Here is a 230,686-nt window from a genome sequence, read left to right as displayed (position 1 = left end):
ATTCCGCTAATGTCCAGAACACCTTTTATCCGCATCACGGCTTTCGCAACAGCGTAATTCTCGCTATCGATATACAAAACTCCTTCCAGTCCTGTTGATTTTCTTGTTTTTTTATTTTTAAAGTGAATCATGTACGTTTCTCGACCATTTATGACAACCGTGTCCAGAAGTTTATAGCTGTAATCACGCTTAGCATCACTGGCAATCGGACTGTTATATTTTGTCTCAAACAGCTCGTATTTGTTGTCATAGATAGAAATAGATTGCAGGTTGAAAGCAATAATTTCGTAAACAGGTTCTTTAAAACCAGCCATTTTGGTTCCTAAAATAGTTTCTTTTAAGGTGTTTTTATCAAACTGATATTGTGATATTTTTTCGGTTTGAAATAAATGTTGCTTGCTTATTATTTCTTTAAACTTGTAATCTGAAGAGTCAATATTTACGATTTTTTTGTCCAGATCTTTATAAGCAGTAGTGGTATCAACACGTCCGTCAATAGAATCGGGCGTTGCGGTTACGATAAGTTTGTTGTATGATTTATATTCAAAACTATGTAGTTTTTTAAGTGGGTCGTTTTGGTTTTTATTAAGAATGACTTTTCTTAAAATAGTCAATGCGGGATTTTCATTAGAAATAACCACTTCTTTTAAATCGGCTGTTCTTTCGGTTAGCGATACGGCATAATATTTTTTTGCCGTGCTTACGGCTATATTTTTGGTGTCAAAACCAACGTAAGAAACAGTAATAGAGGTTGTGCTTGGCGTAATAGTAAGCAGAAACTTTCCGTCAACATCTGTTATGGTGTTGTTGTTTTCAGAGGTTGTAATAGTAGCAAACGGAAGAGGTTTTTTGTTCGAATCGTTTACAACTCCATTTATTTGAAATTGCGCTTGCAACGAAAGCGTAAAAAACAAAGTTAGGAAACAAAATAGCTTCATAGAGAGGTATATAGAGTTGAAACGGGATTATTTAAGTTTTGGTATGGCAAAAATAACAATAAAAAAATCCGTCTGGTACATTTTTACCAAACGGATTTTTAATTTATTACAGATAATTTTAAACTTTCATAATTTCGGCTTCTTTTGCCGCCAATAATTCATCAATTTTTTTAATAAAAATATTGGTTAAGTTTTGCACTTCTTCTTCGGCAGATTTGCAAATGTCTTCTGAAGTTCCTTCTTTTTCTAATTTTTTAATATCACTATTGGCATCTTTACGTACATTACGTACCCCAATTTTAGCGTCTTCTGCTTCTGCTTTTGCTTGCTTTGCCAATTCTCTACGGCGATCTTCTGTTAGAGGCGGCACACTAATAATAATCATGTCTCCGTTGTTCATTGGGTTAAAACCAATATTGGCGACCATAATTGCTTTTTCGATCGTGTGCAACATATTTTTCTCAAAAGGCTGCAAAGTAATGGTTCTGGCATCAGGAACGCTAATTTTTGACACTTGCGAAAGTGGCGTTGCAGATCCGTAATAATCTACAAAAACACTTCCAAGCATGGCCGGAGAAGCTTTTCCTGCACGAATGTTAAGAAATTCTTTTTCTAAATGCGCAATCGAACCATTCATAGATTCTTCAGTACTATCTAATATAAATTCTATTTCTTCAGTCATTTTTTTTTAGTTTTCGGTTTTCATTCTTAGTTAAAGTTCAAGTTTGTGCAACTTAAAACGGTTACTAACGACTATATATTAACTACAGTTCCTATGGTTTCGCCTTCGCAGATTTTTAATAAGTTTCCAATTTTGTTCATATCAAAAACAACTATTGGTAATTTGTTTTCCTGACTCAAAGTAAAAGCGGTGGTGTCCATGACATTCAATCCTTTTTTCAATACATCATCAAAAGAGATGAAATCAAATTTTACTGCCGAAGCATTTTTTTCTGGATCTGAATCATACACACCATCAACGCGGGTTCCTTTCAAAATAACATCAGCATTGATTTCAATTCCTCTTAAAACTGCCGCAGTATCTGTTGTAAAATAAGGATTTCCGGTACCGGCACCAAAAATTACGATTCTTCCTTTTTCAAGATGGCGATCTGCTCTTCTCTTAATGTATGGTTCTGCAATAGACTCCATTTTCAGAGCAGTTTGCAAACGTGTCTTCATTCCTTTGTCTTCCAAAGCCCCTTGCAAGGCCATTCCGTTAATTACTGTAGCAAGCATGCCCATATAATCTCCTTGTACTCTATCCATACCGGCACTTGCTCCCGCAACGCCTCTAAAAATATTTCCTCCCCCAATAACTATAGCAATTTCGACTCCTTTACTGTGAATTTGCTTAATTTCTTCGGCATATTCGGCTAGTCTTTTAGGGTCAATCCCGTATTGTAAATCACCCATTAAGGCTTCGCCGCTAAGTTTTAGAAGAATTCTTTTATATTTCATGTGTGTGTTGCGTTAATTTGTGCAAATATAGACATATTCTGATTTTTAAAAATAATGTTTTAAAAAAATTAATTGCTCTTTTATTTTAATTTTTTAAATATAAAATACCACATAAGATGATAAAAATCATCCTCTTGTCTTTTTTAAATTCTTATTTTTATAGTATCAAAAACTAAAATTTATGAAAAGTATTGTAGCCAAAGCATTATTCAACAGTCATTCTTATGCCGAATATCGAAAATTAGTGACCGATTTATTATCCGAAGGAAAATCAACAGGCGCTGAACAGTCTGAGAGCTTGACGCATTATACGAGTTTGAATGAAGTTCGAATGAATCGTCTCGAGAAAACCATCACTATCACTGAAGATGTGATTGCAAAACTTCAAAATTTAGATCATCATTATATATGGTTGGTACTTTCTGAAGGTTGGTGCGGAGATGCGGCACAGATTTTACCTATTCTGAATAAAATGGCCACAGCATCTCATAAAACAATTGATCTTAGGATTGCGTTACGCGATGAAAATGACGATTTAATGAGTCATTATCTAACCAACGGAGGAAGAGCAATACCCAAAGTAATTGTGATTTGTAAAGAAGCAGGAATCGTTCGTGCAGATTGGGGGCCAAGACCCAAAGGAGCTGCAGAATTGATCGCAAACTATAAAAAAGAATTTGGCGGTATTGATGAGAAAATTAAAACCGATTTGCAGCTGTGGTATTTGCAGGATAAAGGAATTTCGGTTCAGAACGAATTAATCGACATTATGGAAAATATCAAGTACAATAGATTGTAATTTTTTGTTTTGCATTTAATCGTTAAAAATTGTATTTAATCGGGTAATATGTTGTTTTTTAAGTATATATGTTTAAAAAAATCTTAAAATATTTGCTTCTAAAGTAAAATGTTGTACTTTAGTCGAGCCAGCCCGTATCTATTATTCATATTTTTGATTTACTATTTTTATTGGTGTCTATTTAATGTCTAACTATTAAAACGCACTATTATGAAAAGGTTATTTGAAAATTTTTACGATTTTTTTTCAAGATTTTTGTTTGGAGGAAAGAGAATATCTCACTACTAGCTCCAAAAAAAAGTATCAAATAGTAGCGATACTTTTTAAGCCACGAGTTAGCACATTGCTCTCATTCAGGATGGGTAATGTGCTTCTTTATTTTATTGCAGTTTGAGACTTTCCTCAAACAAAGTAACATCGATAGCGTCTTTTACGTCGTAATCACCAATTTTTGTGCGACGCAAGACTGTTAAGTGTGATCCTGAATTCATTGCTTTTCCAAAATCAAAAGCGAGCGAGCGAATATAAGTTCCTTTGCTGCACACAACTCTGAAATCGATTTCCGGCAGTGCAATTCTCGTAATTTCAAATTCGTGTATCGTTGTTTTTCGGCTTGCAATTTCGATCGTTTCTCCTGCGCGTGCATGTTCGTACAAGCGAACGCCATCTTTTTTTATGGCAGAGAAAATAGGCGGTTTTTGATCAATTTCGCCTAAAAATCGTTTTACCGTTTCACGAATTAATGCTTCATCAATGTGAGAGGTTGGAAAAGTCGCATCAATTTCGGTTTCTAAATCATAAGATGGAGTAGTGGCACCGATGTAAAAAGTTCCAGTATATTCTTTGGCCTGGCCTTGCAATTCGGTAATTCTTTTGGTAAATTTTCCCGTACAGATCAACAATAGTCCGGTGGCTAAAGGATCTAAAGTTCCGGCATGACCAATTTTGAATTTTTTGGGAAGTCCGACTTTGTTAATCAGTAAATATTTTAATTTATTGACAGCTTGAAACGAACTCCATTTTAAAGGTTTGTCTATCAATAAAATTTGTCCGTCAAGATATTCTTCAGGTGTCATTATATGATCGTAAGGGGATGAATAAAAAAGTGAATCAGCAATAAGACGATTCCGGCGATAATTCGGTAATAACCAAAAACTTTAAAGCCATTTTTAGTCAAAAATCCGATGAAGGTTTTGATGGCTAAAAGGGCTACAATAAATGCGACGACATTTCCGATTACTAATAAGTTTACCTGATCTTGAGACAACTCAAAACCCGCTTTGTAGTAATCATAACATTTTTTTGCTGTCGCGCCTAACATAGTGGGAACCGCCAGAAAGAATGAAAATTCTGCTGCTGTTGTTCTGCTTAGTTTTTGAGACATTCCGCCCACAATACTGGCACCACTTCTTGAAACTCCCGGAATCATAGCGATACATTGAAATAATCCAATTTTGAAAGCCTGTAAATAACTAATTTCCTGAGAAGATTCGGTTGTATTGGGGTTGTTAAACCATTCGTCTACTTTCAATAAAATAATTCCTCCTACTAAAAGTGAAACGGCAACGGTAACAGGATTTTCTAATAATCCATCAATAAAATCACTCAAAAGCAATCCTAAAACGACGGCAGGAATAAAAGCGACTAAAAGTTTAAAGTAAAAATCAAGTGTTTGAAAAAAACGTTTAAAATACAAAACCACTACCGAAAGTATGGCTCCAAGCTGAATAACAATCGTAAAAAGTTTGGTAAAATCTTCGTGGGCAATTCCAAAAAAAGAAGAGGCAATAATCATGTGCCCTGTTGAAGATACAGGTAAAAACTCTGTAATTCCTTCAATAATGGCAAGAACGATAGCTTGTAAGGTATTCATTAAAGTTAAATTTTAGCCCCGATCGTTTTCAGGATAGATTTTAGATTCAGGATGTGTCAGCTTTAGCAAAGTCGAAGACTTATCCAATCAAGATCTTGAAGATCTATTTATTTTGATTTTTTAAAAATAGAATAAATGGTGATTCCAAAACCAATCAAAACGGTAGTTGGAGCCAATCGGATGCGTCTAAAATTAAAAACTTCTTCGTTAAAAACATTAGGGTTATCACTTCCTCCACCCGACATTAGTATAAAACCTAACGCAATCACGGCAATTCCAACCAAAAGAATTTTATAATTGATAGTGTCAAAAAGAAATTCTTGTTTTGGTGTTTCTATATTATTTTTCATTTATGATAAAGTTTTTTAAAATCTAAAATCTAAAGTCAATAATCTAAAATTAGTAAAGGTCGTCTGTTCTTAAATTTAAGAAACGTTGTGTTGCAAAGTGCGTACTCACCCAAGTGATCAAAATGCCAAGCCCAAATACTGCCAATAATACGATACCAATTAAAATTTTGTCTTCTAAAATTCCTAATCCTGGAAAATTAGTTTCTACGTAAAGTAATAGCGCAATCAACGCAATAATCGCTAATCCGGCACCTAACATTCCTAGTTTTACGCTTCGCATTACAAATGGTTTACGAATAAAAGCTTTTGTTGCGCCCACCATTTGCATGGTTTTGATAATAAAACGGTTCGAATGTATCGACAAACGCAATGAACTATTGATCAATAAAACAGCAATTACGGCAAGAAATCCACTCACGATCAAAATCCACATACTGACTTTTTTGATGTTGTCGTTTACCAGATTGACCAATTGTTTGTCGTAAACAATATCAGAAATCATGGCGTTTTTATGCAAACGGCTTTCTATTTTTAGAATGCTGTCTCTTTCTACATAATCTGCTTTTAAGTGAATGTCAAAAGAGTTTAACAATGGGTTTTCTCCTAAAAAAGTTAGGAAATCTTCGCCAATAATATCAGTATGTTCTTTGGCAGCCTGCTCTTTGGTAACATAAACGTATGATTTTGCAAACGGAGCCCTTTTTAATTCGGTATTGAATGCCTTTATTACACTATCATTTGCCTCATTTTTAAAGAAAACCGTCATCGCAATTTTTTCTTTAAAATCATTGGCCAATTTTTTAGAATTGATAATGAATAATCCAAGTACGCCCAAAAGGAACAATACCAGAAAAACACTTAATACAACCGAAAAATAAGAGGAAATTAACCTGCGTTTTTGAAATTTATCGAAGTTAGAACTCATAGTTTGCTTTAATTTGGTGGTAAAAATAATAAACAATTTCTTTATTTGAAGTTAATAACGGCCAAACTTTCAACTTTCGTACAATAAATGTAAATTTGCGGACTTAATTCGGTGGCGAAATCGTAGAATCTTTGTCACTTTGCAACTTTGAACCTTTTTATAATGAAATACAATCCGAACGAAATCGAAGCGAAATGGCAAAAATATTGGGCTGAAAACCAAACTTTTGCTGCAAAAAATAATTCTGAAACCCGAGGCGAAGCCAAACCTAAACATTATGTCTTAGACATGTTTCCTTATCCGTCTGGTGCGGGTTTACACGTTGGGCATCCGCTGGGATATATTGCTTCAGATGTGTATTCTCGTTTCAAAAGACATCAGGGATTCAATGTGTTGCACCCAATGGGTTACGACAGTTTTGGTTTGCCTGCGGAACAATACGCTATTCAGACCGGACAGCGTCCCGAAGATACAACCCGTGTAAATATTGATGGAGGAGTTGATAAAGAAGGCAAACAAATCGCTGGTTACCGAAAACAATTGGACAAAATTGGTTTTTCTTTTGATTGGAGCCGCGAAGTACGTACTTCAAATCCGGATTATTACAAACATACGCAATGGATTTTTATTCAATTATTTAATTCTTGGTACAATAAAAATGCAGACAAAGCCGAAGATATTTCAACCTTAGTTTCTATCTTCGAAAAAGAAGGAAATGCCAATGTAAATGCGGTTTGCGATGATGCTATTGTTTCTTTTTCGTCAAGCGAATGGAACGCGTTTTCAAAAGACGAGCAAGAAAAAATTCTTTTGCAATACAGGTTGACCTATTTGGCTGAAACCGAAGTAAACTGGTGTCTTGGTTTAGGAACAGTTTTGGCAAATGACGAAATCGTAAACGGCGTTTCAGAGCGTGGAGGCTATCCTGTTATCAGAAAAAAAATGACACAATGGAGTATGCGAATTTCTGCTTATGCCGAACGCTTGCTTCAAGGTCTAAACGATATCGACTGGAGTGAGTCTATAAAAGAATCACAAAGAAACTGGATTGGGAAAAGTGTTGGTGCGCTTGTAAAGTTTCAAGTTTCAAGTTTCAAGTCTCAGGACGTTGCACAAAGTGAGGCAACTTTAAACTTTAAACGTGAAACAAATTTTATAGAGGTTTTCACCACTCGCCCCGATACCATCTTCGGAGTGACGTTTATGACTTTGGCACCAGAACATGATTTGGTAGCCAAAATTACAACTCCAGAACAAAAAGCAGCGGTTGAAGCGTATATCGAAAAAACAGCAAAACGTTCAGAACGCGAGCGTATGGCCGATGTAAAAACCATTTCGGGTGTGTTTACGGGAGCGTACGCCGAACATCCTTTTACCAAAGAACCGATTCCGGTTTGGATCGGTGATTATGTTTTGGCGGGTTACGGAACAGGTGCTGTAATGGCCGTTCCGTGCGGCGATGAGAGAGATTATGCTTTTGCGAATTTCTTTAAAGGTCAAAATGGAATGCCAGCCATCAAGAATATTTTTGATAAAGATATTTCTGAAGCTGCTTTTGGAGCCAAAGAAGGCTTTCAATTAGTAGATTCTGATTTCTTAAACGGATTGAATTACAAAAAAGGAACTTATAAAGTTATTGAAGAATTAGAAAAAATAGGGCAAGGAAAAGGCAAAACAAATTACCGTTTGCGTGATGCTGTTTTTTCCCGCCAGCGTTATTGGGGAGAACCTTTTCCGGTGTATTATGTAAACGGATTACCGAAAATGATTGATGCGCAACATTTACCAATCATTTTGCCAGAAGTAGAGAAATATTTACCAACAGAAGACGGTTTGCCTCCGTTAGGAAACGCCGCAGTTTGGGCTTGGGACAGTGTTAAGTGTTCAGTTGTCAGTACTGAGTTGATAGATCATGCCACGATTTTTCCTTTAGAATTGAACACGATGCCAGGTTGGGCGGGAAGTTCCTGGTATTGGATGCGTTATATGGATGCGCACAACGAAACCGAATTTGCAAGCAAGGAAGCTTTGGCGTATTGGGAGAGCGTTGATTTGTATATTGGAGGAAGCGAACATGCAACTGGTCACTTGTTGTATTCTCGTTTTTGGAACAAATTCTTAAAAGACAAAGGTTTTGCCCCAACCGAAGAGCCCTTCAAAAAACTGATCAATCAGGGAATGATTTTGGGAATGAGTGCTTTTGTATTACAATCATATCATGAATCAATTAATATAGAACCAATATATTTATCAAAAGATTTATTAAATTTAACAGATGTTGAATCAAATCATTTTGACATTAAAGATAAATTTTACCAAGATAAAGGATTGTCAAATGATGAAATATCTCAAATAAAATTTAGATATATTCATATTGATATTTCATTATTAAAAAATGAAACCGATGTTGATTTAGGTAAATTAAAAGATTGGAGAATAGAATTCAAAAACGCACTATTTATTCCTAATCAAAAAGGTGAATTTAAAGTTCTACGCGAAGTCGAAAAAATGTCGAAATCAAAATACAATGTAGTTACGCCAGATGATATTTGTGAAGAATATGGAGCTGATACATTGCGTTTGTATGAAATGTTTTTAGGACCGTTAGAGCAGGCAAAACCTTGGAATACCGCTGGAATTTCGGGAGTTTTTGGTTTTCTTAAAAAATTATGGCGTTTGTATTTTGATGATAACGGTTTAATCGTAAACAACGACGAACCAACCAAAGACAACTTAAAATCATTGCACAAAACCATCAAAAAAGTGGCGGAAGATATTGAGAGTTTCTCTTTTAATACTTCGGTTTCTCAGTTTATGATTTGTGTGAACGAATTGTCAACTCAAAACTGTCATTCAAGAGCAATCTTAGAACCTTTAGCGATTTTGGTTTCGCCTTATGCGCCACATATTGCAGAAGAATTATGGTCACAGTTAGGAAATACAACTTCAATTTCTGAAGTTCCTTTTCCAGTTTTTGAGGAAAAACATTTAGTGGAGACCAATAAAGAATACCCGGTTTCTTTCAACGGAAAAATGCGTTTCACCATCGAATTGCCTTTGGATTTAACCAAGGAACAAATTGAGGAAATCATCATGAAAGATGAAAGAACTTTAAAACAATTGGATGGAAAAACTCCAAATAAAGTGATTATCGTTCCCGGGAAGATTATCAATTTGGTGGGTTAATCAGATTTTTAAATTCCAATATTTTATAAATTCCAAATTCCAATTTCACGATTGGGGTTTGGATTTTTTTTTGTTTTTGACAAAAACATACACGCAAAGTCTTTGCGAGGAACGAAGCAATCACATTCAAAGAGCAACGAACGAAGTTCCTAAACTTGATATTTCCGACCAAAGAGAAATCTCCGCACGCAAAGCACGTCAGAATTTCGGTTCCAACATTAATTTTTTACCAAGAATTGTACGAATTGAATTGGTGGAAATTTGAATAATTTGTGGCAAAAAAACGATTCTCAAATTGTAATTTGGAATTTTTATATTAAAATTTTAATTTCCATTGTAACATTTTAATAGTTCTCGTATCCAAAAGGCGGATCCGATTAATTAACAACTTAAAACTATTAAAAATGAAAAAGTATATTTTGATTGCCGCCCTTATGTTTTCAGTATTGTGTATGAATGTTGCAGCACAAACAAAATCGTATCCGTTTGAAGTTCTTAAAACCGGAAAAGGAAAACAAGCCATTTTATTTATTCCCGGATTTGCTTCTTCAGCTGATGTCTGGAACGAAATCAAAGCCAATTTTGAGAAAGATTTTACCTGTTATGCCCTTACAATGGCGGGTTTTGCAGGTGTAAAACCACAGCCGAATGTTACTTTCGAACATTGGGAAACAGAAATTGCCAACTATGTTAAAAACAATAAAATAGAAAAACCAATCTTGATCGGTCACAGTATGGGTGGCGTATTAGCACTTGCAATTGCTGCTGATTATCCGGAACTAATTGGTAAAATTGTCGTAGTAGATGCACTGCCAAGTTTGTCGGCCTTGATGAATCCTTCTTTTCAATCAAAAGAAAATAACGACTGTTCGCCGATGGTAAATCAAATCACGGCAATGACTGACAGCCAGTTTTATGATATGCAAAAAATGAGTATTCCGAGATTAGTTGAAAATGCTTCAAAAAAGGATTTGATCATCGAATGGAGTGTAAAATCAGACAGAAAAACGTTTGCCGAAATGTATTGCGATTTTTCGAATACCGATTTGAGAGAAAAAATAGCCACTATAAAATGCCCGACTTTAATCTTATTGGAAGCCTATTTCGTAAATTTAAAACCTGCTATCGAAGCGCAATATAAAAACCTAAAAACGGCGAATCTTCAATATGCCAATAAAGGGTTGCATTTTATTATGTACGATGACCCAACATGGTATTTGGAACAATTAAACAATTTTATAAAATAAGAATAATGGAATTTGAAAATATCTATAAAACCTATTGGGATAGAATATTCAGACTCTGCATGGGTTTTGTTAACGATTATGATGTTGCGCAGGATTTGGCTCAGGAGACTTTTATAATTGTTTGGCAAAAATTAGACACTTTTAGAAACGAGTCGAGTATTGGAACCTGGATTTTTAGAATTGCTTCTAATAATTGTTTGCGACAAATAGAAAAAGAAAAACGCTTCCCGAAATCTGAGTTGTCGATGAATATAATGGAAGAAAAGCAACAATCATTCGAACCGCAAATTCAGTTTTTGTACCAATGCATTGCAGAGTTACCGGAAACAGATCGTATCATAATTTCGCTGGAACTGGAAGATGTAAAGCAGGCAGAAATTGCAAAAATCGTTGGGCTTTCAGAAGCCAATACACGAGTAAAAATTCATAGAATAAAGGAAAAATTGACTCAAAAATTTAAAGAAAATGGACAATAATATAGATTTTAAAGATTTATGGAAAAAACAAAAAGTAAATCAACCCAATATAGAAGAATTGCTTTTGAAAATAAGACAATTTAAGAAAGCGGGCTTGAAATCGTTTTGGATTACCAATGTGTTGCTTATCGCCACAAGTGTGTTTATTGGTCTGGTTTGGTATTATTACCAGCCGCAGTTTATTTCGACCAAAATAGGAATTGTAGTCACAATATTATCGATGATTATTTATTTGTCTGTTTATAGTAAATTGTTAAGCTCTTTTAAAACGATCGATAGTGACAAAAGCAATCAGGAGTATTTACTGAAATTGATCGAAATAAAAAAGAAACAACACTTTTTGCAATCTACGATGATGAATTTGTATTTTATAATGTTAACGATTGGGATTGGCTTGTATATGTACGAATACGCGGTGCGAATGACAGCTTTCTGGGCGATTTTTACCTATGGAATTACATTGCTTTGGTTTGCTTTCAATTGGTTTTACATTCGTCCAAAACAAATTAAAAAGCAAGAACAAAAAATAGATGGATTGATCGCTAAATTTGAAGCTGTAAATGAGCAATTAGCGTCAAATTAATAATTATTTTTTTGATGTGAATTATATTAATTTTCATTATTTCCATTCGTAAAAGTTCATGAAATTCTAGGCGAAATATAAATATTCAGGTAAAAGTTTGTTTTTTTTAGAAAAGGCCAATCATAATTAAAATCTAAAATTAGATGTCATTTTGGCATTTTACAAAAATGGTTCGTAAATTGTTGATCATTATAGAGACGGTTAAAAAAATAAACTTTAAAAAGATATAAAAATGGGAAGTGGATATTTAATTCTGGCCGGGCTGATCATGTTGGTGAGCTGGATGGTAAGTTCAAAACTAAAAAGCAAATTCGAATTGTACTCGAAATTGCATTTGCAAAATAATATGAGTGGTGCCGAAATCGCCGAGAAAATGTTGGCGGATAACGGTATTACCGATGTGCGCGTGATTTCTACTCCGGGACAGCTTACGGATCATTACAATCCGACAGATAAAACGGTAAATTTAAGCGAGGCAGTTTACAACCATCGCAGTGCGGCAGCAGCAGCAGTTGCGGCTCACGAATGCGGACACGCCGTGCAACACTCAATAGGTTATGAATGGCTTACAATGCGTTCGAAACTGGTGCCGATCGTAAGTGTGGCTTCTACCTATATGCAATGGATTTTGCTTGCAGGAATCTTGATGATTAGAACTTTTCCTCAATTATTATTAATAGGAATCATTATTTTTGCTGCAACGACTTTGTTTTCTATCATTACACTGCCTGTAGAATATGATGCCAGTAATCGTGCTTTAGCATGGCTAGAAAACAAACACATGCTGACTCAAGAAGAACAGTCGGGTGCGAAAGATGCTTTAAAATGGGCTGCCAGAACCTATGTGGTGGCTGCAATTGGTTCTATCGCAACGTTGTTGTACTATATCTCGATTTACTCGGGCAGCAGCAGGAGGGATTAATTTTTTAATTAGTCAATGAGATAATTTATTCGAAACCCGACAGGTATTTAATGCTTGTCGGGTTTTGTATTTAGTTTCAAGTTATCACATTTATCATCAAATTATCACATTATCTAATTTATAATTGAATCTGCCTGTCAATTTGTTGATCCAGTGAAATAAACGTCTCGGTTCTGGAAACACCTTCTATGGCTTGTATTTTGGTGTTTAAAAGTTGCATTAGATGTTCGTTGTCACGGCAGATTATTTTTATCAAAACCGACCAGTTTCCTGTGGTGTAATGGCATTCTAAAACTTCGGGAATTTTTTTCAGATCTTTTACGGCTTCCGAATTTCGAGAAGCTTTGTCCAGATAAACGCCAACAAATGCCATGGTGTTGTAACCGAGTACTTTTGGATTTATGATAAATTTTGAACCCGAAATTACGCCCGTGGTTTCCAGTTTTTTTAAGCGCTGATGTATCGCAGCCCCCGAAATGCCTATTTTGTTGGCAATCTGCAAAATTGGTTTTCTGGCATCTTCCATGAGATAACGGAGAATTTCTTTGTCGATACCGTCAATTTCAATTAAAAGAGAATTGATTTTCATAGCTTTCGATTTAAAACTAATTTTAGTGAATTAGTTTAAATTAGAAATCAAATATAATCAAAATGATTTAAAAAAAAGAATTCCAAATCCCAACGTTATGAATTGGAATTTGGAATTTTTTAAATTGTTTTTTTTCTAAAGAATTATTTTCCTTTGTTGGCTTCGCTAATGTATTTCTCCAAAGCCATCGTCATAGACGGGGTTTCAGGAGTTGGAGCAAGAATGTCAATTCTCAGACCATAATCAAGAGCTTCTTTTTGAGTTGTGCTTCCAAATACTGCAATTCTAGTATCATTTTGTTTAAAATCTGGAAAGTTTTTAAACAATGATTTAATTCCGGTTGGACTAAAAAATGCTAAAACATCATAGTAAACATCGGCCAAATCAGACAAATCGCTCATTACTGTTTTGTAAAATACAGCTTGTGTCCAGTCTACTTTTAAATTATTTAAAGTGATAGGTGCATCAGCATTTAATTGATCAGAAGCTGGTAAAAGGAATTTTTCGTCTTTGTATTTTTTTATAAGTGGCGATAAATCTGCAAAATCTTTTGCGCCCACATATATTTTACGTTTTCTGTACACTACATATTTTTGCAGGTAAAAAGCAACTGCTTCAGACTGACAAAAATATTTCAATCCTTCAGGGACTTTGTATCGCATTTCTTCTGCTACTCTAAAAAAATGATCAACAGCATTTCGGCTCGTCAAAATAATAGCAGTGTAATGATTAAGATCGATTTTTTGCAGTCGAATCTCTTTAGCGTTAACCCCTTCCACGTGAATAAAAGATCTGAAATCAATTTTTATTTTGTGTTTTTGTTGGAGCTCAAAGTAAGGGGAATTTTCCACTTTAGGTTCAGGCTGTGACACCAAAATTGTTTTCACTTTCATGTTATAAATATTTTCTAAGCACCCACTTTTGTAATCCAATAATACATGAAATAATAAGGTGCTATTTCAAGTGCGCAAAGATACAAAATAAAATAAAATAACTTACTGAATATTGCATTTTGATAGGTTTTTATTGAAATAAAGTAAGAGTAAAGACTTAGACATAGCGAAACCCCTATTATTACTAGCGGGACGCTTTTTGGGATGTTGTCATAATAGAACAAAATAGCATTAATAGGGAGTATTAAAATGCCAATATACGTTCTGTATGTTACTTTTTGGAGGTTGAAAAGTTCTACAAATTCATCAATATTGAAAGAATTTGCTACTATTTTTTCTATTAAATATTTGGCAAGTATAAAATAGAGCAACACGTTTGCGATCTGAATGAATAAAACCCAATCTGTTTTTGACGCATTATTAAATTCAAAAATGCTCATCGTTAGCTGAATAAAAAACGCATACGAAATAATTTGCACCATAAATAAACCAATCGTAAAACTGCTTTTTAAGTGGCTGGTGTCACGATAAATTTTTGAATATTTATCTGAAAAAATAAGTTTGCTAAACTCGCTAAACCTGCTCTCGTAAGAAGATTTAGTAATCGCCACAAGGGCAAAGGCCACCACAAACAAAATTGTCGCCCAGTCTTTGTTTTCTAGTAATCTAGGATGAAGTTGTTCAATCATAACGATACAAAATTAGTAATTTTTTGTTTGAATATTTTTATTATAAATTTATTATGAATCAAATGGCATAAAAAGTTTACTTTTGCGTTGAAATTACTCAGAAAAATGAATGATTCTATTGTTATAATTCCCACTTACAACGAAATCGAAAATATTGAAAGCATTGTTAGAGCAGTACTTTCACAACATAAACCTTTTCATCTTTTGATAATTGATGATAATTCTCCAGATTTTACTGCCAATAAAGTAGTCGCATTAATGGAAGAATTTCCGAATAGGTTATTTTTAGAAAAAAGAGCCAAAAAATCAGGTCTTGGAACTGCTTACGTACATGGTTTTAAATGGGCTTTGGACCGCAATTATGATTTTATATTTGAGATGGATGCCGATTTTTCGCACAATCCAAATGACTTAGAAAAATTATATGATGCTTGTCATTTTGGCGGGGCAGATATGTCTATAGGTTCACGTTATGTAAAGGGTGTAAATGTGGTAAACTGGCCTTTGAGCCGTGTTTTGATGTCTTATTTTGCTTCGGTTTATGTAAAATTTATAACCGGAATGAAAATTCACGATGCCACAGCCGGTTTTGTATGTTACAGAAGAGAAGTTCTCGAAAAAATAAATCTGAACAAAATAAAATTTGTGGGCTATGCGTTTCAGATTGAGATGAAATACAGAACGTATTGTGCTAAATTTGAGATTAGCGAGGTTCCGATCATTTTTACCGACAGAACCAAAGGAGTTTCAAAAATGAGCAATGCCATTATCAAAGAAGCGATTTTAGGTGTAATTGCACTTCGATTAAAAAAATTATTCAATACATTATAAACTCAAATCGATGAATAGGATTTTAATTAAAAATGCTAAGATTGTCAACGAAGGCTCCATTTTCGAAGGCGATGTGTTGATAGAAAACGACTTAATTGTTGAGGTTGCAGACAGTATCAGCCTTAAAACCTCTGATTGTATCGTAATTGATGCCGAAGGAAATTATTTGATGCCCGGTGCGATTGACGATCAGGTGCATTTTAGAGAGCCCGGACTAACGCACAAAGGTGATATCGAGTCAGAATCGAGAGCAGCTGTAGCGGGCGGAATCACTTCGTTTATTGAGCAACCTAACACGGTTCCTAATGCTATAACTCAGGAGATTCTTGAAGAAAAATACCAAATTGCTGCGGTTAAGTCATTTGCGAATTATTCGTTTATGATGGGCGCTACAAACGATAATTTAGAAGAAGTTCTTAAAACCAATCCGAGAAATGTTGCTGGAGTCAAGATTTTCTTGGGTTCTTCTACCGGAAATATGCTGGTAGATAACGAAGCGACTTTAGAAAAAATATTTTCGAGCACGCCACTGCTAATTGCGGTGCATTGCGAAGACGAAACCACCATTCAAAATAATCTTTTGCGATACAAAGAGCAATATGGTGACGATGTTCCGGTAACGGCGCATCATTTAATCAGAAGTACAGAGGCATGTTATATTTCGTCTTCTAAGGCTGTAGCTTTAGCTAAAAAAACCGGTGCACGTTTGCATATTTTTCATCTTTCGACAGCAAAAGAAATGGAGTTGTTTACGAACAAAATTCCATTAGAAGATAAAAAAATTACGGCTGAGGTTTGTATACATCATCTTTGGTTTACGGATGAAGATTACAAAACAAAAGGCAATTTTATAAAATGGAATCCCGCTGTAAAAACAGCTGAAGACAGAAAAGAACTCTGGAAAGCGCTTAACGATGGCCGCATTGATGTAATTGCAACCGATCATGCTCCGCATACCAAAGAAGAAAAAAAACAACCGTACTTAAAAGCTCCTTCGGGTGGCCCATTAGTGCAACATGCTGTCGTGGCAATGTTTGAAGCGCACCATCAGGGTAAAATTTCGATTGAGAAAATCGTGGAAAAAATGTGCCACAATCCGGCTAAAATTTTCAAAATTGAAAAAAGAGGTTTTATAAAAGAAGGTTATTTTGCTGATTTGGTCATAGTTAATCCAAGTTTGCCGTGGAGTGTAAATCCAGATAATATTCTATCTAAATGTGGCTGGTCTCCGTTTGAAGGTTTTGCTTTTAAATCAAGAATTACGCATACTTTCGTAAATGGCGAATTGGTGTATACTAATTCTAAAGTTAAAGATATTCGCGCCGGGAAAAGACTATTGTTTGACAGATAAAAAAGTACAATGAAGAAATTAGTTTTGATATTCTTGGTTTTGTTTCTCGCTGTAAGTTGTAAAAAAGAACTTGTCAAGGAACCAAAAGGGCTTTTAGATAGAGAAAAAATGGTCAATATCATGTATGATTTGTCGGTTCTGGAGGCTGTGAGATATCAAAATCCTTTGTCTGTGGATTCTATGGATACCAATCCGACAAAATTTATTTTAAGAAAATACAAAGTAGATAGTGTGCAATTTTCGCAAAGCAATAAATATTATGCGGCCAATTATGAGACGTATAAAGATATGTTTGATGAAATAAATGCCCGACTTGAAAAGCAGAAAAAAGTGCTCGATTCTTTGGTAAAAATTGAAGACAAAAAAGCAGCAAAAAAGAGTAAAACTAAGATAGATGATAAAGAAGGCGGCAAAAAAACGCAAGATTTAAAAAACGCTGACGCATCAAAGGAAAAAATGGAGTTACGATAATCGTTTATGATTTCGAGAAACTTTTTATGTAGTTATGTACATCATTAAAAACCGTTCCCAGAGCGGTTTTTATTTTTTCATTAGAATACTGATTTCTCGAATAAGAAGCTTTTGCAGTTGCTCTAGTAATACTTCTTTTTTGAAAAAATAGTGTAGAAAACAAACTATCTCCGATCCAGAGAAAATTCATAAAAAAAGGTTTTGCATGTATTGTTGGTCTTTTTACCTGCAGTGCGTCGGCTATGGTATTAAGGATGTCTCTAAAAACAATATTGTCTGCAATAAGAGTAAAACGCTCGTTTTTGATATCGCTTTTCATGAGGTCATAAGTAATGTTTACCACATCAGATATGGTAATAAAACCCGTACTTCCCAGCGTGTAAAAAGAAAGACCTTTAGCTACTTTTTGATATATTTCTGCGCTTCCTTGTGTAAAGATTTCGACCTTTGTCAAAGGACCTAAAATTACACCTGGGTTAACAATGATACTATCCAATCCTTCCTGAACACCGCGCCAAACTTCCATTTCGGCACCATATTTTGATATTGCGTAATCGCTATGCGGTTTTTCGGGATTCCAGTCTGTTTCTTCTGTAATGTGACTTTCATGCGCAGCTAAATCACCCAAAGCAGCAATAGAACTTACAAAGCAGAATTTTTTTATTTTTCTGTCCAGCGAGAAATTGACCATATTGGCTGTTCCTTCGATGTTGGTTTTTCTAATGATAGCTTCGTTTTTAGGTTCAAACGAAATCAAAGCAGCACAGTGATATACATATTTGATGTCTGTAAAAGCGATTTCGAGAGAGGGAACGTCCAGGATGTCGGCTTCAAGCCAATCAATTTGAGCGAACAAATCAACTTTTTGATACAGTTCAAAAACCGACTTTGTTTTTTGAATACTGGCTTCATTTCGGTAAATAGCCCGAACCTTTTCTCCATTTTCAATCAAATGAAGCAATAAATGTGCACCGACCAAACCTGTTCCTCCTGTTACTAATACCATGTTGTAAAGATACTGTTTTTGAAATATTTGTTTATAATTGAACTTTACAATTGTGTAATTTAAATAATAATTGAGAAAAATAATGCAAGGAATACAAATCGGTAGAATTTGTATTCCTTGCATTAAAATATTTTTTTTGAATTATATCTTTTTATAAAAGCGTGTAAGATAACATTAAATCTATAGTGTTGTAATCCGTGTAAAAAGCATTGTAGTATCTTAATAGATTGCGATTGGCATTAACTCTTATTTCTGCGTTAATTTTACTTTTGAAATCATAACCAATGCCGTAAAGAATATTTCCGCCTGATTTTCCATCAATGTTAATTGGTTTACTTTTTAAAGAAAATTTTCCATTAATGTTAAGAGCATAACCGGCATTTATAAATATTTTCGAGTTATTATTTAGAAAAAAATAATGACGTAATCCAATCGGTAGCTGTAAACCTGAATATTTTACTTCTGAGGGGTATTGAAATACGACCCCGTTATTAATACCTGTAACGACCCCATATTCCTGAGTATCTTCGTATTTTTGGTATACCAAATTGATAAAGAGACTCCATTTGTTTTTATTAAAGGGCAGTATGTATTCTCCTTCAAGACCAATTTTTAAACCAATTTTATTGTCATATTCGGCATCTTTAAACCCGTAAGATCCACCTGCTCCATTTACAGTTAAAGAGGAAGAACTTGCTCCTGCTGTTACTTTTAACAAATAAATGCTTTTTTTTGAAGTTAAAGTTTTTTCGATTGTTTTAGCATCGACATTGTTATATTTAAGGAAATATTTTACTAATTGATCTGTTTTGTAATTCAATTTTTTTATTTCACCCAAATTAGTGTTTTCATTACTAATATTGTTGTATAATTGTTGCTTATAATAATTGTTTTCTTCTATAGACTTGGCATCTGTTTCATTATTAGTGAAAAGATATTCTTTGTAAACAAGCTGCTCTATTGGCGTATTGGTTGTTTCGTAAAAAAACCTCGAAATGTCCTTATTTGTATAATAATATAAACTTGCTTTTCCTTGAACTAATACTTTTAAGAACGCTACTTCATCTCTCCAGATAGGATTTTTTATTGATGAAAGATTTTCTAATTTATTACTTGATATGTCGACTTTTATATTTGCTCTCTTGTAAGTTGCGCCATTTTCGATTCCGAATTCTTTTACATTTGCGATTGTTTGTATTTTGATGTTGCCGTCGTTAGCATCAACTTTATAACTAAAATCGACTGGATTATTATACCAATCTATGTTTTTTATAAAACATTCAGTTTTGATTTCATCATTAGAAATAAAATAGCCCTTCTCAAAAGATATTTGAGCGTTTGCAAAGGCATAACAGAGTAAAAAAATAAATAGTAAATTTCTTTTCATATTAAAGGTTTTAGTTGTAGCGAAACTACAAAAAAACATAGGTACTTTTTTTACGTTTTACGTATTTTTCACTAAGTTTTTATAACAATTCTGATGATGGTTGTTTGCTGATTGGAATATTTATAAAAACATACTGATTTGAAAGAATGAATTCTATTTTGGAAAAGTAATTAGTACTGAAACACTAGTGGAATTAATTATATTTGCACAAAATATTTGAAAAAAATGAAGAATCTAGTTGAAGAATTAAAGTGGCGTGGTTTATATCATGACAGCATGCCGGGAACAGAAGAACAATTGCTAAAAGAAGTAACTACGGCGTATATTGGTTTTGATCCAACGGCAGATTCGCTACATATTGGTAGTATGGTTCAGATTATTTTATTGGTTCACTTAAATAGAACGGGTCATAAAGCGATTGCTTTGGTGGGTGGCGCAACGGGTATGATTGGCGACCCTTCTGGAAAATCTGACGAAAGAAACTTGCTAAACGAAGAAACCCTGGCCAAAAATGTTGCTGGAATCAAAAGTGTTTTGTCGCGTTTTTTAGATTTTAATTCAAAGGAAGAAAACGCTCCAATCATGGTGAATAACTACGACTGGATGAAGGAATTCTCTTTTATAGATTTTGCTCGTGAGGTAGGAAAACGCATCACGGTAAATTATATGATGGCGAAGGATTCTGTTAAGAAAAGATTGAGTGGTGAAGGCGAAGGAATGTCTTTTACTGAGTTTACCTATCAATTGATTCAAGGATACGATTTTTATCATTTATACAAAAATAATAATTGCCTTTTGCAAATGGGAGGTTCTGATCAGTGGGGAAATATCACAACCGGAACCGAATTGGTGCGCAGAATGGGAGGAGAAGGCGCTAAAGCTTTTGCTTTGACAACTCCATTGATCACAAAAGCAGATGGTTCTAAATTCGGCAAATCTGAAGGTGGAAATGTTTGGTTGGATGCCGATAAGACATCAGTATATAAATTCTACCAATTTTGGGTAAATACCACAGATGCAGATGCCGAAAAATACATCAAAATCTTTACTTTTTTAGATAAAGAAACTATTGATGCTTTAATAGCAGAGCACCAAACAGCACCGCATTTGAGAATTTTGCAAAAGAAATTAGCAGAAGAAATTACGATTTTTGTTCATTCTGAAGAAGAGTTGGAGAAAGCAATTCAGGCTTCGAATATTTTGTTTGGAAATTCAACATCGGAAGATTTGAAAAAATTAGACGAAACTACTTTCTTGGAAGTTTTTGACGGTGTTCCTCAAGCGGAAATCTCAAAAGAAGATTTAGAAAACGGAATGGATATTATTACTGTTTTGAATGAAAAAACAGGATTCTTTAAATCGAATGGAGAAGCAAGACGCGCCTTAACAGCAAATTCAATCTCGGTAAATAGAGAAAAAATCAAAGAAGATTTTCTGTTAACAACAAATGATTTGATCAACAATCAGTTTGTTTTATTGCAAAGCGGAAAGAAAAATTATTTTGTATTGAGGATTGTTTAACTGTGTAATCGTTTAATTTGTTTACCTGGTTAATCCTTCTAAACATTCGATTAAACGATACAACTACGAATATATCAGAATTATCAAAACGTCCCAATACCTCAAAAGAGTTGTTGGGATTTTTTTTGCGCAAATTCTGAACGTGATATTTGATGAGTATGAAATTATTTTGCCTTAGTATTTTTATTTTTAGTAAGTTTAGTGCTTAAAATATTTAAGGTATGTTTGGATTTCTGTTTATTTATTGGATTTGGAAAGGGTTCAGTAATTTGGCTATTTCGTACAATAAAAATAAATGGAAATATTTTATAATTGGACTGGTGTCTTATTTTGGATTTTCTTTTGTAATTGCGGTTGTTTTTATGGTGATCATGGGTTTTGTCAGCGGATTTGATCTGGTCGAAAATGGAGAATACGACAGTCCCGGTTATAATATTTTTTTCTCGATTTTAGGAGGTTTGTGCTGTTACGGTGTTTATAAACTTTTGGAAAGAAAAGGTGAAAAAGAAAGAGAATTAGCTGAAAAAGAAGGAATAGAAAGTATTGGTTTGATAGAAGAAAATTGAATTTTTTTTTGATGTTTGACCGATTAAATAAATATTCGGTTAAACTTTATAAAACCATCAAATTACATCCACGAATATCAGAATTATCAAAACGTCCCAATACCTCAAAAGAGTTGTTGGGATTTTTTTTGCCTAAATCCTGCGTTGCGATAAAAGAGCAGGAATTGATGTTGGCTAGGTCGATAACGTTGATGCCGCCCGTTTTTCCGTCTTTCACGTAAGTGAGAGCATCTTCGGGATCACGAACCAAAACATGCATCCATGAAGGACATTCAAAAACACCTTCGCCCAATGAATATGCTTGTCCCAAAAGCTCGGTCATACCATATTCTGAATGAACCGCAGTTACACCAAAACCTTTGCAAAGTATTTCATGTAGCTCTTCACGAATCATTTCTTTGCGTTTGCCTTTCATTCCGCCCGTTTCCATAATGATGGTGTTTTGGAGGTTGAATTGATGCTTTTCAATCAAATCTAATAAAGCATAGGTTACGCCAATCAAAATGACATTTTGACCCGATTCGTCAAGCGTAGTTAGTTTTTTGATTATTTCGTCGTGATTGTGCAAATAAAAGCCACTATCGGGCTGATTAGTGAGTTTTATTAGGTCTTCGACCATGTAGATTAGCGAAGAGCTATCGCGCTCAAGATAAGACGGCAAAAGCGCTAAAACAACATAATCTTGAATGTTGCCATAAAATTGCGAGAATCCATTACGGTAACTTTCTTCGTAAAGCGAAACATCAGTAACCAAATGTTTACTGGTGATCATGCCTGTCGTGCCGCTGCTGCTAAAAGTAACTTCTGCAGGATGGGTATTTGAAACTACTTTATGACTTTTGAAAAACTGAATCGGCAAAAAAGGAATTTGTTCTAAAGATTTTACCTGCTGCGGATTTACTTTCAAAAAGTCACAAAAGTCACGATATACCAAATTATTCTCGTACTGAAAACGAAACACCTTTAGTGCTATTTTTTCAAATTGTTTCTGACTCGAAATGGTAAATATATCGTGGGCTGTTATCAAGACTTTTTTTGTGCAAAGATATTGTTTTTTAGTCGTTGCCCCGAAAAGTCTTTTAAAATATATAAAGTAGGGTTATTGTAAGTCCAAAAAAAAGCTCCAACGAAAGGTGGAGCTTTAAGGATGTTTTTTTTATCGAACGATTAACTTTCGGGTCGCTGATGCATTTTCTTCACTAATTTTAATGATGTAAATGCCAGGAGTTAACTCCGAAATGTTTAATTCTCTTGAACCTAGATGTGTTTGAAGTATTTTTTTTCCTAAAATATCAAATATGATAATCTCTTTTTCTAAATCATTTTTAGAAGTAATGTATACTTTTCCATTAGTGACTGGATTAGGATACAAGCTCAGTCCCTCAATGGTTGTACCGTCTTGAGTTTTTGCTAATTGTTTACCCTCTTGAGCAGAAGCGCTCACGGTAAAGAAAAAAGCCAATAAGAATGTAATATAAAAGTAGTTTTTTACCATCGCATGATTTTATTATAGTAAATATACAAAAAAAATTACAAAAATTACACCAAAAAAAAACATCCTAAAAATTTAGGATGTTTTTAACATTTTATGTGTGAGGATTATAACTTCTCTAGTAAGTTTACACCATCAACAATTGCCCATGCTCCTGCAGTTAAAGTAGCTCCAGTTGCTGTTGTGCTTGTTGTAAGGTTTCCTGTTGGGAAAGCTACTGTAAAACCTGTAGCTCCTGTACCAGTTAAAGCGGTAGCAGCATCAACAACTTTTACGTTTAGCATTTTGATTTTTCCACCAGAAACTTGATTTGTGTTTGTAGCAGCTTCTTGAATTCTAACAGCAACAGCACCTGTTGAAGTATATCCAGAAATTACAACATTTGAGTATTCTCCGTTACCTTCTTTTTTAAATTGAACTGCATCAATTTCTGTTGGGTTTCCAGCTTCAGTAACTGTTCCAGCAGCTCTTCTTAAAGTAATGTTAGATACTTTAGGGAAGAAAGCGTTGTTTACACTTTTTGCCTCGATTTCCATTCCAAAATTTCCAGCACCTGTTTGGTATGCAAACCAGTTAGTGTTTGCTTGACCTTGCCATCCATCTTGCCAGTCAAAAGAGTCATCTGTGTTTCCGTATGAGATTAAGTTTTTAGCACTTACAGTTCCACCGTAAAATTCAAAACCATCATCAGCACCTTTGTAAGCTACTAAATTTTCTAAAACTGTTCCTGAACCTACTGCGTAGAATGAGAAACCATTCATTTCTGAATTTCCGTCAAGGATTTTCTTTCCAGCATATTCTACTCGTACATATTTTAATGAACCACTATTGTCATCAGCTTTTGCTCCTCCGTAAATGATGTTTGTTCCGTCTTCAGAAGTCGCAGTTGTAATTGGTGTTCCGTCAGCAGTTTTTCCTGAAACAATTGGCGCTTCACCAAACATGATGATTCCACCCCATGAACCTGCAGTTTTAGATTTCTCTGTAAAAACAACTGGTTCTGCAGCAGTACCAGTGATGATTAATTTACCACCTTTTTCTACTAATAATGCATCTGTACCGTTTGCTACATCAGCAGTAATAGTTGACCCAGCATCAAAAGTTAAAGTAGCACCACTTTTAACTCTTACTGTACCACTCAATGTATATGTTCCTTTTATAAAAGTTTTAGAAACAGTAATGTCTCCTGTAATTTCTCCTGAACCAGTCGCTGGAGGTGTTACAGTATCTTCGTCGCTAGAAGAGCAACTTGCTAGAATCAAGCTCAAAAAAGTAAGACTTAAGGCTAATTTTTTCATTTTTTAATGATTTTAAATTATAGTTTTGTTTGTGTTATTATGTTGTTTCAAAAGTAGTACCGTACTTTCGAAATTTGGTTAGCTAATTGTTATCAAAGTATTATATAACAATCAACCTCATGTAAATTTTATGTTATGTGTTTAAACAAAAAAAAGAGCCGTGAAGCTCTTTTTTGTTTTCTAATTCATTCAATTAAAACGTATATCCAAGGTTTACCGAGAATCCAACTCCTCTTTTGTAATCACGAACAATTAATGATTCTTCGGTGATGTTGATTGTACTGTTTTTTCCTAATTCTTTTCTGTAATAAGGGTTCAATAAATTCTCAGCAGCAAACTTCAATTCGATATTTTTTGAAAGGTTGCTTGTCCAAACAAAATCTAATTTGCTAAATGATTTTTCGTAAATATGATCAATTCCTGATGAACCAACTGCAAAGATTCTGTCTCCATACACATTGTAAACCAATGTCATAGTGTTCTTCCAGTCATTATTCAAAGTAAAATCATATTTCAAATCGGTATTAATCATCCAGTTTGAAGCTCCTTGAAGTTTACGGTTTTTACTGTTTTCTAATTCGTTTCCTTGTTTTGTCAAGTCGATTTTTACATCGGTACTCATCAAAGAGGTATTAAAACCAAAAGTAAAGTTGGATAATGATTCGCTTATTCTATTCAATGACAAAATCATTTCGATCTCTGCACCATAAAGAACAGCCTCTTCAGAGTTTTTGAAAGTTGTAATTTGCCCACCGCTATTTGCCGTTGGTTTGAAAACTCTTTCGATAGGATTCTCAATTAATTTTCCGAAAGCTCCAATTGCGAACAATTCTTTGCTGTTTGGAAACAATTCATATTTAAAATCAGCATTATAATTATTACTGTTTAATAAATTTTGGTTACCACTTTCTGAAGTTGCATCGGCATTGATGTAGTTAATAGGTAATAACTCCATTGCAACTGGTCTTGTGATGGTTTTACTCAAAGATGCACGAAGATTGCTCTTTTCGTTCAACGCATATTTAGTATTTAGAGATGGAAGCAAATCCAAGCTTTCGTCTGTTTTTTTGCGGTAAGCACTTCCAAAAGGATCACCTTGCTCTCTGTATTTGATTTCACGAGTAGAATTTTCAGCTCTTAATCCTGCGTTCAAATCCCATTTTTCGCCAAATGTCCAGTATAAATTAAAATATCCAGCATTTACAAACTGATTCAATTTTACTTTGTAATCTCCATTAGACTCTTCTTGTACATAAACGATTCCGTTATTGATGTCATCGTTGATCTGAGAGCTGATAGTATTTAAATTAGCCGTATAATTTTTGTCGATATTTCTTCTACCGGAAAAGAAACGGTAAGTAGACTGCATATCATTTAGATAATTGTTGTACCCAATAGACAAGTTGTTTTGTTTTTCTTTATCTCCAAATTTTAAATTATACTCTGCCAATGCTGAGAAATAAAAGTTTCCGTTTACATCAAGATACTGACGGTTTAAGTTGTTTCCGCCATACGACATATTAATTTCGGTATCATTGATTTTTTGACCTGTGATGAATTTTCTGTCTGGTTGTTGAAAACCTGTTTTTACAAAAGAACCACCCGCTTTTATAGTCTGTTTTCCGTCTTCTGTCAATTTATAATCTCCAAATAATTGAGTGTTCCAATACCTAGATTCTTCAAATTGATTTAATCGGATAAGATTGTTGGTGATATTTGTCAAACTGTTGGTGTATCCTAACTGATCTTGAATTTTACTTTCCGTAGCTTGAATAAAAAGAGTTGTAAAGTTTAAATTCAATCGGTTGGTTTTGTATTTTAAACCTGCTAAACCAGAAAAAGTAGTTTGATAAGAATATTGTGTATTGTATAAATTGTTGTCGTAGTTACCTTGTCCAAGGTTAAAAGTTCTGTCTACACCTTCTCTAAAAATATATTTGTTATCAAAGTTGAAAGACATGATGTAACTGATATTTCTTTCTTTTTCAAGGTTGAATTTTTGTGAATGTAAAAATCCGATACTTGAGTTTAAAGGGCTTGCAGTTTGGTTAACATCCCAGTTTTTATCTCCGTAAGCACTTTGGTATTCGTCTGGAGATAATCTTTTTCCATTCGGTACAGAACCAAAAACACTTGGTCTTTCTCTATCATTTCCGATAAGTCCAAAAGTACCTTTTGTAGTGTCGGCATCATCAGATAGTAAGAATTTTTTAAGATTGTTGTTGGTTGTGTATCCAAAACCAACATTCAATTTTGTGATGTTTTTTGGTTGAGTAGTTTCGATATTTACTGTTCCTCCAGCAAAATCTCCAGAGATATTTGGGTTGAATGTTTTGTAGATATTCAAAACGCCAACAATATCAGTAGGAAATAAATCAAGAGGGATGATTTTCTTAAAAGGGCTGTTTGATGGTGTTTGCAGATCATTAACCAATAAATTGTTGTAGCGGTCTTCAAGTCCTCTAATAAATAAACCTCTTCCGTCAACTTTGGTAATTCCGGTTACTTTTGTCAAACCTTCTTCGACATCGCTAACGCCTTTACGGGACATTTCCTGTGCTCCGATACTTTGTTTAATAACCACCGCATTTTTTTGATCTAATAATAATGCAGTTTCTTTTTCTCTACTAGTTGTGTTTTTTACTACTACATCCTTTAAAGTATAACCTCCCGAAGAAAGAGTTTGATTGACTGTGATCGTTTCGTTTGCTTTAACTGTAACCAAAGTTTCAATAGATTCATATCCTATAAAACTAAATATAACAGTATAATCTCCTGGATTTACGGTCAATGAATATTTTCCGTCAATATCAGTATTAGTGCTGATGTTTGTGCCTTTAATCAATACATTTGCAAAAGGCAGAGCTTGATTGTTCGCTTCTTTGTCGGTTAAAACTCCAGAAATCGTACCTTTGGTTTGTGCTATCGAAATGGCGCAAATAAATAATGTAATAGATAGAAATTTTAAGTTGAATTTCATTACTGTGTTGTGTTTAATTTATTTTGGTGCAAAGGAATACACTCAGTGTAAAGTTCGTGTTAGCTACTTGTTATGTTTTTGTGTCTAATAGTTTATCAAATTGTTACCAAATTAAATTACGGTTAACACCAATTTTTAAGGCTATTTTTATTAGTATATTTACGCTCATTAAGAAATACCATCGAATATATAATGAAGAAAATTTGATGTAAATGCTTCAATTTTTGCTATTTATGAAAAAAACACAAACAAAAATTTTACTAGTCGACGATGAACCGGATATCCTAGAAATTGTAGGCTACAACCTTGCTCAGGAAGGGTATCAGATTATTACAGCTTCAAACGGAAAAGAAGCAATTGCAAAGGCTCAGAAAGAATTACCGGAACTTATTATCATGGATGTCATGATGGCCGAAATGGACGGGATGGAAGCTTGTGAACACATTAGAAAAATTCCAGAATTAAATAACGTTATCATAACATTCTTAACAGCAAGAAGCGAAGATTACTCGCAAGTGGCTGGTTTTGATGCCGGTGCAGATGATTATATTACAAAACCTATCAAACCAAAATTATTGGTTAGCAAAGTGAAGGCTTTGTTAAGAAGGTTAAAAGAACAAGAAGTTGTTAGCGATACGCTAAATGTAGGCGGAATCGAGATTAATCGCGAAGAATACAAGATCATAAAAGGGAATGTAGAAATTGCATTGCCAAGAAAAGAGTTCGAATTGTTTTATCTACTGGCCTCAAAACCGGGTAAAGTTTTTAAGAGAGATGAAATTCTCGATAAAGTTTGGGGTAATGAAGTTGTAGTAGGCGGAAGAACAATCGACGTACATATCAGAAAGTTACGCGAAAAAATAGGCGAAGACCTTTTTAAAACCATTAAAGGTGTAGGATATAAATTTGAAGTTTAGTTTTTTCAAACCGCTAAGATTCTCAGATACTAAGTTGTTCTTAGTGTAATTTTAGTTAAGATGTAAACTAATTCAAATTGTTTTAAAAACATTCAATACATTTAAACCATATAATAAATTAAAGTTCAGTGTATGCTGTGATTTTTAGTTTATTATATGGTTTTTGAGTTCAGCTTAATTTTTCGTAATCCCTTAATGGTCAATTATTTTAATTTCAAATGAAAATTAATTTTAAAAAAACATACAAATTTGCTATAAAATCGGCATTGTATATCAGTCTTTTTGCTACAGGATTTGTGACAATACTGATGTACTTGTTTTATAAAAATAGCTTAAAACATCAGGTGGCTTTTGCATTAATTTTTATGATATCCATTTATGTTTTCTCTTTTTTGGTATTACAATATCGTGTAGAAAGGTTTATTTATCGAAGGGTAAAAAAAATCTACGATGAGGTTTCATTACTAGAAACGACAACGCTTATCAATCAGCCGATCACGACGGATATGGAAACGCTTTCACGCGAAGTGAAAAAATTTGCTACCGATAAAAAACTCGAGATCGAAATGCTCGAAATTCGGGAGCAATATCGAAGAGAGTTTCTGGGGAACGTTTCGCATGAATTAAAAACACCGCTTTTTACTGTTCAGGGATATGTTTCGACTTTGCTCGATGGTGCAATGGATGATAAAAATATTCGAAAAAAATATTTAAAACGTGCCGAAAAAGGAGTTGAACGCCTTATTTATATCGTTGAAGATCTGGATATGATTACCAAACTCGAGTCGGGAGATCTGGATCTGATGATTACAGATTTTGATATTCACGAACTGATTGCGAATGTTTTTGATCTATTGGAAATGAAGGCTGATAAGAAAAAAATCAAATTACAGTTTGAAAGCAAAAATATAAAATCGGTTATTGTTCGGGGCGATAAAGACAGAATTCAGCAAGTGCTTGAAAACCTGATTGTAAATTCTATAAAGTACGGTAAAGACGGCGGTTTGACCGAAGTTGGTATCGTAAATTTAACGAAGAAAAAAGTGCTTATTCGTATTAGTGATAATGGCGAAGGGGTAGAGAAACAAAATATTCCCAGACTTTTTGAACGTTTTTACCGGGTGGATAAAAGCGGAACCCGATCTGAAGGTGGTTCTGGTTTAGGTCTGGCTATTGTGAAACATATTATTGAAGCTCATAAAGAAAAAGTGTATGTAGAAAGTGAATTCGGAATTGGGTCTGAATTTTCTTTTACACTCGAAAAAGCACACAAAACTATAAAATCTGAAAGTTAAATAATTTTAGGATTGATGCTCTAAAAAGTCTTACTTTTTGGTTTTTAACATAAATCTGAAGTTTATAACGATCAGGAAACAATTAATTTCCATTATCATAACACCTTGTTAACACTATCTTAACATTGTTGATACATCTTTGCATCTTAATTTTAAGTGCTTTAGAAAAAAGAATTAATGAAAAGAAAAATAATTGCAATTTTATTGTTAATTTCTGGTGTCGCTACTGCACAGGATATTAAAAAAGAAGAGATAAAAAAGGAAGTAATTCGTATTTTAGATTCTATTAATGCAACAAAACTTCCTCAAACAGAATTTGGTGTTACAGATACAGAACGTTGGTATGACAGAATTTCATTGCGAGGTTATGTGCAAATACGATACAATGGTTTGTTTTCTACCAATGATAAAGTTTCATGCGATCAGTGTGATAAATCCTGGGGCACAACCTCTACAGCACCAGATGCAAAAGCTAATAATGGTCTTTTTATACGACGTGCACGATTAATTTTTTCAGGGCAGGTGCACCCAAATGTGTTTTTCTACTTTCAACCTGATTTTGCCAGTTCGCCTTCTTCCGGGATTAATAATTTTGTTCAGATTCGAGATATCTATTTTGATGTTTCTTTTGATAAAAAAAGAGAATATCGTGTGCGCATCGGACAAAGTAAGATTCCATTTGGTTTCGAAAACATGCAATCGAGTTCGCAGCGTTTGACTTTAGACAGAGCCGACGGAATCAATAGCGCAATACTAAACGAGCGTGATTTGGGAGTGATTTTTTATTGGGCACCGAGCCAAATCAGAGACCGTTTTGAGATGTTGGTCAAAGAGGGTTACAAGGGTTCAGGCGATTACGGCGTTTTTGCTTTTGGTGTTTACAATGGTCAATCTTCCAATAAATTAGACAGTAACAGAGATTTGAATATTGTATCCAGAATTTCTTATCCTTTTGTTATTGGAAATCAAATTATCGAACCGGGAATTCAGGCCTACAAAGGAAAATGGGCGTTTTCCGGCGAAATTTCTTCTGATGTTACCGTGAATAATCCTCAGTATGCGAAAGACGAAAGGATAGGAGCAACCTTTGTTTTGTATCCTAAGCCTTTTGGTATTCAGACCGAATATAATATTGGTAAAGGTCCTCGATATAATCCAGAAACCAATACGGTTGATGACGCAAGTTTAAACGGAGGTTATGTTTTATTAAATTATAAATGGGATTTGCCCAGAAAGCAAGTGTTGTACCCTTTTGCAAAATTTCAGTATTATGACGGCGGAAAAAAATACGAAAAAGACGCTAGAAGTTATGTGGTTAGAGATTACGAATTTGGACTGGAATGGCAACCAATAAAAGCATTGGAGCTTACAGCAGAATACGTTATTGCCGACAGAACTTTTGAAGACAGCGCACTTCCAGTCAATAGGCAGCAAGGAAACTTACTGCGTTTGCAGGCTCAGTTTAATTTCTAAAATTACATTTATTTCTCAAAAATAAAGAATAAAGAATCCCAATCAATAGTCTCTTTAAATTGAGAAAGACCTTTAAATGATTTTACTTTTGAAAGTTCTTCGATCCTAAAGTCGTCTTGGGTGGCGTATGGTACCAAGTTTTCGTCCTGAAGTTTTTGTGCCAAATAGACTTGCTCGTATTGTCCCGGTGTCGGAATAAAAAACGCCTTTTTTTCTAGCATCGCCAAATCCATCACCGTGGTGTATCCAGAGCGGCACAAGACCAAATCACTTTCGTTAAAGGTTTGCTCCAACTGTTTTGTATTCATAAAATTGTAATGCGTGACATGATCAACTTGCAGTTTGGTTTGGTTTTTTTCTACAACACCTTTTATAAAAACAACGTTGCCGTCATAACGCAAAACTTCTTTTTGCAATTTCTCTTCCAGTAAAGTGCGTTGCGGTTCCGGCCCGGAAAGTATGATCATCAAATCGTATACTTTTGGCGTTTCTTTTTTACGCATTCTGCTCAAAGGGCCAATGTATTTTAGATTGAGATGATTGGTGGTAAGGTGACCCAATTCTCCCGTTAGATTTATTTTTTTATCCGTATCTGGAATCCAGCATTCCTGGTATTTTTTTATGATATGTTGATGCATTTTACTTGTAAACCAAGTCGTATTTCCTGTCATCACATTCAATTGATGCGTAATAAAAACAGAAGGTACTTTTCGGCTAAAAACCCCCAGTCGATTGTCTGAAATGATACCGTCAATACCGTGTTTTTTAACCCACGAATTGATCATTTTTTTTTCGTCAAGAATCGCCGTGATCATTTTAGGCAAACTTTTAATGAGTTTCCATTTAAAATTTTTACCGTTTTTAGCATATTCAATATGATACGAAGGCAATTCTAAGGTTTCAACGTATGGAAATTCTTTACGTAACAAAGCCAAAGCAACGCCATCGGAAGCAATTATCGGAATAAAATTATTCTCTTGAAGGGCTTTTATTATAGGGATACATCTTGTTGCGTGTCCTAATCCCCAGTTCAATGGAGCAATCAAAATAGTTTTATTGGCAGAATATTCAATGCTCATATATGGCGCTTTTTCAAACGAAGATAAAGAAATACTCTTTTTGTATTATTTCGCAGACATTACCAAATCATTAAGTCTAGTGTTTTTTGGGGTTATTCACTTGTTAAAATAAAACCGTATGTTACTTAATCGAAGAGTATTCAAACAAAAAAGAGTTAAACCTTTTTTAGAAATTCAACTCTTCTTTAAAAGCAAAAAATGCTTTATTATTCCTGAATGTATGTTTTGTTTCCGTTTTTATTAATGTAATATTTACCACCTCTGGGACCAGTATACACTTTTTTACCATTGTATTCTCCTGTGATTTTATCGGCTACTTTCGGTGCTTTTTCGTTGGTTTCTTTCAGTGTTTTTACAGAAGTTTTGGCACTTGCTTTTTTGGCGGTAGTCGCTTCTTTTTTGGCTGTTTTGGCTGCTGCATCAGCTTTTATGCTTTCTGTTTTAGCTGTTGATTTAGCAGCTTTTGCGGTTTCGCTTTTTGTCTTTGCAGCTTCTTTTTTTGCTTTTGTGGCAGCTTCAGTAGCGTCGTTTGCCGCTTTTTCGGCTTTTGCTGTTTCTTTTTTTGCTTTTGTTGCAGCGGATTTTGCTTCTTTTTTCTCTTTAGCCGCTTTTTTCTCCTCGGCAGTTTTTGTAGCCGTTTTTTCTTTTAATGCTGCTTTTTCAGCTGCTGTCTTCGTAGTTGTTTTTTTCTTTTTAGGAGCAGTTTCCGTTTTATTTTGGGTTGTCTTAGCGGTCTCTTGTGCATAGAAATTACTGGATAGCACAACTATAAAAAAAAGTAATATTAGTTTTTTCATAATATTTTAGTTTTGGAAGTTTAATCTAAATTACTAAAATTATAGCAATGTTATTGTAAAAGTGTTAAAAATATGCACGAATTTGAACGTTGCCGGTGTGGACGGTGGCGCCAGTTTCACTTTTTCTCCCCTGATAGTTGAGGTTTACATCCAGGAATTGTGTTATGTTTTTCTGAAGCAGTAACTTCCAAACCAAATTTTGTCCCGATTGAAGGCCTTCCAACATCTGAAATCCTACTGATGAAAATTCATTTCCTTCAAATCTATTTTCGTAAAAAGAAAATTCTCCATTGACAGTAATTTTTTTATCACCGGCATACGAAAAGGAAGTTCCAAGCCGATTTTGCGACAAGGTTTCAAAATTTCCGATCCTGTTTTTTTTGTTCTGTAATTCATAAAAGAAATCCAAACTAGTATTTTTTGAAAACAAATAACTAATTTTTGGCGCAAGCTGATATCCTTCTAACTGATAGTTCCTCTCAACGAAATCTTCCGAAATTAATTCGTTCTGAATCGTTTTGGTAAATAAATTAAACAACCAGCTTTTTTGATACAAATGGGTGTACTGCATTTGATGCGAGTAATTTTTAACTTCTTGCGAACCAACCGAAAGTAAATTTTTTCCTTTGTTAATGAGGTAAGAGTAGGTCACAGAATGCCGCTGTTTGCCACGATTGTAGAACAAACTGTTTCTAAAACTTGAGTTCAGTCCTAATATGTTTTCTTCGGATGAACTAAAAGGATTCAGCTCAAAGTTGTCGCCGTTACTTTTTATTTTTCGATCTAAAATAAACGAAGTTTGATTGTAAAAATAAGAAGCAATTTTCCTGAAACCCTTTTCGTTTTGCCATTGCAACGGATTCAGAGTAACCGACTGTGAAAACTTATTTTGATTGGTTTTGATGTAAATCTGGTTGGGTAAAAAGATACGAATAAATTTTGCCTGATCAGGAAATGGTGCTATCTCAAACTCGTTAACTTCCTGAATATTATTATCATTATAGTCGTTCCAGGCGTAAACTCCCTGCCCGGCAGGAACTTCTACATAACTGTATTCTTGCTGTGCGATGGTTCCCGAACTGGTTTCATACGCCACACCGGTCTGAATAAATTGATTAAGAAATCGATCATTATATAAAATTCTCGAGTTTAATGAAGGTTCTCTTTTGCGAGAGGCGTCGGTAAAAGCCAGACTTCGATAATTGGCATAAACCGCCAAATCAGTCTTTTTGTTCTGGATCAATTTAGAGCGTAAAAGAAACGTTTGGGAGTTGCTCACATGCTGCAACAAGCCGTTCTGCAAACTGTCATTTTTTCTTCGCAGATAGCCCAATTCTACAAAAACTTTGGTGCTGTCGCCACGACCGATAAAGCTTCCAAATTCTGAAAATTTTTGGCTCAAGGCCGAAAACTGATCCAAAACATTGTCCTTTTCCTGATTGTCCTCTAGCTGAATGCTTCCGCCAATCCAGTTTTTGGAAAAATGATATTTGGCTTTAGTATGGTTTCTAAAGAATTTTGAAGTCGAAATCGTCGCATCACTGGTCATAAAACTCCCCTGATTTTCGATCGTCCATTTTTTTAATTTAAACAAAGCATTCGCAGTATGTCTGGATCCCGAATAGCTTTGGCTAAAATCTAATTTTTCAAATTGATAAGTAAACAAACCAATATTTGAGGTTTCTTTTTTTGAAAACAAATCAAAATTCAAACCCGAAATCAACAGACTCTGATTGCCCAAAAGTGTGGTGTTTAGATTCCAATCTCTATTAAATTCAATATTGTATAATCGTTCTACAGATTTAAAATCTTCCTGTACGAATTGATAATTGGCAAAGGCGTCTAAAGTCCAGTCTCGAGTAAAAAGACGTTTTTTGATATTCGTTTTAAATGCGATTCCGTCATTATTGGCATCATCATTATTCGAGAATAGATTTTTATCGTTATTACTGATTCCAATTTCAAAATCTATTACGGTTTTTTCGTCAGGATTGTATTTTCCTAAAAAAGTAGCTACCTGAATTTTGGTCGGTGCAACAAGTTGTACAATTGGCTCGTAGTTTCCTTGCGGAATACCGTTTACAGGTACTATATATTCATAAATTCTCTCGACAGAATTACTGTTTTGAATGCGGTAATTTCCAACATTTGCACCAACCAGACTAAATTTTACATTGTACAAAACATCGGTGGAGTTGTTTGAATATTCAAAAAATTCGATACCATTTATAATTGTTTTTTTGTATAAAATTTTATTTTCAGAATACGTGTCTTCAAAGGCAGATGGCGCTTTCATTAAATTAAAATCATCACCCGCCTGACTCAAAATTTGAACTTGTTCTGTGGAAAGATTTTGTTGTAAAGGCTGGTTTTTCAAATCATTTTCAGAATAGAAATAACCGCCAAAACTCCAGCTTTTATTAGTATGAGTTGCACCTGCGTACGTTACAAATCGGTTGTAATTTCTATCCGAATATTGGTATTCTACATTGATTCGCATTTCAGATGTAATGGTATAAAGCGAGGTAAAAATAATTTCGCCTGCATTATAATCGATCACATAATCATTGTTTTCCCCACGTTTTAGCAAGACTCCATTGACGTACACACGCTCAGACCCCGAAATGACCAAAACGTACAATTCGCCATTTTGCCCTTTTAGCTTATAAGGTCCCTGATTGCCTTCTTGTCCCGTAAAAGTGCTTTTTGCATATTGTCCTTTTACCAGCGCAACCGAAGCAAAAATATTGGTCTTACTATTTTCGGTGTCAAAGTCAAAACTGGCGGCGATTCCTTGTACTTTTTTATTAAAGCTTAAAAATTGTGTTTTTCTATTTTCTAAAAAAACATCTCCCGCCCGAATGGTCCAATCGTCGCTAAACAATTCCATAAAAATATTATCAAATTGGTCGAGCTTTTGCGAATAACCACCATTTTGCAGCGGAATATTATTGTCCTGAAGTGAGGCTCTTAAACTAACTTTGTCGGATAGTTTTCCGGTGATCTGCAAGTCCAAATTGGAGTTTAAAACTGTATTTTGGTTGTTTCCAATCGTGACACCACGCGTAATACTTCCAGAAGTACTGAGTCCGTCAAAGGGCACGAATTTTTTAGTAGTGGTATTTTCAATTTTATATAATTTGTCTGTGGTGACATCATTACTCACGACCTGACTCTCGTTATACAAACTATATTCTTTGGTCAGGAAATTTGGGTAATTGACATAATTTACAATTAAAGTATCGCCGACAGGTGCAAAATTTTCGTTTAAAATTAAATCGCCTTTAGCGAAATTTATTTTGTAAAAAATCGAATCAATGGGTTCGTTTTTAGTATTTAAAAGTTGAAAAAAACTCGAATTGATACTGAATTTTTCTAAGTGAATAGTGTCTTTCGTGACCAGTATTTTTTTTGTTTTATACTGCGAGTTGGTTTCCTGCGCCTGAAGCCCAGAAGAAAAAACAAGCGCTATCAAAAAAAGTAATTTTTTCAACATAAAGACTTTAACTGCAAAAAGTCAAAAGTAGTATTTAATACTGGGAAAATGAAAAGGCGATTTACTAAAACAAAAAAGGCTTCACTTTTTGGGTGAAACCTTTTAAGAGTAATTTTTTTAACCAAAAAAACTAATTTACTTCCTTTGTAACCACCTGCATGGTTTCGCGGCTTACTTGTTTTAGTAAAACTTCTTTGTTTTCTTCGACAGTTTGAGCGGCTTGTTCGTTGAAATGACGAATGGTATACAGCGTCACATTTTCGCTATATTCTACTTTGAATTTTTTTGAAAGTATGGCATTCAATTCGTTAAAATTACCAAATTTATCTTCTACGCAAACAGAAAAACTGATGGCCGAGTTTTGAATTAAATTTACTTTTAGTTTGAATTGGTGAAACAATCCAAAAATCTCGCTGATGTTTTCTTCCATAATAAAAGAAAAATCGATAGACGAAAGCGAAATCAAAAGCTGCTCTCTTTTTACAATAAAACACGGTAAAGAAGGCTCCAAATCTACTCCTTTAGAAACGCAAGTCCCTTTTAGTAACGGATTGATAAACGATTTTACGTACAACGGAATTTCCTTCTTTTGCAGCGGCTGCAAGGTCTTTGGATGAATAACGGTTGCGCCGTAAAACGCTAATTCTATAGCTTCACGATACGAAATTTGATTAAGCAAACTTGCATTTTCAAAATAGCGCGGATCGGCATTCATCACACCGGGAACATCTTTCCAGATGGTTACACTTTCGGCATTTAAGCAATAAGCAAAAATTCCGGCTGTATAATCAGAGCCTTCACGACCTAAAGTTGTGGTGAAATTATTTTCGTCAGCACCCAAAAATCCTTGTGTAATGTTTAAGGTTTTGCGAGGCACATTTTTGCTGATGTTTTTTTGAGTCGCATCCCAATCTACTTCGGCATCACGGTAGTTTGAATCGGTTTTTATGAATTCGCGAACATCCAGCCAGTGCGTTTGAATGCCTTTAAAATTCATAAAATGACTCAAAATAGTAGTTGAAATTAGTTCTCCAAAACTTACAACTTGGTCGTAGACAAAATTATAATTGGGAGATTTATTGTGTGCTAAAAAATATTCTAAGTCTGAGAATTGTGCCGTAACAGCTGTAAAAACAGCGTGTTTCTCATCTTCAAATAAGTCTAATAATATCTGATTGTGATATTTTTTTATTTCCTGCACGGATGAATTAAGCTCTGATGATTTATCAAAATAATTTTTGATTACCACTTCAAGTGCGTTGGTGGTTTTTCCCATAGCTGAGACAACCAAAATAACATCCTCGTAACCTACTTTTTGCAAAACGTCATATACGTTTTTTATTCCTGCAGCATCTTTTACCGATGCTCCTCCAAATTTAAATACTCTCATTATTAATTTTAGATTTTTAATTTTAGATTTCAGATTGAATGAAATCCACTATTCTTTATAATTTTCTGCCACAGATTATTTGGATTAAAATGATCTTAAAATCTTTGTCGATTCGTGACATTTTTTTTTAATACTTAAATATTTAGCAAATATTTTTTTTACAATTTTTCTAAGTACGAATTAATTCCCGCTTGGTCCATTTGTACAACTGCCCAGTCGTCCAGAATTTTGGCACCCGAATTTTTATAAAAATTTACTGCAGGAGTATTCCAATCGAGTACATTCCACTCAACTCTTCTCACGTTGTCTCTTTTTCCTTGTTTCATAATTTCGGTATAAAGAGCAGATCCTAAACCGGTTCCGCGCATTTTTTCTTTCACAATCAAATCTTCAAGATGTATGGTTTTTCCTTTCCAGGTCGAGTAGCGGTAGTAATAAAGAGCGATTCCAACAATTTCTGAATCGACTTCGGCAACAAATACCTGAAACAATGGCTTTTCTCCAAAACCGTCGCGTATCAAATCTTCTGCTGTTATTACAACGGCATCAGGTTCTTTTTCGAATATCGCCAACTCCTTTATTAATCCTAAAACAGAACTCATGTCCTCAGGATTTCCTTTTCTAATATTCATATATTCTTATTTTTAATCAATTATTAGCAAAAAAAGCATCGTTTTGGGGTCAACTTTTTCTTTTTATTTAGCAAATATACATTAGTAACAAACTAACTAAATAATTTTTAAATCATTGTCACAAAAAAAACGATATTTGTGACGTCAAAAAAACTACAACGATATAGTATAATGGAAGAACGCAATACAACATTAGGTGAGTTTATCATCGAGAATCAAAAAGCATTTCAATATTCATCGGGAGAACTTTCTCGTATTATTAATTCGATACGTTTGGCGGCCAAAGTCGTAAACTATAAAGTAAACAAAGCAGGTCTGGTTGATATTATTGGAGCAGCCGGAGAACAAAATATTCAGGGAGAAGATCAACAAAAATTAGACGTGTATGCTAATGAAGTTTTTATTCAGACTTTAATCAACAGAGAAATTGTGTGCGGAATTGCCTCTGAAGAGAATGACGATTTTATTACGGTACAGGGAAGCGATAACAGTCACAATAATAAATATGTAATTTTGATGGATCCTTTGGACGGTTCTTCAAATATTGATGTCAATGTTTCTGTGGGAACAATTTTCTCGGTTTTTAGAAGAATTACGCCTATTGGAACTCCTGTGACGAGTGAGGATTTCCTGCAACCCGGAATCAATCAGGTGGCAGCGGGATATGTAATTTACGGAACTTCAACGATGTTGGTTTATACAACAGGTCATGGTGTAAACGGATTTACGCTCAATCCTGCTATCGGAACATTTTATCTGTCGCACCCGAATATGAAATTTCCGCCTGACGGAAAAATCTATTCAGTCAATGAAGGTAATTATGTGCATTTTCCGCAAGGAGTAAAAAACTACATCAAATATTGCCAGCGCGAAGAAGACGACAGACCTTACACATCAAGATATATTGGAAGTTTGGTTGCCGATTTTCATCGAAATATGATCAAGGGCGGCATTTATCTTTATCCGACAAGTTCGAAAGCGCCAAACGGAAAGCTGCGTTTGTTGTACGAATGCAATCCGATTGCTTTTATTGCAGAGCAGGCCGGAGGAAAGGCAACGGATGGTTTTGGGAGAATTATGGAAATCCAGCCAACCGAGCTTCATCAGCGTGTTCCTTTTTTCTGCGGAAATCTGAATATGGTCGAAAAAGCCGAAGAATTTATGGCTGCTGAAGCTTAAATATAAAAACCCGATAAATTGAGATTTATCGGGTTTTGTTTTTTATTGTAGTTCCAGATTTTGATGGTGGATCAAAAACCGGAAACTATTTATTCATGTTTTGCATTTCGTATACAAAAGTATCCGAATCTACTTTTTTATCTACCAATGACAAGGCTTTTGCGATAATGTGGTTGACGTTACCTGGCGTAAATCCTAAAGCAATACCTAATTTTCTTAACATTATTTCTTGCTTGTCTTCTAGATGGTGATCAACATGTACCATCCTGGTTAAATCGTATAAACGCTCTAAACGTTGTACATATAAGTAAGGCGGGTTGATTGGATATTTCGAAGGTTGGCTAAGGATTTCTTCGTATTCAGCCTCTGAAATTTCTAAACGAGCAGCTAATTTGTCTAAGAAATCTTTCTCTTCTGGGTGAATGGTTCCATCTGCTAATGCTACACGCACAATAGCTGAAAAGTGACCTTTGTTTCTTTGTTTGAATTCGCTATCGAATAAATCTGAAAATGACATAATTATAGAGTTTTTATCGTACAAAGATATATCTTAATTTTAAATTATTAATTTTAATTTTTTCATAAAATTTTAACTTATTTTATCCGTTGTAATAACGTTGCAGCTTCTGTAATTTTCAAAATTAATCGTAAGTTTACAACCCCTTAATCAATTAATACAAAAATAATGATGTCAGAATTTTGGATTTATTTTCAAATAGGATTGAAGCATGTTTTAGATATTCATGCCTACGATCATGTCCTGTTTTTAATCGCTTTAACCGTTCCTTACTCCTTCAAAGACTGGAAACGCATTCTATTATTAGTTTCTGTTTTTACAATAGGACACACATTGGCATTGTTGCTTTCTGTTTTTGGAATTATTGCAGTAAAGGCCAATATTGTTGAGTTTCTTATTCCGATTACGATTCTGGTAACAGCCGTTTTTCATCTTTTTACAGCCGGGAAAACAGGTAAAAATGAAAGCCTGAATCTGATATTTTTTGTAACCTTATTTTTCGGAATCATTCACGGTCTTGGGTTTTCAAATTATTTTAAAACGATTTTAGGAGGAACTGCAACATCAAAATTACTACCTTTAGGCGAGTTTGCTCTGGGGATCGAAGTAGCACAGTTGGTGGTCGTTTTTATTGTTTTAATATTATCGTATATTGTGCAGACTGTTTTTCGTTTTTCAAAACGCGATTGGACGCTTGTAATGTCAGCTTTTGTTATAGGTGTTGTCATTCCGATGATTATTTCGAGTCCGATCTGGAACAGATAAAATATTAAATGGAAGAAAAAAAATTAAATAAATACGATAAAGCGTATTTGCGAATTGCAAAAGAATGGAGTTTACTCTCTTATTGTAAACGTAAACAAGTAGGAGCCATTATCGTAAGAGACAGAATGATTATCTCAGACGGTTACAACGGAACACCATCCGGATTTGAGAATTGCTGCGAAGATGAAGAAGGATTAACGCGTTGGGATGTTTTGCACGCCGAAGCAAATGCCATTCTAAAAGTAGCCCGTTCTACGCAATCCTGTGAAGGTGCAACATTGTATATTACTCTTTCGCCTTGCAAAGAATGCAGTAAATTGATCCATCAGTCAGGAATAAAAAGAGTGGTTTACCAGAACGGATATCGCGATGATGCCGGAATAGCATTTTTGATAAAAGCGGGTGTAGAAGTAGAGCATATTCCTGTTTTAGAAGAATAAATGAAAACAAATACTAAATACCTGCCTATTATTATCGGGTCGACTTTGGCGCTCGGTATTGTTCTCGGAAGCATGATGAATGCTCCTGTTGAGGATCAGTTTTTGGCTAAAAATTATTCTAAAACTAAACTGAACAAACTAATTGATTTTATCAATAACGAATATGTTGACAGTGTCAACACAGATTCGATTGTAAACTTAACAGTCGATAATATTCTGTCAAAATTAGACCCGCATTCGGTTTACATTCCGCCTGCAGAACAGGTTAGTGTTGTCGAAAGCATGAGAGGTGATTTTGTAGGCATAGGCATCAATTTTTACATGTATAAAGATTCTGTTGCTATTATAAAAACAGTAGAAAATGGTCCTTCTGCAAAAGCAGGATTAAAATCTGGTGACCGAATTTTATTTGCAGGAAAAACAAAATTATACGGTCGAAGATTGCCTTCTGATAGTTTGTTTTCGAAGCTTAAAGGCAAAGTAGGCTCAGAAATTGAGCTGACGGTTTTTAGAAAATCTGAAGAGAAAAAACTTAAATTCAAAATAAAAAGAGATGTCATTCCGCTAAAAAGCGTCGATGCGGCTATGCTATTGGCTAATAAAACGGGTTACATAAAAATAAACCGTTTTGCCGAAACTACTTTTAGTGAGTTTAAGTCGGGTTTGACGAAGTTGAAACAAAAGGGAATCCAGTCTTTAATCATTGATCTTCGTGACAATGGGGGCGGTTATATGGAGGAAGCGGTGGCTATAGCCGATGAATTTTTGAAAGACAAGCAACTTATCGTTTTTACAAAAAATAAAAACGGTGAGACCGAAAAAACCTATGCTACAGCAAAAGGTAGTTTTGAAACCGGAAAAGTCTATGTTTTAATTAATGAAAATAGTGCCTCTGCAAGCGAAATCTTGGCAGGAGCACTTCAAGATAATGACCGTGGCACAATTGTAGGACGCCGCTCTTTTGGAAAAGGATTGGTGCAACGGGAAATGGATTTTAACGACGGATCTGCCGTAAGACTGACCGTTGCCCGCTATTACACACCCACAGGACGCTCTATCCAGAAGCCTTATAAAAAAGGAAATGAAGAATATTTTAAAGAGTCTGAAGACCGTCTAGAAACTGGCGAATTGTATGCCAAAGACAGTATAAAGGTAGCGGATTCTCTAAAGTTTAAAACGCCAAAAGGTAAGGTTGTTTATGGTGGTGGTGGTATCGTTCCTGATGTTTTTGTGCCTCTCCAGGTAGAACACGGCAACGAAAATGTAGCGTATCTGTTGCAAACTGGAGTTGTGGGACATTTTGTTTTTGAGGAATTAGACAAGAATCGTAATGCTTTTGCAGGACTTCATTTTAATGAGTTTCTTGTAAAGATGAAAAACGATGATCTTTATTTCAAACAGTTTAAAAAATATATTGCACTCACAGGTTTGGACTTAAAATTAGACAAAACCAAAGCATTAGTCAATCGCTATATCACGGCCGAATTTGCCCGACAATTGTTTGGAGAATTGTATTATTATGATGTAATTCTAAAAGAAGACGCGATGATTAATAAGATTTTGAATGCTAAGAAATAATGATTTTTTAAAACTAAAAGCAATGTATTCTGCTTAAAATAATGTGTTCTTCGCGCCAATTAAAATACCAACTATGAAAAATATCAAAAAGATAAGTGTGCTTCTCATTGTAATGACTTTTATAATTTCCTGCGCTTGCACCAAAGATAAAAACAACATTTCTGGAAAAGTCGAATCGATAGAATTTGGCAAAGACGGCTATACAGCCAAGATCAAAACTGATAAAAACGAGGTTTATTTTGCAACGATTAGCATTGTTAATGTTGGAGGTCCTCAACATTACAAACAGTTGAAGCAAGGTGAAGAAGTTGCTTTAAAAGGAGAAATTTGGAATACTGACACCGAAAAACATATCAAGGTTAAAGAAATTGTTTCGATTAAATAAAATTTCAAAACAAATTCATAAACTATAACCATTTGCACTAAACCAGTTTATTACGCATTTATCTTAATTCTTGTTTAATGCAAATTTTTTTTATATTTATCGAGTACTGTCGTGAGCGTGAGTTTGAATACCGTTGTTCCACAGCGTAAGAATGTCGGTTGCTACGGCGGCGCCACTTCCCGAGGCAATTGCCAGTTGGCTTCTCCAGCCTGCCAAGGTTCCAATTGCATAAATGCCTTCAGCTACTTTATGATCTTCATTTTTAAGCTGAATGCGTTGTTTTTCCGGTAAAGCTTTTTTGTGTGGTTCGATATATTGCATTAAACCTTCGATATCAAAAGTATTGGCGGAACCAATTCCAACAATGATATTTTTGGTTTTATAGGCCCCTTTGTTGGTCGTTACCGTAAAATTGGGGTACAAACCTTCGATTTTAATTACTTTTTCGTTCGGAAGCTGTGTTATATGAGGATAACTTTCGGCTAAATGTTGCGTACTTTCTGTTAATAGTTCGTGACCAAGTTTGCCCGGAGTTATGCCATAAGCATTGTAGAAAATGGCTTCTTGTAACGAAGAATTTTTCTGATGAGTAAAAATTCCAATTTTTTTGTCAGCAGCAAATGCTTTGTTTCTAGCCGATCCTAAAACAAGAGCACAGGACATGCCTGAAACTCCTCCGCCAATGATTAATGCGTCAAACATCTCTTATCTACCATGTGTTTTTTCTTCAATTCTTTTAGAAATTCTAAAAATCAAAAGAATCAAAACGGCACAAAATGAAGCGGCTATTCCAATAAAAGCTACAGCACTGTCTCCCTGGAAAGGATTTTTGAAGTCAAGCAGCGTAATATTAAAAACAATTAAGGCCAATGCTAAAATTACTAAGATTGAGGTAAAAATTTTCATGTGGTTGTTTATTTGTCTAAAATAATAAAGTAAAGTTTAAAAAGTAGTAATTGCTTAAACTATATTTTAGAAATTTTATGGTGTAAATTTATAAAAATATCTTTTAGACAAACAAACCTTTAACATTAGCAGCGAATAATTTAACAGCAATGGCTAAAAGTATTACTCCAAAGGTCTTACGTACGACTCCCAGTCCGTTTTCTCCTAATAAATTTTCTATTTTTTTCGAAGATTTTAAAACAATATATACCAAAATGATATTTAATAGGATGGCAATAATGATATTGATAGTATGAAATTGCGATCGTAACGATAATAAGGTTGTCATGGTTCCTGCACCGGCTATTAGCGGGAACGCCAGAGGAACGATAGAAGCTGATCCTGGTTCTTCGTCGCGATAGATTCTTATTCCTAAAATCATTTCTAGAGCCAGAAAAAACAACACAAAGGATCCTGCTACAGCAAACGAATGTACATCGATACCAATTAAGCTTAGAAAACCTTCACCAACAAAAAGAAAAACAATCATAATCATTCCGGCTACGATTGATGCTTTCTCCGACTCGATGTGACCAACTTTTGCTCGTAAATTTACAATAATCGGAATAGATCCTACGATATCAATTACTGCAAAAAGTACCATTCCGACAGTGATAATTTCCTTAAAATCAATTTCTAACATTTTTTTTTATTTAGCGATTAAAGTTCGACAAAGGTAATTAATAAAGTTAGTCGTTTTATTTTTTTGAATCAAACGCTGTATTTTTGTTATAAAAACATGTTTTTTTGACTAAAAAAGTGATATTTGTAACAATAAGTAGTTTGTTCTATTGATTCTAAGTGTAATCGAAAGATTTTTTGTGGCTTCTAAATGATTTTTTCTGCTTGTTTGAGGACGCAATTTTATCATTTTTTAAATTTCAATAAAAAAACTGTAATTGTTCTTTGCAATAAAATTTCCACTAAGTCTTAGGGTTGAATATTGGCTGTATTTTATCTGTTTTCTTTGACTATCTTTGCACTTTATAAATTTTAGTACTTTACAATCATGTTTCAATTAGGTAAAACCATTATTTCTGAGGATATTCTTGAAAAAGAATTCGTGTGCAATTTGTCGGCTTGTAAAGGAGCTTGTTGTGTTGACGGAGATGCTGGCGCACCTTTGAGCGAAGCTGAAACTAAAATTCTGGAAGAAATTTATCCTAAAGTAAAACCTTTTTTAAGAAAGGAAGGAATTGCTGCAATCGAAGCGCAGGGAACCTGGGTAAAAGGAACAGACGGTGATCTTGAAACGCCATTAATTGATGAAAAAGATTGTGCGTACGTTATTTTTGATGGTAAAACGGCCCTTTGCGGAATCGAGCAAGCCTACAATCAAGGAATTGTAGATTGGAAGAAACCAGTTTCTTGTCACCTATATCCAATTCGGGTGAAAGATTTTACAGAGTTCGCCGCAGTCAATTATGATAAATGGGACATTTGCGATGATGCTTGTTCTTTAGGTAAAGAATTAGAAGTTCCGGTTTATAAATTTGTCAAAGAAGCTTTAATTCGTCGCTTTGGCGAAGACTGGTATTTGGAGCTTGAAAAAGTGGCTGAGGAGCTAAAAAAATCTTAAAAATCCGTTAGCCATTACTGTCATTGAGAAGGTCTGAATTTTGACTAAAAAAATCAAAAGTAAGCTTCTGAAAAAGTTTTAAAAACAAATCCATTTTCCTTGCTTGGTATGATAAAAAAAAAGTCTATATTTAATAGGTCCTTGAGATAGGGATGTAGATTTTAAATCACTCATTTACAATATTTTAATAATTGTCTGAAAAATATTCTTTTTTTCTCCGTTGTTAAAAACTACCTCGGGTTGTGAATAAGTTTGGCTTTTATTATCAGTATAAAAGGTCGAAATTTGTATTCAACAAAAAAGCCACAGTTCCTAGGCTGCAGCTTTTTTTAAATTACTTATCTCATGGACCCAAGAAATCCTCAAGATTGGCTAACTATTTCCTTAATTGTTTTTAATGTAATACGCACTTTAGATGTGATTGTGCGAGGATTAAAAAAAAAGTAAAATAGTTCCGATTTAGAAACCCGTCTACTAGGCGGGTTCTTTTTATTTTTACAAATGTAAAAATAAATATAAAAATAAACATTAAATCTAATGTTAAAATAAGATCTTTAATTTGTCAATAATAGGCTGTAACTGCCGACCCCTTATTCTCAGTAGCGAATATTTTCAACTGTCATCATTTCTAATTTTGTTGTAGTATTAATTTTTATATCAGTTACAAAGTAAATAGAAGATTATCAATAAAAACAATCATACTTATATCATTTATTTCCCATCTGCGTGAAAGATTTTACAGAGTTCGCCGCAGTCAATTATGATAAATGGGACATTTGCGATGATGCTTGTTCTTTGGGTAAAGAACTGGAAGTTCCGGTTTATAAATTTGTCAAAGAAGCTTTAATTCGTCGCTTTGGCGAAGACTGGTATTTGGAGCTTGAAAAAGTGGCTGAGGAGCTAAAAAAATCTTAAAAATCCGTTAGCCATTACTGTCATTGAGAAGGTCTGAATTTTGACTAAAAAAATCAAAAGTAAGCTTCTGAAAAAGTTTTAAAAACAAATGCATTTTCCTTGCTTGGTATGATAAAAAGTCTATATTTTATAGCTGTTTGAGAACTAGATGATAAATTTAAATCGCTCATTTACAATATTTTAATTATTGTCTGAAAAATATTCTTTTTTTTGGCGTTGTTAAAAACTACCTCCGATTGTGAATAAGTTTGGCTTTTATTTTTGGCAACAAATGACAATCTTTGTACCCTGTTGATTTAGCATAAAATCAACACAAAAATTAAATAAAAACAGTCATGTCACAAGTGGAGCCAATATTACAAGAAAATAAAAATCGTTTCGTTATTTTTCCGATTAAACATCATGATATTTGGGAATGGTATAAGAAAATGGAGGCTAGTTTCTGGACTGCTGAAGAAATTGATTTACACCAAGACTTGACCGATTGGAACAATAAGTTAAGTGACGACGAAAGATATTTCATTAAACATATTTTGGCATTTTTTGCTGCTTCTGACGGAATCGTTAATGAGAACCTTGCAGAGAATTTTGTAAATGAAGTACAATATGCCGAAGCGAAGTTTTTCTATGGTTTTCAGATCATGATGGAAAACATTCACAGCGAAACCTACTCTTTATTAATTGACACTTACGTGAAAGATGAAGCAGAGAAAGCAGAATTGTTTAATGCATTAGAAGTCTTTCCTGCTATCAGAAAAAAAGCAGACTGGGCGCTAAAATGGATCGAGTCTGATTCCTTTGCCGAAAGACTGATTGCCTTTGCAGCCGTTGAAGGGATCTTTTTCTCAGGAGCTTTCTGTTCTATCTACTGGTTGAAAAAACGTGGTTTAATGCCAGGTTTGACTTTCTCTAACGAATTAATTTCGCGTGACGAAGGCGTTCATTGCGATTTTGCCGTTCACTTGCACAATCACCACCTAATCAATAAAGTGCCGAAAGAAAGAATCAAAGAAATTATCGTTGATGCTTTAGACATCGAAAGAGAGTTTGTAACAGAATCGCTTCCGGTAAGTTTAATTGGTATGAATGCGGTTCTAATGACGCAATACCTGGAATTTGTTGCCGATAGATTATTAGTAGAATTAGGTTGCGAGCGCGTATATGGATCAGCAAATCCGTTTGATTTTATGGACATGATCTCTCTTCAGGGAAAAACTAATTTCTTTGAAAAACGTGTTGCCGAGTATCAAAAATCTGGTGTGATGAATACCGATAGTGATGCTCAGAAAATTTCATTTGATGCAGATTTTTAGACAACCAAAATAGTTTAGTGTTTTACCCCAAATCAACGCTAATTAAAATTTTATAACAAAACATTTTAAGAATCTCTTTTCCCAAATCGTAGATTCTGCAATTTTCGACACATTTTCGGTCTGATTTCAGATTGGAACGGGGTAGCTATTGAGAATGCTATAATTCTCAAAAAATAATTTAAAAACACACAATGTTTAAGTGCTGGAATTCGTTTTCTAGTGTCTTTCATTTTCAATAACAATAAAATAGTAAGCTTATGTATGTAGTAAAAAGAGATGGGCACAAAGAGCCGGTAATGTTTGATAAGATTACAGAAAGAATAAAAAAATTGTGTTACGGGCTTAATGAGCTTGTAGATCCTGTTAAGGTAGCCATGCGTGTTATCGAAGGATTGTATGACGGAGTTTCTACATCTGAACTGGATAATCTTGCAGCAGAAACTGCGGCTTCTATGACTATTGCTCATCCTGATTATGCCCAATTGGCAGCTCGTGTAGCAATCTCGAACCTACATTCTAATACTAAAAAATCGTTCTCAGAAACGATGAAAGATATGTATCACTACGTAAATCCGAGAAATGGGCAAGAGGCTCCTTTGCTTTCGGATGAAGTGTTTAAAGTGATTCAGGAAAATGCAGCTTTCTTAGATTCGCATATTATTTATACAAGAGATTTTAATTACGATTACTTCGGATTTAAAACCTTAGAGCGTTCTTACTTGCTAAAAATAAACGGAAAAATCGTCGAAAGACCACAACACATGTTGATGCGTGTTTCGGTAGGGATTCACTTAGACGATTTAAAATCGGTAATTGAAACGTATGATTTAATGTCTAAAAAGTTCTTTACGCATGCAACGCCAACGTTGTTTAATGCGGGAACTCCAAAACCACAAATGTCTTCTTGTTTCCTTTTGGCAATGCAAGATGATAGTATTGATGGTATTTATGATACTTTAAAACAAACGGCCAAAATCTCACAATCAGCGGGAGGAATTGGTCTTTCTATTCATAACGTTCGTGCTACAGGATCTTACATTCGTGGTACAAACGGAACTTCAAACGGAATTGTTCCGATGTTGAGAGTTTTTAATGATACAGCACGTTATGTAGATCAAGGTGGTGGGAAACGTAAAGGTAGTTTTGCGATTTACATCGAAACTTGGCATGCTGATATCTTCGAATTTTTAGATTTGAAGAAAAACACAGGTAAGGAAGAAATGCGTGCGAGAGATTTATTCTTCGCCATGTGGACCTCTGATTTGTTTATGAAACGTGTACAAGAAGATGCTTCATGGACTTTGATGTGCCCTAACGAATGTCCTGGATTGTACGATGTTTACGGAGAAGAATTTGAAGCCATGTATTTGGATTATGAATTTAGAGGAAAAGGCAGAAAAACCATCCGTGCTCGCGAATTGTGGGAGAAAATCCTAGAGTCTCAAATCGAGACAGGAACACCTTATATGTTGTACAAAGATGCAGCAAACCGTAAATCAAACCACAAGAACTTAGGGACAATTCGTTCTTCAAACTTGTGTACAGAGATTATGGAATACACGTCTAAAGACGAAATCGCAGTTTGTAACCTAGCTTCTATTTCGTTGCCAATGTTTATTGAAAACGGAAAATTTGATCACGAAGCACTTTACAATGTTACCAAACGTGTAACGCGTAACCTGAACAAAGTAATCGACAGAAACTATTATCCGGTAAAAGAAGCTGAAAATTCTAACTTACGTCACCGTCCGGTTGGTTTAGGTGTGCAAGGTTTAGCAGATGCTTTTATCATGTTGCGTATGCCGTTTACAAGTGATGAAGCTAAAACTTTGAACCAAGAAATTTTCGAAACTTTATATTTTGCTGCTGTTACCGCTTCTATGGAAATGGCCAAAGAAGAAGGACCTTATTCTACATTTGAAGGTTCTCCAATGTCTAAAGGAGAATTCCAATACAACATGTGGGGAATGAAAGATGAAGAATTATCTGGTCGTTGGGACTGGGCTTCTCTTAGAAAAGAAGTAATGGAGCACGGGGTTCGTAACTCATTGTTAGTGGCGCCAATGCCAACAGCTTCGACTTCGCAAATTTTAGGAAACAATGAGGCATTCGAACCTTATACATCCAATATTTACACACGTCGTGTATTGTCTGGAGAGTTTATAGTTGTCAACAAGCACTTACTTCATGACTTAGTAGAAAGAGGTTTGTGGAACGAGACTTTGAAGCAAGAAATCATGCGTCATAACGGTTCTGTTCAAAATATTGATGTGATTCCGCAAGACTTAAAAGAATTGTACAAAACGGTTTGGGAAATGTCGATGAAAGATATTATCGATATGTCACGCCAAAGAGGTTATTTTATTGACCAATCGCAATCGTTGAACTTGTTTATGCAAGATGCTAATTATTCTAAATTAACGTCTATGCACTTCTACGCTTGGCAATCTGGTCTAAAAACAGGAATGTATTACCTAAGAACAAAATCTGCGGTAGATGCCATTAAATTTACATTAAACAACGACAAAAAAGAAGAAACAGCACCAGCTTTAGTTGCAGAAACAGAAGAAATCAATATTGAGGATTACAAAGCGATGTTGCTAAAAGCACAAGCCGGAGATCCTGAAGATTGTGAAATGTGTGGGTCTTAATAATTTTAGATTGTAGATCTGAGATTTTAGATTTTTAGAATATATAGAAAGCAGTTATCGTAAAGGTAGCTGCTTTTTTTTAGGAGCTATTTACCGCTTTTCGTTCTAAACAAGGTTCACTGAGCCCCAATTGAATAACATAATGTGAAGTAATCTTTTTATTTTTAAAGAAAAATAAAAAGGATTTCCACGGCAATCTGGGCTAGGAAATATTCTCACCACGACAACATTATTTTTAGTGCTTTTTTGCAACTGTTATCATAAAAACCATACCTTAAAGCACCCGTAATTTTTTTTGTGTATTTAAACTAAAAATGTCGCAACGAAATAGCATATCTGTACAACGAAGAATTAAAAACCGCTGTCAGACATTTACAAACTGCTTCGCTAAAAGTACAAACCACTGTCAGACATTTGCAAACTGCTTCGCTAAAAGTATAACCTGCTGTCAGACATTTACAAACTGCTTCGCTAAAAGTATTACCTGCTGTCAGACATTTGCAAACTGCTTCGTTAAAAGTATAACCTGCTGTCAGACATTTGTAAACTGCTTCGCTAAAAGTACAAACCGCTGTCAGACATTTACAAACTGCTTCGCAAAAAGTACAAACTGCTGTCAGACATTTGCAAACTGCTTTGCTAAAAGTACAAACCACTGTCAGACATTTATAAACTGCTTTACTAAAAGTATAACCTGCTGTCAGATTTATAATATTTGTTCATTCCGAGGAACGAGGAATCTCCGCCAGAAGCTCCACAAAGATTGATAATGTAGATTGCGGAGTTTCTTGTGAAGATTCCTCGTTCCTCGGAATGACAATATTAGAGTGAATTCTTAGTTAGAACTATTACCTTGCAATTAAACCTTTTATAAAAACCAACGTCTTATTTCTAAATAAATTACTGCGTTATGGATAAAAGTAATCTTTGGTCATTACGGTTAGGGTTTTCTGGTAAAGAAGCCGCGGCGATCGAAAAGTTGGGATTTGAAAAATTCTTAAAGAAATCCTATGTCCCGAAGTTTGATAAAACGCTCCCGACTTTTTTAGACGATGATCCTAAAACTCTCGCTGAACTTAAAGTTATACGCGAGCAGATCAAGAATGCTGATGCGGAGGAGAAAAAGAAAATCCTGAAAAAAGAAATCTATTCGGCTATTGAATTCAAGAAGTGGTGGATTGGCAAAATGCAAAGCGACGAATTTCCTTTGCGGGAAAAAATGGTTTGTTTCTGGCACAATCATTTTGTGGCTACTTCGCAAAAGGTAAAAGTCAATTACTGGATTTACCAACACAATATGATTTTGCGAGAGCATGCTTTTGGCAATTTTAAAGAACTCACTAAGCAAATCGTAAAATCGAATGCGATGGTGAAGTATTTGGATAATGTAGACAACAAAAAAGGTAAGTTTAACGAAAATCTGAGCCGAGAATTACTGGAATTGTTTACTATCGGAATTGGGAATTACACCGAGAACGACATCAAAGAGGGCGCACGTGCTTTGGCAGGATTGAATCTGGGAGACGAAAGCGCTGTATACAGAAAGTTTGCCGAAGACAATAGCGATAAAACCTATTTTGGAAAAACAGGCAACTGGAAAGCAGATGATTTGGTCGACCTAATTTTCGAACAAAAAAATATTCCATATCTCATTACCAGAAAAATTCTGAAATGGTTTCTGTACGATGCGCCATCAGAGGAATTGGTGACGTATTATGGCGATTATTTCAGAAAAGTAAACTTTGAAATTGAGCCGTTATTGACTAAAATTTTTACTGAAGAATATGCCAAAGATAATTCCGGAAAAAAAATAAAAGATCCGTTGGTTTATATTTTTCAGCTTATTGATGAATTGCAATTGAAAGATTATAATGCAGTAATGATTGTTGCTTTTTTAAAACAGCAAGGAATGGATCTGTACAATCAGGTGAATGTAAAAGGTTGGGATGGCGGTAACTCATGGCTGACTTCTCAGGTGTATTTGCAGCGAAATAATACTTCGGATTTATTGTGCAGCGGAAGAAGTCTTTCAAAAAAAACAATCAATAATATGATGAGTGAAGACAATGCTAAACCGAAAGATGAGTTAGAAAAAAAAGAGGTAAAAATACAATATGATTCAGGCGGAAATAATAAAACCATTATCGCAGAATTATCTGACAGGTTATTGTTTAACGTAAATGAATCGGTACAAAAAGACATGGAAAATTTGCTCAAATATGATTTTGATCCGAAAAACCCTAACGCCAATTTTGCCGTCATCAGATTGTTTAATTACATTACAAAATTGCCTGAATTTCAGTTGATTTAAAAACCGCACGATTATGAACAGAAGAAATTTTCTAACGCTTACAGGAACTTTTACTGGCGGAATGCTGGTGCTTCCTAGTTTTTTGAACGCATTTGGGCATCAGGAAAACTTGGTTATAGGCGAACAATGCTTGGTGTTTATTCAGCTCAACGGAGGGAACGACGGGCTGAATACTTATGTACCGTATGACAATCCGTTGTATTACGATCTGCGAACCAAAATTGCACTGAACAAAGATGCTGTCATTGGTAAAAATAACGGAATGGCTTTTCATCCTTCTTTGAAAGATTTTGCTCAAATACAGCAAAATGGTGATCTAACAGTGTTGCAAAATGTAGGATATCCGGAACCCATTCGGTCGCATTTTAGGAGTCAGGAAATCTGGCAAACCGCCACAGATTCTAATCAATATATAAATGAAGGCTGGCTCGGGCGCTATCTCGATCTACAGTGTCATGATCATCAGCCAACCGCAGGTATTAATCTCGATTCGATCGATAATTTGGCTTTAAAAGGAATGGAGCCCAACGCCATAACGGTAAAAGATCCTAATCGTTTTAAGATAAAACCAACCAAGGAAGAAAGTACGAAGTTGTCTGATAATCCTCAGTTGGATTTTGTTCGAAAAATTGCCAATTCGGTTGTTGAAGGTTCAGATGATATCCAGAAAGCTCTGGCTCAATCAAAGACAGAGATTGCTTATCCGAAAACAGCCTTGTCTAAAAACCTCGAATGGATCGCACGATTGATAAAGGGTAATTTAAATTCGAAAGTATATTATACGTCTCTCGGCGGATTTGATACGCATGATAATCAACTGGCTATTCACGAGCGAAAATTAACCGATTTGAATGATGCGGTATTTAGTTTTTATCAAGATTTAAAAGCCGCTCAGTTACTTCAGAATGTTACGATTGTAGTTTTTTCTGAATTTGGAAGACGCGTAAAAGACAACGGAAACGGTACCGATCACGGCACAGCGGCACCAATGTTTATTATTGGCGGTAATAATAAAGGAAAAGTTTTGGGTAATAATCCAAATTTAGCCGATCTCGACAACGGCGATCTGAAACACGAAATTGATTTTAGAACTGTCTATGCTTCTTTACTAAAAGAAAAAATGCAATTCGATTATGCTAAAATTGGGATACATAATAAGCCGGTTTCTGGATTGTTTTAAGGCTGTAAAAATTTTAAATCTCACGGTTTTCCTTTGATCCATTTAATACTAATTTTAATTAAATTTGTAATACTCAAAATATTAAAACATGGAAATCAAAAATTTATCGAAATATAGTGATGCTGAAAAAATTCTATTGGCTGAGCAACTGTGGGATAGTGTTTCTAAAGATGATTTAGAAGTTTCTGATGCTGCTAAAAGAGAATTGGATATTCGAATACAGAACTTAGAAGAAGGAAAAACTGAATTATATACTTGGGATGAGGTAAAAGCTCATGTAAGATCGATTAGATAATGTATAAAATTAGGTTTGTAAAAGAAGCATTATTTGATGTTGAAGATATTGTAATTTGGTATGAAGAACAAAGAATAGGGCTTTCGTATGATTTCGAACTTTGTCTGGAAGCGGTACTTGATGAAATTTCAAGAAACCCTGAGGCTTTTCAAAAGAAGTATAAAAATATAAAAATTAGATTTATTTCCAGATTTCCATATGGAATTCATTATCAATTTGAAAAAGATGAAATTACTGTAATTGGTATTTTTCATACTTCACGATCACCTAAAAATTGGAATAAAAGATTAAACTTGTAATTCATACCTGAGCTTCTCAGCAACTAGAAACTCAGAACCTTCCTCAAAACCAATTCACTAAATCTCATTTTAAAGGATTTTTTTTATATTATGTTACAAAAGTTAGTCATTTTGTTAAGAAATCCTTTTTTGTTTCATAAAATGCAATATTTTTTTTGGTGGGGTAAAAATAATGTATACATTCGCAATGAATTTATTGAAAAACACAAACAAAATGTCTCATAACCGTTTTTATTTTAGCAACACTTTTTATTTCTTCTTTAGTAGAAGTAAGGATTGTGCTATGGTTATTTGAAAAATATAAAGACAAATAAAACTAATATACAATCCTGATGAAAATCAGGATTTTTTTTTGAATATATGACAACTAAAATTGCAATACAAGGTATAAAAGGATCTTTTCATCATCAAGTAGTAAAGGAGTATTTTGCTGAAAATGTGACTATTGATGAGTGTTTGTCTTTTGAAGAATTGATAGATAGCCTTCTTTCTGGAAAATCGGATCAGGCGGTAATGGCAATTGAAAATTCTATTGCAGGGCCTATTATTCCAAATTATGCCTTGATTGATAAGCATAATTTACACATAATCGGAGAGCATTATTTGAGTATTCATCAAAATTTAATGGCTTTGAAAGGTCAGAAAATAGAGGATATTAAGGAGGTTCATTCGCACCCAATGGCAATATTGCAATGTATGGATTTCTTAAAACAATATCCGAATATTAAATTGGTTGAAGACAAAGATACTGCAGAAACTGCTAGAAGAATTCAGGAAAAACAGTTGACAGGAATTGCTGCTATTGCGAGCAAAACGGCTTCGGAAATGTATCATTTGGAAATTCTGGCGCCTGAAATTCAAACGATAAAAAACAATATGACGCGTTTTGTGATTATCAAAAAACAAAATTCTTTTTTGCCAGAGAGCGAAATCAATAGAGCCTCTATCAAATTTGAATTGGATCACAAAAGAGGCAGTTTAGCAGCGGTTCTGAATGTAATGAGTGATTGCAAATTGAATTTAACCAAAATTCAATCGCTTCCAAAAATTGAAACACCTTGGAAATATTCTTTTTTCGTAGATGTCACATTTGAAAAATACGAAGATTTCGCAAAAGCCAAATCGTTACTCAATATAATGGCGGAATATTTGAAGGTTTTAGGAGAATATAAAAATACAAAACCTTGATTAGTCATAAAGTCGAAAGTTAGAAAGTTTTAAAGTTAAAACAAAAAAGAGCCTAAAGCCTAAAGCAAAAAAAGAATGATTACAACAGCAAAAAGATTAGATACAGTTGAAGAATACTACTTCTCATCCAAATTGAGAGAAGTGCGTCAACTGCAATCTGAAGGAAAACCGATTATCAATATGGGAATTGGAAGCCCTGATTTGAGTCCGTCAAAAGCAGTTATTGAAGCAGTAGCTGCAGCAATTCTGGATGAAAACGGGCACGGTTATCAGAGCTATCAGGGATTGCCAGAATTGAGAAAAGGAATGGCCGATTTTTATCAGAATCAGTTTGGTGTTGCATTAAATCCGAATAATGAGATTTTGCCTTTGATGGGTTCGAAAGAAGGAATTATGCACATTTCGCTAGCTTTTTTAAATGAAGGTGATCATGTTTTGATTCCGAATCCAGGTTATCCGACTTATACTTCGGTAACCAATTTGGTTGGCGCTGTCCCGGTGTATTATGACTTGAAAGAAGCCAATGCTTGGGAACCAGATTTTGAAGCTTTGGAAAAATTAGAGCTGAAGAAAGTAAAAATCATGTGGCTAGGTTATCCGCACATGCCAACAGGGGCGAGAGGAAGTCTGGCGTTGTTTGAAAAATTGGTTGCTTTTGCTAAAAAACACAATATTTTGTTGGTCAATGACAATCCGTATAGTTTTGTTTTGAATGATAATCCGATGAGTTTGTTACAGATTGAAGGGGCAAAAGAAGTGGCTTTAGAATTGAATTCACTAAGTAAAACGTTCAACATGGCAGGTTGGAGAGTTGGAATGGTTTTAGGAAATCCCGAAATTATAGATGCAGTCCTGAAAGTAAAAAGCAACATGGACAGCGGCATGTTTTACGGAATCCAAAAAGGGGCAGTTGCGGCTTTAAATTGTGATAAATCTTGGTTTGAAGACCAGAATAAAATTTACAGACGCCGCAGAGAGTTAACAGAAAAATTAGCAGAAAAATTAGGTTGCGAAGTTTATAAAGAAGGAGTTGGACTTTTTGTGTGGGCAAAATTGCCAGATGGAATTGAATCTTCGGAGAAGTTTATTGACGAAATATTATACGAGAAACATATTTTTATCACACCGGGAACGATTTTTGGAAGTAATGGCGAAGGATATATTAGATTCTCGTTGTGTGTTAAAGAAGAAAAAGTACAAGAAGCGATAGATCGATTTTAGATGTCATTGCGAGGCACGAAGCAATCTCGGCCGCTGGATCAATTGTTAGTAGGGTTGCTTCGTTCCTCGCAATGAAGAAAAATAAAAATAAATATGAATATATACGTAATAGGAATTGGATTAATTGGAGGCTCAATAGCTTTAGACTCAAAAGCATTGTATCCTCAAACCAAAATTTTTGGCATAGATAGCAATGAAGATCATATTAAAGAAGCAATTGCTCTTGGTGTAGTTGATGAAGGAGCTGTCTTTGAAGATGTAGCCAAAGCTGATTTTGTGATAGTTTCGGTTCCTGTGGATGTTGCTATTGTTCTTTTGCCTAAAATATTAGATATAATACCTGATGCAGCAATTGTTTTTGATGTTGGTTCTACTAAAACTCCTATTTGTGAAGCAGTAGTCAACCATCCAAAACGTAGAAATTTTATTGCTACGCATCCTATTGCAGGTACAGAATTTTCGGGGCCATCTGCAGCGATAACGGGATTGTTTCAAGGGAAAACAAATATTATATGTGAAGTAGAAAAAACGGCATTCAAACTGCAGGAAAAAGCATTGTGGCTTTTTAATGCGATGGGTATGAGAATACGATATATGGATGCGAAATCACATGATAAACATATTGCTTATGTGTCGCATCTGTCACACATAAGTTCTTTTATGCTCGGGAAGACGGTTATTAATAAAGAGAAAGACGAGCAGGATATTTTTGACATGGCCGGTTCAGGTTTTGAAAGTACGGTGCGTTTGGCTAAAAGTTCACCAGCGATGTGGACACCAATTTTTAAGCAGAATAAAAAACAAGTGGTTAAAACATTGGAAGAATACATTGCCAATTTGTCAAAGTTTAAAGAACTCCTAGAAAACGAAGATTATGATGCTATTTACAGTGAAATGGAAAGTGTCAATAAGATAAAAGAGATTTTAAACGGAATGAAAAAGTAGTCAGATTAAAAAAAAGAATAATAAAATAAAATTTAAAAAATAAATAAATAGAAAGATGGAAAATAAAAAAGAAATGAGAAAGTGGTTGGAAGATTTCAATTTGAATCACCCACTTGTGATAGCTGGACCATGTAGTGCAGAAACAGAAGATCAAGTATTGAAAATTGCTCACGAATTGAAAGATTCTAAAGTGAGTGTGTTTAGAGCTGGAATCTGGAAACCAAGAACGCGTCCGGGAGGATTTGAAGGTGTTGGAGAAATTGGTTTGAAATGGTTGCAAAAAGCTAAAAAAGAAACGGGTTTACTAATGGGTACTGAAGTTGCAACTGCTGCACACTGTAAACTGGCTTTAGAACATGATATTGATGTTTTATGGGTGGGTGCTCGTACTACCGCAAACCCTTTTGCAGTTCAGGAAATTGCTGACACATTAAAAGGTACTGATAAAATCGTTTTGGTTAAAAACCCTGTAAATCCAGATTTGGCTTTATGGTTAGGTGGTGTTGAGCGTTTACACATGGCTGGAATCGAGAAATTAGGAGTTATTCACAGAGGTTTTTCTACTTACGAAAAAACAAAATACAGAAATATTCCGGAATGGCAGATTGCTATCGAACTGCAAAATAAATTTCCTGATTTACCTTTAATCATCGATCCATCTCACATAACTGGAGATCGCAAAATGATTTTTGAAGTAACGCAAGAGGCTTTAGATTTGAATTATGATGGTATGATTATCGAAACGCACTACGATCCGGACAATGCCTGGTCTGATGCTGCTCAACAGGTTACTCCGGATGCTCTGAAAAAAATCATTAAAGATTTAACCATCAGAAAAACAGATGATACTACAGATGAGTACAGCAACAAAATGACCAAGCTAAGAGCAAACATCGATGTTTTGGATGCTAACTTACTAGAGTTGTTGGGAAAACGTATGAAAGTGGCTGACGAAATTGGTCAAGTGAAAAAAGATGCCAACGTAGCGATTCTTCAAAACAATCGTTGGAATGAAATCTTAGGAAAAATGATTTTGGAAGGTGAGAAAAAAGGTCTTACTGAGGAGTTTGTTTTGAGAATGTTCAAAGCAATTCACCAGGAAAGTATTAGTCACCAGGAAAAAGTATTTAATGCATAATTTTTTTAAAAACCATATAGGTGATATAAGTTTTATTTAGTTTTGAGTAATTAAGATATTAAATTTCCTTATATCAATTGTATGATAAAAGCTTTAAATCTCCATGTTTCGAAAGAAACTTGGAGATTTATTTATTTTACAAACTATCGTATCGGATTCTCAAATCCAGGCTCATTTATATTCCCTTATATAACGTATTATGGTAAAAATTATTAATTTATCTTTGCAGAGATTTAGTTTTTGAATTTAAAATCTAAAATCAGAATATCTAAAATTTAAAAATGACAGGACTCGTTTACAAATCTACAGGAAGTTGGTACACCGTAAAATCTGAAAAAGGCGATTTTATCGAATGCCGTATGAAAGGAAAGTTTAGGATGAAAGGTATCAAAAGTACCAATCCTATTGCTGTAGGCGATGTTGTCGATTATGAACTCGAAGAAACTTCGGATGCTGTTACGGGAACGATTCATCATATTCACGAAAGAAAGAATTATATCGTTCGTAAATCGGTAAATTTATCGCATCAGATGCACATTATTGCTTCTAATATTGATCGCGTTTTTTTATTGATAACAATTAACAATCCCCCAACAACTTTCAATTTTATAGACCGTTTTCTGGTAACTGCCGAAGCTTATAATATTGAAACAATTCTGGTTTTTAATAAAATTGATACTTTTGACGAAACTACATTAGACGACCAATTGTACATGCAGTATGTCTATGAACAAATTGGATACAAATGCCTTCGTGTTTCTTCAACAGAAATGAAAGGAATTGAGGAGTTGAAAGAAATGATGATTGGTAAAGTGAGCATGTTTTCTGGACATTCTGGTGTTGGTAAATCGACTTTGGTCAACGCCATGGAACCGTCTTTGCATCTTAAAACCAAAACCATTTCTGAAGCTAGCAAACAGGGACAGCACACCACAACTTTTGCCGAAATGTATGATTTGTCTTTTGATGCTAAAATTATCGATACACCCGGAATCAAAGGTTTCGGAATTGTAGATATGGAGAAAGAAGAAATCAGCGGTTATTTTCCTGAATTTTTTAGATTGAAAGAACAATGCAAATTTAATAATTGTCTGCATAAAGAAGAACCGCATTGTGCCATAAAAGCAGCCTTAGAAAAAGATGAGATCGCTTGGTCACGCTACAATAGTTATTTGAAAATCCTTGAAGGTGATGAAGAAAATTATCGTACCGATTCGTATGATGAAGATCGAAAAATTAGCGACGAAACCAGAAATCAAAAATAAAACAATCCCAAGTCCAAAGTCGAAAAGTCATAATATACTTAGAGAAAACTTTTGACTTTATGACTTTCAAACTTTAAGACTAAATATATGAAAATCGTTCTTCAAAGAGTCTCTCAAGCCTCAGTAACGGTGGAGGGCAATAAAATCGCTGACATTCAAAACGGATTATTGGTTTTAGTAGGTATTGAAGATTTAGATACGCAAGAGGATGTCGATTGGCTGGTTGGAAAAATCACTAAAATGCGCATTTTTCCTGACGAAAATGAGGTCATGAACTGCTCGGTTCAGGATATTGATGGCGATATTATTGCGGTAAGTCAATTTACGCTGCATGCGTCTACAAAAAAAGGCAATCGCCCTTCGTATATAAAAGCTTCAAAGCCAGAGTTTGCAATTCCCATGTATGAGAATTTTGTAAAATCTTTAGAAAAAGACTTCAACAAAAAAATACAAACCGGGATTTTTGGTGCAGATATGAAAGTGAGTCTGTTAAATGATGGCCCTGTAACGATTTTGATGGATAGCAAAAACAGGGTATAAAAATAACACCCAATTTGTTAATAATTTCTAAAAATAATATATATTTGACGAAATTCCTTACTAATGAAATCTCACGTTGGCGCACTGTTTTTCTTCTTTTTTTCTTCTCTTTTATTGGCTCAAAAGTCGGACTATTCGATACTTTCTATCTCCGATAGTCTTAAAGAAAATGCGAATGCCGTGGTGCGTTTCAATCAAACCGATATTACGATTTTGTCACAACGCAGCATGAATGCTAAAAATCATCGTATTGTAACGGTTTTGAATGAAAAAGGTTTTGATGCCACAGAATCTTTTGAGTTTTATGATAAATCAACTTCTGTAAAAAATATCGAAGCCATCATCTATGATGCTTTTGGTAAAGAGATCAAAAAAGTCAGACGAAAAGATTTTAAAGATCAAAGTGTTGTTGGCGGCGGGACACTTTTTTCAGATAGCAGATACCTCTATTTAGATTACACTCCTATTTCTTATCCTTTTACGGTCGAATTTATCAGTGAAGTTCAAACTTCTTCTACAGCTTTTATTCCAAAATGGATGCCTCTCCAAGGTTTTAATACCAGTGTAGAAAAAGCATCTTTAAATGTTGTTTTTTTGAAGGAATTGGGTTTTAAAAAGAAAGAATTTCAGTTTTCAAACTTTGATATCAAAAAAACGTTAGATACAGATACGCAGCTCTCGTATGTTGCATCAAATATTTTGGCTCAAAAACAAGAAGATTATAGCCCTTCTTACAGAGAGTTATTTCCAAAAGTAATGATGGGTTTAGAATATTTTCATTTAGAAGGTGTTGATGGAACAGCTACGAATTGGGTTGATTTTGGGAAATGGTACTCAGAGAAAATTTTGTCGGGGACAACAGACTTGCCTGAAGAGACAAAAACTAAAATAAAAGCTCTTGTTGGTGAGGAAAAGGATCCAATAAAAAAAGCGAAAATTGTTTACGATTTCGTTCAGAAAAAATCAAGATATGTTAGTATTCAAGTAGGTATCGGGGGGTGGAAACCTATGCTTGCCACTGATGTAGATCGTCTGGGATATGGCGATTGCAAAGCATTAACCAATTATACAAAAGCACTTTTGCAAGCCGTAGACGTACCCTCGTACAATACCGTTTTGTATGGAGACGCTTATAAAACAAATATCGAGTCTGAGTTTGTCTCGATGCAGGGGAATCACATGATTTTGTCTATTCCAACAGGAGATCATTACACTTGGCTCGAATGTACAAGTCAGGATGATCCTTTTGGGTATCAAGGAACCTTTACAGACGACAGAGATGTTTTGGTTATTAAACCTGAAGGAGGAGAAATTGTACACACCAAAATTTACGATGACAAGGGCAACAAACAAACCGATAAAGGATCGTATGCCATCGACCAAAATGGGACTTTGACGGGTGCTATTAGTATCGTTTCCGAAGGCTCGCAATACAGCTCTAAATCCAGAGTAGAAACATTACAGCCTACAGAAAAGGAAGCACATTATAAAGAATATTGGGATTATATCAATAATTTGAAATTGGGCAAAATCACATTCAACAACGATAAAGAAAATGTTCGATTTACCGAGGATATACAAATTAGCGCGGCTAATTACGCTACCATTTCTGCAAACAAATTAATTTTTGCGGTAGATGTTTTCAATCAAAATTCAATGAATGTAAAACGCATTAGAAATCGTAAAAATCCTTTTCAATTTCAGAGAGGATACATCGATACCGATGAAATAGAGGTTAGTTTGCCCACTGGTTTTGCGATCGAATTTTTGCCTTCAAATTTTGAACTTAAAGGAAAATTTGGAGAATATAAAACCGAAATCATCAAAAAAGAGAATAATAAACTCATTTACAAACGCTCCATATCGGTCAATAAAGGAAAATATTCGAATAAAGAATATGACGAATACCGTCTTTTTATGGAACAGGTTTCAAGAAATGATAATGCCAAAATTATATTAACCAAGAACTAATTACCATGAAATTCAGTACTTTTTTTAGTCTCGTAAGTCTTTTGTTTGTCTTGTCTAAAGCAACGGCTCAGGAATTTAAATTAGGGAAAGTATCTATTGCCGAATTGGAGCAGAAGGTACACCCAAAAGACACGGCTGCTGTGGCTGCCATTTTGTATAAGAAAGGGGCGTCTAAGATTGAGTTCAATCAGAATGATGGTTTTGTTCTGGTAACAGAAGTAGAAACACGTATTAAAATTTATAAAAAAGAAGGGTACGATTGGGCAAATCAAGGCGTCGTGTATTATGTTGGTAGCTCGGCAAGCAGAGAAAAAGTCGACTTCTCGGATGCTGTAACTTTCAATTTGGTGAATGGAAAAGTAGAGAAAACAAAACTCAAAAGCGACGGAATTTTTGATGAAAATGTAAACAAATACAGGTCAAGAAAAAAAATAACAATGCCCAATGTAAAAGAAGGCTCTGTGTTAGAATTCAAATATACGGTGAGGACTGCAAGTATAGGAATGATGCGTGACTGGGATTTTCAAACCAGTATTCCTGTCAATTACTCTGAGTTTAAAACCTATATTCCAGAGTATTATGTTTTTAATCCGAGGCAAAAAGGATATGTTTTTCCTAAAGTAGCCACGCAGAAAAATAATAGATCGATAGTTTTTACAAACAAAGACAGAGTTTCTACTGGTGGTCCAGGAGGAGGTGGAGTAAGAACAGAATATTCAACAGATAAACTTGATTATATCGAAACTGAAACTACCTACAGCGGCGAGCATTTCCCAGCCATGAAAGAAGAATCTTTTGTCAACAACATCGATAATTATCTTTCCAGTATATCGCACGAATTGTCAATGGTTAAAAATCCAAATCAACCTGTAAAAATGTTCTCGGCAGACTGGAATTCGGTGGTGAAAACAATTTATGATTATGATACTTTTGGACCTGAATTAAACAAAACAGGTTATTTTGAAGACGATATCAAAACGGTTTTAAACGGTTTGAATACACCAGATGAAAAAATAATAGCACTCTTAAATCATGTAAAATCCAGTGTAAAATGGAATGGTTATTTTGGGTATGATTGCGATAGCGGAGTTAGAAAGGCATACAAAGAGAAAACAGGAAATATCGCCGACATCAATTTGATGCTAACTGCCATGTTGCGTTACGCAGGATTAACAGCAAATCCTGTTCTTACAAGTACGCGCTCAAACGGAATTGCATTGTTCCCGAACAGAACGGCTTTTAATTATGTAATTGCAGCCGTAGAAACTCCAACAGGATATGTGTTATTGGATGCTTCTGATAAGTATTCTGTTCCAAATGTTTTGCCTCTGAGGGTTTTAAACTGGCAGGGAAGATTAATTAGAAAAGACGGAAGCTCTGAAGAAGTTGATCTGATGCCTAAAAAAGTGTCAAACGATATTGTTTTTCTTTCTTATGCGATAGATCCTGAAGGCAAAGTGTCGGGTAAAGCCAGAAGACAATGTTTTGATCATAATGCGATGATTACCAGAAATAATATTGAGGGTTTGAAAGAAGAAGAGTACTTGGAAAAATTGGAAAACGAAAACAATAAAATAGAAATCAGTGATTACGTGAGAACCAATCAGAAAGAAATTTTATTGCCAACCATCGAGACGTATTCTTTTACAGGAAATAATTTATGTGAAGTCATTGGAGGCAAAATATACGTTGATCCGATGTTGTTTTTTAGCAATCACGAAAATCCATTCAAGCAAGAGATTAGAGAATATCCTGTAGATTTTGGATATCCATTTTTAGACAAATACAGCATCACCATTCAGATTCCAGAAGGATTTACAGTAGAAACATTGCCTGCTCCTGTTGTCATGAACATGGAAGATAATTTGGGGAGTTTTAAATTTGTTATTGCTCAAAATCAAAATGTACTACAGCTCAATGTAGTACATCAAATAAACGAAGCCATTGTTACTACAGAAAAATATGATATGCTTAAAGAATATTACAAAGGAATGGTGGCAAAAGAAACTGAAAAGATCGTTTTAAAAAGAATATAATATGAAAATTAAGATTGCTGTAGTTATTTTTTTATTTCTAAGTACACAGGCAAAAGCACAAAATTATGAACTCGGAAAAGTAACTACAGCCGAATTGCAGGAAAAAGCAAATCCTAAGGATACAGCTGCTCCTGCGACAATCTTATTCAAAAAAGCAAGAACTTTTTTTTCGTATAATATCAAAAGTGGTTTTACTGTAAATCATGCCTACGAGTTTAAAATCAAAATTTATAAAAAAGAAGGGCTTAGTTGGGCAGATCAAAAAGTTAGATTTTATGTTGGATATGAAAGTATCAACAAAGATCGGCTGGAATTTTCTGATGCTGCAACATACAATCTCGAAAATGGTAAAGTGGTAAAAACCAAGTTGGACAGTCAGGGCAGCTTTAAGAACAGTGTAAATAAATACTGGAACGAAAAAACCATCACGCTGCCCAACGTAAAAGTGGGTGCTATTATCGAATTTAAATATGTTTTGAAATCCGAGAATATAGTCAAGTTTCCCGATTATGATTTTCAATACGATATTCCTGTAAATTATTTTGAATATAAAACCGAGATCCCGGAGTTTTATATTTACAAATCGATTCTTATTGGCAAACAGGTAGTTGAAGCAGATCATAAAATGGAAAACGGTTCTCAGACGTATGAGAATGAGCATAATCAGACCAGTAGGTTTTCGTACAGACAAATCAGTTCCTTTTATTCGGCCAAAGATATTCCGGCCTTGCAAAACGAGCCCTATGTTGATAATGTCGATAATTACAAAGGATCTCTTCAGCTCGAATTGGAGAGAGTTCGCATGCCAGACCAACCCGTAAAAGATTACACCATGACATGGGAAGGAGTCGCCAAAATGATTTTTAAAGATGATAGTTTTGGAAAACAACTCGGTCAAAGTTCGTTTTTAGTAGAAGATGTAAAACGTTTGCTGGAAGGTGTCGAGGATAAAAAAGAAAGGTTGAATATCATTTTTAAATTCGTCCAGAATAAAATGAATTGGGACGAGAAAAATGATTATTACACAGACAAAGGAGTTTTAGAAGCCTATAAAAGTCAGACAGGAAATGTAGCTGAGATCAATTTTATTTTAATTAATATGCTCAAGCTGGCCGGAATAGAGGTAAGCCCGGTTCTAGTAAGTACGGTAGAAAATGGCACGCCAGTTTACCCCACCCGAACAGGTTTTAATTATGTAATTGCTGCCGCAGAAATAGATGGTAAACAAATTTTGCTAGACGCTACGCACAAATTTACAACTCCCGATATTTTGCCTCTCAATGTTCTTAACTGGAACGGAAGACTTATAAAAAGTGACGGATCTTCGCAGGAAATAAATTTGGTTCCAACGGGGCAGTCCAAAGAATTTTTAAACATCATGGTCAAAATTACTCCTTCGGGTCAGTTACAAGGAAAAGTTAGAACTCATAAAAGTGACTATGAAGCGTATCGTTTTAGAGTAGCAAATGCCGACAGAAATACAGAAAACTATCTTGAGAAACTCGAACAACAATTAGGCGATGTAAAAATTTCGAAATACAGTGTCGAAAACATAAAAACAAATCTTGATAAACCGCTATTAGAGACTTTCGATTTTATAGCAGACCATCAAACTGAAATTATCGGAGACAAAGTATTTGTTTCTCCGATGCTGTTTTTTACAACAACCAAAAATCCTTTCCATCAGGAAAAAAGACAAATGCCGGTTTCTTTGAGTTTTCCAACCTTAGAAAAATACAATATAAATATGGAGATCCCGGAAGGCTATGCGATAGAGACATTGCCCAAACCAATCCAGATGATGGCAGAAAATAATGGTATCACCTATACGTTTAACATTGCTGCGCAGGACAACAAAATCCAGATTATTTGTATAAAAGAAATCAATAATAGTGTCTTTGCTGTGGATCAGTACGAAGGATTAAAAGAAATTTTTCAGAAAGTGATCGCCAGTCAAAATCAAAAAATTGTTCTTAAACGGCTTTAGTTTATTTACACTATACGTTTGAAAATAAATATAATAGCAAACACAAAGAAAGCTTATTCTTACTTTAAATAAAGTAATTTGTATATTTGGTATAGAAATTTTTCTTTAATTTAAAACCAAATAGTATGCCTTTCGAAAATTTAAACAACAACCATTATCTGGCTACTGAGAAAACATCTATACTGGCAGCAGTAGTTTCTCTTGAAAACATTCTTAGCCCGAAGTTCAAAAATCTTAATCCGGACGAACGCAAAAAGTACGGGAGCATCAACGAGCAAAACAAACTAATCGTAAACAAAGTGATGGATTATCGCACTAGCACGCCGGCTTTGAGTTCGCCAGATGTGGACTGGGCAGAATTTCAGGCCGATTATGATTCTCGCGATTTTATACAGAAACTCATGACCCGTTTGCAAAACATCATAGACAGCCTGAACAACAATAAAATTCTTCATGATTATGATAATTATCAGGCAGCACTAACAGACTACGGATTCAGCCAATACAAGGCAAGTACCAAAGTTGCAGGCTTCGAAAATAAAGTAGCAGAGATTGGGCAGTTTTTTAATCGTACAGGAACAACAAACGCTGTAAATGACTCGGAAACAGAAATCTAAAATCACTATTGAATAGCAAAAAACCTTTTGTAGCAATACAAAGAGGTTTTTTTGTGTTGTAACCTGAACTCGATTAATAAAGTGCTAAATATTAGGAATTTATTAATCCTGCAAGGTTTCAAAAACCTTGTAGGTATGGTTTTTAGTACAATTAATACCTAAAAGGTCAAAAAAAAAACGTGCAGGAATTTTGCAAAGTTTAAAATTAACTAATTTTCAGTATGTTAAGAGTCGGACTCAGATTTGTAGTTAATTGAATTTGGCGATTTGAAAAATAACGTCAAATTTGGCGTCCCTGACGTCAAATTTGACGTTCCTGATGTCAAATTTGGCGTTCCTGATGTCAAATTTGACGTTCCTGATGTCAAATTTGGCGTTACTGATGTCAAACTTGGCGTCTGTGATGTCAAATTTGACGTTCCAGACGTCAAATTTGGGGTAAATTCGATCATTATTGCATAACAAAACCCCAACGCTCCACCAAAATAGGTATAAATACCTGCTCCCCTATCTTTATTTAGTGTTATACTTGCTTAAAATAAATAATTACCCATTACGGTTTCCCTCAGAGATGATGGTGCTGGAATTGTTATATTTGTTTTAGATTGAATGAAGCACTTGTGTTGCTTTGTTGTTAAAACAGAAACACAAAAAAGCGATACAAAACTACGTGTATACACCCATATAAGGGTTGATAGGCTTAACTTTGTAGCGAGTATATATAAGTTGTGCCTTATTATAAAAAACCGACAGAGAATTTAATAACCTAGAGAACGATGCCAATACTAAACGACATAATTGATTGGGCTGAAAACAAGCCAGTTTTTTGGCAAGTAGCAATTGACCGCTTAATTAGAAATAATGAACTTACTGAAAATGACATTGCAGAACTCAAAGAAATTTGTAAAGTAGATTATGGATTATCTGAATTTGCTTTTGATGAAGTTGATTTTGACGATTTAAGAAATTTTGCAAATAACTCAACTAGCAGTGATAATGTGATACTTTCTAAAATTTCCAATGTAGATAATGTAAACGCTCTCTCAAAAGCTAGTGAATTAGAATTTGCACCAAATGGTCTAACAATTGTCTATGGAGATAATGGTTCAGGAAAATCAAGTTATGTGAGTATTTTAAAACACGCTTGTAATACAAGAGGTCATAAACCAAAAATAAATGTTAACTTATATGACCCAACTTGTTTTGGAAAAGATAAAAAGGCAGATATAGAGTACACAACTGATGGAACAAATTTCAATACAGTATATCTCGTTAATGAACAAGTAAATAACTCTGTTTTAAAAAGCATTGACGTTTTTGATACATTTAGTGCAAATCATTACATTGAAGGAGAAGATGAAATTGCTTTCATTCCTCAAGGTTTATCTATTGTAGAAAAATTAGCAATAGATATAAAAAGGGTTGAAAACGGTCTAAATGCAGACTTATTGAGTCCTGCTTTACAGAAATTCGACCATACACTTTTGGAAGTCTCTGATTGTTCAACTGCAAAAACATTTCTCGAAAACTTAAATTCAAATTCAACTCTTGACGAATTAAGAGCTGAATCAATTTGGAATTCAACTAAAAGTTCTAGAATTGAAGAATTAATTATAGAAATTGATAAATTAAAAGCAACAGACCCAAAGAAAAGTTTAAAAGAAAATGAAGAAAAAATAAAGCGTTTCGAAATTTTACAAAACAAATTTCAAGCGCTTGAAAATCAATTAACAGGTGCAATTTTAATAGATTTAAAACTAACATTAAACAATCTTGTAACAACAAGCGAAGCTCTAAAAGAATCTTCTGAAAAAGCATTCTCTGAATTGCCAATTGAAGGTGTTGGTAATAGTTCTTGGAAATTACTTTGGGAGAGTGCTCGGAAATTCTACAATATAAGTACCGAAACAGAAAATTTCCCAGAAGTAAATGAAGACAGCAATTGCCCACTTTGTCTACAAGATTTAGATGAAGATGCAAAAAACAGATTTGTGTCTTTTGAAAGTTTTGTAAAAAATGACATTCAAAAAACTTATGATGAAGCATTTGATGAATTTAATTTAGCAAATGAAAATTTAAATAAAATAGATTTCTCTTTTGAGGAACAAAATCCTACAGCCATTGAACTTGATGAAATAATTGATGATTATTCACAAATTCAAATAAAATATTTAGAATTGCTTTTAAATCAAAGGGATAATTTAACAGGTCTTTTTGAAAGAAAAAAAATAGTTGAAGTAATTGACTCAATTGAAATAGAAAATACTCCTAAGACATTAATTCAAGAATTAATTAAAAGCTTAAAAGAAGAAAATGAAAAATTAAAAGTTCTATCAATTGAAGATGATTTAATTCCACTCAATAAAGAATTAAATCAATTAAAAGGAGAAAAAAAGATTTTCGATTTTAAACCCAAATTAGCTCGCGAAATTTATCGTCAGAAAAAAATAAAACTACTTAATCAGTGCATCAGTAAATGTACTACTCGAACAATTACGACACATAGTAATGAGTTAGCAACAAAATATATCAGTCAAAATCTTAAACAAAACTTCAAAACTGAACTTTCAAAACTAGGTTTTAAAAATATTAAAATAGAAACCGAAACTAAAGGTCAAAGAGGAAAACAATACCATTATTTAAGACTTGACGAACAAAATGCAAATGGAATTGTATTAAAAGACATTTTAAGTGAAGGAGAACATAGATGCATTTCATTAGCAACGTTCTTGTCTGAATTATCCACTTCAGAACATAAAAGTGCTATAATTTTTGACGATCCAGTTTCATCTCTAGACCATAAATGGCGAAATAAAATATCAAAAAGAATTGCAGAAGAAGCTTTAGAACGACAAGTTATAGTTTTTACTCACGACATCACTTTTTTACTAATGATTCAAGAGCATTCTGAAAATCTGAATTGTAATTTAGACATAAAGAGTCTTACAAGAAAGAAACAAGAAACAGGACTAATTGCAAGCAACCCACCTTGGGATGCTTTACATGTTGGAAAGCGTATCGGATTGCTAAAAAATGAATATCAACAATTAGAAAAAATTGAGCGAACTGAAACTGAAGAAGTTTATAAAGAACGAGCAAAATATTTATATGGAAAACTTCGAGAAACTTGGGAGCGTTTTGTTGAAGAAGTATTCTTAAATGGAGCAATTCAAAGATTTGGCAGAGCAATACAAACTCAACGTTTATCAAAAATTGTAGATTTAACGGATGAGGATTATAACCTAGTTGACACAAATATGAGTAAATGTTCTACTTATTTTACGGGACACGATACCGCAGGAACTTTAATTGAGGAAATGCCTGATTCCGCCGAATTTCTTGCTGATTTAACTATATTAGAAAATTATACCGCTGAAATTAGAAAACGTAGAAAATAACAAGGCATAACAGCTAGGGTTTCGTTGCGTGCGCAGCACGAACAATGAAACCCCGGTTGAACGGAACCGATTACAAGTCCGTCATCAACAAGGAACTATTATAAAGCTTTGAAAGGGAAAAAAGATGTTAGATACATCTTACTATGGACTTATCGACAATTGACTAATTATCAATATATTAAATTAAAATAAGAAGCTATGAATCCTTAACAAAAATACAAAAAAATGATTCCCAGCAACAATTTGAAAGTTGCTATTCACGATAGTGCTACCGAAGGTTTAGTTCAACATACAACTCACACTTTACAATAAAAAAAATGGATTTAAAAAACGCACAACTTGACGTAGATACCTGGATAAAAGAACACGGTGTTCGCTATTTTAACGAATTGACCAATATGGCGCAACTTACCGAAGAAGTAGGCGAAGTAGCCCGAATTATTGCCCGCAGATACGGGGAGCAATCAGAGAAAGAAAGCGATAAAAACAAAGATCTGGGCGAGGAATTGGCAGATGTAGTGTTTGTTGTTTTGTGTCTGGCCAACCAAACCGGAATTGATTTGCAAGCAGCCTTTGATAAAAAAATGGATTTAAAGTCGGTTCGAGACAAAGACCGCCACAAAAACAATGATAAATTGAAATAATTGTGAAATATCGATCATAAATTTTGAATTGTGAGTTTTGAATTTTGAATTTTGAGTGTGGAGTGGTAAATTGCACAGCCGAATTATGTTGGAGACTCATTATAACGCGCCATTCACAACTTACAATTATAAAAATGAATTTACTTCTAGAAGCTAAAAGCACCCATCTAAAATCTGAAATAAAAGTTACAGGATCCAAAAGCGAAACCAATCGTTTGTTGTTGTTAAAAGCTTTGTTTCCAAATATTACTTTGGCCAATACTTCCAATTCAGATGATAGCGAAGTGATGCAAAAAGCACTTGCCGGTAGCGACGAGATTGTTGATATTCATCATGCGGGAACAGCAATGCGTTTCTTGACGGCCTATTTTGCTGTAAGCGAAGGTCGTGACGTAGTGATGACGGGTTCTAGCAGAATGCAGGAACGACCGATAAAGATTTTGGTAGAAGCTTTGGCACAATTGGGAGTCGAGATTTCGTATGAAAAAGAAGTAGGCTATCCGCCGATAAAAATTAAAGGAAAAAAGGTAACGGCCTCAAAGGTTACTTTGGCCGCCAATGTAAGCAGCCAGTACATTTCGGCACTTTTACTTGTAGCGTCTAAACTAGAAAATGGTTTAGAGCTTACGTTAGAAGGCGAGATTACCTCGATTCCGTATATTCAAATGACATTGGCGTTGCTGAATGATTTGGATATTCAGACCCGTTTTGAGGGCAATGTGATCAAAGTATATCCAAAAGAAACAGTAGTTGCAAAAGAAATGGTAGTAGAGTCAGACTGGAGTTCGGCTTCTTATTGGTTTAGTATCGCCGCTTTGGCAGACACGGCTTCTATAACGCTGAGCAGTTACAAGCAAAATAGCCTGCAAGGCGATTCGGCTTTGATTGCGATCTACGAAAAAATAGGTATTCAAACTACTTTTGATGGCAATAAAATGACGTTGGTAAAACAACCCGATTTTAAACTCGAAACGTTAAACTTCGATCTAAATAATACACCCGATATCGCGCAAACTATTGTAGTTACCTGTCTTGGTTTAGGAATTGGCTGTCACTTAACGGGACTTCATACCTTAAAAATAAAAGAAACAGACAGATTGGAAGCACTGGGAATTGAGCTTACAAAACTAGGAGCGAATATCACTGTGACCAATGATAGCTTGACTTTGGGGCTTTCAGAAACAATTAATCCTAATATAAAAATAGCTACCTACAACGATCACCGTATGGCAATGGCATTTGCTCCGTTGGCATTAAAGGTTCCGATTATTATCGAAAATGCCGAAGTGGTTTCTAAGTCGTATCCTGATTTCTGGGAAGATTTAAAACAATTACACTTTGAAGTTTCAGAATTGTAGTTTTTGAACCATATAAGACATAGAAGTTCATTTAATAGAAAGGTTCAAAGGTTCAGAGTCGCAAAGATTCAAAGGTTTTGTACCATTAAAGATTAGAACAAGAAGATTAGAATATACATATCCTCCAGTTTTAACTGGAGGTTTTTTTATGATTTGTTTTTCGGCTTTAGCCAAATCAAGAATCCTACTTTAATCCACTTATATTAATTATATGTTAAAAAATATTTTTTGTGGTTCCCAAAACCCTCAGTAAATCAACGAGTTTTGAAAATAAACGTCAAAACACTTGACAACGCCTATCTCACAATCGTATATTTGCACACGATTTAAAATTTTAGATAAAAAAATCTAAAATTGATATTTTAAAATCTACACTTTAATATGAAATTATCACACTTCAGTTTCAATTTACCAAAAGAACTTTTGGCAGAATTTCCAGCAGAAAATAGAGATGAATCTCGTTTAATGGTAATTGACCGAAAAAAACAAACTATAGAGCACAAAATGTTCAAAGATGTTATCAATTATTTTGATGACGGAGACGTTTTGATTCTTAACAATACAAAAGTTTTTCCAGCTCGTTTGTACGGAAACAAAGAAAAAACAGGCGCTAGAATTGAAGTTTTCTTGTTGAGAGAATTGAATGCAGAACAACGTCTTTGGGATGTTTTGGTTGATCCGGCACGTAAAATTAGAATTGGTAACAAACTTTATTTTGGCGATGACGATTCGTTGGTTGCTGAGGTAATCGACAACACTACCTCTCGCGGAAGAACATTGCGTTTCTTGTACGATGGGTCTTATGAAGAATTTAGAAATAAATTGACAGAATTGGGAGAAACGCCAATTCCTAAATACATTAATAGAGAGGTAACCGAAGAAGATGCTGAAAGATACCAAACTATTTATGCAAAAGAAGAAGGAGCTGTAGCGGCACCAACTGCTGGTTTGCACTTCTCGAAACACCTTTTGAAAAAACTGGAAATCAAAGGAATTAACTTTGCTGAGGTGACACTTCACGTTGGTTTAGGAACTTTTAATCCAGTTGAGGTTGAAGATTTATCAAAGCACAAAATGGATTCTGAGGAGTTGATCATCAAACAAGAAGCCTGCGATGTCGTAAACGCCGCCAAAGTAAATAAAAAACGTATTTGCGCAGTAGGAACCACTTCGATGCGTGCTATCGAAAGTTCTGTTTCGTCACAACACACTTTGAATCCTTACGAAGGTTGGACCAATAAATTTATTTTTCCTCCTCACGATTTTAGTATTGCCAACTGTATGATTACTAATTTCCACACACCAAAATCAACATTATTGATGATGATTTCTGCTTTTTGTGGACATGATTTAATGAAACGTGCATACGAGGAAGCGATCAAAGAAGAGTACAAATTCTACTCTTACGGAGACGCAATGTTGATCCTATAATTCGTCAAGCGAAATAATTATAAAGAACCTGTCAGTAATGATGGGTTTTTTTTGTTTATAATTTGGGCGTATTACGGGCTATCCATTACAAGTTTTGCAATAAAAATCAAGTAATACAAGCACTTCGGGAGCTTCCGCTGGTCGCTTCCTCGTTGCAGTATTACTACGGTTTTCATCGCAAAAGCTTTTCATTACTATCCCTAACGCAAGTCAAATTCCAAATTCCAAATTCCAAATTCCAAATTCCAAGTTTCAGGTTTCAAGTTCAAAATTCCAAGCTAAAAAAATCCGTTTCATCTGCGTCTTATTACTCACAACCTAAAACAAATTTTAACTAACTTTTAGAGCATTTTTTGTTATTTTTACGCTTCAAAACAAAAACAATGGCGTTCCAAAATACGCGCGAATTCGCACAACAACTCGATTCAGAAGATTCTTTACAGCAGTATCAGAACCAATTTATTTTTCCTAAAGTCAATGACAAACGGGTTATTTACTTTACAGGAAATTCTCTTGGGCTCCAGCCCAAACGTACCAAAGCCTACGTGGATGAAATCATGAATGACTGGGGAAACCTTGCTGTAGAAGGTCATTTTTATGCCGAAAAGCCTTGGTGGGACTATCAGGAAAGATTTGCAGAACCTTTGAGCAAGATTGTAGGAGCTTTGCCTTCAGAAGTGACGGTGATGAACACTTTAACAGTAAACCTACATTTATTGATGGTGTCGTTTTATCAGCCAACAAAAACCCGTTATAAAATTATTTGCGAAGAAAAAGCGTTTCCTTCCGACCAATATATGTTTCAGAGTCAGGTACATTTTCATGGATACAAACCAGAAGATGCTATTGTAGAAATCAAACGCAGAGAAGGCGAACACAACATTCGACTAGAAGATGTTTTGGCTAAAATAGAAGAAGTAGGTGACGAGCTTGCACTTGTTTTAATAGGAGGCGTAAATTATTATACAGGACAAGTTTTTGATATCAAAACCATTACAGCCGCAGGACAAAAAGCGGGCGCAAAAGTAGGTTGGGATTTGGCGCATGCCGCCGGAAATATTAAACTCGAATTGCACGATTGGAATGTAGATTTTGCTGCCTGGTGCAGTTACAAATACATGAATTCGGGGCCAGGAAATGCTTCGGGTTGCTTTGTGCATGAGCGTCATCATAGCGATTCTAGTTTGCCTCGTTTTGCAGGTTGGTGGGGTCATAATAAAGAACGTCGTTTTAAGATGGAACCCAATTTTGACCCGGTTCACGGTGCGGGCGGTTGGCAAATTAGTAATTTACCAGTGCTTTCGTTGGCGCCTTATTTGGCTTCGGTTGAAATGTTTGCCGAAGTCGGAATGGAGGCGCTTATTGCCAAAAGAGATAAAATTACCGCTTACTTAGAGTTTGTTTTGCACGAAATTGATCGTGAAGTAGCCGGTACTTTCGAAATTATCACACCTTCAAATCCTGCAGAAAGAGCGTCTCAATTGTCTGTTTTTCTTCATGGAGAAGGTAGAAGCTTGTTTGATTATTTAATGAAAAATGGTGTTATTACAGACTGGCGAGAACCCAACGTCATCCGATTAGCACCGGTGCCTTTGTATTGCTCTTTTGAAGACATGTACGATTTTGGACAAATTTTAAAAAACGGAATTTTAAAAGAATAGCCAGCTACTTGAAAACCTCTTAATCATGTAATTTTTTAAAGAAATTGTATAACATTATAAAAGACAGACTAACTTTCTTTGTAGAGTATAATTTTAAAATTTACAATTTATGAAAGTATTATATTCTTTAATGATAGCGTTGACCCTTATTTCTTGTCAAAATCAAGAAAAAATGGATCTTAATAAAGCAAAACAAGCAAGTATCGACTCTATGAAGGTTGAAATCAATAAGCAAAAAATTATTGATTCAATGCAAACAGAGATGGCTAATTTAGAGAAAGAAAAAGCAGCTGCTCAAAAAGTGGTTGTAGTACACCAACAAAATGACGGAACTGCAACAGCAGCCGCACCTAAAAAGAAAGGTTGGAGCTCAGCAGCAAAAGGAGCCGTAATTGGAGCCGGAGTAGGAGCGGTTACAGGAGCTGTAATTAGCAAGAAAAAAGGAGAAGGAGCAATAATTGGCGGTCTTGCAGGTGCCGGAGTAGGTGCCGGAACGGGCGCTATAATTGATAGCAGCAAAAAATAAAAGCAAACACAAACAGTTATAATAAACCCCAAATTATTCGTAATTTGGGGTTTTCTTTTTTTTAGCCATTTTGTGGCGCAATTTGTATTGCCGTTAGTTCTAATCGGTACGATTCAAATTGTTTGATAATGGTATTTAGATCATTTTTAAAATACAAACTAGTAGCAAGCATCGTTTGGTAATAATCAATTCCGCTTAACAAATTTGTTTTAAAGGTGTTCCATTTTTTTAGCTGTAAAGTGGTAATGTCTCCTCGGATATTTTCGACTTCTTTTCTAAAATAATCCACATACATTTTCAGTTCTTTTACAAACAAATTAGGGCGATCCGCAGTTGTAATGACCGATTTGCTTCCGTAAATATGTTGCAACATATCTTTCAATGAAACTTCCTGATCAAAATAAGCCATATTAGGGCCCGGGCATATTACAACTCCTTGTGCCTGCCCTTTTATAGGGATGTCATTGTCTAAATAAGATGCGTTTGCAAGCCCCACACATAAGCATGATTTTTCGGTAATACTGGTTTTTGTTTTCTCGAAATCAGACACAGTAATAGTATCTTTGATGTTTTCTAATTCGGCTAATTTTAAGTCCTGAAATTTTTTCGAAGCAGAACAAATTCCTTTCGGATCATATTCTTTGCTTAACGCTAAAAAGCGTTTCGGGCAAGAACTTCCTGCTTTGTTTTCGTAAATTCTTTTTTGCTTTAACACTTCATTTGTACTGCCTTTTAGCGTATTAAAAGGAACGCCTAACGGGGAAATTTGACTTAAATAAAGATCTTCTTCTTTGGCGTTTATCAGTAAATTTCGAGTCTTTTTATCTACAGAAGTCGCTTCGGGTACCAATAAAAAAGGCGATCCCCAGCCCACTGAATCTATTTCGTAAGTAGCCAATAAAAATTCATGTTCTTCAGCTGTTCCTACGCCGCCCTGAACAGTAATTTTCAAGGGTAGCGGTGCATCCGGAGTGTATAAGTTTTTTTGTTCTAAAGCTTTTGTCATCAAATCGTGTGAAGAATGCACGAGTTGCTCTTTTTTTTGTTTGAATTCTTCTAAAATAGTTCCCAGTAACAATCCGTCGGTAGCAAAAGCATGTCCGCCGCAATTGAGTCCTGACTCTATGCGATACTCAGAAACCCAAAGGCCTTTTTTTGCCAAAAAATTTCCCTGAATCATGGCCGATCGATAATCACTAACTTTCAAGATGATTTTCTTTTTGAGTTGATTGTTTTCGTTAGGAAAAAAATCTGGAAAGTTTTCAAAATAGCTGTAAAGCCTCGGATTCATTCCTGCAGAAAGCACCACCGAAGATTCGAGATTGCTGTTGGCAAAACCTCTCAAAGCGGCATGGGCATCATTAAATTCGAGAGGAAGCTGCGCTTCTTTTTCAAAATTATCTTTATCAAGTTTGGTCATGATATTTACATCGATCGCCCCAGCTGAAAGATGCGACTCGATGTAATTCTGAATGTTTTCTCTGAATGACATACCTTCTTCCAACAAATTTTGAAAACCTTTTTTTATGTCAGAAGTATTGGGCAACATTGCCATGTAATTTTCTACGGCAGTTTTGCTTTCTGCTAATTCTTTTTTAAAATTTTCAAACTTCTGCTTTACAATCTGATCGACTAAATTAAGGTACGAAGTGATTCTCTGTGCCCTGTAATCATGAAACCTGTGACTTATTTCTTCATAAGGAAAATGGAATTTCTTGCTGTAAAAATCACGCATCTTTTCTATCAGATCGTCATCAGCTATAGAAATTACAGACGAAATACCATATTGTGCCACACGTATCGGGCTGTCAATCGTGTAGGCGAGTCCCATTACAGGAATATGGAAAGTGTGGATGGGCTTTTTTGTCATTTGCTTTTATATTAAAATAAAGGCAAATGTTGATAAAAAAAGTTATTTAAAACCTGATAAATGTCAGGTTTGTAAATGGTTGCCGTCACTTTAACACATTAAATCAATATTTTTTTCAAAGATTCTGCAATGCTTCGCCATAAAAAATTATAAAAAGATTTCTCCGGAATACGTTCGATTTCAACCGCTGCTTTTTTGCTTTTTTCATCTGAATCGTTTTTGAGGATCAAATTGGCGATCGCAGTCTTTAATTTGGCTTCTTTCTCGGGATGTTTCTTTTGGTATAATTTTACTTTCAAATCGTCGTAGACTAACGACGCATTTCCGGTAACATTGGTGTCATTTCCATAAAAATTAAAATGATATTTATCAAAAGTCCCTGTAAATGATGTATTCATATATGGCTGAGTAAATCGCTCAAGCGCAGCTACATCAAAGTTGGCGATCGTTCCCTGTATGTGAAAACTGTCTTTGAGGTCTAAAACATTAAAACTCCAGTCGACATTCAACGGCGAAGTTTTCATAAAAAGGCAATTGACTTTTATTTTTAAATCAGCTGCTTTTTTTAATCCAAAACCACTTTGAAGATTAGTGGCCTGCAAATTAAATTGATCAAAGTTTAAAACGCCCGGACCTTTTGTAAAATCGATTTCTTCTTCATAAACCAGTTTCGATTTTAGAATTTGCAAAGTATCTATTTTTAGCGGGAATTTAATTTTTCGCAATAATGAGTTGTACAATTGTTTTTTGCTCAAATCGTCTTTGGGCATTTTATTGCGGTAAATATTTCCGTCAAAATGGTGCATGACCACTGAATTGGCGTTGAAGAAAAAACGATCTTTTTTAAATCCCCAATCCGTTTTGCTGATGCTGGCCGAATCTAATTTTAAGGTGTAAATATCTTTCTCTTTTTCGAGTTTTGCCACAAAATTTCTTCTATCGTATTCGGGCAACATCGCAAAATTTTGAATTTTAAGAAATTTATTTTCAGTGCTGATTTTGCCAATCGTAATGTGGTAAAAGGCATTCGGTTTGTAGTAAAGGCTATCGCACACCAAGACGTATCTTTTGTATTGCATCGGAATTTTTTCTTTCAAAGTCGCATCTGTTACCAGAATACCTTCCAATTTCAAAATAATATTTTTGATGTTTAAAAGTGGTTTGTTGTTTTGCAACCCCACTACATCAAGGCTTCCGTCATTTAAATAGATATTCGAAACGGCCACGATTTTCTGAAATGGTTCTACAATTTCTGTTCGAATGCTCTTGCTGTTGTTGATAAGCGTATTGTTTTTTTTATACAAAATTACCTTGGATTTGTTGATCGTGATGCTTTCGGCTTTAATGATATCACGAAAAACCAAATCCCAAATATTGAAGTGTTTGATTGTTATGGAAGCTATTTTAGAATAAATTCCTGTCTTTTTAGGACTGTTTTTTGGCTGATTTTTAGGATGGATCAGTAACGTTTCGGCATAAATATTTCTCGACCAAAGTGATACTTCTATTTTTTCGTAGTGAATATTGTAAGCGGTGTTATTTTTTTCGTGAATGACTTTTGGTAATTGTTTTTTTATCCAAAAATTAAGGCCAAAATTGAGTACAATCACAAAAAAAACGACTGAAATTATTCCGATTGCTATTTTTTTATAGTTTGACATTTATAGGATTGGTTTTAATTACATAAATTTAGAGTTTTAAAGACATGTTTTTTTATAAAATTTTGTTTTGAAGTTATATATTTTTCCAATGTTTATTTGCTTAGATTTTTGAGGTATGAAAAAAATTAAAAAAGGATTACTGGTTTTATTGGTTTTAATTGTAATTGTGGCTGTTGGTTTGTGCGCATATATTTTTCATCTGAAACCCAAGTACGAAGGGGAATTAAAGTTGCAAAACCTTCAAAACGCAACCACTGTTTATTTTGATGATTTTGGTGTGCCTCATATTTATGCTAGTTCTGAAAAAGATGCTATGATCACTTTAGGTTTTGTACATGCGCAGGAAAGATTGTGGCAAATGGAACTCTTACGCCGAATTGCACCGGGCCGTTTGTCTGAGATATTTGGTTCTATCGCGCTTAAAAACGATAAGTTTTTTGCCGGAATTGGCATCGAAGAAGCTTCGGCGAAAGCCATAGCCAAACTTGATAAAAAGAGTCAGAGTTACCTACTGACAATGGCATACATAGACGGAATTAATCAATATTTGGAGGAAGGCGTTACGCCGCTTGAATTTACTTTGGTTGGCGTTAAAAAAGAAAAATTCACCATAAAAGACGTGTATAATATTTTTGGGTACATGTCGTTTAGTTTTGCTATGGCTCAAAAAACCGATCCTTTATTGACGGATATTCGCAATAAATATGGTGCTGCCTATTTGAAAGATTTAGGTATCGAAGGCGAATTTAACACCACAAAAATTAAAAATTATAAAAAAAACAACGAAGAATATGCTGCAATATCAAAATCGGTTGCGGGACTTCTGGAAGCATCTCCAATTCCGCCTTTTGTAGGCAGTAATAGTTGGGTTGTGGGACCAAAGAAAACCAAAAACGGCAAAGTCATTTTTGCAAATGATCCACACATTGGTTTTTCACAGCCAGCAACTTGGTACGAAGCACATTTGGTAACGCCGCAATTTGAATTGTATGGCTGTTATCTGGCCGGAACGCCTTTTCCTCTTCTGGCGCACAATCGCGATTATGCTTACGGATTGACCATGTTTGAAAACGATGATATCGATTTTTATAAAGAAACCAATAAAATTGGTGATACCAATCAATATCAGACACCAACGGGTTTTAGTAACTACGAAATTAGAAAAAAGACCATCAAGGTAAAAGATACTTCAGATGTGGTTTTGACGGTGAAATCCAGTCGACACGGACCTATTATGAATGATGTATTGGAACATTTAGATAAAAAAAGCCCGATTGCAATGTCTTGGATTTATACCCAGCAACCTATTCAGATTTTAGATGCGGTTTATGGGCTTTCGCATGCTAAAAACAAAGAAGATTTTAAGAAGGCAGTGCAATTGGTTGCCGCGCCCGGATTGAATGTCATGTATGGTGATGCTCAAGGAAACGTGGGTTGGTGGGCGACAGGTACACTTTACAAACACAATAAAGGGGTTAATTCGTTTCTTATTTTAGAAGGTGCCAGTGGCAAGGATGATATCACAGAATATTTGGATTTTTCTAAAAATCCATCGGCTGAAAATCCGAATTGGGGGTATGTATATTCTGCCAATAATCAGCCTGAGGCCATTGACGGTTATTTGTATCCGGGATATTATTTGCCCGAAGATCGCGCCAAAAGAATTTCGGGATTATTGGATGCAAAATCTAATTGGAACAAGGAAGATATCAGCAAAATGATTTATGATAATACTTCGAGCGTGGCCAATATTACGGTTAGTAATTTAATTTTGAATAGTAATTTAACAAACTTAAACGTCACCGAAAAAGAGGCTATTGCTATTTTGAAATTATGGAAAGGAACTCATAATCTGGAAGATGTGGCGCCCACGATTTATAATAAATGGATTTATTTATACCTAAAAAATACTTTTGAAGACGAAATGGGTTCGGATAATTTTAATTTGTTTGTTGGAACTCATATCGGGAAGCAAGTCGTAGCGAGACAAATCGCCAACGAAAATTCGGTTTGGTGGGATAATATTAAAACAAAAAATAAAAAAGAAACGAGAAGTCAAATCGTTTCAAAATCATTCAATCAAGCTATTTCAGAACTGAGAAAACAGTTTGGAGATGCTGTAACCGACTGGACTTGGGCAAAGACACATACCGTTGAGCACGAACATCCTTTGGGAAAAGTGGCTGCTTTGCGCAAATTGTTTAATGTTGGTCCTTTTGCGGCTCCAGGGTCTAATGAGGTGATCAATAATCAGTTTTTTGGATTGAATAAGGAAGGCGAATATGCCGTAAAAGGTGGTCCTTCGACAAGAAGAATAGTTGATTTCTCAGATGTTGAAAACAGTTGGAGTATTCTGCCAACAGGTCAGTCCGGGAATCCTTTTAGTAAACATTACGACGATCAGGCCGAAATGTACAATGCCGGAAAATTTAGAAAAATGAAGTTGAATAAGGAAGAAATTATAAAAACTTCGACCAAATTGGTTTTTAAGCCTGAGTAAAATTTTTTTATATCCCGCAAGATTGTTTTGTCTTGTGGGATATTTTTTTTAAACTGTGATTTTATTCGCTTAATTTATTTAAATAATCGACGATTTCAAATAGCCTTTTTCGGGTAATTTCGAGATAGCCACTGGCGACAATAATTCTTTGCATTGTTCCGCCTCCTGAATATTGATCTTTGGAGATGGCACTATTAAATTTTCTTTCAGAATCTCGAAATGCAATCCAGTTTTTTTGAGACTGTTTTAAGATTTCTTTGTCAGCAGGATCGAGCTTTTTTGCCAGTATTTGATAATATTTATTGAGTAATTTGTCGTACTCGATTTCAGCTTCATAACTTGCATTTACCATGCCTGAAGTAGAATAATCTATTTCTATTTTTTTAGAAAGTAATTTCTCAATTCGAAGGGTGTCAATTTTAAAATCAACTGTTATTTGTTTATCAAAATCAGATAAATATTCTTCTGCATTAAGTTCTTTTCGAAGTTTTACCACTTCTTTTTCAATTTCTAGGTGACATTTTTTCAAATCATTTTCACTAATCTCTTTTGGTGATTGGGCAAAGCCAAATTGATATATAAAAACTAAAATTATAATAATTTGAACGTGTTTCATTTACGATGATTGAAGTTGATTCTGGTTTTTAAAATCTACAGTAATATAATTGTCGTTTGGCGTAATCCTGATCTCTCTACCCAAAATAAGTGTCTGATTGTCGGATTGATGGCCACAAGGAAAATCAAAATATACCGGGAAGTCAAAATCGTTTACTTCCTCCAGAATTATTTCGTAATCTGTTTTGCCGTACTCCAAAGTCGACTCTTTAATGTCCGTCATGGCACCGACCAGAATTGCTTTGAGATTGCTTAATTTATGGCTTCTTTTTAGCGCGATTAACATTCGGTCTAAATGATATAAATATTCGTCGATGTCCTCAAAGAATAAAATTTTATCGGTCGTATCAATATCAGATTTTGAGCCGTTTAAAGCATATAAAATAGAAAGATTTCCGCCGACTAAAATTCCTTCTACGGTTTTTTCGCCCTGTTTATTTTGTTTTTTTTTAGGTATTTTATACGTTAAAATTGTTCCAAACAAAGCATTTTTTAGAGATGCTAAAGCTTCGGGCGCCGCTTTGGGCATTCCTTGCAGCATCACAGCGTGAAGTGTTTCGATATTCAAATTGTGTACGTGGCTATGCAGCACCGTGATGTCGCTATAGCCTACCAGCCACTTTGGTTTTTTTCGGAAATTAGTAAAATCGAGCTGATCAATAATTTTAACCGTTCCGTAGCCACCTCTCGTAAAAATGATGGCTTTTATAGACGCATCGTCAAGCATGGCTTGCAAATCCTCGAGTCTTTCCTGATCTGTTCCCGCAAAGAAACCATAGACATTAAAAGCATTTTTGCCAATAACAGGATCCAACTCCCAGCTTTTTAGAATCTCAAGACCTTCTTCGACTTCTTTGTAACTAACGGTTTTTGCCGTACTTACAATGCCAACTTTGTCTCCTGATTTTAAATATGATGGACTAATCATGGCGCTTTTTTTTTTTGAATATTTTGATTAATGCTCTCTGAATTTTTGATACTGACTCACTCACCATAAAAGTAATAAAAATTGATCTTCCTTCGGTTAGTTCTTCAGGAGATATTTGCCTTTGGCGACGTCTTTGGCATAAATGTTCAGATTGTTCCTCACGACTTTGTTGGTTGTGATTGCATTTTTAGTTTGATAAGCGGTATCGCTTTTATAGGCAGCTAGCAATGTTTCCAGTTCTATTTCGTCATAGAGTGCAAACATATTGTAAATGGCGTCCCTAAAGTTTTTAAAATTGATGCTTTCTATGATTTCGATATTTTTTTGCTCGTTCCATTTTTCTTCAACAGCAGTTTCATTTATTTTGGCAAGGCAATAATCAACAAAATATGTTTTGTATTTTGTGGCTTCTATAATCTTGTCTATTATAATTTTATTTTGCTGAGTTGGCATTGCTGGCGGCGGTGGGCCTTGCTGCGAAAAGCCAACATAAGTATTCAATAGGCATATTAATAAAACAAAAAACGACTGCTTTTTTAAATTCTTCATAGGTTATTTTTTAATTTATGTATAATTTTTTACAATTATACATTGGTTTTATTGGGAACGATTTTGTTTTTTGGGCTGGGCTAAAATAGTATTTTTTTTATGGTAAATCAAGAAACACAAAAGAGGTTTTGAATAAAAAAATAGGTTTAGAAAGGACATTCATAAATCTAATTTTTTTTAGCGTTTTTTTAGATTAAACCCCTCGGTAAAGGCAGAGTAATTGTGCTTAAAGGGTTTTTTGTTACTTGTACAGCAATTGAAAAAAAAGGTTTTTCTTATGAAAATGAGTGCTGCGTGAGGGATTGAGGCGGTATCCTTTTGCGGGCGAAGCAAAGCAAAAGATATAGCCGAAAGCCCGACCCGCCTTTTTTGGCGGGACACGCCCAAGCTAATAATGTGCTGTTGAGGCAAATATTTGGTTTATTTTTGATGAAGTGTGTAATTTATAGTTATTTTTACAATCTTATTATTTAGATTTTTCTTGATGCAAACTCCACTAAAAATTGCTGTTGTAGGTTCTGGATTGGTTGGTTCACTATTGGCAATTTATCTCAAAAAAGAAGGTCACACGGTTCATGTTTATGATCGTAGCCCTGATATTCGTAAAATAAATTTTTCGGGACGCTCCATCAACCTGGCGATGTCTAATCGTGGTTGGAAAGCGCTTGATGGCGTTGGTGTTGGTGATGCGGTGCGTGAAATCGCAATTCCGATGGACAAACGCGCGATACATCTAACGGATAAACTTAATTTTCAGAATTATGGGCAGGAGGGAGAATCGATTTATTCTATTTCGAGAGGAACGCTAAACCGCAAAATGATTGATCTGGCCGAAAATGCCGGTGCCGAATTTTATTTTGAGCAAAAAATCTGGGATGTGACGTTGAGCGATGCGACTTTGCATATCGGTGAAACCGAAAGAGGCGAGTGGGAAGAAAGAAAATTCGATATGGTTTTTGGTGCAGACGGCGCTTTTTCCAGAATTCGCCACAGAATGCAACGCCAGAGTATGTTTAATTATTCACAGGAATTTTTGAATATGGGGTATAAAGAACTGAATATTCCCGCCAATCCTGATGCGAGTCATAAATTGGATAAAAATTCATTTCATATTTGGCCTCGCGGTGATTATATGTTGATCGCATTGCCTAATCTTGACGGAAGTTTTACGTGTACTTTGTTTATGCCTTTTGAAGGCGAAAACTCCTTTGCTTCGCTAACAGATCGTAAAATGGTGGAAGATTTTTTTGAGAAAAATTTTCCAGATTCTATAGAAGTGATTCCAAAATTGGCAGAAGATTTTTTTAAGAATCCGACCAGTACTTTGGTTACTATGAAATGTTTTCCGTGGACATACGAAGACAAAATTGCTTTGATCGGTGACGCATGTCATGCCATTGTTCCGTTTTACGGGCAAGGGATGAATGCCGGTTTTGAAGACATTACGGTTTTGAATGAAATGATCGAAAAATATGGCAACGACTGGCAGAAGATTTTTTCTGAATATCAAATTTCACGTAAACCAAATGCCGATGCGATAGCAGAACTTTCGTACCGTAATTTCATGGAAATGAGTACCAAAACTGCCGATGAGAAATTTTTGTTGCAGAAGAAAATCGAAAAAGCATTTTCAGATAAATATCCAGACAAATGGATTCCGCTTTACAGCCGTGTAACTTTTAGCGATCGCCCGTATGCTGAGGCTTTAGCTATTGGTGATTTTCAAAACGCTATTATGGAAGAGATTCTAAAACTTGACAACATAGAAAATATATGGGATAGTCCCGAAATCGATACTAAGATTTTGGAATTGTTGCAAAAGGCATAATTTTTTTAACCATATAAGTAATTTAAGTTGGTGCTTTTTCTACAATGTAAATCAACTTAAATTACTTATATGGTGAATTTTTATTTTTTGAATATTTTAGTCAGTACCCCAAAAACACCTCTAATAAAAGTAGCGCTTGTTACGACTTTCAGAACCGATTTTCCTACCACACTTGCTGTGCTTGGCTCAGATTTTGATTGTTTCTCGCTTGTTTGCTCTTCTGCGGCTTCTGCACTGGCCTGATTGGCCTCTTCTATTTTTTTATTGAGGATTTCGTAGGCACTTTCACGGTCTGTTTCTTCGCTGTATTTTTTTACCAATTTAGATTTTGAGTTGATACTTTCAATTTCATCGGCAGATAAAATATCCATTCTGCTCATCGGAGCACGCATCATTGTGGCAACAAGTGGTGTCGGAACTCCTTTTTCGTTGAGTGCTGTGACCAAAGCTTCTCCGATTCCTAAACTGGTCAACAATTCATCTGTTTTATAGTAGTCAGAAGTAGGATAATTGTCGGCTGTTTTTTTTATCGCTTGTCGGTCATTGGCAGTAAAAGCTCTCAAAGCGTGCTGAATTTTTAGACCTAATTGTGCCAAAACGCCGCTGGGAACGTCCATTGGGTTTTGCGTAACAAAATAAACACCCACGCCTTTTGAGCGAATTAATTTGACAATGGTCTCGATTTGTTCTAATAAAACTTTACTGGCTTCGTTAAAAATCAGATGCGCTTCGTCTATAAAAATGACAAGTTCCGGCTGATCTGCATCTCCTTTTTCGGGCATTTGCTGGTAAATCTCTGCCAATAAACTCAGCATAAAAGTCGAGAATAATTTGGGTTTGTCCTGAATATCCGTCAAGCGAATGATATTTACGTAGCCTTTTCCGTTTTCGTCAATACGCATCAAATCCTCTATTTCAAAAGACAATTCTCCAAAAAACAAATCGGCACCTTGCTGCTCCAGTTCTATTATTTTGCGCAAAATCGTTCCGGTTGTTGCGGTCGAAATTTTGCCGTAATGTTCCGTGATTTCCTCTTTGCCTTCTTCGGTGATATAATTTATTACTTTTTTAATGTCTTTTAAGTCTAATAAAGGCATTTTGTTGTCGTCACAATATTTAAAAATAACCGAAATGACACCAGCTTGAGTATCATTCAAATCTAAAATTCTGGAAAATAAAACAGGTCCGAATTCAGAAATAGTAGCACGCAAACGCACTCCGTTTTGCTGAGACAGTGTCATCAGTTCAACCGGAAAAGATGCTGTATTATAAGGTAGATTTATTTTGGTATGGCGTTCGGTGATAAAGCCTTCTTCTTTACCTTCTTTGGCGATTCCGCTAAAATCACCTTTAATGTCCATCATTAAAACTGGAATTCCTGCATTAGAAAGTTGTTCCGAAAAAACTTGTATTGTTTTTGTTTTTCCTGTTCCCGTTGCTCCTGCAATAAGTCCGTGACGGTTTAGGGTTTTAAGGGGGATTTTGACATGTGCTTCTGCTATCGCTTCTCCGTCAAGAATGGCGCCGCCTAAGATGATACTGTCTCCTTTGGTTTGATATCCGTTATTTACATCTTGAATGAAATTATCTTTTTTATTCATGTTTTTATTTGTAATTTAGGTGGTTATAAGAGTATCGCTTGATTTTTAAATATTTTTAATTCATTTTTTTAGTAGGAAAAAGCCTTTTTTGGTCAAAAACCGAACAAAAAACAATTTCGCAACTTTTTAAGAAGATATCAAAAGAATGATAGATTATTTACTAAAACGTTGTAATTTCGATGTAATTTGACCTTTTTTTTGTTTTATCAAAAAAACGATGTTGACAAATTAATGAGATATTTTTTAAATTCAAGTTAAATTTACTTCAATAAAATTAAAAAAAGTTTTTTTATTTAAACTAAACGTATAAATTTGCTCCTCTACAAGTTAAATATAACTAAAAAATAAAATTATTTAAAACTATTAAAATTAAGAAAAATGGCAAACGTTAAAGTTAAAAAAGAAAGCACTTCGAATGGAGGAGGAATGATTACTGGAATCATTATTGTTGCGTGTATTTTAGTTGGGGTGTTTATTTGGAAAGTAATCATGGGAGATGCTGCTAACTTCGAAGGAGGTAATCCAGAAACTGGTCATCCAATTAATACATTAGGACAAGTTTACAAAGGAGGTTTTATCGTACCAGTATTATTAGGTATGTTTTTAATGGTTGTTGTTTTTTCTATTGAAAGATTTATCGTTATCGGTAAAGCGGCAGGAAAATCTAACTTGGATACATTTATGAAAAATGTACAAGCTAGCATTAAAGAAGGTAACATCGAAGCTGCAATCGCTTCATGTGACAAACAACAAGGTTCAGTTGCAAACGCAATTAAATCTGCTTTGATTAAATACCAAGATGTTAAAAAAGAAGGTTTCAACAGTGAAGAAGCTTCAGAAGTAATTCACAAAGAAATCGAAGAGGCAACTTCATTAGAAATGCCAATGTTAGAAAAAAATATGACTATTATCTCTACTTTAGTATCATTAGGAACTTTAGGAGGATTATTAGGAACAGTATCAGGTATGATTAAAGCGTTTGGTGCGTTAGCTTCTGCTGGAACTCCAGATCAAGCTGCTCTTGCAACTGGTATCTCTGAGGCACTTATCAACACTGCAACAGGTATCTCTACTTCAATCTTGGCTATCGTTTCTTACAACTTCTTTACTGCTAAAATTGATGATTTAACTTACTCTATTGATGAGGCTGGTACTACAATCGTAAATACTTACAGAAGATTCAGAGGAAGTTTGAAACAATAATTAATTTTTGATATTTATTTATCAAAATAAAATAAAAGATAATGGCTAAAATAAAAATGAAAAAAAAGTCAACATCGACAGATATGACTGCCATGTGTGATGTTGCGTTCCTTTTGCTTACGTTCTTTATTTTGACCGCTACTGCCAAAGTGCCTGAAGCACTTCCTGTAGATACGCCTTCGTCTGTTGCACAAACTAAATTACCAGATACAGATTTAGCTATTATCACGATAGGTAAAGGAAAAGATGGTAAAAGCAAAGTGTTTTTTGACATCAAGGGACGAGATATTCGTAAAAAAACTCTTGAAGGTATGGGAGCAAAATTAGGGGTGAACTTTTCAGAAAAAGATCAGGAGAACTTTTCATTAATGGATGATTTTGGTGTGCCCCTTGCAAACTTGAAGCAGATCATTGATATGAAAGCATCTGATAGAAGTAAAGCAAACCAACCGGGTATTCCTTTGGATTCTTTAGACAATCAATTAAAAGAATGGCTTTTGGTTTCAAGAAGAGCTACAATTGATCTTCATGATAAAGAATTGCAAATTGCAATAAAAGGAGATGCAAAAGAACAATATCCAGCTATCAGAAAAATAATGGATATTTTGCAAGATCAAAAAATCAACTCTTTTAATCTGGTAACAGGTATGAGAGGTAGAGATGACTTTTAATTAAAAAATATACACTAAAATGGCTGAATTAAATACCGGCGACGGTGGCGGCGGAAAAGGTGGCAAAGTAAGAAGTAAAAAACAAAACTCAAAAGTAGATTTAACTGCGATGGTAGATTTGGCTTTCTTATTAATCACGTTCTTTATGTTAACCACGACGTTGTCAAAACCTCAATCGATGGATTTGTCGTTGCCAGATAAAAATCCAGAAAAACCTGAGAAACCTATTAAAGTAGATGAAAATCGTACGATGACAGTGATGTTAGGGGCGGATAATAAAATGGTTTATTATATGGGATTGCTTGCTACTCCAATTGCGGGGCCAAAAGAAATTGCGTATGGTAAAGATGGGATTCGAAAAGAATTGCTATTGAGAAAGAAAACTGTACTTCAATATACAGGTGATAAGGCGAAAGGAATTATAGTTATTATAAAACCAACTAAAAAATCAAATTATCGTAATTTGGTTGATATTTTAGATGAGATGGCTATTTCTGGTGTAACTACTTATGCAATTGTTCCTGAGTTTACTCCTGAGGAAACAAAACTGATAGATAAAACGCCAGCAGTAGAAACACCACAGTAATCTTGTTGAATACCTTAATAATCAAGAAAAATGAAATTAGATATAATTAAAAATCAGTGGCTTGATATCGTATTCGAAGGACGTAATAAGATATATGGTGCGTATGAGTTAAGAAAATCAAATACAAAGACTACAGTAAGAGCGCTTATTTTTGGGTCTATTATTTTTTGCTTAGCTGTTGCAGCTCCTCTTATTGCTAGTTTTTTGCCTGAATCTGCTGAAGAAGACGTAAATAACGATATTAAAATTGCTACAGTAAAATTACCTCCTAAAAAAGAGGAGATAAAGCCTAACCAACCACCACCACCACCACCACCACCAAAAGTGGATCAGGTTAAGTTTGTGAAACCAGTGGTTGCTAAAGCAAATGAGGTTACTGAAGAGCCACCAAAAATAGTAGAACTTAAAGATAAAAAAGTAGGTTCTGAAACTATAAAAGGTGATCCAGATGCAGTTTTAACTGTTGATGAGCCAGTAGGTACTGGAACTGCTGCAGTAGTAGAAGAAGATAACCAGGTTTATAATACAGCTGGTATCGAAGTAAAACCAGATTTCCCTGGAGGAATTGAGAAGTTCTACAAATTTGTAGGAAACAATTACAAGACTCCGGAAGAAGAAGGTTTGAAAGGTAAAGTTTATGTTACTTTTGTAGTTGAAAAAGACGGTTCATTGACCGACATTAAAGTTTTAAGGGATATCGGTTACGGTACAGGAGCAGAAGCAATTCGTGTTCTTAAAAAATGTCCAAGATGGACTCCCGGCGAGCAAAATGGTAAAAAAGTAAGAGTACTGTACTCTCTTCCTATTACTATTCAATCTGCAGAATAATGTTAAAAGAAAAGCTTAATAATATTCAGAAGAAATCGCTCAAAGGGCGATTTCTTCTTGTTTTAGGAATACTGTTTTTTTTGATCTATCTTGTACTTGGTTTAATGATTATGTTTTGGAAAAAATTGCCTTTAAACATGGAACCGATGTACAGATATGCTTTTGGTATTTTACTAATACTATATTCAGGAGTTCGTTTTTTGAGATTAATTAATTCTAACACAGAGTAATTATGTTGAGATATGGTAAGGTTTTTAGTTTGGTCGTTTTTGTCTTTTTGTTTGCCATGTGCAATCAAAAAAGCAAAAGTCAATCTGATAAGGAAACAATTTTAAAGGGAGTTTTAACTATTACAGTTGATGAGACTGTTAAACCTATTGTCGAAGATCAAATTGCTGTTTTTGAAGGAACTTATTATGATGCAAAAATTACGCTCCAGCCCAAGTCGGAAGCAGAAGTTATTAATGACTTGCTGAATGAAAAAGCAAAAGTGGTCGTTATGACAAGAAAATTAACTCCAGAAGAGATTGGTAAATTTGCAAAAACAAAAATAAACCCAAGAGTTACGCCTTTTGCAACAGATGCGATTGCATTTATTTCGAATAAAAGCAATAATGATACTTTAATTGCGTTGAAAACTGTAGTGGATTTTATGCAAGGTAAAGCCGATGCTAGAATTAAAGGATTGGTTTTTGATAATCCAAACTCAAGTACTGTGCGTTACATGAAAGATTTAGCTAACGTAAAAGAGATTCCGAAGACTGGTGTTTTCTCTTTCAAAACAAATGAAGAGGTGATTAAGTTTGTTGCAGAAAATGATGGCATGATTGGCGTTGTTGGTGTAAATTGGCTTTCGCAACCTTCTCCAAATATGTTAGATGTTGTGAAGAAAATCAATGTTTTGAGTGTGAAAGGATTAAAAGAGAATCAGTATTATAGCCCTTCGCAGAATGATATAGCAGAAATGAGGTATCCTTTGGCACGCGAATTGTATATTATAAATTGTCAAGGTTATTCTGGATTGGGAATGGGTTTTGCGTCATTCATATCGGGAGATATTGGACAAAGAATAGTTTTGAAATCGGGTTTGCTGCCAGTGAGAACTCCGGGTAGAAAACTTCAAATTAGAAAACAAATTATAAACGATAAAGAATAAATTAATTACAATAAAGATGAATAAATTTAAAATTTTTAGTATTGCTTTAATTGCTTCAGCTTCTGTTGCAAAAGCGCAAGATCTAAACCAGGCCAAAAAAGCAATTGATGCTGAACAATTCGAGAAAGCAAAATCATTGTTAAAATCAATCATCAAAGCAAAACCATCTGATGGTGAAGCAAATTTTGTTTTAGGAAATGTATATCTAAATCAATCTGTTATTGATTCTGCTAAAATTTATTACTTAAATGGATTAGAGGCATCTGACAAGAAAAATTTAAACTATATCGGTTTAGGTCAATTGGATCTTGATGGTAAAAATGCGGCTTCAGCTCAGGCTAATTTTGGATTGGCTACAAAAGATATGAAACGTAAAGATGTAAATGAATTCATTTATATTGGTAGAGCTTACATCAATTCTACAAACCCTGATTACACCAATGCTATTGCTAGTTTAAAACGCGCTTTGGCTATTGAGCCACAAAATGCTACAGCACTTTTGACAATCGGAGATGCTTATTACGGAGCAAACAATCAAAATGATGCTTACAAAGCATATCGTGATGCATTTACTGCAGATCCAACACTTTTGAGAGCAAAAATGCAATTGGGTGTTTTGCTAAAAGGGGCTAAATCTTATGATGAAGCGATAAAATCGTTTAATGAAGTAATTGCTATTGATGCGAATTACGGACCTGTTTACAGAGAATTGGCCGAGACTTATTACAAATGGGCAAGAAATAAACCTTCTACAAGACAAATAAATTATCAAAAAGCGATTTCTAATTACGAGAAATACTTAACTCTTACCGATTATTCAATAAATTCAAGAATGCGTCATGCTGATTTCTTAATTTTAGTTGAAGATTATAAAGCTTTGGAAGTTGAAGCGAACAAAATGATCGAATTAGACAAAGTTAATCCTAGAATTTACAGATATTTAGGATACTCTGCTTATGAGAACGGTAATATTGATGTAGCTATCAAATCTTTAGAAGATTATATCAAAGTTCCTACGAACAAAGTAATTGCTAAAGATTATTTGTATTTAGGATTTGCAAGAATTAAAAAAGGAACTGATGCAACTGGCGTTATAGAATCGACTGCTTTTGAGGCTGGTTTGAAAGACATCAAAAAAGCGGTAGAAATGGAGCCTCTTGCGGTTGAAGATCTTGGTGATTTTGGAAAAGAATTGTTTGGAAAAAAACAATACAGCCAAGCAGCTGCTATCTATGAGTTGTCTGCAAGTAATTTGGAATCTAAAAATTACCTGAATGATAACGTATATTATGGTATTTCACTTTATTACGCAAATGCTAATAAAGCTGCAGGTACACATGATGCTGCTGCTTTAGAAAAAGGTATTGCAGCATTTGACAAAGTTTTAGTTGCTTCTCCAACTTATGATGAGGCTTACTTGTACAAAGGCAGAATTTATAATTTGTTAAACAATGATGATTTAATTATTAAAAATTACGAAGAGTATATAACTAAAACTACTGCAAAAGGTGCAGAAGAATTGGCAAAACCAGCAACGGTTAAGAAAATTGTAGAAGCTTATAACAGTATCGGGGCTAGTTATGCGAATACCGATAAAACTAAAGCAATCGAATATTTTAATAAGTCTTTGGCTTTAGATCCTGGTAATACTTATGCTTCGCAATCTGTAAAAGCTTTAAAATAAAATAATCTTTTATCTTAAATATTAAACCGATAGTTCTTTGAGCTATCGGTTTTTTTATGTTCCGTATTTAATTGACTATCTTTGCACTTTAAAACAAAATAATGTTATCAAAAGAAATACAATTAGAAGTAAATAAAGGAGCTATGTTGCCTTTGATGGAAGAATTTTATACCATTCAGGGAGAAGGATTTCACACAGGTACTGCTGCTTACTTTATACGAATTGGAGGATGCGACGTGGGGTGTCATTGGTGTGATGTAAAAGAAAGTTGGAATGCAGAGCTACATCCGCCAACAGGAGTTGATTTAATTGTAAAAAATGCTTCTGCATATGCAGATACAGTTGTGATTACAGGAGGAGAACCACTTACTTGGGATATGACTCTGCTTACGCAGCAATTGAAAGACAAAAATTTAAAAGTACATATCGAAACCTCCGGTGCTTATCCGCTTACAGGAACCTGGGATTGGATTTGTCTTTCGCCTAAGAAAAATAAATTGCCAACTCAAACAGTATACGATAATGCCCATGAATTAAAAGTGATTATCTACAACAAACATGATTTTATTTTTGCAGAAGAACAAGCAGAATTGGTAAATGATAACGCTATTTTGTTTCTTCAGCCAGAATGGAGTAAAAAAGAAGAAATGACTCCTCTAATTGTAGAGTATGTCATGAATAATCCAAAATGGCGTGTTTCGCTTCAAACACATAAATATTTGAATATTCCTTAAATTATAAAAACTAAAAGCTCTTCATCTGAAGAGCTTTTAGTTTTTATAATTCGATCATTAATCATTGTTATTGCCAATTTTTATACTTTTTTAAAGTAGTAATATGAGCCAAATGATGGTTGCTGTGCCATGCATAAGTGCCGATAATCTGCTTTATTCTATATTCAGAATTATTCTCAGGATGAATAAAACGTTTTTCAAGATCATCTTCGGATAAATTTTTCATGATATAAGCCAATCTAAAATGAAGTCCTTCGAGTAAAGACAAAGTAGGCTTAATAGGCATTTGTAAACTGTCAGGCAATTGCGACCAAAGATTTTCGTCGTAAGCTTTTATTACAGGCTTGTTTTCTGTAAGCGCCCATTTTATTCTGATATAACAATTCATGTGGCTTTCGGCGCAGTGATGAATCACCTGGCGAATTGTCCATCCGTCAGGACGGTAAGGTGTATCAAGTTGTTCATTGGTTAAATGAATAGTTTCAATTTTCAATTTTTCTGGGAAGGAGGCAATTTCTTCGATTTTTTCAGAAATATATGATGCATTATATGTTGCAGGTTCTATAAATTTTCCAATCGGATATTTTAATTTTTCTAAATCGATATTTTCCATTGATCAAAATATTTTAAGTTTAAATCGAAAGTTTCGCTAAATAATCATAATGCTCACCTTCCAAAACAAGTTCGCATTGTAGTCCGTTAGCAATTGCAGCATTTTGCAAAGTATTATAATCTAAATACAACCAATCAAACGTTGTTTCTTTTTCTCCTTTATAGGAAATTGTAAATTCCAACTCGCCATAATATTCTTTTTCAGACGGAATCCATTTTCCGCCGTCCTCATCTTCATCAAACATGTAGATGATGTCAGAACTGTCTATTAAGATTTGACCACCGGGATTCAGTAAGGATTTTAATTTTGATAAATATTGATTGCAGTTTGCCAGTTTTCCGAAAATTCCGGTTCCATTCATAAGCAATAAGATGGTATCAAATTTCTGGCCTTCAAAATCTAAAATATTCTGAACTTTTGTGTTTTCCAGGCCGCGAAGTTTACAGGTTGCAATGGCTTTTTCAGAAATATCAATTGCCATAACATCTAAATTTCGGTCGTTTTGTAATGTTAAACTATGGCTTCCGGCGCCGCAACCCACATCTAACACTTTTCCAGAAGCCAATTGCAAAGCTTTTTGCTCTATTTTTGGCATTTCATTGTAAGAGCGAAATAAATACTGTACACTCATTTCGTCTTCTTCAGAAATTGAAGTTGCTGTAATAAGATCTTCGGGCGAATTATTAGTTTGAAAGTCAAGAATAGCTTTTCCAAAAAGGTCTTTCATTGTATTTTAGTTCAAAGTTTAAGGTTTCAAGTTCAAAGTTGTTTAATTTTGCAGTTCAACTTTAAAATCTAAACTTGAAACAAATTTTAAATGGCTTACAAAAGTTAGCCAAAGATAAGCATATCGAAAATAAAAAGTATTTTGATAAGCTGAAAAAGAAGCAACCTAAAAATTTAGATTATGTGATGCAGGATTTGCATGACGCCGAATTTAAAAAAACAGATTGTTTACAGTGTGCTAATTGTTGCAAAACAACTGGGCCTTTGTTTACTTTGGCAGATATAGAGAGAATCTCAAAATCTTTCAGACAAAAGCCACAACAGTTTATAGAGCAATATCTAAGAATTGACGAAGATAAAGATTATGTTTTGCAAAGTGTTCCTTGTACTTTTCTGGACCATGAAAATTATTGCATGATTTACGACGTGCGCCCAAAAGCATGCAGGGAATTTCCGCACACAGACCGCAAAAAGTTCAATCAGATTACAGACCTTACGTTAAAAAATGTGGCAATTTGTCCTGCGGCTTATAATATTGTCGAAGAAATGAAAAAGAAGCTTCCGCTATAAAAACTTTTTGAATACTTAAATATTTTGTAATTGTTTTTTTAGAACAAATCATTTTTACTTTTTTAAATGTACTTTTGACTTTAGCGAAAGCAATAAACCCATAAAAGACCTGATACAAATTGAATCTAGAATATTTCATAGCCAAAAGACTCATTACTGCAAAAGATTATAAAAGCAGTATTTCTGCACCGATTATAAAAATTGCTATTTCTGCAATTGCTATTGGTATTATTATGATGTTGGTTTCGGTAGCAACAGGAATAGGTTTGCAGCAAAAAATTCGTGAAAAAGTGGCTGCTTTCAATGGGCATATTATTATTTCGAATTACGATAATAATAATTCAGAGGTTACTTTGGTGCCTATTTCCAAAAAACAAGACTTTTATCCTAATTTTAAATCCCTTCCAGATGTAAAACACATTCAGGCAGTAGCCAGTAAAGCCGGAATCATTAGAACGGAGAATGCTTTTGAAGGAATCATTTTCAAAGGTGTTGGTGGCGATTACGACTGGAATAATATTAAAGAATATTTGGTTGATGGTAAATTGCCTGATTTTTCTAAAAATTTAAACGAAGATGTTATTATTTCAAAATTTCTTGCAGATCGACTTGGTCTGAAAGTAGGAGATAGTTTCAATACTTTTTTTATTAAAGAAGAACAAGGAAAAATGCCCAATAGCCGCCGATTTAAAATCACAGGTATTTTTAATTCCGGATTTCAAGATTTCGATGCTACTTATATATTAGGAGATATCCGTCATATTCAAAGAATCAATAAATGGAATCAGAACCAAGTGGGTGCTTTCGAAGTTTTTGTAAAAGACTTTGGCAATATAAGTCCTGCGGGAGATAAAATCTACAAAGAAACCTCTTCCAACCTTGACACCAAAACCATTATCGAAAAATACGGTTACATTTTCGATTGGTTGCAATTATTCGATTTCAATATTCTCGTTATTCTCGGGGTAATGATTTTAGTAGCCACAATCAATATGGTAGTAGCGTTGCTGGTGCTTATTCTCGAACGCACACAAATGATCGGAATTCTAAAAGCAATGGGTGCTAATAACTGGACTGTGCGCAAAATATTTCTATACAATGCTTTCTATCTTATCTTGCGAGGATTGTTTTGGGGCAACCTAATAGGGATTTCAATATTGCTTATCCAACAGCAATTCGGAATAGTATCTCTAAATCCAGAAAATTACTATGTCAACCAGGCACCGGTGTATTTAAACTGGGGCTATATTGTCCTGCTCAATTTGCTTACGGTCACAGTTTGTTTCTTGGTACTATTAATCCCTTCTTATATCATCACCAAGATTTCTCCTGTCAAAGCGATCCGCTTTGATTAATCGAGAGTAATAATAATAGAATTTCACTCCCACAACCCGACAGTTTTTTCTATCTGTCGGGTTTTTCATTTGTACCTATATATAATGTATTTTTTTTCAGGAGCTATTTCCTGCTATTCGTTTCAATCTTTTGTACCGAACCCCGGCACAAAAGGATTTCCACTTCTATCAGGGCTAGGGGTTGTTGTTTTCATAGGAAGAGATGTAGTTAATACGATATAAGGAGAAAGCATGATGCTATTATTAAAGTCTTATACTATATATGGTATACAAACGAAAAGATATCGCCTTTGCATTGACGATTAAAACGTTTTAAAATGTTTAAATGTGTTCTTAAGGAGAAAAAAAGTATTTTTTAGGTGTGTTTGCGAAGTTGTGATAAAAGGGGTTATATGGTTGTCAAGTCAATAAAAATGGTTGTTTGGGGTTGCGGTGTATTGTGAAGTCTTGAAAAGTAAAAAGATAATCCTTACAAAATCTAAAAACGCATAAAAGCTAAGTTTGGTGTTATCAGAAAGTTAAGAAAAAGTTTTAAGAAAGGATTAAAATATGTAACAAAAAGTCTTGTAAATGTAAATAAAGGTGTTACTTTTGCACCCGCAACAGCGATATACGTTCACTGAGATACTGACAAGTTAAGATAATCAATACGAAAAAATATTTTCAAAAAAAGATTGTAAAAAGCTTGTGAGATTTGAAAACAGATATTACATTTGCACCCCGCAAACAGGGCAAGTTCATTGATAGATTGGTAGGAATTAGGATTTAGATTTGGAGATAAAAATTTTCAAAAAAAAAATTTTAAAAAATTCTTGCTAATTAAAAAAGAAGTTGTAGTTTTGCACCCGCTTTGAGAAACAACGATAAGCGGAAAAGAATAAAGAAACACACGTTCGTAGACATATTGAATTGACAGCCGTTTTAACAGAGATGTTAAAACAAAAGAATAAGAGTAATGGAATCGAGAGATTCGAGAATAACCACTAGAGAAAACATCATTATAAATAGCTTAAGCAATTAAGCACACAATATACGATGAAGAGTTTGATCCTGGCTCAGGATGAACGCTAGCGGCAGGCTTAACACATGCAAGTCGAGGGGTATAGTTCTTCGGAACTAGAGACCGGCGCACGGGTGCGTAACGCGTATGCAATCTACCTTTTACAGAGGGATAGCCCAGAGAAATTTGGATTAATACCTCATAGTATTACGACTCGGCATCGAGATGTAATTAAAGTCACAACGGTAAAAGATGAGCATGCGTCCCATTAGCTAGTTGGTAAGGTAACGGCTTACCAAGGCTACGATGGGTAGGGGTCCTGAGAGGGAGATCCCCCACACTGGTACTGAGACACGGACCAGACTCCTACGGGAGGCAGCAGTGAGGAATATTGGACAATGGGCGCAAGCCTGATCCAGCCATGCCGCGTGCAGGATGACGGTCCTATGGATTGTAAACTGCTTTTATACGAGAAGAAACACTACTTCGTGAAGTAGCTTGACGGTATCGTAAGAATAAGGATCGGCTAACTCCGTGCCAGCAGCCGCGGTAATACGGAGGATCCAAGCGTTATCCGGAATCATTGGGTTTAAAGGGTCCGTAGGCGGTTTAGTAAGTCAGTGGTGAAAGCCCATCGCTCAACGGTGGAACGGCCATTGATACTGCTAAACTTGAATTATTAGGAAGTAACTAGAATATGTAGTGTAGCGGTGAAATGCTTAGAGATTACATGGAATACCAATTGCGAAGGCAGGTTACTACTAATGGATTGACGCTGATGGACGAAAGCGTGGGTAGCGAACAGGATTAGATACCCTGGTAGTCCACGCCGTAAACGATGGATACTAGCTGTTGGAAGCAATTTCAGTGGCTAAGCGAAAGTGATAAGTATCCCACCTGGGGAGTACGTTCGCAAGAATGAAACTCAAAGGAATTGACGGGGGCCCGCACAAGCGGTGGAGCATGTGGTTTAATTCGATGATACGCGAGGAACCTTACCAAGGCTTAAATGTAGTTTGACCGTTTTGGAAACAGAACTTTCGCAAGACAAATTACAAGGTGCTGCATGGTTGTCGTCAGCTCGTGCCGTGAGGTGTCAGGTTAAGTCCTATAACGAGCGCAACCCCTGTTGTTAGTTGCCAGCGAGTCATGTCGGGAACTCTAACAAGACTGCCAGTGCAAACTGTGAGGAAGGTGGGGATGACGTCAAATCATCACGGCCCTTACGCCTTGGGCTACACACGTGCTACAATGGCCGGTACAGAGAGCAGCCACTGGGCGACCAGGAGCGAATCTATAAAACCGGTCACAGTTCGGATCGGAGTCTGCAACTCGACTCCGTGAAGCTGGAATCGCTAGTAATCGGATATCAGCCATGATCCGGTGAATACGTTCCCGGGCCTTGTACACACCGCCCGTCAAGCCATGGAAGCTGGGGGTGCCTGAAGTCGGTGACCGCAAGGAGCTGCCTAGGGTAAAACTGGTAACTAGGGCTAAGTCGTAACAAGGTAGCCGTACCGGAAGGTGCGGCTGGAACACCTCCTTTCTAGAGCCTGAGTGTTAGCACTAGTGCACGCTTAGGAAAAAAGATGTGGATCTTTTGGATATGAATTTTAAAATTCGATTACTCTTGCTGTTAGTTCAAATAATAAATTTTAAGTAAAACAGAGTCTCGTAGCTCAGCTGGTTAGAGTACTACACTGATAATGTAGGGGTCGGCAGTTCGAGTCTGCCCGGGACTACTATTTAACTTAAAAAAAGGAAATTCTAGAAGTTGGAATTCACCAAAAGAAATTAGAGAAGAATTAGAAATCTAAAATCTGAATTCTACAATCTAAGATTGCAAAATGGGGGATTAGCTCAGCTGGCTAGAGCGCCTGCCTTGCACGCAGGAGGTCAACGGTTCGACTCCGTTATTCTCCACAAGAAGTACAAAGATAGTAGTACAAAGTATCAAGATTAGTCTTAATACTTAATACAAGAATCTTACATACTTATTAAAGTTCATTGACATATTGAGATAAGAAAATAATAAAAAGTAGAAAGCGTTTTTTATTATAAGTAGCAATACAAATAATAAAAGACAAAAAAAAACGGTCATAATTGATTTTATGATTGGTACAATAAGCAAAATAAGGGCGTATGGGGGATGCCTTGGCTCTCAGAGGCGATGAAGGGCGTGATAAGCTGCGAAAAGCTACGGGGATCGGCACACACGACTTGATCCGTAGATACCCGAATGGGGCAACCCACTATGTTGAAGACATAGTACACCGATAGGTGGGCAAACCCGCTGAACTGAAACATCTAAGTAGGCGGAGGAGAAGAAAACAAAAGTGATTCCGTAAGTAGTGGCGAGCGAACGCGGATTAGCCCAAACCAATGATGTTACGGCATTGTTGGGGTTGTAGGACCACGAGATTTTATGTACAAGGAACCGGAAGTTACTGGAAAGTGACACCATAGAGGGTGATAGTCCCGTATGGGTAACGAGTATAATAGATAGTGGTATCCTGAGTAGGGCGGGGCACGTGAAACCCTGTCTGAATTTGGCGGGACCATCCGCTAAGGCTAAATACTCCTGAGAGACCGATAGTGAACCAGTACCGTGAGGGAAAGGTGAAAAGAACCGTGAATAACGGAGTGAAATAGATCCTGAAACCATACGCTTACAAGCGGTCGGAGCCCTTTCGTGGGGTGACGGCGTGCCTTTTGCATAATGAGCCTACGAGTTAACGTTGCTGGCAAGGTTAAGTGGTTAAGCCACGGATCCGTAGCGAAAGCGAGTCTGAATAGGGCGCTTTAGTCAGTAGTGTTAGACGCGAAACCGTGTGATCTACCCATGGGCAGGATGAAGCTGTGGTAACACACAGTGGAGGTCCGAACCGGTTGACGTTGAAAAGTCTTCGGATGACCTGTGGGTAGGGGTGAAAGGCCAATCAAACTCGGAAATAGCTCGTACTCCCCGAAATGCATTTAGGTGCAGCGCTGAGCGTAAAATTATATAGAGGTAGAGCTACTGATTGGATGCGGGGGCTTCACCGCCTACCAATTCCTGACAAACTCCGAATGCTATATAATGTTTCTCAGCAGTGAGGGCTTGGGTGCTAAGGTCCAAGTCCGAGAGGGAAAGAACCCAGACCATCAGCTAAGGTCCCCAAATATATACTAAGTTGAAAGAACGAGGTTTGTCTGCCCAGACAGCTAGGATGTTGGCTTGGAAGCAGCCATTCATTTAAAGAGTGCGTAACAGCTCACTAGTCGAGCGGACGAGCATGGATAATAATCGGGCATAAGTATATTACCGAAGCTATGGATTTAGAGTTTACTCTAAGTGGTAGGGGAGCATTCTAACAGGGTTGAAGGTGTATCGTAAGGTATGCTGGACTGGTTAGAAAAGAAAATGTAGGCATAAGTAACGATAATGCGGGCGAGAAACCCGCACACCGAAAAACTAAGGTTTCCACAGCTATGCTAATCAGCTGTGGGTTAGTCTGGTCCTAAGGCGAACCCGAAAGGGACAGTCGATGGCTAACGGGTTAATATTCCCGTACTACTAATTACTGTGATGGGGTGACGGAGTGATGAAAGCGCCGCGAACTGACGGAATAGTTCGTTGAAGTACCTACCTATAAGATCTGCAGGCAAATCCACAGATTTTGGGGAAATACGATAGTACTCGGCGTCTTCGGACAAAGAGATAGTGCGCCTAAGGGCTTCCAAGAAAAACCTCTAAACTTCAGGTAATTAGTACCAGTACCGTAAACCGACACAGGTAGTTGAGGAGAGAATCCTAAGGTGCTCGAGAGATTCATGGCTAAGGAATTAGGCAAAATAGACCTGTAACTTCGGGAGAAAGGTCGCCAGCGCAAGCTGGCCGCAGTGAAGAGGTCCAGGCGACTGTTTATCAAAAACACAGGGCTCTGCAAAATCGTAAGATGAAGTATAGGGCCTGACACCTGCCCGGTGCTGGAAGGTTAAGAGGAGATGTTATCTTCGGAGAAGCATTGAATTGAAGCCCCAGTAAACGGCGGCCGTAACTATAACGGTCCTAAGGTAGCGAAATTCCTTGTCGGGTAAGTTCCGACCTGCACGAATGGTGTAACGATCTGGACACTGTCTCAGCCATGAGCTCGGTGAAATTGTAGTAACGGTGAAGATGCCGTTTACCCGCAGTGGGACGAAAAGACCCTGTGCACCTTTACTATAGCTTAGTATTGACCTTGGATAAATGATGTGTAGGATAGGTTGGAGACTGTGAAGTGGCGTCGCTAGGCGTTGTGGAGTCATTGTTGAAATACAACCCTTTGTTTATCTGAGGCCTAACCCCGCGATTGCGGGGGACATTGCTTGGTGGGTAGTTTGACTGGGGTGGTCGCCTCCAAAAGAGTAACGGAGGCTTCTAAAGGTTCCCTCAGTACGCTTGGTAACCGTGCGTAGAGTGCAATGGCATAAGGGAGCTTGACTGAGAGACATACAGGTCGATCAGGTACGAAAGTAGAGCATAGTGATCCGGTGGTTCCGCATGGAAGGGCCATCGCTCAAAGGATAAAAGGTACGCCGGGGATAACAGGCTGATCTCCCCCAAGAGCTCATATCGACGGGGGGGTTTGGCACCTCGATGTCGGCTCGTCACATCCTGGGGCTGGAGAAGGTCCCAAGGGTTGGGCTGTTCGCCCATTAAAGTGGCACGCGAGCTGGGTTCAGAACGTCGTGAGACAGTTCGGTCTCTATCTACTGTGGGCGCAAGAAATTTGAGTGGATCTGATTCTAGTACGAGAGGACCGAATTGGACAAACCTCTAGTGTATCTGTTGTTCCGCCAGGAGCATCGCAGAGTAGCTACGTTTGGAAGGGATAAGCGCTGAAAGCATATAAGCGCGAAACCCACCACAAGATGAGATTTCTTTTAAGGATCGTGGGAGATGACCACGTTGATAGGCTATAGATGTAAAGGCAGTAATGTCATAGTCGAGTAGTACTAATAATCCGTAAGCTTATGTACACCCTTTTCCCGAGCCGCAAGGCTCGGGGAGAAACTTTCTAAATCAATACTTTTTTCTTTATCTCAGTATGTTAAGATATTTGCTCGACGCAGAGCAGTCTTAAAGACGAAAGTCAAAATTCTTAAAGTGAAATACTTTAGACTTTATGACCTTAGACTTTAGACTAACAACCTTAAGGTGGTTATTGCGGCGGGGCTCACCTCTTCCCATCCCGAACAGAGTAGTTAAGCCCGCCTGCGCAGATGGTACTGCAGTTATGTGGGAGAGTATGTCGTCGCCTTTCTTTTTAAAACCCCTGTTTCAATCGAAACAGGGGTTTTTTGTTTATAAAAAAATCTCCAAATTTAATAAATAAATAGGATCAAGACGAAAACGGATCAAGACGAAAACCTGTGGAGTGATAAAAATTATGCATAAATAGTAGTGAGTCTAAAAAGGAAGTATTCTACATTTCTAACACCTCTGAATTTTGATCTGAATGCTTTTATTTTAGCATTGAATGATTCTGCAGAAGCATTAGTACTTCTGTTGTCAAAATAGTTCAATATCGTTTGATAATGATTCATAATGGTACGAGAGATTGTACCGAAAGACTTAAACCCGGATTGATTTACTTTTTCATGCCATTTGGCCAATTTTGCAAAACCAATGATTTTGTCTTTTGTATTCTCGAAGATACCACGAAGCTCTTGAGTTAGATTGTATCCTTTTTGAATATCGGGATACAATTCAAATAATAGTACAGCACGTTCTGCTTGGTTTGGAGTCCATTTCGTTTTGGTTTTGTACAAGAAATAGCGGCTTCTGGCTAGTAATTGTTTAAGGGTATCTCCATTTGAGAGTGTTTTAGACTCGAAATTTACTTTTGACTTTTTGGCTTTTTCAATAGCATCATTCTCTAGATCGATGGCTTCCCAGCGATATTTAATCCTGATTTCCTGTAGCGCTTCTGTAGCTAGTTTTTGAACATGAAAACGATCAGTAACACGAGTTGCATTAGCAAAACATTTGCGGGCAATTAATCCCATATTACCTGCCATATCCAAAGTGATTTCCTTCACTAGGTTTCTTTCCTTGAGAGGAATTTTTTCAATAATTGAAATTACATTCTCTGCTTTTGTACCAGCAACCATGTCCACTATAGTACCTTTTCTGCCTTTACCTGATTTATTGGTGACTATCGTATAAAGCTCGCCATTAGAAAGAGAAGTTTCGTCTATAGATAAACGTTTTCCAATGTTCTTGGGGAAAAGGAGCCATTTTTTAGCATGTGCTTTTTGATCCCAAGCTTTAAAATCACTTAGAAAATCTTTATATTGAGTTTGCAGGTTTCTACCAGAAACTCCGTAGAAAGAGGCAATGGTATTACAATCATTTGGACTGGAATCTATTAATCTCTTTTAAAAAAGACGCAAACTCCTGGGTGACACGAGTTCCGTCTGCTACTAAATTCCAATCTCTAAAAACCACTTTTCCAGTATCTTCATTAAGCCATCTTCTGCGAGTAATATGAAGATATACTTGATGTCCTCGAATAGGAAAATCCTGAACCGTTATCTCTTCAAAGAATCCTTTTGAGCTCAATTTTGATTCTCTATACTCTTTAGGTATTGAATTAATCTTTTTTAAATACAGATGTAATGTTTCCTCTTCTTTTTTATAAGAAGTAAGTTCAAAGTAGTCTATTAGTATCTCTGGTAATAACAACTTAAGGATGTCGATAAAAGAATCTTGCATTAGGGGAAATTTTAAAATACAAATATCTAGATTTTAATATTTCCCCACAACAATATGCTTTGATCTGTTTTTAAGCAATTTTAATTGGCTTACAAAGTAAACCTAAATCGTGAATTACTCTTTAAGCAATCGCAATAAATTCAATGCTGTTTTATTAGTGTTAACGGTTTTTTTTAAGTGATTTAATTGAGGGTATTTCCAAAATATGATGCCTCTATTTTAAGGGATAGATTTTTAAAATCTTTCCTTTTTATTTATTCAAAACTATTTCTTCCTTAATCCATTTTACCTCGTCATTTTCAACCATGACAATCATTTTATCGCCGTCTTTTACTTCGCCTGATATTATTTTCTTAGCCAATGGTCTTCTCAAGTGACTTCGTATAATGCTCTTTATTGGCCTTGCGCCATATTTAGCACTATAGCCATTTTCAGCAAGATAGAGTTTTGCTTCCATCGGAATTTCTACTGTTATGCTAAGGTTTTTAAGTAAATCCATAAATTCTTTTTTAAGATGGATTTCAAATATTTTCAAAGCATTTTCTTTACTGATAGGTGCAAAAGGTACAATTTCGGTTAGACGCCCTAAAAATTCTGGTCTAAAGTAATTCCCCATAATTTCCATTAAGGAAGTTGAAGTTGGAATCTTACCGTTGTTGAATGTTTCTACAATATGATCTGCTCCAATATTTGAGGTAAAAAGGATGATTGCATTCGAAAAATCACCTTCTTTTCCTAATCGATCATGCAATTTTCCTTCGTCCATAATTTGAAGAAATACATCATAAACAGAAGTATGCGCTTTTTCTATTTCGTCAAATAATACAATAGAATATGGTTTTTGTCTAATTTTATTCACTAGCAATCCCCCTTCTTCATAACCTACATAGCCCGGAGGTGCTCCATAAAGTAAGGCTGCCGAATGTTCTTCTTTAAATTCGGACATGTCAAAGCGGATAATGGCATTTTCATCCTGAAAAAGGAATTCAGCCAAACTTTTTGCTAACTCCGTTTTTCCAGTTCCTGTTGGTCCTAAAAAAAAGAAAGATGCGATAGGTTGTCCTGCTTTACTTAACCCGGAACGAGATTCTAAAATAGAGCCCGCAACCGTAGCAATACAATGATCTTGCCCGATAACGCGTCTATTTAAAACTTCCTCGATATTGTTTAGTTTTTCTTTTTCTTCTTCTTTTAGTTTTCCAGCAGGAATGCCTGTTTTTTGAGCAATAATAAGTGATAGATCAAAAGCTTCGATATGTACACGTTTATCCAATGCTCTCTCTTCAAGAATAGTTATCAGGTTCTCGATATGGTTGATGATAGATGAGGAAGTTTCAAATGTTTTGTTTTCATTTTGTTGCTCCACGACCATCAAAAATGTTGCTTTGTTAAGAAGGTCAGTCAAGAACCAATTGCACTCTTTTATTAGTTGTTCTTCAGATAAACTAATTTCGTTATTCTTTAAAAGCATTAATTTATCAAGAAGAGATTGTTTTTCTTTTAAAAAAGTTTCTCCCGATGTTTTCAAGACCGACATCGTATGATCTATAAGGTTAATTGCCGACTCAGGAAGGCTTTTTTCTTTTAAATATCTTCTGGATAATCGAATGGACTCTGAAATCGTTTCGTCGTCAATTTGTATTTTGTGATGCTCTTGATAAGATTTAATCGATTCCCTAATCATTCGAAATAAAGTGTCATCATCAGATTCTTCGAGTTTTACAATCTCAAACATACCCGACAAGCCTTGTTCTTTTTCAATTCTTTTTGAATATTCGTCGATTGTTGAAGTCGCTATAATGTTCAATCCTTTCGCTAATTCTCCTTTTAAAACATTAGAAACTCCAGAATCTCCACCGTTTTTATCTAATAATGTATGGATTTCTTCTATTATAAGAATCGCTTTTGGAAATTGTTTTAATTCCTGAATACAATTTTTTAGGCGGTCCTCGATTTCTCCTTTGTATGATGCTCCAGCAATTAATGATGATAAATCGAGTTCAAAAAGTTGTACTTTATGTAAAACATCAGGGACCTGATTGGCAATTACATTTTGAACAAGAGTTTCGATGAGTATCGATTTACCAATACCGCGATCGCCGATAAGTAGAACATTAGGTTTTGAAAATCGGCAAAGAATTTCTTTTATCGTATTTAGTTCCGTCTCGCGGCCAATTGCAGAAATTTTTTTCTTCTTTTTCTCTAGATTTTTATGTATTGCGTATTTAGCCAAAAAGCCTTTTTTAATTTCCTGTTTGACAGTGTTGTTGTCTTGTGATATATTGGTTTGTTCTTCCAGTAATTCGTTTCTGGAAATAGGATAAGTTTTCATTTGATCAAAATTAAAACCAACTCCCGGCGAGCTTATCGCCACAATAATAGCATACAGACTGATTTCGTCTTCATTTAAAATGATACGAACAGACTCTGCTTCTTTGATGATTTCATCTATTAAATCGCTGGGTTCGGCATCAGCAACCTGAGTCGATTTTGGCTCTTCTTCCATACGAACTTCTGCCCATTCCTCCAGATAATAGACGTCTTTTTCCATTGCTTCAAGACGCTTTAAAAGTGATAAATCCCTATTTAAGATAGCCTTCAGTAAATGAGACGCAGAGTAATATTTATTTAAATTGGTTTTAGCAATCTTTTTAGCGATGTCTAATGCACTTAGCAATTCTGCACTAAAAATGTTTGTTTCTTCTTCCATACTATTTTTAATCTTTAGACCAGATCATGTATTTTTTTACTTTGTAGCTGATATTCAATCCTTTTACACAGTTATTTTGCTTGTCTTTGTTTAATCTAATCGCGTCTATTCTTATTTTTTTACCTTTTATAGAAGCACATAATTGAGAAAAAGTTAATAAATCATTATCATTTTTTACAACTGGAATATCAAGGTCATCACATAAAAATTCAGCAAAATCGTCTTTAACTTTATTGCCTTCTGCTACTTTAAGTAATAAGATTTCAAATTGATCTTCGGAGACCTTCGGGGCTTTTTTTAGGATATTCGTACTGTCTTTTTCTGTTTTTGTTTTGGGGGCTACAGGAACATATTGCAGCATGTCTTCCAAAGGATCTTTTTTTAACGAACCTCTTGGCAAGGCAAAGGCTTCTGCTTGTTTCTCATATTCATAAGAGGTCACATCAAGAGGATTCGTTTTTTTAATCACTTTTGGATGCACATAGATCATTTTTTTTGCTATACGACTAAAATCTCCATTGATAACAAGTGTGATTGTTTTTTCTCCTGGGGTTGAAAAGGTGTATACCGGATTAGAGGAAGTTTCATCAATTCCTCTATTTTCTCCAAATGCCCATTCCCATGTTTTGGCATTGTTGGATACTGATTTAAAATAGGTTGGCTGTCCTACAAAAATTATTTTTGCCGAGATTATCTTTGGTGTACCCAAAATATCAGCAGCAAACTTGTCTTTAATGATCAATTCTTTAGTGTGTACGCAACTTCCGTTTATGGTTAGAGTGACAAAATAAGATCCTGGGTTTTTATAGACATGAAATGTATGCTTTCTTACATCTATTTCAGAACCGTCTCCAAAATCCCACTTCCATGATTTTGCATTAGGTGTTTTGTCATAAAACTCAATGGATTCCTGGCTTTGGGAGTGATCTGAGAAAATATAAAACTTCGCATCCTCGCAATCTACATGATTGAATAACTGAATTATAAAAGCTACAACTCCAATTAATAACAATATGGTAAAGAAAAAGATAACCCGAATATCAATATTTTTTTTATTCATTGCAATTTTTTAAGAAATCAACTAAGTGAGATATTTTTTATGAAAAACAAAGCAAAAATAGTTTTATTTTTTTTAAAACTTTTAAATTTATACAAATAATTTTACAAAAAATATTTGTATTCTTACAAAACAATTTATTACATTTGCGTCCTTGCGAATTACACATGTAAAAGAATTAATAGTTAAAGAATTAACAGTAACCTTATGGGGTGTTGATTTTATTGCTGTTAAAGAAGTTGAAATGTTAATTTATTTTGGGTATTGCTTAGAATTCAAAATTGAGAATAAATTGGTGTCATTTTTTTGAATATCACGGTAAAACAATAAATAATATTTTTATGAGACAGGCAGTTTTATTACTTATTTTGATGCACTTCTGTTTAGAAAGTAGTGCACAAAATTATATTTCGCAAATTCCTTTCAAATATGATTATTCTTTAGAATTGTTAAAAAAGCAATCTCAAATGAAAGAAGTTGCTCTAAAAAACAACTCAGTTGTCAATGATAATTCAGAAAACTTAAGTGACGCAACCTTAGCTTTAAAGGAAAAATACTCGATTGTGTTGGCGGTTATGCCAAATAAAATCACAAATTACAAATTGTATTCCTATATCGATCCGTGGATAAATACTCCTTATAAAGAAAAAAGTTTCTCTAAAAAAGGAATTGATTGTTCCTATTTTTTGCAGTCTTTGTATAGTGATGTTTATAAAGTAACTCTACCCAAAGACCCCGCTGGGATGTGGAAATCCAAATCGATTCAAATTTTTACAGGAAGAAGCTTCTTAGCAGAAGGTGATCTGGTTTTCTTTAGATATGATAAAGATCATCCTATCTCTGATGTTGGCCTATATCTGCACAACGATAGAATTTTGGCTTGTACTGACAAAGGGTTAGCTATTTATAATTTTAACGATGAATATTTTCAGTTACGTTACATAGGAGCAGGACGAATTAACGAAGATGCAAAGAAAAAATAAAAAGAGTCTTGAAGATTTGGTACACGAAATAGAAAGTATTTCGTTTGATATTAGAGCCGAAGTAGTTGCTAACGAACTTATTGCGGGCAATAACGTCGTTCAGGATGAAATTATGATTTCTAATCAAGGGCAATTTTCGAGAGCCCATAGAAGTGATATTTTAGGAGCAACAATTCAGGATGACAACTACGACAAGCAGGAGTTTCTTAACATATTATTGTCGAGAGACAGTATATATGATACTTTGCCAGAGGGTCTTGTGCATAGCTTAAGCGAGAACAATGCTGATAAATCGGTGGGGCAAATGATCAAGGAGCATAAGCACCAGAAGAGACAGGAAGCCGAAGCTCGTAATTTTTTTGCACCTTTTGAAAACGAAATTTTTCATTTTAGGACTAAAATAGAAAGTGTTGAAAGAGATTTTTTATACAAGTTAAACGGGAGCAAGCCGTTAGAATTTTTCTACGATTTCTGGGGGTTGCCACATATTTATCCGGCAGTTTTGGTATCCAAATTTATCCAGATTTTGCCTTACGCTTATAAAATTGTGGGAGATATTGATTTGGCATGTCGCTGCCTGTCAAGTATTATTGAAGAAAAAGTGAGTTTTACTACCACCACTTCTAAAGAGTACAGTGATGAAGGAGAGCAAAATATATTGGGAGAAAATAGGCTAGGAGTCGATTTTATAGTGGGTAAAGATTATATGGATTATTCGTTGAATGTAACCATGAAGATTGGCCCAATAACGAACAAACCTTTTTATCATTATATCAATAATGGAGAAATTAAAATATTTATAGACTGTTTTTGCGAACATTTTTTTCCGATGGAAGTAGAGGTAAAAACAGTTTTATTGATGGATCATGAAACCGAACAGTTTAATTTTAATAAACTACCTGTGTTAGGGTATACAACACGAATTTAGTAATGGTAAAAAAGCATTTAGGGGCACTTATAGACATTAGGCTTATTGTACTTTTAGTTATAATTATAGCAGTTTGCGCTATTCTAACAATGGTATTTAGCGATAAAGTAAAAGAATTTCAGGTAAAGTATAAAAAGAAATTTTACATCTACCTTTTTTCTTTTGTGGTGATTTATGCCTTGGTAGGTTTTTTAGGATACAACAAATTATTTACAGAACTGTCTGATGAATTTCTTTTTTATCAAATAGCTTCATTATTTTTTGGAATTCTTCATGTTTATTTATACCGATGGTATTTTGAGGAGTTTAATTTAAAAAATATAGTTGGCACAGAATTGTTGTTTGCTTTTTTGGTTACGCTGTATTCTAGTGTCTTGTTTATTGTTATTTACACCGCATTAAACGGAATCAGCTTAACGTTCCTGATGTGTTCTCATTTTCTGGTATTTCTGGTACCCACTGGAGTTTACAGCGTATTTAATTATATGATGCAAATTCCACCTAAAGAATACGTTACCTGGAGAATACCCTCTGGTGATAATCCTTTTCCAGAAATTGATACTGTAGAAATGAAGGATTTATTATTGATCACTTTATTGATTCAAAAAAAAGAAGATAGTCCAATTTATACATCTATTCGGTCTAAAGGTCCGGTAAGGATTGATTTTGGCAAATTGTTTTATCACACCGTTTCAGGGTATAACGAACATAATGCCGAAGGTAAAATCGACTTAAAACATAATGGAGAAAATTGCAACTGGGTCTTTTTTCTGCAACCTAAATGGTATCAATCCGCCAAGTATGTAGATGCAAAATATACTTTAGGAATGAATGGTATTACTGAAAATTCGGTAATTATATGCAAAAGACAAAAGGAAAAAGAAGTGGTCATAAAGAAAAAGAAGCAAAAAGAAGATGATTTTATTTATGAGCCAACTCCAGAAAAGAAGGCAGAAGAAGTAGCATAATAGTTTAACGTGTAGATTTAAGATATTTAGGCGAATGTATTATATAAACGAATCGGAGTTGTTATCGTCTGATAAGCATCGTACTTATAAGATAAGAAAGGGAGATACGCTCGAAAGCGTAGCTCGTGATCTTGGCGTAGCTGCTCAGGAACTCAGAAGATATCATAATATATATTGCGCTATTCCGGATTTGATAGAAGCTGATTTTAAAAGTCATTTAGAATTCTTGATTTTGGCTCCGGAAAAAAAAGAAGATTCAGTAGATGAGATAGTAGAGAAAAAACCTCGAAAAGTCATTTTTGGAAAAGATTATAAATTGCCTTTTCTGCCTGAAGGAATCAAAAAAGAATACAAAGTACAGTATACCACAGAAGTGGGTCAGGAGATTGATACAATAGAAATGGAAGTAAGCCTGAAATGGCTTGCTACGGATAAAAATAAATTTCACCTGTTCGAAATAAACAGAAAATCTATTTTTATCAATAACAAAATGCCAGACACAGTAATGGAGGAACTCGGAGTAAAGACTGCCGCAGTGTTGTATCCGCTAAAGATTGTTGTTGATGGCTCCGGTAAATGGGTTGATATTTATAATTACGATGATATTGTTTATCGTTGGAAGGATACAAAAAGAGAAATTTTAGATTATTATGAAGGAGAGGTTGTTAAAGCATACATAAAAGAAACAGAATTTGCATTAGATAATTCAGAGAGATTATTCACATCACTTCGTTCTGATTATTTTTTGAGGACTTTTTTTAACGGTATCAATGTTGGGTATACAGCTGATTATGGATTCCAGAAAGATTTTTTATTTCCGCTAGAAGAAGAAACTGAATCTGTATTTAGTGTGGAAAACAAAATATCACCTAATCTGGATGGTGCTGGTTTGATTAAGATAGAACAAAAAGGCGATTACGTAGATTCTGGCTTTGGTTTTATGTATGATTATGCTCCTTCGAAAGTCAATTATAATGCTGTTTACTTTCTGAATTCGGATACTTATGTTGTAGAAAAAATGAATCTAGAATGCAATATTGATAATATTGAACCAAAAAAATTAACTATTGTAATTGAGCTTTTTAAGAATAATAAAGAGAAGAAAATAGTTGAAAATTAAGAAGAGTTAATGATTTGTTTGACATCTAAATAAGGTAAAGTCATGAGTAAAAAACATGTAGTAGTACAGGGAGCTACCGTAAAATGTAAATTTAGCGTTGAACCTAAGTTGGATAAACTTATGGTAAAAACGCAGAGTAAGCATTATGCTAATGACAAAGATGCGGAAAATAAACTCATAGCAACCGATAAAGAAATTGGTCAAACATTAGAGAAAAACACCTTTGGTAAATGTAAAATGCAACCCAACGGAAGTGGTGATTACTTGCCATGTCAGGCAGTAATTACTAAATGGAGTGGTTTCTATGAAAAAGTTACATTATCTAATAAAGGAAAGATATTAGTAGAAGACAGCAAAGCTACTTGCCCCATTGGAGGGCCTGATTGCATCACTGTTGACAAACATGGGCAGAAAGCAGAAGCGAGTAAACAGAATGTAAAGAATGCCAAACCCGAAGTCCAAAAGCAAATAAATCCGATGGTAAATATAAAAGAGCTATTTGAAATTGAGCATACAGACGAAGGAATAATATATAGTTAGTAAAAAGATTTGATTATTTTCTAAAAGCATACAAATGGCAAAGGGGGTAAAAAAAATAAAGTGGGTAGGTAATAGTGGTGCACTAAGAGATTTTAGTGTGCCAGATAAAATACTTTGTATAAAACCAAATCAGAAAGCTCCGTTTGCCGTTGGTGAGTGGTATAATGAAACTACAGAGGATCAAAAAAGAGGAAACATCACATGGTTGTGGATGGATCAGAAAAAAAGAAAAATTTTTAATAGAACAATAAAACCAGCTGGTGTTCCTTTCGGCGTTGAATTGCCTAAAAAATTATGCGGATCTTATGCCTATTACTTAGAAGCTAGTTTATATGGAGGACATGATCAAAGAAACACGGGACTACATGTATATGGAAAATGTGAAAAAAAAATAAGTTCTTCCTCATGGAGTAAAAAACAAAATACGGCAGATAAAAGCGAAATAAATTATGGACATGACTTATTTATTACACTAGAAACAGAAGGCATAAATGGTGATACACTAACATTAGAGTCATATACTGCAAAAAAACCGCATACTCCTATAGAAAGTGTAAAAGCAAAATGCATTAACGGAACACTTAAAGCTACGTTTAAAACGATGTCTTGTTTTATGAAAATCCCAGGATTGCCTGAAGATTTAGAAAATTTTTATATAAAAGTTCTTGAAATTACAGGAGAATACGTTAAAAATGCAAACGGGAGTGATAAAATACTTTCTTTTACTATAAAAAACAAAAGGGTAATACCCGTATTTGAAACACCAACGAATACAACACCTTTAATAATTGACGACACCCCTAAAGAGGAAGAAGTAAAAATAGAAGGGATTATTAGTGCCTATTTTGCTAAAGAAGAATTTTCGTTGGAAACTTCAGAGACCGCGGGACAACATGAATACGTTTTTCGAAGCAAAAATGTTGCTATTGACAAAGATAAGATAGCATCGATCATCAAAAAACGAGTAGATGAACAAGTAAAAGCAGATAAAAAATATGCCAAACTTGATGATATTAAAAATGTGCTTACGGAGCGTGGTTCTTATGAAATTGGAGCATCTCTATCTTTTAATTTATGCAAATTAGGTGCTAAATTTATAAAAATAAATAGTGCCCCACTGGAAGAAGAAGTATATGTGGTCGCCAAAACATTTTTATTGGATGGTAAAGAAGTATCGATTACGATAAAAGAAAAAGAAGGCATTGTGGTAGATGCAGATGCAGCTGTACCTGTTACAGAAGCTAAAGAAAACGGAGCAGAACTTACCACACTAAAAGCAACTGTAGAGAATGGGTTAGCCAAAGTAAAAGTAAAGCTGCGCCCAAAAGCAGATGAGGATTTAAAAAAATGGAAAGAAAAACTTCTTAAAGGAAAAAAAGATGAAGCTTACAGCTATAAATTTAAAAATGAAACTGTAATTACCGATAACAACAAAAAGCAATTCGCAGCAATAATACTTAACAATGCAAAGGAAGGAAAACAAGGCAACACAAAAATAGCAACAGGAAAAACGGCCTTTGTAGACGATGTAGAAAAAGCATTAGAAAGCAAAACTTACGGTATTGGAACAACTATTAGTTTTGATACCTACAAAACACTAGCCGAAAGTCTTTGGTTAAAAGCCGAATGCCAAGGTGATACTAAAAAACATGAAGGAGAATTTTTGAAAAGAGATGGTGAGTATTTTGTAATTGGTAAAGGAAAATGCCCTAGATGTGAGGAAAGAATAACTATTAAACAAATAGAAGATTTATTCGGTGTTTTTATTAAACACAGGGTCTTCAGACAAGAAATTATTGACAATTTAAACAAATACATTTTCGATTCGGGTAAAGAAATACACATTAATACTTGTTTGAGAAAGTCACATTTCTTTGCTCAAGTTGGTGCAGAAACATTAGGTATCAATCCTGATTGGATGGTTGAAACCGACGTATATAGATACTCAAAATCAAGATGTTTAGATGTGTTTAAAGACAGAGCTAAAGAATTGAACAATAGTAGATTATTAGATAATTATTGCAATGAAAACCCCCAAAAAAAATTAATGAATTACTTGTATGCAAATGAAAATGGATTTGGTAACGGAAATGGAAATGAAGCTAGTGGAGATGGATATAAATATAGAGGAAGAGGATTAAAACAATTAACAGGTAAAGGAAATTACAAAAGTGCTTCTGAATATATTCAGGAATTTTTCCCAAATGAATACATTGATTTAGAGGCAAATCCAGAAAAAGTAAAAGAAGCAAAATATGCTGTTTTATCAGCAATAGCATATTGGGAAAAGCATAAAATATGGAAAACTGCTGACACTCTAAAAACGTCAAGTGATGAAAACATCAAAAAGATAAGGAGCATCGTAAACCCAGGATTAGCAGGTTGGAAAGATGCGAAGGCATATTTTGAAAAAGGAGTTGATGTTTTTAAAGTTAATTCTTGTTCTCCCCTAGAAGTTGGTAATTCAACATGGAATGACCCTATTGATAATCCTCAAAGAACTTACTATAATTCTGCAGGAGTACATAAAGAACAGAATGGGGCTTTCGGACCTGTGAGAACTAAAATATTAAATGGACAAACTGTACCAAAGAACCATCAAGGTCTTGATATTTTTGCGGATATCGATACTCCATGTAAAGCATGTTTAAATGGCACAATAGTAAGCTACATGAATGAAGGTAATGATGGCTATGGTAATGTGTTGGTTTTAGAAGTCAACGGAGAGGATTTGAGAAATGCGAAAAAGAATTATAATCTTGAGTTTACAACAGAAGTAGAAAGTGGCGCAGGTTTTGATATTAATGCTGACAAATTTTATTTAAGATATGCTCACCTTAATTCGGCAGTTAAAACTAGTGGAGAGGTAAAGTCAGGAGAAACGATTTGTTATACTGGTGATTCTGGCAATGCAGGAGGTGTTCCAAACCCACATTTGCATTTTGAAGTAGCAATGAAAAAATCAGGTAATGGATCAGGGCTTACTAATAGATACAATCCTGCATTTTTTGTGAGGTTAACTAATATAAATCAACAACGCCAAGAAGAAGTGAAAAATGAAAGATCGTAAAAAATGAAAAATTATATGCACAATACTTATTTAAAATTGTTTTTCCTTTTTGGATTAATATTATGTAGCTGTAAACAAGACAATCAGTTTCATCAAAAAGAAAAAGAAATAAAAATTAAATATGATACTACAAAAGTTACTTCTATTGATGTAAAAAACGATAGTAGTTTCATAAAAAAAGAAATCTCATTTGATATCATTCATTCTTTTAAAGAAGAGACTGCTGAAAGTTCTTATACATGTATTGATACGAAGCTAACCTATAAGACAGATAATAGCTTCATGCTAACAAAAAAAGATTTTGTAGTTACTGATGTTGATTTATCTGAAACAAATTATGAAGGCCCTGGTTTTTCAATATATTCCTATCAATCTACCATAAATAAGAGTATAGAAATAATTATTATTGAAGCTTTAGCTGATATTGGTACAAGCTGGTATTATGTAATTGTATTAAATAATAATGATTTGGTTGATAAATTTTATATTAGAGAACCTAGATCAAATTCTGAAAAAACTGAGATCAAAGATTTTATAAGCATCTTTTTAAACAACAAAATATTAATGTTTAAGTTTAAAAAAGACAAAATAGCTAAATATTCTAAAGTTGCTCCTGATTTAAAAAATGATTTAGAATATGTTTATATTGAAAAAATACTGAATTTATAGAATGAAATAATTATTATGGTAATTTATCAAATGTGTTGATAATAAAAACCAGCACCATTGATAGCGGGGATTTGCAATCCGTATCCACAAAAAAATAAACAGAGGAAATTTATAAAAGATTTTAAAAAAAACAAGTTCATTGAAATATTGAAATACAAAAAACAAAATTTGCAGTACAAGGATATGCTCATAGAGCAAATTGTAGATCGTCGCTAGATATTAAGTTTCTAGCGATGCTTCTAAGGTTTTGTAAAAAATAAATCAACTAAAATATCTTATTGAAATCCAATAATCTAAAGCTAAATGCAGCTGTACCCGTTACAGAAGCCAAAGAAAACGGAGCAGAACTTACAACACTAAAAGCAACTGTAGAGAATGGGTTAGCCAAAGTAAAAGTAAAGCTGCGCCCAAAAGCAGATGAGGATTTGAAAAAATGGAAAGAAAAACTCCTTAAAGGAAAAAAAGATGAAGCTTACAGCTATAAATTTAAAAATGAAACTGTAATTACCGATAACAACAAAAAGCAATTCGCAGCAATAATACTTAACAATGCAAAGGAAGGAAAACAAGGCAACACAAAAATAGCAACAGGAAAAACGGCCTTTGTAGACGATGTAGAAAAAGCATTAGAAAGCAAAACTTACGGTATTGGAACAACTATTAGTTTTGATACCTACAAAACACTAGCCGAAAGTCTTTGGTTAAAAGCCGAATGCCAAGGTGATACTAAAAAACATGAAGGAGAATTTTTGAAAAGAGATGGTGAGTATTTTGTAATTGGTAAAGGAAAATGCCCTAGATGTGGTAAATTAACATTAGATGAATTAGATTTAATCTTTACTAGTGCAACTAAAGCTAAAAAGGAAGAATTAATGAATGCTTTCAATTTAGCAAACAGCAAATTTGGATTAAATACTTGTCAACAAAAAGCTCATTTCTTTGCACAAGTAAGAGAAGAAGTTGGTTTAAGTATTAATGTAAAAGATGGAGAAGGCCTAAATTATGCTGTTGAAAAACTTACAGAAAACTATACGCGATTTAGTACAACAGGATTATTAAATGGTCCACCTAATGATTTAGCTTTTACTTACGGTAGAATTGATAGTAGTAATATTACTTTTTTAAGAAACACATACAATAGACACACTTTAACTCAGCATTCTGCTAATGTTCAAATGATTGCAAATATCGCTTATTCTAATAGAAATGGAAATGGTGATATTGCAAGTGGTGATGGATGGAAATATAGGGGTAGAGGTATTATACAAATTACAGGAAAAGATAAATACATTAAAATCAATAAAAGAATCGATTCTGATTATTTAGATTTTACTACAGATATTGATGCAAATAATATCAATAATATTAATGAAGGAACTGTTGCTAGCATGGCGTATTGGAAAGAATATAAGTGCATGGATGAAGCAAATAAAGGATATGAAAAAGAACATTTAGATAAGGTAGTAGATATAATAAATAGTAAGACACCTACAAGAAATGCAAGATGGGAAAATCTAAAAAAAATGATTGAAATATTTAAGGTAAAAGAATGCTCTAAAGATACTACCGCTAATGAATCCTCAGAAGGACAATATGAATATTATATTTATAAAACTGGAAAAGTTAAATTTAAGAACGGAACCCAAAAAAAACATGCTTATTATGTTGAAAAAACGGAAGGTAAATTTAAACTACTTTATTCTTTAGATGAAAATGATTACGGAATGGTTAAGATACCAGATTCAGGTAGTGGTTTTAATAGATATTCAGGTGTAGATTCAGGGGGAACTTCAGGAGGGGAGATAGTAGGGCAAGGAGATCATTACTTGCTGCCTAAAACAGCATCTGCGTTATTTGGTATTATCAATGATGTAAATGAAAAAGGTTGGGAAATTCATTTAGGTGATATGTCTTCGAAAAATGGTAGTGATCCTTGGCAACCTGGTTCGTTTCATCATGCGGGGCATGGCCATAATGGTACTAGGAAAGGTTTAGATTGTGATTTTAGATATTTAAATACTTTAGGGAAAAGCTATCAAGGTTTAAATACTAGTTCAGTTTTCGATCAAGAAAAAAATAAAACGGTTTTTACTTTCGCTTATAAGTATGGCTTTAGAAAAAACTTTTGTGCTAATCCAGTTACTGTTTTAGGAAGTACTGTTTTGGGTGTAATACACCAAAGTGATCATGATGATCATGGGCATATAGGATTAACAGATTTAGATTTAGAAGAAGTTTCGTCAATTAATGTAACAAAAATATGAAAAGAATTTTGATGCTTTTATGGAGTCTATTCTTAATAGGATGTAATGGCCAAATAAAGAATGACAATTTATACGACAAAGCTGATATAATTAAATTAAAATTTAAAAATTCATCTGTAGCTCTTGAAGGAATTAATAGTGTAAATGATAATGCTAAAGAAGATTTTAATATTAAAAATGATGGAGAAAAAGTTTTAATACAACCTGCATTTTTGGAAAGTGACTTATTGGATGGAAAAGAATTAAAATTTTTAAATGGTAATGTCAAAAATATCAAAATAACTTTTAGTTATGATGCAGTTTTTTACGGTGAAGAAAAAATTAAAACTACACTTGGATTCGAACGAGATACTACAATATTTTTGAAATTTGAAAATAAAAAAGTTCAAATTCCAAGTTTTGAAGATATAAAAAAAACAGTATTTAAGAAATTTGAAAATAAAAAAATATATGATGTAGCATATTTAGTCAATCAAAATTATTTTAATAAAATAGTTGAAAATTATGAACTTTATGGAGGTAAAGATTCTCCAGATTATAAATCAGCTTTAGCTTTTTTAAAGAGTAATAAGAAATCTCAAAAATTAGAAGATTTATTTATAAATATTGATTACGTAAAATTTAATATTCAGTTTGAAGATAATTCTAACTTACATTCTTCTATAGTTTTTGATCGAATGTTGAAAAAAAATGATTTTTCAAAAAAAGAAACAAATTCAAATATAGATCAAGTAGCTCCGAAAGGATTTTATGTTTTAGACAGTACTATTATTAATTTAAAAAATGTAGAATTTAAAGTATTGACATTAGAAAAAGATGAAATAAAAAATAAAGAGAATGCTCAACACAATTCAAATCCTATAATTATTTTACAAAAAAACAACAATCAATATCAAAAAGTAAATGATAATTATGGCATAGTTTTTAAATATGATGATAATTGTCCTGCTGATGGATATGGAGGTATTGTAAGTAAAAATAATTATTTTACTGTTCAGCAAATATTTTGTGAGGATTTTTTATTTGTTAACTCGTATACAACATTTAAAATAGATGAAAATACAGGAAATATAAATCTTCACAAATATGGTGAAGAATATACAGACAGAAGTAATCCCGAATTGAAAATTCCTGCAAAAACCTGGTCAATAAAAGATTTCGGAAGTGTCAAATTTGAAAGTGTAAATGAAGGTTTTTTAATTGATCTTAGAAATAAGAAACCATTAAATAAATAGATTTATAATCGATAATATTCGATTATATATAAAAAAAATACAACAAGCTCCTTGACATTTTGAAAAGAAAAGCCTCAGCTAGCAAGAATAAGATATTCTTGTTAGCTAGAGGAATTTTAATTTGTCATTTTATCTTTTTTTGTTTTTGTAATTGCGAGAAAGTTAATCGTGATAAATGCAAGGTGCAACTTTTAATTAAAAATGTAGATAAGCAAAAGTTTAAAAGTTATAAATATGTTCGAACGGATATTAAGTAGGGAGCTATCCAAGAGAGTGTCCTTAAAACAAATTTTGTTAAAAAAATATGTTATCACAATCTTATGGAGAAAGAAAAGAAAAACTACTCAATAAATGTACTAATGATTCTGATAATAATCATAACGACCACCTACATATACAAGGGTATGCACCAACATTAAAAGAACTTTAATATGAAATATTTTATTTATCTCCTTTTTTTAATTCAATTTCAAAGTTGCAAATCGGATACTGTCTCAACTTCAATTATTTCATCCAATAAAGAAATTAAGGTCGACACTGTTAATCAAGATGGTTATTTAATAAACTCAATAGATAAAATTGCTATTGGAAAAAAAATTGAAGAAGAAAACAAAATAAAACAATTAAAAATAACATTGAAAAATTCTTTTGAGAGGGAAGTTGTTAGGCCATATATGTGGGATATTTTCATTTCAAACAATGACACTTTATTGCAATTTTACAATTATAAAAAATTTATAATCAATAATGTTAAGTTTAAATCTTATTATATAAAAATAGATTATGAAGATGGTAATTATGAAAGTATCCTATTGGTAAATGAATCTTTAAGTACTGAATATAATAGTATGATAGTATACGAAGAACTGGAATCTGAAGAAAAACATTTAAGAAATGCACAGATTAAAGGAGATAAAATTCAAATCATTTTGAAAAGTCCCAATCGATCCGAAAATCTAGATTTTCAGGTAAAAGATGGATTATTTTTAGATTATTTTGATCTACCAATCGTTAATAAAAAGTTTGGTAATAAAAAAATATTGAATGATAATGAAATTTTTGAATATCAATTGAAAGGAAATACAAATAATCATTTAAAAAATGGTTACTGGATTGAAAAAAGGTATTCATACGAATATGGCAAAAGTATAATTCAAGATGGATATTATATCAATGGATTAAGAAATGGTGATTGGAATTTTTCTCCCGAAGGTCCAGTAGATATGATAAAGAAATTTGATAATGGGAGATTTATTTCACAATCATATCCTTAAGATAAAAAAAAGGATTTTAACATAAAGAAAGCTCCTTGACATTTTGAAAAGAAAAGCCTCAGCTAGCAAGAATAAGATATTCTTGTTAGCTCGAGGAATTTAATAATATTTTTTAATTTTCATTTTTTTTGTTTTGTAATTGGGAGAAATTGTATCGTGATAAATGTGAGGTGCAACTTTTAATTAAAAATGTAGATAAGCAAAAGTTTAAAATTTATAGACATGTTGGGACGCTACGAAGTCGAGAGACTTCGCAGAGCTTGGCTTCAACAAGTTATATTGCTGATACTGCAACTTTTTTAAATGTAGCTTCTTCAAGAGTTAATCCTGAGTATTATATGAAAACAAAATTTGACAATAATGGTGAGAAAATATAATACGATGAAATTAATAATAAAAGTAGTTTTAGTCTGCTTATTAATTATTTCTTGTAATGGTCAAGTTAAAAATAAAAATAAGCAGGAGATAGAAGAGGATAAAAAACAGGTTGAAAAAATAGATAAGGTACAACCGCCTGTTAATTTTTTTGAAAAAAAATACTTTAATGGCTATATGATTTCATTTGGAGATTTTGATATATCAGAACATCCATATCGTTTTTATTATAATTATGAAAATAAAGAGGTACAATGGTTTGCCATAAGTTATGTTCCAAAATACATTTCTTTACACAAATATTGGCTTAACTATCTTCATGTCCCTAATAAAGAGGAAATTACAGGGAGTTCAATAATTGAAAAAATAGTCAGTAAAGATTTAAGTTCATATAATATTTTTGCAGTTTATATTCCTAAAGAATATTTAGACATATCGAATGGAAAATCAGAAGAGGCTATGTTTTTTAAAAATAATACCGAAGTCTATTTTTATCTATATAATCTATCTGAGAAAAAATGGAGTCTTTTAAGAAAAGTAAAAACAAATAATCCATTAATTGGAAAATATGATTTTTTTTATAAACTGTTTCCAGAATTATTTTCATTTGATGAAGTTTCGAAATTAAATGAGAATAGAAATGTTGCTTATTCGTATGATTTTGATTTAGATCAAGACGGAATAAAAGATAAAATCATACTTTATACAAATGATGAAGAGAAAGGAGAGTTTGAGAGAATTCATTTTGGACTTCCTATGGAAATAAAAAAGGGGTTACCTGATAAAACTTATCAAACGTGGTATAATAATAATTTGATAATACGTAAAAATAATTTTAATTGTGCCACAGAAGGATTTAGTACAATAGTTTCTAAGGATAACTACTTTACAATAGAAAGCCAAATTTGTTCAGATTACATTGAGATATCGTCCTACCTAACCTTTAAAGTAATTGGGAAAAATATATTACTTTACAAATACAGTGAAACTTATTTTGATAAAGCTGATCACGACAGAATAATACCTCAAAGAACGTGGGGAGTTAAGGATTTCCATAATGTGAATTTTGAAGATGTTACAGATGATTTTCTAATTAAGTTAATTCAAACTAAACCAAAAAGGTAATAATTAAATTCAATGCTGAAAATTAAAAAAAAGGTTTGAACTGTTTCTATCGAAGCATTTCAACTTTTGTGAATTAGTTTTTTAATCTATGTTTAAATCTCAATTTGAGAACAAAAAAAATAGATTAAAATTATTGAAGCTAAAAGCAATTAAAATAACTGTAAAGTATTTCATAAAATAAAAAATCACAGTGTAAATATTTTCCTTAAAATCGGGCTCAGTGCGCGTCATTGTTGGTATTTAACCCGAAAAAGCTTGTTAGAAAAATCTTTTTAAATCTTATACAAATCAAAAACGGAAAATAGCAATTGAACGATTCCTTTTATTTAAAATACAGAAAATGAATATAAAATATAAACACAAGATATCAAATAAAAAACATATAGAGCCATGATAGAAAAATTAAGTCATTTTCCCGTTAACTGGATTGATGGGATGAAGATCAACAAGAGTCATTTTTTAGCGATGCAGGACAATGTTTCTGAATTGGTAAATGATGCGATAGGTATCCATACCACACCGATAAGTTACGGATTGCTAGATTCGGGAAATCAAAACAAGGAATCGACAAAAATTACTTTAGGAATCGATAATCACAAATTGTTACGCGTACGTGTTGAAGAATGTCACGCCATTACTCCAAACGGATCACGAATCGAAATTAGTAAAAGCAATACCGATACGCTTGACCTACAAGTTCCTTATCCAGAAGATACCTACGAAATAAAAGAAGGAGAGCAATTAGTCTTACTGGCTTGTATTTCGGTGAATTCAAAGAAAAAAATTCCGTTTGGCGAGCCAGATCCAGATGAAGTTCCACCTAGATACCCTAACACACAGCCAGAATACAAGCTTCATTTAATCAAAGCGGATGAGTTTCGTTCAGGAATAGGATACGGAGGGTTTTACTTGGCAATAGGTAAGGTTTTGATTGGTGATACCACTGTTTTGGATGAAGATTATATTCCGTCATCTGTTACTGTTGCGTGTCATCCAAAATTGGTCGATATGCAAGCACAAATAGCGCGTTCGTTTGGCCAAATCGAAATATACTCGGTACAAATATCTCAAAAAATTAACCGTATTCAGCAAACAGGTCTTTTGGCACAAACAGTCATGCAATTGGCAGATAGCACTGGATACTACTTAGGGACCAACCTGACTCAGTTTCGTTGGTTTTCATTGCATCAGCATCCAGCCGCAATGTTGGGTACCGTGGTGGCTTTTGCAAGGGTGATGAAAAACTTTATCGACTCAAAATCAGGAGCAGGTAAAGAAGAGTTGCTAAATTATTTTGCAGAGTGGTGTGATATTTCGCAAGGAAATCTGGAAATAATGTTTACATCGGTGATTAATTTAGGTTATGATCATGTGAATATAGACAAAACAGCTTCGTTGGTGATGAGCACACTTATCAGAATCGAAAAATTGTTCGAAACATTAAACAAGCTGGATTACATCGGTAAGAAAAAAGAAAATATCGAATTGTTTGTTGCCGAAACAGATAAAAAAGATATCATTCATAACCCAAAAAGACATGGTTTCTTTATAAAAGATTAAGAAAATAATAGTAATTATAAATTATGGAAGTTTTAAACAAACAAGAACGTCAGAAGGCATTTATTGCTTTTCTAATTGCATTTATCCTCACTTTTTCGGTTATGTTAATTGCGGTATCATTTAATTTTTACATGCCGATTGCCGAAAATAAAATGCTTAAAGCCGAGAATGAAATGATGAAAAGAGAGTATGATTATCAGACTAATTTTTCGGTAAAAATTGATAGTGTGCGAATGACAATAGACTCTATTAATTCGCCAAAAGTAGATAATGATTTTCAACAGCGTTTGGCCAATGTCATGATAGCCAATATCTATCAGAAAATACCAAAAGATACTACAGATAATAAAAAACTTTATAATAATGTAATCTTGGCTTACAAGAATATCATTGATTATAAAAAGCAAATTAGAAGTCTAACTCACAATTCACATTTAATAGACAGTTTGAACCAATCGGCGAAAACCTATAAAGAAGAGTTAGAGAAAGTTAGTAGGGATTTGGATGTCTGTCGTCAGATTTATCAAAACCAATAATTTAGAAATCAGAGTAAAAAGAACCAATAATATAATCATTTAAAAAGTCGAAAGTATGTTATCAAACTATGGAATTGGAGGTAATGAAGTAAAATTAGATGCAGATGAAGCAATCTCTGCAATCCCTCAAAACAGAACAATTGTTGCGCAAAAGCTAACTGTTGATGCACCAGTAAAACCAGAATTAGTAGAAGGAATTACAAGTGTTGAAAAAGCATTTGAGCATTTTAAACCAGAAGTAAAAGTAAATTTTGAGACCGTAGACGGAGCTACTAAAGTAGAAGCGTTAAACTTTAAAAATTTAGGAGATTTTGGAATAAAAGGAATCACCTCACAAAGTAATTTTTTATCAGATCTTGAAACAGAAAAAGATCAATATCAAAAAATTATTCGTCAGTTAAAATCGAATAAAATTTTAAAAGCGGCACTTGAAGATGGAGAAGCAAAAAAAGCTTTGTTGGAAAGTCTTGGAACGTTGATTAATGAGTTAAAAGAGAATAAATAAGAATTTTAAAGATATAAGATATGGCAAATAAAGAAGCATATAAAGGTGTTGACGCTGATACTGCGGTATTAGAACGTAAAGTAAGTGGAGGTTCGATTGATAAAAATGTAGAAAAACTGGCCAAATACGGTGGTTTTGATTTATTAGAAATGTCAATCGAAGGGATTCAAAATCTTAATCCAGAGAGAAAAGCAAGAAGAAAAATTTTCCTTGGAGAAGTAAACAAAGCCAAAGAAAGAGAAACACTTTTGAAGACATTAGAACTTTGGACTTCGGTTTTAAGCAGTAATGAAGCTTTGACAGATATGGTCGCACAAAGCGAAGATAAATGCAAAGAATCAGAAGTGTTATTAAAAAAGAATCTGATAAAAGCGGTTGAAGATACAAGAGAAATCGAAGCTGCTTACAGAACTCTTGCTTTGTTTTTTAAAAATACAGAAACAGACAAAGTTAAGAATGTTACGATCGTAAACGCTGATTTAGAGCAGTTAAAAGATCTTGATAATACACGTTTTATTGATGCAATTCACGCTGAATTGGTAGATAACTACGATCGTTTAGACCTTAAAAATAATTATGGAATTTTGGTTATTCCTGGTTATTTAGGATCCAATAAAGTTATCGAAAAATGGGCAAAAATTGCGCATGAAAACAAAGTAATGTTGGTTACAGATTTCGAACATCTTGACGAACCAGATGATGTAATGGAAATGTTTGACGCTGCTTCTTTAACTGGAGGTGAGGTATACCGTTCAAACGTAATCATGACTTGTAACTGGTTAGTGGGTCGCGGAAGATTTGATCAAATTGGTGAAAATGAGGATCTACATGTTGCTCCTTCTGCAGCACTTGCAGGAAAAATTTATAAAACATTAATGTCTCAGGTTACTGCAGGTAAAAAATTCGGTGGAATCAACGAAGTAGATGGAGTGAAATTTGACCTTAAGAAAAGTGAAATTGCGAATCTTGAAAACTTAGGATTAGTTCCAATGGTAAACGAGTATGGTAAAGTAATGGCTTTCTCTGCAAAAACATTGTTTAACGGAGATAATTTAGGCTTACAAACCTATTCTGTAGTTCGTGTTTTTGATTACGTAACCAAAGTTTTAATGGATTTCTTAAACCGTCGTGCTTTCGAAAACTTTACTGCCAAAACTCGTAAAGAGATTATGAATCAGATCGTTGCTTTCCTTGACGGAATCACTGGTCCAGATAAATTAATCGAGAATTTTGAAATTCGCAGATTTGAGCAAGATCCAATTCAAAAGGATAGAATTTACATGGACATACACATGAAACCTTATTTTCCAGCAAAAAACTTTTTGATCAAAATGGACGGTCAGAAAGGAAATGACGGAACAGAATGGGATACAGATTACGAACAAAAATAGTATTTGTACTTTAAATCAAAAAAGGAAGCACAGCAAAATGTGTTTCCTTTTTTAAATAAAAAAAATTGATCTTTTGAATGGTCAAACCAAATAATTCAAAAACATGAACGTACTTAAAATTTTACTTTTTATTGCCTTATTTTCTTTTTCAAATTCCGTAAAAGCACAAAAAGTAATTGACACCGTTAGTTGCCCTATTTCGCAAAATGAATTATTGCTTTCGGGTAAACGTTTTGCAAGTGCGCCTCCTATTTTATTGCGTGTCTTTAATGAAGATTATGAATATGCTGTTTTTCAGCTCGGCAAAAGAAAAAGTAGCATCTTCCTGTATTTTAAGATTTTTACAGATAATGTGTGCGTGAAACAAAAGCAACCTTTGGAACTTTATTTTACAAATGGAGACATGTATATCTTAAAGAATGATTTTAACGTCAACTGTGATGGCACCGCTGCTTTGCAATTGACAAGAAGGGACATCAAAAAATTGATGGGGAATTCTATTAAAACCATAAAATTTTATACACTTAAAAGAGATTATGAGTTTAGCCCTAGTGCATCTGATAATCAAAATATAAGATTATATCTGCATTGTCTCAAAAAGTACAAAATCAAGAGGAGGTAATTCAAACTTACAAAGAGAGATTAAAAATATTTAAAAAAATCCAACTATGCCAATTCCAGAACTCAATCTTTCATTAGGACTTACAGATAACGACGGCTCTGTTTTTTACGCAGGAAGTGGCGAAGGTAAAGTCATTGTGCGAACTGATTCTGCTTTAAGACAACATACGATTACGATAACAATTTCAGAACAGCAAGTGGGATCGGTATTTTTGAAAACGCATTTTAAAGGAGCTGAAATCCCTGCTGAAATTGAAGTGCCTACTTATCAAATGATTGTTACAGATGATAAAACCAATGAAAGAGAACTATATAAAGTAACTCGAGATACTTATTTTTATAAACAGCAAAGTGTCAAAAAGGGTGTTTGGAGTTTTCTAGGTTTAAAATTTTTAGCACCCAAAAACTTTCTCTTTGAGAATATCCCTTTTGAGCCGCTAAAGGAGGAAATAGAAGCATTTGATATTTCGAAATATAGAAAATTAAATCAGGACGAACTTACCTATACTTTTCAGAAGGAAGAGCAAAATATTCAGATTTTTGCGGGTGATATCAATTCACTTGCGATTGAAAAAGGAACAAGTTATTTTGTAATTGTCGATGAAAAAAAGGGCCAACGATTTATTGGCGATATTTTGTATCGTGAGAAATTTTTAAAACTGACGCCAAAAGTAAAACTCCATATTATAAAAAGAAAGCAAGTTTCTAAAGCAATGGAAGCAAACAAACGCGGAGGGACAGATAGGTTGATTTACATTTAAATACTAAAAAAGATGAAAGGAGCTTTTTATAAACTGCCTATAGATTTTAATAGCATTATCCAGAAAAAGGAGTTAGAGAAAACCTCAATTGAACATTCAATTGCGCAACAGATTATTTTGCTGGCAACAACCACATTTGGTGAATGCAAGTTTGACGAAACATTTGGATCTAAAATTTGGGAAATAGATTTTGATTTATTGATGAACGAAAATACATTGAAAGAAATCATTTCAAAAACAATGAAACAATCTTTACTCTTTCATGAAAAAAGAATAAAAGTAAATGAATTGAGAGTAGAGCTATCAGAAACAATGTACTTGGTTGATGATGTAAGCAGAGCAAAAAAAAAGGTAGATATTATTGTCGAGGCAACAATAAAAAGTACGAATCGTGCTTTTGACTTTAGAGGATATTTTTTTGTTGGTCCACTGTCTTACAAATAATCCTTTTGCCTAGTTTTTGGTATTTTTAAGATTGAAAATTCATTCATTTTTAAATGTAAACTATTGAAAACATGAAATTTAAAAAATATCAATAAAATTTTATTAAAAAATTAATCTTCATAAGATTTTATTTATATATTTACAACATAAATAAATAAATTAATAATTAAAATTTTTCATTATGTCGTTTTTAACATCATTAACAGTAGCAGGTAAAGATTACAAAGTATTAAACGTGAGTTATGATTTGGCTCAAGAAACAGATGCTTCTGGGCGTCCATCTACGGTAACACGTGGAGGAAGAATCATGCTGGAGGTAGAGTCTACCGGAAGTACTGAATTGTTTGAATGGATGACCAACAATTTCGAAAGAAAAGATGGTTCAGTAAAATTCATCAAACGTGACTCAAACGCTACTTTAAAAGAGCTAAAGTTTACAGAAGCTTACATGGTTAAGTACAAAGAAAACTTTGATCATAACAGCGAAAATCCTTTAACGGAAACTTTTATGATCTCTGCGCGTAAAATTTCGATGGGTGGAGGAGAATTTGATAATGCTTGGGTGTAATCCTTTGGACTTTATCAAACTTTATTAAGCTTGAACTATTAAGGAAGTCCATTTATTGGACTTCCTTTTTTGTTTTATAGCTAAAAATTACATCAAATAAGCAGGAGTCAAATTTTTTAACAATCTAATACATCTACACATGAGTTTTTTATCTAAATTACATATAGACGGCGAAGAATATAATGTTCTTGAATTTAATATTAGTTTCAAACAAGAAATAGATACCACAAGCAAACCTACTGGAAATGCGAAGGGCGGTATCATAAGAATGATCATTGAGGCAAGTCAAAACAGCCATTTCTTGTCATGGATGTTAAATGGAGATTTAACAAAAGACGGCAAAATAGTTTTTTACAGAAGAGATGCTTTAAGCAAAATGAAAGAACTTACTTTTTCAAAAGCATTTTGTGTGGGTTACGATGAGCAATTTACAAGTACTACAGAGGTTCCGATGAAAATAACCATGGAATTGGTGGCGAAAGAATTGACATTTGGAGATGCAAAATTCTCTAACAACTGGATCGCTTTAGATTAAATTGTAAAAAAGCTAATTAAAAAACCGTATTAAAATGGCACATTTTTCAGAACAAGTACATATAAGTATAGGCAGTTTTACCCAAAACGTTGTGTATTATGATTTAAAGCTATCGCAAAAAATGGCTGATCATCATCATTTTTCATTCGTTTGGCAATATACAGGAAAAGCCATCATCAATCCTGCTGATCAGGCAAAAGCCTTGAGAAGTTATTTAGGCGATGAAGTCATTTTTACTTTTAAGAGTCTAACCGGAATTAGATTGATGAGTAAAGGTATTATTACCGAGCTTTCGTCTGTTGATCTTCATGGGAGCGCAGTAGGCTTGCATGTTTCGGGAGTTAGTCATAGTATTGTGATCAATGACATAAAAAAAGCTAGGGCCTTTAAAGAGCGTAGTATGGATGATATCGTACTCAGTATTTTTGCCGAAGGTCCAGGAGAATTTTACCAAAGAGATTCTATAAAATCAACGTACCTTAAAGAGTTTCCGAATATTTTGCAATACAATGAAACCAGTTTTGAGTTTTTAAAAAGACTGGCAACACGTTACGGACAGTGGTTTTATTTTGATGGTATGCGCATGCAATACGGCCAGACCAAAACCAGCAAAACTGTGCTGATTAACGGAGCATCACTTCATAGCTTTAAGATACAGGCCAACATGGTTTCGCATAAAATAGCCTTAGCAGGTTATGATTATAATAATGCGGCCAATATTCAGAACGCAGCAACAAAAACCAGTGTAGGGAGTAAAGATAGTTTTGCATCCAATGTGAATTACAATCAAGGAACGGTTACAAACGCTGAGTTAAGCAGTGGTGTGTATACGGTAAATGCCCAAAACAAGGAGGAAATTGACGAGATGATCCAACTGCAAACTGCAGGTAATGATGCCAATAGTGTGTATTATAGCGGAATATCGTATTTCCCGATAGGACTTGGTCAAGTATTTACGATACAAAATCAAACGGTACAACATGAGTTAATAGCTATTGAGGTAACACATCATTCTGAGGTACACGGAAACTATTCTTGCGAGTTTAAGGCAATCCCGGCAGATGTTGCGGCGCCACATTATACCGATGTACATGTTTTTGCAAAAGCAGAAAACCAGCCTGCTCAAGTAAAAGACAACAATGATCCCGAAGGATTAGGACGCATAAAAGTACAGTTTTACGGAGTAAGCAGCAATATTGTAAGTGAGTGGATACGTATGATTCAGCCACATTCAGGCGCAGGCAAAGGATTTTATTTTATTCCAGAAATAGGAGAAGAAGTCTTAGTAGGTTTTGAAGGCAACAATGTGCAAAATCCTTATGTTATGGGAACACAATACAATGGCCAAGACAAAAGCGGTTATGCTGATAGCCAGAATAATATAAAAGCCATTCATACCCGAAGCGGACACATTATAAAATTTACAGAAGAAGAAAGTATTATTATTACTGATAAAAGTGGAAATGAAATACAGTTTGATACCGTTGGCGGAAATATAAATATTACGGCACCAAAAGTATTAACAATGAATGCTACAAATATTATAATGAATGCTTCTGAAAATATTACCACTACAGCAGGCGTAAATATTACTGAAAGTGCTGGTGCTGATAAAACTACGATGGTTGGTATGATGCTTAATACTACGGTTGGAGGTGATAGTATGACCAATGTAGACGGAAGTTTATTTGAAAATATAAAAGGGAACAGAGAGTCTGAGAGTACAGACCGAAAAGAAATAGCAAAATTGGTTAGTTTAAATAGTACAGAATCTGCGATAAATATAAAGAGTGCCAAAAATATAAACTCACATAGCGGCGAAAAATCTAAAAATGCTTAACTATGAGTATTACAAGAATTATTGGTGGAGAAATGAAGAATACCACCACAGGAATAATGGATTTGCATGCAAGTGAGGGTGATTACAATATTCTTGCAACCACACAAAATAATTGGCATGGAGAAGAAGATGGAATTATTCATAAAGAATATGAGCCCTTGGATCCTGTAGAAACGATTTCAAACACGCTGGAACTTACTCTGAATATATTTTTTGATGGTACAACCAACAACAAAACCAATACCGAAGCCAGAGAAAAAAATGATAGTGCCTATCAAAAAAACTCTAATAAAAAAGATGATAGTTACGAGAATGATTTTACCAATGTGGCAAGGGCCTATGATGCGGTTTCTATAAAAGATCCTAAACATAAATCGATATATGTTGAAGGTGTAGGCACGAACGATTTAGATTCAGATGATACCCTGCCTATTGGTATTGCACAAAGTGCTGGATTTTGGCATTCGGGTTTAAGGGACAAGGTTAAAATAGGCTGCGAAAAAGGGGCACTAGAAGTTAAAAAAGCTTCTGATGGAAAACCGATTGATTTGCTGACTATCAATGTATATGGTTTTAGCCGTGGTGCAGCAACGGCAAGGCACTTTTTGCATCTTACCAATGAATCATACACAGCATCTATTTTATCCAATGGGTCTTTTTATCTTCCAGGGAGAAACAATCCGTTGACTCACCCTAAAAACGAGAAAAATGCAAAAGCCCCATATCCAAAACAGATAGTAGTAAAGCATGGCTATTTTGGACAATGCCTGATTGCCAATGGTATGTATGAGGTAAAAAAAATAGCATTCAATTTCGTAGGTTTATACGATACGGTTTCTTCGCACGGATTTTATCATGGTAACGATGTTTCAGATTTAGGTCTTGATGCAATAAAAAAAGCAAGAATGGTGTTTCAGCTTTCGGCAGCCGATGAATACCGTGAAAATTTCGATTTAACAGATATTCGCAGTGCTGGTTTGCACGGACTCGAATTGATTCTGCCGGGTGTGCACTCGGATATTGGTGGTTCGTACTTGCATAATGACAATGAACGCTCTGCCGTTTATGGTGAGACGTATACAGAAACCTACAATAAAAACCGAGAGACTACTCCCTATACTAAAAAAGCGGATGCTTTTAAAAAAATACTAGTAGAAGAAGGATGGTATGCACCAAGCGAATTAAATGTTGAATTTAAATATGACGAAACTAAAACCTATCTTGTGGGTACTCGTACTTTGCAAAATACGTACGATAAAGTACCCCTGAATAAAATGATAATGGTCTCGAAACAGTTTGATGTAAAATACGATGAAACTCTTGAAAAACAAAAAACAAATATTTCAGACCCTTTTATCGCAGATGTCTTTACACAGTTAACACAGTACAGTAAGGCCGTTATGGAGCATCGGAATAATTCTATCAAAGAGAATAAGGATATACAACAGTATATTGCCGAGTCAGCAAAAATAAGTTATCTTGATTATATAAAGTCTGAAGATTTAAAAAGACTGCGTCACGAGTATCTACACTGGTCGGTAAAGGCAGACAAGTTTGGTTTAGGGCCAAGATTTGATGAAGTATTGCCCATAGAAAAACGAAAAAGAGAAATACATCATGGATAGGTTTTATAAAATAGTATTTTTAGTAATAGTAAGTTTAAACGCGAGTTGCCAAATGAAAAACAAATACGAATGGAATAGTTATACTTGCCAGCCATCAATAGAAAAAATAAATGGTAATGAAAATATATATAGAGTAGAATTTGTCCGCGGCGATATTATTACGCTCGAAGGCATTCCTGCCTCTTTGCCTTTTGGAGGGTCTTCGGGTCGTTGGGGAGATTCTGGAAAAAGCTGGACTTCTCAGCACGGTACTCCTATAGGTACCGATGTTATTTATTATGCGGGTTACGAAGACAAATTTTATCATCTTAAAGTAGATTTTCCTGTAGAAGAGATGAAAAAAGCAGTCGACACCACCTATCAATATAATGATGATACTTATGAAAAGTTTTCAGGATTAATATTCGGTTTTGCTTCACAAGGTATGGTGGTAGTCTGGAAAGAATATAGCGTTTTCAGAATTGAATTAGGCCGTTATCAAGCAGAAGTAATTACTGATGATAAGGAACTGGAGAAAAAACTCTTTAGAGACTGGTCAATGAACCGTGAGGAGGTAAAAGCACGCGATTTTATGCCCAATGCTTCCTGTGCCCAGTGGGACATGTACCGCAAGCGTTATACCTTTAGGGTAGTGATGCATAATGAAAATCCAAATTTGCGTTTGTTTAGATATTGTTTTACCAATTATAATGGAGAAAAAGATATTATTTTTATGCCACCCTTACCTGCCACCAGTTATGACAATCGAGCGTTACCTCAAATATTTGAGCTGGACTGGGAAACAAGCGGGCAAGAACGTTTTCGAGGTAATATCTTTTTAAATGAGAAAATAATTTTCGAAAAATTTAAAAACTTCAAACCTGAGGACAAGCAGGAGTTTCAGGTGAAAATCAGCAAAGACAACAAAAAACTAGAATTGTTTCTAAACAATCAACCTGTTGAAGTAGACAGCGTGCGCATTTATAAAGGGTCGGTTATGTATAAAGCGTCTTATTAATAAATTCAGCCTGTTAAATACAAGATAGAAGGAGATACAGCAAATTATAGAAGAGAAATATATGCAAACAAATAAAATATACCTTCTGTTTCTTTTTTTTAGTTTATTAGTTTCTTGCCAGCCAAAAGAAAAATTTGATTGGGAAATAGGTCTTTCTGCCCCTATATATTATTCAAGCTCTCCTTCTGTGCGTTTTTTTTATAATAATAAAACTATCCATAGTGCATCATCAAACATTGGAATTCAACCTGGGTGGGGAGAGGCTTCTGGGGGGTATGCAAGTGGTAGTGAATCCGATGAAATTCCCGATAGTTTGCATGTAGAATGGCTTTGTGGCACAGATAGATACCATTATCAAGGCGATTTTAAACTCCCACGAGAAAAAATGTTGAAATTGTTTCAAACCCCGGTTACTGATAGTGATGGTACAATGCGTCATTACAGTTTAATAATCGTAGGTACCGCTCCTGGGGGTAATGTAACGGTTTGGATGCGAGCCGGAAATGTGCAAACAGTAATTGCAAAATTTAAAGCTGAAAATAAAGGAATTTGGAAAGAAAATGATGTAAATTTTAATAAATACTGGGGAAATGAAGAAGAAAATTCTAAATACAAAAATACCGAATATAACATCTTCCATTATTTACATGGGATTCCTTATTCTGTATGGGAAAAAGGAGAAAAACAATATGGTTACGATGTAGGTTTTACTAGTGAAGATAATGTTTCAAAAATTAATATTTTAACTTTCTACACAAAATCTGGAATTATTTTCCAACCCGATTCATTTTCAGAAGCTCCTTTTACTATTGATGAGTCAGATTGGGATTATTCAAATTTTAATCCTAATAATAATCGGGTTAAAACGAAACCAATTCCTATTATGATGAAGGTGGAGGTAGAAAATTTGAAAAACCCTAAAATATATCATTCTACTTTGGTTGTTTTACCAAATGATTTTGAAAAATCATATAATCGACAATATTTAGATTCTATTACAGGTAAAAAAGAAAATTTCAATAGGATTATTATTGGAGTTAAATCAAGTGAAAATAATGGATTCGTATGGTTAGAAGGTAAGAATAAAAGAATAAAAGTAATGGAATTCAAGTGTTTTTTACCTAAAATGAATGGTACAACTTATGAAAGCGGAGGGTATTCTCTTCCAAAAGGATTCGAGTTTCCAAAATGGGAGGGTAGGGAGAAATTAATAAAACCAGATATTGAGTTTTGGCAAGAGAAATAATGGATGTAAAAAATAAAAATAGAGTAGTAAATAATACTTTAATAAGGAAAGCAAACAAAATCTTAGATTTACCGAGAGCAACATCTTTTTGATTTTGGTAGTTTCTCACTAAATATATTATAATTTAAAAAATGATGAGGTTCTTAAAACTACCCCATCATTTTTTTTAACTTTTATGGAGTCTTATGAAAAAAGAAGATGTATTGTCAGATGAATTCTTTAAACAATTCAAAATAGGCAAAGACTTAAATGATTTGATTGTTTGGAGCTTCAAAATTTAATAAAGAACATCCTCAGCGATTAGTTTTTTTGTCGGAAGTAATTTATTTAAAAAAATACTGTGTCACTAAATTATAAGGTTAATAAGACTCTATCGTAAAATTTTTATTATATATTTAACGAGTTTTTTAATGTTTGAAAAATAGAACTCCAACACAATATTGCGCTGTTATAGAAAATGAAAAATAAAATTATAATTTCAATTGCAGTAATTGCTCTTTTGTACGCCCTATTTGTAGTAATCAAAAAAGTAAATTGGAATTCTAAACATGAAGTCGGAGAAGTTATAGACAGTTTTAATGATGTAAAGGTATACTATAATGGAGGTGTTAGTAATGCTGAGGAACGAAATTTAGCTGCTGATGGTTATAATCTAGGCATGAAATACCAATGCGTAGAATTTATAAAAAGATATTATTATCAACATTTGCAACACAAAATGCCCGATACTTACGGGAATGCTGTCGATTTTTATAATAAAAAACTCACTGACGGAAGCATCAATACAAAAAGAAATTTAGTACAATATTCAAATCCAAGTAGTACAAAACCTAAAGAAGACGATATCATTATTTTTAACAAATCATTATTTAATCAATACGGGCACGTAGCTATAATTTGTAAAGTTGAAGATAATTTTATTGAAATTATTCAGCAAAATCCTGGTCCATTTGGAAGTTCAAGAGAAAAAATCAAATTGAAATACAAAAACGACCATTGGGTATTAGAAAATGATAGAATTTTGGGAAGACTTAGTAAAAAATAAATTCAAATCGGATAAAATTTCCGATCTTCAATAAAATAATATAACAATGAGACAAGAGCGCATAAAAGACAGAGTATTAAAAAGAGCGGCTAGATCGTGGGGCTTTTCAGATGTTGAGATGGAAACCTCTTTTGATCCCGTGGTGTCAATGATGTTAAATGCTTTATCTTATGAACTAGAAAAAGTAGCGCATGAACTAGAAGATTCTAAAACCAGAGTGGTCGAGAGAGTCCTCGAAATTATGTTTCCTGAAGTTACAGCGGGAGCAAAACCGGCGAGAGCGATTATGCATGCTTTGCCGATAGACAACAACATGAAAGTTTCGTTGCAGAACCAAATGACGGTAAACAGAAGAATTCATAACATTTACAATCCACTGGCTCCCATTACCAAAGAGATTGCGCTCTCGCCTACACTCGAAGTAAAACTATCGTCTTGTGAAGTGAAGTATATTGCGTATGAAAGAAATTTATACGAAGTTTCGAACCTTTTTTATAAAGACGCCGTGCGAGGTTATAATAATTCTTTGCCTTCGGGGGAAGTTTTTCTGGGTATCGAATTAAACGGTGCGAATGTAGATGAGGTGGAAGATTTGATGTTGTATATCGATATTAAAAATACCCATCAAAAAGAAATGTTTCATTACTACTTAAAGCAGATGAAATGTTTTTATGATACTACAGAGATCAAAGTAGAAGAGGGTTACAATGTTCCTGTTAACCATCTCGATATCGAAAATATAATCAATCGCAATTATACGCATCTTAGCGAAGTAATGCAGGAAGTAAATGAGTTTTATTTTGATAATTTCTATACGTTAAAAGGAGTATTAAAGCACAAGAATATTAAGGATTATCAGTCAGAGTATAAACATTTTGAGGAGACAACCTATAATAGCGGTAAAGATATTATTTGGTTAAAATTAGTCTTTCCAGAATCTTTAATACCTCAAATAATTGATAATGTTTCTTTTACGGCAAATTGTTTTCCTGTCATCAATAAAAAAAGTCATACGATCAATAAAACAATTGGAAATTTCTTGTCGTATGTTGCATTAGAAACAGATAATAATATTTATCTCGATGTTGATACTGTTATTGACGGATTTAATAATCATTATGAAATAAAAGAGTTTAAAGATGGCGTTATAGAAGAGGGGAATGCAGTTTTAAGAACTGGAGGGGTTTCTCGATTCGATTCGAGAAGTGCTTCAGAATTGCTTCAAAATGTTTTAGACTTATTAAAAGACGAAAGCTCCTCTTTTGCGGGTTTAGGAAAAGATTTTATGAGTAGTTCTTTGATCGAAATTAATCAGTTACTAGCATCTGTAGAGCAGCAGGCTAAAGAAAGCAGCTTTGCAAAGAATAATGATCCATACTTGATGATCAAACCTAAAAATGATGAATCGGCTGGTAAATCATTTGCTATAAAATATTGGTCGACTTGTGCAGAAGAAGGAAATGATATCAAAGCAGGCACAATATTAGAATCAAAAGATGATTTGTTTTTTATTAGCAAAGAGGCCATATTGGTTACCAATACTGTCGGGGGTGCCAATAAACAAAATAACAAAGATCGTATCCTGGCTTATAGAAATGCCTTGCTAACACGAGGCCGAATTGTAACTTTTGCAGATATCAAAGCGTTTGGTTTTAATCATTTTAAGAGCTCGATTATTCATATTAAAATAGAAAAAGGAACCCGAAAAGAAATTTCTGTAAAAGCAGGTTTTAGCAGAACAGTAGATATTCATATAAAAATAAATCCAGTCGAAAGAGAATATTTATCGGCGTCTGAATGGGATTATTTGTGCGAAAGTTTTATGAAAAATTTAAAGAATAAATCTTCTAATGTGTTTCCTTACAGGCTGTTTATAGAAGATTAGCTCTCAATAGTAACTTCATTTTTTTGATAGTTTTAATTCAATATTAAATTTGATTTTAAGAGCAAATAATAATTTAAACAAAAAGTAGTTTTATTTAACAAACTAAACTGTTAGTTTTGCTTTATAATTTAGTATATAACAATCATGAAAGATTTATTAGTAAAAATCAACGCCGAAATTGAAACATTTAAAACAGAATCTGAAACACTTATTGAAAAAGGTGTTAAAGCTGCTGGACCAAGAGCTCGTAAATCAAGTTTAGAACTTGAAAAGCTATTCAAAGAATTTAGAAAAGTCTCTGTAGAATCAGCAAAAAAATAATTTGTGCTAAAAGTGATACTCGCTTAAGATTTTTAAGCGAGTTCTTTTTTTGGTTTGAAAAAATCCTATTCTTGTATCTAATATTTTTGAGAGATTTTTTTTCTTTCAAAAAGCAAAAGGTACAGCGTAATGCCCAATCCAGAGAACGCCCAGAAAATTCCTCAATCTAAAGTCTGTTTGATGATAATTTAGGATTACGATAATATTGACTAAAAAGCAAAAATCCTGCCTTAAAAACTCTCCAAAAGCTTTTGTTTGTATAGTAAAGAATTTTGATAATTGAAACTCTTTTTTCATTTGCTTAAAAAGCTTCTAAATTACTGCGGGTTGGTGCTGCGATTTTAAGCACGATTAGAACTTTAATTATTTGATTTCAAAAAAACATTTGAAATGTGATGTCAAATAAGAAGCTGTCTCATTCTAAGGGGCTATTTCCACTTATTATCGAATCATTTTTATATAAGCGCTATAGACATTATCCTTGATGGAGGTTCGAAGATAAACTTCGTTTTCGTCTTTTGTTTTAAAATCAAATTGAATTAATGCAGCATCAGAATAGTAAAACAAAGAATCATCATCTGGAAATTCGAGGTTTGAAATAGGCATTGTTGTTAGTTTTGTTTCAAGTGCTATTTCGCCATTAGTAATGTCTAATTGAAAAAGTTTTCCCTTACGGGTATATCCAAAAATATTATCACTTTCCTCAATAATGTATTCGATATTATCCTCTTTAAAATCTGTTTTCCATAATCGGGTTCCTGTTTTTGAATCAACAGCATATACAGAAGAAACTTCTGAACCTTGTGCTGCAAAATATAGTTTTTTGTCTTTACAAAAGATACGCTCTTTGATATTAAATTGATTTTCATCTAATTTAAATTGCCATAATATATCTGGTGTATTCGGACTTAAAGCAAAAACAATATCTTTTTCATTAGCTATAAATATATTTTCGCCATCTGTTACAGGTTTTCCGTGTATAGCTTCCTCAAAAGTTTTTTGGTAAAGAAGTTTTCCTGTATTTGCATCAAAACTATAGAAATTAGATCCGCTTTGAGCAAAAATTTTATTGTCAAAAAACAGAACCGGAATATCGTTATTTGTCGAATCTAGTTTATAATTCCAAAGTAAACTACCGTCTTTTATATTGAGGGCGTAAATATTTTGATTTTGAGCAGTTATAAACAGTTTCCCATCATTTATGACTGGAATCTGATCCTTTAGTACAATTTGATCTGTACTATTTCCTAATCTAGATTTCCAAAAAATAGCACCGGTTTGGTTGTCAATTGCAAAAATTTCACCGTTAATAAATGGAACGTATATGACTCCATCATGGAGTGTAACTTTATTGGCGCACATTTCAGTGTAGGCATCTGTAGCTTTTACAGTCCAGCTAATTTGTTCCGATTCTAAATCAAAAGAAAACAGAGATCCATCGTAATCATAAATCAAAATTAATGCGGTATCTAACGGCACTTTTTTAAGCGGATTTATGGATTTATTAGTGACCATATCACTTACGGTTAAAACTGTATTAGTAGAATAATTGTTTTTGTCGGGTATTGAAGTGGTTGGCGTTTGCCCAAAAGTAGTTATAGCTGTAAATACAAGTAAAATAGTTATTAGTTTTTGTTTCATTTTTAAAATTTTGGTTTTAAAATTTGATTTCTTTTTTTACCTCTATGAAATTGTTCTTTCAAAGTAACGGAGAGAAGCATCTTTTGTTGTAACTTTTTTGATTATACGGTTGCCATATTTACATTAGTTTTTTCTGATCAAGATCTTTTTTATATCAATAGACTTCATAATCTCATTACATTTAACTCTTTGTTAGAATTATTTGGAATGAAAATATAATTATTTGTTGTTAAAGAGATGGATTAAGTATTGTTCAAAATACAGAAATTCAGGATATTGAAGTCAATAAAAAAGCCAATGTCTGGATCAAATATAATCAAAAATTATTAGAGCGTTTTAGAAGTTATAAGTTCTTTGTGTTTTGAATTTGGATGCAAAAAAAGAATTGGTAAAAAAGAAATTTCAATCTGTCCTCGCAACAGTGAATTACAAGAAAGCATAAAAAAACTCCTTAATTTCTTAAGGAGTTTCTTGGTGGGCGATGAGGGGTTCGAACCTAATGAGTTAAACCCGCACCAATACCGTCTTTTTACCTTTTAGTCCATTCTTCCATTAGGTATGTTACGGATTTGGAAATGAATATTTCAATTTTAACGGTCAATATATCTAATCTTCTATAGCTTTTTTGATTACAAAAATCAGTCGGAAGTTCTATTTTTACTTTTTATAGCCGGAGCAATGCTATCTGTAAAACTTGCAATACCGTCGTTAGTCGAGATTATTCCCTTAACAAAAGTGTCGTATTGCTTTTCCGGCATATAATAGACAGGACTGGCTTTGATAATAGAATTAATGTTGTGAGTAGCTTTTTCATACTGATTGTTTATTTGAAAACTTTGATTCACTAGTTAATTAAGGTTTATAATTTGATATTTTGTTGCGTACATTGTTTGTTAGATTGTAAGTTAGACCTATAAAAAAACCAACTTTATAATTATCAGATAAGACTGTTGTTATATCACTACTCTGGGTAATAATGGTATCATTTATAACATAGCCATTTTTTAGTTTTCCCACGTTTCTTATTGCCGCACCAACGGTAAGCATGATTCGATCGTATTTTCCTAAAATTAGTGTTGGCCCAATGAAAAAATTACTCAATTGAATTTTTCCATTATTGGTATCAATTCCTAAACCAGCACTTCCTCCAATTGCTCCGTATTTAGTTGTACGATTGGTCATTGAAATCATCGTAACCAATGATGGAACTGTTAAGTTTTTACTTTTTAATCCTATTTTGTTTTGACCATTTATTGTATATATTTCATACACATTTGTATTGCTAAAGTAGCTAGCTGCTAATCCAATGCTAAAATCAATGCGTGTGCCGCCTTTTACTGATACAGAATGTGTAAAACTTCTAGAATTATCAACTTCAATATCCTTGATTTTGGCTTTTATTACAACATCAAAAGTTGCCATATCATTTTTGGGTTGAATGGGAGCAGAAATATATTCGTAGGTTTCATTTTTTTCTAACAAATGAATAACTCTTTGAACTTGTTGGGCAAGTTTTTCAAAATTTATTAACTCTCCTTTGAGTTTTATTTTTTTAGCATTATCCATTAATAAATCAATGTCATCAAAATATTTTTTTAGGGATGTTTCATCGAAATAAGTTGTAAGATCATTAACATCTTTTAGTTTATTGTATGCTACAACTAAATCTGTGTATTGACTGTTTATGGTATTTGAAGTTATATTACCAACATTCAATTCTACTAAGATTAATCTAAAATCTGCTTGATGGTTTAATTTATATTCTTCTAAATTCAAAAAGGGCAGTGTGGCAATAGGTAGTACTCTATTGGATTTCTGAATGATTTTATTTACTGTATTGTACGATTTAATAAAATCATCGTATGCGATAGTAAAATTATTTTTTGCAATTTGAAACTTATCTAATTTTTCGTTTATAAGATTCTCAAGTTTTTTTATATCCTCGTTTATTGTTTTAATTTCTTTTTCTTTTTCTTTTATTATTATATCATCGGGCTTTTCTATTCCTCTAATAGTGGCAGAATCACCGAAAATTGATTTATAATAATCATATTTTATTTTATTGTTGTTTAAACCATCTACAACTTTTTGTTCGTGTTGTAATTTAATATTTAAACCCTCTAATTTTGTTAAAAGTCCTAAATCTTTCTTAACAGTTGCTTTATCTTTAAGAATTTCAGCATCACTTTTGCTTTCTGGCAATTTTATATTTTCAGCTGTAGGCTGACTAGCAGGACTTGCTTGATTTAGTAAGCCAGTAATCTTCTTTAAATCTTCTGCACTTGTAAACCAATCCGTTTCTGCAACTACAACATCTTTAGAGTTAACTTGAACATCAAAAGCCAACCTATTAATGTTTATTACTTTATAAACAATGGGGCGATCTACTTTGGGTTTAACTAAGCTTTTTAAATATTCGCCTTTCTTGAAATCATAGATTACGGTATAAGTTTTAGTAGTATCAACATCTTTATTTTTTAATAATTTCGATTTTGCTACTTCTACTGTCTCTTTCTCTGTTATAATCTGTCCATTGATAGTGTATTTTCTTTCAGTAATAACACTGATTTTATCGTCTTTTTGAGCGTAAATATTAAAACCAAACAACAGTGAAATGAATAGATATAAAATTGCTTTCATAATTTATATTTTTAGAAGTTACTATTTGGGTTTAAAATGTTTTGTTAATTTTTTCTTTAATATCTTTTTATATCGCTAAATTTTTCATTTATCCTGTTGTCATCCTTATATGAGCCACTCATTCCAAGATATTTAACTTTGGATTTCATTTCTATTGCTTTTGCTTTATCCTTTACAACTTTCCCATTTTTGTAGAGTAGGAATATTTCATAACAGGCACTAGGAACATTATACGAGCTGCTAGCAAGATATGTGTGAGTGGAAGACTCTGATCTTGAATAAATAGATTCTTTATAATTAGGCTGATCTGCTTTAATAAACCAATTTAACGCAAATCTTTCATCCGGCGCTATATCATATTTTATAAAAAGAGGTTGTTCGTATTTGTCTCTTGTAATTTGCTTGTATTTGTAAATCATACCTAGAAAATACATTGCATTTGGGCTACCCGCTCCAGCCGCTTTATTAAACCATTTCAAAGATTTTTCCTGATCTTCACCACCTACTAGTCCCTTATAATTATTTTTACGACTGTACCACATTGCCAATATTATCATTGCATCTAAATTTCCAAGATTAGCAACCTTTTCTAACTGACCAATTGATTCTGTTCCCATGTACGGCAGGCTTTTAACTTTTGCTAAAATAGCATCCTGATTGTTATTGGCTATAGCTTCTTTTAACCATTGTTTTTTATTTGGTACAAATTCATCACATCGTAATGCTTCGCTTGCATAGTACAGTGTCATCCGGGCATTTTCATCTCCTTTTTCGGCTTGTCTCAGCAGAGGTAAAAATTCTTCTACAAATTTAGTTTTCTCTTTTTTCCTTTTTAGATCATATTCATCAGATATCTTTTGCTTATATTCTGCATCAAGTCGTGCCTTTTTTTTTCATAATTAGTATTCATTTCTTCTAACAGGTTCCCCGCAATATTAGCTGCTGCCTGTGTATAAATTTCTTTTTTAGTAGTCTGAGCATAATTATTTGATTCAGATGAAGTGAGAGGAATAGTTTGGCTTGTTCCTAGAGGATTATTACTTGAGCCTTGATTTTGAAGGTTTGTATTAGTAGATTTTTGCTGTTCTTTTTTTTGATTTAGTTTTTTGATAATTTCTTCAAGCTGGGGATCTCCTCCTTGATTATATCTGAAATTAGAAATAGAAGTTATTCTAAAAGAACTTAAATCTACTTTATCAGCATCAATTCCTTCAATTGAAAATTCATCGCAAGTAAAATTTACATTGCAAAAAATATCTTTGTTAAAATTTCCTCCTCTATAACTCCCGCTTACATTAATTGTCATTGACCATGGTTTTTGATTTTGAGGCCATTGGCTTATGCCTAAATCAGATTTTGTATAATGTTGTCCATATGCATTATAGATTGTATTGCTGGGAACATTCATTTTAAGATTAGAACATTTTATATATACCGAATTATTTTTTGCGTAAAAACTAAAAGTTGCATCTATATCAACCTGAGTGAAATATGAACTTGTACCTTGTCTATCTTCATGACAGTTGCCTCTTAAGCTTTGAGCATATAGGTAATACCAATTGCTAAAAAGTAAAAACGTAAGTAATATAGTTTTTTTCATGTGTGTTTATTTTTTCAGAGTTTTTTTACTAACTATTCCTTTTAATTAATTGTAAATCTGATTACAAATTAAAAATAATCCCAATACTCGCACAATACCCAAAAAGTAGTATCTTTTTGAAAATGACAAAAACTAAATCACTCCTTTATAAACTAACTGAGTCGTATTTTTACTTATTTGCTAAGAATATTTTTGCGATATCGAATCACTGATAAAAAGTTTTCAGACAAGTGTGAGGAGTTTTTGATGATATTAAAAAAACTAAATATCAATATTCGAAAGTTTTCCTAATTAAATCTATTGTACTGCCAACTCTAATTATCGCAGTTCTATAGCTTCATCCATTGTTAATTCCAATTTAATTATTCTATCATTTGCATCACAGTAATAGACGAAACGATTGTAGTTCCTACTGCTTTTTGATGGAGTAGGATCAACAACTATAAATGCTTTCCATTTGTCTTGACCTCCCAATTTTTTCTCCATAAATATTTCAGAATTACTTAAACTTGGTAGTTTATAACACTCAGTATTTAAAGATTGATAACTTCCATGAATAAATCTATAATTTTGTATAATAAAACTTGTAATTCCATGAAAACCATAGTATCCTAGAGATACTACATTATTATAATCTTTTTCAGCAATATCAATAAATTGCTTTGTTTTAACATTATAGAGCTTAGCTTGACCCAATTTATTTTGATAACTACCATCATAAAAATCATAGCCAATAACAAACCAATTACCATAAAAATGTTCTATTAATGCAATTCGATCAGAATTAAAAAACCTCTTCTCATTAACATCTATTAAATCAAAAACATTGTATTCTTGTTTATTAAAAAAGGAAGCCATAGGTTCTTGAGCTGAAGCCTTTTTTTTTAATTTAACAATACCAACATTAGCAGGAAAACCCTCCAATACTCCACATTCATTCATGACTGCTCCATAAGTATCTAAATAAGGAGATGTTTGGGCATCATAAAATATAATCTTAGAATCAGTTATTCCATTTTTAAAGCCTTGCCCGTAATTAAGATCACTCATGTAAATCTTATTTCCTTCCGTGGTATTCATCTTTTTCACAACCCCGGTTTGAGTAGGCTTATTTACAACTTTTGATTTAGGAATAGTTACAAAAACCTCAGTCACTTTATTTTTTTTATCTATTTCAACTTGTTCCTTTTTTCTAGTAATTTCCCGTTCTTTTTTATCTGCTTGTGATTTTGCAAATACTGCATCTGTCTTACGCTTATCTTCTGCTGCTTTTACTTCTTTTTCATTTTCCAGCTTTTTTTACAAGCTGGGCAAATATACCAGCCTTCTCCAACTCCCTTACAATTACACGTAAGAAAACAAACATATTTTGGATCCATTTTTGCATTAATATGTTCTTGCCCATTCATTTGTAAACTTGCTATCATTACAATGAAAAATGTAAGTAAAATTTTTATTTTCATGATTTATTGTTTTTATACTATCTAAATAATGTCTTTATTCAAAATCAATTTTGATTTATAGCAAATTACAACTAATCCCAAACTCAAAACAATACCCAAAAAGTAGTATTTTTGGAAAATGAATAAAACTAAATCATCCCCTGAAGAAAACAATCCTTAACAAGTTGAGCAATATTTTTACAATACGATTTGCTTAAAATATTTTTTTTTACTGTCAAATCACTAATAAAAAGTTTTGTGGCAATTTCACGACTACTCAAACCATCGGCAATATTTTTAATAACATCGTTTTCTGGTTTTGAGAGTTCAATCACATTTTTAAAATGACTAGTAGTATTGAGATTAATATAAGATGGTTCGCCGTTCAAGCCGATGAGAAAAATTTTACAAGTATTATGATTTGTTAGGAGATGAATTTTGGTATGTGTATTAAGTGACTTCCCATACCTTGCTAATTCAATCTAGTGTAAGTATTAAATGCTGATGATTAAATCTTTAGTATATCCTCTCTTTCAGCATAGAGCGTAAACATTTATAATTTAACATTTTTTTTACTCCGCTAATGTTATAAAAAAATCGTTATGAAAAGTCTCTGTCTGCCCACATAAGCAACATCATCTGGATGTATATTAATCTTTTAGAAAGAAATTAAAAAACTAAATCACCCCCTGAAGAATACAAGTTTTAACCAGCTGAGCAGTATTCTTGCAAGCCGATTTACTTAGAATGTTTTTTCGGTGTTTTTTGACTGTCAAATCACTGATAAAAAGTTTTTCGGCAATTTCTATACTGCTCAAACCATCCGCAATATTTTTGATAATATCGATTTCTCGTTTTGAGAATTCAGCAGTATTTTTGATATCACTATTAGTATTAAGGTTCATATAAGAAGGCTCGCCATCCAACCCAATTAGCGAAAATTGATAATTATTATGAGTAGCCAAGTGATCGATACGAGTGTGGATATTAAGCGATTTCCCATAACCACCTTTATCATCCATAGTAAGTATTAAAGCTTGGTGATTACATAAAACATATTCTCCATTTTTAAGCTTTCCCCTTAAATTGTAACTTATTTTATATTTCAATAATTGCTCGCGACCAATATTATTATAAAAAAAGTTTGCAACTGCTGCTTCTGCTGCAGTTACAAACTCAATATCATCGGGATGTATAGTTCCCAAAATATCATTAAAAGACACATTATCAGAATCAAAATCATGGAATTCCCTAATAGATGGGCTCACATGAGATAATGACATATCAAAAAAATCTACTATATAATAATAGAATGGTCCTGTACTAATGATAGAATTAGTAAGATCATCAAAAGTTATTTTAGGAAGAGTAGTATTTTGAATAGCTTTATTTTGAGAAGATATCCAAACATCATGAAGCTTTTGTATTTCTTGTGTCATATTACTTAATTAGCAATCGTAAGCAAACATATAATAGATTAAACTTGATTCTAAATATAACCTTATACATCAAAACCTTATATTTTTTACTTGTAAAATTACAGTGTTTTAACAAAAAAAGAAAACAAATACTAAAATATTGTATTAAGTTATATTCGAGCAGTGTGTTAAAACTTAATAAGTAAAACACGTATTATTTAATTTATAAAAAGATTTCTTAGAGGAAAAGTAGCACGCCTATATGGTCCTGGCATCTTCTTTAGAGCCTATTGCTCTTTCAGCTTTTTGATCCCATCTTGTAATATCCCATTTACGTTTGGTGGAAGTTTCCTTAGGGATTCCATCAACGATAACTCTTAGATAAATATATCTGAGATTGTTCTTTTTTCGTGGAGCCTTCAAAAAGAAGGTTAATCCAAAACTGCTTTCTAACATAATTCAACAATTTAAATTAGTAAATGTCGAACTATAGCTTCTTAAAATCAAGTCGTTAACGTGCTTTACATGTTGATAATCAGGTTTTTGAACCTTATTTTATGGCACATTTTTTTAAAATTTAAAAGTGCCACAAAAATGCCATGTAATTTTGAGCGTTTTTGAAAATTTTGTAGAAATGGATATAAATAAAAATACCTGCAAAATTTAAATTTGCAGGTATTTAGTAAGATTGTCGAATTTTATGTACTCATTCCTTAAATAGGTTGTGGGCGATGAGGGGTTCGAACCCCCGACCCCCTCGGTGTAAACGAGGTGCTCTGAACCAGCTGAGCTAATCGCCCTATTTTATTAGGTTGCTATCATTTGGTGATTGCGTGTGCAAATATACGCTAGTTTTTCAGTTGTGCAAAGGAAATTCATTAAAAATTTAAACTTTTTTTACGAATATTTATATCTTACTGGTGCTGAATTTATTATGACTTGCGAGTTTTTTGCTTTTAAAAGAAAATCTATCACAAAGGTAATTCTGCAACCACAAAGGTGCTTCCGCCAACATAAATAAAATCGTTTTGGGTTGCATTTTTCTTCGCTTCTAGAAAAGCTGCTGAGACAGAACTATATTTTTCTCCAATTAATTGATGTTTTATTGCTGCTTCTTGCAGAACTTGTGTGTCTAAACCCCTTGCAGAATCGGGTTTGCAGAAATAATAACATGCTTTTTTAGGAAAAAGCGGTAAAATAGCTTCTAAATCTTTATCATTTACGACTCCTAAAACAATATGTAGGTTTTCGAAAACCTCCTTTTCAATCTGAGAAATCACAATGGCTAAGCCGTGTTTGTTGTGTGCGGTGTCGCAAATTATTTTTGGATTCTCGCCCAATTGCTGCCATCTTCCTTGCAATCCAGTATTTTTTACGACTTTCGATAAACCAGATTTTAGATTTTCGTCTGAAATTTTAAATTCTTTTTGTGAATTTAAAACGGTAATAGTTTGCTGAACCGTTTTTTTATTATGAAATTGATAATCACCTAATAGATCTGACGGAAGAACTGTGGTAATAAGATCCGAAGCAAAATAAATAGGCGCTTTGTTTGCTTCGGCTTTAGCCAAAAATACAGGCTGCGTTTCGGGGGTGTATTCTCCAATAACAACAGGAACATTTGGTTTTATAATTCCTGCTTTTTCACCAGCAATTGCTGCCAGCGTGTTTCCTAAAAATTGCGTGTGATCTAAATCGATGTTGGTAATTACAGATACCAGAGGAGTGATAATGTTGGTGGCGTCCAATCTTCCGCCAAGACCTACTTCGATAACAGCAATGTCTACTTTTTCTGCTACAAAATAATCAAAGGCCAAACCAACCGACATTTCGAAAAAACTCAAATCATTTGCTTCAAAAAAAGATTTATGTTGCGCAATGAAACTACAAACAAAATCTTCGGAGATTTCTTCTCCGTTAATTTTGATTCTTTCTCGAAAGTCTTTAAGATGCGGCGAAGTATACAACCCTACTTTAAATCCGGCTTCTTGCAAAACCGAAGCCAGCATGTGCGATGTAGAGCCTTTGCCGTTAGTTCCTGCGACATGAATGCATTTTAACTTATTTTGCGGATTATCAAGATGTGTTGCCAACAATTTGATGTTGGTTAAATCTTCTTTGTACGCAGAAGTGCCCTGTAATTGGTACATTGGTAACTGATTAAACATCCAGTTGGTGGTTTCTTGATAGTTCATTTATTTTGGATAAAATGGTTCTTGATTGAAATAATTTTCGATTTTTTTAGTTTTATATTACAGCGAAAATTATCTTTAGTGCAAAATTGAAATATTTTTTAGAATTAATTATTAAAAACACGAATTAAAATATGTTTAGCCTCATTCAATTACAAACTGATACCATTGCAAACGCCGCTTCTAATGTAGTTATCGAAAAAATTGCTCCCAATACCGAGATTTCTGTTTTAGGATTTATCTTAAAAGGAGGTTTTTTTCTTATTCCAATTGCGATTTTATTGTTTTATACTTTTTATGTCATTATAGAGCGTTATTTATACATTAGTAAAGCTTCTAAAATTGATGCCAGATTGATGCAGGATGTTGGAGATAAATTAAATTCTGGTAATATAGAATTGGCGAGAACAATTGTTGAAAGAAGCGATACTGCGGCCGGAAAAATTTTGAAAGAAGGTGTTTTGGTTATTGGAAGGCCGATTGCTGAAATTGAGTCGAATATGGATCGTGCTGCCGATATTGAAATTGGTGAAATGGAAAGACGTTTAGGTCATCTCGGACTGATCGCGGGGATTGCACCAACTCTCGGTTTTGTTGGTACTATTTCTGGGGTTATCAAAATCTTTTACAGCATCTCGATTACAGAAAATATCAGTATTGGAAATATTTCGGGAGGTTTGTACGAAAAAATGATTAGTAGTGGTGCAGGACTTATTGTCGGAATTATAGCCTACAGTGCCTACCACTTATTAAACGGTAAAATTGATGATTTTGCTTTAAAAATTCAGAAGCAAATATTAGAATTTGTGAATATAATTCAAAGAGCATAAGGTATGTCTATCAAAAGAAAAAGAAGGTTTCATGCCGAAGTGGCGACTTCATCCTTGAGCGATATTATGTTTTTCTTGTTGTTGTTTTTTTTAATTATTTCAACACTTGCAAATCCTAATGTAATCAAAATGACTTTGCCAAAAGCAAAAGCCAACGAAAAAACCAACAAACAACTGATCAGTTTATCGGTTACAGAAGATAAAAAATTCTACATTGACAAAGAAGCTGTTGACTTCGAAAATCTTGAAACTACGTTAATGTCAAAAATTGGCGACAATAAAGAGCAAACAGTTGTAGTAAGAATTCCGTTTAATCTGCAAGTACAGGATTTAGTAGATGTGCTGCAAATTGGTGTGAAGAACAATCTAAAGTTTGTAATTGCTACGAGTCCGAAGTAGTTATAATTAGTTGCATTTTGTGTCTTTGCGAGGAACGAAGCAATCTCATATAGAGGAGGAGTTAACGTAGATTTCTTTTGTTGACACTGTCCTAAAAAGTGTGTAAGTTTAAAAATAATGGGGTTTGACTTTTTAATTAAAGTTGAACCCTTTTTTCAAATATAGTTAAGAACTGATTGAGTATTAATCCCCAATTATGGATTGGCATTGTCCATTTTTTGGTAGCTTCTCTTAAAGCCAAATATACAGATTTTAAAACTGCTTCATCGGTTGGGAATGATAATTTATTTTTGGTGTATTTTCTAATCTTACCGTTTAGATTTTCGATTAGATTAGTGGTATAAATTATTTTTCTAATCTCAACGGGGAAGTCAAAGAATACGGTAAGCTCTTCCCAATTGTCTTGCCATGATTTTACAGCATATGGATATTTACTATTCCATTTATTAGCAAAATCTTCAAGAGAAGCCCTGGCAGCCTGTTTGGTTGGAGCATCATAAATCTGCTTCATATCTTTAGAGAATTCCTTCTTATCTTTCCACACTACATAACGCGCTGAGTTGCGTATTTGGTGCACTACACAGATTTGAGTCTGTGATTCAGGAAATACATTTTTAATGGTTTGAGTAAAGCCGTTTAGGTTATCTGTAGCAGTAATTAATATATCTTCAACACCTCTGGCTTTTAAATCGGTTAAAACTCCCAACCAAAAACTGGAACTTTCATTCTTGCCCAGCCACATACCTAAAACTTCTTTTTTCCATCTCGATTCAGGCCTACAGCTAAATAAATAGTTTTGTTAATGACCTTAGAGTTTTCTCGAACTTTAAATACAATCCCGTCCATCCAAACAATTAAATAAACAGCTTCTAGTGGGCGATTTTGCCAAGCTATTACATCATTAGAAACAGATTCAGTAATTCTAGAAATAGTGGAGGTTGAGATATCAAATTTATAGACTTCTCTTATTTGTTCTTCAATATCACTAACGGTCATTCCTTTGGCATAAAGAGAAATAATTACATTCTCTAATCCATCAACCATATTTTGACGTTTTGGAATAATCATGGGATTAAAAGAAGATTCTCTGTCCCTTGGAACCTGAATGTCTGATTCTCCAAATGAAGTTTTTATCTTCTTATTGGAAAAACCATTACGAGAATTAGTTGAAGGCGTCTTTTCGTGTTTCTCATAACCTAGATGAGAATCTAACTCTCCTGATAAAATAGCTTCTATCCCTCGTTTTTGTAATTGAGCAAGAAAACCATTTAGGTCTTCGCCTGTTTTGAATTGTTTTAAAAATTCATCTGATAATAAATCTTCTTTTTTCATAAGACTGTGTAAAAGTTAAAGTTAAAAAAAAATGATGGGTGATTTTAAACCCCATCATTTTTTAACTTACACAGTTAGTGAGACACTACCCTTTTGTTAAGGAGATTGCTTCGTTCCTCGCAAAGACTCCATTAAAATCTATAATAAAAAAGGCTTTCTGAACTATTTCAGAAAGCCTTTTTTATTTGTCTCTTTATATTTTTTAATTCAAACTAAAATTATAAACAATTTTCCCTACTTGTTTTGCAGCTGCATTACTATCAGGTGACCATTTGGTATTCATAGCAGCAATTTTTGCCTGTTCAAGTAGGCAACTTGCTGTATTTGTGGTTCCTTTTATTCCAGGAGTCGCACTAATCGTTCTTCCGTTTTGATCAACAGTTACTTCTACAACAACTTTTCCGGCTTCATCACAAGTATATTTTGGGGCAGGTTTAGAAAGTGCTTTTCGGTTTCCTAAAGAATATCCTGAGCCGCCACCTGAACCTCCGCCACTTCCGGCTCCGTAACCGCTTCCTGTACCAATACCATTTCCGGTTCCGTTGCCTCCTCCGGTTCCGCCACCTGAGCCACCTGTACCGTAATAACCATTAGATCCTAGACTTCCGGTTGTTTTTCCTTTGTTTCCAGCTGCTTTATCATCGCCGTCACCGCCTTTGTTTGATCCTTTTAAAATACTGGATAAGGCATCGTTGGTAGAATTAGAAACTTTTGGTTTCTGAGGAGCGGGTTTTGCTTCTGGTTTAACGACCGGAGTATTTTTTTTAGGTTTTTCTTTTACCGGAATTACCACACTTTCTTCTGCAGATGTCTCTTGCGAAAGAATAGCCTCGTCAGGAGTTGCTTTTGCGGGAGTAGGTTTGGCTTCGTTTTTTACATCCAAAACGTCACTTTTATAATTGGCGCCAGAACCTAAGTCGCTATCACCAAAATTAATTGTTACCCCGCCGCCGCCGCCTCCAGCAGCAAGAGCTACGTTGTTTTCGGGATTATATGGAGGCCAAAAACGTATAAAAAATAGCAGCAACAATAGCGCAGCATAAATTGTTATAGAAATGATTAAGGATTTTTTTTTATCTGAAGAATCGGTTGCACTCATTTTGATTCTGAATTTTGTACTTTATTTTTTAAAAACGTTTAAAAGTAGTAAAAATTGTTTAGAATAAAAGACCGAGAAGCAATTTGCTCTCAAGTTTACTATGGTTTTGCGCAAGCTTCTTAAAGTTTTGAGAAAAGATTGAATCTTTAAAATTGGGGTTAAAAAAAAAACGAGCTAAATAAATTTAGCCCGTTTAGAATAGAGTAAAAAAAATTACACTAATTGTTTCAACGCAATTTCAAATGCTGTTGCGCTGATATTTGTTTTTGATGGATTCAAAGCATGTGCTTTTACAATCGCATTTTTGATGATTTCTGAAGTATCATGAAAAATAGCTTCATCGGTCATTTGTACTTTTTTCTCCATAAAATAAGCAAAAACTCTCGCCATTCCGCAGTTCGAAATAAAATCGGGAATCAAACTTACTTTGCTGTCAACTTGTTCCATGATAGAGCCAAAGAAAATTTCTTTATCAGCAAAAGGCACATTTGCCCCACAGGAAATAACTTCCAATCCGTTAGCAATTAAACCATCAATCTGATTTTGTGTTACCAATCTTGAAGCCGCACAAGGCGTGAAAATTTCTGCACCAATTGTCCAGATTTTAGCATTGATTTCCTCAAACGGAATCATATTATCGGCTACTAATTTGTTTCCGTCTTTGTTTAAAAATAAAGTTCTGATTTCTTCAAAAGAAAAACCTTCTTCATTTATCAGTCCGCCATCGCGGTCAATAATTCCGATTACTTTTGCACCCATATCGGCCAGGTAAAAAGCAGCTGCAGAACCCACATTGCCAAAACCTTGTACGATTGCTTTTTTGCCTTTTATATCACCACCGTAAGTAGCATAAAAATGACGAACAGCTTCGGCAACCCCAAAACCAGTAATCATATCGGCAACGGTGTATTTTTGTGTAACATCCGGCGAGAATTTTGGGTTTTCGATCACTTTTATAACACCCTGACGCAATTGTCCTATTCTATTGATTTTGTCGGCTTCTGTTGGTCTAAAATGCCCGTTGAAAACACCTTCTTGAGGATGCCAAACGCCACATTCTTCTGTCATCGGAATTACCTCATGAATTTCATCAACATTTAAATCTCCACCTGTCCCGTAGTAACTTTTTAACAAAGGAGAAACGGCTTTGTACCAACGTTGCAAAACACCTTTTTTACGAGGATCGTTCGGGTCAAAATTAATTCCAGATTTGGCACCTCCAATCGCAGGTCCAGAAACAGAAAATTTCACTTCCATCGTTTTTGCCAGAGACAAAACTTCGTTCATATCTAAGCCTTTTCTCATTCTGGTTCCTCCACCAGCGGCTCCTCCGCGAAGTGAGTTAATCACTGTCCATCCTTCAGCTTCTGTTTCAGAATCTTTCCAGTTAAAAACAATTTCAGGTGCTTTATTTTCAAATTGCTGTAATAAATCTTTCATTTTGTTGAGATATGTTTATTTTTAGCAAATATATAGAATTGATTAATGCGAATACTCTATTGATGCAGAAATCTGAAAATGGTTTTTAAATTAGTTGTTTTTACCTAACAACTCATCTTTTAAATCTTTGTCTACTGGGTTTTCTGAAAGCCAAATACCAAAAAATGCTTTTTTAAATTCGAAACTTTCAATTTTACCTTCGTATTTATCATTTTTATAAATCCATAATGATCTGTCCAAAGGATTGTAAATTAAGTTAAAACTGTCTCCTGCTTTTGTAATTTCTCTACCTATTAAGTTTTCTAATTCTTGTACTTCCTTAGTTAATTTTAGAATTCCAACTTCCCCAACAGACTTTTCCATTCCTTTTGCCAATGCTTTTGATAGCTTTTTTGATGTAACAAGTGATGATGTTATCTGAATTCTGATAGCCATCTCGATATCACTTTCCAAAATAAGATTCGCATCCTGAGTCAGTTGTGATAAATATAAAGCTTGTACATATAATTCTGTAAACATTTTAGAGCGTTCTCCAACACCATTTAAGGTCAGGGTCTTTCCCTTAAAATCAATAGTTCTTGGTACAGTAACTCCGCCTACTTCTAATTTAGTTTGTGCTGAGACTGTCGAAAATTGTGAACTAAAAATGAATGCTAATACTAATAAAATCTTTTTCATACGTTGTCAATAATTTATTTTTTTTGGCAAAAATAATGTAATTTATAATTTTTGGCTATTTAAAGTTAATATTTTTTTCTAATGAATTGCTATTTCTTTTATTTGTAGGATATTCATAATCAAAATAGTAGGAGTTTTTTTATCTACATATACGCACTTTTTTGGTTTTTGGTTTTTTTGAGATTATAATAATTTGCTTATTTTTTAAATTTTATTTTTGTTTGATAATTTTACTCTTAAAATTTGAAGAAAATACTGGAAATTTCATTTTCGATAGTAGAAAATTCAACAGAATCACGAAAACGTTATCGTGATTAAGGATAATATCTTAAAATTGTATGCATGCATTGTTAATTCGTATTTAAAATTTATCTTTGGAAGCCTTTATTCAAAAAAAAAGAGGCTTCGATAAAATAAAAAACCAAAAACATCTAATATGAATTTTAATCTAACCGAAGAACATTTGATGATTCAGCAAGCAGCAAGAGATTTTGCTCAAAACGAATTATTAGAAGGTGTCATAGAGCGCGATGAAAAACAAATTTTTCCAGCGGAACAAATAAAAAAAATGGGACAATTAGGTTTCATGGGAATGATGGTTGATCCTAAATATGGAGGAAGCGGTTTAGATACTATTTCGTATGTAATTGCCATGGAAGAAATCTCTAAAGTAGATGCTTCTGCCTCTGTAGTGATGTCGGTAAACAATTCATTGGTTTGCTGGGGATTACAAGAATTTGGTACAGAAGAACAAAAACTAAAATATTTGCCAGGTTTGGCTTCAGGAGAAATTCACGGTGCTTTTTGTTTGAGTGAGCCCGAAGCCGGAAGCGATGCGACTTCGCAAAAAACAACGGCTATTGATATGGGGGACCATTATTTGGTAAACGGAACAAAAAACTGGATCACCAACGGTAATACTGCCTCTGTTTATTTGGTTATTGCACAAACGCATGCTGAGAAAAAACACAAAGGAATCAATGCTTTGATTATGACCAAAGATATGCCTGGTTTTTCTGTTGGGCCTAAAGAACAAAAAATGGGTATTCGTGGTTCAGACACACATTCTTTGATGTTTAATGATGTAAAAGTACCAAAGGAAAACAGAATTGGTGAAGACGGTTTTGGTTTTAAATTTGCCATGAAAACACTTGCCGGCGGTCGTATTGGTATTGCAGCTCAAGCCTTAGGAATTGCTTCTGGTGCTTATGAGTTGGCGCTGAAATATTCTAAAGAGCGTAAAGCCTTTGGAACAGAAATTTGTAATCATCAGGCTATCGCTTTCAAATTGGCAGATATGGCGGTAAATATTGAGGCAGCTCGTCATCTTTGTATGAAGGCCGCTTGGGACAAAGACCAACATAATAACTATGATGTAAGTGGTGCAATGGCAAAATTATTTGCTTCGCAAGTCGCTATGGACACAGCTGTAGAAGCTGTACAAATACACGGAGGAAATGGTTACGTAAAAGAATACCACGTAGAGCGTTTTATGCGCGATGCCAAAATTACTCAGATTTACGAAGGAACTTCAGAAATTCAGAAAATTGTAATTTCACGAGCTGTGATTGCAGGATAATTTTCTTTCTACATAAAATTTTAAAACCCTTTTCTAGCTATTTTTTGGCTTCAAAAGGGTTTTTATTTTTTCGTTAAAATTAGTTACATTTACCTAAAGCAACTTCCTATGTACGAAGATTTAAAATATTGGTACCTGCGCGACCACAAATTATTTAGAACATTAAGCTTTTCTCAGATTAGGCAATTGTGCATTATTACCGGTTTTAAAACAGCTTCAAAAGGAGAGATTATTTATTTTTCATCTTCGGATGTGCCTCGTATTTTTTTACTTAAAAAAGGAAATATTAAAATTGTCGCTGTCGATGAAGATGGTAACGAAACCATAAAAGACATTATCCAGAAAGGAGATTTGTTTGGGGAACTCACTTTAGAAACAGACGAAAAAGTAGAAGAATACGCCAAAGTCTTGTCGGATGACGTGTCTATTTGTAGTTTTCTAATGTCTGATTTTGAAGATTTATTACTCAAAAATCCCACATTGGCTTTGTCGTATACCAAGTTTGTAGGTCTGAAAATGAAGCGCATCAAAAATAGTTACAGCAATCTTATTTCTAAAGATGCCAAAACACGATTGTATCAGTTTCTAAAGGATTGGGCGGCTAGCGAAGGTGTGCATAATAGTGATGATAATTCGGTTAAGATTTTAAATTATTTAACCCAAAATGATATTGCTCAAATTATTTGTACGTCCCGACAAACTACGACACAATTGCTAAATGAGATGGAAGCCAACCAAATTTTGATTTACAATCGCAAGGAGATTTTGATTCAGGATATCACTAAATTATGATATTTTGGTCGAACTGTAAATTAGCCGACATTTGGTTTTCTGATGCTGAAGTAGTTTTGTAAAGTAAAAATATAAAACTATGAAAAAGATAATTTGTGTTGTCTTAACAACAATTGCTTCATTTGCAAATGCGCAAAGCATACTTCCGAAATCGGCGACCGAAATCGCTCCGTTATTAATAGGAGAAAAAATACCCGATGTTATCCTAAAATCATCTGATAATGTAGCGGTGCCAATTAAATCGTTATTAAAAAAGAAAAAAACAGTTCTCGTTTTTTATCGCGGCGGCTGGTGTCCTTACTGCAACATGCATTTGTCTGCTTTGGCTGAAGCCGAAGAGCAAATTCTTGGTTTGGGATATCAAATTATTGCGATAAGTCCTGATGCTCCCGAAAATCTAAAACTTACCGAGGAAAAAGATAAGATAAAATATAGTTTACTTTCGGATTCGAGAGGAGAATTGGCAAAGGCTGTGGGGATTTCTTTTGAAGCTCCGGAAAACTATAAATCAATAATTAACGTAAATTCTAAAGGAGAAAACAAGGAGTTTTTGCCAGTTCCATCGATTTTTGTTTTGAATACAGATAGTGAAATCGAGTTCGAATTTATAACTCCCGACTTTAAACACAGAATTACAACTGAGCTGTTAATCGCTGTTTTGAAAACCTTAAAATAACATAACATGAAAAAGTTACTAGTTTTTGTATGGTTTTTTATCTCTGTTGCAACATTTGCTCAAAACGATTCAAAACGGATTAGTCAGTATAATTTAGAAAAAAAAGTAGCGATTCAGGGTTACGATCCTGTGGCTTATTTTAAACAAGCAAAAGCAATTAAAGGAAAAAAAGAAGTGAGCGTTTCTTATCAGGGAGTTATTTATCAATTTTCGTCTAGCGAAAATAAAGATACGTTCTTAAAAAATCCTTCAAAATACGAACCTCAATATGGTGGATGGTGTGCGTACGCTTTGGGAAGTTCGGGTGAGAAAGTAGAGATTAATCCGGAAACTTTCAAAATTATAGATGGTAAATTGTATTTGTTTTACAATGCTTATTTCAATAACACATTGAAAATCTGGAATAAAGATGAAACAAGTCTAAAGTTGAAAGCAGATAGCAATTGGAAGAAAATCTATAATTAGAATGATGAAAAAAGTAATATTACAATGGGTTTTAAGATTTTTTGCAGTGATAATTTTAATGCAAACTTTATATTTTAAATTTAGTGGAGCCGAAGAAAGTATTTATATTTTTTCGACTCTCGGAATCGAACCTTACGGAAGAATTGGTTCTGGAATTGCAGAAGCGATTGTTTCGATTTTATTAGTGATTCCAAGAACAACATGGCTGGGAGCTTTGGGTGGAATCGCGGTAATGAGTGGAGCTATTTTATCACACTTATTTGTTCTAGGAATAACCGTTCAGAATGACGGTGGCCTTCTGTTTTTGCTTGCTGTTCTGGTATTATTGTCTTGTTTGGCTTTGCTTTATTTGGATAAAGAGAAATTTTTGAACGTTTTAAAACTAAATAAATATGTTAATTAAATCGATACACCGCAGTTTAGACAAATTAACTGGTTTGCTGAATCAGTTGTCTGAAAACGAATATTCAAATTCCTGCCCGGCATTAAGCAACGCCAGTATTGGGGAGCATACACGGCATATTCTTGAAATGTTTCAATGTCTTGAAAATAGTTACGAACTCGGTATCTTGAATTATGATAACAGAGCGCGTGATAAACGTATTCAAACTGACACTGCATTTGCTATGCAAACAATTTTGGAAGTAAAAAAAGGACTGAAAACCGAGAACAAAATCATCTATCTGGAACAAATAATTGACGGACTCAATCTTCGCATTCAAAGTAATTATTATAGAGAATTATTGTATAATTTAGAGCATTGCATTCACCATCAGGCTTTGATAAAAGTCGCTGTTTTACAGTGTGAAAATGTGTCGATAGATGAGAATTTTGGCGTAGCAGGCTCAACAATAGAGCATAGAAAACAATGTGTACAGTAAGTTTTATCAATACCGGCCAAGAAATCATTATTACATCAAATCGTGATGAAAAGGTGCTGCGTCCAAGTGCAATTCCGCCCAGAAATTATGTCAAAAACGGAAAGAATATTATTTTTCCAAAAGATAAAAAAGCAGGAGGAACTTGGTTTGCAGTAGATGCAGAAGGAACAATTTTGGTGTTACTCAATGGTGCTTTAGAAAAACATGAGGTACAATTGCCTTACCGAAAAAGCAGAGGATTGATAGTGCTCGACATGATAAGCCACGAATCTCCAAAGGAATTCTGGAAGGAAATTGACTTGCAGAATATCGAACCTTTTACGCTGGTTTTATATCAAAATAAAAAATTACACGAACTCATTTGGAATGGCATCAGCAAACAAACCAATTTGCTCGAGGTAACCAAAAATCATATTTGGTCGTCGGTGACTTTGTATCCAGAGGCAATTCGAAAAGAAAGAAAGAACTGGTTTTATGATTTTTTAGAAATGAAAAAGGAAATTTCTGCTTTAGAAATGCTAAATTTTCATCGGTACACGGAGGAAAATAATTCAGAAAACGGATTGGTTATCAACAGAAACAATCAGATGAAAACGCTTAGTATCACGCAGACGACCATCAGAAAAAATAAAGGAGTAATTGGGTATCATGATTTACAAAGCCACGAAGAATTTTATACTTCGTTTATCAGTATTTAAAAACAAGAAGGATGAAATTATTTTTTCATAAAATTACCAATTGGGAGTATTGGCCGTTTCAGGTCTTGTATTTTCCTATTTATTTTCTTTGGGGGTATTATGCCATCAGAGCAAAGTCGATTTTTTTCTTTAATGCTTCCAATCCAACTATTAAAAACGGTGGTTTTATGATGGAAAGCAAAAAAGCGATTTACGATTTGTTGCCCAAGAAATATTATCCCAAAACAATCTTGATACGAGAACAAACAGATTTGTCTCAAATTGTAAATAAAGTAGTTGAACAAGAAATTTATTTTCCGCTAATAGTAAAGCCAGATATTGGTTTGCGTGGTTCGGGAGTTAAGAAAATCAAGACCATTTCTGAGTTGAAAATATATGTTGAAAAAGCAAATTTTGATTTTCTGGTACAGGATTTAATTCCGTATCAAAACGAATTGGGTATTTTTTATGTACGTCATCCGCATGAAAAAGAAGGAAGAATAACAGGAATTGTAGCCAAAGAATTCTTGATTGTCAAAGGTGATGGAGTTTCATCGATAGAAGATTTGATTAGGAAGACGCCACGATTTATGTTGCAATGGGATAATTTGCACGAAGAATATGGTGATGGCTTAAAAAGGGTTCTGACTAAAGAGGAGGAAATAAATCTCGTTCCTTTTGGTAATCATGCCAGAGGAGCGAAGTTTCTGGATGCGAGCAATTTGATTTCTGAAAAATTAACACAGACAATCAACGAAATTTCAGCCCAGATTCCAGAATTTTATTTTGGAAGATTTGATATTATGTACAATTCTATCGAAGAATTAGAACGTGGTGAAAATTTTCAGATAGTAGAACTTAATGGTGCTGCCAGCGAACCCACTCATATTTACGATCCAAAACACTCTGTTTGGTTTGCCTGGAAAGAGTTGGCCCGCCACATTACATACATGTACGAGATTAGTGTAGCCAACCATAAAAGAGGATTTCCTTATCTGACACATAAAGTTGGAATGCATCAATATCGCTTGCACTTGGCTCAAAACAATAAAATTTTAAATTTTTGATTTTTTTGAAAAAGGTAAAAAATATAGCCATCGGATTTGTAGTGAGTTTCCTCGGGTCTATTCCGTTGGGTTATTTAAACGTGGTTGGTCTGGAAATTTACTCAAAATCAGGTTTCAATAATTTGACACTATTTTTATTTGGGGTTGTTTTTATAGAAGCTTTCGTAATTTATTTTACACTAATGTTTGCAAAAAAATTAGTGAACAATAAAAAATTAATGAAGGTAATTGACTTATTTACCATTGTTTTTATGTTTGTTCTGGCTTATTTTTTTTATTCGAATGCCCGTCAAACGCCAAATTCCACATTCAATTTCAATCAATATTTAATGTTTTCGCCTTTTATAATAGGTGTAATTTTAAATTGCATTAATTTTCTGCAAGTTCCTTTCTGGACGAGCTGGAATTTATATCTCATTAACGGAAAATACATAGCTATCGAAAATAAATTAAAATATTATTATCTTGCAGGAACTTTGATGGGTGTTTTTTTAGGAATGTTAAGCTTGATTGTTGTTTTGCAAACATTTTTTCAAAAGTACACATCTTTTTCAAAGTATGTAATGCCTGTTTTTATTCCACTATTTTTTATTGTTTTAGGAAGTGTTCAGGTGTTTAAAGTGTATAAAAAATATTTCAAACCGTCTGTTTTAGAAGGCTGACTTCTAAATCTAATTCATTTTTTCATGAAAAAATCATGCTTTTTACTTTCGTTTGTTTTCTTAATCTGTTTCTCAAATTTAACTGTTCAAGCTCAAAAATCTGAAGCTTTTACCCACAAAGTAAAAGAAGAAGATGTAGCTGCAACCTTAAAATATCTTTCGTCAGATGAATTAGAAGGTCGCGAAACCGGAACTGCCGGAATAGAAAAAGCAGCTGTGTTTTTAGAACTTTTTTTAAAAAATAATAATATAAAGCCGTATTTTACTTCTTACCGTGATACACTTTCAAACTTTGATGCGCCTGCTTATAATATTGTCGGATTTTTGGAAGGAACCGATCCTGTTCTTAAAAACGAGTTTGTGGTTTTGAGTGCACATTACGATCATATCGGACTTGAGAAAAACAAACAAGGTGATTTGATCAATAATGGAGCCAATGACGATGCTTCGGGTGTTACAGCCGTTGCCGAAATGGCAAAATATTTTAGCCAGACAAAATCGAATAAACGCAGTATTCTTTTTGCTTTTTTTGCAGGTGAAGAAAAAGGTTTATTAGGGTCGAAAAGTTTGGTGCAAAAACTGAAAGCGAAAAATTTTAATTTATACGCTCAACTCAACATCGAAATGATCGGCGTGCCAATGAAACGTGATTATCTGGCGTATATAACAGGTTTTGACAAGTCGAATATGGCCGGTAAAATAAACGAATACACGGGTAAAAAGACAATTGGGTTTTTACCAAAAGAAGCCGAATATGAATTGTTTTATCGCTCTGATAATTTTTCTTTTTACGATGTTTTCAAAAAACCTTGTCAATCGATAAGTACTTTCGATTTTGAGAATTTCGAATTTTACCATCATGTTTCAGACGACTTCAAAGCAATGGATATTCCGCACATGACGCATTTTATACAAGAATTATTGCCTGCGATAACACAAATGGCAACGACACCAACAGAAGAAATTACCATGACCAAATAGTCGCTCTTTTTAAGGGATTTGCTTATTTTTGCTGCATGAAAAATATTATTGTTACAGGAACAAGTAGAGGAATTGGGTACGAACTAGCGTTGCAATTTGCAAATGCGGGTCATCAGGTTCTGGCTATTTCGAGAAAAATACCTCAGGCACTTCTAGAAAACGAAAACATTACGTGCCTATCTATTGATTTATCAGACGAATCTGCTCTGGCAGTTGTGGATGATTTTCTTTCTAAAACATGGAAAAAAGTAGATGCCATTGTTCATAATGCGGGCGCCTTATTACTAAAACCTTTTGCTGAAACGACTCAGGCAGATTTTGAAACTATTTACAAAGTGAATGTTTTTGCAGTTGCAAATCTTACCAGAATTTGTTTGCCGTACCTTCAAAAAGGAAGTCACGTAGTCACCATTAGTTCTATTGGTGGCGTGAGAGGAAGTCTTAAGTTTCCTGGTTTGGCAGCTTATAGCTCTAGTAAAGGAGCGGTGACTACTCTTTCTGAATTATTAGCAGAAGAATACAAAGAGCAAGGAATTGCATTTAACGTTCTGGCCTTGGGTGCTGTTCAGACAGAAATGTTGGAAGATGCTTTTCCGGGTTATCAAGCGCCTATTTCTGCTCAAGGAATGGCTAATTATATTTATGATTTTACGCTTAACGGAAATAAATATTTTAACGGAAAAGTATTGGAAGTTTCTTCTACGAATCCATAGATAAATTTCAATTTTAGAAAAAAACTTTTAAACTCTCACAAATAACTTTTAACTAAAAAATTGAGCGATACTTTAGCCAAATACATTCCGGAGCACGCAGTAAAGCCTGTTTTTGATTTGATTGTAGCCAATCAGGTGCACCTAAAAATCGTAAATGAGCGTCAGACACGCCATGGCGATTACAGGCGCGGGCATACGGGTAAACATGAAATTACAGTGAACTCAAGTTTAAATAAATATCGTTTTTTGATCACATTGATTCATGAGATCGCACATTTGGTGGCTTTCGAAAAATTTGGTCGAAATATAAAACCTCACGGAAATGAGTGGAAATATACGTTTCAGCGGATCATGGTGCCGTTTATTCGTCCCGAGATTTTTCCGGCACAGTTGCTGCCACTTTTAGCGAGGCATTTTAAGAACCCAACTGCAAGTAGTGATACAGATACAACCCTTTCTCTCGCTTTAAAGCAATACGATCAGGGTAATGATAAAAATTATGTTTTTGAGATTCCGTACGGAAGTATTTTTAGAATTAAAAACGGAAAAATTTTTAAAAAAATAGCGGTACGTACCAAGCGGTTTGAATGTTTAGAAATTAGTTCTGGTAAAACGTATCTTTTTAATCCAAATGCGGAGGTAGAACTTTTACCGAATCATTAGTTTTTATAAATTCAATTTAAAAAAGATATTCTAATAAAAAATCCAAATTCTATTCGCGATGCGGTTAGAATTTGGATTTTTATATTTTAAAATAAATTATTCTTTCAAATAGGCTTCTCTTACTTTTTTGAATAAATTAGAGGAATAAACAAATTTTACGATGGCTTCATTATCGGTTCTAAAAATTTCTTCTTTAGTTCCCTGCCAAGCTTTTACTCCTTTTTTTAGAAACAAAATATTTTCTCCGATTTCCATCACCGAGTTCATATCATGTGTATTTATGACGGTGGTAATATTGTATTCTTCGGTAATTTCTTTAATTAAATTATCAATTATAGTGGAGGTATTTGGATCTAAACCTGAGTTGGGTTCGTCACAAAACAAATATTTTGGGTTGTTGACAATCGCACGGGCAATAGCTACACGTTTTTGCATACCTCCTGAAATTTCCGACGGTAATTTTTTATGTGCATCAATAAGATTGACTCTTTCAAGAACAAAATCTACGCGTTCTTTAATTTTTGCTCTGTTGTCGTGGGTGAACATTTTAAGAGGAAAAGCGACATTTTCTTCAACAGTCATCGAATCGAATAAAGCACTTCCCTGAAAAACCATTCCAATTTCAGTTCTTAATTCTCTTTTTTCGTCTGAGTCTAATTCAGAATAGATACGTCCATCAAACGAAATGGTACCAACATCTGGCGAGTGAATTCCTAATAAGCTTTTTAGTAAAACTGTTTTTCCAGAGCCACTTTGCCCGATAATAAGGTTGGTCTTTCCAGTTTCAAAAACTGTCGAAACTCCTTTTAGAACTCTACTGTCGCCAAACGATTTTTCTAAATTTTTTACTTCTATCATGATCCTAGTAGCAATTGTGTTAGTATATAATTAAAAAGAATGATGCAAACAGAGGTCCAAACAAACGAAACCGTACTTGCCTTTCCTACTTCAAGTGCGCCACCTTTCATATAATAACCATGAAAAGAAGGGATGGTTGCCAATAACATCGCAAAAATTAAGGTTTTGATAAAAGCGTATACAATATGAAAAGGAATAAACTCCATTTGTGCTCCGTTGATAAATTCTACACTGGTCGTAAAACCACCGTAAACACCAGCAAGCCAACCACCAAAAATACCCAAAAACATACTGATTCCTATTACAAAGGGATACAAAAACAAAGCAATAATTTTTGGAAAAACCAAGTAATTGAGCGAGTTGACACCCATTACTTCGAGCGCATCAATTTGCTCGGTAACGCGCATCGTGCCAATACTAGAGGTGATAAATGAACCCATTTTTCCGGCCATAATAACCGATATAAAAGTAGGCGCAAATTCCAGAATCACCGATTGGCGTGTGGCAAAACCAATTAAATATTTTGGAATTAAAGGATTGGTAAGGTTTAATGCTGTTTGAATTGCTACAACTCCTCCTACGAAGAAAGAAATAAAACAAACGATACCCAGAGAGTCGATAATCAAATCATCGATTTCTTTGAAAATTAATTGTCGCATAACGGACCATTTGGTCTGTTTATTGAAAATTTCCTTGAGCATTAAAAAATATCTTCCTATTTGAGATAAGTAACGAATGAGCATCATAGTTTTACAAATATTGGCTAAGGTAAAAAGAAGTTATGAGTTATGGGTTATGACTTTAGGCTTTTTAGGCTAAAAAAGCTTTTGTTTCATTTTCTGAAAACGATACTTTCTAATAAATTTAGCTTGTTCGGGTGTTACCAATAATGGTGTTTTTGCGGTTTTTGCTTTCCAAAAACCTTTTATGTAATCAAAAAAGAGCAGTGGTTTTTTCTTCATCATCGCCAATTTTGCAGATGCAATGGCTGTAATCCAAAAACCATATCCTAATGTAAAAAAAGCTTCTCCTTGTTTGTAACGTGCTGTTTTGTTGTAGTTTGCGCCAGTTGGTTTCAGGTGTTTTACATGTAAGCTCGTATCGGTAACTATTTTCCAACCATAATATTTACAGAGTAATTCATCAACGGTGTCCCAGCCCATAGCAGGTTTTAAACCTCCAATTTGTTGGTAAGTTTCTTTTCGATAGGCTTTTAATGCTCCGCGAATATGATCCTTATCGGTTAGGTTTTCCAGAACCCACTCACCATTTTTTTCAATGTAACAAAATCCTCCCGCCATTCCGATTTTTGAATCAGATTGAAAATGTTTGATGATTGTTTCAAAATAATTAGAAGGAAAAATTAAATCGCCGTCTATTTTTACAAGAATATCATAATCGTTATCCAAAGTTTCAAAACCTTTCTGAAACGCCTGAATTACTTTGCTTCCCGGCATGTGTATAGCATCCGAAGTTTTGTTTACAATAGAAATAAACGGATTTTTTTGGGCGAATTCTAAAACAATTTCTTCAGTTTTATCTGTTGAATTATCATTGACAACGACAATCTTTGTTGGTAAAACGGTTTGAGAAATCAATGATTCTAAAGTAAGACCAATCAAATCTTGTTCGTTATGCGCAGGAATGACGATATAATATTTCATTTAAAATATTTTTGAATGAAGATTTACGATTCTTGATTTTAGATTTTTTACATCCATTATCACTCTCATAAATTAGCATTCGTTACTTTACAATTTTAAATTTTGATTTTTTCTGCATAAACAATATAATACCTGTTGGTAAAACTTCTTAAAAGCGGACGAATGCCAAGTTTTTTTACAGGATTGGTCCATTTTTGTCTGTCTATGATTTTCCAGCCCGTTTTTTCTAAAAGCCAATCCAGCTGCCAATCTTCAAATTCATGGTAGTGCCTGTCCCACATGTCTGTTTTACTGCGATAAGCAGGAGAAAACCACAAACGCATCGGGATAGAAATAAAAAGTTTGTCTGATTTAATTTCGCTTAAAATGGTAAACGGATTCAATAAATGTTCGAAGATTTCGAAAGCAGTTACCACCTCTTGTTTTTCGGTTTGAAAAACACTTTGGTCTAAATCCAGATCTTCGCCGCTGGTGTTTTTTACGCTGAAACCAGCTTCTTTCATGATTTTAGAAAACGGATTTTCTACACCTAAGTCTAGAATGCTCTGGGAAGTTTGGATGTGCTTTTGTAAAAATTCTAGAGTAAGCTTGAATCTTTTATTCGGAAACGTTTTTTCGTACATTTTTTATTTTTTAACGGCAAAGGCGCAAAGATACAAAGATATCTTCTTTTTTTGATTTTTTTTAATAGGGATGAAAATGAAAAGGCCAGATTTAAAATTTAATTTTTAAATCCGGACTTTAAACGATATGATAAAATTCTAAATTTCTCGGTTTACAATAATTTAGTAGCGATAAACAAATGCATTGACATTCATTCCTGCTCCAACCGAAGCAAAAATTACTACATCACCTTTATTGATTTCGTGATTTTCTAATTTTCCTTGTATTAAAAGATCAAAAAGAGTAGGAACTGTTGCTACGCTGCTGTTCCCAAGATCATGAATACTCATCGGCATAATGTTTTCAGGAGCAATTTTGTCGTATAATTTATAAAAACGGGTTATAATGGCTTCGTCCATTTTTTCGTTGGCCTGATGAATCAGTATTTTCTTCACCTCATCAATCGCAATGCCACTTTTGTCCAGGCACTCTTTCATTGCACATGGTACTTGGCTTAAAGCAAATTCATAAATTTTACGACCGTACATTTTGATATATTTAATGTCCGGGTCTAAATCTGGATTGTATGATTTTCCGAAGTATAAATAATTGGCTTCGTCGGTGGCAAAAGTGGCACTTTCGTAAGATAACAAACCGGCTTCATCATTTGAGGCTTCTAAAATTGAAGCTCCTGCACCATCTGAATAAATCATAGAATCACGGTCATGGTCGTCAACTACTCTAGAAAGTGTTTCTGCGCCAATTACCAAACAACGTTTTGCCATGCCAGATTTAATAAAAGCGTTGGCTTGCAACACACCTTCAATCCATCCAGGGCAACCAAAAAGAATATCGTAAGCAACACATTTTGGGTTTTGGATCCCTAATTTGTGCTTTACTCGAGTGGCTAAACTCGGAATCATATCTGATTGATTGGTTCCTAATTTTACGTCTCCAAAATTATGGGCAAAAATAATATAATCGATAGATTCTTTGTCAATTTTAGCGTTTTCAATGGCTCTTTCAGCTGCAAAAAAAGCTAAGTCTGATGAGGTTTGATGATCTTCGGCGTACCGACGATTTTCTATTCCGGTAATTCCTTTGAATTTTTTTATTACAACCTCGTTTGGGTAGCCAAAAGGAGTTCCGTCATCATTTAAAAAAACATGCTTGTCAAAATCAGTATTGCGTACTTCTTTATTAGGAATGTAACTTCCTATACCTATTATTTTTATTTTCATTATTCCTTTATTATCCGATAAATTTAGGGCTAAATTATAAATAAAATTATGATAACTATCATAAAAAATACTATGCACGCATATAATTATGGAATAATAATTATTTATGGAATATATTGTTTATTTTTTAATGAAATTTGAGTTTAACCGAGATTTCAAACGTTTGAAATGGAATACTGGTGGTATTTTTTTGTTTAAAGTTTCGGGTTTCAGGTTATTTTTAGGTTGCGTAAAACACACCATCTTGTCTTTTTATGAAAATGTGAATACTATAGTTCTGTAAGACCTGTTTTTTCTTGTGCGTGAGGGATAGAAGTACGCTACCGAAGTAGCACGTATAGCCCGACAGCATCTCGACAAGAGGGCGTATAGGCGCACTGTAACATAGCCCTCTTGTGGGGATGGTGGCACGCCCAGATTAATAGTAGGTTTAAAAAGTTTCAAGTTTGAGGTTTCAAGTTGTACTGTAACCTGAAACAAAAAAATAAACCCGACAAGTAAAGACCTGTCGGGTTTGAATATTATTTAATAAAAACAAGTTTTTAACTCTCCATATACGCTTCAATAGGAGCACAGCTGCAAACTAAGTTTCTGTCTCCAAAAGCATCATCGGCTCTGCGGACAGTAGGCCAGAATTTGTTTTCGGCGATATATTCTAATGGAAATGCGGCTTGTTCTCTTGTGTAAGGAAAATTCCAAGTCTCGGCAGTTAGCATAGCTAAAGTGTGAGGAGAATTTTTTAATACATTATTAGGATCTTCGATCGTAGCAGCTTCAATTTCTTTTCTGATGGAAATCATAGCATCGCAAAAACGATCTAATTCTTCTACGTTTTCGCTTTCTGTTGGCTCAATCATCAAAGTTCCGGCAACCGGGAAAGAAACGGTTGGTGCATGAAAACCATAATCCATCAAACGTTTGGCGATGTCCGTAACTTCGATTCCTTTTTGTTTAAAAGGACGGCATTCTAGAATCATTTCGTGAGCCGCACGACCCATTTCTCCAGAATACAAAGTCTCGTAATGACCGCTTAATTTTTCTTTGATATAGTTTGCGTTTAAAATAGCATGCTCTGTCGCGCTTTTTAAACCATCAGCGCCTAACATCGAAATGTATCCGTACGAAATCAAACATACTAAAGCAGAACCCCAAGGAGCAGCAGAAATAGCCGTAATAGCGGTTTCTCCGCCTGTTGGAATTACAGGATTTCCCGGTAAGAAAGGAACCAATTGTGGCGCCACGCAAATTGGGCCCACACCCGGACCTCCTCCACCGTGAGGAATTGCAAATGTTTTATGTAGGTTTAAGTGACAAACGTCTGCACCAATGGTAGCCGGATTTGTTAATCCAACTTGTGCGTTCATGTTGGCGCCGTCCATATAAACTTGTCCACCGTTATCGTGAATAATTTTTGTAATTTCTTTAATAGCACTTTCAAAAACACCATGTGTAGACGGGTAAGTAACCATTAGACATGACAAATTGTCTTTATGAAGAAGTGCTTTTTCACGCAAATCGTCGATATCGATGTTTCCGTTTTCTAATGTTTTGGTAACTACTACTTGCATTCCGGCCATTGCGGCAGAAGCAGGATTGGTTCCGTGAGCTGATGAAGGAATCAAAGCAATATTTCTGTGATCGTCTCCACGAGATTGGTGGTAGGCACGAATGACCATAAGTCCTGCATATTCTCCTTGCGCACCTGAGTTAGGTTGCAAAGTAGTTCCTGCAAAACCAGTAATTACATTTAATTGTTCTTCTAATTTTTTCAACATTTCTTGATAACCTTGTGCTTGATCCAATGGTGCAAAAGGGTGAATGTTGTTCCATTGTGGATTGCTTAACGGCAGCATTTCTGCAGCAGCATTCAATTTCATTGTACAAGATCCTAACGAAATCATAGAGTGATTTAAAGCCAAATCTTTGCGCTCTAACATTTTGATGTAGCGCATCAATGCAGTCTCTGAATGGTATTTGTTGAAAACATCATGCTGTAAGAAAGCAGAAGTTCTTTGCAAGTTTTCAGGGAAATGATTGGTTGCTGTCAATTCAGAAATGGTAGTTGCCTGAGTATCTTTAGCGGAAGCGAAAATACTAACGATTTGATTTAAATCAGCAATACTAGTGGTTTCGTTTAGCGAAATAGAAATGGTGTTTTCATCAACATAGTAAAAGTTTACTTCGTTTGCTTCAGCAATTGCTTTTACTTTTTGTGCGTCTGCTTTAACCAAAATAGTATCAAAAAAAGCAGCGTTAATTTGCTCAACACCTAATTTTTTTAATTCGTTTGCTAAAGTAGCTGCCGAAGCATGTACTTTATCAGCAATGTATTTTAAACCTTTTGGTCCGTGATAAACAGCATACATTCCCGCCATTACAGACAATAAAACCTGTGCAGTACAAATGTTTGAAGTTGCTTTATCACGTTTGATATGTTGTTCACGTGTTTGCAAAGCCATACGTAAAGCGCGGTTTCCGTTGGTGTCAACCGTTACCCCAATGATACGTCCCGGCATGCTGCGTTTGTATTCGTCTTTTGTTGCAAAATAAGCAGCGTGAGGACCGCCGTAACCTAATGGAATCCCGAAACGTTGTGTTGTTCCAACCACCACTGCAGCACCCATTTCTCCCGGAGGAGTTAATTTTGTTAAACTCAAAATATCTGCAGCAACGGCTACTTTGATTTCGCTTGCTGCGGCTTTTTCGATAAAAGCAGCGTAATCATAAACTTGTCCGTATTTACCAGGATATTGTAAAATAGCTCCGAAAAATTCAGTTGAGAAATCAAAAGTTTCGTGATTTCCAATTACCAATTCAATTCCAATTGGAGTTGCACGTGTTTGTAAAACAGAAAGTGTTTGTGGTAGAATTTCTTCAGAAACAAAAAATTTATTGACATTATTTTTCTTTTGATCGCGAGTACGAACATCCAATAGTAAAGCCATTGCTTCTGCAGCAGCAGTTCCTTCGTCTAATAAAGAAGCATTGGCAATCTCCATTCCAGTTAATTCAATAACCGTAGTTTGGAAATTTAGAATAGCTTCTAAACGACCTTGTGCGATTTCAGCTTGATAAGGCGTGTAAGCCGTATACCATCCTGGGTTTTCAAAAACGTTACGTTGAATTACAGCAGGAACAATCGCCTGATTGTAACCTAAACCAATGTAGGTTTTAAATATTTTATTTTTATTACCCAATTGTTGAATATGATTTGCAAATTCATATTCAGTCATTGCCGGAGCTAAGTCTAAAGGTGCTTTTAAACGAATGTCATCCGGAAGGGTTTCATAAACAAGTTGTTCGATCGATTCAACTCCAATGGTTTGTAACATGTGTTGAAGATCTGTCTCTCTTGGGCCAATGTGTCTTAAAGCAAAAGCATCTGTTTTCATTTGTAGCTATCTAATTTTAAAGGTCAATGCAATTCGCAAAGCATATTTTCGAGGTCTGATCGAACTTTTTACGATACTGATTACATTTTTTAGTAAAAGTGTTGTTTTTTTGTGGCGCAAAATTAAGTATTATTAATAATTTAACGCTGATTTTTAGAGGCAATTTTTATGAAATTTACAACTAAAGACTTGATTTGTTAATAATTGATTAGATTTAATGAATGAAATTATTAAAACAAATATTCGATTTTTATCTCAACAGCAGTATTCACGTGGCTTTGTCTTGTTTTGCGTTGGTTCAGATTACGTTTTATTTTTTTCATCTTCAATATAATGCCGCCATCACTTTTTTCGTTTTTTTTGGAACAATTGTAGGATATAATTTTGTAAAATATGATGCATTGGTTCGGGTTAAAAAGAAACCGATCGGAAACCCATTAAAAATTATTGCATTTCTGAGTTTAATTTCGCTCTTTTTAGTGGCCTACTCATTTTTTCAGTTGAAGAGAATCACTCAAATTGTTTCTATTGTCATTTTTGCCATCACGGCTTTGTACACACTTCCGTTTTTTCCAAATAAAAAGAATGCCCGAAATTGGGCTGGCGTAAAAATTTATATTGTGGCAATTTGCTGGGTTGGCGCTACTTTGGTTCTGCCTTATATGGATGCTGAAATTCCATTTACAACTCATTTTTTTGTAAAATGTTTCCAGCGTTTTGTATTGGTTTTTGTATTGATTTTAGTTTTTGAAATTATTGATTTGGCCAATGATGACCCGCATTTAAAGACCGTACCGCAAACAATAGGTGTTAAGCGAACAAAAATTTTAGGGTTTTCGTTGCTAATTCCTTTTTGGATCTTAGGAATCCTAACGTTTACTTTTCATGACCTCGTGATCAACCTCATAATGGTCATCACCCTGATGTTGTTTATCCTTTTTGCAAATCCCGGCCGCTCTCATTATTACACTTCTTTTTGGGTCGAAAGCGTTCCGATTTTTTGGTGGCTGATGATCGTTTTTTTCTAAATTTTTGTTTTTTTCTAAAAACAAATCGACACGATTTTTTTTAATCAATGCTCTTTTGTGGGCTTTATAACAAAGAATCTTTTTCTTATGACATCTTTTGTCTTCTCTATAGATGTCTGATATAGATTTGATTGCAGAAATAAAAAAGAATCGTAAATGTAGGTTTCAAGATTTTTTCCCTTTCATATTATTGAACCAAAGGTTTGGTAGTTGGGACCATAAAAGTAACTCAGGAAAATTATGATTCAAAACAGCGCTATTACTGTTGAGCTTTATCTGCTTTGCTTTAACGAAGAAAAAATGATCAGGCATACTTTAAATTATTATTCTCAAATCTGCAGTAAAATAATTATTATCGACAATCAGAGCACAGATGATTCTATGCGACTGGCAAGGAGTTATAAAAACTTAGAATTCAGATATCTAGACTCTAGGAATGAATTCGTTGAAGATGAATTGACAGCATCAAAAAACAACTGTTGGAAGGGAAGTAATGCAGATTATGTGATAGTTTGCGATATGGATGAATTTTTATATGATGAAAATTTACTGGAAAAGTTAGCATTAGCGAAACACCAAAATATAATTATACCCAGCATAATTGGGTACAATATGATGAGTGATAAGTTTCCGACAAACTATAAAAAATTGATAACAGAACAGGTTAAACATGGCGTGCGTTCTGAAAGATTTGATAAACATATCATTTTTGATCCCAAAAAAATCAAAGAGATGAACTACAGACCCGGCGCACATTTGTGTAATCCTGTTTTTTATGAAAAAAGAGATTTAGATTCAAAAATTGAATTTAAACTCTTGCATTACAAATATCTAGGTAAGGATTATTTATATAAAAAGCACAAAGGATATGTCAATCGAATGAGCGAGATAAGTCGAGAAAAAAAGCATGGTTATGAGTACTTAGAAGGAGAAGATCATATCAATAATATGTTTGAATCAGCAAAATCATTAGAGAGAATCGTAAAATAAATTTTCATAAAAAAATATAAAATGGACTTTACAATAGAATTTACCTCTGGAGGAAATCACGGTCATCAACTGAAAGATGCTTTGGGAGGTCTTACCATTGGTCGCTTATTTAATATGAATTACGTGCATACTCCCTACGAGTATTTGGATTATTTTGGACTTGGATTTAAATATCCGGTCGTAGCAAAAGCAGATCGTAAATCGAAATATAAAAATATTGTAAGAGTTGAAGGTCCTCTATGGTGCGGAATTGATGATTACGATGAATTATTAGAATATTTTGAAAAGGTTTTACCCAAAAACAGTAATGACACACTGGTAATCTTAGAAAATGCTTTGCGAATTCATCCATTTCAAACGATACCATGGTATCTGGAAGGAAAAACAACTCGAAATGTTTTTGCCGAAATTCAACAAGAAGTCTCTCAGAATTTTAATGAACTTCATTCTTTAAAAATAAATAAATTCAGATCACCGATAGAAGTTGCGGTTCATATTAACAGAGGAACAGATTACGATCGCGACAAATTTCCAGAACATTTTACAAGCCCTTTTGCAGTACGATATATGTTTGATATGGATTATTATGAAAACATTATTTTGCACATAGAAAAAGCTTTCGGAGTAGGTAATGTTCATTTTAATATCTATACCGAAAAGCAAAATGCAGAGTCTATTCTGCAAAGATTTGATAACAGAAAGCACACTAAAGTATTACTTGGCTCAGATCGTGAGGAAAAAAATTATGATCAAATTCATTCTATTTTTAGATCTTTTGTTGAAGCTGACATTCTCGTTTGCTCCAATAGTAGCTTTTCTGTAATGTGTGCGTATTTCCGTAAAGGCAGAAAAACAGTGTATCATCCGCACCTTCAATTGCGTTATTTGCCAGAGCCCAATTACATCAAAACGGAAGATGATGGTAGTCTTAATATTGAGTTACTTCGACAAGAAATAAAGTTTGATTCCTTTTCTTTTTACTCGGGCAATACTATTGTTCAGTAACAGACAGATTACTCGTATAGCGAGGTTTTGCGGTTTAAGCCAAACTATTCCAATAAGTTTTTTACTCTAGTCCATAATTTTACTAAAAAGAATACAACTATATTTTTTATTTTGATAATGAGTGTTTTATAAAAATAATAATGACCTTGTTTTACTTTTTACGGTTCTCATACTTAAAAATCCCCGTCTCATAGCATTTTTTTATTTCCGACTTTTTTTCTACTATAATTTTAGTATGAAAATAGAAGCTAGCACCATTTATTTTTAGGATTTTTTTCTGATACATTTCTTCTAAAGCAAAGTATAAGATTCATAAAGATTTGTTTATTGAAAAATGTTGATTCGGAACGAAAAAAATATAAAGTAGAATTCACTAAAAAAACGAACTGTTTCGCACAGTAAAAGGCGAAGGTGTCATCTGAAAAACCTTATGAGTAAGACAAATAATTAAATCATTAAAATATGAATTCATTTATTGGAAAATGGGTAGATCAAAAAAATGTGTTAATCACAGTTACAGGATCTAAAACTAATAGTGTTAGTGTAACGTATGGCAACGGACGCGGCCCTTTTCAAGGTACTCTAAACGCTTCTAATCCATCAGTAATTACCGTAAACTTTACAGATGATGGCGGAAATAAAACAGGTGCGTTGTCAAATAACAATTCTGAGATAGATTGGGATAATGGAACAACTTGGAAGCAATTAATTTATTTAAGAAAAAATGCATGGGATGACAACAACGGCGGTCAATTTATAGATAAATCGGGCAATTATACCGACCTTTATTGGTATGCAAAAGCGGTTAAGGTAATGCAATCTCGCCCAATAAGCGACCCTACTAGTTGGTGGTTCTATGCTGCTATTCATGGTGAATTGTTATTGCCTAAATCTTTATATCCAAAGCCATATCAATATTTAAACTGGGTCAATGTTAACTACATAGGAGCAGCTGCAAATTTAAGTACACTTCCATCCAAGACATTAACAACTATTTTTTGGGATCAGTGTCAGCACGGTACTTGGTTTTTTCCTCCTTGGCATAGAGGGTATTTGGTAGCACTGGAAAATATTCTTCGTACCATTATATCTGAATTAAATGGTCCTTCGGACTGGGCATTGCCCTATTGGAATTATCTAAGCCAATCGACTATATATACCGAGTCTAATATTCCTCCAGCATTTACACTAGCTGTTTTACCGGATAACACGCCAAATCCTTTGTACGTACCTGAGCGTTATGGCTCAAATGTACAAGTGGGTAACGATGAGAATTCAGCAAATGATCAATGTCAATGGGACACGATTTATAGTGAAGGATCTGCTCCTGCAAAACTTGGACCAGGTGATTTAAATGGCTATTTTTATGGCGGTGGAGAAACCGGATTTTCACATGGTGGTTCAGAAACGGGAGATCTTGAGCAGAATCCTCATAATTTTGTACATGGTATGATAGGTGGGCAAAATGCTGCCGGACAGATAGGTTTGATGGGTGTGCCAGCGACAGCAGGGCTCGATCCTGTATTTTTCTTGCATCATTCTAATATTGACCGTATGTGGGATGCTTGGAATGTAACAGGAAAAAATAGTAATCCAACGCAAACAGATTGGTTGGTTGGACCAACAGCCAATGGCAATTCACAATTTGCTATGCCTTTGGATGCAAACGGTACTGCTTGGTATTATACACCTGCAGATGTTCAAACTACAAATAATTTGAAGTATAACGGATCGTATTATTCCTATACCTATAGCGATCTTTCTTTAACCTCTTATGACACCATTCAACCGAATTCTTTGAAAGAGAGTTTATCTCTTAGATTAAATAAACTTGGGGCAACAAATTTAGAAACAGGAAGTAAGATGGCTAATAAACAAAATAAGGAATTGGTAGGAGCAAGTAGTGGTTCCATTACTTTAAAGGATAAAGAAACCAAAGCTACTGTTCAATTGGATAAAACGGCATGGAAATCAGTAAAGAATAGTCTTTTAAAAGCGTCTGTTTCTAATGTCCCAGATGAGGTGTATCTTCAGTTAGAAGGTGTAAAAGGTGGCGAGGACTCCAATTTTCTTTCCGTTTATGTAAATCAAACATTTATCAAGTCTGTTTCCCTTTTTGGTCTCCTTGGTGCATCCATGAAAAATAGCGCTCATGGAGGATCAGGACTTACTTTTAAATTTAATATCACAAGTGTTATTGACGAATTACATCTTGATAGTGCCATTGATATTAATTCACTAGATGTTCAAATAAAGAGTAAAGATGCTCCTCTTGATGGTAGTGAAATCACAGTAGAGCGAATAGGAGTTTATCGTTCAGGGCAATAAGTCAAAAAAACATGAAACTTTCACAGAATAAGCGCATTACAATTAATTTAGTAATTGTCAGCATTTTTGTCTGGACGTTACTTTTGGTAAACCCTGGCCACATTATGGCAATGAAATACTGTCATGTCTTTGCTTCATGTCCCTCTGCGACATCATTTCAGATGTTGCTCGAGATGAAGCTTTTTTCAGCGCAATTAATTGGTTGGGGGCTTATGGTGGTTGCAATGATGCTTCCTAAATTAATTCTGCCCATTCAGTTTATTTACCAACAGAGTTTCAAACGCTATCGTTTCTTGTGTTCTTTATTATTTGTGTTTGGTTATATACTAGTTTGGATGATTGTTGGTGTTTTTATGATAGAAATAATAATGGGCGTTAATCTTTTACTCCCCGGGTCCTATATTCCTGCATTGGGATTGTTTCTTATTGTGGTAGTATGGGAGATTTCACCAATTAAGCAACGGTGTTTAAACCTCGGTCATGATCATCAGGTTTTATCAGCATTTGGATGGAAGGCTTTTAGAGATTCATTATTTTTTGGGCTTACCCACGGTGTTTGGTGCGTTGGTTCTGGATGGGCATTGATGCTTTTGCCTATGCTTTTACCCAAAGGGCACAATGTAGCGATGCTAATTGTCACTTTTATTATGATTAGTGAGCACCTCGAATATCCAAGATTCCCTCAGTGGCTCTTTATTACTCGTTTTAAATTATTGAAAATCATTGTAGTGCAAACAAAAATCAGACTGATGACCTTTTGATAGTAGAGTGCCTAAAATTAGAATCCACATCAGAAATTAATTACAGTTAAAATTTCCTTCAAGAACTACTCCTGTATAGGTATTAAAATACAGAAAGAGTAGTTCATGGGGGATTATTTTTATTGGCATGTACTGAATTTTGTTTTCTGCTTCAATAATAGTCTCTTACTTCTTGTTTTATTTAATAATTCAGATGTGTTTAATTTTTTTTTAACACTGATAATGAGTGTTTTATAAAAAAAAATGCCCTCGTTTTACTTTTTACGGCTTTCATACTTAAAAATCCCCATCTCATACCATTTTTTTATTTCGGACTTTATTTCTGATGTAATTTTAGTACAGAAAATAAAAGCTAGCAAAATTTATTTTCAGGATTTGTTTCCGATTTATTTCTTATAAAATAAAGATATGATTCATAAAAGTTTGTTTGTTGAGAAATGTTTATTCGGAGCAAAAAAATTATAAAGTGGAGCAGAACCCACTAAAAAAACGAACTGTTTCGCACAGTAAAAAGCGAAGGCGGATCTGAAAAGCCTACGAGTAAGAATAAAAATTAAATATCATGCAAGCAATACCTGTAAAAGTAAAAAATGTAAAAGTATATCCTTATATCGACTGGAAGGGTGGCGGTGTGGGGCCGGTTATTCTTCCAGTCATTGAAGGAGCAAGCGGAACATACGCAGTTGGTACCCTTATCATGTCTGTGTTCTATAATCTTGATCTAAATTCAATAGGTCAAGGCACTAAATTGGGCATGCATCAAAGATATATAGCAACGGGAGAGACAGAAGACGGAACTCCTTTTACGACTCCTTGGATGTATTGTACCAACACGAGTGATCAACCACAGTTTGGTAGAACCATTAGAATGAATAAACAAGACGCTGAGGGTGTTAACATGGGCAATAGCGTAGTGCCAGCTTATATCACGCTAGGTGCATTGACAGATATTACGGTGACTCAGTCGTTTCCTCCTCCTGCAATTGGAGAAATAATGCTTATCGAAAACGGATCGGGTAACGTGATCGCCACCAGAACGGGAACACCTCATGAAATGGGAGTTGAAGTAAAAGTAGGCAAACGATACGGCACATTAAGAGCTGGAATGAAAAATATTATGATTACCGGAAAAACCACAGAAGGCAAAATGGTTACAATGGGTAATTTAACCTGCGTGAGTCCGGATGAACCAGCACTTTTTCTACATGAATTTGGGTTCTAAAAAACCAAGATATTTTGCTTTAAAAAGTTATTTATCAAAGAAAAAAATAAGAAGTTTTATTAACAATTAAAACATAAAAATCATGGGAGTAATTATGCCTTACGGAGCAGCAATTAGAGAAGCTATCGTTTCTAACGATTTGGCAAAAATGGAAGCCATCGCAGAACAAACAAAACAAATAGTAAAGGGACAAGGAGACATGCATTTGGCTTTGTTAGAATTGTTGGAAGCAATTGATTCTTTAAAAAATAAAAAATAAAAGACGCTATCAAAAAGCGTAAAAAGTAGAAATAATTATAAAAATTAAAAAGTATGGGATTTATACCAATGTACGGCGTTGCCATCAGAGACGCTATTGCTTCAAATGATTTGGCAAACATGGAAGCTGTTGCTGAACAAGCAAAACAGGCAGTAAAAGAACAAGGAGATCTGAGTGTTGCTTTGTTAGAATTGTTGGATGCGATAGATACTTTGAAGAAGAAATAATAAAAAACTTTTTCAGAGTGATAGATAAACTGACTTGTACAGAAAAAACAAGGGTGTAGCCGAAAAACCTAAAGAGTAGGAATAACTAAAATACAACTATTATGGGAGTAGTAATGCTTTACGCAGCAGGAATTAGAGAAGCCATTGCTTCTAATGATTTAGAAAAAATGATTGCAGTAGCCGAACAAGCGAAACAAACTGTAAGAGAACAAAAAGACCTAACCGCAGCATTGTTGGAATTGCTAGATGCAATTGATGCGCTGAAAAAGTAATCTAAATTAGAAAACGGTTTATCAAGCTTTACTTTTTAAACCGTTTTTTAGTATTGAAAAGAACTGTAAATACCCAAAACGATGGATAAGACTTCAACACGATATAGAGTAAGAGACGATTATAAAACGGCTACACCGGTACATGTGGTGTGGGAAATAACGCTGGCCTGTAATTTAAAATGTTCACATTGTGGTTCCAGAGCCGGAAAAGTCAGACCTGGCGAATTGACTACTGAACAGTGCTTTGGCGTTATTGATAGTCTAAAACGTCTGGGCACAAGAGAAATTACCATTATTGGAGGAGAAGCTTTTTTAAGGAAAGACTGGTTAGAAATTATAGAGAGAATCCATCAAAGCGGGATCGAATGTTCTATGCAGTCAGGAGCTTATAATCTAACAGAAGAACGAATTATTGATGCCAAAAAAGCAGGAATAAGAAATATTGGTGTTTCTATAGACGGTATGCCTGAAACGCACAATAAAATCAGAGGAAGAAAAGATTCTTTTGAACATGTAATTCATTGTTTGCAATTATTAAAAAAGCACAATATACCATCGAGTGTCAATACGGTTGTTACAAAAAGCAGTAAAAACGAATTGAATGATCTTTTGGATGTTCTTATCGAAAATGATGTAAAAAATTGGCAAATACAACTGGCAGTCGCTATGGGAAATGCCGTAGATAATTCGGAAGAACTGATACTACAGCCTTACGAATTAAATGATTTTTATGATAATCTTATTCTAATTTACCGAAAAGCCTTAGCCAATAAGGTATTAATTCAGGCAGGAAATAATATAGGTTATTTTGGGCCTTACGAACATATTTGGAGACAAGGTAACGAAAAATATTACACAGGATGTTCTGCCGGACATACTGGAATTGGTATTGAAGCAGATGGCAAAATCAAAGGGTGCCCGTCTTTACCAACGACCGAATACACTGGAGGAAACGTAAAAGACATGGATCTGGAAGACATTTGGAAATATAGTGAAGAAATGGTTTTTTCCCGCTATAGAAATAAAGAAGAATTGTGGGGAGGCTGCAAAGGCTGCTATTACGAGTCTTCTTGCCTGGCAGGCTGCACATGGACCAGTCATGTGTTATTTGGAAAGAGAGGGAATAATCCTTTTTGTCACTATCGCGCTTTAGAGCTAAAAAAGAAAGGTCTCAAAGAACGCATCAGAAAAATACAGGAAGCGCCCGGATTATCATTTGATATTGGTCTTTTTGAAATTGTTGTAGAAAACGAAAAGGGCGAAATCGTAGAAGTGCAATCCCCTAATGATGTTGCTCCAGTAGTCGTTTCAGCTATTTCAGACAGATCACCGAGGATTCCAAAAGCACTAAAAATGTGCAACGGCTGCGATAATTATGTTTACGAAGAAGAAACTACCTGTACTTTCTGCAACGCCGACATTCAAAAAGTAAATAATGAATATGCCGAAAAGATGAAAAAAGCAATTCTTTCTTTAGAAAAATTAGAACTATTAATGATGAAATAAATGGATGCTTTTACAAAAATTCAAACGGCAATTGATCATTATTCTGAAGGTATAGAAAATGAATTAAGCCTTTCTGAGATTACCATTCAACACGGGCTTAATTCTTTTAGATATGGGTCTTCAAGTTTTTTATTTGAGCTTTTTGACCCTCTTGAAATCACAGAAGAAACAGTGTTTTATGATCTGGGTTCGGGTTACGGAAATATCATTTTATATGGCGCTCTAAAATATCCCGAAGCACACTTTAAAGGAATCGAAATTTTGCAAGAGCGAAATGACGTTTGCGCTACTTTAATCGAAAAAGAGCAAATAAAAAATGCTTCTGCCATTTGCGGGGATATTTTAAAGACCGATGTTTCTGATGGAAATGTCTTTTATCTCTACAATCCTCTTTTTGATTTTCAATATGACGAATTGCTAAATAAATTATATCAGATTTCATTAACCAAATCGATTATTGTAATTGCCGAATCCCGTTGTATTTTCTTTGATCAGGCGAGTTGGTTAGAGCAATATCATGAAAAAGATATTGATGTGGTGAGAAAAATAAAATACTATCGCGCCACCCGTACCAACAAATTTTAAATCATAATTAATACGTTAACAAACCATTTAAAATCAAATAATCATGACCAATTTAAGTTCAATTATTCTTCCGGTTCTTCAAGGAATGGAGGAATCATATTTAAAAGATCAATTATTAAAATTCTTGCCAAATCAACAAGAATCATTTTCAAAAATCGAAAAAAGTTTTAATCAATTGACGTCGAAAGTACAAGAGAAAGAACACTTACAACGTTTTTTTCATAGTTGGAGCCAAACCAATAATAGCGCCATGACGGTGGCAGGAATTAGCAATCGCATGACGATGCTGGTTCATAAAAATCAACCTGTCGCTGACGAAAAAGCGCTTTTGCAGTCGATTACGAGTCTCAACAGAATTGTAGATGAAGATTTGGCGGTGGTGGGCAGAATTTTACATTCTCAAATGTTTTACACAATGGCCACTACAATTTGTACAGATGATGATTGGCTTTCACGTAAGTATTTAAACCAAAGTGCTTGTGACTTTAAAGCCTGGAAAGATCAAAATTCGTTGCGAAATAAAGACATAATGATTGCTTTACTGACAACCTTGATACATGAAATTTACACGCATGGCGAAGTAGAATTGATACTTCCAAAATTCAAATCATGGTTGATAAACGATTATAATTTCTCCGAAGAGGAATGCGAAAAAACATTGGCATGGATAAGCGTTCACTGTGGCCCAACTGAAAAAAATCATTTCTTTTTTGCCGTGAGTGCTGTTTTTCATTATGCAAAAGCAAAGAATATCGATGTTGAAGCGTATGATCTGGAGCCTATTATTAAAGATTATTTAGAAAAAAAATCGGCCGTAATGGAAGATATCATGGAACTAGAAGAACTTAGTTTTTAATTTATTATTCTACTAATGACGATCACAAAGAAAGAAGCGAAATCTCAACTCATGATGCCTAAAATTAGGTTACAGCAAAACCAAGCTGACAAACAGAAAAAATGGGACGAGTTGTTTTCTGAGTATTTTCAAAAAGACAGCGGATTAATTAGAAGTTCTTTTGCCAATTCTTCGGTACTGTTATCTTCGGGCTACCGTCAGAAAATGAATCGCTTGTGTTCTATTTTAAATAAAGCCTGCAACGCAATCGTTCTCAATTATTTTGAAGATGATAGAATTCGAAACTATTATCAATTGAATGAAGATTTAGAAGCTTTATTGAAGAAAACCAATAACAAATTATACAATCAGGGTTTTTATCGCCCTGATTTTTTATATGACATCCATGATCAGGCAAAAATATGCGAGATAGGCGCACGATATCCCTTAAACGGCTGGATGATTAGTTATTATTTGAAATTAATAAACGATCAGATAAATTTAGACCAAGATGTAGTAACTACTTCAAATAAAGATTTAAAAGATATTGTTGATGATCTTTACCATCAATTCGCTTCTCATAAAAAGGTAGCTGTCGTTCATGATGATGAAAAAGGAACGGAGATTTTTTATCTTCAAAAAGAATTGGCAAAAATAGAAATTGACATAATTTCTGTAAAACCTCAGGATTTAGTGCTGGTTAATGATTCGATTTATGTCGATGACGAACCTGTTTCGCAATTTATTTTAGAAATGGATCGTGAAGAATTAAAAAAAATAAATCCAGATGTACTCGATAAATTGATTGAAGGAAACTCTTATTTTAATGATATCCGTACTTTAATTTTAATTCATGATAAGCGGGTTTTGGCTGTAATGTATGATGCTCAAATCATGACCGATTACCTGAGCGAGGAGGAATATGGTTTTTTACAAAATTACCTAATTCCCACTTTTGTTATTCAAGATCCTGCGGGCTGTGATGCTTTTATAAAGAGTAAAGAGAATTTTATTTTGAAATTAAACAGTGGCGGCAGAGGTATTGGAGCGTATGCCAAAAAGGATTGTACGGCAGAGGAGTGGGAAGTCATTATTCGGGAAAACTGGAGCAAATACGTCATTCAGCATTTTGTCGACCAAAAAGAATTTACTGATATCGAAAATCATCGCCAGATCCATTTGGTAGGGATGTTGTTGTGCAAAGAGGATAAAATGTATGGAGCAGGATTGTTTCGTGGTTCAGATGAATCAGTGGTGAATGTGCACCAGGGAAGGGCTTTAATTTACCCATTATTAGAGTAGAAAAAATATGAAACATACGGTTGTTATACCTCTTTACAACAAAGAAAACTATATTTATGATGCCATTCGGTCACTGGCTTTTCAGGAAAAAAAACCATCTCAAATTATTATTGTAGATGATGCCAGTACCGATAAAAGTTTGGTTTGTCTCAAAGATTCATTATTGTTTTTTGCGCCGCAATTTTTGCAAACCGAGATTCAAATTATCGAATTGAAAGAAAACATAGGTCCGGGTAACGCAAGAAATTTAGGGATCGAACAAGCCACGGGAGAGCTAATTAGTTTTTTGGATGCGGATGATTGTTATACACCTTCCAGCTTAAGAGAGGTGGGTTCGATCATGGAGCAAAAAAATATAGATGTTTTGGTAGTTGGAATTTTATTGCTTCCATCGAATTATTATTTGCCAAATATTAAATCTTTTGCAACAGAACTAATTTTACTTTCCGATCAATTGTATCTGATACCCAATGTGCTGCACACCATCAGCGCGCCAGATTTTATTATGGGTCTCGGGAGTAATGTGGTAATACGTAAAAAATGTCTAAACGACATTCGCTACGAGAAGAATGTTTCCTTAAATGAGGGGATTGATTTTTGGTACCGTGTGCTCAAAAATATCAAAAAAGAAGCTCAGGTAGGACTGCTCAATAAAGCCTGTATCGAAGTGCGTGAAATCGAAGGGAGTTTGTCTCGAATTAGTTATACAAACTGGGCAGCATTAGAAATTCCGGTTACTATAAAGCGATATCAAAAAAGTGCTAATCGATATGATCAACAGTTAATGGGGATGTTGTCTCAGCGATGGTTAGAACACGCCATGGAGCGATTGCCTTCGTGGCAACAAAAAGTGTTGTTTGTTTTAAATCATGCGTCAACTTTACTTAAAAACTATTATTATTTTAAAAAGAGAAATAAATAAAATGATAAACATGAATTCAGTTGATACTTCTTCAAAAACTCATAATCTCCTTTTGCAGGATTATTTCGAATTGGCAAAACGAAGTTCTTTGTACAGCCAATTTTATAAAGGACATGATCTTGCTCCTGAGGCTCCGATACTCAGTAAAAAAGAATTAATGCCAATTTTAAAAACAAATTTTAACCTTCAGGAAGAAAAGACGGGAGTGTATTTGGTGCGTTCTGGTGGAAGCACTCAAAATCCTTTGATTTTTCCAGTCGATATACAAGAAAATCAAGATCAACGTCTTGCGATGGCGGCAGAACTTACAAAAAACAACTTTTTCACCCCTAAAACGATTGCCTTAAATATTTTTGGCTACTCAGACATGTACCGCACAGCCGCAATTATGGATGATATTTTAGAAAAATGTCAAGCTACCACATTAGCATTGAGCGCGCATGCAAGTTACAATGATATGGAACAAACGGCTACTTATTTTAAGCCAGATTTTATACTCGGTACTCCTTCGAAATTGTTGTGTTTTGCGCAATTTCTTGAGGAGAAGAACACAAAACTGCAAATTGAAAACTTATTTTATGGAGGCGAATTTTTGAGACCCAACGTACAAAAGTTTTTACAAAAAATATTGGGTTGCAAACAAATTTATTCGATGTACGGTTCTGCCGAAACAGGTATTTGGGCTTGGTCAAATTTCACTAAAAACCCATCATTATTTTCAGTAATTAACGGAATTATTGTCGAAATTTTGAATCCAGATACAGACGGTTATGGTACAATTGCCGTCACGAATACTTTTCGCAAAAGATTTCCTGTTTTTCGATATGCCATTGGCGATGTAGGACGATGGGTAGATCAAGATGGCGAATCTTTTTTGGAATTAAAATCCAGAGAAACAAAATCTTTTATTGTTTGTGAACAACATTATGATGTAGATGAATTTACTTCTCTCACCAGTGGAGCAACTGCTTTTCAGATTCAATTGTCTACAGATAAAAATTTTAAGGAAGTTGTTCGGATGTTAATTGTACAAAATGTTCCCGAATATCAAAGGTTGGATTTTGTTCATGAAAAATGTACCCAATTAAAAAAACTATTAAATTTTAATGAACGTTTCATGGAAGTTGATGTTTTGCTAGTTACAGCAGCTGATTTGTATACAGATCCCAATACTACCAAAACGCCGATGTTATGGGACAGAAGGTGAAAAAGTTCCCGAAAGGTCTAGTAACATAGAATATCTGTTTCGTGAATCAAATACGTTGTTTTGTGACAAATTTTATTTTTGACTTTTGTATTCTTGCTATTTTTAAGCAAAGAAATTGTTAATACAGGCAAAAGTATTCTGAAACCTTTTAAGAATGTATTCGTACTTTATCAAAATAATCAATGATGGACTGTATTTTTTTGGGGAAAAATTTATAAATTTTCTATCGATTATAAAGGATGATTTTAAAATAGGTCTACTGGTTTTCTGCTATTTTTTTGAGCATTTTATTTCTTTCTAAAAGAAAACCTATAAGATGTTTTTTTAAAAATAAAGTATCGAATAGTTTGCCAATACTGCCAAACGGAGTTTCATATTGTAATAAGTCATTCATAATAGTTACTCCGTTTTCTTCTTTAAAAAAATGTTGGTGTTTGAAGGATTTGAATTTTCCCTCCACCATTTCATCCACAAAATAATCATAATAGTTCATGGCGCTAATAATGCTTTTATGAGTGAGATAAAACCCAAAATGTTTCCCTCGCCAAGTTACCGTTTCGTTCAAATTGATTAATCCTGTCGTAACTCCCGCAATCGATACTTCATTTGATTTGCTGGCAGATTGCTGATGCACATCGATGTTTCTTGAAACATCAAAAACAATTTGTTTGGATGCTTTTATTTTGGTGATGAGGTTTATGATTGTCATTTGTTTAGTAGATTTTTAAAAGTATTACCGATGTTTTCAAATTGAAATTTAAATCCGTTTTCTAAAAGTCTTCTCGGAATCACATTTCTACTTTTCAAAACTAATTCGGTTTCTGTTCGAATAATAAAAGAGCCCATTTCAAGTAAAAAAGTACTAATCGGAATTCCGAAAGGAGCACCAACCGCTGTTCGAAGCTGCTTCATAAACTCAGAATTTCGAATCGGTTGAGGCGAAACAATATTAATACGACCCGTAATTTCTTTTTGAAGAATAAATTCGACTGCATTGGCAAAATCGTCTTCGTGAATCCAGCTGATAAATTGATTTCCTTTTCCTTGTTTTCCTCCAAAACCTAATTTTGCCAAAGTTTTCAGTGGCACAAAAGCGCCACCCTTTTTTCCTAAAACAATCGAAGTTCGCAAAGCCGTTTTTAAGGTATTTGGAGTTTCGGTTTTAAAAAATGCTTTTTCCCAAGAAAGTGCAACATTCATAGAAAAATCATTTCCTGTTTCGCCATCAACTTCATCCATTTGTTTGTCTAACGAAAAACGATATATAGTTGAGGTAGAGGAATTCAGCCAATGTTTAGGCGGGTTCTGGCACTTTAAAACCGCTTGGTTTAGAATCTTGGTACTTTCTATTCGAGATAGTAAAATTTCTTTTTTATTTTCTTTGGTATAGCGGCAATCAACAGATTTTCCGGCAAGATTGATTAAAACAGTTGCGTTTTCCAATTCTTTTTCCCAGCCAGAAAGGGTTCTGGCATCCCAATTTACATATCGTATTCCGTCGATTGTTTTTGAATTTCCTCTTGTGAGAATTACTATTTCTTCAAATTTATTTTTGAAATGATCTACCAAAACATGTCCTAAAAAACCAGTTCCGGCTACTATGATGAGTTTTCTCATTTTTATAAATTTAAAATTAATAGTAGCGCAATTATTCTGTAAATGACCCAAGTGTAAGATAAGTAAAAAGGAAGATTTAAAATTTTAATTCTTCTAAAATGCTCCATAAACATGATTAAAACGGTACTTGCAAACCAACCTAAAATTAGATTTTCAGGTAAAATTATAACTTCATTCAGCAGTAGGATTGGCAGTAAAATAAGAGAACCCATTAAAGAAACAGTCATCAAATTTCCAGCATAATTGATAATCGTTTTTTTGTCTAATTTGAGAAGAAATATACTTTGAAAAACAATTTGTCCTAACGCTAAAATGAGTTCTCTTAAAACAGTTGATTTTGGCAAATTCGGAATCAAATTAGAAAAGGCAAATAGTGCAAAAGTCGTAATCATTAATGCAAATGCAATAAAAATAAATCTGTATTTGTAATTAAAATCCGGGACACATTGCAATTTGTTTGCTTCTTTTATTTGGCTAGGAATAATTACTTTTCGATTGTAAGAAACAAAAGAATACAGTTTTTTTAGAAAATATTTCACGGGTTTTACACTCCCGATTTTTTCTATCCATGGAAATGAAAATCCTATTACTTTAAGCAAACTGTCAATTCCGTAGGTCACTGTTTTGGTTTTGTTGTCTACCAAAGCAATTTCATTTGCTGCACGTTTTATGTCTACAAAATTTTGTTCGTCTTCAGATAATTGGCAATAAGGTTTTCTTCCGTTTTCATCTAACATACCCGTTTTTACAAAGCCCTTTGTATAAACTTGACACAGCGGACAGTCTTCGTCATAAAGTAAGGTTTGGTTTTGTAGCGTTTTCATAACGTTTGGTTTTTTTATTTTCGACTTTTGTTTTTGATCCCTTTGCCAATAAAACAGATAGCGGTTTCGCATTTTGTAAAATTTCGAAATCACTGCCATAATTTCTTTTAAAATCTACCTTGAGCATGAAGTTTTTAACTTCTAGTTGTTTCCATCTCGGATGTTTTACTTCGTACTCAAAGGTTGTATTGTCGTTGTATTTGGTGTAACCAAAGTAATGCTCTGTTATAAATTCGGCTTCAGAATTTACCTCAATTTCTTGCGACTCTTTGAATGTTTCAAGTTGAATGGTATTCCATTTTCCATCTACTTTCCATTGATAATTAAAAAGGGTTGTGTTCTCCTTTTCAATAATTCTATGTCTCATTTTACAAGTTTCGTAATGTTCTTTATACAAACCATTGGCTATAAAAGTGATGGCCTTTTTGGGTACAATTTCTTTTATAAAAACAACGCCTCTTTTCCATTCTCCATTATCGAAATGTTTTACATAAAATCTAAGATTGACCTCCTCAAAATTGATGTGAAACGGAAATTTAATACCTAAAATTTTCGTTTCTTCAAACATAAAACCAACTACGCTCACGTAACATTTGCCATTCCAAAAGTCAATTTCTGTTCCAGCGGGAAGGTATTTTTTTAGTAATTGAGGATCAATTTCATAATTTATTAAGGCTAAGTTTCTCCATTGTGCGTTTAAAAAAGTCATGATTATTGTTTTTTATAGATTATTATAGAAAGATAGATAGCTAATATTGGCGGGACACTTAATAGGATATAGTTTATCCAATCATACAAACCTACTTTTGAAATTATAAATAATGTTGCAAAAAATGCAATCACTGCAATTATATAAATTCGAAGATTTTTGTCATTTGGTTCGTCTTGCAGCATTTTTATGCCAACAATTACTTGGAATAATCCCGTTAAAGTGGTTGATAATAAACCAAAGCAAAGAAAATCATTATCAACAAAACCTATTAAGCATAAAGCAATTGGAAAGCCAACAAAAAAGTAATTTAGGTAGTTTAGATTTTTCATAATCACTAAGTGTTTTAAACTTTCAGAAAAAAATGAAAGTTTTAATTAGATTTTTTTAGTTCGAAATTTATTTCATGATTTTTAAAACCAAACGTCCCAGCCAATTTTCGTTAAACTCCGTCATTTTGTCTAACATATTGTCTGCTTTCAAAACAAAATCATACAATTTAGAGGTTTGATCGACAAAGTGTTTCTCTTCAGCAGAATCTTTAGATTCGATAGAGGAAACTTCTTTTAAGATTTTGAGCGCAGGTTTGATTTCTCTTTTGCTTCTTTCTCGGGCAATTTTTACGGCTAATTCGTCTAAGTCTTTTTCGGCCGTAAAAAACTCTCTTCTTTCGCCTGCTTTGTATTCTTTGTAAACAATTCCCCAATCCATTAAGGCTCTTAGGTTCATGCTGGCGTTCCCGCGCGAAATTTGCAATTCCTCCATGATGTCTTCCATCGAAACGGCTTGGTTCGAAATCATCAATAAAGCATGAATTTGCGCCATGGTTTTATTAATGCCCCACTGAGAGCCTAATGCCCCCCAGGTTTGTACAAACTTATTTTTTGCTTCTTTGAATTCCATAGAGCAAATGTAAGTAAAAGTTTTTAAACTTTCAATAATAAATGAAACTTTATTAAAAAAGTATATCATTTTGGTTGTTAAACCTTCAAACAAAATCGTTTTGCATCATCTTTCCTTTTGCTTGCAACCAAAAAATCCTCTCTTGTACCATTTTTTTATTCGAGTATAAAGCTAAAAGATACTTTTGGTGTACAAAATGTAAAAACATTTCGGGTTATCTCCGAAGGTGTTTTTTTTAGCACCATTATTTTCGATAGTATTTATCAACTATCGTAAAGTGTAGCACAACTAATCAAGAAGTTTCACATTCAACCCAAAAACAACAAACCAATTAACAACAACACATTATGAAAAAAATAACAATAAAAAGTATAGCGCTACTTATGGGGCTGCTTATCATTCTTTTTCTGGGATGTAAAAAGAAAGATTTAGTAGCCAATGTCGATTCGGACTATCAATATCTTCCGCAGGATGTAAAACAATCTTGCACCGTTTCTGACGCTGTATTTAATTCCTGGTTTGCAGGAAAAAAAGCAACCGAAAACGGACTGGTGTCACCTGCCAACAGTGTCACATTTCCGCACAATAACAATTGCGATTTCTACCAATGGTCTGAACAGATGTTTTTATGGATTACCTCTCCGTCTTCCGGCCAATATGGTAATAAAGGAACCATCATGGAATCGCCAGTTTTTTACAATGTTTCTCCTCAAGATCCAGTTACAGGAAAACGCAAGCTTACTGCGCACCAACCTAATGTTTTGTTGAATGCTGCTAGTACGATCAATCAGAGTGGCCCTAACAGATTGCCTGTTTTGATAGACAAGTCTGGAAAAATGTTCGAAATTGAGTCTCAAAAGAAAGATGAGAAAGTAAAAAATGATGCCAACAAATTAGTTCTACTCGGCAGCGTAAAGGCCGATGCAAAAGGCATTCATTCTTTTCTGGATACCAAGGGCAACATTATAAAAAAACCAAAACCTGTTATTGATAGTAAAATTAAACCATCAGAGGTTGTACAAGAATTCAAAGTAGGTGCTAAATCAATTTTTCTTGATTCTAACGGCAACGAAGTAGAGTCAGAGCAAGGACAAGCAGGTTCTCACGGCGCTCTAATGGGCGAAAACCAATCGCTAGTTTACTACATAACAATGGTCAATGATGTTTATGCTTATTATCTCACAGGTGTTAATGAAGGCAAACTCAACGGCAATCAATTTCCAACTACCGCCTCAGCAAGAGATAGTATTCTGGCATACGCAAAAACCAAAGGCTGGGCCACACCTCCAGATGCAGACGCACTCGCAATGGAAATTAAAACATCATGGGTAGAAGTCAAAGACTTGCCGAATCCAGAGACTTATGTAACCATCGAGGCCACTATTCCTACTTACGACAAAACAAACCCAAACAAATGGGTAGAAAATGGACAAACTACTGCAAAACTGGCTTTGGTTGGTATGCATGTCGTGGGCAGTGTTGCAGGACATCCTGAAATGATCTGGGCCACTTTCGAACACGAAAAAAATTCACCTAATAGTGCCTATGCTTATGTAGACAAAAACAATAAAATCAAGCAAGTTGCAGCAGATACTGGCAAAGGTTGGCTTTTTAATGGCAATGCCAACGATACAACGGGAGCACAAAACATTCAGAACATGAGAGTAAAAGACAATACAATTCTTATCACCAATGCTGCTCTCACCAGCCCAACAGCAAGAAGAATTATGGCTTGGGGTGTTGCCTCAAATACGCCTCCTAATGCCGAAGACAAAACTCCAGCAGATTCTAATAGTCAAATTATCTCGATCAACAATTCCGTGCGCAGCAAGCTAGTAGGCAACGACATCAGAAAGAATTACTTACTCATAGGCGCTACATGGACTTTTGGTGGAGCCGCACCAAACGGAAACGTATATCCTTATGGAGGCACGAATGGTGATGCGATCGGCACAGGACAATTATCCAATAGCACTATGGAAACCTATGTCCAGTCTCCGTCATCTGCCTCTACAGAACAAAATGCGATTTCTTGTTTCTCTTGCCACAGTAATAGCAATAATAATGGCGTGCTACCAGATGATTTAAGTCACATTTTCGAAGATCTATTACCGTTACCCGCCAACAACAAAAGAGTCATAAAATAACACATAAGCAACACATTCGTTGGTGAAATACCAATCGTTAAAATTGCAATTTACAATAGAAACGAATTTTCATTTTTATCATTTAAAATTGAAGATTGCTTTCTAGGGCTGTCACCATACCGATAAGAGGGCTATAGTACTTTGTGCATATACGCCCTCTTTTCGGTATGCTGTCGGGCTATCCGCGCTACTTCGGTAGCTTGCTACTATCCCTCATCCAAAACGACACGATACTTTTTGGGAGTTTTATAGTAGGTTTCAAATTTCAGAAAAACCTCTTCCTTTTTTTCCTTCCCACTACAAAAAAACCTTTTTCTATACAGTAATAAGAACTTTGCATACGGTCGAATGCTACTTTACAGTTGTCAAATCCAACTTGCATACGGTAGAATTCTACTTTACAGTGGTCAAATCCAACTTGCATACGGTCGAATTCTACTTTACAGTGGTTAAATCTAACTTGCATACTGTCGAATTCTACTTTACAGTGGTCAAATCTAACTTGCATACGGTCGAATTCTTTTTTACAGTGGTTAAATCATACTTGCATACGGTAGAATTCTACTTTACAGTGATTAAATCTAACTTGTATACGGTATAATTCTACTTTACAATGGTCAAATCATGTTTTCAGTCGCTCGAATCATGTTTTCAGTCACTCAAATCAAGTTTTCAGTCGGTCGAATCAAGTTTTCAGTCGGTTAAATCAAGTTTTCAGTCGCTTGAATCAAGTTTTCAGTCGCTCGAATTCTTTTTACAGTGATCAAATCAAGTTTTCAGTCGCTCGAATCAAGTTTTCAGTCGGTCGAATTCTTTTTACAGTGATCAAATCTAGTTTTCAGTCGGTCGAATTCTTTTTACAGTGATCAAATCAAGTTTTCAGTGAGGAGAATTCTTTTTTACGAAGACTATAATTAAACCGAAGACCAAACAGGTTTCTAAAACCTGTTTGGTCTAACTAAAAGAGAAGTATTTTTTATACAATATTATCAAATAAAAAAGGCCAGAACTCATAGCATTGCGTTCTGGCCTTTTGTTTTATCGTTTGTCCTCTTTAGAATAATTAGACAGTCCGTTTATATCTATCGGATTGCCTAAAAAATGAGGGTCCCGATCTCGTAAAACATCAAAAAAAGCTTTAAAAACCGAAAGGTATTCTCTTGTCGTAACATATTTGTAACCCAAATATTCGCCGGAATTGGCAGAATAGCCAACCGATTTGATGCCGAGATTTTGCCCGATATAAATTGCCCGATTCAAATGGTATTTCTGAGAGATGAGGGTCGCTTTTTTAATTTTAAAAATATGTTTGGCACGATACATCGTAGAGTAGGTGTCAAAACCAGCATAGTCAATAAATATTTTGCTTGTGTCTACTCCGTGTCTAAAACAGTAATTTTTCATCACGGTTAGTTCGTCATATCCTTCACGGCCATTGTCTCCCGAAAGCAAAATTTTATTAATGCGCTTTGCTTTATACAGTAAAATTCCGGCGTCAAGACGATCCTTCAAATATTTGCTGGGCTGATCACCATTGATGCCCGCTCCAAAAATAATTCCGACATCATTTTTAGGAAACCTTCTCATCGAGTTGTACACATGCTTTTTGGTCGTTGACTTCACATATAAGTTAATCGACACAATGGCGATCAATCCAAGAATAGCGATATAAAAGAGTATTTTTAAGTATTTTTTCAAATTTTATTGGTTTTAAGCATGAATACAAAAGGTTTTGGCAGCACAATTGTAAATTTTGATTTTGCAGGCACAGGCTATTTTGCCTTAAAGAAGTCCAGCACGTTTCAACAAAGCTTCCGGTTTTGGTTCTTGCCCTCTAAAACGTTTGTACAAAATCATCGGATGTTCTGTGCCTCCTTTTGAAAGGACATTTTCTTTAAATTTTGTGGCAACTTCAATATTAAAAATCCCTTTCTCCTGAAAATAGTCAAAAGCATCGGCATCTAAAACTTCTGCCCATTTGTAGCTGTAATATCCAGAAGAATAACCACCCTGAAAAATATGCGAGAAAGCGGTACTCATGGCGTTTTCTTTTACGTCAGGATACAATTGTGTATTGGCAAATTGCTCGGTCTCAAAAGTTTTTAAGTCGGTAATGCCTGTCGGATCCTGACCGTGCCACGCCATGTCTAATAATCCAAAACTCAACTGTCGCAACGTTGCCATTCCTTCCTGAAAGCTCGCACTTTCCTTGATTTTTTGTACATATTCTATTGGAATAATTTCTCCTGTTTCGTAGTGATTGGCAAACAAAGCCAAGGCTTCGGGCTCGTAACACCAATTCTCCATAATCTGACTTGGCAATTCTACAAAATCCCAGAAAACAGAGGTTCCTGACAAACTAGGATAGGTGGTGTTGGCCAGCATTCCGTGTAATCCGTGACCAAATTCGTGAAATAGGGTTGTTACTTCATTAAAAGTCAATAACGATGGTTTGGTTTCTGTTGGTTTGGTAAAATTGCAGACATTAGAAATATGAGGCCTTTCGTTGATGCCGTCTTTTATATATTGCGATTTAAACGAAGTCATCCAAGCGCCGTTTCGTTTTCCTTTTCTCGGAAAAAAATCGGCGTAGAAAATCGAGACTAAATTATTTTGAGCATGAGTTACTTCATAAGTCGTTACTTCTTCGTGGTATTTGTCAATGTCAAATACTTCGGTAAAGGTAAGTCCGTATAATTTTTTGGCAACTGTAAATGCTCCGTTTAACACTTTTTCTAACTGAAAATAAGGTTTGAGTTTTTCATCATCTAAATTAAAAAGCTGTTGTTTTAATTTTTCAGAATAGTACGCACCATCCCATTTTTCTAACTGTTCAATTCCGTCTAAATTTTTCGCGAAAGCGGACAATTCTGTAAATTCTTTTTGTGCGGCAGGTTTTGCTTTTGCTAATAAATCATTCAAAAAAGAAAATACTTTTTCAGGACTTTCGGACATTCTTTCTTCCAGAACAAAATGAGCATGGGTTTTATATCCCAGCAAATTGGCTCTTTCAAAACGCAATTTGGCTATTTTTAATACATTTTCCTGATTGTCAAATTCGTTGTTCTGAAATCCTCTCGCTCCAAAAGCAATCGCCATTTTTTTGCGCAATTCACGATTGTCGGCATACGTCAAAAAAGGAATATAACTTGGATGATCCAAAGTGAAAATCCAGCCTTCTTTTTCCTGGTTTTTAGCCAGTAATCTTGCCGCCTCAATTGTGCCTTCAGGCAAACCTGCTAAATCTTTTTCATTTGTTAAATGCAATTCAAAGGCATTGGTTTCTGCCAAAATATTCTCTTCAAATTGTAGTTTTAATTTAGATAATTCTTTGTCAATTGCTCTAAGTTTATCTTTTTTGTCTTCAGGCAAATTGGCTCCGTTTCTAGAAAAGCTTTTGTATTTTTTGTCTAAAAGCGTGGTTTGCTCGGGAGTTAAATTGAGTTGTTCTTTTTGATCGTAAACGGCTTTTATTTTAGCAAATAAAGCAGCGTTTAGTGTAATGTCGTTTCCAAATTCAGATAATAAAGGCGAAACTTCCTGAGCAATTTTCTGCATTTCATCGCTGGTTTCGGCCGAATTTAAATTGAAGAAAATACTCGAAAGACGATCTAGAATATCACCAGAGAAATCCATCGCTACCACTGTGTTCTCAAAAGTAGGTGCTTCTGGATTGTTGACGATGGCATCAATTTCGGCTTTAGCCAAAGCAATTCCTTCTTGAAAAGCTGGGGAATAATCTTCTATTTTAATTTGAGAAAAAGGTGCTGTATCGTGCTTTGTTATAAATTTTGAAAGTAATACGTTCATTTTGATATTATATTTTTTATGGATTGAAGTCAAAATATTGAATTCCAAAGATAACAATTTATAAAAATGTAATCATCGATATGGAATTGATTATTGGCATAAAATACTCTTAAATTGTGTTATAGATTTGTTATTTATTGCTGTAGTAGATATTAAAAGCGTAAATTGAAAAAAAACGATTTAGCAGTATAAAATGCTAATCATAAATTAAATAAAAAAAGGATGAATTATCAAGTTGTAATCAAGAATATAGATACGGTAAATGAAGTAGAAGGATATTGGTCTGATGAAGATTTTGTTGTTTTATTACAAAAATTCAATTATCCGGATGGAGCTACAGCCGAGAAAAGCACTTTACCGGAATTATTAGAAATGGCCATTTCGGATTATGAACCTAACGAAGCTGCACAGATTGTATTAGACTATAAATTGGGAGAGGAATTAAGTGAAGGACAGATTGAGCAGATATCAAACAACATGTTAATTGATAAAGTGTGTGAGGAATATCCGGAAATACACATGCAAGGCAGATTATTTCATGTCAATCAATTGCTTTTTAAAGCTTACAATGGGAAATTTCCAAATGCAAAAGCTTCTGTTGTGCATTTCTCTATGACACCAACTAATGGTGAAGTACAAAAACTGACAGCCGAAAATATATTGAAGTTGTTGAATAATGGTTTGTCTGACAGAAACCTGATTAAAAGGTTGTTTGAAAATCAAATGTCTCAAAATATTCCGTTTCCTGAAGCAGAAAGTATTATCTGGGAATTGACAACAGAAGATGATGTAAACTATAACCTGGTTACTTCTGAGAATTGGATCAATAAGGATGATGTGATAGCATCTGAATTTGAATCTGTTTTGGAGCAAATTGAAGATGAAGCATAATTAAAAAAGACCCTAAAAACATAAAGGCTTCCTGTAATGTGAAGCCTTTGTGTTGAAATATTCATATTATTTTTATCCTGCAAGGTTTTCAAAACCTTGTAGGTGTTTTAGAAGTATTAATTGAGCTTTATAATCATACTTACAAGGTTTTGAAAACCTTGTAGGAATTGGAGAAATACCTTATCTCTTTAAGCCATCAGCGGCTTTATTTACTGCTGCTTTCAGCTCTTCTTTGTAGGCAATAATCGTGTCAAGTACTTTTTTGTCGTGACTTCCAATAATTTGTGCTGCTAAAATTCCAGCATTTTTTGCTCCGTTCAAAGCAACGGTTGCAACCGGAACGCCACCTGGCATTTGAAGAATCGACAAAACCGAATCCCAACCATCAATTGAATTGCTTGATTTTACAGGAACACCAATTACAGGAAGCGGCGACATCGAAGCGACCATTCCCGGTAAATGCGCCGCACCACCAGCTCCTGCAATAATTACCGAAATCCCGCGGGTATGTGCATTCTTGCTAAAATCGAATAATTTTTCCGGCGTTCTGTGTGCCGAAACAATATCAACCTCAACTTCAATATTAAATTGTTTTAATATGTCAATAGCATCCTGCATGACTGGCATGTCTGAGATGCTTCCCATTATAATGGCTACTTTGCTCATGTGGTTTTTTTTTGTTTTGTTTAAAACTGTTTTTTTTGTTTCATGTTTCAGGTTTTTGTTGAGACTGAAAACGGTTTGTTTATTCTATTTCTGGAATCAGATCCCAAATATGAACATCAAATTCTATTTCTAAACTTCTAATAAATTTGAGTTCGATTGGGCTTTTTTGAATTATTTTTTGAAAATATATTGTTGGACTGTCGAAGTAGTTCATCAATTCTTTGCATAATTCAATATATTTTTTTCGTTCGATTGATAAATCGTAATCGTCTAATTTTAATAGTTTAACAAGATGTTTTGCCTCATTATCCTTTTCATCTGTAGCTTCAAAAAGTTTTAATTCCTTATTGTATGAGATTCTATCTTCAAAATCATCATTCAATGGCGATAATGAAGGTTGAAAATCAGTCCATTTATTTGATTTTTCCTTGTTCCATTGTGATTTGCAAAGGAATAGATTTAAATAATTATTTCTTTCACTATAATCTTGAGAAGGATTAAAATGATCTATGTCTTTTTGATCAGTTCTTCCTAGATAAGTTTCGGTATAAGAACAAAAACCTTTTTGTTCTTTGAAAAGTATTTCACGAAGAATTGAATTATCTCCACCTTTTTTATATTCAATATCTTTTGCTAACGAATTTGAATGTTTAGTCTGCTTTCTCATTAAAACTTATAGGCATTTGCTAAAGAAAGGATTTCTTCCAATAATTTGTCTTTTTCTTCATCATCATTTGCAGAAGCTAGAAGTTTTTTTAAATTTCTATATCTTTCAAATGCTTTTATTCCTTTTTCATTCATTAGAAATTCTAGATCGAAATCATTCTTCAACATATCATTTGGATCATCTCCAATTGGAGAAATTCCTCTTCTAACAGCAACCTTTCCTTCTTCATCAAAATATAAAATGAATCGTTCTTCTGGCTCAAATGAAGCGGCAATAAACGGGGAATGAGTAGCAACTATAAATTGTGCTTCTGGAGCAAGTTTTTTATAATAATCCATTACTTCCATCTGAATATTTGGATATAATGAGCGTTCGGGCTCATCAATTAAAATAATAGAATCTTTTGTTTCTAGTGAATATAATGGCAATGAAGTTAGTAGAAGTTGCTTGGTTCCTGTACTTGTATCTTGAAATGGAATGATTTCATCTATTCGCTTGTTTTTTATAGGTACTGAATATTCTGTGTTTACTAAATCAACTTCTAAATTTAAAAGCTCTAGAATATAATTAAATTCTTTTGCAAATGATTCTAATCTATTTGGATTTTCCTTTTGCCATTTATTAAATTCTACGCTCAATTTATTCACATCATGAATAAAACCATTATGGATTAATTCAGACATTTTTTGAGTAAAGTTTTTTCGGTAATTTAGATAATCTACTAACAGATGAAGCCAAATTTTCGTGTCCACATTATCATTAAATAATAACCCATAATTTTCTTCCATTAAAAAAAGGTTATCTCTATGCTGAAATTCTTGTTTAATAGCGTTAAGTTGGTTACTATGTTTTTCTATTAATTCGATTGGGTTAGTTGAAAGAAAATTTATGTTTTGATCGGATACTAAATTCGCTTTAAAGTAAAAAACATCTTTTTTATCTTTTTTTGAAATTAAACTAGTTACTTGTCCGCCTCCACTATTAAAATCATTTCTATAGATGCGGTTTCTGAAAGAAACTTCGTTATTTTTTAAATGAAAAACATCACTTTCTATTAAGAAGGTAACTTCGCTTTTATTTAGATTATCTTTTAATCTGAATATTTGACCGTTTATAAGTTCTAAATTTAAAAGATTAATAGAATGATCATAAATCAGTTGTAACAATCCAGTCTTTCCAGTAGCACTCTGCCCAATAAAACATATTTTGTCTAATGGTTTTCCTCTTTTTTCTTCAATATGGAAATCTTCAGGATAGGTAAAATCAAAATCTAGATTTTCTAAATGTCTGAACTGATCGATATGTAATTTTGAAATTTTCATTTATTGAATTTTTACAAAGCTAATTAATAAAGATTGAAATAAAGTTAAGTTTTTCTAGTGGCTAAAAACAGATCACTAATTACTTTTTACTAATCACCCGAATCGTATTCTTAACTTCCTCCGCAATTCGTCTCGCCTCGGCCATATCTTCGTTGACGATGGTGACGTGACCCATTTTCCTGAAAGGGCGCGTTTGTTTTTTGCCGTAAATGTGAGGTGTAACACCATTCCATCCTAAAATGGTTTCGATGTTTTCGTAAATAACTTCTCCGGAAAAACCTTCGGCGCCCACTAAATTGACCATAATTCCGGCAACTTTGCTGTCGGTATTTCCTAAAGGAAGATCTAAAATGGCACGCAAATGATTTTCGAATTGTGATGTATAACTGGCTTCGATAGAATAATGTCCTGAATTGTGTGGGCGAGGAGCAACTTCGTTGACCAGAATTTCATCATCGTGGGTCTGAAACATTTCGACAGCCAGAAGTCCGACATGATTGAATTTTTCTGAAACATTCAAAGCAATAGCCCTGGCTTTTTGAGCTACTTTTTCATCAATTCGGGCAGGACAAATTACATATTCTACTTGGTTGGCTTCTGGGTGAAATTCCATTTCGACCACAGGATACGTTTTGATTTCGCCTGACGGATTGCGGCAAACAATCACAGCCAATTCATTTTTAAACGGAATCATAGTTTCGGCAATGCATTCTACGTTAGGCAAATTGTCTAAATCTGATGTTTGACGAATTACTTTTACGCCGTTGCCATCATAACCAAATTCGGTACATTTCCAGACAAAAGGCAAGTTGATTGTAGAGTGTTGATTAACGATTGCTGATTTTAGATTTTCGAGATTCTCAAATCTTGCAAAGGGAGCTGTAGGTATATTGTGCTGCGCGTAAAAATCTTTTTGAACTCCTTTATTCTGAATGCCTTTTAATGTTTTTGGCGAAGGATATATTTTTAGGCCTTCGTTTTCTAATTGTGTCAGTGCTTCCAGATTGACCAATTCGATTTCAAAAGTCAAAACATCGACTTGTTTTCCAAAATTGTAAACCGTTTCATAATCCATCAAATCGCCTTTGAAGAACTGATTGCAGGCAATTTTACTCGGGGCTTCATCGCTCGGGTCTAAAACATAAGTCTGTATGTCAAATTTTCGAGTGTCAAACAAAAGCATTTTGCCCAATTGTCCGCCACCTAATATTCCTAATTTAAAATCAGAAGAAAAATAATTCATTGTAGTTGTATTTCTGCAAAGATAATTTTTAATCTTTTTTTTGCCACGAATTTCCCAAATTTCATAATTTTTTTCACTTATTAAGTTTTAAATTGACTCAATTAGTCTAAATCTGTGGCAAAAAGGCTATTTTATTTTTTTCAAAACTTCTCTGGCAACGGCTTTGTACGCAGCAGAATGAGTGTGATATTCTTTGTTGAGGATAATTTGTAACTCAGGATGAATCCAATTATGATGATTTCCTAGGATATACAACGTTCTAATCGAATAGGCTTTTGTGGCCACTTTTACGTCTGTGATCAGCCAATCAAAAGATGTTTCGATGCATTGCTGAAGGTTTTTTTCTGAAAGGGCAATGCTGTTTTCTACCTCCTTATAATGTGATTGTACCAGGAGCTGCATCACTTTTGCAAGAGGCCTAATAGCACTTTCGTCTTTTATATGAGGAATATTTTCGAAAAAGAAATTAAGATGAGGTTGCAACCAAATAAGCTCCCGGTAGGATATAAATTCTAAAATCCAACAGGCTTTGTGGTGCTTTTCATGATTAGGATCAAAACAAATCTGAACCAGTTCGTCAAAAAGGTGCTTGTTTTCTAAGATTTCTTGCGAAACTTTCAAGCGGCTCTCTCTACATGCCTGTACAGAGTTTAGTTTTATTTGCAGTTCAGAAGGCATCTTTTTTTAAATTTAATAAGCATCTAAAATAGGTAATTTAACGAAATACTGCCATAATAATTTACAGGAAGTCCGGGATAATAATATCGTGGCTCAGCGTTTCCAACAGCTGTCGCATTGGGCAAAATTAACGAAGCATATTTTTCATCCAGCACATTATTTATGCCTGCTGCCAAATGGGTAGTCAGCTTTGGAAGTATCTCTAAACGGTATCCAGTTTTTAGGTTTACGACCTTATAAGCGTCAGAGTAAGCGGTATTTGCATCGTTCATTGGAATTTCGTCTACAAACTGAAAATCGGCGGCAAAATAAAGCCCTGAATTACTGTTCAAACTCAATCCTGCATTGGCTTTGTTGGCGGCAACTCCGGTTGGTTTATTTCCCGAAAAATCATTTCCGCTATCGATGAATTCTTTAAATTCATAATTTCCAAGGGAAGCTGAAACATAAGATATCATCCATAAAGCAGAATTTATGTTCCAATTGTGTTTTGCTAAAACTTCGATACCTTCATGAAGTGTTTTGCCAGCATTTATGCCCACATATTGATCATCGCCAATGCGTTTTGCTACAAATAAATCTTTTATTTCCATTCGATATAGAGAAAATTCGACATACAGATTTTTATTCAAAAAATAATATTTTCCCCCTGCTTCAAAATTATAACCATTTTCGGGTTTTATATCCGGATTGATGGTTCCTTCACTCGTAAGCGTTTCTTCTGTAGCCGGCAACGAAAATCCCCGGCTTGCCGAAAAATAAAAGGTTTTTTGTGTATTTGGCTTGAATAAAAGAGAAAGTTGCGGCGAAAAAATACCGCTGTAAGCATATTTCTTAATCGTATTGGTATCGTAATTCTCTATTTCAAATTGTGTTTTGTTATAATTTAGCCCCGCTTGAAACTCCATTTTTTGAGAAAGTAACGTTCTTATTTGCGAAAAAACATTGTAAAAATGCCTTTTCTGTCCCGTTGCCGCCAGTTGATTTCCTTGTAAACTACCTAAACCATTATTTTGCTGATACCAATTTTCAAAAGTATTTCCTTTATAATTATCTGAAAAATATTCTATTCCCGCAATAAATTGATTTTCTGTTTCTCTGATTTTAAAGTTTCCTGAAAACTGTGATCTTGCTCCGGCAGCAAAAGTATTTTGCAGCAGAACATCAAAAGGACGAGGCTCATTACTGTCCTTATAATTGATAAAAACAGAGGTCGCATTGTTTAGACGATCATTAATTTTAAAATCATACGCCAATCCTCCCAAAACCGATTTGTATTCTTTATATCCTTTTGAAGCAGCCCAAGTAGGTGCCGCAAGTCGCGGATTTGTCTCGTATACCGTCTTGCTGATCGAACTCGGTATGTACGCTTTCACGTAAGTGTAATTTGAAAAATAAGTAAGTTGGCTATTTTGCTTTTTGAATAATGCTCCCGCAAGCGTAATTCCCTCACGATGGTACGCGCTATTTTGTCGCCATCCGTCGGTTTCCAGTTTATGATAACTGATATTTAAACTTGAATGCTTTTCATTTAATGCATAATTCAGACTGTTTTTTAAGAGACCAAAAGAACCGAAAACGGTACTGATCGAGGTATTTTGCCCTTCGGTTTGAAAAAGCTGAGGTGACACTAAAATAGCACCGCCCAAACCTGCGCCATAAATACTCGAAAGCGGACCTTTGATAATCTCGATCTGACTAATGCTTTCTAAGTCGATGTCGTCAATGACCGTTTCGCTATTGCCAGATGTCAGCGGAATACTGCCGTAAAAAGCCCTTATTTTGTTGGTGCCATATGTGGTTCTCGCTCCAATACCCCGAATAGAAATGCGGGTGGTGGTAAAGTTAGACGATTGCATCAGCACACCCGGAATTGTATTGAGAACGGTGCTTATATCAGTGGTATTGTTTTGCAGCAATTCTCTTTTTGATAAAATGCCAACAGCGGCGGGAGTATTTAATAAGTTGCTGTCAAGATGCAGCGAACTTATAATAACTTCTTCGAGTTTTTCTCCTTTGATAGTATCATTTATTTTGCTTTCTTGTTCCTGTGCGATAATGTTCTGAGAAACAATCAGCCAGGAAATAAGAAAGTAGTGTTTTTTTAAAATCATACCTATTATTTGTTTGCCGTAACTTTCCAAACGGTATTTCCGCTGTCGTCATTGACAAGAAGCGAACCATCATTCATAACGGTAACGGCAACAGGTCGGCCATAGACTTCGGCTTTGTCTTCATTGGAAATAAAACCTGTTAGAAAATCCTCTGGTTTTCCGGATGGTTTTCCGTTGGCAAACGGTACAAATATTACTTTGTAACCTGAAATTTTTTCGCGATTCCACGAGCCATGCTGACCGACAAAAATTCCGTTTTTATACTTTGCAGGAAAGCTATTTTTGTTATAAAAAGCCAGTCCCAAAGAAGCCGTATGAGCGCCAACTGAAACATCTGGCACGATTGCTTTTGCAGCCAAATCTTTGCGTTCTCCTTTCATTCTGGGGTCTAAAATATTGCCATAATACGAGTAAGGCCAACCGTAAAATCCATTGCGTTTTACGCTGGTGATATAATCGGGAACTAAATCATCGCCCAGATCATCTCGCTCGTTAACTGCTGTCCAAAGTTCATTGTTTACGGGATTCCAATCCATTCCAACAGGATTTCTAAGTCCGTCAGCATAGATTTTTTCGCCAGTTCCATCGGGATTAATTTCCAGAATAGCGGCGCGACGTATCTCTTTATCCATTCCGTTCTCGCCAACATTACTTCCTGAGCCAACAGAAACATAAATTTTGGTGCCGTCAGGATTTGCAAGTAGATTTCGTGTCCAGTGATTGTTGTAGCCGCCTGCGGGTAGTTCGAGAATTTTTACGCCCTGAGTTGTTAGTTGTAAAGGATTGTTTTGATAAGGATAGCGGTACAATCCATCTGTGTTGGCAATGTAAAAAAAGTCTTTTAGCACCAGCATCCCAAAAGGTTTGTTGAGATCTTTAATAAAAACTGCTCTGGTTTCAAATTTCCCGTCTTTATCCGTATCTCTAAAAATAGTGATCTGATTTTTACTGGTTCTTGTTCCGCTTTCAACCACAAAAATATCATTGTTGGGTGCTATGTATGTCCAACGAGGATTTTCTAAACCATCAGCAAATTTAGAAACCGTAAATCCTTGGGGTGCTTTGGGCATAAGTCCTTCTGGCCACTTTACGACACGGCTCGAATTTCTGGCAGATTCTGTAGCATAAGGTGGTGGGAGCGTAATGTTGCCTACAGCTGTTTTTACAATATTTCCGGGCTGTGTGGCCAAAGTTTCTTTTGCTTCTTTTTTTACCTGGCCCATGCAGGCACTCATTATCAGTAATAAGGAAAGAGACAATATGGGTGTGGCGTTTTTCATTTCAATTTTAAGTTAAAAGTTTTAAAGACAACAATTTAATGATTTAAAAAATAAATTTAAGGAAAGATTTGTAAATATTAAGTGATATTTAACATTCTGAAAAAAGTATCATTACAATACAATTTGATCCGTACAGTTTGGTTGTAATTCTGTATCTTTGCACATTATTTTAAAGAGAAAATAATGATACAACTTCACGATAAACAATTTGTTCCGTTTATTTCGGCTACAGAAATTGATTTTGCTTTGACCAAAATCGTTGCTCAGGTAGAAGATGATTTTGCAGATGACACGCCCATTTTTGTGGGGGTTCTTAATGGCGCATTTATGGTTGTTGCAGATTTTTTAAAAAAATACAAAAGTCCTTGCGAAGTTTCTTTTATCAAAATGGCTTCTTACGAAGGCACAAGCTCGACCAATACGGTAAAGGAATTGATCGGAATTAATCAGGATTTAACAGGCAGAACCGTGATCATCATCGAAGATATTGTCGATACAGGAAATACTGTCGAAGAATTAAAACAGCTTTTTAAAGCCCAAAATGTAAAGCATTTTAAAATTGCTACCTTGTTTTTTAAACCGGAAGCGTACAAAAAAGACATTAAAATAGATTATATCGGAATCAGGATTCCAAATAAATTTATAGTAGGCTACGGACTGGATTACAACGGATTAGGAAGAAATTTGAACGAAGTCTATAAATTAGCCGAATAATTAGAAACACAACATAACTACATATTCATTTTAAACTTCTTTCATAAAAAATAGAAGTCACAACACTTACTCATATTATGATTAACATTGTTTTATTTGGAAAGCCAGGAGCAGGAAAAGGAACTCAGGCAGAATTTTTAAAAGAAAAATACAAATTAACACATCTTTCAACAGGAGATATTTTTCGTTTCAATTTAAAAAATGATACTGATTTAGGTAAAAAAGCAAGAACTTTTATGGACAATGGAGAATTGGTTCCTTGCGAAATTACCACAGCAATGTTAATTGACGAAGTAAACAAACATCCAGATACACAAGGGTTTTTGTTTGACGGATATCCAAGAACGTTAGATCAGGCCAAAGCGCTGGATCAGTTTTTGCCAACAATCGGGTCAAGTGTTACGGCTACAATTGCCCTCGAAGCCGATGACGAAATTCTAGTGGCACGTTTGCTAGAAAGAGGAAAAACCAGTGGAAGAGTTGATGATCAGGACGAAGAAAAAATTCGTGTAAGATATCAGGAATATAACGAAAAAACGGCTCCGCTAATTGGGTATTATAAAGAACAAAATAAGTTTTATGCCGTAAATGGTATTGGGACTATCGAAGAAATTACAGAGCGATTAACGTCAGTTATAGATAATTTGTAGAAGCTTTTTCCAGCTGTACGTTGCAAGTCCTCGCTAAAAAAACTATTTTTCTAAACCATAAAACGAGCTTCCGCTGGTCGCTGTTTTCTGGCTAGAAAAATTAGTTTTTTTGGCTCCGGGCTTTTCTCTTCCATCTGGGCTAGAAGCCACCGGAGTTACGATTACCATTAACGAATCAAATTAATAACGAATCAACTAAAAATTGGAAATACTAATTATATTTTTTCTGATATTACTAAACGGGGTGTTCTCAATGTCTGAGATTGCACTAATTTCGGCCAGAAAAAACCGACTGGAAACAGCGGCAAAAAAAGGCAACAAAAGTGCCAAAATAGCGCTCGATCTCGCCAACTCTCCAAATAAATTTTTGTCAACAGTACAAATCGGAATCACCTTAATCGGAATTTTAACGGGTATTTATAGTGGCGACAAAATCACAATGGATGTTGAAGTCTTCGTAACCGGATTTGCATTTTTAAAACCCTACGCACATACCGTTGCCGTTGGGATTGTTGTAGTGACCTTGACGTTTTTCTCGTTGGTTCTCGGAGAGTTATTACCAAAACGTATTGGTTTAAATTATCCTGAATCTATTGCAAAAGCCGTGGCATTGCCCATGAAAATTGTTTCGATTATTACAGCACCCTTTATCTGGTTGTTAACGTCTTCGACTGATTTTTTACTAAATATCCTTCAAATAAAACCAAGTGCTGACGGTAGAGTTACTGAGGAAGAAATAAAAGCGATCATCAAAGAAGGAACAGAAGGCGGAGAGGTACAAGAAATTGAGCAGGATATCGTAGAACGTGTTTTTCATATTGGCGACAGAAAAGTAAATTCGCTAATGACACATCGCAAATCGGTAGACATGCTGCCCCTAAATGCTGATAAAGCCAGAATAAAAGAATTGGTTTTGATGGATTTACACACTGTTTATCCAGTGTATAGCGACAACTATGATGATATTGTGGGTATCGTAACCTTAAAAAATATATTTGCCAATATCGAGAGCGAACATTTCGATTTAGCAGCAATCATGACCGATCCTCCTTATTTAATGGAGCAGACAACGGCTTACAAAGCGTTGGAGAATTTTAAAAGAACCGGTGTGCATTATGCTTTGGTTTCTGACGAATATGGTGTTTTTCAAGGAATTATTACCTTAAATGATATTTTGGAAGCTTTGGTTGGCGATGCATCCGATTTTTATAAAGATGAATTTCAATTGATCGAAAGAGAAGACGGTTCATGGCTGGTTGACGGACATTATTCGTTGCACGATTTTCTAACGTATTTTGAGTTGGATGAACTCACAAACGATTATGATGTAAATACCGTAAGCGGCATGATTATGACCGAACTTTCACATATTCCGAAAGAAGGCGAGAAATTAATCTGGCAAAAATTTGTACTGGAAGTATTGGATATGGATGGTGTAAAGATTGATAAAGTGTTGGTGAAAACACTTAAAGAATAGAGAGAATTTGTTTCAGGTTTAAAGTTTCAGGTTGGTTGATGTTGCGTTAACTTGAAACATGATACATGAAACTATTATAAACAAAAATAGAAGGACGATTTAATTTTAGTTTTTAATCTAAAATCTAAAATCTGAATTCTGAAATTCAAAACAATGACAGAAGGAAATTTTGTAGATTATGTTAAGATATACGTTTCTTCCGGAAAGGGAGGAAAGGGATCTACACACTTACATAGAGAAAAATTTATTGAAAAAGGTGGGCCGGACGGTGGTGATGGTGGTCGCGGCGGACACGTATACTTGGTTGGAAATAAAGGTCTTTGGACATTGTTTCACTTAAAGTTTGCCCGTCACATAAAAGCAGGTCACGGTGGCGATGGTGGAGGAGACCGTAGTACAGGTGCAGATGGAGAAGATAAATTTATCGAAGTGCCTTTAGGAACGGTTGTAAAAGACAAAGAAACGGGAGAAACGTTGTTCGAAATTACCGAAGACGGTGAAAAAAGAATTCTTTCGAAAGGAGGAAAAGGAGGTTTAGGAAACTGGCATTTTAGAAGTTCAACCAACCAAACACCAAGATACGCGCAGCCCGGTTTACCAGGTGTAGAAATGGATGTTATTTTAGAACTTAAAGTATTGGCCGATGTTGGTTTGGTAGGTTTTCCAAATGCTGGAAAATCAACTTTGTTGTCTGTATTAACGTCTGCAAAACCTAAAATAGCTGATTATCCTTTTACTACTCTAAAACCAAATTTAGGAATTGTGGCTTACAGAGATTATCAATCGTTTGTAATTGCTGATATTCCTGGTATTATAGAAGGTGCTGCAGAAGGAAAAGGTCTTGGGCATTACTTTTTGCGCCATATTGAGCGTAATTCTACTTTACTATTTTTGGTTCCAGTAGATACGCCAGACATCAAGGGAGAATATGATATTTTGGTCAATGAGTTAACCAAATACAATCCTGAAATGTTGGATAAAGAACGTCTTTTGGTAATCTCAAAATGCGATATGCTAGATGATGAACTGAAAGCCGAGTTAAAAGTAGAACTTGATGTTGCTTTTAAAGATATTCCATATATGTTTATTTCTTCTGTGGCGCAACAAGGGCTTACAGATTTAAAAGACAAGCTTTGGAAAATGTTGAATGAGTAGAAAAATAAAAAACCCGACAAAATTGTATTTTGCCGGGCAGCACTAACTATCAAAACTTCAAACAAAAAAACAAAAGGCCGTTTTTACGGTCTTTTGTTTTTTGAGGGTTATTTATAGTGCAAAGTTTTTAGAGATTCCGATATTAAATGTTTTTCCAAAATCAAATCCAATGCTTTCTCTTCTGGCATCATTGCGGCCATCTATATTGTTGTAACCAACTCCGCCAATAGAAAAATTTAAACCAAAACCTTTTTTCATATTTATAAATAAGTTAGGAACAAGAGTAGCGTACATACCTTTTGCATTATTTAAAGATTCGTTTTGATACCCAGCTCCAAGGTCAGCAAATACAGAAAATGTCTCAGAAAGTGGTTGCGTATAACGTAAAAACCCTCCAACTTTGTAATTTTCGGTTTTTTCAGACCAATCGGTATCAACACTAGCGATCGATCCTTCAATTCCTGCGGTCCAGTTGTCTGTAAATTGATATCCGACTTTTGGGTTAAATTCGAAAGAGGTTGATTTTGCTTCTCCAACTTTATCAGATGAAAATCCAACGTTACCACCTACCAGTACGGAACCTTTTTGTGCGCTAGCCATTCCTGATATAATCAATGCAGCACTTAATAATAATTTTTTCATTTTGTTTATTTAATTAATTTCTGACAAAACTAAACAAAACAATATTGTAAGAAAATAATTATTTGTTAATTTTTTATTGAAAGTTAATTTTTACAAAATCAATAAGTTTTTAAGGAAAATTTTCTTTTAATTTTTGAAAGTTTTAGTTTTCATAGTTTTAAATTACTACGAAAACGGTTTCTTCTTTTTTATTCCGTAAATATTGATTTCATAAAATTGTCTCATAATAGATCGTTTATATTTTGTTTTTAGGTGTTCTGCACTGGTTTTACTGAGAAAATGAATTATATTCGCATAACTAAAATAAATAAACATGAAAAAAATAATTTTATTCTTAACAATGTGTCTTATGGCTTTTCCTGTAAGAGCCGATGAGGGAATGTGGTTTTTGATGTTCATCGAAAGATTGAACCATAGGGATATGGAAAAAATGGGTCTGCAATTGACCGCTGAAGAAATTTACAGTATCAATCATCATAGCTTAAAAGATGCTATTGTACAATTTAACGGAGGCTGTACTGCCGAAATTGTATCTAAAGAAGGATTGGTACTTACGAATCATCACTGCGGATACAATGCAATTGCTGAACTTTCGACAGCAGAACAAAACTATTTAAAAGATGGGTTTTGGGCTAAAGAAAAAAGTGCCGAAATGAAACCAAAATCATTATACGTTCGTTTCTTCGTGCGTATGGATGATGTTTCTAAAAGAATTTTATCAAAAGTAAATGATAAAATGACGGAAACAGAGCGAAATAAAATCATTCAGCAAGAGATTGCATTGATCGAAAAAGAAAATAACGAAGGTGGAAAATATACCGTTTCTGTTCGTCCTTTCTTTCAAGGAAATGAATATTACTATTTTGTTTACCAGGATTACACCGATGTTCGTTTGGTAGGGACCCCTCCGGAAAGTGTTGGTAAATTTGGTGGAGATACAGATAACTGGGAGTGGCCACGTCATACAGGAGATTTCTCAATGTTTAGAGTATACGCTGATAAAGACGGAAATCCTGCAACTTATTCTAAGGACAATGTGCCATTGCAGCCGAAACATTATTTACCGGTAAATATTAAAGGAGTAAAAGAGAAAGATTTTGCCATGATTCTGGGTTATCCTGGAAGAACGAATCGCTGGATGCCAGCGGGCGGAATTGAGCAAAATGTTAAATATGCTTATCCTGCTTGGGTTGAAGGTGCAAAAACCGGAATGGACCAAATGAAAAAATATATGGATGCCGACGCAACAGTTCGTTTGCAATATGCTTCAAAATATGCCTCGACTGCCAATTATTGGAAAAACCGTAAGGGTATGATTGATGCTTTGACAAAAGCAGGAACTGCAGCAACAAAAGAGGAGCAGGAAGATAAATTTTATGAATGGTCGACTAAACCTGCTAATAAGGATAAGTACGAAAATGTAATTCCTACTATCAATGAATATTACAGAGCGACTAACTTAAAAGCAACTCACGATAATTACTTAATGCAACTTTTGCGTACGTCAAGTTATGCAGCAGGACCAGCAAATTTAGGAAATGCATTGATTACTTATTATAACGAAAATGATGCTAAAAAAGCCGAAATGTTGCCTAAGATTACTGCCATGATCGACAATATTTATGGCGATTTTTATGCACCTCTTGAAAAAGATGTTTTAACGGCACAATTGAATTTATATGCTGCAAAAGCGTCTGAATACGGGTTGGCTCCACAAATAGCAAAAATGAAATCTGAAAATAACGGTGATTTTACTGCAGATGTTGCAAAAGCAATCGAAATAAGTTATTTCTCAACCAAAGAGAAAGTCGTAGCTTTTATGGCAGATCCAAAACCATTGGCCATTGTACACGATCCTTTGTATATTATTTCTAATGATTTACTAACAAAATACCGTACTAAAACCGCAGACCAAACAAAATCGGATGATGATTTTGCAACTGCTTATCGCAAATTGGTAGAAGGTTTTAGAGAATCAAAACTTAATGCCATTCAATATCCTGACGCCAACTCAACTTTGAGATTGACGTACGGAAAAGTTCGTGCTTTACCAGCTGACAATCGCAACGATGCGAAAATAAACAATTATACTACCATGGACGGTATGGTAAAAAAGTATAAAGCAGGAGATCAGGAATTTGATTTGCCAGCTCGTTTGTTAGAATTGAACAAAGCCAAAGATTTTGGCCAGTATGCAGATAAAAATGGTTACATGCCTGTAAATTTCCTTACTGATAATGATATCACAGGAGGAAATTCAGGATCGCCAGTTCTTAACGGAAAAGGAGAATTAATTGGTGTTGCTTTTGATGGAAATATCGAAGCAATGGCAGGAGATGTAATTTTTGATCCCAATTTACAAAGAACCATCAACGTAGATATTCGTTATGTACTTTGGCTGATCGATAAATACGCCGGGGCAAAAAATATTATTGACGAAATGACGATTGTAAAATAATTCGATCTTTGTTCTAAAAGCAAACCCGACACATTTCAAAAATGTGTCGGGTTTTTTATGTTTTTTGGTTAGTTCTAAAGAATATTTGTTTGACCAAATTTTTATTTTTAAAAGTAAAAAATCATTACTTGATTTTTACCCGAATTCCTTTGGTATGACTTGCAAATTCGGGAGCATACATACTCTGAATTGTAGTGATTCCGTTTGAGAATTCTCCGCTATTGTTCACTCTAATATCATATTCTAATACATAAGTTCCTTTGTTAATTTCTTCAAAAAAGAAGTGTGTAGCTGCATCTTTTGTACTCATATAAAACCCTAATCCGTCTTTGTATTGGTACTCCGAAAGTACATTTACTGGTTCAAAACAAGAAGCACGCATGTCTTTTAAATGAACAAATTCCATGTCTTCTTTTGATTTAATAATTAATCGTACAGTAACCAAATCGCCTGTTTTTAATTCTTCTTTAGAAGTGATTTTTTCTAACTCCTTTCCTTTGAGGCTAACATTTTTCAGATACAATTCTTTGGTTACGGATAAAGCCGTTTCAGTACTGGTTTTTATTTTATCCAGATCTTCAAAATACTGCCAATACACGCCGCCAAAACCTGGTACCTTGGATTTGTTTTGTATGTTAACAGTCGCCATTTCGTTTTTTACTTCGTTTGCTTTCCAGCTAAGTTTAATGTAGCCAGTTTCTGCCTCTTTTTCGTTTTCGGATAATTTTTTGGTCATGATTTTTTCATCTCCAATTTTAATGATGGTATTGTCTTTCACACTCATCCAGTCATTGCCCTGTAATAATAAAGCATAAATGGCTTCGGTTGTAGATTTTGTGGTAGGCCAATTTTTGGTTTGCTTGTTTTTTAATAACCAGACTTTCATAGCATCCACAGATTTGTCGTCGTGCGTCACTTCGGCGAAAGCCTCAATCAATAAAGCTTGCGTTTCTATCGGTGCCTGATACCAATACCAGCTAGCTTTGTTGGTAATCCAGTACATGCCCCAATCTTCGTTATTTGATGCATTTTCTTTAAGGCTTTCTATGATTTTTTTAGCGACTTCAGTTTCTCCAAAACGGTTGAGAGTGAGAGCAGCAAGACCTTTTTCATAAAGTGAGTACGTCATCCAGTCTTTTTTGGCAGTTTCCAAATAGATTTTTGTCGCTGCTTGCAGTTTTTTAGAAAGGGGATATTTTTCTAAATAAAAACTTCTGGTGTATAAATAATGCAAATCTGAGTACGGGTTGATCCAGATTAATTTTGAAGTTTTTTTTGAGTTCTCTATTCGTCTGTTATGAACCTCCATGAATTTTTGGTCTAAAAAAGGAATCCCATTTTTAGCAATTTCGTTTGTTTGCGAGGCATTGTCGTCATTTTTGCTTAATTTAGAAAGATGTCCCAAGCCTGCCAGAATATGCCTTGTGATGTATTCACTTTCGTTACCTCCGTCAAACCACGCAAAACCTCCAGATGTTTTTTGTTTTTGTTTTAATTTATCGAAGATCGTTTTTTGAGAAGTTTTCATTTTTTCTAAATCGAATAAAAGTGCAAGATTTTTTTTCTTTTCTTCTTCAGTTTTAGAGTCATTCAACCAAGGGGTTTCCGCCAGAATAATCGATTTTAACTCTTCGTTTTCTTCCAGTTTCGACGCTGGTTTTTCGCTTTTTTTCCAATTTTCAAAAACAGTTGCAATTTTAGGATTACTCAAAATAATTTCAGAGGCCAAAGCATTCGCATAAAATCTCGCAAAAGTTTGTTCGGCACATTCGTGTTCATATTCCATTAAATAAGGCAATGATTGCATCCCAATCCATGTTGGATTTGAAGTGTATTCTAATGTAAATTGATGATTTTTTAATGTTGTTGAATTGTTGTTTTTTAAGTTTTCAAATGTGTATTCTTTAGAGCTGTTTTCACGTACCCAAATCGGAATGCTTTCTGTGACTAGCATATTGTTACTAAGAACCGGAAGAATGTTTTCTTCGCCATCGGAGAAATCACCGGATTTAGCCATAATTTTATACTGAACACCTTGCAAACCTTCAAGAATAGTGATAGTCCAGCTGGTATTGGTGTTGCCAAAAGCAGGAATTGTAAAGTTTTTTACGTTCTGTGTATTGAGCATTTTGGTATCGATAGGTTCCATCGTTGTTGCGTCAAAAAGCTGTAAAATTGCGATTCCGGTTTTAGATTCATTGGTGATATTCGAAATTTTAGCGTTGATCACAATAGTGTCTTTTTCTCTAAAAAATCTAGGAAAATTAGGCAAAATCATCAAATCTTTTTGTGTTACGACACTTTTCTCTAAATAACCTGTAACAGCTTTTTTGTTATGAGCCATTAGACGAAATTTCCAGGCAGTCAAAGCTTCAGGCGAAGTAAAATTGAAACTCACTTTTCCGGTTGTATCCGTTTTTAAATTTGGATAAAAGAAAGCCATTTCTGAGAGATTTTTTCTGGCTTTTACCTGAGTTAGCTCTTCTAATGCTTTTTTTGTAGTAATAATAATCACTCCATTTGCCCCTTTACTTCCATAAAGAGCAATAGCATCTTTTTCTTTTAAAGTTGTAATGGAGAGAATATCTGCTGGATCTAGGTTATTAGCAGTTTCGGCTGTTTCTATTTTTCCATCAATTAGATATAAGGTTGCGTCATTAATTATCAAAGATGTTAGACCATTCACGATCTTTTTACCAGACATAAAAATAAGTTTTTTGGTACTAAAATAATATTGAATAGAATCTAACTCTGCATTTGCTGGAGAGACAGAACCTTTTATTTTAAATTCGGAACTTTCTTCTCCTACCGCATACGAAAGAGATTGTTTTTCTTTTTTAATTCCATATCCAGTAACTACAACTTCTTCTAAACTACTTTTGTCCTCAATTAAAACGACATCAAGAGTATTGGTGTTCTTGACTGAGACAACTTGTTCTTTAAAACCGATATAATTAAAGATGAGCTCTTCGTTTTCTGCTGCTTCAATTTCATAATAACCATCAAAATCAGAGGATGTTGTTCTTTGCGTTCCTTTTATAGTAATAGAGACACCCGGAAGTGGCATCTCTGATTCATCTGTTATGATTCCCGAAATTATTTTTGCGTTTGCTGGTTTTTGTACTTTTTTACTAAGCTGTTTTTGATATTCTTTCTGCAGGTAAACAGAAGTATTGGCGTTGTTAAAATCAAATCCAAACCAAATAAGTTTTGAGTTTTCGTTATTTAGTTGGACTCTTTTTTTGGGAGTGTTCAGATTCATTAAATAACGGGATGTTTTATCAAAACCCAAACTAGACTTACTATTGCTGCCATTATAAAAATAGTCGTTAAAACCCAAAACATCCCAACTTCTCGTTGTAAATTGGTCTAGCGAGCTATCGTACATCGAGGCAAGTACCTCGGCTTCATTGAGAGTATTGGTCGATTTTAGTATAAACGACCAATTCTCGCTAATCCCAGGTTGTAGTTTGTTTCGAAATGTTTCTACACCAAACTCTAGTTTTGTCGCTTCTTCTTTTAGTAATACAGCAATATCATCATAAAAAACAGCGTTTTCAAAAACACTTTGAAAACCTATTTTTAAGTATTTTTCAAATTCTTTGTTAAGTGGAATTTTAACAATGCTTTCATTATTTTCTAAGTGAATGTTGGTTTCAAAAAAAACTTTATTATTGTAATTTCCTGTCGCTGAAATATAAAGTTCCGGAATAACCGAAGTTACTTTTAGCGCCACAAAACCATCTTTTTTCGGATTTTCATTCACTTGTTTGATGGTAAATAAAGTGCTCGTATTAAATTTGTCTTTGCTTTGCAGAATTTGAAATTCTGTTGAAGATTCAATTAGATTATCAAAACTGTCCTTTGCAGAAAAAATAACTTTGTAATTACCGGATTTATAATTTTCGATAAAATCCAAAACAATTTTTTTGTCTTTTTCTGTGTTAATTTTTTTTGAGTAGACTAATTTTGTTGCTGTATTGTTGTTATTTGTTTCTTCATTTTTTTCATAAGGAAATAATTTTTCAAATGTTTCTTTATTGATCGTTTCAATGTCCGGATTTGTCCAAACTCTAGGCTTGAATTTATTTGAAAACGGACTTTTATAATAAATTTTAATTTCACCTTTTGCTGCCAAAAACTCTCCGTTTAGGTTGGTGCTTGTTAGTGCGATTTCGTTTTTGTCTTTAGTCTCAATTTGATTAGGAAGAGTGGCAGCGAGAACCAAGTCGTGATAGCCTACTTTGACAATGGTTTCGGCCTCATGAGTTTCTCCGTTAATATCGGTAACACTCGTATTTATGCGATAATTAAAAATAGGTAATTGCTCTTTATTGCTGTTTTTAGAAGGAACAGCAATAAAGTCAATGGTAAATTTTCCCGAAGCATCGGTTTTTGTCTCTCCGGTGACCAAAGTTTCGGTTTCTTCCTGCTGGCCATAATAATTTCTAAAATAATTAGTATATCGAGTAACGCTGTATTTGACTACCGCATCAGAAATGTTGCTCCCTGCAAAAGCTTTGGCATTACCTTTTACCTTGATGGCTTGATTAACCTGAAAACTGTCTTTTTTGGGTTCAAAACTAACCTCAAATTTAGGGCGTTTGTATTCTTCTACGCTAAAATCAGTACTCGAATCTTCAAAATCAACGTTTTCCCAAAACGGATGTTCGTCTGTTTTTTTGTTATAAACAATGTCATTTTCGTGTGTTGTAGGTTCGTCGGCTTCTATTGTAAAATTGCCTGTCAGGCCATTTTTGGGCAATATAAATTCGCCAGAAAAAGAACCAAACTCATTAGTTGTGACATCAAATTTTTTAAATTCGTTATCATCTGCGTCCTGAATTATAATTTTGAATGTTGTAAAAGGAACTACAGTTGTTTCGTTTTTCTTTTTTTGAATCGCAATTCCTTTATAATAGACCGTTTGACCGGGGCGATAAATGGCACGATCTAAATAAAAATCGACTTTTCCTTTAAAATCAGTATTTTCATTATCCTTTTCTGAAAATTCACTAATATGATTGAGGTAATTTTTTTTAACTAAAATAGTATCCGTTTTACTGGCCACTTCAAGATCATTGTTGTTATAAATGTATTTTTTTTGAGGAGAAACGGCTACACCATTGTTATTGGTTTTAATTCTAAAATGATTCGATTTGATCGTGACATTTTCCAGAGGTCTTCCTGTTTTTCTATCCAGAACCTGAAAAGTTTCTGCGGCTTCGTTTTGAGAGGCTAAAACCGCCAAATTTGAAGCTGTAATGGTTTCATAAGCAAAGGCTTTGTTGTCTTTTGTGTCAGAATCACTTTCAAAATAAACCAAATAAGAACCTGTTTTTAATTGAGGCAAAAGGACTTCGGTAGTGTATTCAAAAAAATCATTTTTATTCAACATCAGATAATTCTCTGTTGCGATCGCGTTCTTTTTTTGTAACAAAGCGTTTATTAAACTATCTTTTTTAGTAGTGTTCTCGCCAAATTGCAAAAGTTGTTTTTGATTGATCGGGTAAAAAGAAACTTTTAACTGTGAAACATTTTTATATCGAATGTATGCTCTGGTATTTTCATTAGCATAAATAAATTTTTGAAGCTCAATATTTATTGATTTAGAAACAATATTTGCTTTTTGCTGCAGCGCCAATTTGTGCGCATTTGATCGATTATTTAACGAAATAATACTGTCTAATATTGTAATAGATTGTATGTTGTACTCTGGATAAGTTTCTTTTGAAGCCTTTTGTGATAGTATAATTGCTTTCTCTAACTGAATTTTCTGAATGAAATCGGCGTCTTTGACCTCTTTCTGTAAACTAACTAAGGCTTTAAAATACTTGTCATCAGACTCAAGTAGCATATTTTTGGCATATTGCATGCGCTCCAACTGATTGTCTCCCGAAGGATAATTTGCCTCTTGTTTTTGGTATAAAGTCAAAACAGTACGTAAATTTTCATTGGTGACAAAATCGAAATTTATTTGTGAAAAATCAGCTGATTTTCCTAAAAGCTGCTGTGTGTAAGGAGTAAAATCACTTTTTGAAAACTCCCATTGTCGTACTTTTTGTTGATACAAGTCGATATTTTCTTTTAATAGGTAAGAAAATAAAGTTTCTTTTTTGAATTTTTCGAGTGTAAAAAAATCAAAAATAAGTTCGTATTTTTCTAACGAAGTCTCTTTTAAAACTTTTTCGTTTTCCAGCGTTTTTTGTAATACCAACTTTATTTGACTTTTAAAATTAACTTCTGTCCAGGTTAGAAAGTCTTCGTCAAGAACAGCAGTATTGGTTCTACGCTGAATTTGATACGTATTTCTGTTATAATAATCGTTTAGACATTTTGCATAAACAAAATTCAAAATCGCTTGTGATGGTATAGAAACACTATTGATTTCACTTTTCAAATGATCTAAAATTTTTGTTTTTGCGTTTTCATCAACTGCTTGCAAATATTTAGACTGATAAAAAAAACATTTTATCATTTGTACTTCGTCTTTGGTTGCTCTGGCGTTTTTGTAAATTTCGAGAACAATTTCATTAGCCGATTTTATTTTACCTTCATTTTCAAAGGCAATTACTTTTTCCCATTTTTTATCATTTTGTTGGGCAAATAACGAACATGAAAGCAGCAGGAATGCAAATACTATATTTTTCATAACATGGTTTTAATATATAGAGCGCTAATTTTAGAAAAAGGTTGGGAGGGTTTTAAAAATAAATTCGTACAAATTACTAATTTCTCACCAAAAGCAAACAATACATTTTATATTTCCTTATTTTTGAGATATGAAAAACCTACTAATCTTTTTTTTATTTGTTCCAATCTCTGTTTGGTCTCAATCTAATTTTGAAAAGGCCGAGAAGTTGTTTCATGCAAAAAAACATGAAGAAGCACAACTTATCTTTGAAAGAGTTTTAGAAAGTAAACCCTCAGATATAAAGACACTTGAGTATTTGGGCGAAATCGCATCTCATGCTAAATCATGGGTCAAAGCGGCAGAATATTTTAAAAAACTAAAAGAATTAAAACCCAACGAGGCCGATTATTTTTACAAATACGGCGGAGCTTTGGCCATGAGAGCTATGGAAGTAAATAAATTCAAAGCTCTTGGAATGGTTGATGATATGAAGGAGGCATTTGAAAGAGCAATTGTTTTGGAACCCAAACATATTCCGGCCAGATGGGCATTGATCGAAATCTATCTGCAATTGCCAAGTATTGTGGGAGGAAGTGAGTCAAAAGCGATTTCATTTTCAAATCAGTTGTTACAAATTTCGGCAGTTGATGGGTATTTGTCGAGAGGAAGAATTGAAGAATATTTTAAAAGATATACATTGGCAGAAAAATATTATTTGAAAGCCAACGAAATTGGTAAATCAAAAGTCACATTTCAAAAATTATATAATTTATATTTGAACAAATTAAAAGACCCTAAAAAAGCACAAGAATTAAAACGAAAATTTGAGGCATAATTTGCAGCTTCAGGTAATAATTGGAATTTAAATGAAAACACATTTCATCGCCATAGGCGGAAGTGCGATGCACAATTTAGCATTAGCGCTGCATAACAAAGGATATCAGGTAACAGGGAGTGATGATGCAATTTTTGAACCTTCAAAATCAAGATTAGAAAAAAAAGGAATTTTACCCCCTGAACTGGGCTGGTTTCCAGAAAAAATCACCTCTGATATCGAAGCTGTAATTTTAGGAATGCACGCCAAAGCAGATAATCCGGAATTGCTAAAAGCCCAGGAATTGGGTTTGAAAATATATTCGTATCCAGAGTTTTTATACGAACAATCTAAGAATAAAACACGTGTTGTAATTGGTGGTTCACACGGAAAAACAACCATTACTTCAATGATTTTGCACGTCATGCATTATCATAATATACAAGTAGATTATATGGTGGGCGCCCAATTAGAAGGGTTTGATACGATGGTACATCTTACTGAAGAGAATGATTTTATGGTTTTAGAAGGCGATGAGTATCTGTCTTCTCCTATAGATAGAAGGCCAAAATTTCATTTGTACCAACCTAACATAGCTTTGATTTCAGGAATTGCCTGGGATCATATCAACGTTTTTCCCACGTATGAAAACTATGTCGAGCAATTCGAAATTTTTATTGCCAAAATTACCAATGGCGGTATTTTAGTATACAACGAGAATGACCCGGAGGTAAAACGTGTTGCAGAAGCCGCTACAAACCCAATTCGAAAATTAGCGTATCATACTCCCGAATACAGTGTAAACGATGGCGTAACGTTGTTGAAAACTCCCGAAGGCGATATGCCAATTGAAGTTTTTGGAGCGCACAATCTGAATAATTTGGCTGGAGCCAAATGGATTTGCCAAAACATGGGCGTTGACGAAGCCGATTTTTACGAAGCGATTGCGAGTTTTAAAGGTGCTTCTAAACGTTTAGAAAAAATCGCTGAAGGAAAAGGGAAAGTGGCTTACAAAGATTTTGCGCATTCACCAAGTAAAGTGGCAGCAACCACAAAAGCCGTAAAAGAGCAATATCCAAACAGAACTTTGGTCGCTTGTTTAGAATTACACACGTATTCTAGTTTGAATGCTGAGTTTCTTAAAGAATACGAAGGAACTCTTGAATATGCTGATGTGGCCGTGGTTTTTTATTCGCCTGACGCGGTAAAAATTAAACAGTTAGAAGAAGTAACCTATGATCAAATTGCAAGTGCCTTCAATAGAAAAGATTTAATCATTTATACCAATCCAGCGGAATTTAAAGAATATCTATTCAATTTAAATTTAGACAATTCAGCTCTTTTATTGATGAGTTCAGGCAACTATGGTGGACTGAATTTTGATGAAGTAAAAGGTTTGATCGAGTAATTAAAATGGAAGGGAAAAGCAATAATAGGCTTGTTTATAAATCTAATTTGAATACATTCGATTATATTAATTTAATTTTATATTTATCGATGGCTTTCTTTCTAATTATTAGCCTTTACGGTTTAGTATTGGTGGAAAGTATTTGTAATAAAATTTTATTACTTGCTTTACCTTTGTTTTTGATTGTTCAAGCGGTAAGAACTTTTAAAGTTTTTATTCTTTTTGAAAATAGATTGCTTATAAAAAGACCATTGAGCTTAAAGCTTTTTAATAATTTTTATAGTTTATCTGATATAAAAGAAATTGAATTTAAGAGTTTAAAAGGAATGCACAAAGGTAATATTTTGATAGTTTGGACTAAGTATACTTCAAGTAAAAAAGACGAAAGCTTTTCTTTTAATTTACGAAAGGATGAAGTTTGTTTTTTTTCTGAAAATTTAAAAAAATTAGGAATTGAGGTAAAGGATGAGGGCTTTAATTATTAATAAGTTTAATGATTTGATATAATTTGTCTTTTAGATAATTATAAAATATGTGAATGTGTCAGTTGCAAGTTTGTAACTGACACTTTTTTTTGGAATTAGGATTTTAGATTTTACTTTTTGAGATTTTATTTCTCATATTTAAAATGTCCCACAATTTCGTATTCAAATAAACAATCTTCCAGTACTTGTCCGCCGCCAACATTGTGTACAATTAGGTTTCGTTCTCCATCATCAGATTTTTTGTTGGTAATAATCCCGATGTGCGGTAATTTTCGGTTGATCATCCAAGTGACTAATTCTCCTGTTTTGTAGTCTTCGGGATTTTTTGTTATTGCTAATTTTGAACCTTTTCTTTCGAAGAAAATTTCCAGATTAGGCACTCTTCTATGGTCAATATTAGTGTCGGTTTTGGTCATGCCCCATTTTATTAAATTTGGATATTTTGCAAAATTTGCGACCATATCTTCATGAACTTCTTGCTGTAAATCGATGTCTAATTTTCGATAAGAACGAATAATAACATCCGTGCAAACGCCCTTTTGAGCAGGTACATCGCCGTTTGGATATTCAATAGAAAAATAAGTTGGATCGTATTCTATTGAAGGATCAAGTATAGAAATTGCCGCATTAGATAATTTTTCTCCAAATGTTTTTGCTTTGGACGTTGAAGAAGGCGTAAAGGCAAGTTCCTGTCTTTCTTTTTGATGGCAAGAAAGCAATAAAATAGTGATCAAAAGAATACAGAGAGATTTCATTTTTTTTATTCAAATTTAATACTATTCAGGATAATAAATAATTTTTTATTGAGTGATTTTTCTTATTTTTATACAAAATATTTCCAAAACAATTCGATTAATATGAATCCAGAAATTAAAGTACTAGCGACTACAAGCGAAAACGCTGATTTTGTATCTCTAATAAAAACATTTGACAATTATTTATTAGAACGTTACCCAGAATTACAAACCAGTTATTGGGGTAATAATCTGGTAGAATCTAATCCTGATGCGATTTTAATCTATGTTGATGATAAGGCGGTTGGCTGTGGCTGTTTTAAGAAATACGATCCAACGTCAGCCGAGTTAAAAAGAATCTTCGTTTCGCCCGAAGCAAGAGGTTTGGGAGTGGCACAGTTAATCGTTAGGCAACTTGAAATGAAGGCTAAACAACAGGGTTTTGAAACTTTAGTTTTAGAAACTCTTTACAAACAAATTGAAGCAATCAGTTTGTATCAGAAGATGGGCTTCGAAATAGTCGAAAACTTTGGGCCTTACGTTGGCCTAACGAATAGTATCTGCATGAGCAAAAGCATTATCTAAAAAATTACTCAAAAATGGAACCCACTCATTTCCCTATTACCAATTGGTCTCAAGATGACAGGCCACGCGAAAAACTGATGCTAAAAGGCAAAAGTGCTTTGAGTGATGCCGAGTTGATTGCCATTTTGATTGGTTCCGGAAGCCGTAACGAGTCGGCAGTAGATCTTAGTAAACGAATATTAGCGAGTGTGGATACCTTAAATTCTCTTGGAAAAATGTCATTGGCGCAACTCACCAATTTTAAAGGAATAGGAGAGGCCAAAGCGATTTCGATCATTGCAGCATTAGAATTAGGCAGGCGCCGAAGAGCCGAAGATGTTGGCGAGCTGGTGAAAATAACTTCGAGTAAATTGGTTTTTGAAATCATGCAACCTATCATTGGTGAATTGCCTCACGAAGAATTTTGGGTATTATTTCTGAATAATTCCAACAAGGTGATTTTGAAATCTCAACTGAGCAAAGGCGGTATTTCGGGCACAATTGTAGATGTGCGATTGGTTTTTAAATTGGCGCTTGAAACGGGCGCTACAGGCTTGATACTGTGTCATAATCACCCTTCGGGACTTCTAAAACCCAGTGAGGCCGATATCAAAATCACTAAAAGTCTAAAAATAGCAGGAGATAGTTTAGATGTTAAAGTTTTGGATCATTTGATTATTACTGAAACAAAATATTATAGTTTTGTAGATGAAGGAATTTTTTAGTTATGAAAACCACAATTACAGACATTTTTTTCGATCTAGATCATACGCTTTGGGATTTTGATAAAAACTCAGAAATAGCTTTCGATCGAATCTTTAAAAATAAATACCCGCACATACAAACGGCAGATTTTATTGCCCAATACGCTCCAATCAATCAGGCTTGCTGGAAGTTGTATCAAAATGATCAAATTACTCATCTCGAATTGCGTTACAATAGGTTGAAGTTTTCTTTTGATGCATTGAATCTTGAAATGTCAGACGAAGAAATCAACGCAATAGCCAATGATTACATCGAATATCTTACCGATAATAATCACCTTTTTGATGGTGCAATTGAAGTCTTAGAATATTTGAAGTCTAAATATAATTTGCACATTATCACCAATGGATTTGCTACTGTACAAGACAAAAAAATAAAAAATGCTGCGCTTTCGGGATATTTTTCTACTATTACAAATTCTGAATCAGCAGGAGTAAAAAAGCCAAATAGTAGTATCTTTGATTTTGCTATCAATCTGGCTAATGCTTCCAAAGAAAATAGTGTCATGATTGGCGATTGCCTCGATGCAGATATTAATGGAGCACTAAACGCGGGTCTGGATGCTATTTTTTTTAATGAAAAAAAGATTGAAGCTCCCGCAAACATCAAACAAATAAATCATTTATTAGAACTAAAAAAATATTTATAATTATGAAAATTAAATTTTTCTTTCTTGCTTTACTTATTTCTGTGATCGGATTTGGACAATCTATCAACGATTACAAAGCGGTTATTGTACCATTAAAATATGACTTTCTTAAAGGTGAAAATCAATACAGATCAGCGACAATGACAAAATCTAATTTGATAAAGGCCGGTTTTAAGGCTTTTTACGCCAATGAACAACTTTCTTCTGAATACAGTGATCGTTGCGAACTTTTGTACATAGATATGAAAAAAGAGAGTGGTTTTTTGGTCACCAAACTTTTTGTTGAGTTTAAAGATTGTTACGGCAAAGTGATTTATACTTCTGAAATAGGGAAGAGCAAAGAAAAAGAATATGAGCTGGCTTACAAAGAATGCATTGATTTAGCTTTTGTTTCAGTTAATAAATTGCGTTATAAATACAACGGAAAATCGGGTGCTTCTGTGGTAAAAGCTACTGCGGCAGTGGTAACACCTGCGGTAACGACCAACATAGTTGAAGCTCCTGTAGCAGACATGACCGATCCGAATTTGTTGTACGCACAGCCAACAGAAACAGGTTATCAGCTAATTGATAAAACGCCAAAAGTAGTAATGAAGTTGATGAAAACTTCGCGTCCAGACAGCTTTATTGCTATAAAAGATGGTGTTCAAGGTACTTTAAACGCAAAAGACAATCAATGGTTTTTTGAATATTACCAAAACGACAAATTGGTTTCTGAAAAGATTGTAGTGAAATTCTAACTATGAAATTTGGTTTTAATAACCATATTTATCCTTCCAACGGTTCTTTAAAAATTCGCGGTTGCTGTTCTCTCGAGAATTGCTTCCCGGATTATAAAGAACCGTTTCTTTTATCGCTTCGGGCAGAAATTCTTGCTCTGCAAAGTTGTTGGTATAATCGTGCGAGTATTTATAATCATCACCATAACCCAACTCTTTCATAAGTTTAGTGGGCGCATTTCTTAAATGTATCGGAACGGGCAGATCACCTGTTTGTTTTACCAATTGCTGTGCATTGCCGATCGCCAGATAAGAGGCATTGCTTTTAGGAGAAGTGGCCAAATAAATAGCGCACTGGCTCAATATGATCCTACTTTCTGGATAGCCAATTGTGGCTACCGCCTGAAAAGTATTATTGGCCATAATAAAAGCAGTTGGGTTGGCATTACCAATATCTTCACTCGATAAAATAAGCATTCTACGGGCGATAAATTTCACATCTTCGCCACCTTCAATCATTCTGGCCAGCCAATAAACAGCACCATTGGGGTCACTCCCGCGTATCGATTTTATAAAAGCCGACACTATATCATAATGTTGTTCACCACTTTTGTCATACAAAACAGTATTTTGTTGCACCAGTGCGAAAACAATATCGTTCGTAATAATAATCTCGTCGCTAGCAGAAGCATTAACCACGAGTTCAAAAATATTCAATAATTTTCTTCCGTCACCGCCAGAAAGTCTTAGCAGGGCTTCCGTCTCTTTCAAAACAATGTTTTTTGTGGCCAAATACGAGTCGGTTTTCATCGCACGAAGCAACAAAGTTTCCAAATCGGCTTTTGTAAAAGCATTCAAAACATAGACTTGACAACGTGACAATAATGCAGGAATGACCTCAAAACTTGGGTTTTCGGTCGTTGCCCCAATCAATGTAATCCAACCTTTTTCTACCGCAGCCAAAAGCGAATCTTGTTGTGATTTACTAAATCTATGAATCTCATCAATAAACAAAATCGGATTTCTTGCCGTAAACAAACCGCCGCTCTGTTTGGCTTTTTCAATGACATCCCGAATGTCTTTTACCCCGGAGTTTATCGCACTCAAAATATAAAACGGGCGTTTGGACTCCTGCGCAATAATCTGCGCTAAAGTCGTTTTTCCAGTTCCTGGTGGTCCCCAAAAGATCAACGATGGAATAATTCCTTTCGAAATCTGTTGCGTCAACGAACCGTTGGGTCCAACCAAATGACTCTGACTTACGTAGTCTTCCAATTTTTGCGGGCGTATGCGTTCGGCTAGTGGTGCTTCCATTTTGTAAAATTACTATTTTCAATTTTAATTTAATAGTTTTCTGGAGCTATTTCTAGCTATCTCCTCCATCTTTACTTGCCTAAAGAAGGCAAGCAAAGGATGCCGTTTCTATCTGGGCTAGTACTCGTAATCAAGACATTTTGTGGTAGCTGACAATTTATCAGTAATTTATTTTTGGATAGTTTTTTGATAACTTCTTATCCTATCTAGTACATTATTATGAACGACAATCATTTTAAATTTTCAAACACAGTTATAGCGCTTCCTTTATTTTTTGTGCTTTTATTGTGGTTTATATATTGGCTTCAAATCCGTTTTGATTTCGATTTCTACCAATACGGTATTTATCCTCGTGATTTTTCGGGTTTAAAAGGTGTTTTATTCAGTCCTTTTATTCACGAAAATTTGGGTCATTTGTATAATAATTCAATTCCACTTTTGGTATTATTACCAGCTTTACACTATTTTTATCCAAAACAATCTTTGCCTGTTATAGTGTACGGAATTTTATTTTCTGGACTCATTACATGGGTTATCGGACGAACCAATTATCATATTGGCGCCAGCGGACTCATTTATGTGTTGGTAAGTTTTATTTTCTTCAAAGGAATTCAAACACGTTATTATCGCTTAGTAGCGCTCTCTTTTTCGGTAATTTTGCTTTATGGAGGAATGATTTGGTACGTGTTTCCAGAAGTCGATGCCAACATTTCCTGGGAAGGGCATTTGGCAGGTTTCCTAACCGGATTTACTTTGACTTTGTTTTATAAAACGCCAGAATATGCAAAGCCAATCGTTTACGACTGGCAAAAGCCAGAATTCGACCCTGAACAAGATGCTTTTATGAAGCATTTTGATGAGAAAGGCAATTTTGTCAATGCTGAACTTCCAGAGGAAGAACCCGAAAATTACGTGACTTATTTTAGTTCAGATCCTTGGGTGAAATATACCATTACCAAGTCTGATTCTGAAGAAAACAAATAAAAAAGAAGTGTTCTAAGGTGTTTGAATTTTACATTTTAATAGACTTGAAATACAGTTGTCAAGATGTCTTTCTATGAAAAAAATAGAAAACTTTCAAATTTCTTAGTTGTAAGGTTTGAGTTGTTTTTTATAAATGACTTGACAGAATCAATAAACGTTCAAACGAAATCAATATAGGAGTTCATAAAATTGATAAATGCATTCACATAATCAATATATGAATGCACATAATTAATAAATGCTCACAAGAAATCATTATGGGAGTTTATGAAATTAATTTATAGGTTCTATCTCAAGGTAATGCCTTTGACAATAGTCAAAAAGACGAAAATTGAGATCGTTGATTTTTAGAAGAGATACTTGTGTTCACAAATCAAACAAAGAATTCCTTAACCTCTCTGACGCACGGCTTCGTATAAAAAAGCGCCACATGCAACAGAAACATTCAAAGAACCGATGGTGCCAAACATAGGGAGTTTTGCCTTTTCATCTACTATTTTTAGTACAGAAGGGTTGATGCCTCGATCTTCAGATCCCATGATGATGGCCACAGGTTCGTTCAATTCTAAATCATAAATATTAGATTCGGTTTTTTCTGTAGCCGCTACAGTTTTTATTCCAGAACCTTGCAGGTAAAAGATAGCATCTTTAATGTGTTCTACTTTACAAATAGGAACATTAAATACCGCACCAGCAGATGTTTTTACAGTATCGCCGTTTACAGGAGCAGACCCAGCTTTTTGTACGATGATTCCGTTTACACCAG

Annotated in this window: 203 protein-coding genes, 3 tRNA genes, 3 rRNA genes and 3 pseudogenes (2 of these 212 cut by a window edge); 130 read left to right on the top strand and 82 right to left on the bottom strand. The window is 34.3% G+C overall.

The window, feature by feature from the left end; all coding sequences use genetic code 11:
- The 3 genes from LNP22_RS03355 to pyrH all read right to left on the bottom strand — a co-directional run.
- A protein-coding gene (locus tag LNP22_RS03355) for a DUF5686 family protein (protein WP_229975330.1) crosses the window boundary here: on the bottom strand, positions 1-938 show its 5' portion. It extends 1,558 nt beyond the left edge of the window; only the first 938 of its 2,496 coding nucleotides appear in the window; its start codon is at positions 936-938; the stop codon falls past the left edge of the window.
- Between the two features lie 118 nt (positions 939-1,056).
- On the bottom strand, positions 1,057-1,620 hold the full coding sequence (gene frr / locus LNP22_RS03350) for a ribosome recycling factor (RefSeq protein WP_229975329.1): 564 nt from the start codon (positions 1,618-1,620) through the stop codon (positions 1,057-1,059).
- A gap of 71 nt (positions 1,621-1,691) precedes the next feature.
- The gene (gene pyrH / locus LNP22_RS03345; RefSeq protein ID WP_210666122.1) at positions 1,692-2,399 is read right to left on the bottom strand and encodes a UMP kinase; all 708 of its coding nucleotides are present in this window, start codon (positions 2,397-2,399) and stop codon (positions 1,692-1,694) included.
- 181 nt (positions 2,400-2,580) lie between these two features.
- Here pyrH and LNP22_RS03340 point away from each other — a divergent pair, with 181 nt between their 5' ends.
- Positions 2,581-3,198, top strand: coding sequence for a thioredoxin family protein (locus LNP22_RS03340; RefSeq protein ID WP_229975328.1), 618 nt, complete (start codon positions 2,581-2,583; stop codon positions 3,196-3,198).
- Positions 3,199-3,578: 380 nt separating this feature from the next.
- On the opposite strand, the gene truB is transcribed toward LNP22_RS03340, so the two are convergent.
- The 4 genes from truB to LNP22_RS03320 form a co-directional block, all read right to left on the bottom strand.
- Positions 3,579-4,274 (bottom strand): tRNA pseudouridine(55) synthase TruB, encoded by a 696-nt coding sequence (gene truB, locus LNP22_RS03335; protein WP_229975327.1) that lies wholly within the window; start codon positions 4,272-4,274, stop codon positions 3,579-3,581.
- Positions 4,274-5,071, bottom strand: coding sequence for an undecaprenyl-diphosphate phosphatase (locus LNP22_RS03330; protein WP_229975326.1), 798 nt, complete (start codon positions 5,069-5,071; stop codon positions 4,274-4,276). Before LNP22_RS03330 ends, truB begins: the two co-directional genes overlap by 1 nt.
- Before the next feature lie 107 nt (positions 5,072-5,178).
- On the bottom strand, positions 5,179-5,421 hold the full coding sequence (locus LNP22_RS03325; RefSeq protein ID WP_229975325.1) for a DUF3098 domain-containing protein: 243 nt from the start codon (positions 5,419-5,421) through the stop codon (positions 5,179-5,181).
- Between the two features lie 49 nt (positions 5,422-5,470).
- Positions 5,471-6,346, bottom strand: coding sequence for a cell division protein FtsX (locus tag LNP22_RS03320; RefSeq protein WP_210666117.1), 876 nt, complete (start codon positions 6,344-6,346; stop codon positions 5,471-5,473).
- A 162-nt stretch (positions 6,347-6,508) separates the two neighbouring features.
- On the opposite strand from LNP22_RS03320, the gene LNP22_RS03315 reads away from it, so the two are divergent.
- From LNP22_RS03315 to LNP22_RS03295, 5 genes are all read left to right on the top strand, one after another.
- Complete coding sequence (locus LNP22_RS03315; RefSeq protein ID WP_229975324.1) at positions 6,509-9,532, top strand: leucine--tRNA ligase; 3,024 nt, start codon at positions 6,509-6,511, stop codon at positions 9,530-9,532.
- Positions 9,533-9,936: 404 nt separating this feature from the next.
- Entirely contained in the window at positions 9,937-10,779 is an 843-nt protein-coding gene (locus tag LNP22_RS03310; RefSeq protein ID WP_229975323.1) for an alpha/beta fold hydrolase, read from the top strand.
- A gap of 5 nt (positions 10,780-10,784) precedes the next feature.
- Positions 10,785-11,255 (top strand): RNA polymerase sigma factor, encoded by a 471-nt coding sequence (locus tag LNP22_RS03305; protein ID WP_210666114.1) that lies wholly within the window; start codon positions 10,785-10,787, stop codon positions 11,253-11,255.
- Positions 11,245-11,838, top strand: a complete 594-nt coding sequence (locus LNP22_RS03300; protein WP_229975322.1) for a hypothetical protein — start codon at positions 11,245-11,247, stop codon at positions 11,836-11,838. Before LNP22_RS03305 ends, LNP22_RS03300 begins: the two co-directional genes overlap by 11 nt.
- 232 nt (positions 11,839-12,070) lie before the next feature.
- Entirely contained in the window at positions 12,071-12,760 is a 690-nt protein-coding gene (locus LNP22_RS03295) for a zinc metallopeptidase (protein WP_210666112.1), read from the top strand.
- A gap of 118 nt (positions 12,761-12,878) precedes the next feature.
- Here the strand turns inward: LNP22_RS03295 and LNP22_RS03290 are convergent, their stop codons facing one another.
- From LNP22_RS03290 to LNP22_RS03280, 3 genes are all read right to left on the bottom strand, one after another.
- Positions 12,879-13,349: an Lrp/AsnC family transcriptional regulator gene (locus LNP22_RS03290; protein WP_210666111.1), complete on the bottom strand. Its 471-nt coding sequence runs from the start codon at positions 13,347-13,349 to the stop codon at positions 12,879-12,881.
- A 143-nt stretch (positions 13,350-13,492) separates the two neighbouring features.
- Positions 13,493-14,242 (bottom strand): uroporphyrinogen-III synthase, encoded by a 750-nt coding sequence (locus LNP22_RS03285; RefSeq protein WP_210666110.1) that lies wholly within the window; start codon positions 14,240-14,242, stop codon positions 13,493-13,495.
- A 14-nt stretch (positions 14,243-14,256) separates the two neighbouring features.
- Positions 14,257-14,931 (bottom strand): DUF4271 domain-containing protein, encoded by a 675-nt coding sequence (locus LNP22_RS03280; RefSeq protein WP_229975321.1) that lies wholly within the window; start codon positions 14,929-14,931, stop codon positions 14,257-14,259.
- A gap of 105 nt (positions 14,932-15,036) precedes the next feature.
- On the opposite strand from LNP22_RS03280, the gene LNP22_RS03275 reads away from it, so the two are divergent.
- From LNP22_RS03275 to LNP22_RS03265, 3 genes are read left to right on the top strand one after another with little or no spacing between them, the layout of a single operon-like run.
- Positions 15,037-15,762, top strand: coding sequence for a polyprenol monophosphomannose synthase (locus tag LNP22_RS03275; RefSeq protein ID WP_229975320.1), 726 nt, complete (start codon positions 15,037-15,039; stop codon positions 15,760-15,762).
- 10 nt (positions 15,763-15,772) lie between these two features.
- Entirely contained in the window at positions 15,773-17,113 is a 1,341-nt protein-coding gene (locus tag LNP22_RS03270; protein ID WP_229975319.1) for a dihydroorotase, read from the top strand.
- 9 nt (positions 17,114-17,122) lie between these two features.
- Positions 17,123-17,584, top strand: coding sequence for a DUF4296 domain-containing protein (locus LNP22_RS03265; protein ID WP_229975318.1), 462 nt, complete (start codon positions 17,123-17,125; stop codon positions 17,582-17,584).
- Between the two features lie 4 nt (positions 17,585-17,588).
- On the opposite strand, the gene LNP22_RS03260 is transcribed toward LNP22_RS03265, so the two are convergent.
- Complete coding sequence (locus LNP22_RS03260; RefSeq protein WP_229975317.1) at positions 17,589-18,590, bottom strand: NAD-dependent epimerase/dehydratase family protein; 1,002 nt, start codon at positions 18,588-18,590, stop codon at positions 17,589-17,591.
- Positions 18,591-18,741: 151 nt separating this feature from the next.
- Positions 18,742-19,977: a PorT family protein gene (locus LNP22_RS03255; protein ID WP_229975316.1), complete on the bottom strand. Its 1,236-nt coding sequence runs from the start codon at positions 19,975-19,977 to the stop codon at positions 18,742-18,744.
- A gap of 225 nt (positions 19,978-20,202) precedes the next feature.
- Between LNP22_RS03255 and tyrS the strand changes: the two genes are divergently transcribed.
- Together tyrS and LNP22_RS03245 are read left to right on the top strand one after the other, a co-directional pair.
- Complete coding sequence (tyrS, locus tag LNP22_RS03250; RefSeq protein WP_229975315.1) at positions 20,203-21,498, top strand: tyrosine--tRNA ligase; 1,296 nt, start codon at positions 20,203-20,205, stop codon at positions 21,496-21,498.
- 221 nt (positions 21,499-21,719) lie between these two features.
- The gene (locus LNP22_RS03245; protein ID WP_210666103.1) at positions 21,720-22,064 is read left to right on the top strand and encodes a hypothetical protein; all 345 of its coding nucleotides are present in this window, start codon (positions 21,720-21,722) and stop codon (positions 22,062-22,064) included.
- 46 nt (positions 22,065-22,110) lie between these two features.
- Here LNP22_RS03245 and LNP22_RS03240 read toward each other — a convergent pair whose 3' ends face one another.
- The 4 genes from LNP22_RS03240 to LNP22_RS03225 all read right to left on the bottom strand — a co-directional run bounded on the left by LNP22_RS03240 (position 22,111) and on the right by LNP22_RS03225 (position 27,834).
- On the bottom strand, positions 22,111-23,091 hold the full coding sequence (locus LNP22_RS03240) for a LuxE/PaaK family acyltransferase (protein WP_229975314.1): 981 nt from the start codon (positions 23,089-23,091) through the stop codon (positions 22,111-22,113).
- A gap of 129 nt (positions 23,092-23,220) precedes the next feature.
- On the bottom strand, positions 23,221-23,559 hold the full coding sequence (locus LNP22_RS03235; protein WP_210666101.1) for a T9SS type A sorting domain-containing protein: 339 nt from the start codon (positions 23,557-23,559) through the stop codon (positions 23,221-23,223).
- Positions 23,560-23,663: 104 nt separating this feature from the next.
- Positions 23,664-24,854, bottom strand: coding sequence for a hypothetical protein (locus LNP22_RS03230; RefSeq protein WP_229975313.1), 1,191 nt, complete (start codon positions 24,852-24,854; stop codon positions 23,664-23,666).
- A gap of 193 nt (positions 24,855-25,047) precedes the next feature.
- On the bottom strand, positions 25,048-27,834 hold the full coding sequence (locus LNP22_RS03225) for a TonB-dependent receptor (RefSeq protein WP_229975312.1): 2,787 nt from the start codon (positions 27,832-27,834) through the stop codon (positions 25,048-25,050).
- 233 nt (positions 27,835-28,067) lie between these two features.
- On the opposite strand from LNP22_RS03225, the gene LNP22_RS03220 reads away from it, so the two are divergent.
- The 3 genes from LNP22_RS03220 (at position 28,068) to LNP22_RS03210 (ending at position 31,519) form a co-directional block, all read left to right on the top strand.
- Positions 28,068-28,751 (top strand): response regulator transcription factor, encoded by a 684-nt coding sequence (locus LNP22_RS03220; protein ID WP_210666098.1) that lies wholly within the window; start codon positions 28,068-28,070, stop codon positions 28,749-28,751.
- Between the two features lie 218 nt (positions 28,752-28,969).
- Complete coding sequence (locus LNP22_RS03215) at positions 28,970-30,046, top strand: sensor histidine kinase (RefSeq protein ID WP_229975311.1); 1,077 nt, start codon at positions 28,970-28,972, stop codon at positions 30,044-30,046.
- A 177-nt stretch (positions 30,047-30,223) separates the two neighbouring features.
- Positions 30,224-31,519, top strand: coding sequence for a porin (locus tag LNP22_RS03210; RefSeq protein WP_229975310.1), 1,296 nt, complete (start codon positions 30,224-30,226; stop codon positions 31,517-31,519).
- A gap of 8 nt (positions 31,520-31,527) precedes the next feature.
- Here the strand turns inward: LNP22_RS03210 and LNP22_RS03205 are convergent, their stop codons facing one another.
- From LNP22_RS03205 to LNP22_RS03185, 5 genes are all read right to left on the bottom strand, one after another.
- Positions 31,528-32,598 (bottom strand): glycosyltransferase, encoded by a 1,071-nt coding sequence (locus LNP22_RS03205; protein ID WP_229975309.1) that lies wholly within the window; start codon positions 32,596-32,598, stop codon positions 31,528-31,530.
- Positions 32,599-32,804: 206 nt separating this feature from the next.
- Positions 32,805-33,395, bottom strand: coding sequence for a hypothetical protein (locus LNP22_RS03200; RefSeq protein WP_229975308.1), 591 nt, complete (start codon positions 33,393-33,395; stop codon positions 32,805-32,807).
- 64 nt (positions 33,396-33,459) lie between these two features.
- On the bottom strand, positions 33,460-36,891 hold the full coding sequence (locus tag LNP22_RS03195; protein ID WP_229975307.1) for a hypothetical protein: 3,432 nt from the start codon (positions 36,889-36,891) through the stop codon (positions 33,460-33,462).
- 130 nt (positions 36,892-37,021) lie between these two features.
- Complete coding sequence (locus LNP22_RS03190) at positions 37,022-38,281, bottom strand: aspartate kinase (RefSeq protein WP_229975306.1); 1,260 nt, start codon at positions 38,279-38,281, stop codon at positions 37,022-37,024.
- Between the two features lie 158 nt (positions 38,282-38,439).
- A complete protein-coding gene (locus LNP22_RS03185) occupies positions 38,440-38,913 on the bottom strand; it encodes a GNAT family N-acetyltransferase (RefSeq protein WP_229975305.1) in 474 nt (157 codons plus the stop codon).
- A 171-nt stretch (positions 38,914-39,084) separates the two neighbouring features.
- Here LNP22_RS03185 and fbp point away from each other — a divergent pair, with 171 nt between their 5' ends.
- Positions 39,085-40,092: a class 1 fructose-bisphosphatase gene (gene fbp, locus LNP22_RS03180; protein WP_210666191.1), complete on the top strand. Its 1,008-nt coding sequence runs from the start codon at positions 39,085-39,087 to the stop codon at positions 40,090-40,092.
- A gap of 85 nt (positions 40,093-40,177) precedes the next feature.
- Here fbp and LNP22_RS03175 read toward each other — a convergent pair whose 3' ends face one another.
- A complete protein-coding gene (locus tag LNP22_RS03175; protein ID WP_210668024.1) occupies positions 40,178-40,609 on the bottom strand; it encodes a tellurite resistance TerB family protein in 432 nt (143 codons plus the stop codon).
- A gap of 171 nt (positions 40,610-40,780) precedes the next feature.
- On the opposite strand from LNP22_RS03175, the gene LNP22_RS03170 reads away from it, so the two are divergent.
- From LNP22_RS03170 to LNP22_RS03155, 4 genes are all read left to right on the top strand, one after another.
- The gene (locus LNP22_RS03170) at positions 40,781-41,374 is read left to right on the top strand and encodes a HupE/UreJ family protein (protein WP_229976349.1); all 594 of its coding nucleotides are present in this window, start codon (positions 40,781-40,783) and stop codon (positions 41,372-41,374) included.
- Between the two features lie 8 nt (positions 41,375-41,382).
- Positions 41,383-41,814 (top strand): deoxycytidylate deaminase, encoded by a 432-nt coding sequence (locus LNP22_RS03165; RefSeq protein WP_229975304.1) that lies wholly within the window; start codon positions 41,383-41,385, stop codon positions 41,812-41,814.
- A complete protein-coding gene (locus LNP22_RS03160) occupies positions 41,815-43,392 on the top strand; it encodes a S41 family peptidase (protein WP_229975303.1) in 1,578 nt (525 codons plus the stop codon). It abuts the gene before it with no gap.
- Positions 43,393-43,465: 73 nt separating this feature from the next.
- Complete coding sequence (locus LNP22_RS03155; protein WP_229975302.1) at positions 43,466-43,777, top strand: hypothetical protein; 312 nt, start codon at positions 43,466-43,468, stop codon at positions 43,775-43,777.
- 96 nt (positions 43,778-43,873) lie between these two features.
- Here LNP22_RS03155 and LNP22_RS03150 read toward each other — a convergent pair whose 3' ends face one another.
- The 3 genes from LNP22_RS03150 to LNP22_RS03140 all read right to left on the bottom strand — a co-directional run bounded on the left by LNP22_RS03150 (position 43,874) and on the right by LNP22_RS03140 (position 45,365).
- The gene (locus LNP22_RS03150; RefSeq protein WP_229975301.1) at positions 43,874-44,479 is read right to left on the bottom strand and encodes an FAD-dependent oxidoreductase; all 606 of its coding nucleotides are present in this window, start codon (positions 44,477-44,479) and stop codon (positions 43,874-43,876) included.
- Between the two features lie 3 nt (positions 44,480-44,482).
- The gene (locus tag LNP22_RS03145) at positions 44,483-44,683 is read right to left on the bottom strand and encodes a hypothetical protein (protein WP_210668019.1); all 201 of its coding nucleotides are present in this window, start codon (positions 44,681-44,683) and stop codon (positions 44,483-44,485) included.
- Positions 44,684-44,786: 103 nt separating this feature from the next.
- Positions 44,787-45,365: a MarC family protein gene (locus LNP22_RS03140; protein WP_059117691.1), complete on the bottom strand. Its 579-nt coding sequence runs from the start codon at positions 45,363-45,365 to the stop codon at positions 44,787-44,789.
- 366 nt (positions 45,366-45,731) lie between these two features.
- Between LNP22_RS03140 and LNP22_RS03135 the strand changes: the two genes are divergently transcribed.
- The 4 genes and pseudogenes from LNP22_RS03135 (at position 45,732) to LNP22_RS03120 (ending at position 51,180) form a co-directional block, all read left to right on the top strand.
- Positions 45,732-46,301 carry a DUF3109 family protein gene (locus LNP22_RS03135; RefSeq protein ID WP_078229216.1) on the top strand — a complete coding sequence of 190 codons (570 nt, stop codon included), beginning with the start codon at positions 45,732-45,734 and terminating at the stop codon, positions 46,299-46,301.
- A gap of 708 nt (positions 46,302-47,009) precedes the next feature.
- Positions 47,010-47,216: pseudogene (locus LNP22_RS03130) on the top strand (DUF3109 family protein); the annotation flags it as partial.
- 335 nt (positions 47,217-47,551) lie between these two features.
- The gene (locus tag LNP22_RS03125; protein ID WP_210668018.1) at positions 47,552-48,529 is read left to right on the top strand and encodes a ribonucleotide-diphosphate reductase subunit beta; all 978 of its coding nucleotides are present in this window, start codon (positions 47,552-47,554) and stop codon (positions 48,527-48,529) included.
- Between the two features lie 257 nt (positions 48,530-48,786).
- Positions 48,787-51,180, top strand: a complete 2,394-nt coding sequence (locus LNP22_RS03120; RefSeq protein ID WP_229975300.1) for a ribonucleoside-diphosphate reductase subunit alpha — start codon at positions 48,787-48,789, stop codon at positions 51,178-51,180.
- A 308-nt stretch (positions 51,181-51,488) separates the two neighbouring features.
- On the opposite strand, the gene LNP22_RS03115 is transcribed toward LNP22_RS03120, so the two are convergent.
- Positions 51,489-51,836 (bottom strand): hypothetical protein, encoded by a 348-nt coding sequence (locus LNP22_RS03115; protein ID WP_229975299.1) that lies wholly within the window; start codon positions 51,834-51,836, stop codon positions 51,489-51,491.
- 254 nt (positions 51,837-52,090) lie between these two features.
- Here LNP22_RS03115 and LNP22_RS03110 point away from each other — a divergent pair, with 254 nt between their 5' ends.
- The 14 genes from LNP22_RS03110 (at position 52,091) to LNP22_RS03045 (ending at position 68,173) form a co-directional block, all read left to right on the top strand.
- Positions 52,091-53,491 carry a DUF1800 domain-containing protein gene (locus LNP22_RS03110; RefSeq protein ID WP_229975298.1) on the top strand — a complete coding sequence of 467 codons (1,401 nt, stop codon included), beginning with the start codon at positions 52,091-52,093 and terminating at the stop codon, positions 53,489-53,491.
- Positions 53,492-53,504: 13 nt separating this feature from the next.
- Positions 53,505-54,671 (top strand): DUF1501 domain-containing protein, encoded by a 1,167-nt coding sequence (locus LNP22_RS03105; protein WP_229975297.1) that lies wholly within the window; start codon positions 53,505-53,507, stop codon positions 54,669-54,671.
- Between the two features lie 88 nt (positions 54,672-54,759).
- A complete protein-coding gene (locus LNP22_RS03100; RefSeq protein ID WP_229975296.1) occupies positions 54,760-54,966 on the top strand; it encodes an addiction module protein in 207 nt (68 codons plus the stop codon).
- Entirely contained in the window at positions 54,966-55,265 is a 300-nt protein-coding gene (locus LNP22_RS03095) for a type II toxin-antitoxin system RelE/ParE family toxin (protein WP_229975295.1), read from the top strand. The genes LNP22_RS03100 and LNP22_RS03095 overlap by 1 nt, the downstream gene beginning before the upstream one ends.
- Positions 55,266-55,625: 360 nt before the next feature.
- Entirely contained in the window at positions 55,626-56,453 is an 828-nt protein-coding gene (locus LNP22_RS03090) for a prephenate dehydratase (RefSeq protein ID WP_229975294.1), read from the top strand.
- Between the two features lie 75 nt (positions 56,454-56,528).
- Positions 56,529-57,674: a pyridoxal phosphate-dependent aminotransferase gene (locus LNP22_RS03085; RefSeq protein ID WP_229975293.1), complete on the top strand. Its 1,146-nt coding sequence runs from the start codon at positions 56,529-56,531 to the stop codon at positions 57,672-57,674.
- A 93-nt stretch (positions 57,675-57,767) separates the two neighbouring features.
- On the top strand, positions 57,768-58,619 hold the full coding sequence (locus tag LNP22_RS03080) for a prephenate dehydrogenase (protein WP_229975292.1): 852 nt from the start codon (positions 57,768-57,770) through the stop codon (positions 58,617-58,619).
- A 55-nt stretch (positions 58,620-58,674) separates the two neighbouring features.
- A complete protein-coding gene (locus LNP22_RS03075; protein WP_229975291.1) occupies positions 58,675-59,757 on the top strand; it encodes a bifunctional 3-deoxy-7-phosphoheptulonate synthase/chorismate mutase type II in 1,083 nt (360 codons plus the stop codon).
- Between the two features lie 281 nt (positions 59,758-60,038).
- A complete protein-coding gene (rsgA, locus tag LNP22_RS03070) occupies positions 60,039-61,022 on the top strand; it encodes a ribosome small subunit-dependent GTPase A (RefSeq protein ID WP_229975290.1) in 984 nt (327 codons plus the stop codon).
- A gap of 87 nt (positions 61,023-61,109) precedes the next feature.
- Positions 61,110-61,562 carry a D-aminoacyl-tRNA deacylase gene (gene dtd / locus LNP22_RS03065; protein ID WP_229975289.1) on the top strand — a complete coding sequence of 151 codons (453 nt, stop codon included), beginning with the start codon at positions 61,110-61,112 and terminating at the stop codon, positions 61,560-61,562.
- A 63-nt stretch (positions 61,563-61,625) separates the two neighbouring features.
- Positions 61,626-63,533: a DUF3858 domain-containing protein gene (locus tag LNP22_RS03060; RefSeq protein ID WP_229975288.1), complete on the top strand. Its 1,908-nt coding sequence runs from the start codon at positions 61,626-61,628 to the stop codon at positions 63,531-63,533.
- Positions 63,534-63,538: 5 nt separating this feature from the next.
- Positions 63,539-65,569, top strand: a complete 2,031-nt coding sequence (locus tag LNP22_RS03055; RefSeq protein ID WP_229975286.1) for a DUF3858 domain-containing protein — start codon at positions 63,539-63,541, stop codon at positions 65,567-65,569.
- 1 nt (position 65,570) lies between these two features.
- The gene (locus LNP22_RS03050) at positions 65,571-67,556 is read left to right on the top strand and encodes a DUF3857 domain-containing protein (protein WP_229975285.1); all 1,986 of its coding nucleotides are present in this window, start codon (positions 65,571-65,573) and stop codon (positions 67,554-67,556) included.
- Positions 67,557-67,681: 125 nt separating this feature from the next.
- Entirely contained in the window at positions 67,682-68,173 is a 492-nt protein-coding gene (locus LNP22_RS03045; RefSeq protein WP_229975284.1) for a hypothetical protein, read from the top strand.
- A 224-nt stretch (positions 68,174-68,397) separates the two neighbouring features.
- On the opposite strand, the gene LNP22_RS18445 is transcribed toward LNP22_RS03045, so the two are convergent.
- The gene (locus LNP22_RS18445; protein WP_319616376.1) at positions 68,398-68,625 is read right to left on the bottom strand and encodes a hypothetical protein; all 228 of its coding nucleotides are present in this window, start codon (positions 68,623-68,625) and stop codon (positions 68,398-68,400) included.
- Positions 68,626-68,949: 324 nt separating this feature from the next.
- On the opposite strand from LNP22_RS18445, the gene LNP22_RS03035 reads away from it, so the two are divergent.
- From LNP22_RS03035 to LNP22_RS03010, 6 genes are all read left to right on the top strand, one after another.
- The gene (locus tag LNP22_RS03035) at positions 68,950-71,571 is read left to right on the top strand and encodes an AAA family ATPase (protein ID WP_229975282.1); all 2,622 of its coding nucleotides are present in this window, start codon (positions 68,950-68,952) and stop codon (positions 71,569-71,571) included.
- A 317-nt stretch (positions 71,572-71,888) separates the two neighbouring features.
- Positions 71,889-72,215: a nucleotide pyrophosphohydrolase gene (locus LNP22_RS03030; protein WP_012022600.1), complete on the top strand. Its 327-nt coding sequence runs from the start codon at positions 71,889-71,891 to the stop codon at positions 72,213-72,215.
- A 134-nt stretch (positions 72,216-72,349) separates the two neighbouring features.
- Positions 72,350-73,573, top strand: coding sequence for a 3-phosphoshikimate 1-carboxyvinyltransferase (locus LNP22_RS03025; RefSeq protein ID WP_229975281.1), 1,224 nt, complete (start codon positions 72,350-72,352; stop codon positions 73,571-73,573).
- A gap of 381 nt (positions 73,574-73,954) precedes the next feature.
- Positions 73,955-75,004: a tRNA preQ1(34) S-adenosylmethionine ribosyltransferase-isomerase QueA gene (gene queA / locus LNP22_RS03020; RefSeq protein ID WP_210668034.1), complete on the top strand. Its 1,050-nt coding sequence runs from the start codon at positions 73,955-73,957 to the stop codon at positions 75,002-75,004.
- A gap of 383 nt (positions 75,005-75,387) precedes the next feature.
- On the top strand, positions 75,388-76,665 hold the full coding sequence (kynU, locus tag LNP22_RS03015; protein ID WP_229975279.1) for a kynureninase: 1,278 nt from the start codon (positions 75,388-75,390) through the stop codon (positions 76,663-76,665).
- Between the two features lie 109 nt (positions 76,666-76,774).
- Positions 76,775-77,191 carry a glycine zipper family protein gene (locus LNP22_RS03010; RefSeq protein ID WP_210668038.1) on the top strand — a complete coding sequence of 139 codons (417 nt, stop codon included), beginning with the start codon at positions 76,775-76,777 and terminating at the stop codon, positions 77,189-77,191.
- A 61-nt stretch (positions 77,192-77,252) separates the two neighbouring features.
- On the opposite strand, the gene LNP22_RS03005 is transcribed toward LNP22_RS03010, so the two are convergent.
- On the bottom strand, positions 77,253-79,061 hold the full coding sequence (locus tag LNP22_RS03005) for a hypothetical protein (protein WP_229975276.1): 1,809 nt from the start codon (positions 79,059-79,061) through the stop codon (positions 77,253-77,255).
- 98 nt (positions 79,062-79,159) lie between these two features.
- Positions 79,160-80,722 carry a hypothetical protein gene (locus LNP22_RS03000; RefSeq protein ID WP_229975275.1) on the bottom strand — a complete coding sequence of 521 codons (1,563 nt, stop codon included), beginning with the start codon at positions 80,720-80,722 and terminating at the stop codon, positions 79,160-79,162.
- A gap of 115 nt (positions 80,723-80,837) precedes the next feature.
- Here LNP22_RS03000 and LNP22_RS02995 point away from each other — a divergent pair, with 115 nt between their 5' ends.
- The gene (locus tag LNP22_RS02995) at positions 80,838-83,222 is read left to right on the top strand and encodes a penicillin acylase family protein (RefSeq protein WP_229975272.1); all 2,385 of its coding nucleotides are present in this window, start codon (positions 80,838-80,840) and stop codon (positions 83,220-83,222) included.
- Between the two features lie 61 nt (positions 83,223-83,283).
- On the opposite strand, the gene LNP22_RS02990 is transcribed toward LNP22_RS02995, so the two are convergent.
- The 3 genes from LNP22_RS02990 to LNP22_RS02980 all read right to left on the bottom strand — a co-directional run bounded on the left by LNP22_RS02990 (position 83,284) and on the right by LNP22_RS02980 (position 85,314).
- Positions 83,284-83,838 (bottom strand): lysozyme inhibitor LprI family protein, encoded by a 555-nt coding sequence (locus tag LNP22_RS02990; protein ID WP_229975270.1) that lies wholly within the window; start codon positions 83,836-83,838, stop codon positions 83,284-83,286.
- The gene (locus LNP22_RS02985; protein WP_229975269.1) at positions 83,839-84,765 is read right to left on the bottom strand and encodes a S66 peptidase family protein; all 927 of its coding nucleotides are present in this window, start codon (positions 84,763-84,765) and stop codon (positions 83,839-83,841) included.
- Between the two features lie 96 nt (positions 84,766-84,861).
- Positions 84,862-85,314: a hypothetical protein gene (locus LNP22_RS02980; RefSeq protein WP_229975268.1), complete on the bottom strand. Its 453-nt coding sequence runs from the start codon at positions 85,312-85,314 to the stop codon at positions 84,862-84,864.
- Positions 85,315-85,798: 484 nt separating this feature from the next.
- Between LNP22_RS02980 and LNP22_RS02975 the strand changes: the two genes are divergently transcribed.
- Entirely contained in the window at positions 85,799-87,142 is a 1,344-nt protein-coding gene (locus tag LNP22_RS02975) for an FAD-dependent oxidoreductase (RefSeq protein ID WP_229975267.1), read from the top strand.
- Positions 87,143-87,222: 80 nt separating this feature from the next.
- Here LNP22_RS02975 and LNP22_RS02970 read toward each other — a convergent pair whose 3' ends face one another.
- Positions 87,223-88,743, bottom strand: a complete 1,521-nt coding sequence (locus LNP22_RS02970) for a helicase HerA-like domain-containing protein (RefSeq protein ID WP_229975266.1) — start codon at positions 88,741-88,743, stop codon at positions 87,223-87,225.
- Between the two features lie 378 nt (positions 88,744-89,121).
- Between LNP22_RS02970 and LNP22_RS02965 the strand changes: the two genes are divergently transcribed.
- The 7 genes from LNP22_RS02965 (at position 89,122) to LNP22_RS02930 (ending at position 95,605) form a co-directional block, all read left to right on the top strand.
- Positions 89,122-89,946, top strand: coding sequence for a MotA/TolQ/ExbB proton channel family protein (locus LNP22_RS02965; protein WP_210668059.1), 825 nt, complete (start codon positions 89,122-89,124; stop codon positions 89,944-89,946).
- A gap of 41 nt (positions 89,947-89,987) precedes the next feature.
- A complete protein-coding gene (locus LNP22_RS02960; protein WP_210668061.1) occupies positions 89,988-90,617 on the top strand; it encodes an ExbD/TolR family protein in 630 nt (209 codons plus the stop codon).
- A 19-nt stretch (positions 90,618-90,636) separates the two neighbouring features.
- Positions 90,637-91,203 (top strand): ExbD/TolR family protein, encoded by a 567-nt coding sequence (locus LNP22_RS02955; protein ID WP_229975265.1) that lies wholly within the window; start codon positions 90,637-90,639, stop codon positions 91,201-91,203.
- A 30-nt stretch (positions 91,204-91,233) separates the two neighbouring features.
- Positions 91,234-92,031 (top strand): energy transducer TonB, encoded by a 798-nt coding sequence (locus LNP22_RS02950; protein ID WP_229975264.1) that lies wholly within the window; start codon positions 91,234-91,236, stop codon positions 92,029-92,031.
- A gap of 232 nt (positions 92,032-92,263) precedes the next feature.
- Positions 92,264-93,187, top strand: a complete 924-nt coding sequence (locus LNP22_RS02940; protein WP_229975262.1) for a PstS family phosphate ABC transporter substrate-binding protein — start codon at positions 92,264-92,266, stop codon at positions 93,185-93,187.
- Between the two features lie 16 nt (positions 93,188-93,203).
- Positions 93,204-94,871 carry a tetratricopeptide repeat protein gene (locus tag LNP22_RS02935; RefSeq protein ID WP_229975261.1) on the top strand — a complete coding sequence of 556 codons (1,668 nt, stop codon included), beginning with the start codon at positions 93,204-93,206 and terminating at the stop codon, positions 94,869-94,871.
- A 101-nt stretch (positions 94,872-94,972) separates the two neighbouring features.
- Complete coding sequence (locus LNP22_RS02930; protein ID WP_210668071.1) at positions 94,973-95,605, top strand: 7-carboxy-7-deazaguanine synthase QueE; 633 nt, start codon at positions 94,973-94,975, stop codon at positions 95,603-95,605.
- Between the two features lie 67 nt (positions 95,606-95,672).
- Here LNP22_RS02930 and LNP22_RS02925 read toward each other — a convergent pair whose 3' ends face one another.
- Positions 95,673-96,218, bottom strand: coding sequence for a YfiT family bacillithiol transferase (locus LNP22_RS02925; RefSeq protein ID WP_229975260.1), 546 nt, complete (start codon positions 96,216-96,218; stop codon positions 95,673-95,675).
- A 19-nt stretch (positions 96,219-96,237) separates the two neighbouring features.
- Positions 96,238-96,945: a class I SAM-dependent methyltransferase gene (locus tag LNP22_RS02920; protein WP_229975259.1), complete on the bottom strand. Its 708-nt coding sequence runs from the start codon at positions 96,943-96,945 to the stop codon at positions 96,238-96,240.
- A gap of 74 nt (positions 96,946-97,019) precedes the next feature.
- Between LNP22_RS02920 and LNP22_RS02915 the strand changes: the two genes are divergently transcribed.
- From LNP22_RS02915 to rrf, 7 genes are all read left to right on the top strand, one after another.
- The gene (locus LNP22_RS02915) at positions 97,020-97,514 is read left to right on the top strand and encodes a YkgJ family cysteine cluster protein (RefSeq protein ID WP_210668077.1); all 495 of its coding nucleotides are present in this window, start codon (positions 97,020-97,022) and stop codon (positions 97,512-97,514) included.
- 119 nt (positions 97,515-97,633) lie between these two features.
- A complete protein-coding gene (locus LNP22_RS02910; protein WP_229975258.1) occupies positions 97,634-98,869 on the top strand; it encodes an ABC transporter permease in 1,236 nt (411 codons plus the stop codon).
- Positions 98,870-99,901: 1,032 nt separating this feature from the next.
- Positions 99,902-101,415, top strand: a 16S ribosomal RNA gene (locus tag LNP22_RS02905).
- 122 nt (positions 101,416-101,537) lie between these two features.
- Positions 101,538-101,611 (top strand) — tRNA-Ile (locus LNP22_RS02900).
- Positions 101,612-101,718: 107 nt separating this feature from the next.
- Positions 101,719-101,792: transfer RNA gene (locus LNP22_RS02895), tRNA-Ala, on the top strand.
- Between the two features lie 198 nt (positions 101,793-101,990).
- Positions 101,991-104,873 (top strand): 23S ribosomal RNA (locus LNP22_RS02890).
- A 174-nt stretch (positions 104,874-105,047) separates the two neighbouring features.
- A 5S ribosomal RNA gene (gene rrf / locus LNP22_RS02885) occupies positions 105,048-105,157 on the top strand.
- Together the 16S, 23S and 5S rRNA genes with 2 tRNA genes alongside form the textbook arrangement of a ribosomal RNA operon.
- A gap of 124 nt (positions 105,158-105,281) precedes the next feature.
- On the opposite strand, the gene LNP22_RS02880 is transcribed toward rrf, so the two are convergent.
- From LNP22_RS02880 to LNP22_RS02865, 4 genes are all read right to left on the bottom strand, one after another.
- Positions 105,282-106,235, bottom strand: coding sequence for an ISAon1 family transposase (locus LNP22_RS02880; RefSeq protein ID WP_229976348.1), 954 nt, complete (start codon positions 106,233-106,235; stop codon positions 105,282-105,284).
- Between the two features lie 10 nt (positions 106,236-106,245).
- A complete protein-coding gene (locus LNP22_RS02875) occupies positions 106,246-106,611 on the bottom strand; it encodes an ISAon1 family transposase N-terminal region protein (RefSeq protein WP_229975256.1) in 366 nt (121 codons plus the stop codon).
- A gap of 250 nt (positions 106,612-106,861) precedes the next feature.
- Positions 106,862-109,321, bottom strand: coding sequence for an AAA family ATPase (locus LNP22_RS02870; protein WP_229975255.1), 2,460 nt, complete (start codon positions 109,319-109,321; stop codon positions 106,862-106,864).
- Between the two features lie 7 nt (positions 109,322-109,328).
- Positions 109,329-110,381, bottom strand: coding sequence for a PKD domain-containing protein (locus LNP22_RS02865; protein WP_229975254.1), 1,053 nt, complete (start codon positions 110,379-110,381; stop codon positions 109,329-109,331).
- A gap of 338 nt (positions 110,382-110,719) precedes the next feature.
- Here LNP22_RS02865 and LNP22_RS02860 point away from each other — a divergent pair, with 338 nt between their 5' ends.
- From LNP22_RS02860 to LNP22_RS02730, 27 genes are all read left to right on the top strand, one after another.
- On the top strand, positions 110,720-111,361 hold the full coding sequence (locus LNP22_RS02860) for a C40 family peptidase (protein ID WP_229975253.1): 642 nt from the start codon (positions 110,720-110,722) through the stop codon (positions 111,359-111,361).
- On the top strand, positions 111,345-112,289 hold the full coding sequence (locus tag LNP22_RS02855; RefSeq protein ID WP_229975252.1) for a hypothetical protein: 945 nt from the start codon (positions 111,345-111,347) through the stop codon (positions 112,287-112,289). Before LNP22_RS02860 ends, LNP22_RS02855 begins: the two co-directional genes overlap by 17 nt.
- Before the next feature lie 2 nt (positions 112,290-112,291).
- A complete protein-coding gene (locus tag LNP22_RS02850; protein ID WP_229975251.1) occupies positions 112,292-113,257 on the top strand; it encodes a TssN family type VI secretion system protein in 966 nt (321 codons plus the stop codon).
- A 34-nt stretch (positions 113,258-113,291) separates the two neighbouring features.
- The gene (locus LNP22_RS02845) at positions 113,292-114,377 is read left to right on the top strand and encodes a LysM peptidoglycan-binding domain-containing protein (RefSeq protein ID WP_229975248.1); all 1,086 of its coding nucleotides are present in this window, start codon (positions 113,292-113,294) and stop codon (positions 114,375-114,377) included.
- A gap of 42 nt (positions 114,378-114,419) precedes the next feature.
- Positions 114,420-114,917, top strand: coding sequence for a DUF4280 domain-containing protein (locus LNP22_RS02840; protein WP_229975246.1), 498 nt, complete (start codon positions 114,420-114,422; stop codon positions 114,915-114,917).
- Between the two features lie 34 nt (positions 114,918-114,951).
- The gene (locus LNP22_RS02835) at positions 114,952-117,987 is read left to right on the top strand and encodes a peptidoglycan DD-metalloendopeptidase family protein (protein WP_229975244.1); all 3,036 of its coding nucleotides are present in this window, start codon (positions 114,952-114,954) and stop codon (positions 117,985-117,987) included.
- Positions 117,988-117,990: 3 nt separating this feature from the next.
- The gene (locus LNP22_RS02830) at positions 117,991-118,656 is read left to right on the top strand and encodes a hypothetical protein (RefSeq protein WP_229975242.1); all 666 of its coding nucleotides are present in this window, start codon (positions 117,991-117,993) and stop codon (positions 118,654-118,656) included.
- 278 nt (positions 118,657-118,934) lie between these two features.
- Entirely contained in the window at positions 118,935-120,920 is a 1,986-nt protein-coding gene (locus LNP22_RS02825; RefSeq protein ID WP_229975239.1) for a glycoside hydrolase family 19 protein, read from the top strand.
- Positions 120,917-122,155, top strand: coding sequence for a hypothetical protein (locus LNP22_RS02820; RefSeq protein ID WP_229975238.1), 1,239 nt, complete (start codon positions 120,917-120,919; stop codon positions 122,153-122,155). Before LNP22_RS02825 ends, LNP22_RS02820 begins: the two co-directional genes overlap by 4 nt.
- 431 nt (positions 122,156-122,586) lie before the next feature.
- The gene (locus tag LNP22_RS02815) at positions 122,587-123,429 is read left to right on the top strand and encodes a hypothetical protein (RefSeq protein WP_229975236.1); all 843 of its coding nucleotides are present in this window, start codon (positions 122,587-122,589) and stop codon (positions 123,427-123,429) included.
- Positions 123,430-123,810: 381 nt separating this feature from the next.
- Positions 123,811-124,929, top strand: coding sequence for a hypothetical protein (locus LNP22_RS02810; RefSeq protein WP_229975234.1), 1,119 nt, complete (start codon positions 123,811-123,813; stop codon positions 124,927-124,929).
- 390 nt (positions 124,930-125,319) lie between these two features.
- Positions 125,320-126,489, top strand: a complete 1,170-nt coding sequence (locus tag LNP22_RS02805) for a hypothetical protein (RefSeq protein ID WP_229975233.1) — start codon at positions 125,320-125,322, stop codon at positions 126,487-126,489.
- Between the two features lie 23 nt (positions 126,490-126,512).
- Positions 126,513-127,025 carry a type VI secretion system TssO gene (gene tssO, locus LNP22_RS02800; RefSeq protein ID WP_229975231.1) on the top strand — a complete coding sequence of 171 codons (513 nt, stop codon included), beginning with the start codon at positions 126,513-126,515 and terminating at the stop codon, positions 127,023-127,025.
- 55 nt (positions 127,026-127,080) lie between these two features.
- On the top strand, positions 127,081-127,530 hold the full coding sequence (locus LNP22_RS02795; protein ID WP_229975229.1) for a hypothetical protein: 450 nt from the start codon (positions 127,081-127,083) through the stop codon (positions 127,528-127,530).
- A 20-nt stretch (positions 127,531-127,550) separates the two neighbouring features.
- Entirely contained in the window at positions 127,551-128,921 is a 1,371-nt protein-coding gene (locus LNP22_RS02790) for a DUF5458 family protein (RefSeq protein WP_229975227.1), read from the top strand.
- 103 nt (positions 128,922-129,024) lie between these two features.
- Positions 129,025-129,543, top strand: coding sequence for a hypothetical protein (locus tag LNP22_RS02785; RefSeq protein ID WP_229975225.1), 519 nt, complete (start codon positions 129,025-129,027; stop codon positions 129,541-129,543).
- 46 nt (positions 129,544-129,589) lie between these two features.
- Positions 129,590-130,303 carry a hypothetical protein gene (locus tag LNP22_RS02780; RefSeq protein ID WP_229975223.1) on the top strand — a complete coding sequence of 238 codons (714 nt, stop codon included), beginning with the start codon at positions 129,590-129,592 and terminating at the stop codon, positions 130,301-130,303.
- A 12-nt stretch (positions 130,304-130,315) separates the two neighbouring features.
- Positions 130,316-130,747, top strand: coding sequence for a GPW/gp25 family protein (locus LNP22_RS02775; protein ID WP_229975221.1), 432 nt, complete (start codon positions 130,316-130,318; stop codon positions 130,745-130,747).
- Positions 130,748-130,928: 181 nt separating this feature from the next.
- Positions 130,929-131,315: a type VI secretion system tube protein TssD gene (gene tssD / locus LNP22_RS02770; protein ID WP_229975220.1), complete on the top strand. Its 387-nt coding sequence runs from the start codon at positions 130,929-130,931 to the stop codon at positions 131,313-131,315.
- A gap of 139 nt (positions 131,316-131,454) precedes the next feature.
- Positions 131,455-131,850, top strand: a complete 396-nt coding sequence (tssD, locus tag LNP22_RS02765) for a type VI secretion system tube protein TssD (RefSeq protein ID WP_229975215.1) — start codon at positions 131,455-131,457, stop codon at positions 131,848-131,850.
- Between the two features lie 34 nt (positions 131,851-131,884).
- Positions 131,885-133,690, top strand: coding sequence for a type VI secretion system Vgr family protein (locus LNP22_RS02760; protein WP_229975214.1), 1,806 nt, complete (start codon positions 131,885-131,887; stop codon positions 133,688-133,690).
- A 2-nt stretch (positions 133,691-133,692) separates the two neighbouring features.
- Entirely contained in the window at positions 133,693-135,315 is a 1,623-nt protein-coding gene (locus tag LNP22_RS02755) for a phospholipase effector Tle1 domain-containing protein (RefSeq protein WP_229975213.1), read from the top strand.
- A 52-nt stretch (positions 135,316-135,367) separates the two neighbouring features.
- Positions 135,368-136,312, top strand: coding sequence for a DUF2931 family protein (locus LNP22_RS02750; RefSeq protein WP_229975211.1), 945 nt, complete (start codon positions 135,368-135,370; stop codon positions 136,310-136,312).
- Positions 136,313-136,373: 61 nt separating this feature from the next.
- Complete coding sequence (locus tag LNP22_RS02745; RefSeq protein ID WP_229975209.1) at positions 136,374-137,558, top strand: DUF2931 family protein; 1,185 nt, start codon at positions 136,374-136,376, stop codon at positions 137,556-137,558.
- Between the two features lie 457 nt (positions 137,559-138,015).
- A complete protein-coding gene (locus tag LNP22_RS02740; protein WP_229975206.1) occupies positions 138,016-138,603 on the top strand; it encodes a CHAP domain-containing protein in 588 nt (195 codons plus the stop codon).
- Between the two features lie 46 nt (positions 138,604-138,649).
- On the top strand, positions 138,650-140,488 hold the full coding sequence (locus LNP22_RS02735; protein WP_229975205.1) for a type VI secretion system baseplate subunit TssF: 1,839 nt from the start codon (positions 138,650-138,652) through the stop codon (positions 140,486-140,488).
- Between the two features lie 144 nt (positions 140,489-140,632).
- Positions 140,633-140,809 carry a histone H1 gene (locus LNP22_RS02730; RefSeq protein WP_229975199.1) on the top strand — a complete coding sequence of 59 codons (177 nt, stop codon included), beginning with the start codon at positions 140,633-140,635 and terminating at the stop codon, positions 140,807-140,809.
- A gap of 441 nt (positions 140,810-141,250) precedes the next feature.
- Here LNP22_RS02730 and LNP22_RS02725 read toward each other — a convergent pair whose 3' ends face one another.
- From LNP22_RS02725 to LNP22_RS02670, 12 genes and pseudogenes are all read right to left on the bottom strand, one after another.
- The gene (locus LNP22_RS02725) at positions 141,251-142,450 is read right to left on the bottom strand and encodes an outer membrane protein assembly factor BamB family protein (protein ID WP_229975197.1); all 1,200 of its coding nucleotides are present in this window, start codon (positions 142,448-142,450) and stop codon (positions 141,251-141,253) included.
- A 638-nt stretch (positions 142,451-143,088) separates the two neighbouring features.
- Positions 143,089-143,295 (bottom strand): hypothetical protein, encoded by a 207-nt coding sequence (locus tag LNP22_RS02720; protein WP_229975196.1) that lies wholly within the window; start codon positions 143,293-143,295, stop codon positions 143,089-143,091.
- A 7-nt stretch (positions 143,296-143,302) separates the two neighbouring features.
- Positions 143,303-145,090, bottom strand: a complete 1,788-nt coding sequence (locus LNP22_RS02715; protein ID WP_229975195.1) for a hypothetical protein — start codon at positions 145,088-145,090, stop codon at positions 143,303-143,305.
- Between the two features lie 56 nt (positions 145,091-145,146).
- Positions 145,147-145,839 carry a tetratricopeptide repeat protein gene (locus tag LNP22_RS02710; RefSeq protein ID WP_229975191.1) on the bottom strand — a complete coding sequence of 231 codons (693 nt, stop codon included), beginning with the start codon at positions 145,837-145,839 and terminating at the stop codon, positions 145,147-145,149.
- Positions 145,840-145,922: 83 nt separating this feature from the next.
- Positions 145,923-146,690, bottom strand: coding sequence for a hypothetical protein (locus tag LNP22_RS02705; protein WP_229975189.1), 768 nt, complete (start codon positions 146,688-146,690; stop codon positions 145,923-145,925).
- A 318-nt stretch (positions 146,691-147,008) separates the two neighbouring features.
- Complete coding sequence (locus tag LNP22_RS02700; RefSeq protein WP_229975187.1) at positions 147,009-147,845, bottom strand: hypothetical protein; 837 nt, start codon at positions 147,843-147,845, stop codon at positions 147,009-147,011.
- 116 nt (positions 147,846-147,961) lie between these two features.
- Positions 147,962-148,153, bottom strand: a complete 192-nt coding sequence (locus tag LNP22_RS02695) for a hypothetical protein (protein WP_229975185.1) — start codon at positions 148,151-148,153, stop codon at positions 147,962-147,964.
- Between the two features lie 128 nt (positions 148,154-148,281).
- Positions 148,282-148,467: a helix-turn-helix domain-containing protein gene (locus tag LNP22_RS02690; RefSeq protein ID WP_229975183.1), complete on the bottom strand. Its 186-nt coding sequence runs from the start codon at positions 148,465-148,467 to the stop codon at positions 148,282-148,284.
- A gap of 342 nt (positions 148,468-148,809) precedes the next feature.
- Entirely contained in the window at positions 148,810-149,571 is a 762-nt protein-coding gene (locus tag LNP22_RS02685) for a helix-turn-helix domain-containing protein (protein WP_229975180.1), read from the bottom strand.
- A 240-nt stretch (positions 149,572-149,811) separates the two neighbouring features.
- Positions 149,812-150,006: pseudogene (locus tag LNP22_RS02680) on the bottom strand (site-specific integrase); the annotation flags it as partial.
- 269 nt (positions 150,007-150,275) lie between these two features.
- Positions 150,276-150,350: transfer RNA gene (locus LNP22_RS02675), tRNA-Val, on the bottom strand.
- A gap of 171 nt (positions 150,351-150,521) precedes the next feature.
- Positions 150,522-151,745, bottom strand: a complete 1,224-nt coding sequence (locus LNP22_RS02670) for a bifunctional folylpolyglutamate synthase/dihydrofolate synthase (RefSeq protein ID WP_229975179.1) — start codon at positions 151,743-151,745, stop codon at positions 150,522-150,524.
- Positions 151,746-151,876: 131 nt separating this feature from the next.
- On the opposite strand from LNP22_RS02670, the gene LNP22_RS02665 reads away from it, so the two are divergent.
- Positions 151,877-152,572: a MotA/TolQ/ExbB proton channel family protein gene (locus tag LNP22_RS02665; RefSeq protein WP_210667258.1), complete on the top strand. Its 696-nt coding sequence runs from the start codon at positions 151,877-151,879 to the stop codon at positions 152,570-152,572.
- A 3-nt stretch (positions 152,573-152,575) separates the two neighbouring features.
- On the top strand, positions 152,576-152,971 hold the full coding sequence (locus LNP22_RS02660) for an ExbD/TolR family protein (RefSeq protein WP_210667259.1): 396 nt from the start codon (positions 152,576-152,578) through the stop codon (positions 152,969-152,971).
- 136 nt (positions 152,972-153,107) lie between these two features.
- On the opposite strand, the pseudogene LNP22_RS02655 reads toward LNP22_RS02660, so the two are convergent.
- The 4 genes and pseudogenes from LNP22_RS02655 to LNP22_RS02640 all read right to left on the bottom strand — a co-directional run bounded on the left by LNP22_RS02655 (position 153,108) and on the right by LNP22_RS02640 (position 157,520).
- Positions 153,108-154,303 (bottom strand): annotated as a pseudogene (locus tag LNP22_RS02655) (IS256 family transposase).
- Between the two features lie 202 nt (positions 154,304-154,505).
- Entirely contained in the window at positions 154,506-155,402 is an 897-nt protein-coding gene (locus tag LNP22_RS02650; protein WP_229975177.1) for an energy transducer TonB, read from the bottom strand.
- Between the two features lie 213 nt (positions 155,403-155,615).
- A complete protein-coding gene (locus LNP22_RS02645) occupies positions 155,616-156,842 on the bottom strand; it encodes a Glu/Leu/Phe/Val dehydrogenase dimerization domain-containing protein (protein ID WP_210667260.1) in 1,227 nt (408 codons plus the stop codon).
- Between the two features lie 90 nt (positions 156,843-156,932).
- A complete protein-coding gene (locus LNP22_RS02640; protein WP_229975175.1) occupies positions 156,933-157,520 on the bottom strand; it encodes a chalcone isomerase family protein in 588 nt (195 codons plus the stop codon).
- 436 nt (positions 157,521-157,956) lie between these two features.
- Here LNP22_RS02640 and LNP22_RS02635 point away from each other — a divergent pair, with 436 nt between their 5' ends.
- The 12 genes from LNP22_RS02635 (at position 157,957) to LNP22_RS02580 (ending at position 166,676) form a co-directional block, all read left to right on the top strand.
- Positions 157,957-159,099 (top strand): acyl-CoA dehydrogenase family protein, encoded by a 1,143-nt coding sequence (locus LNP22_RS02635; RefSeq protein ID WP_229975173.1) that lies wholly within the window; start codon positions 157,957-157,959, stop codon positions 159,097-159,099.
- Between the two features lie 108 nt (positions 159,100-159,207).
- Positions 159,208-159,891, top strand: coding sequence for a Crp/Fnr family transcriptional regulator (locus LNP22_RS02630; RefSeq protein ID WP_229975171.1), 684 nt, complete (start codon positions 159,208-159,210; stop codon positions 159,889-159,891).
- A 79-nt stretch (positions 159,892-159,970) separates the two neighbouring features.
- On the top strand, positions 159,971-160,567 hold the full coding sequence (locus tag LNP22_RS02625) for a peroxiredoxin-like family protein (protein ID WP_229975167.1): 597 nt from the start codon (positions 159,971-159,973) through the stop codon (positions 160,565-160,567).
- 6 nt (positions 160,568-160,573) lie between these two features.
- Positions 160,574-161,032: a YHS domain-containing (seleno)protein gene (locus LNP22_RS02620; protein ID WP_229975165.1), complete on the top strand. Its 459-nt coding sequence runs from the start codon at positions 160,574-160,576 to the stop codon at positions 161,030-161,032.
- 1 nt (position 161,033) lies between these two features.
- Complete coding sequence (locus LNP22_RS02615) at positions 161,034-161,435, top strand: DoxX family membrane protein (RefSeq protein WP_229975163.1); 402 nt, start codon at positions 161,034-161,036, stop codon at positions 161,433-161,435.
- Entirely contained in the window at positions 161,425-161,913 is a 489-nt protein-coding gene (locus tag LNP22_RS02610; protein WP_229975162.1) for a DinB family protein, read from the top strand. The genes LNP22_RS02615 and LNP22_RS02610 overlap by 11 nt, the downstream gene beginning before the upstream one ends.
- Entirely contained in the window at positions 161,901-162,611 is a 711-nt protein-coding gene (locus LNP22_RS02605; protein WP_229975161.1) for an NRDE family protein, read from the top strand. Before LNP22_RS02610 ends, LNP22_RS02605 begins: the two co-directional genes overlap by 13 nt.
- Positions 162,612-162,622: 11 nt before the next feature.
- The gene (locus LNP22_RS02600; protein WP_229975160.1) at positions 162,623-163,657 is read left to right on the top strand and encodes an ATP-grasp domain-containing protein; all 1,035 of its coding nucleotides are present in this window, start codon (positions 162,623-162,625) and stop codon (positions 163,655-163,657) included.
- 5 nt (positions 163,658-163,662) lie between these two features.
- Entirely contained in the window at positions 163,663-164,319 is a 657-nt protein-coding gene (locus LNP22_RS02595; RefSeq protein WP_229975158.1) for a hypothetical protein, read from the top strand.
- 24 nt (positions 164,320-164,343) lie between these two features.
- Positions 164,344-165,300: a M20/M25/M40 family metallo-hydrolase gene (locus LNP22_RS02590; protein WP_229975156.1), complete on the top strand. Its 957-nt coding sequence runs from the start codon at positions 164,344-164,346 to the stop codon at positions 165,298-165,300.
- A gap of 35 nt (positions 165,301-165,335) precedes the next feature.
- A complete protein-coding gene (locus LNP22_RS02585) occupies positions 165,336-166,013 on the top strand; it encodes an SDR family NAD(P)-dependent oxidoreductase (RefSeq protein WP_229975155.1) in 678 nt (225 codons plus the stop codon).
- Positions 166,014-166,073: 60 nt separating this feature from the next.
- Positions 166,074-166,676 carry a SprT-like domain-containing protein gene (locus LNP22_RS02580; protein WP_229975153.1) on the top strand — a complete coding sequence of 201 codons (603 nt, stop codon included), beginning with the start codon at positions 166,074-166,076 and terminating at the stop codon, positions 166,674-166,676.
- Between the two features lie 96 nt (positions 166,677-166,772).
- Here LNP22_RS02580 and LNP22_RS02575 read toward each other — a convergent pair whose 3' ends face one another.
- The 6 genes from LNP22_RS02575 to gcvP form a co-directional block, all read right to left on the bottom strand.
- The gene (locus tag LNP22_RS02575; RefSeq protein WP_210667273.1) at positions 166,773-167,534 is read right to left on the bottom strand and encodes an ABC transporter ATP-binding protein; all 762 of its coding nucleotides are present in this window, start codon (positions 167,532-167,534) and stop codon (positions 166,773-166,775) included.
- Positions 167,531-168,280 (bottom strand): MlaE family ABC transporter permease, encoded by a 750-nt coding sequence (locus LNP22_RS02570; RefSeq protein ID WP_210667274.1) that lies wholly within the window; start codon positions 168,278-168,280, stop codon positions 167,531-167,533. The genes LNP22_RS02575 and LNP22_RS02570 overlap by 4 nt, the downstream gene beginning before the upstream one ends.
- Before the next feature lie 69 nt (positions 168,281-168,349).
- The gene (locus LNP22_RS02565) at positions 168,350-169,198 is read right to left on the bottom strand and encodes a glycosyltransferase family 2 protein (protein ID WP_229975152.1); all 849 of its coding nucleotides are present in this window, start codon (positions 169,196-169,198) and stop codon (positions 168,350-168,352) included.
- Between the two features lie 95 nt (positions 169,199-169,293).
- Positions 169,294-169,821, bottom strand: a complete 528-nt coding sequence (locus LNP22_RS02560) for a class I SAM-dependent methyltransferase (protein ID WP_229975151.1) — start codon at positions 169,819-169,821, stop codon at positions 169,294-169,296.
- 162 nt (positions 169,822-169,983) lie between these two features.
- Positions 169,984-171,042, bottom strand: a complete 1,059-nt coding sequence (locus LNP22_RS02555; protein ID WP_229975150.1) for a 3-oxoacyl-ACP synthase III family protein — start codon at positions 171,040-171,042, stop codon at positions 169,984-169,986.
- 542 nt (positions 171,043-171,584) lie between these two features.
- Positions 171,585-174,434: an aminomethyl-transferring glycine dehydrogenase gene (gene gcvP / locus LNP22_RS02550; RefSeq protein WP_229975149.1), complete on the bottom strand. Its 2,850-nt coding sequence runs from the start codon at positions 174,432-174,434 to the stop codon at positions 171,585-171,587.
- Positions 174,435-174,655: 221 nt separating this feature from the next.
- Between gcvP and LNP22_RS02545 the strand changes: the two genes are divergently transcribed.
- The 15 genes from LNP22_RS02545 (at position 174,656) to LNP22_RS02475 (ending at position 188,883) form a co-directional block, all read left to right on the top strand.
- Positions 174,656-175,462 carry a UbiA prenyltransferase family protein gene (locus tag LNP22_RS02545; RefSeq protein WP_229975148.1) on the top strand — a complete coding sequence of 269 codons (807 nt, stop codon included), beginning with the start codon at positions 174,656-174,658 and terminating at the stop codon, positions 175,460-175,462.
- Positions 175,463-175,702: 240 nt separating this feature from the next.
- Positions 175,703-176,452, top strand: a complete 750-nt coding sequence (locus LNP22_RS02540) for a glycosyltransferase (protein ID WP_229975147.1) — start codon at positions 175,703-175,705, stop codon at positions 176,450-176,452.
- A gap of 21 nt (positions 176,453-176,473) precedes the next feature.
- Positions 176,474-177,457, top strand: a complete 984-nt coding sequence (locus tag LNP22_RS02535) for a hypothetical protein (RefSeq protein ID WP_229975146.1) — start codon at positions 176,474-176,476, stop codon at positions 177,455-177,457.
- A 462-nt stretch (positions 177,458-177,919) separates the two neighbouring features.
- Entirely contained in the window at positions 177,920-179,785 is a 1,866-nt protein-coding gene (locus tag LNP22_RS02530; RefSeq protein ID WP_229975145.1) for a tyrosinase family protein, read from the top strand.
- Between the two features lie 11 nt (positions 179,786-179,796).
- Positions 179,797-180,546, top strand: coding sequence for a copper chaperone (locus LNP22_RS02525; RefSeq protein WP_229975144.1), 750 nt, complete (start codon positions 179,797-179,799; stop codon positions 180,544-180,546).
- Between the two features lie 562 nt (positions 180,547-181,108).
- Positions 181,109-181,768, top strand: coding sequence for a hypothetical protein (locus LNP22_RS02520; protein ID WP_229975143.1), 660 nt, complete (start codon positions 181,109-181,111; stop codon positions 181,766-181,768).
- Positions 181,769-181,850: 82 nt separating this feature from the next.
- Positions 181,851-182,027, top strand: a complete 177-nt coding sequence (locus LNP22_RS02515; RefSeq protein WP_210667285.1) for a DUF1843 domain-containing protein — start codon at positions 181,851-181,853, stop codon at positions 182,025-182,027.
- A gap of 53 nt (positions 182,028-182,080) precedes the next feature.
- On the top strand, positions 182,081-182,254 hold the full coding sequence (locus LNP22_RS02510) for a DUF1843 domain-containing protein (RefSeq protein ID WP_229975142.1): 174 nt from the start codon (positions 182,081-182,083) through the stop codon (positions 182,252-182,254).
- Positions 182,255-182,355: 101 nt separating this feature from the next.
- The gene (locus tag LNP22_RS02505) at positions 182,356-182,526 is read left to right on the top strand and encodes a DUF1843 domain-containing protein (RefSeq protein WP_210667287.1); all 171 of its coding nucleotides are present in this window, start codon (positions 182,356-182,358) and stop codon (positions 182,524-182,526) included.
- Between the two features lie 81 nt (positions 182,527-182,607).
- Entirely contained in the window at positions 182,608-184,032 is a 1,425-nt protein-coding gene (locus tag LNP22_RS02500; protein ID WP_229975141.1) for a radical SAM/SPASM domain-containing protein, read from the top strand.
- Positions 184,033-184,617, top strand: coding sequence for a class I SAM-dependent methyltransferase (locus tag LNP22_RS02495; RefSeq protein WP_229975140.1), 585 nt, complete (start codon positions 184,033-184,035; stop codon positions 184,615-184,617).
- A gap of 43 nt (positions 184,618-184,660) precedes the next feature.
- Positions 184,661-185,473: a hypothetical protein gene (locus LNP22_RS02490; protein ID WP_229975139.1), complete on the top strand. Its 813-nt coding sequence runs from the start codon at positions 184,661-184,663 to the stop codon at positions 185,471-185,473.
- A 15-nt stretch (positions 185,474-185,488) separates the two neighbouring features.
- Positions 185,489-186,754: a hypothetical protein gene (locus LNP22_RS02485; protein WP_229975138.1), complete on the top strand. Its 1,266-nt coding sequence runs from the start codon at positions 185,489-185,491 to the stop codon at positions 186,752-186,754.
- 7 nt (positions 186,755-186,761) lie between these two features.
- Positions 186,762-187,676 (top strand): glycosyltransferase family 2 protein, encoded by a 915-nt coding sequence (locus LNP22_RS02480; protein ID WP_229975137.1) that lies wholly within the window; start codon positions 186,762-186,764, stop codon positions 187,674-187,676.
- 10 nt (positions 187,677-187,686) lie between these two features.
- Entirely contained in the window at positions 187,687-188,883 is a 1,197-nt protein-coding gene (locus tag LNP22_RS02475) for a phenylacetate--CoA ligase family protein (protein WP_229975136.1), read from the top strand.
- A gap of 256 nt (positions 188,884-189,139) precedes the next feature.
- Here the strand turns inward: LNP22_RS02475 and LNP22_RS02470 are convergent, their stop codons facing one another.
- From LNP22_RS02470 to LNP22_RS02445, 6 genes are all read right to left on the bottom strand, one after another.
- Positions 189,140-189,592 (bottom strand): SRPBCC family protein, encoded by a 453-nt coding sequence (locus tag LNP22_RS02470; protein WP_229975135.1) that lies wholly within the window; start codon positions 189,590-189,592, stop codon positions 189,140-189,142.
- Positions 189,589-190,500, bottom strand: coding sequence for a TIGR01777 family oxidoreductase (locus tag LNP22_RS02465; RefSeq protein ID WP_229975134.1), 912 nt, complete (start codon positions 190,498-190,500; stop codon positions 189,589-189,591). Before LNP22_RS02465 ends, LNP22_RS02470 begins: the two co-directional genes overlap by 4 nt.
- A 2-nt stretch (positions 190,501-190,502) precedes the next feature.
- Positions 190,503-191,324 carry a thiol-disulfide oxidoreductase DCC family protein gene (locus LNP22_RS02460; protein ID WP_229975133.1) on the bottom strand — a complete coding sequence of 274 codons (822 nt, stop codon included), beginning with the start codon at positions 191,322-191,324 and terminating at the stop codon, positions 190,503-190,505.
- Positions 191,290-192,033 carry a YqjF family protein gene (locus LNP22_RS02455; protein ID WP_229975132.1) on the bottom strand — a complete coding sequence of 248 codons (744 nt, stop codon included), beginning with the start codon at positions 192,031-192,033 and terminating at the stop codon, positions 191,290-191,292. Before LNP22_RS02455 ends, LNP22_RS02460 begins: the two co-directional genes overlap by 35 nt.
- Before the next feature lie 2 nt (positions 192,034-192,035).
- Entirely contained in the window at positions 192,036-192,365 is a 330-nt protein-coding gene (locus tag LNP22_RS02450) for a hypothetical protein (protein ID WP_229975131.1), read from the bottom strand.
- A gap of 67 nt (positions 192,366-192,432) precedes the next feature.
- On the bottom strand, positions 192,433-192,936 hold the full coding sequence (locus tag LNP22_RS02445; RefSeq protein ID WP_210667299.1) for a GbsR/MarR family transcriptional regulator: 504 nt from the start codon (positions 192,934-192,936) through the stop codon (positions 192,433-192,435).
- Between the two features lie 347 nt (positions 192,937-193,283).
- On the opposite strand from LNP22_RS02445, the gene LNP22_RS02440 reads away from it, so the two are divergent.
- A complete protein-coding gene (locus LNP22_RS02440; protein ID WP_229975130.1) occupies positions 193,284-195,083 on the top strand; it encodes a hypothetical protein in 1,800 nt (599 codons plus the stop codon).
- A gap of 1,038 nt (positions 195,084-196,121) precedes the next feature.
- Here LNP22_RS02440 and LNP22_RS02435 read toward each other — a convergent pair.
- Positions 196,122-196,781, bottom strand: coding sequence for a SanA/YdcF family protein (locus LNP22_RS02435; RefSeq protein WP_229975129.1), 660 nt, complete (start codon positions 196,779-196,781; stop codon positions 196,122-196,124).
- Positions 196,782-196,865: 84 nt separating this feature from the next.
- Positions 196,866-198,893, bottom strand: a complete 2,028-nt coding sequence (locus tag LNP22_RS02430) for a M3 family metallopeptidase (RefSeq protein WP_229975128.1) — start codon at positions 198,891-198,893, stop codon at positions 196,866-196,868.
- A gap of 222 nt (positions 198,894-199,115) precedes the next feature.
- On the opposite strand from LNP22_RS02430, the gene LNP22_RS02425 reads away from it, so the two are divergent.
- Positions 199,116-199,784 carry a hypothetical protein gene (locus tag LNP22_RS02425; protein WP_229975127.1) on the top strand — a complete coding sequence of 223 codons (669 nt, stop codon included), beginning with the start codon at positions 199,116-199,118 and terminating at the stop codon, positions 199,782-199,784.
- A 180-nt stretch (positions 199,785-199,964) separates the two neighbouring features.
- Here the strand turns inward: LNP22_RS02425 and purE are convergent, their stop codons facing one another.
- From purE to LNP22_RS02390, 7 genes are all read right to left on the bottom strand, one after another.
- Complete coding sequence (purE, locus tag LNP22_RS02420) at positions 199,965-200,450, bottom strand: 5-(carboxyamino)imidazole ribonucleotide mutase (protein WP_229975126.1); 486 nt, start codon at positions 200,448-200,450, stop codon at positions 199,965-199,967.
- A gap of 79 nt (positions 200,451-200,529) precedes the next feature.
- Entirely contained in the window at positions 200,530-201,117 is a 588-nt protein-coding gene (locus LNP22_RS02415) for an HNH endonuclease domain-containing protein (RefSeq protein ID WP_229975125.1), read from the bottom strand.
- On the bottom strand, positions 201,117-202,439 hold the full coding sequence (locus LNP22_RS02410) for an AAA family ATPase (RefSeq protein ID WP_229975124.1): 1,323 nt from the start codon (positions 202,437-202,439) through the stop codon (positions 201,117-201,119). The genes LNP22_RS02415 and LNP22_RS02410 overlap by 1 nt, the downstream gene beginning before the upstream one ends.
- 79 nt (positions 202,440-202,518) lie before the next feature.
- Positions 202,519-203,682, bottom strand: a complete 1,164-nt coding sequence (locus LNP22_RS02405) for a 5-(carboxyamino)imidazole ribonucleotide synthase (RefSeq protein ID WP_229975123.1) — start codon at positions 203,680-203,682, stop codon at positions 202,519-202,521.
- Between the two features lie 126 nt (positions 203,683-203,808).
- Positions 203,809-204,360, bottom strand: a complete 552-nt coding sequence (locus LNP22_RS02400) for a hypothetical protein (protein WP_229975122.1) — start codon at positions 204,358-204,360, stop codon at positions 203,809-203,811.
- A gap of 23 nt (positions 204,361-204,383) precedes the next feature.
- Positions 204,384-206,474, bottom strand: coding sequence for a TonB-dependent receptor (locus tag LNP22_RS02395; RefSeq protein WP_229975121.1), 2,091 nt, complete (start codon positions 206,472-206,474; stop codon positions 204,384-204,386).
- A 5-nt stretch (positions 206,475-206,479) separates the two neighbouring features.
- Complete coding sequence (locus tag LNP22_RS02390) at positions 206,480-207,754, bottom strand: PQQ-dependent sugar dehydrogenase (RefSeq protein ID WP_229975120.1); 1,275 nt, start codon at positions 207,752-207,754, stop codon at positions 206,480-206,482.
- Positions 207,755-207,937: 183 nt separating this feature from the next.
- On the opposite strand from LNP22_RS02390, the gene hpt reads away from it, so the two are divergent.
- Both hpt and LNP22_RS02380 read left to right on the top strand, forming a co-directional pair.
- Positions 207,938-208,468 carry a hypoxanthine phosphoribosyltransferase gene (gene hpt / locus LNP22_RS02385; RefSeq protein ID WP_229975119.1) on the top strand — a complete coding sequence of 177 codons (531 nt, stop codon included), beginning with the start codon at positions 207,938-207,940 and terminating at the stop codon, positions 208,466-208,468.
- Between the two features lie 77 nt (positions 208,469-208,545).
- Positions 208,546-209,118: an adenylate kinase gene (locus tag LNP22_RS02380; protein ID WP_210667310.1), complete on the top strand. Its 573-nt coding sequence runs from the start codon at positions 208,546-208,548 to the stop codon at positions 209,116-209,118.
- A gap of 42 nt (positions 209,119-209,160) precedes the next feature.
- Here LNP22_RS02380 and LNP22_RS18430 read toward each other — a convergent pair whose 3' ends face one another.
- Positions 209,161-209,286, bottom strand: coding sequence for a hypothetical protein (locus LNP22_RS18430; RefSeq protein ID WP_255670713.1), 126 nt, complete (start codon positions 209,284-209,286; stop codon positions 209,161-209,163).
- A gap of 34 nt (positions 209,287-209,320) precedes the next feature.
- Here LNP22_RS18430 and LNP22_RS02375 point away from each other — a divergent pair, with 34 nt between their 5' ends.
- Together LNP22_RS02375 and obgE are read left to right on the top strand one after the other, a co-directional pair.
- Complete coding sequence (locus LNP22_RS02375) at positions 209,321-210,595, top strand: hemolysin family protein (protein ID WP_319616422.1); 1,275 nt, start codon at positions 209,321-209,323, stop codon at positions 210,593-210,595.
- A gap of 153 nt (positions 210,596-210,748) precedes the next feature.
- A complete protein-coding gene (gene obgE / locus LNP22_RS02370; protein WP_210667312.1) occupies positions 210,749-211,750 on the top strand; it encodes a GTPase ObgE in 1,002 nt (333 codons plus the stop codon).
- Between the two features lie 111 nt (positions 211,751-211,861).
- Here obgE and LNP22_RS02365 read toward each other — a convergent pair whose 3' ends face one another.
- The gene (locus LNP22_RS02365) at positions 211,862-212,392 is read right to left on the bottom strand and encodes an outer membrane beta-barrel protein (RefSeq protein ID WP_229975117.1); all 531 of its coding nucleotides are present in this window, start codon (positions 212,390-212,392) and stop codon (positions 211,862-211,864) included.
- 313 nt (positions 212,393-212,705) lie between these two features.
- Here LNP22_RS02365 and LNP22_RS02360 point away from each other — a divergent pair, with 313 nt between their 5' ends.
- Positions 212,706-214,850 (top strand): S46 family peptidase, encoded by a 2,145-nt coding sequence (locus LNP22_RS02360; RefSeq protein ID WP_229975116.1) that lies wholly within the window; start codon positions 212,706-212,708, stop codon positions 214,848-214,850.
- Positions 214,851-214,974: 124 nt separating this feature from the next.
- On the opposite strand, the gene LNP22_RS02355 is transcribed toward LNP22_RS02360, so the two are convergent.
- A complete protein-coding gene (locus LNP22_RS02355) occupies positions 214,975-221,502 on the bottom strand; it encodes an alpha-2-macroglobulin family protein (protein WP_229975115.1) in 6,528 nt (2,175 codons plus the stop codon).
- Between the two features lie 130 nt (positions 221,503-221,632).
- Between LNP22_RS02355 and LNP22_RS02350 the strand changes: the two genes are divergently transcribed.
- From LNP22_RS02350 to LNP22_RS02340, 3 genes are read left to right on the top strand one after another with little or no spacing between them, the layout of a single operon-like run.
- Positions 221,633-222,319, top strand: coding sequence for a tetratricopeptide repeat protein (locus LNP22_RS02350; RefSeq protein ID WP_210667316.1), 687 nt, complete (start codon positions 221,633-221,635; stop codon positions 222,317-222,319).
- 31 nt (positions 222,320-222,350) lie between these two features.
- Positions 222,351-223,706 (top strand): UDP-N-acetylmuramate--L-alanine ligase, encoded by a 1,356-nt coding sequence (locus LNP22_RS02345; protein WP_229975114.1) that lies wholly within the window; start codon positions 222,351-222,353, stop codon positions 223,704-223,706.
- A 5-nt stretch (positions 223,707-223,711) separates the two neighbouring features.
- Complete coding sequence (locus LNP22_RS02340; protein ID WP_229975113.1) at positions 223,712-224,191, top strand: hypothetical protein; 480 nt, start codon at positions 223,712-223,714, stop codon at positions 224,189-224,191.
- A 125-nt stretch (positions 224,192-224,316) separates the two neighbouring features.
- Here LNP22_RS02340 and LNP22_RS02335 read toward each other — a convergent pair whose 3' ends face one another.
- Positions 224,317-224,946 (bottom strand): DUF1287 domain-containing protein, encoded by a 630-nt coding sequence (locus tag LNP22_RS02335; RefSeq protein ID WP_229975112.1) that lies wholly within the window; start codon positions 224,944-224,946, stop codon positions 224,317-224,319.
- A gap of 102 nt (positions 224,947-225,048) precedes the next feature.
- Between LNP22_RS02335 and LNP22_RS02330 the strand changes: the two genes are divergently transcribed.
- The 4 genes from LNP22_RS02330 to LNP22_RS02315 are packed head-to-tail and all read left to right on the top strand — an operon-like array spanning position 225,049 to position 227,643.
- Entirely contained in the window at positions 225,049-225,510 is a 462-nt protein-coding gene (locus LNP22_RS02330) for a GNAT family N-acetyltransferase (protein WP_229975111.1), read from the top strand.
- A 14-nt stretch (positions 225,511-225,524) separates the two neighbouring features.
- Positions 225,525-226,214 carry a RadC family protein gene (gene radC / locus LNP22_RS02325; RefSeq protein WP_229975110.1) on the top strand — a complete coding sequence of 230 codons (690 nt, stop codon included), beginning with the start codon at positions 225,525-225,527 and terminating at the stop codon, positions 226,212-226,214.
- Positions 226,215-226,216: 2 nt separating this feature from the next.
- Positions 226,217-226,903 (top strand): YjjG family noncanonical pyrimidine nucleotidase, encoded by a 687-nt coding sequence (locus LNP22_RS02320; RefSeq protein WP_229975109.1) that lies wholly within the window; start codon positions 226,217-226,219, stop codon positions 226,901-226,903.
- Between the two features lie 2 nt (positions 226,904-226,905).
- Positions 226,906-227,643, top strand: a complete 738-nt coding sequence (locus tag LNP22_RS02315; RefSeq protein WP_229975108.1) for a hypothetical protein — start codon at positions 226,906-226,908, stop codon at positions 227,641-227,643.
- Between the two features lie 15 nt (positions 227,644-227,658).
- Here the strand turns inward: LNP22_RS02315 and LNP22_RS02310 are convergent, their stop codons facing one another.
- Positions 227,659-228,936 carry a replication-associated recombination protein A gene (locus LNP22_RS02310; protein ID WP_229975107.1) on the bottom strand — a complete coding sequence of 426 codons (1,278 nt, stop codon included), beginning with the start codon at positions 228,934-228,936 and terminating at the stop codon, positions 227,659-227,661.
- Between the two features lie 219 nt (positions 228,937-229,155).
- Here LNP22_RS02310 and LNP22_RS02305 point away from each other — a divergent pair, with 219 nt between their 5' ends.
- The gene (locus LNP22_RS02305; RefSeq protein ID WP_229975106.1) at positions 229,156-229,920 is read left to right on the top strand and encodes a rhomboid family intramembrane serine protease; all 765 of its coding nucleotides are present in this window, start codon (positions 229,156-229,158) and stop codon (positions 229,918-229,920) included.
- A 389-nt stretch (positions 229,921-230,309) separates the two neighbouring features.
- Here LNP22_RS02305 and rlmB read toward each other — a convergent pair whose 3' ends face one another.
- Positions 230,310-230,686, bottom strand: the 3' portion of a protein-coding gene (gene rlmB / locus LNP22_RS02300) for a 23S rRNA (guanosine(2251)-2'-O)-methyltransferase RlmB (protein ID WP_229975105.1). It continues 358 nt past the right edge of the window; only the last 377 of its 735 coding nucleotides appear in the window; the start codon falls outside the window, past its right edge; the stop codon is at positions 230,310-230,312.

The organism is Flavobacterium flavipigmentatum, assembly GCF_020911905.1.
In the GTDB taxonomy this organism is placed as follows: Bacteria; Bacteroidota; Bacteroidia; order Flavobacteriales; family Flavobacteriaceae; genus Flavobacterium; species Flavobacterium flavipigmentatum.
Note: the sequence above shows the minus strand (reverse complement) of the source record. Positions and strands in the feature narration are given on the sequence as shown.

What these genes read in the sequence shown, in the direction of transcription:
- frr (WP_229975329.1), bottom strand. Translation starts at nt 1,620, where the DNA reads ATGACTGAAGAAATAGAATTTATATTAGATAGTACTGAAGAATCTATG.
- pyrH (WP_210666122.1), bottom strand. Translation starts at nt 2,399, where the DNA reads ATGAAATATAAAAGAATTCTTCTAAAACTTAGCGGCGAAGCCTTAATG.
- LNP22_RS03340 (WP_229975328.1), top strand. Translation starts at nt 2,581, where the DNA reads ATGAAAAGTATTGTAGCCAAAGCATTATTCAACAGTCATTCTTATGCC.
- truB (WP_229975327.1), bottom strand. Translation starts at nt 4,274, where the DNA reads ATGACACCTGAAGAATATCTTGACGGACAAATTTTATTGATAGACAAA.
- LNP22_RS03330 (WP_229975326.1), bottom strand. Translation starts at nt 5,071, where the DNA reads ATGAATACCTTACAAGCTATCGTTCTTGCCATTATTGAAGGAATTACA.
- LNP22_RS03325 (WP_229975325.1), bottom strand. Translation starts at nt 5,421, where the DNA reads ATGAAAAATAATATAGAAACACCAAAACAAGAATTTCTTTTTGACACT.
- LNP22_RS03320 (WP_210666117.1), bottom strand. Translation starts at nt 6,346, where the DNA reads ATGAGTTCTAACTTCGATAAATTTCAAAAACGCAGGTTAATTTCCTCT.
- LNP22_RS03315 (WP_229975324.1), top strand. Translation starts at nt 6,509, where the DNA reads ATGAAATACAATCCGAACGAAATCGAAGCGAAATGGCAAAAATATTGG.
- LNP22_RS03310 (WP_229975323.1), top strand. Translation starts at nt 9,937, where the DNA reads ATGAAAAAGTATATTTTGATTGCCGCCCTTATGTTTTCAGTATTGTGT.
- LNP22_RS03305 (WP_210666114.1), top strand. Translation starts at nt 10,785, where the DNA reads ATGGAATTTGAAAATATCTATAAAACCTATTGGGATAGAATATTCAGA.
- LNP22_RS03300 (WP_229975322.1), top strand. Translation starts at nt 11,245, where the DNA reads ATGGACAATAATATAGATTTTAAAGATTTATGGAAAAAACAAAAAGTA.
- LNP22_RS03295 (WP_210666112.1), top strand. Translation starts at nt 12,071, where the DNA reads ATGGGAAGTGGATATTTAATTCTGGCCGGGCTGATCATGTTGGTGAGC.
- LNP22_RS03290 (WP_210666111.1), bottom strand. Translation starts at nt 13,349, where the DNA reads ATGAAAATCAATTCTCTTTTAATTGAAATTGACGGTATCGACAAAGAA.
- LNP22_RS03285 (WP_210666110.1), bottom strand. Translation starts at nt 14,242, where the DNA reads ATGAAAGTGAAAACAATTTTGGTGTCACAGCCTGAACCTAAAGTGGAA.
- LNP22_RS03280 (WP_229975321.1), bottom strand. Translation starts at nt 14,931, where the DNA reads ATGATTGAACAACTTCATCCTAGATTACTAGAAAACAAAGACTGGGCG.
- LNP22_RS03275 (WP_229975320.1), top strand. Translation starts at nt 15,037, where the DNA reads ATGAATGATTCTATTGTTATAATTCCCACTTACAACGAAATCGAAAAT.
- LNP22_RS03270 (WP_229975319.1), top strand. Translation starts at nt 15,773, where the DNA reads ATGAATAGGATTTTAATTAAAAATGCTAAGATTGTCAACGAAGGCTCC.
- LNP22_RS03265 (WP_229975318.1), top strand. Translation starts at nt 17,123, where the DNA reads ATGAAGAAATTAGTTTTGATATTCTTGGTTTTGTTTCTCGCTGTAAGT.
- LNP22_RS03260 (WP_229975317.1), bottom strand. Translation starts at nt 18,590, where the DNA reads ATGGTATTAGTAACAGGAGGAACAGGTTTGGTCGGTGCACATTTATTG.
- LNP22_RS03255 (WP_229975316.1), bottom strand. Translation starts at nt 19,977, where the DNA reads ATGAAAAGAAATTTACTATTTATTTTTTTACTCTGTTATGCCTTTGCA.
- tyrS (WP_229975315.1), top strand. Translation starts at nt 20,203, where the DNA reads ATGAAGAATCTAGTTGAAGAATTAAAGTGGCGTGGTTTATATCATGAC.
- LNP22_RS03245 (WP_210666103.1), top strand. Translation starts at nt 21,720, where the DNA reads ATGTTTGGATTTCTGTTTATTTATTGGATTTGGAAAGGGTTCAGTAAT.
- LNP22_RS03235 (WP_210666101.1), bottom strand. Translation starts at nt 23,559, where the DNA reads ATGGTAAAAAACTACTTTTATATTACATTCTTATTGGCTTTTTTCTTT.
- LNP22_RS03230 (WP_229975313.1), bottom strand. Translation starts at nt 24,854, where the DNA reads ATGAAAAAATTAGCCTTAAGTCTTACTTTTTTGAGCTTGATTCTAGCA.
- LNP22_RS03225 (WP_229975312.1), bottom strand. Translation starts at nt 27,834, where the DNA reads ATGAAATTCAACTTAAAATTTCTATCTATTACATTATTTATTTGCGCC.
- LNP22_RS03220 (WP_210666098.1), top strand. Translation starts at nt 28,068, where the DNA reads ATGAAAAAAACACAAACAAAAATTTTACTAGTCGACGATGAACCGGAT.
- LNP22_RS03215 (WP_229975311.1), top strand. Translation starts at nt 28,970, where the DNA reads ATGAAAATTAATTTTAAAAAAACATACAAATTTGCTATAAAATCGGCA.
- LNP22_RS03210 (WP_229975310.1), top strand. Translation starts at nt 30,224, where the DNA reads ATGAAAAGAAAAATAATTGCAATTTTATTGTTAATTTCTGGTGTCGCT.
- LNP22_RS03205 (WP_229975309.1), bottom strand. Translation starts at nt 32,598, where the DNA reads ATGAGCATTGAATATTCTGCCAATAAAACTATTTTGATTGCTCCATTG.
- LNP22_RS03200 (WP_229975308.1), bottom strand. Translation starts at nt 33,395, where the DNA reads ATGAAAAAACTAATATTACTTTTTTTTATAGTTGTGCTATCCAGTAAT.
- LNP22_RS03195 (WP_229975307.1), bottom strand. Translation starts at nt 36,891, where the DNA reads ATGTTGAAAAAATTACTTTTTTTGATAGCGCTTGTTTTTTCTTCTGGG.
- LNP22_RS03190 (WP_229975306.1), bottom strand. Translation starts at nt 38,281, where the DNA reads ATGAGAGTATTTAAATTTGGAGGAGCATCGGTAAAAGATGCTGCAGGA.
- LNP22_RS03185 (WP_229975305.1), bottom strand. Translation starts at nt 38,913, where the DNA reads ATGAATATTAGAAAAGGAAATCCTGAGGACATGAGTTCTGTTTTAGGA.
- fbp (WP_210666191.1), top strand. Translation starts at nt 39,085, where the DNA reads ATGGAAGAACGCAATACAACATTAGGTGAGTTTATCATCGAGAATCAA.
- LNP22_RS03175 (WP_210668024.1), bottom strand. Translation starts at nt 40,609, where the DNA reads ATGTCATTTTCAGATTTATTCGATAGCGAATTCAAACAAAGAAACAAA.
- LNP22_RS03170 (WP_229976349.1), top strand. Translation starts at nt 40,781, where the DNA reads ATGTCAGAATTTTGGATTTATTTTCAAATAGGATTGAAGCATGTTTTA.
- LNP22_RS03165 (WP_229975304.1), top strand. Translation starts at nt 41,383, where the DNA reads ATGGAAGAAAAAAAATTAAATAAATACGATAAAGCGTATTTGCGAATT.
- LNP22_RS03160 (WP_229975303.1), top strand. Translation starts at nt 41,815, where the DNA reads ATGAAAACAAATACTAAATACCTGCCTATTATTATCGGGTCGACTTTG.
- LNP22_RS03155 (WP_229975302.1), top strand. Translation starts at nt 43,466, where the DNA reads ATGAAAAATATCAAAAAGATAAGTGTGCTTCTCATTGTAATGACTTTT.
- LNP22_RS03150 (WP_229975301.1), bottom strand. Translation starts at nt 44,479, where the DNA reads ATGTTTGACGCATTAATCATTGGCGGAGGAGTTTCAGGCATGTCCTGT.
- LNP22_RS03145 (WP_210668019.1), bottom strand. Translation starts at nt 44,683, where the DNA reads ATGAAAATTTTTACCTCAATCTTAGTAATTTTAGCATTGGCCTTAATT.
- LNP22_RS03140 (WP_059117691.1), bottom strand. Translation starts at nt 45,365, where the DNA reads ATGTTAGAAATTGATTTTAAGGAAATTATCACTGTCGGAATGGTACTT.
- LNP22_RS03135 (WP_078229216.1), top strand. Translation starts at nt 45,732, where the DNA reads ATGTTTCAATTAGGTAAAACCATTATTTCTGAGGATATTCTTGAAAAA.
- LNP22_RS03125 (WP_210668018.1), top strand. Translation starts at nt 47,552, where the DNA reads ATGTCACAAGTGGAGCCAATATTACAAGAAAATAAAAATCGTTTCGTT.
- LNP22_RS03120 (WP_229975300.1), top strand. Translation starts at nt 48,787, where the DNA reads ATGTATGTAGTAAAAAGAGATGGGCACAAAGAGCCGGTAATGTTTGAT.
- LNP22_RS03110 (WP_229975298.1), top strand. Translation starts at nt 52,091, where the DNA reads ATGGATAAAAGTAATCTTTGGTCATTACGGTTAGGGTTTTCTGGTAAA.
- LNP22_RS03105 (WP_229975297.1), top strand. Translation starts at nt 53,505, where the DNA reads ATGAACAGAAGAAATTTTCTAACGCTTACAGGAACTTTTACTGGCGGA.
- LNP22_RS03100 (WP_229975296.1), top strand. Translation starts at nt 54,760, where the DNA reads ATGGAAATCAAAAATTTATCGAAATATAGTGATGCTGAAAAAATTCTA.
- LNP22_RS03095 (WP_229975295.1), top strand. Translation starts at nt 54,966, where the DNA reads ATGTATAAAATTAGGTTTGTAAAAGAAGCATTATTTGATGTTGAAGAT.
- LNP22_RS03090 (WP_229975294.1), top strand. Translation starts at nt 55,626, where the DNA reads ATGACAACTAAAATTGCAATACAAGGTATAAAAGGATCTTTTCATCAT.
- LNP22_RS03085 (WP_229975293.1), top strand. Translation starts at nt 56,529, where the DNA reads ATGATTACAACAGCAAAAAGATTAGATACAGTTGAAGAATACTACTTC.
- LNP22_RS03080 (WP_229975292.1), top strand. Translation starts at nt 57,768, where the DNA reads ATGAATATATACGTAATAGGAATTGGATTAATTGGAGGCTCAATAGCT.
- LNP22_RS03075 (WP_229975291.1), top strand. Translation starts at nt 58,675, where the DNA reads ATGGAAAATAAAAAAGAAATGAGAAAGTGGTTGGAAGATTTCAATTTG.
- rsgA (WP_229975290.1), top strand. Translation starts at nt 60,039, where the DNA reads ATGACAGGACTCGTTTACAAATCTACAGGAAGTTGGTACACCGTAAAA.
- dtd (WP_229975289.1), top strand. Translation starts at nt 61,110, where the DNA reads ATGAAAATCGTTCTTCAAAGAGTCTCTCAAGCCTCAGTAACGGTGGAG.
- LNP22_RS03060 (WP_229975288.1), top strand. Translation starts at nt 61,626, where the DNA reads ATGAAATCTCACGTTGGCGCACTGTTTTTCTTCTTTTTTTCTTCTCTT.
- LNP22_RS03055 (WP_229975286.1), top strand. Translation starts at nt 63,539, where the DNA reads ATGAAATTCAGTACTTTTTTTAGTCTCGTAAGTCTTTTGTTTGTCTTG.
- LNP22_RS03050 (WP_229975285.1), top strand. Translation starts at nt 65,571, where the DNA reads ATGAAAATTAAGATTGCTGTAGTTATTTTTTTATTTCTAAGTACACAG.
- LNP22_RS03045 (WP_229975284.1), top strand. Translation starts at nt 67,682, where the DNA reads ATGCCTTTCGAAAATTTAAACAACAACCATTATCTGGCTACTGAGAAA.
- LNP22_RS18445 (WP_319616376.1), bottom strand. Translation starts at nt 68,625, where the DNA reads ATGATCGAATTTACCCCAAATTTGACGTCTGGAACGTCAAATTTGACA.
- LNP22_RS03035 (WP_229975282.1), top strand. Translation starts at nt 68,950, where the DNA reads ATGCCAATACTAAACGACATAATTGATTGGGCTGAAAACAAGCCAGTT.
- LNP22_RS03030 (WP_012022600.1), top strand. Translation starts at nt 71,889, where the DNA reads ATGGATTTAAAAAACGCACAACTTGACGTAGATACCTGGATAAAAGAA.
- LNP22_RS03025 (WP_229975281.1), top strand. Translation starts at nt 72,350, where the DNA reads ATGAATTTACTTCTAGAAGCTAAAAGCACCCATCTAAAATCTGAAATA.
- queA (WP_210668034.1), top strand. Translation starts at nt 73,955, where the DNA reads ATGAAATTATCACACTTCAGTTTCAATTTACCAAAAGAACTTTTGGCA.
- kynU (WP_229975279.1), top strand. Translation starts at nt 75,388, where the DNA reads ATGGCGTTCCAAAATACGCGCGAATTCGCACAACAACTCGATTCAGAA.
- LNP22_RS03010 (WP_210668038.1), top strand. Translation starts at nt 76,775, where the DNA reads ATGAAAGTATTATATTCTTTAATGATAGCGTTGACCCTTATTTCTTGT.
- LNP22_RS03005 (WP_229975276.1), bottom strand. Translation starts at nt 79,061, where the DNA reads ATGACAAAAAAGCCCATCCACACTTTCCATATTCCTGTAATGGGACTC.
- LNP22_RS03000 (WP_229975275.1), bottom strand. Translation starts at nt 80,722, where the DNA reads ATGTCAAACTATAAAAAAATAGCAATCGGAATAATTTCAGTCGTTTTT.
- LNP22_RS02995 (WP_229975272.1), top strand. Translation starts at nt 80,838, where the DNA reads ATGAAAAAAATTAAAAAAGGATTACTGGTTTTATTGGTTTTAATTGTA.
- LNP22_RS02990 (WP_229975270.1), bottom strand. Translation starts at nt 83,838, where the DNA reads ATGAAACACGTTCAAATTATTATAATTTTAGTTTTTATATATCAATTT.
- LNP22_RS02985 (WP_229975269.1), bottom strand. Translation starts at nt 84,765, where the DNA reads ATGATTAGTCCATCATATTTAAAATCAGGAGACAAAGTTGGCATTGTA.
- LNP22_RS02980 (WP_229975268.1), bottom strand. Translation starts at nt 85,314, where the DNA reads ATGAAGAATTTAAAAAAGCAGTCGTTTTTTGTTTTATTAATATGCCTA.
- LNP22_RS02975 (WP_229975267.1), top strand. Translation starts at nt 85,799, where the DNA reads ATGCAAACTCCACTAAAAATTGCTGTTGTAGGTTCTGGATTGGTTGGT.
- LNP22_RS02970 (WP_229975266.1), bottom strand. Translation starts at nt 88,743, where the DNA reads ATGAATAAAAAAGATAATTTCATTCAAGATGTAAATAACGGATATCAA.
- LNP22_RS02965 (WP_210668059.1), top strand. Translation starts at nt 89,122, where the DNA reads ATGGCAAACGTTAAAGTTAAAAAAGAAAGCACTTCGAATGGAGGAGGA.
- LNP22_RS02960 (WP_210668061.1), top strand. Translation starts at nt 89,988, where the DNA reads ATGGCTAAAATAAAAATGAAAAAAAAGTCAACATCGACAGATATGACT.
- LNP22_RS02955 (WP_229975265.1), top strand. Translation starts at nt 90,637, where the DNA reads ATGGCTGAATTAAATACCGGCGACGGTGGCGGCGGAAAAGGTGGCAAA.
- LNP22_RS02950 (WP_229975264.1), top strand. Translation starts at nt 91,234, where the DNA reads ATGAAATTAGATATAATTAAAAATCAGTGGCTTGATATCGTATTCGAA.
- LNP22_RS02940 (WP_229975262.1), top strand. Translation starts at nt 92,264, where the DNA reads ATGTTGAGATATGGTAAGGTTTTTAGTTTGGTCGTTTTTGTCTTTTTG.
- LNP22_RS02935 (WP_229975261.1), top strand. Translation starts at nt 93,204, where the DNA reads ATGAATAAATTTAAAATTTTTAGTATTGCTTTAATTGCTTCAGCTTCT.
- LNP22_RS02930 (WP_210668071.1), top strand. Translation starts at nt 94,973, where the DNA reads ATGTTATCAAAAGAAATACAATTAGAAGTAAATAAAGGAGCTATGTTG.
- LNP22_RS02925 (WP_229975260.1), bottom strand. Translation starts at nt 96,218, where the DNA reads ATGGAAAATATCGATTTAGAAAAATTAAAATATCCGATTGGAAAATTT.
- LNP22_RS02920 (WP_229975259.1), bottom strand. Translation starts at nt 96,945, where the DNA reads ATGAAAGACCTTTTTGGAAAAGCTATTCTTGACTTTCAAACTAATAAT.
- LNP22_RS02875 (WP_229975256.1), bottom strand. Translation starts at nt 106,611, where the DNA reads ATGCAAGATTCTTTTATCGACATCCTTAAGTTGTTATTACCAGAGATA.
- LNP22_RS02870 (WP_229975255.1), bottom strand. Translation starts at nt 109,321, where the DNA reads ATGGAAGAAGAAACAAACATTTTTAGTGCAGAATTGCTAAGTGCATTA.
- LNP22_RS02865 (WP_229975254.1), bottom strand. Translation starts at nt 110,381, where the DNA reads ATGAATAAAAAAAATATTGATATTCGGGTTATCTTTTTCTTTACCATA.
- LNP22_RS02860 (WP_229975253.1), top strand. Translation starts at nt 110,720, where the DNA reads ATGAGACAGGCAGTTTTATTACTTATTTTGATGCACTTCTGTTTAGAA.
- LNP22_RS02855 (WP_229975252.1), top strand. Translation starts at nt 111,345, where the DNA reads ATGCAAAGAAAAAATAAAAAGAGTCTTGAAGATTTGGTACACGAAATA.
- LNP22_RS02850 (WP_229975251.1), top strand. Translation starts at nt 112,292, where the DNA reads ATGGTAAAAAAGCATTTAGGGGCACTTATAGACATTAGGCTTATTGTA.
- LNP22_RS02845 (WP_229975248.1), top strand. Translation starts at nt 113,292, where the DNA reads ATGTATTATATAAACGAATCGGAGTTGTTATCGTCTGATAAGCATCGT.
- LNP22_RS02840 (WP_229975246.1), top strand. Translation starts at nt 114,420, where the DNA reads ATGAGTAAAAAACATGTAGTAGTACAGGGAGCTACCGTAAAATGTAAA.
- LNP22_RS02835 (WP_229975244.1), top strand. Translation starts at nt 114,952, where the DNA reads ATGGCAAAGGGGGTAAAAAAAATAAAGTGGGTAGGTAATAGTGGTGCA.
- LNP22_RS02830 (WP_229975242.1), top strand. Translation starts at nt 117,991, where the DNA reads ATGAAAAATTATATGCACAATACTTATTTAAAATTGTTTTTCCTTTTT.
- LNP22_RS02820 (WP_229975238.1), top strand. Translation starts at nt 120,917, where the DNA reads ATGAAAAGAATTTTGATGCTTTTATGGAGTCTATTCTTAATAGGATGT.
- LNP22_RS02815 (WP_229975236.1), top strand. Translation starts at nt 122,587, where the DNA reads ATGAAATATTTTATTTATCTCCTTTTTTTAATTCAATTTCAAAGTTGC.
- LNP22_RS02810 (WP_229975234.1), top strand. Translation starts at nt 123,811, where the DNA reads ATGAAATTAATAATAAAAGTAGTTTTAGTCTGCTTATTAATTATTTCT.
- LNP22_RS02805 (WP_229975233.1), top strand. Translation starts at nt 125,320, where the DNA reads ATGATAGAAAAATTAAGTCATTTTCCCGTTAACTGGATTGATGGGATG.
- tssO (WP_229975231.1), top strand. Translation starts at nt 126,513, where the DNA reads ATGGAAGTTTTAAACAAACAAGAACGTCAGAAGGCATTTATTGCTTTT.
- LNP22_RS02795 (WP_229975229.1), top strand. Translation starts at nt 127,081, where the DNA reads ATGTTATCAAACTATGGAATTGGAGGTAATGAAGTAAAATTAGATGCA.
- LNP22_RS02790 (WP_229975227.1), top strand. Translation starts at nt 127,551, where the DNA reads ATGGCAAATAAAGAAGCATATAAAGGTGTTGACGCTGATACTGCGGTA.
- LNP22_RS02785 (WP_229975225.1), top strand. Translation starts at nt 129,025, where the DNA reads ATGAACGTACTTAAAATTTTACTTTTTATTGCCTTATTTTCTTTTTCA.
- LNP22_RS02780 (WP_229975223.1), top strand. Translation starts at nt 129,590, where the DNA reads ATGCCAATTCCAGAACTCAATCTTTCATTAGGACTTACAGATAACGAC.
- LNP22_RS02775 (WP_229975221.1), top strand. Translation starts at nt 130,316, where the DNA reads ATGAAAGGAGCTTTTTATAAACTGCCTATAGATTTTAATAGCATTATC.
- tssD (WP_229975220.1), top strand. Translation starts at nt 130,929, where the DNA reads ATGTCGTTTTTAACATCATTAACAGTAGCAGGTAAAGATTACAAAGTA.
- tssD (WP_229975215.1), top strand. Translation starts at nt 131,455, where the DNA reads ATGAGTTTTTTATCTAAATTACATATAGACGGCGAAGAATATAATGTT.
- LNP22_RS02760 (WP_229975214.1), top strand. Translation starts at nt 131,885, where the DNA reads ATGGCACATTTTTCAGAACAAGTACATATAAGTATAGGCAGTTTTACC.
- LNP22_RS02755 (WP_229975213.1), top strand. Translation starts at nt 133,693, where the DNA reads ATGAGTATTACAAGAATTATTGGTGGAGAAATGAAGAATACCACCACA.
- LNP22_RS02750 (WP_229975211.1), top strand. Translation starts at nt 135,368, where the DNA reads ATGAAAAACAAATACGAATGGAATAGTTATACTTGCCAGCCATCAATA.
- LNP22_RS02745 (WP_229975209.1), top strand. Translation starts at nt 136,374, where the DNA reads ATGCAAACAAATAAAATATACCTTCTGTTTCTTTTTTTTAGTTTATTA.
- LNP22_RS02740 (WP_229975206.1), top strand. Translation starts at nt 138,016, where the DNA reads ATGAAAAATAAAATTATAATTTCAATTGCAGTAATTGCTCTTTTGTAC.
- LNP22_RS02735 (WP_229975205.1), top strand. Translation starts at nt 138,650, where the DNA reads ATGAGACAAGAGCGCATAAAAGACAGAGTATTAAAAAGAGCGGCTAGA.
- LNP22_RS02730 (WP_229975199.1), top strand. Translation starts at nt 140,633, where the DNA reads ATGAAAGATTTATTAGTAAAAATCAACGCCGAAATTGAAACATTTAAA.
- LNP22_RS02725 (WP_229975197.1), bottom strand. Translation starts at nt 142,450, where the DNA reads ATGAAACAAAAACTAATAACTATTTTACTTGTATTTACAGCTATAACT.
- LNP22_RS02715 (WP_229975195.1), bottom strand. Translation starts at nt 145,090, where the DNA reads ATGAAAGCAATTTTATATCTATTCATTTCACTGTTGTTTGGTTTTAAT.
- LNP22_RS02710 (WP_229975191.1), bottom strand. Translation starts at nt 145,839, where the DNA reads ATGACACTGTACTATGCAAGCGAAGCATTACGATGTGATGAATTTGTA.
- LNP22_RS02705 (WP_229975189.1), bottom strand. Translation starts at nt 146,690, where the DNA reads ATGAAAAAAACTATATTACTTACGTTTTTACTTTTTAGCAATTGGTAT.
- LNP22_RS02695 (WP_229975185.1), bottom strand. Translation starts at nt 148,153, where the DNA reads ATGAAAATAAAAATTTTACTTACATTTTTCATTGTAATGATAGCAAGT.
- LNP22_RS02685 (WP_229975180.1), bottom strand. Translation starts at nt 149,571, where the DNA reads ATGACACAAGAAATACAAAAGCTTCATGATGTTTGGATATCTTCTCAA.
- LNP22_RS02670 (WP_229975179.1), bottom strand. Translation starts at nt 151,745, where the DNA reads ATGAACTATCAAGAAACCACCAACTGGATGTTTAATCAGTTACCAATG.
- LNP22_RS02665 (WP_210667258.1), top strand. Translation starts at nt 151,877, where the DNA reads ATGTTTAGCCTCATTCAATTACAAACTGATACCATTGCAAACGCCGCT.
- LNP22_RS02660 (WP_210667259.1), top strand. Translation starts at nt 152,576, where the DNA reads ATGTCTATCAAAAGAAAAAGAAGGTTTCATGCCGAAGTGGCGACTTCA.
- LNP22_RS02650 (WP_229975177.1), bottom strand. Translation starts at nt 155,402, where the DNA reads ATGAGTGCAACCGATTCTTCAGATAAAAAAAAATCCTTAATCATTTCT.
- LNP22_RS02645 (WP_210667260.1), bottom strand. Translation starts at nt 156,842, where the DNA reads ATGAAAGATTTATTACAGCAATTTGAAAATAAAGCACCTGAAATTGTT.
- LNP22_RS02640 (WP_229975175.1), bottom strand. Translation starts at nt 157,520, where the DNA reads ATGAAAAAGATTTTATTAGTATTAGCATTCATTTTTAGTTCACAATTT.
- LNP22_RS02635 (WP_229975173.1), top strand. Translation starts at nt 157,957, where the DNA reads ATGAATTTTAATCTAACCGAAGAACATTTGATGATTCAGCAAGCAGCA.
- LNP22_RS02630 (WP_229975171.1), top strand. Translation starts at nt 159,208, where the DNA reads ATGTACGAAGATTTAAAATATTGGTACCTGCGCGACCACAAATTATTT.
- LNP22_RS02625 (WP_229975167.1), top strand. Translation starts at nt 159,971, where the DNA reads ATGAAAAAGATAATTTGTGTTGTCTTAACAACAATTGCTTCATTTGCA.
- LNP22_RS02620 (WP_229975165.1), top strand. Translation starts at nt 160,574, where the DNA reads ATGAAAAAGTTACTAGTTTTTGTATGGTTTTTTATCTCTGTTGCAACA.
- LNP22_RS02615 (WP_229975163.1), top strand. Translation starts at nt 161,034, where the DNA reads ATGATGAAAAAAGTAATATTACAATGGGTTTTAAGATTTTTTGCAGTG.
- LNP22_RS02610 (WP_229975162.1), top strand. Translation starts at nt 161,425, where the DNA reads ATGTTAATTAAATCGATACACCGCAGTTTAGACAAATTAACTGGTTTG.
- LNP22_RS02605 (WP_229975161.1), top strand. Translation starts at nt 161,901, where the DNA reads ATGTGTACAGTAAGTTTTATCAATACCGGCCAAGAAATCATTATTACA.
- LNP22_RS02600 (WP_229975160.1), top strand. Translation starts at nt 162,623, where the DNA reads ATGAAATTATTTTTTCATAAAATTACCAATTGGGAGTATTGGCCGTTT.
- LNP22_RS02590 (WP_229975156.1), top strand. Translation starts at nt 164,344, where the DNA reads ATGAAAAAATCATGCTTTTTACTTTCGTTTGTTTTCTTAATCTGTTTC.
- LNP22_RS02585 (WP_229975155.1), top strand. Translation starts at nt 165,336, where the DNA reads ATGAAAAATATTATTGTTACAGGAACAAGTAGAGGAATTGGGTACGAA.
- LNP22_RS02575 (WP_210667273.1), bottom strand. Translation starts at nt 167,534, where the DNA reads ATGATAGAAGTAAAAAATTTAGAAAAATCGTTTGGCGACAGTAGAGTT.
- LNP22_RS02570 (WP_210667274.1), bottom strand. Translation starts at nt 168,280, where the DNA reads ATGATGCTCATTCGTTACTTATCTCAAATAGGAAGATATTTTTTAATG.
- LNP22_RS02565 (WP_229975152.1), bottom strand. Translation starts at nt 169,198, where the DNA reads ATGAAATATTATATCGTCATTCCTGCGCATAACGAACAAGATTTGATT.
- LNP22_RS02560 (WP_229975151.1), bottom strand. Translation starts at nt 169,821, where the DNA reads ATGTACGAAAAAACGTTTCCGAATAAAAGATTCAAGCTTACTCTAGAA.
- LNP22_RS02555 (WP_229975150.1), bottom strand. Translation starts at nt 171,042, where the DNA reads ATGAAAATAAAAATAATAGGTATAGGAAGTTACATTCCTAATAAAGAA.
- gcvP (WP_229975149.1), bottom strand. Translation starts at nt 174,434, where the DNA reads ATGAAAACAGATGCTTTTGCTTTAAGACACATTGGCCCAAGAGAGACA.
- LNP22_RS02545 (WP_229975148.1), top strand. Translation starts at nt 174,656, where the DNA reads ATGAAATTATTAAAACAAATATTCGATTTTTATCTCAACAGCAGTATT.
- LNP22_RS02540 (WP_229975147.1), top strand. Translation starts at nt 175,703, where the DNA reads ATGATTCAAAACAGCGCTATTACTGTTGAGCTTTATCTGCTTTGCTTT.
- LNP22_RS02535 (WP_229975146.1), top strand. Translation starts at nt 176,474, where the DNA reads ATGGACTTTACAATAGAATTTACCTCTGGAGGAAATCACGGTCATCAA.
- LNP22_RS02530 (WP_229975145.1), top strand. Translation starts at nt 177,920, where the DNA reads ATGAATTCATTTATTGGAAAATGGGTAGATCAAAAAAATGTGTTAATC.
- LNP22_RS02525 (WP_229975144.1), top strand. Translation starts at nt 179,797, where the DNA reads ATGAAACTTTCACAGAATAAGCGCATTACAATTAATTTAGTAATTGTC.
- LNP22_RS02520 (WP_229975143.1), top strand. Translation starts at nt 181,109, where the DNA reads ATGCAAGCAATACCTGTAAAAGTAAAAAATGTAAAAGTATATCCTTAT.
- LNP22_RS02515 (WP_210667285.1), top strand. Translation starts at nt 181,851, where the DNA reads ATGGGAGTAATTATGCCTTACGGAGCAGCAATTAGAGAAGCTATCGTT.
- LNP22_RS02510 (WP_229975142.1), top strand. Translation starts at nt 182,081, where the DNA reads ATGGGATTTATACCAATGTACGGCGTTGCCATCAGAGACGCTATTGCT.
- LNP22_RS02505 (WP_210667287.1), top strand. Translation starts at nt 182,356, where the DNA reads ATGGGAGTAGTAATGCTTTACGCAGCAGGAATTAGAGAAGCCATTGCT.
- LNP22_RS02500 (WP_229975141.1), top strand. Translation starts at nt 182,608, where the DNA reads ATGGATAAGACTTCAACACGATATAGAGTAAGAGACGATTATAAAACG.
- LNP22_RS02495 (WP_229975140.1), top strand. Translation starts at nt 184,033, where the DNA reads ATGGATGCTTTTACAAAAATTCAAACGGCAATTGATCATTATTCTGAA.
- LNP22_RS02490 (WP_229975139.1), top strand. Translation starts at nt 184,661, where the DNA reads ATGACCAATTTAAGTTCAATTATTCTTCCGGTTCTTCAAGGAATGGAG.
- LNP22_RS02485 (WP_229975138.1), top strand. Translation starts at nt 185,489, where the DNA reads ATGACGATCACAAAGAAAGAAGCGAAATCTCAACTCATGATGCCTAAA.
- LNP22_RS02480 (WP_229975137.1), top strand. Translation starts at nt 186,762, where the DNA reads ATGAAACATACGGTTGTTATACCTCTTTACAACAAAGAAAACTATATT.
- LNP22_RS02475 (WP_229975136.1), top strand. Translation starts at nt 187,687, where the DNA reads ATGAATTCAGTTGATACTTCTTCAAAAACTCATAATCTCCTTTTGCAG.
- LNP22_RS02470 (WP_229975135.1), bottom strand. Translation starts at nt 189,592, where the DNA reads ATGACAATCATAAACCTCATCACCAAAATAAAAGCATCCAAACAAATT.
- LNP22_RS02465 (WP_229975134.1), bottom strand. Translation starts at nt 190,500, where the DNA reads ATGAGAAAACTCATCATAGTAGCCGGAACTGGTTTTTTAGGACATGTT.
- LNP22_RS02460 (WP_229975133.1), bottom strand. Translation starts at nt 191,324, where the DNA reads ATGAAAACGCTACAAAACCAAACCTTACTTTATGACGAAGACTGTCCG.
- LNP22_RS02455 (WP_229975132.1), bottom strand. Translation starts at nt 192,033, where the DNA reads ATGACTTTTTTAAACGCACAATGGAGAAACTTAGCCTTAATAAATTAT.
- LNP22_RS02450 (WP_229975131.1), bottom strand. Translation starts at nt 192,365, where the DNA reads ATGAAAAATCTAAACTACCTAAATTACTTTTTTGTTGGCTTTCCAATT.
- LNP22_RS02445 (WP_210667299.1), bottom strand. Translation starts at nt 192,936, where the DNA reads ATGGAATTCAAAGAAGCAAAAAATAAGTTTGTACAAACCTGGGGGGCA.
- LNP22_RS02440 (WP_229975130.1), top strand. Translation starts at nt 193,284, where the DNA reads ATGAAAAAAATAACAATAAAAAGTATAGCGCTACTTATGGGGCTGCTT.
- LNP22_RS02430 (WP_229975128.1), bottom strand. Translation starts at nt 198,893, where the DNA reads ATGAACGTATTACTTTCAAAATTTATAACAAAGCACGATACAGCACCT.
- LNP22_RS02425 (WP_229975127.1), top strand. Translation starts at nt 199,116, where the DNA reads ATGAATTATCAAGTTGTAATCAAGAATATAGATACGGTAAATGAAGTA.
- purE (WP_229975126.1), bottom strand. Translation starts at nt 200,450, where the DNA reads ATGAGCAAAGTAGCCATTATAATGGGAAGCATCTCAGACATGCCAGTC.
- LNP22_RS02415 (WP_229975125.1), bottom strand. Translation starts at nt 201,117, where the DNA reads ATGAGAAAGCAGACTAAACATTCAAATTCGTTAGCAAAAGATATTGAA.
- LNP22_RS02410 (WP_229975124.1), bottom strand. Translation starts at nt 202,439, where the DNA reads ATGAAAATTTCAAAATTACATATCGATCAGTTCAGACATTTAGAAAAT.
- LNP22_RS02405 (WP_229975123.1), bottom strand. Translation starts at nt 203,682, where the DNA reads ATGAATTATTTTTCTTCTGATTTTAAATTAGGAATATTAGGTGGCGGA.
- LNP22_RS02400 (WP_229975122.1), bottom strand. Translation starts at nt 204,360, where the DNA reads ATGCCTTCTGAACTGCAAATAAAACTAAACTCTGTACAGGCATGTAGA.
- LNP22_RS02395 (WP_229975121.1), bottom strand. Translation starts at nt 206,474, where the DNA reads ATGATTTTAAAAAAACACTACTTTCTTATTTCCTGGCTGATTGTTTCT.
- LNP22_RS02390 (WP_229975120.1), bottom strand. Translation starts at nt 207,754, where the DNA reads ATGAAAAACGCCACACCCATATTGTCTCTTTCCTTATTACTGATAATG.
- hpt (WP_229975119.1), top strand. Translation starts at nt 207,938, where the DNA reads ATGATACAACTTCACGATAAACAATTTGTTCCGTTTATTTCGGCTACA.
- LNP22_RS02380 (WP_210667310.1), top strand. Translation starts at nt 208,546, where the DNA reads ATGATTAACATTGTTTTATTTGGAAAGCCAGGAGCAGGAAAAGGAACT.
- LNP22_RS18430 (WP_255670713.1), bottom strand. Translation starts at nt 209,286, where the DNA reads ATGGTAATCGTAACTCCGGTGGCTTCTAGCCCAGATGGAAGAGAAAAG.
- obgE (WP_210667312.1), top strand. Translation starts at nt 210,749, where the DNA reads ATGACAGAAGGAAATTTTGTAGATTATGTTAAGATATACGTTTCTTCC.
- LNP22_RS02365 (WP_229975117.1), bottom strand. Translation starts at nt 212,392, where the DNA reads ATGAAAAAATTATTATTAAGTGCTGCATTGATTATATCAGGAATGGCT.
- LNP22_RS02360 (WP_229975116.1), top strand. Translation starts at nt 212,706, where the DNA reads ATGAAAAAAATAATTTTATTCTTAACAATGTGTCTTATGGCTTTTCCT.
- LNP22_RS02355 (WP_229975115.1), bottom strand. Translation starts at nt 221,502, where the DNA reads ATGAAAAATATAGTATTTGCATTCCTGCTGCTTTCATGTTCGTTATTT.
- LNP22_RS02350 (WP_210667316.1), top strand. Translation starts at nt 221,633, where the DNA reads ATGAAAAACCTACTAATCTTTTTTTTATTTGTTCCAATCTCTGTTTGG.
- LNP22_RS02345 (WP_229975114.1), top strand. Translation starts at nt 222,351, where the DNA reads ATGAAAACACATTTCATCGCCATAGGCGGAAGTGCGATGCACAATTTA.
- LNP22_RS02340 (WP_229975113.1), top strand. Translation starts at nt 223,712, where the DNA reads ATGGAAGGGAAAAGCAATAATAGGCTTGTTTATAAATCTAATTTGAAT.
- LNP22_RS02335 (WP_229975112.1), bottom strand. Translation starts at nt 224,946, where the DNA reads ATGAAATCTCTCTGTATTCTTTTGATCACTATTTTATTGCTTTCTTGC.
- LNP22_RS02330 (WP_229975111.1), top strand. Translation starts at nt 225,049, where the DNA reads ATGAATCCAGAAATTAAAGTACTAGCGACTACAAGCGAAAACGCTGAT.
- radC (WP_229975110.1), top strand. Translation starts at nt 225,525, where the DNA reads ATGGAACCCACTCATTTCCCTATTACCAATTGGTCTCAAGATGACAGG.
- LNP22_RS02320 (WP_229975109.1), top strand. Translation starts at nt 226,217, where the DNA reads ATGAAAACCACAATTACAGACATTTTTTTCGATCTAGATCATACGCTT.
- LNP22_RS02315 (WP_229975108.1), top strand. Translation starts at nt 226,906, where the DNA reads ATGAAAATTAAATTTTTCTTTCTTGCTTTACTTATTTCTGTGATCGGA.
- LNP22_RS02310 (WP_229975107.1), bottom strand. Translation starts at nt 228,936, where the DNA reads ATGGAAGCACCACTAGCCGAACGCATACGCCCGCAAAAATTGGAAGAC.
- LNP22_RS02305 (WP_229975106.1), top strand. Translation starts at nt 229,156, where the DNA reads ATGAACGACAATCATTTTAAATTTTCAAACACAGTTATAGCGCTTCCT.